At 52.0% G+C, this 175075-nt stretch carries 148 protein-coding genes and 1 tRNA gene (1 of these 149 only partly in view); 83 read left to right on the top strand and 66 right to left on the bottom strand.

From position 1 onward, the window contains the following. The first annotated feature begins 12 nt into the window (after positions 1 to 12). The gene (locus FH603_RS29190; protein ID WP_394366387.1) at positions 13 to 102 is read left to right on the top strand and encodes a hypothetical protein; all 90 of its coding nucleotides are present in this window, start codon (positions 13 to 15) and stop codon (positions 100 to 102) included. Positions 103 to 716: 614 nt separating this feature from the next. Here FH603_RS29190 and FH603_RS02475 read toward each other — a convergent pair. Further along, positions 717 to 2099, bottom strand: a complete 1383-nt coding sequence (locus tag FH603_RS02475; protein ID WP_186735708.1) for a M24 family metallopeptidase — start codon at positions 2097 to 2099, stop codon at positions 717 to 719. A 219-nt stretch (positions 2100 to 2318) separates the two neighbouring features. Between FH603_RS02475 and FH603_RS02470 the strand changes: the two genes are divergently transcribed. From FH603_RS02470 to FH603_RS02460, 3 genes are all read left to right on the top strand, one after another. After that, positions 2319 to 5012 carry a DUF5686 and carboxypeptidase regulatory-like domain-containing protein gene (locus tag FH603_RS02470; RefSeq protein ID WP_186735706.1) on the top strand — a complete coding sequence of 898 codons (2694 nt, stop codon included), beginning with the start codon at positions 2319 to 2321 and terminating at the stop codon, positions 5010 to 5012. 107 nt (positions 5013 to 5119) lie between these two features. Continuing rightward, positions 5120 to 6205, top strand: a complete 1086-nt coding sequence (locus FH603_RS02465; RefSeq protein WP_186735704.1) for a glycoside hydrolase family 5 protein — start codon at positions 5120 to 5122, stop codon at positions 6203 to 6205. Positions 6206 to 6502: 297 nt separating this feature from the next. Further along, positions 6503 to 7003, top strand: coding sequence for an MOSC domain-containing protein (locus FH603_RS02460; RefSeq protein ID WP_186735702.1), 501 nt, complete (start codon positions 6503 to 6505; stop codon positions 7001 to 7003). A 24-nt stretch (positions 7004 to 7027) separates the two neighbouring features. Here the strand turns inward: FH603_RS02460 and FH603_RS02455 are convergent, their stop codons facing one another. From FH603_RS02455 to tnpA, 5 genes are all read right to left on the bottom strand, one after another. After that, the gene (locus FH603_RS02455; RefSeq protein WP_186735700.1) at positions 7028 to 7786 is read right to left on the bottom strand and encodes a peptidase associated/transthyretin-like domain-containing protein; all 759 of its coding nucleotides are present in this window, start codon (positions 7784 to 7786) and stop codon (positions 7028 to 7030) included. Positions 7787 to 7892: 106 nt separating this feature from the next. Beyond that, the gene (locus tag FH603_RS02450) at positions 7893 to 8555 is read right to left on the bottom strand and encodes an HAD family hydrolase (protein ID WP_186735699.1); all 663 of its coding nucleotides are present in this window, start codon (positions 8553 to 8555) and stop codon (positions 7893 to 7895) included. A gap of 117 nt (positions 8556 to 8672) precedes the next feature. Further along, positions 8673 to 9881: an MFS transporter gene (locus FH603_RS02445; protein WP_186735697.1), complete on the bottom strand. Its 1209-nt coding sequence runs from the start codon at positions 9879 to 9881 to the stop codon at positions 8673 to 8675. Between the two features lie 88 nt (positions 9882 to 9969). After that, positions 9970 to 10629 (bottom strand): peptide-methionine (S)-S-oxide reductase MsrA, encoded by a 660-nt coding sequence (gene msrA / locus FH603_RS02440; RefSeq protein WP_186735695.1) that lies wholly within the window; start codon positions 10627 to 10629, stop codon positions 9970 to 9972. 191 nt (positions 10630 to 10820) lie between these two features. Beyond that, positions 10821 to 11219: an IS200/IS605 family transposase gene (gene tnpA / locus FH603_RS02435; protein WP_186735693.1), complete on the bottom strand. Its 399-nt coding sequence runs from the start codon at positions 11217 to 11219 to the stop codon at positions 10821 to 10823. A gap of 36 nt (positions 11220 to 11255) precedes the next feature. Here tnpA and FH603_RS02430 point away from each other — a divergent pair, with 36 nt between their 5' ends. The 5 genes from FH603_RS02430 (at position 11256) to FH603_RS02410 (ending at position 16487) form a co-directional block, all read left to right on the top strand. Beyond that, positions 11256 to 12326 (top strand): RNA-guided endonuclease InsQ/TnpB family protein, encoded by a 1071-nt coding sequence (locus tag FH603_RS02430; RefSeq protein WP_208493157.1) that lies wholly within the window; start codon positions 11256 to 11258, stop codon positions 12324 to 12326. A gap of 41 nt (positions 12327 to 12367) precedes the next feature. After that, a complete protein-coding gene (locus tag FH603_RS02425) occupies positions 12368 to 13219 on the top strand; it encodes an AraC family transcriptional regulator (RefSeq protein ID WP_186735691.1) in 852 nt (283 codons plus the stop codon). Between the two features lie 95 nt (positions 13220 to 13314). Beyond that, the gene (locus FH603_RS02420; protein WP_186735689.1) at positions 13315 to 14367 is read left to right on the top strand and encodes an LEA/WHy family protein; all 1053 of its coding nucleotides are present in this window, start codon (positions 13315 to 13317) and stop codon (positions 14365 to 14367) included. Then, on the top strand, positions 14364 to 15833 hold the full coding sequence (locus tag FH603_RS02415; RefSeq protein WP_186735687.1) for a dihydrolipoyl dehydrogenase family protein: 1470 nt from the start codon (positions 14364 to 14366) through the stop codon (positions 15831 to 15833). The genes FH603_RS02420 and FH603_RS02415 overlap by 4 nt, the downstream gene beginning before the upstream one ends. A gap of 69 nt (positions 15834 to 15902) precedes the next feature. Further along, positions 15903 to 16487 (top strand): HD domain-containing protein, encoded by a 585-nt coding sequence (locus FH603_RS02410; RefSeq protein WP_186735685.1) that lies wholly within the window; start codon positions 15903 to 15905, stop codon positions 16485 to 16487. A gap of 84 nt (positions 16488 to 16571) precedes the next feature. On the opposite strand, the gene FH603_RS02405 is transcribed toward FH603_RS02410, so the two are convergent. Further along, on the bottom strand, positions 16572 to 17822 hold the full coding sequence (locus FH603_RS02405; RefSeq protein WP_186735683.1) for an MFS transporter: 1251 nt from the start codon (positions 17820 to 17822) through the stop codon (positions 16572 to 16574). A gap of 284 nt (positions 17823 to 18106) precedes the next feature. Here FH603_RS02405 and FH603_RS02400 point away from each other — a divergent pair, with 284 nt between their 5' ends. The 5 genes from FH603_RS02400 (at position 18107) to FH603_RS02380 (ending at position 22222) form a co-directional block, all read left to right on the top strand. After that, positions 18107 to 19240, top strand: coding sequence for a Gfo/Idh/MocA family protein (locus tag FH603_RS02400; RefSeq protein WP_186735746.1), 1134 nt, complete (start codon positions 18107 to 18109; stop codon positions 19238 to 19240). 148 nt (positions 19241 to 19388) lie between these two features. Then, on the top strand, positions 19389 to 20537 hold the full coding sequence (locus tag FH603_RS02395) for a Gfo/Idh/MocA family protein (protein WP_186735681.1): 1149 nt from the start codon (positions 19389 to 19391) through the stop codon (positions 20535 to 20537). Between the two features lie 4 nt (positions 20538 to 20541). Further along, positions 20542 to 20805, top strand: coding sequence for a DUF433 domain-containing protein (locus FH603_RS02390; protein WP_394366406.1), 264 nt, complete (start codon positions 20542 to 20544; stop codon positions 20803 to 20805). After that, complete coding sequence (locus FH603_RS02385) at positions 20805 to 21173, top strand: DUF5615 family PIN-like protein (protein ID WP_186735679.1); 369 nt, start codon at positions 20805 to 20807, stop codon at positions 21171 to 21173. Before FH603_RS02390 ends, FH603_RS02385 begins: the two co-directional genes overlap by 1 nt. After that, positions 21170 to 22222: a sugar phosphate isomerase/epimerase family protein gene (locus tag FH603_RS02380; RefSeq protein ID WP_186735677.1), complete on the top strand. Its 1053-nt coding sequence runs from the start codon at positions 21170 to 21172 to the stop codon at positions 22220 to 22222. Before FH603_RS02385 ends, FH603_RS02380 begins: the two co-directional genes overlap by 4 nt. 145 nt (positions 22223 to 22367) lie before the next feature. Here the strand turns inward: FH603_RS02380 and FH603_RS02375 are convergent, their stop codons facing one another. Then, positions 22368 to 22991, bottom strand: coding sequence for a Uma2 family endonuclease (locus FH603_RS02375; RefSeq protein WP_317171309.1), 624 nt, complete (start codon positions 22989 to 22991; stop codon positions 22368 to 22370). 94 nt (positions 22992 to 23085) lie between these two features. Between FH603_RS02375 and FH603_RS02370 the strand changes: the two genes are divergently transcribed. Beyond that, complete coding sequence (locus FH603_RS02370; protein WP_186735675.1) at positions 23086 to 23406, top strand: DMT family transporter; 321 nt, start codon at positions 23086 to 23088, stop codon at positions 23404 to 23406. Positions 23407 to 23460: 54 nt separating this feature from the next. Here FH603_RS02370 and FH603_RS02365 read toward each other — a convergent pair whose 3' ends face one another. Further along, complete coding sequence (locus FH603_RS02365) at positions 23461 to 25881, bottom strand: endonuclease MutS2 (protein ID WP_186735673.1); 2421 nt, start codon at positions 25879 to 25881, stop codon at positions 23461 to 23463. A gap of 224 nt (positions 25882 to 26105) precedes the next feature. Between FH603_RS02365 and FH603_RS02360 the strand changes: the two genes are divergently transcribed. Beyond that, on the top strand, positions 26106 to 26378 hold the full coding sequence (locus tag FH603_RS02360; RefSeq protein WP_186735671.1) for a hypothetical protein: 273 nt from the start codon (positions 26106 to 26108) through the stop codon (positions 26376 to 26378). 73 nt (positions 26379 to 26451) lie between these two features. Here the strand turns inward: FH603_RS02360 and FH603_RS02355 are convergent, their stop codons facing one another. Next, complete coding sequence (locus FH603_RS02355) at positions 26452 to 28935, bottom strand: S9 family peptidase (RefSeq protein ID WP_186735669.1); 2484 nt, start codon at positions 28933 to 28935, stop codon at positions 26452 to 26454. A 163-nt stretch (positions 28936 to 29098) separates the two neighbouring features. Here FH603_RS02355 and FH603_RS02350 point away from each other — a divergent pair, with 163 nt between their 5' ends. From FH603_RS02350 to FH603_RS02330, 5 genes are all read left to right on the top strand, one after another. Continuing rightward, entirely contained in the window at positions 29099 to 29506 is a 408-nt protein-coding gene (locus tag FH603_RS02350; RefSeq protein ID WP_186735667.1) for a hypothetical protein, read from the top strand. 33 nt (positions 29507 to 29539) lie between these two features. Next, positions 29540 to 32656 carry a PAS domain-containing sensor histidine kinase gene (locus FH603_RS02345; protein WP_186735665.1) on the top strand — a complete coding sequence of 1039 codons (3117 nt, stop codon included), beginning with the start codon at positions 29540 to 29542 and terminating at the stop codon, positions 32654 to 32656. An 88-nt stretch (positions 32657 to 32744) separates the two neighbouring features. Further along, positions 32745 to 33632: a PE-PGRS family protein gene (locus FH603_RS02340; protein WP_186735657.1), complete on the top strand. Its 888-nt coding sequence runs from the start codon at positions 32745 to 32747 to the stop codon at positions 33630 to 33632. A gap of 75 nt (positions 33633 to 33707) precedes the next feature. Then, entirely contained in the window at positions 33708 to 35183 is a 1476-nt protein-coding gene (crtD, locus tag FH603_RS02335) for a 1-hydroxycarotenoid 3,4-desaturase CrtD (RefSeq protein WP_186735655.1), read from the top strand. 87 nt (positions 35184 to 35270) lie between these two features. Then, positions 35271 to 36443: a cation:proton antiporter gene (locus tag FH603_RS02330; protein WP_186735653.1), complete on the top strand. Its 1173-nt coding sequence runs from the start codon at positions 35271 to 35273 to the stop codon at positions 36441 to 36443. Positions 36444 to 36519: 76 nt separating this feature from the next. Here FH603_RS02330 and FH603_RS02325 read toward each other — a convergent pair whose 3' ends face one another. Beyond that, positions 36520 to 36816, bottom strand: coding sequence for a hypothetical protein (locus FH603_RS02325; RefSeq protein ID WP_186735741.1), 297 nt, complete (start codon positions 36814 to 36816; stop codon positions 36520 to 36522). 169 nt (positions 36817 to 36985) lie between these two features. On the opposite strand from FH603_RS02325, the gene nhaD reads away from it, so the two are divergent. Both nhaD and FH603_RS02315 read left to right on the top strand, forming a co-directional pair. Next, positions 36986 to 38284: a sodium:proton antiporter NhaD gene (gene nhaD, locus FH603_RS02320; protein WP_186735651.1), complete on the top strand. Its 1299-nt coding sequence runs from the start codon at positions 36986 to 36988 to the stop codon at positions 38282 to 38284. A 74-nt stretch (positions 38285 to 38358) separates the two neighbouring features. Next, positions 38359 to 39069: a LolA-like protein gene (locus FH603_RS02315; protein WP_186735649.1), complete on the top strand. Its 711-nt coding sequence runs from the start codon at positions 38359 to 38361 to the stop codon at positions 39067 to 39069. Between the two features lie 77 nt (positions 39070 to 39146). On the opposite strand, the gene FH603_RS02310 is transcribed toward FH603_RS02315, so the two are convergent. From FH603_RS02310 to FH603_RS02285, 6 genes are all read right to left on the bottom strand, one after another. After that, positions 39147 to 40358, bottom strand: coding sequence for a low temperature requirement protein A (locus tag FH603_RS02310; RefSeq protein ID WP_186735647.1), 1212 nt, complete (start codon positions 40356 to 40358; stop codon positions 39147 to 39149). A 135-nt stretch (positions 40359 to 40493) separates the two neighbouring features. Continuing rightward, positions 40494 to 40790, bottom strand: a complete 297-nt coding sequence (locus tag FH603_RS02305; protein ID WP_186735645.1) for a winged helix-turn-helix domain-containing protein — start codon at positions 40788 to 40790, stop codon at positions 40494 to 40496. Further along, entirely contained in the window at positions 40787 to 41434 is a 648-nt protein-coding gene (locus FH603_RS02300) for a hypothetical protein (RefSeq protein WP_186735643.1), read from the bottom strand. Before FH603_RS02300 ends, FH603_RS02305 begins: the two co-directional genes overlap by 4 nt. Before the next feature lie 52 nt (positions 41435 to 41486). Further along, positions 41487 to 41867 (bottom strand): diacylglycerol kinase family protein, encoded by a 381-nt coding sequence (locus FH603_RS02295; protein WP_186735641.1) that lies wholly within the window; start codon positions 41865 to 41867, stop codon positions 41487 to 41489. Further along, positions 41851 to 42549 carry a DUF1361 domain-containing protein gene (locus FH603_RS02290; protein WP_186735639.1) on the bottom strand — a complete coding sequence of 233 codons (699 nt, stop codon included), beginning with the start codon at positions 42547 to 42549 and terminating at the stop codon, positions 41851 to 41853. The genes FH603_RS02295 and FH603_RS02290 overlap by 17 nt, the downstream gene beginning before the upstream one ends. Positions 42550 to 42651: 102 nt before the next feature. Then, positions 42652 to 43689, bottom strand: coding sequence for a LacI family DNA-binding transcriptional regulator (locus FH603_RS02285; protein ID WP_244967983.1), 1038 nt, complete (start codon positions 43687 to 43689; stop codon positions 42652 to 42654). A 203-nt stretch (positions 43690 to 43892) separates the two neighbouring features. On the opposite strand from FH603_RS02285, the gene FH603_RS02280 reads away from it, so the two are divergent. The 6 genes from FH603_RS02280 (at position 43893) to FH603_RS02255 (ending at position 55054) form a co-directional block, all read left to right on the top strand. After that, entirely contained in the window at positions 43893 to 45005 is a 1113-nt protein-coding gene (locus FH603_RS02280) for a mevalonate kinase family protein (RefSeq protein ID WP_186735637.1), read from the top strand. A gap of 183 nt (positions 45006 to 45188) precedes the next feature. Then, positions 45189 to 48371, top strand: coding sequence for a SusC/RagA family TonB-linked outer membrane protein (locus tag FH603_RS02275; protein WP_186735635.1), 3183 nt, complete (start codon positions 45189 to 45191; stop codon positions 48369 to 48371). Between the two features lie 18 nt (positions 48372 to 48389). Further along, positions 48390 to 49943 (top strand): SusD/RagB family nutrient-binding outer membrane lipoprotein, encoded by a 1554-nt coding sequence (locus FH603_RS02270; protein WP_186735633.1) that lies wholly within the window; start codon positions 48390 to 48392, stop codon positions 49941 to 49943. A 91-nt stretch (positions 49944 to 50034) separates the two neighbouring features. Then, positions 50035 to 53376 carry a CRTAC1 family protein gene (locus FH603_RS02265; protein ID WP_186735631.1) on the top strand — a complete coding sequence of 1114 codons (3342 nt, stop codon included), beginning with the start codon at positions 50035 to 50037 and terminating at the stop codon, positions 53374 to 53376. Positions 53377 to 53483: 107 nt separating this feature from the next. Further along, positions 53484 to 54320 (top strand): nucleoside triphosphate pyrophosphohydrolase, encoded by an 837-nt coding sequence (gene mazG / locus FH603_RS02260; protein WP_186735629.1) that lies wholly within the window; start codon positions 53484 to 53486, stop codon positions 54318 to 54320. Next, positions 54317 to 55054, top strand: a complete 738-nt coding sequence (locus FH603_RS02255) for a metallophosphoesterase family protein (RefSeq protein WP_186735627.1) — start codon at positions 54317 to 54319, stop codon at positions 55052 to 55054. The genes mazG and FH603_RS02255 overlap by 4 nt, the downstream gene beginning before the upstream one ends. Before the next feature lie 69 nt (positions 55055 to 55123). On the opposite strand, the gene guaB is transcribed toward FH603_RS02255, so the two are convergent. Beyond that, positions 55124 to 56596 (bottom strand): IMP dehydrogenase, encoded by a 1473-nt coding sequence (gene guaB, locus FH603_RS02250; RefSeq protein WP_186735625.1) that lies wholly within the window; start codon positions 56594 to 56596, stop codon positions 55124 to 55126. A 116-nt stretch (positions 56597 to 56712) separates the two neighbouring features. Beyond that, the gene (locus tag FH603_RS02245; protein WP_186735623.1) at positions 56713 to 57135 is read right to left on the bottom strand and encodes a DUF2141 domain-containing protein; all 423 of its coding nucleotides are present in this window, start codon (positions 57133 to 57135) and stop codon (positions 56713 to 56715) included. 41 nt (positions 57136 to 57176) lie between these two features. Between FH603_RS02245 and recJ the strand changes: the two genes are divergently transcribed. Beyond that, on the top strand, positions 57177 to 58928 hold the full coding sequence (gene recJ, locus FH603_RS02240) for a single-stranded-DNA-specific exonuclease RecJ (RefSeq protein ID WP_186735621.1): 1752 nt from the start codon (positions 57177 to 57179) through the stop codon (positions 58926 to 58928). Between the two features lie 87 nt (positions 58929 to 59015). Continuing rightward, positions 59016 to 59747, top strand: a complete 732-nt coding sequence (gene lptB / locus FH603_RS02235) for an LPS export ABC transporter ATP-binding protein (RefSeq protein ID WP_186735619.1) — start codon at positions 59016 to 59018, stop codon at positions 59745 to 59747. A 106-nt stretch (positions 59748 to 59853) separates the two neighbouring features. Here lptB and recO read toward each other — a convergent pair whose 3' ends face one another. After that, positions 59854 to 60546 (bottom strand): DNA repair protein RecO, encoded by a 693-nt coding sequence (recO, locus tag FH603_RS02230; protein ID WP_186735617.1) that lies wholly within the window; start codon positions 60544 to 60546, stop codon positions 59854 to 59856. A 263-nt stretch (positions 60547 to 60809) separates the two neighbouring features. Here recO and FH603_RS02225 point away from each other — a divergent pair, with 263 nt between their 5' ends. Then, entirely contained in the window at positions 60810 to 61649 is an 840-nt protein-coding gene (locus tag FH603_RS02225) for a fumarylacetoacetate hydrolase family protein (protein WP_186735615.1), read from the top strand. A gap of 96 nt (positions 61650 to 61745) precedes the next feature. Here FH603_RS02225 and FH603_RS02220 read toward each other — a convergent pair whose 3' ends face one another. After that, on the bottom strand, positions 61746 to 62885 hold the full coding sequence (locus FH603_RS02220; protein WP_186735607.1) for a 5-(carboxyamino)imidazole ribonucleotide synthase: 1140 nt from the start codon (positions 62883 to 62885) through the stop codon (positions 61746 to 61748). A gap of 69 nt (positions 62886 to 62954) precedes the next feature. Beyond that, the gene (locus tag FH603_RS02215) at positions 62955 to 63653 is read right to left on the bottom strand and encodes a head GIN domain-containing protein (RefSeq protein WP_186735605.1); all 699 of its coding nucleotides are present in this window, start codon (positions 63651 to 63653) and stop codon (positions 62955 to 62957) included. Between the two features lie 216 nt (positions 63654 to 63869). Between FH603_RS02215 and FH603_RS02210 the strand changes: the two genes are divergently transcribed. Next, positions 63870 to 64550 (top strand): ABC transporter ATP-binding protein, encoded by a 681-nt coding sequence (locus tag FH603_RS02210; protein ID WP_186735603.1) that lies wholly within the window; start codon positions 63870 to 63872, stop codon positions 64548 to 64550. Here the strand turns inward: FH603_RS02210 and FH603_RS02205 are convergent. Beyond that, positions 64534 to 65364 carry an aminotransferase class IV gene (locus tag FH603_RS02205; protein ID WP_186735601.1) on the bottom strand — a complete coding sequence of 277 codons (831 nt, stop codon included), beginning with the start codon at positions 65362 to 65364 and terminating at the stop codon, positions 64534 to 64536. The two genes, FH603_RS02210 and FH603_RS02205, sit on opposite strands and share 17 nt — an antisense overlap. Before the next feature lie 82 nt (positions 65365 to 65446). Here FH603_RS02205 and FH603_RS02200 point away from each other — a divergent pair, with 82 nt between their 5' ends. From FH603_RS02200 to FH603_RS02185, 4 genes are all read left to right on the top strand, one after another. Continuing rightward, positions 65447 to 66952, top strand: coding sequence for a TolC family protein (locus tag FH603_RS02200; RefSeq protein WP_186735599.1), 1506 nt, complete (start codon positions 65447 to 65449; stop codon positions 66950 to 66952). 80 nt (positions 66953 to 67032) lie between these two features. After that, the gene (locus FH603_RS02195; RefSeq protein WP_186735597.1) at positions 67033 to 68442 is read left to right on the top strand and encodes an efflux RND transporter periplasmic adaptor subunit; all 1410 of its coding nucleotides are present in this window, start codon (positions 67033 to 67035) and stop codon (positions 68440 to 68442) included. Between the two features lie 127 nt (positions 68443 to 68569). After that, positions 68570 to 69229 (top strand): hypothetical protein, encoded by a 660-nt coding sequence (locus FH603_RS02190; protein ID WP_186735595.1) that lies wholly within the window; start codon positions 68570 to 68572, stop codon positions 69227 to 69229. A 76-nt stretch (positions 69230 to 69305) separates the two neighbouring features. Then, positions 69306 to 70310 (top strand): NAD(P)H-dependent glycerol-3-phosphate dehydrogenase, encoded by a 1005-nt coding sequence (locus FH603_RS02185; RefSeq protein WP_186735593.1) that lies wholly within the window; start codon positions 69306 to 69308, stop codon positions 70308 to 70310. A 77-nt stretch (positions 70311 to 70387) separates the two neighbouring features. On the opposite strand, the gene FH603_RS02180 is transcribed toward FH603_RS02185, so the two are convergent. Further along, positions 70388 to 70777: an HIT family protein gene (locus tag FH603_RS02180; protein ID WP_186735591.1), complete on the bottom strand. Its 390-nt coding sequence runs from the start codon at positions 70775 to 70777 to the stop codon at positions 70388 to 70390. A gap of 10 nt (positions 70778 to 70787) precedes the next feature. Further along, on the bottom strand, positions 70788 to 71261 hold the full coding sequence (greA, locus tag FH603_RS02175) for a transcription elongation factor GreA (RefSeq protein ID WP_186735589.1): 474 nt from the start codon (positions 71259 to 71261) through the stop codon (positions 70788 to 70790). A gap of 315 nt (positions 71262 to 71576) precedes the next feature. On the opposite strand from greA, the gene fmt reads away from it, so the two are divergent. Beyond that, the gene (gene fmt, locus FH603_RS02170; RefSeq protein WP_235985435.1) at positions 71577 to 72503 is read left to right on the top strand and encodes a methionyl-tRNA formyltransferase; all 927 of its coding nucleotides are present in this window, start codon (positions 71577 to 71579) and stop codon (positions 72501 to 72503) included. A 309-nt stretch (positions 72504 to 72812) separates the two neighbouring features. Continuing rightward, positions 72813 to 73307: a dihydrofolate reductase gene (locus FH603_RS02165; protein WP_186735587.1), complete on the top strand. Its 495-nt coding sequence runs from the start codon at positions 72813 to 72815 to the stop codon at positions 73305 to 73307. A gap of 19 nt (positions 73308 to 73326) precedes the next feature. Here FH603_RS02165 and FH603_RS02160 read toward each other — a convergent pair whose 3' ends face one another. The 4 genes from FH603_RS02160 to FH603_RS02145 form a co-directional block, all read right to left on the bottom strand. Then, the gene (locus tag FH603_RS02160) at positions 73327 to 75432 is read right to left on the bottom strand and encodes a BatA domain-containing protein (RefSeq protein WP_186735585.1); all 2106 of its coding nucleotides are present in this window, start codon (positions 75430 to 75432) and stop codon (positions 73327 to 73329) included. Between the two features lie 453 nt (positions 75433 to 75885). Further along, positions 75886 to 79233 (bottom strand): translation initiation factor IF-2, encoded by a 3348-nt coding sequence (infB, locus tag FH603_RS02155; RefSeq protein ID WP_425326517.1) that lies wholly within the window; start codon positions 79231 to 79233, stop codon positions 75886 to 75888. 179 nt (positions 79234 to 79412) lie between these two features. Further along, on the bottom strand, positions 79413 to 80657 hold the full coding sequence (gene nusA / locus FH603_RS02150) for a transcription termination factor NusA (RefSeq protein ID WP_186735581.1): 1245 nt from the start codon (positions 80655 to 80657) through the stop codon (positions 79413 to 79415). A 90-nt stretch (positions 80658 to 80747) separates the two neighbouring features. After that, positions 80748 to 81257 (bottom strand): ribosome maturation factor RimP, encoded by a 510-nt coding sequence (locus FH603_RS02145; RefSeq protein ID WP_186735579.1) that lies wholly within the window; start codon positions 81255 to 81257, stop codon positions 80748 to 80750. A 306-nt stretch (positions 81258 to 81563) separates the two neighbouring features. On the opposite strand from FH603_RS02145, the gene FH603_RS02140 reads away from it, so the two are divergent. Then, the gene (locus tag FH603_RS02140; protein WP_317171261.1) at positions 81564 to 82565 is read left to right on the top strand and encodes an endonuclease/exonuclease/phosphatase family protein; all 1002 of its coding nucleotides are present in this window, start codon (positions 81564 to 81566) and stop codon (positions 82563 to 82565) included. 180 nt (positions 82566 to 82745) lie between these two features. On the opposite strand, the gene FH603_RS02135 is transcribed toward FH603_RS02140, so the two are convergent. The 5 genes from FH603_RS02135 to FH603_RS02115 all read right to left on the bottom strand — a co-directional run bounded on the left by FH603_RS02135 (position 82746) and on the right by FH603_RS02115 (position 85696). Beyond that, positions 82746 to 83156 (bottom strand): molybdenum cofactor biosynthesis protein MoaE, encoded by a 411-nt coding sequence (locus tag FH603_RS02135; protein ID WP_186735577.1) that lies wholly within the window; start codon positions 83154 to 83156, stop codon positions 82746 to 82748. 75 nt (positions 83157 to 83231) lie between these two features. Further along, on the bottom strand, positions 83232 to 83480 hold the full coding sequence (locus FH603_RS02130) for a MoaD/ThiS family protein (protein WP_186735575.1): 249 nt from the start codon (positions 83478 to 83480) through the stop codon (positions 83232 to 83234). 124 nt (positions 83481 to 83604) lie between these two features. Next, positions 83605 to 83940: a hypothetical protein gene (locus FH603_RS02125; RefSeq protein ID WP_186735573.1), complete on the bottom strand. Its 336-nt coding sequence runs from the start codon at positions 83938 to 83940 to the stop codon at positions 83605 to 83607. A gap of 85 nt (positions 83941 to 84025) precedes the next feature. Next, positions 84026 to 85045: a S1C family serine protease gene (locus FH603_RS02120; RefSeq protein WP_186735571.1), complete on the bottom strand. Its 1020-nt coding sequence runs from the start codon at positions 85043 to 85045 to the stop codon at positions 84026 to 84028. Between the two features lie 63 nt (positions 85046 to 85108). Then, positions 85109 to 85696, bottom strand: a complete 588-nt coding sequence (locus FH603_RS02115) for an RNA polymerase sigma factor (protein WP_186735569.1) — start codon at positions 85694 to 85696, stop codon at positions 85109 to 85111. Between the two features lie 146 nt (positions 85697 to 85842). On the opposite strand from FH603_RS02115, the gene FH603_RS02110 reads away from it, so the two are divergent. Further along, on the top strand, positions 85843 to 86037 hold the full coding sequence (locus tag FH603_RS02110) for a hypothetical protein (protein WP_186735567.1): 195 nt from the start codon (positions 85843 to 85845) through the stop codon (positions 86035 to 86037). A 429-nt stretch (positions 86038 to 86466) separates the two neighbouring features. Here FH603_RS02110 and FH603_RS02105 read toward each other — a convergent pair whose 3' ends face one another. Then, on the bottom strand, positions 86467 to 90090 hold the full coding sequence (locus tag FH603_RS02105; protein ID WP_186735565.1) for a VCBS repeat-containing protein: 3624 nt from the start codon (positions 90088 to 90090) through the stop codon (positions 86467 to 86469). A 440-nt stretch (positions 90091 to 90530) separates the two neighbouring features. On the opposite strand from FH603_RS02105, the gene FH603_RS02100 reads away from it, so the two are divergent. After that, a complete protein-coding gene (locus FH603_RS02100; protein WP_186735563.1) occupies positions 90531 to 93803 on the top strand; it encodes a SusC/RagA family TonB-linked outer membrane protein in 3273 nt (1090 codons plus the stop codon). Positions 93804 to 93898: 95 nt separating this feature from the next. Beyond that, entirely contained in the window at positions 93899 to 95647 is a 1749-nt protein-coding gene (locus FH603_RS02095) for a RagB/SusD family nutrient uptake outer membrane protein (RefSeq protein ID WP_186735561.1), read from the top strand. Between the two features lie 763 nt (positions 95648 to 96410). On the opposite strand, the gene FH603_RS02090 is transcribed toward FH603_RS02095, so the two are convergent. Beyond that, the gene (locus FH603_RS02090; RefSeq protein ID WP_186735559.1) at positions 96411 to 98156 is read right to left on the bottom strand and encodes a RagB/SusD family nutrient uptake outer membrane protein; all 1746 of its coding nucleotides are present in this window, start codon (positions 98154 to 98156) and stop codon (positions 96411 to 96413) included. Between the two features lie 94 nt (positions 98157 to 98250). Then, entirely contained in the window at positions 98251 to 101496 is a 3246-nt protein-coding gene (locus FH603_RS02085; protein WP_186735557.1) for a SusC/RagA family TonB-linked outer membrane protein, read from the bottom strand. 281 nt (positions 101497 to 101777) lie between these two features. Here FH603_RS02085 and FH603_RS02080 point away from each other — a divergent pair, with 281 nt between their 5' ends. Continuing rightward, entirely contained in the window at positions 101778 to 103415 is a 1638-nt protein-coding gene (locus FH603_RS02080; RefSeq protein ID WP_186735555.1) for an NFACT RNA binding domain-containing protein, read from the top strand. Positions 103416 to 103533: 118 nt separating this feature from the next. Here FH603_RS02080 and FH603_RS02075 read toward each other — a convergent pair whose 3' ends face one another. The 9 genes from FH603_RS02075 to FH603_RS02035 form a co-directional block, all read right to left on the bottom strand. Next, the gene (locus tag FH603_RS02075) at positions 103534 to 104739 is read right to left on the bottom strand and encodes a glycosyltransferase family 1 protein (RefSeq protein WP_186735553.1); all 1206 of its coding nucleotides are present in this window, start codon (positions 104737 to 104739) and stop codon (positions 103534 to 103536) included. 203 nt (positions 104740 to 104942) lie between these two features. Then, a complete protein-coding gene (locus FH603_RS02070; RefSeq protein WP_186735551.1) occupies positions 104943 to 105395 on the bottom strand; it encodes a VOC family protein in 453 nt (150 codons plus the stop codon). Between the two features lie 14 nt (positions 105396 to 105409). Continuing rightward, on the bottom strand, positions 105410 to 107401 hold the full coding sequence (locus tag FH603_RS02065) for a M1 family aminopeptidase (RefSeq protein ID WP_186735549.1): 1992 nt from the start codon (positions 107399 to 107401) through the stop codon (positions 105410 to 105412). A gap of 128 nt (positions 107402 to 107529) precedes the next feature. After that, entirely contained in the window at positions 107530 to 108189 is a 660-nt protein-coding gene (locus tag FH603_RS02060; protein WP_186735547.1) for a DUF4230 domain-containing protein, read from the bottom strand. A 100-nt stretch (positions 108190 to 108289) separates the two neighbouring features. After that, complete coding sequence (rny, locus tag FH603_RS02055) at positions 108290 to 109900, bottom strand: ribonuclease Y (RefSeq protein ID WP_186735545.1); 1611 nt, start codon at positions 109898 to 109900, stop codon at positions 108290 to 108292. Positions 109901 to 110006: 106 nt separating this feature from the next. Further along, entirely contained in the window at positions 110007 to 110294 is a 288-nt protein-coding gene (locus FH603_RS02050; protein ID WP_186735543.1) for a cell division protein ZapA, read from the bottom strand. Between the two features lie 47 nt (positions 110295 to 110341). After that, on the bottom strand, positions 110342 to 110728 hold the full coding sequence (locus FH603_RS02045; protein WP_235985434.1) for a hypothetical protein: 387 nt from the start codon (positions 110726 to 110728) through the stop codon (positions 110342 to 110344). A gap of 35 nt (positions 110729 to 110763) precedes the next feature. Next, a complete protein-coding gene (gene pheT, locus FH603_RS02040) occupies positions 110764 to 113253 on the bottom strand; it encodes a phenylalanine--tRNA ligase subunit beta (protein WP_186735541.1) in 2490 nt (829 codons plus the stop codon). Positions 113254 to 113458: 205 nt separating this feature from the next. Then, positions 113459 to 114097 (bottom strand): DUF1684 domain-containing protein, encoded by a 639-nt coding sequence (locus FH603_RS02035; protein ID WP_186735539.1) that lies wholly within the window; start codon positions 114095 to 114097, stop codon positions 113459 to 113461. A gap of 358 nt (positions 114098 to 114455) precedes the next feature. Between FH603_RS02035 and FH603_RS02030 the strand changes: the two genes are divergently transcribed. The 5 genes from FH603_RS02030 (at position 114456) to FH603_RS02010 (ending at position 119416) form a co-directional block, all read left to right on the top strand. Continuing rightward, entirely contained in the window at positions 114456 to 115547 is a 1092-nt protein-coding gene (locus tag FH603_RS02030; protein ID WP_186735537.1) for a DegT/DnrJ/EryC1/StrS family aminotransferase, read from the top strand. A 153-nt stretch (positions 115548 to 115700) separates the two neighbouring features. Continuing rightward, on the top strand, positions 115701 to 116291 hold the full coding sequence (locus FH603_RS02025) for a riboflavin synthase (RefSeq protein WP_186735535.1): 591 nt from the start codon (positions 115701 to 115703) through the stop codon (positions 116289 to 116291). Between the two features lie 117 nt (positions 116292 to 116408). Next, the gene (locus tag FH603_RS02020; protein WP_186735533.1) at positions 116409 to 117185 is read left to right on the top strand and encodes a PASTA domain-containing protein; all 777 of its coding nucleotides are present in this window, start codon (positions 116409 to 116411) and stop codon (positions 117183 to 117185) included. Between the two features lie 25 nt (positions 117186 to 117210). Next, positions 117211 to 119049 (top strand): T9SS type A sorting domain-containing protein, encoded by a 1839-nt coding sequence (locus FH603_RS02015; RefSeq protein WP_186735532.1) that lies wholly within the window; start codon positions 117211 to 117213, stop codon positions 119047 to 119049. Between the two features lie 73 nt (positions 119050 to 119122). Then, complete coding sequence (locus FH603_RS02010; RefSeq protein ID WP_186735531.1) at positions 119123 to 119416, top strand: rhodanese-like domain-containing protein; 294 nt, start codon at positions 119123 to 119125, stop codon at positions 119414 to 119416. A 38-nt stretch (positions 119417 to 119454) separates the two neighbouring features. Here FH603_RS02010 and miaA read toward each other — a convergent pair whose 3' ends face one another. Then, complete coding sequence (gene miaA / locus FH603_RS02005; protein ID WP_186735530.1) at positions 119455 to 120351, bottom strand: tRNA (adenosine(37)-N6)-dimethylallyltransferase MiaA; 897 nt, start codon at positions 120349 to 120351, stop codon at positions 119455 to 119457. 583 nt (positions 120352 to 120934) lie between these two features. On the opposite strand from miaA, the gene FH603_RS02000 reads away from it, so the two are divergent. Beyond that, positions 120935 to 121273 carry a winged helix-turn-helix transcriptional regulator gene (locus tag FH603_RS02000; protein WP_186735529.1) on the top strand — a complete coding sequence of 113 codons (339 nt, stop codon included), beginning with the start codon at positions 120935 to 120937 and terminating at the stop codon, positions 121271 to 121273. 165 nt (positions 121274 to 121438) lie between these two features. On the opposite strand, the gene FH603_RS01995 is transcribed toward FH603_RS02000, so the two are convergent. Then, positions 121439 to 122239 (bottom strand): outer membrane beta-barrel protein, encoded by an 801-nt coding sequence (locus FH603_RS01995; RefSeq protein WP_186735528.1) that lies wholly within the window; start codon positions 122237 to 122239, stop codon positions 121439 to 121441. Between the two features lie 6 nt (positions 122240 to 122245). After that, positions 122246 to 123571 (bottom strand): SGNH/GDSL hydrolase family protein, encoded by a 1326-nt coding sequence (locus FH603_RS01990; protein ID WP_186735527.1) that lies wholly within the window; start codon positions 123569 to 123571, stop codon positions 122246 to 122248. A gap of 225 nt (positions 123572 to 123796) precedes the next feature. On the opposite strand from FH603_RS01990, the gene lysM reads away from it, so the two are divergent. The 4 genes from lysM to FH603_RS01970 all read left to right on the top strand — a co-directional run bounded on the left by lysM (position 123797) and on the right by FH603_RS01970 (position 126657). Beyond that, positions 123797 to 124270: a peptidoglycan-binding protein LysM gene (lysM, locus tag FH603_RS01985; protein ID WP_186735525.1), complete on the top strand. Its 474-nt coding sequence runs from the start codon at positions 123797 to 123799 to the stop codon at positions 124268 to 124270. Positions 124271 to 124431: 161 nt separating this feature from the next. Beyond that, on the top strand, positions 124432 to 125346 hold the full coding sequence (locus FH603_RS01980; protein WP_186735523.1) for a DUF937 domain-containing protein: 915 nt from the start codon (positions 124432 to 124434) through the stop codon (positions 125344 to 125346). Positions 125347 to 125386: 40 nt separating this feature from the next. Further along, positions 125387 to 125677: a hypothetical protein gene (locus tag FH603_RS01975; protein WP_186735521.1), complete on the top strand. Its 291-nt coding sequence runs from the start codon at positions 125387 to 125389 to the stop codon at positions 125675 to 125677. A 98-nt stretch (positions 125678 to 125775) separates the two neighbouring features. After that, a complete protein-coding gene (locus FH603_RS01970) occupies positions 125776 to 126657 on the top strand; it encodes a S1 family peptidase (RefSeq protein WP_186735520.1) in 882 nt (293 codons plus the stop codon). A gap of 21 nt (positions 126658 to 126678) precedes the next feature. On the opposite strand, the gene FH603_RS01965 is transcribed toward FH603_RS01970, so the two are convergent. After that, entirely contained in the window at positions 126679 to 127095 is a 417-nt protein-coding gene (locus FH603_RS01965; RefSeq protein WP_186735518.1) for a hotdog fold thioesterase, read from the bottom strand. Between the two features lie 67 nt (positions 127096 to 127162). On the opposite strand from FH603_RS01965, the gene FH603_RS01960 reads away from it, so the two are divergent. The 8 genes from FH603_RS01960 (at position 127163) to FH603_RS01925 (ending at position 135138) form a co-directional block, all read left to right on the top strand. After that, positions 127163 to 127801, top strand: a complete 639-nt coding sequence (locus FH603_RS01960) for a histidine phosphatase family protein (RefSeq protein WP_186735516.1) — start codon at positions 127163 to 127165, stop codon at positions 127799 to 127801. 181 nt (positions 127802 to 127982) lie between these two features. Then, positions 127983 to 129086, top strand: a complete 1104-nt coding sequence (locus FH603_RS01955) for a sensor histidine kinase (protein ID WP_186735732.1) — start codon at positions 127983 to 127985, stop codon at positions 129084 to 129086. A gap of 64 nt (positions 129087 to 129150) precedes the next feature. Beyond that, on the top strand, positions 129151 to 129885 hold the full coding sequence (locus tag FH603_RS01950) for a LytR/AlgR family response regulator transcription factor (protein WP_186735514.1): 735 nt from the start codon (positions 129151 to 129153) through the stop codon (positions 129883 to 129885). An 87-nt stretch (positions 129886 to 129972) separates the two neighbouring features. Then, positions 129973 to 130764 carry a DUF3298 and DUF4163 domain-containing protein gene (locus FH603_RS01945; protein ID WP_186735512.1) on the top strand — a complete coding sequence of 264 codons (792 nt, stop codon included), beginning with the start codon at positions 129973 to 129975 and terminating at the stop codon, positions 130762 to 130764. A 62-nt stretch (positions 130765 to 130826) separates the two neighbouring features. Continuing rightward, positions 130827 to 132359, top strand: coding sequence for a DUF2079 domain-containing protein (locus tag FH603_RS01940; protein WP_186735510.1), 1533 nt, complete (start codon positions 130827 to 130829; stop codon positions 132357 to 132359). After that, positions 132356 to 133435, top strand: coding sequence for a hypothetical protein (locus FH603_RS01935; protein ID WP_186735508.1), 1080 nt, complete (start codon positions 132356 to 132358; stop codon positions 133433 to 133435). The genes FH603_RS01940 and FH603_RS01935 overlap by 4 nt, the downstream gene beginning before the upstream one ends. A 57-nt stretch (positions 133436 to 133492) precedes the next feature. After that, positions 133493 to 133774: a hypothetical protein gene (locus FH603_RS01930; RefSeq protein WP_186735506.1), complete on the top strand. Its 282-nt coding sequence runs from the start codon at positions 133493 to 133495 to the stop codon at positions 133772 to 133774. A gap of 92 nt (positions 133775 to 133866) precedes the next feature. Further along, on the top strand, positions 133867 to 135138 hold the full coding sequence (locus FH603_RS01925; protein ID WP_186735504.1) for a hypothetical protein: 1272 nt from the start codon (positions 133867 to 133869) through the stop codon (positions 135136 to 135138). A gap of 86 nt (positions 135139 to 135224) precedes the next feature. Here FH603_RS01925 and FH603_RS01920 read toward each other — a convergent pair whose 3' ends face one another. Next, positions 135225 to 135707, bottom strand: a complete 483-nt coding sequence (locus FH603_RS01920) for a group II truncated hemoglobin (RefSeq protein WP_186735502.1) — start codon at positions 135705 to 135707, stop codon at positions 135225 to 135227. Between the two features lie 132 nt (positions 135708 to 135839). After that, positions 135840 to 136970 (bottom strand): alanine dehydrogenase, encoded by a 1131-nt coding sequence (gene ald, locus FH603_RS01915; RefSeq protein ID WP_186735500.1) that lies wholly within the window; start codon positions 136968 to 136970, stop codon positions 135840 to 135842. 172 nt (positions 136971 to 137142) lie between these two features. Between ald and FH603_RS01910 the strand changes: the two genes are divergently transcribed. After that, positions 137143 to 137607: an Lrp/AsnC family transcriptional regulator gene (locus tag FH603_RS01910; protein WP_186735498.1), complete on the top strand. Its 465-nt coding sequence runs from the start codon at positions 137143 to 137145 to the stop codon at positions 137605 to 137607. Between the two features lie 32 nt (positions 137608 to 137639). On the opposite strand, the gene FH603_RS01905 is transcribed toward FH603_RS01910, so the two are convergent. Continuing rightward, a complete protein-coding gene (locus tag FH603_RS01905; RefSeq protein WP_186735496.1) occupies positions 137640 to 139271 on the bottom strand; it encodes a carboxylesterase/lipase family protein in 1632 nt (543 codons plus the stop codon). A 210-nt stretch (positions 139272 to 139481) separates the two neighbouring features. Between FH603_RS01905 and FH603_RS01900 the strand changes: the two genes are divergently transcribed. The 3 genes from FH603_RS01900 to FH603_RS01890 all read left to right on the top strand — a co-directional run bounded on the left by FH603_RS01900 (position 139482) and on the right by FH603_RS01890 (position 140885). Further along, a complete protein-coding gene (locus FH603_RS01900; protein WP_186735494.1) occupies positions 139482 to 140054 on the top strand; it encodes a glycine zipper 2TM domain-containing protein in 573 nt (190 codons plus the stop codon). Between the two features lie 77 nt (positions 140055 to 140131). Next, positions 140132 to 140584: a YybH family protein gene (locus tag FH603_RS01895; RefSeq protein ID WP_186735492.1), complete on the top strand. Its 453-nt coding sequence runs from the start codon at positions 140132 to 140134 to the stop codon at positions 140582 to 140584. Positions 140585 to 140618: 34 nt separating this feature from the next. Beyond that, a complete protein-coding gene (locus FH603_RS01890) occupies positions 140619 to 140885 on the top strand; it encodes a hypothetical protein (RefSeq protein ID WP_186735490.1) in 267 nt (88 codons plus the stop codon). Between the two features lie 113 nt (positions 140886 to 140998). Here the strand turns inward: FH603_RS01890 and FH603_RS01885 are convergent, their stop codons facing one another. Then, positions 140999 to 141346, bottom strand: a complete 348-nt coding sequence (locus FH603_RS01885; protein WP_186735488.1) for a response regulator transcription factor — start codon at positions 141344 to 141346, stop codon at positions 140999 to 141001. Between the two features lie 602 nt (positions 141347 to 141948). Next, positions 141949 to 143301, bottom strand: a complete 1353-nt coding sequence (locus FH603_RS01880) for a hypothetical protein (protein WP_186735486.1) — start codon at positions 143299 to 143301, stop codon at positions 141949 to 141951. A gap of 406 nt (positions 143302 to 143707) precedes the next feature. Here FH603_RS01880 and FH603_RS28895 point away from each other — a divergent pair, with 406 nt between their 5' ends. Continuing rightward, the gene (locus FH603_RS28895) at positions 143708 to 143836 is read left to right on the top strand and encodes a hypothetical protein (protein WP_262891278.1); all 129 of its coding nucleotides are present in this window, start codon (positions 143708 to 143710) and stop codon (positions 143834 to 143836) included. Here FH603_RS28895 and FH603_RS01875 read toward each other — a convergent pair. Both FH603_RS01875 and glgP read right to left on the bottom strand, forming a co-directional pair. After that, entirely contained in the window at positions 143818 to 144201 is a 384-nt protein-coding gene (locus FH603_RS01875) for a hypothetical protein (protein ID WP_186735484.1), read from the bottom strand. The genes FH603_RS28895 and FH603_RS01875 overlap by 19 nt on opposite strands. A gap of 223 nt (positions 144202 to 144424) precedes the next feature. Then, positions 144425 to 146116 carry an alpha-glucan family phosphorylase gene (glgP, locus tag FH603_RS01870; RefSeq protein WP_186735482.1) on the bottom strand — a complete coding sequence of 564 codons (1692 nt, stop codon included), beginning with the start codon at positions 146114 to 146116 and terminating at the stop codon, positions 144425 to 144427. Positions 146117 to 146392: 276 nt separating this feature from the next. Between glgP and FH603_RS01865 the strand changes: the two genes are divergently transcribed. Further along, positions 146393 to 146986: a DUF1003 domain-containing protein gene (locus tag FH603_RS01865; protein WP_186735480.1), complete on the top strand. Its 594-nt coding sequence runs from the start codon at positions 146393 to 146395 to the stop codon at positions 146984 to 146986. A gap of 401 nt (positions 146987 to 147387) precedes the next feature. Here FH603_RS01865 and FH603_RS01860 read toward each other — a convergent pair whose 3' ends face one another. The 3 genes from FH603_RS01860 to FH603_RS01850 all read right to left on the bottom strand — a co-directional run bounded on the left by FH603_RS01860 (position 147388) and on the right by FH603_RS01850 (position 151417). Continuing rightward, positions 147388 to 150000, bottom strand: coding sequence for a cation-translocating P-type ATPase (locus FH603_RS01860; RefSeq protein ID WP_186735478.1), 2613 nt, complete (start codon positions 149998 to 150000; stop codon positions 147388 to 147390). A gap of 48 nt (positions 150001 to 150048) precedes the next feature. Further along, positions 150049 to 151197 (bottom strand): 2-hydroxyacid dehydrogenase, encoded by a 1149-nt coding sequence (locus tag FH603_RS01855; RefSeq protein WP_317171258.1) that lies wholly within the window; start codon positions 151195 to 151197, stop codon positions 150049 to 150051. Between the two features lie 67 nt (positions 151198 to 151264). Continuing rightward, on the bottom strand, positions 151265 to 151417 hold the full coding sequence (locus tag FH603_RS01850; protein WP_186735476.1) for a hypothetical protein: 153 nt from the start codon (positions 151415 to 151417) through the stop codon (positions 151265 to 151267). A 534-nt stretch (positions 151418 to 151951) separates the two neighbouring features. On the opposite strand from FH603_RS01850, the gene FH603_RS28890 reads away from it, so the two are divergent. After that, positions 151952 to 152074: a hypothetical protein gene (locus FH603_RS28890; protein WP_262891277.1), complete on the top strand. Its 123-nt coding sequence runs from the start codon at positions 151952 to 151954 to the stop codon at positions 152072 to 152074. A 36-nt stretch (positions 152075 to 152110) separates the two neighbouring features. Here the strand turns inward: FH603_RS28890 and FH603_RS01845 are convergent, their stop codons facing one another. The 6 genes from FH603_RS01845 to rpoN all read right to left on the bottom strand — a co-directional run bounded on the left by FH603_RS01845 (position 152111) and on the right by rpoN (position 156136). After that, positions 152111 to 152341: a hypothetical protein gene (locus FH603_RS01845; protein ID WP_186735474.1), complete on the bottom strand. Its 231-nt coding sequence runs from the start codon at positions 152339 to 152341 to the stop codon at positions 152111 to 152113. A gap of 199 nt (positions 152342 to 152540) precedes the next feature. After that, entirely contained in the window at positions 152541 to 152729 is a 189-nt protein-coding gene (locus tag FH603_RS01840) for a hypothetical protein (protein WP_186735472.1), read from the bottom strand. 242 nt (positions 152730 to 152971) lie between these two features. Further along, positions 152972 to 153045 (bottom strand) — tRNA-Arg (locus FH603_RS01835). 66 nt (positions 153046 to 153111) lie between these two features. Further along, the gene (locus FH603_RS01830; RefSeq protein ID WP_186735470.1) at positions 153112 to 153906 is read right to left on the bottom strand and encodes an enoyl-CoA hydratase/isomerase family protein; all 795 of its coding nucleotides are present in this window, start codon (positions 153904 to 153906) and stop codon (positions 153112 to 153114) included. A 36-nt stretch (positions 153907 to 153942) separates the two neighbouring features. Beyond that, on the bottom strand, positions 153943 to 154581 hold the full coding sequence (locus tag FH603_RS01825; protein WP_317171257.1) for a hypothetical protein: 639 nt from the start codon (positions 154579 to 154581) through the stop codon (positions 153943 to 153945). Between the two features lie 103 nt (positions 154582 to 154684). After that, positions 154685 to 156136, bottom strand: a complete 1452-nt coding sequence (rpoN, locus tag FH603_RS01820) for an RNA polymerase factor sigma-54 (protein WP_186735468.1) — start codon at positions 156134 to 156136, stop codon at positions 154685 to 154687. 160 nt (positions 156137 to 156296) lie between these two features. On the opposite strand from rpoN, the gene FH603_RS01815 reads away from it, so the two are divergent. The 14 genes from FH603_RS01815 to FH603_RS01750 form a co-directional block, all read left to right on the top strand. Further along, positions 156297 to 157865 (top strand): nicotinate phosphoribosyltransferase, encoded by a 1569-nt coding sequence (locus FH603_RS01815; RefSeq protein ID WP_186735466.1) that lies wholly within the window; start codon positions 156297 to 156299, stop codon positions 157863 to 157865. A 100-nt stretch (positions 157866 to 157965) separates the two neighbouring features. Further along, positions 157966 to 158694 (top strand): HAD family hydrolase, encoded by a 729-nt coding sequence (locus tag FH603_RS01810; RefSeq protein WP_186735464.1) that lies wholly within the window; start codon positions 157966 to 157968, stop codon positions 158692 to 158694. 172 nt (positions 158695 to 158866) lie between these two features. After that, positions 158867 to 160012, top strand: a complete 1146-nt coding sequence (locus FH603_RS01805) for a TIGR03364 family FAD-dependent oxidoreductase (RefSeq protein ID WP_186735462.1) — start codon at positions 158867 to 158869, stop codon at positions 160010 to 160012. 130 nt (positions 160013 to 160142) lie between these two features. Continuing rightward, positions 160143 to 163364 (top strand): SusC/RagA family TonB-linked outer membrane protein, encoded by a 3222-nt coding sequence (locus FH603_RS01800; RefSeq protein ID WP_235985433.1) that lies wholly within the window; start codon positions 160143 to 160145, stop codon positions 163362 to 163364. A gap of 83 nt (positions 163365 to 163447) precedes the next feature. Continuing rightward, a complete protein-coding gene (locus tag FH603_RS01795) occupies positions 163448 to 165058 on the top strand; it encodes a SusD/RagB family nutrient-binding outer membrane lipoprotein (protein WP_186735460.1) in 1611 nt (536 codons plus the stop codon). A gap of 155 nt (positions 165059 to 165213) precedes the next feature. Then, the gene (locus FH603_RS01790) at positions 165214 to 166131 is read left to right on the top strand and encodes a metallophosphoesterase family protein (RefSeq protein ID WP_186735458.1); all 918 of its coding nucleotides are present in this window, start codon (positions 165214 to 165216) and stop codon (positions 166129 to 166131) included. A gap of 60 nt (positions 166132 to 166191) precedes the next feature. Beyond that, positions 166192 to 166725: a phosphonate degradation HD-domain oxygenase gene (locus FH603_RS01785; protein ID WP_186735456.1), complete on the top strand. Its 534-nt coding sequence runs from the start codon at positions 166192 to 166194 to the stop codon at positions 166723 to 166725. 28 nt (positions 166726 to 166753) lie between these two features. Further along, the gene (locus tag FH603_RS01780) at positions 166754 to 169510 is read left to right on the top strand and encodes an alkaline phosphatase family protein (RefSeq protein WP_186735454.1); all 2757 of its coding nucleotides are present in this window, start codon (positions 166754 to 166756) and stop codon (positions 169508 to 169510) included. A 146-nt stretch (positions 169511 to 169656) separates the two neighbouring features. Further along, on the top strand, positions 169657 to 171918 hold the full coding sequence (locus FH603_RS01775; protein WP_186735452.1) for a TonB-dependent receptor: 2262 nt from the start codon (positions 169657 to 169659) through the stop codon (positions 171916 to 171918). 46 nt (positions 171919 to 171964) lie between these two features. Continuing rightward, on the top strand, positions 171965 to 172210 hold the full coding sequence (locus FH603_RS01770; RefSeq protein WP_186735450.1) for a hypothetical protein: 246 nt from the start codon (positions 171965 to 171967) through the stop codon (positions 172208 to 172210). Next, positions 172191 to 172448, top strand: coding sequence for a Txe/YoeB family addiction module toxin (locus FH603_RS01765; RefSeq protein WP_186735448.1), 258 nt, complete (start codon positions 172191 to 172193; stop codon positions 172446 to 172448). Before FH603_RS01770 ends, FH603_RS01765 begins: the two co-directional genes overlap by 20 nt. A 34-nt stretch (positions 172449 to 172482) precedes the next feature. Then, positions 172483 to 173727: a DUF5690 family protein gene (locus tag FH603_RS01760; protein WP_186735446.1), complete on the top strand. Its 1245-nt coding sequence runs from the start codon at positions 172483 to 172485 to the stop codon at positions 173725 to 173727. 30 nt (positions 173728 to 173757) lie between these two features. Then, positions 173758 to 174240 (top strand): (2Fe-2S)-binding protein, encoded by a 483-nt coding sequence (locus tag FH603_RS01755; RefSeq protein ID WP_186735444.1) that lies wholly within the window; start codon positions 173758 to 173760, stop codon positions 174238 to 174240. A 2-nt stretch (positions 174241 to 174242) separates the two neighbouring features. Then, a protein-coding gene (locus tag FH603_RS01750) for a xanthine dehydrogenase family protein molybdopterin-binding subunit (RefSeq protein ID WP_186735442.1) crosses the window boundary here: on the top strand, positions 174243 to 175075 show its 5' end (the start). 1330 nt of this gene lie beyond the right edge of the window; only the first 833 of its 2163 coding nucleotides appear in the window; its start codon is at positions 174243 to 174245; its stop codon lies beyond the right edge, outside the window.

Genomic DNA, 175075 nt, shown 5'->3' with positions numbered 1-175075 from the left:
GCGCGTCGCACCATCTGTTTTTCCAAGTCGGTTTTAATGCACGACACGGTGATTGGGTTGCTGATTAACCATCTCTTTTTCAAGCTTAATATCCACTTTTAAGGCACGACCCAAGTTTCAAGTAAAAATTATTTGCCTTTTTCCTAAAGCCCAATGGTTTCAATATTTCCTGAAATCCGTCCTTAATTAATTTGTCAAATTTTAGTTCTGATACTGTTTTCATTGTGTCTTACGCTATGTTGGTCTTAAAATTACAGCTAACTCACTAATATACAAACCTTTTGGTTCGTATTACAGCATAGACCTTTTCTCTTAAATAGCCGAAAATGAATCAAGAAAACTTACTGATCATCTAATTTGCGTGTATTGATTGTTTCTGTGCGTTCACTGGCAATACAAAATGCGAATCTTTTCAACGGAACTCATACTCTTTATTAGCAATACAAAATACGTACTTCGCATTTTATATTGTCATGATTGAAAACGAACTCTTGCGTAGTAATGAATGTGTTGGAGTTCCCGTTTGCTTGCAAGCATAAGCCGGGCTACAGCAACCATTTGCTTCTGTCCTTCTGCGTGTTCCAGCCGTTCCTGCTCAATGGTTGTACTCGTGGCTCACATAGGGTTAACAGGTAGTAAAGTTACAGGCCTTATGAAGGTTTAGAATGTTCGTTTTGCGATCGCATCACGATAAAGACGACCGCAAAACGAATCCCTTACTTGACGTATCCTAATTTCCTCGGGATCGTGAAAATCTCGGTCTGCCGTCCGTCGATGTAGCGGAACGTCTGGCCGTCGAAGAAGCCGTCTTCTTCGAGCATGATGCGAATGGTCTTCTTCCACTCGGGCAGTTCTACAGCCGCATTTAACTCAATCGAATAAGCCGTATTGGCCAAGAGTGGGTAGTCACCCGCACCCGCCACGCCTTTCTGCTGATCCCACAAGCCAATAGTTGGGCCGGCTGCGTGACCATGTACCCCAATCGGATGCGAATAAATGGTACCGTTGATGCCTTCTTTTTTGGACTGGTCTAAAGCGGCCAGCAACAGTTGATTTCCGGTACGGCCCGCTTTGAATTGCTCGGTCAGGATTTCCTGTAAGCGGTTGCCTTGTTTGAACGCAGCTTTTATCGACTCAGGTACATCCGTTTCGCCGGGCTTCAGGATGTAGGCGTGTTGTTGCTGGTCGGTGTTCAGGCGCAGGTAGGTGATCCCGAAGTCGACGTGAATCAGGTCGCCGGGCATGATCACCTGCTTGTCGGGCCGTTTCGAGAACGTCCGAAGGTGGTTGAAATCATTGAGATCGGCCCGCTGTACGTCTACCGTTGGGTGAAACCAGGTATCCAGTCCAAGGCTGGTAATGCGCTGCCGGAACCACCAGACCACATCGTCGGTAGTCGTGATGCCCGGCTGGATAACCGCTTCCGAAAAGCCTTCCTGAATGATCTGGTGAGACAGTCGGCAGATCATGGGGTAGAGCGTCATTTCCTTTTCGGTCCGGGTTTCAAGCCAGCCCACCGCTACCTTCTCCGCCGAAACAAGCCGTTTCTGGTACTCTGCGGGTAACTTCTCTAAAAACTCCTTATGCTCGGTGAAGGAGAGACCATCGGCGTGGGCGTAGTTGGTCGACGTATTTAGTCCGATCCTCTTTGGCTTCCGGTCTTCGATGATCTTGACCAACGCTTCCCACTGGTTGGGCCGTACGTCGATATCCCAGGCTCCTTTCAGCAGATTCCCTACGTCGTAGCGGGCAATGGCGAGTTTCTCAAGGCCTTTGTCAACACCCTTCGCATCAAGGCCCTGATCAAAGAATACCATGATCGTGCGTCGGCGAGCCGACAGCCAGGTGCTGGGAAGCATCGTTTTCAGAACAGGGTCTTCGTTGTATTCACGGGAGATGATGATCCACATATCCAGCCCTTCGCGACGCATGAGTTGGGGCAGTAGATTAGTGAAACGGTCTTCCAGCATGTCGTCGACTAGCCGCGCCCGATCCCGTTCGGTCAGGATGGCAACATCCGGGTAATTGGCCGCTGACTGGGCAAGGGCGGTAACGGTAATGAACAGAAAAAACAGGGGTGCGTAGAGGAGTTTGAACATAGATACCAGTGCAGTTTGGAGCAATATACACAAGCGCTTAGGGATTTTTAACAAATTGGGCAGGCAACGATCTGGCCTAAAGATGCATCTTCTTGACAAACCAGCGGTATTTTCAGGCATTGACCACGCTAAAATGGCCCTTTGTGGATGAAGGTGCGGTCTGCTTTCGTTCCTTTAGTACATTCGGACACTGGATATACTCACTATACTAATTCTTTCATGAAGTTCTGTCTATTGCTCTTTACGCTTTTAGCCGTTGCTGCGCATGCCCAAACGGGTCTGCGCGGAACGGTCAAAAACAAACAGGGCGAGGTACTCCCTTACGCAGCCGTTATCATCAAGGGTACCCCCTCCGGCACCATCACCAATGCCGAAGGGCGGTATGAAATTGCGTTGGCACCGGGTAAGTACGATGTCGTTTTCCAGTTTTTGGGCTTTCAGTCGGTGCAGAAACCCGCCGAAATCAGTTCGGGTTTTGCTACGCTTGATGTCGTGCTCGAAGAGCAGGCCTTCCGGCTGGCCGAGGTACAGGCCAAAGCGGGCAACGAAGATCCGGCCTACACCATCATGCGCCGGGCCATTGCTAAAAGCCGGTTCCACCAGTTGCAGGTGCAGCAGTTTCGGGCACGGGTCTATACCAAGTCGAGCGCGACCATTACCGATTTGCCGAATCTGGCTGAAATGGCCTTTCGCAAACAGTTGAAAGAAGCCGAGCGTGATTTCAACTTTAAAGTGGGCGTCCCGATGCTCAATGAGAACGTATCGGAAGTGTCGTTCAGCCAGCCCAACACCTACCGCCAGAAGGTAATTGCCAACCGCAATTCGCAGGGTGATTTCCTGAATCCCAGCCGCTTTTTTAACGTCAGCTTTTACTCGCCAACCGTGTCGGATGTTGTTTCGCCCCTGTCGCCGAAGGCCTTCGCTTACTACAAATTCGAATACAAGGGTACCTTTCGGGAGCAGGGGCCCGATGGTGTTCCGGTGGAGATCAGCAAGATTCAGGTCATCCCGCGTCAGTACGGGGAAGGGGTTTTTCGGGGGTCGATCTTTATCATCGAGAATACCTGGGCTATCCACAGTCTTCAACTGGAAACGGTGAATAACATTGGGCTGTCGTTCACGATCCGGCACGTATGCAGCCCCGTGAAAGGCGTCTGGATGCCCACCAACCAGCGCTATAACGTAGCTGGCTCGTATCTGGGCGTGAAGGGGCATGGACAATATGTTCGCAGTATTACGTTCAACGAGTTTGTGGTCAACCCGGCGTTTGTTGAAGATATTCAGGTGGCCGACGAGAAGAAAGGGGCACCCGCCGAGACGCTGGCGAAGCGGGATATCAAAGGCAAACAACTCGAAGACCTAGTGAAGAAACAAAAGGAGTTCTCGACCAAAAATCTCCGCCAGATGGTCAAAGAGTATGAGAAGCAGGAGAAACTCGCCCGCAAGAACCGGAAAGAGGACGTAACCGTCGTGCGCGATGATTCACTCGTGATTGACTCGCTGGCCCAGAAACGCTCAAACGTGTTCTGGGACTCGCTGCGGTCGGTGCCGCTGACGAATGCTGAGACGAAAAGCTACCAGAAGAATGACAGCCTGAAGATTGCCCGTACGGTCGACAAGGTAAAGATCGATGGTACCGGAAAGCGCGACACGACCCGGAAGGCTCCCAATCGGTTTTTGCCGGGGCAGTTGCTGTCGGGTAAGACGTGGAATTTGACTAAACAAACGGCGCTGATCTATACCAGCCCGCTGACCCGTATCGAGTATAACACGGTGGAAGGATACGCCGTAGAAGGAGTGCTCAACCTGCGCTACCGGTCAAAAGTCGATTCGATAAACCGCTTCCAGCAAATTCAGTTGGGCGAGTGGAACGTTGGCGGCACCGGGCGAGACCAATTCGGGCGGAAGCAACTCGTGGGTTTTGGTCTGGCGAGTTACCAGCACAAGAACACGAAGGTGAGCCTGTCGGGAGGGCGCTACCTGTACCAGTTCAACCCCGACAATCCGATCAGCCCGGCGCTGAATACGTTGACGACGCTGCTGTTCGAGCAGAACTTCGCCAAGCTGTACCAGAAAGACTTCGTGAACCTGACCATTAGCGCATCGCCTTTTAAGGAGCGTCTGGTATTGACCGGTAGCCTTGAACAGACACAACGCAGCGAACTGGCTAATTTCAAGGAAAACATCAAGCCGTGGATCAACTGGCGCAACCGCACCTTTACAGCCAACCGCCCGCAGAATGCTGAATTGAACGGCCCTGAATCGACGGGATTCCCAACCCATCAGGCTACGCTCCTGGACCTGACCGCATCGGGACGGCTGGGCGCTACCGAGTATACGATCCGAAACGGTCGGCGCATAGCCCGGCGCGACAACGACAGCCCGCTGCTCACGGTGAACTACCGGAAAGGCATGGGCGATGTCGACTACGACTTTTTGCAAGCGTCTATTGCGCATTCGTTCGAGACGGGTATTCGAAGCCAGTTGAACTACAAACTGGCCGCCGGGGCGTTCCTGAATGACAAGAAGCTGTACTTTCCCGATTTCAAGCATTTCGCCGGTAACGAATTCTTCCTGCAACAGGGCGACGTGGTATCGGGTTTCCGGCTGTTGCCGTATTACCAATACAGTACGGGCAAGCGGTTTGCTGAAGCCCACGTTCTGGCCGAGTTTCGTAAGTTCCTGATCACGCAGCTAACCCTGGTTCGACTAACGGGATTGAAGGAAAACGTATTCATTCATTACCTGTACACCCCTGCCTCGAAGAACTACACCGAAGTTGGCTACGGTCTCGACGGCCTGATCCCGCAGGTGCTTCCCTTCTTCCGCGTCGAAGTCATCTCGCAGTGGCAGGACGCCAGCTACAAAGGACTCGGCTTCCGAATCGGGACGACGCTGAAATTTGGCCGCTAAGTGTTCTGCGTCAACTTATGGGGACACGGATTACACAGATGAACGGATTAAAATCGACAAAATCTGTTTTAATCCGTTCTATCTGTGTAATCCGTGTCCCATCTACTATGCAACGACGCTCGTTCATTCAAACATCGCTGGCGGCAACGGCCGGTCTTAGCCAGCTTAGCCTGACCGCACCCATGGAACTACCCGAACCAAAGCCGGATAAGCTACCGCGCTGGCGGGGTTTTAACCTGCTCGAAAAATTTGTAGCGGGCAAGACCGGTCCCGAACCAGCCGGACCCTACAAAGAGCAGGATTTTGAGATGATCGCCGACTGGGGATTCAATTTTGTCCGGCTACCCATGTCGTACCACTGCTGGGCCACGCCAGACCCGGCGCACTGGACAGAGCTGGATGAGCGGGTACTGAAAGAGGTCGATCAGGCGGTGGATTTTGGTAAGCAGCACAAACTCCACGTAAACCTGAACCTCCACCGTATTCCGGGCTACTGCGTCAATCCGCCCGCCGAGCCACTCAACCTCTGGACCGACGAGCGGGCCCTCGAAGCCGCTGTCTTCCACTGGAAACACCTGGCCGAGCGTTACAAAGGCCGACCAAACCGGGAAGTATCGTTCGACCTCATCAACGAGCCTAATACGGATGAAGCCAGCTACGTGCGGGTTGTTACGGCGCTGGTCGAAGGAATTCGGTCTATTGATCCGAACCGGCTGATCATTGCCGATGGCTTGCAGTATGGGAACCAGCCGGTAGCCAAACTAGCCAGCCTGAAACTGGGTCAGAGCACACGGGGCTATCTGCCCATGAACGTCAGTCATTATAACGCCGAATGGGTGCCGATGCTTAAAGGTTCACCCCCGCCAACCTGGCCTGCTACGTGGATGAACACCACCTGGAACGCCAAAACGCTGAAAACCTTTGCTATAGAGCCGTGGCAAAAGCTACAGAAACAGGGCGTTGGCGTGCACGTTGGTGAATGGGGCTGCTATAACAAAACGCCCCATGATGTGGCCCTGCGCTGGATGGAAGATCAGTTAAAGCTCTGGAAAGGGGCGGGCTGGGGCTGGTCGCTGTGGAATTTCCGGGGGGCGTTCGGTATCCTGAACAGTGACCGTAGCGACGTGACCTACAAGAATTACAAGGGTATGCAGCTGGACGAAAAAATGCTGGCCCTGCTGCGCGATTATTAACCAGTGTTGAACTCCGTTTCGCGATGTGTTGAGTTAACTGAAGATGTTGTTTTAGTAATCGTTCACCTAATATAACCACTACCAGGGGCTACGCCCACTGGCAGGGTACGCGAATAACCCTGCCAGTGGGCGTAGCCCCTGGTAGTGGTTATTCGCGTACTGATTATACCGGTAGTGGTTATACTGGTAGTGGTTAGGCACCTAATAAAAACAGAAGATAAAGTAAGGGGTGGCATTCACTGCGTAACTAAATTCGGGCGATGGCGTTACTCCTTTGACAATCCTGTTCAAAAAACTGTGCAGAACATAAACGATTTATTCGATGTCTTTCCCCGGTCCGGCCGGGTGGAGTGGATCGGTATCCGTACCGAACGTCGCGCGCCGGTGACGGTTGTATCCTCGATTGACGTTTCTGAGAAAAAAGGGCTGCTGGGCGATCATTACAGCGGGCAATCGGGGAATCGACATGTTACGCTTATCCAGGCTGAACACCTGCCGGTAGTAGCTGCCATGACCGGCCGTGATACCCTCGACCCGGCTCTGGTACGCCGGAATATTGTAGTGTCCGGCGTGAATTTGCTGGCGTTGAAAGATCATAGCATCCAACTTGGCGATGTCACCCTGATGATAACCGGCCAATGTCATCCGTGTTCCAAAATGGAAACTATACTCGGAGCGGGTGGCTACAACGCCATGCGTGGTCACAGCGGCATGACGGCCAAAGTGTTGAAAGGGGGTACTATTCAGGTAGGCGACGAGGTTGTTGTGCTGGCGAAGGAATTAATTTCAACCACCTGAAAACGTGCTGAAGCCCGTGGTACGTTAGTTTTCTGGGTCGGCTTTGATGCGGCTGGGGCGGTTGAACCCGTACCGGAAGCGATTACGAAGTTGCTGGATGGTATTGATCAAGTCGTAATCGGTCGACTGGAGCAGAAACTCATCGTCGAATTCGCCAAAGTCGATGAACCGGTCGATGTCATCCCCTTTCAGATTCGTCGCCTGATCGATTAGTAACCGCAGCCGTTCGAGGGCCAGGGCATGCCGACGATCCTGCTGCATGATCACATAGGCTTTGCGGTCGGACTTGGGGCGTTTGCCAAACATTTCGTAGAGCAGCGTAACGCCCGCCCCGTCGGCCAGCCGATCAAATGCCTGTTCACCCGTCACTTTTTTCGATGCGGTAGGTTCGGCCAGGATCTGCTGAATTTCCCGTTTTACCTCTTCGTAGCGCTTGGCCGTCACCGTCACCTCAGCCAGATCGACCACGCGGTAGGGCATAGGCGGTAACGCGCGGGCGACAATGGTTGGGTTTTCTGATCCATCGTAGCGGATGGCCACCCGACTGTAAAGCTGGCTGGTCAGGATGAGCGAGTCGCCGGGCTGTATCGTCAGAAAGAATCGGCCGCTCGTGTTGGTACGGGCGCGCTGCCGGGTGCGCTGGTTGACGACCGTTGCCCGATCGACCGGTTTGCTGGATACCTGATCAATAACCGTCCCAATCACATACTTGCCCTGCGCCCAGGTCCTGCCGGGGCAGGCAGCCGTCAATAGCAACAGAACTAGCAGCAGGGTATAGCGCATAGGGTTACGTACCAGATGAAAACAATTCGTGCCACGACGTTGAGCCGTGGCACGAATACGTACGGTAAAATTATGGAATTTAAGCCTGTCGAACGCGACGTGGGCGTTAAAAAACGTTAATCAGCCGCTGTAGCCGGTCGGGGGTCATTTCCGTGAAATCGTGAATCACATCGTCGACGAAAGGCCACAATTCATCGGGTGTTTGGGTCGTAGCCACACCAACGACCGTTGCGCCAGATGCCTTACCTGCCTGAATCCCCGTCATCGAATCCTCAAACACAACACTATCGGCAGGTTCAACACCCAGCAGGGTCATGGCTTTCTGATAAATTTCCGGGTCAGGTTTGGGGTGACTGACCATACTTTCGTTCAGGAGCACGTCGAAGTATTGACGAATGTCGAGCGCGTCCATGACAAAGTCCAGGTTTTCGACCGGGGCCGAGGTGGCAACGGCCGTACGGATACCGGCTGCTTTAAGGGCTTTCAGGAAATCAACCAATCCCGCGACGGCCACGATCTCCGAGCGATATAACTCCCGGAAAAGCGCTTCCTTCTCATGACTCAGCCGCGCTACCTCTTCCGGTGTCAGCGTCCGGTCGGTAAACAGGTGAGCGACAATGTGCGAGTTGTGCTTCCCCGATATATGCTCGACAAATTCGTCGTCGCTCAGGGTTTTGCCATAGCGTTCGTAATATTCGCGCCAGGCTGTTTTGTGGTGTGGGTTCGTATCGACGATCACCCCGTCCATATCAAAAATTATTGCTTTCATAAATGAGGGAAGAGAGGGAGAAGGGAGAAAGGAGGGAAGGGACGAGGGGGAGGCTGACGCATGTATTTTCCCACTCGCCCCTTTCCTCCCTCTACTCCCCCTCTTCCCTTTCCTCCTTTAAAATAAATTAACAATACGGGATAGCCAGGCCGATATCAGCAGCATCACAGCCACAAATCCCAGTCCGTAATACAACCCGAAGGCTTCGGCGACGAAGCCAATAACAGGCGGCCCGGCCAGAAAACCGATAAAACTAAACGTAGCAAATGTAGCCAGCCCGGCTGCAGGTGGAATGCCGGGCACACGCAGGGCAGCAGCATACAGGATTGGTGCCCCCAGGGAGCAACCCGCCCCCAGTAAGGCAAACCCGATCAGGGCCGTTGGCGGATAGGGCAGGGCAATGGCGAAGAATAGACCCGCTGCGGCCAGTACACCGCCAATCTGAAGCCACCGTTTGGCCCCGATTTTAGGAATGATCGCATCGCCCAGGAAGCGGAAGCCGGTCATGGTCAGGGAGAAGCTACCAAAGCCGAGGGCGGCAATCTGGCTGCTGGCCCCGAGGGTTTCGCGCAGGTAAACGGCACTCCAGTCGAAAGCGGCTCCTTCGCCCATAGCCAGTGCCAGACCAATCAAAATCATCAATAGCAAGTCGCGGTTGGGCTTTACGAACGATGAGCCCGTTTTCTCGCCCGTGTCCGTCTGGCTGCTCGACGGTATATCGGCCAGTGTCGATTGCAGGGCCAGCGTCATCAGCAGCACCAGTCCCGCCATAACCATCACGTGAATGGGTGGCGAGACATGAAAGGCTATGACGGCACCCGCCACGCCGGACCCGAGTAGTCCGCCTAAACTCCACATGCCGTGGCAGGAAGACATAATGACAATGCCCCGCGCCCTTTCCAGGTTGGTAGCACAGGTGTTCATCGCTACGTTAATGAGGGCTGCATTGAGACCCAGCAGAAACAGACCAATGGCCAGAATAAAAGGGTTGGGTGCGTTGAGGGGAATACAAATCGATATACACAAACCCACCGCCGACCAGAAACAGGCTCGCGCTTCGCCAAGTTTGGCAATGACCCAGCCCGTAATGGGATTCATCGTCAGGAGGCCAACCGGCATGGCAAACAGCAACAACCCCAGCTCCGAATCGGACAGGTGTAGTTTCGCTTTTACATACGGGATATGCGACACCCAACTACCGAACAGAATACTGTCGGAGGCAAAGACCAGACCGATAACCAGCGCCTGCCGGTTTAAAAAAAACGTCATCAGATTCCGCACGAATGGGTTACGATGCGGCTGATCCAAAGAGATACTTGAATTCATAGTACAAAAATAGCCGACGGTTGCCGGCTATTTTTCAAATAGATTACCCGTTATTGATGCTGTATTGCTTCTTTAAGAGCAATAGTCGTTAATTCATTGTTAACGACGTACTATTTTTGAGGTAGCCCGTCATTGCTTTCCGTAATTTTTCGACCTTTGGCAACGACACCCGCTGGATGTAAGGCTGGTCGGGATGCAGGGCGAAATAGTTTTGGTGGTAGTTCTCGGCGGGGTAAAATACCGTGATAGGCGTTACTTCCGTTACAACCCGGTTGGCATAGTGCTTCGAGTCGTTGGTACGTTTGATGGCCGCCTGGATTTCCGCTTTTTCGGCGGGTGTTCGGTAAAAAGCAACCGACCGATAATCGCGGCCCGCGTCGGGTCCCTGCCGGTTAAGGGTGGTAGGGTCGTGACCCGCAAAAAAAGCGTCGAGTAGCTGCGCGTAGGTGATAACGGTTGGGTCATAATATACCTGAACCGATTCAGCATGGCCGGTTTGGTCGGTACCTACCTGTTCATAGGTCGGGTTTTTGACGTTACCGCCTGCATAGCCGGAAATAACCTCGCGAACGCCTTTGAGCTGATTCATGCCTTCTTCCAGTGCCCAGAAGCATCCACCGGCAAAGGTTGCTACCGCTTCGCCCGGTTTAGGCGTTGGGAGTTTAGCCGGTGCGTAGTCGTTGGACTGAGCCAGGGTGCAGTTCGCCATCATCAGCAGGCTTAGCACGTATAAATGAATCCGTTTCATGGTGTTCTTGTTAACGATCAATTAGTGTATAAACGAAGGAAAAGCCGTTCCAGTTTCCTGCCCGGATCCGCTGGTCGCCAAAGTGAAGTACTTTATACTGTTCCGGTTATGGGATGGAGTGTAAAACCCCGGTCTTTAGGCCGGGGATATAAACGACTGCCGACCGAAAGGCGGCTAAAGGACTTGCCAAACTACCGGGTTTTCTGGTTTTCGATATAGGCCTGAATAGCTGCTTCGGAAATATTGCCCACTGATTCACAGTAGTACGACCTTGACCATAATGCAGGTAGCTTTGTCTTAAGCCACCTAAACTCATTTCGGAGTTCAAATGAGGCCCGGCCTTTAAACTGAGACACTACATGGTTAGGGCTATCAGTTGGCCCGCACTTAACGAAAACGTGTACATGGTCAGGCATCACTTCTAAGCTGGCAATCGCCCATTCGTGTTCAGCAGCTACTTTCAGCAAGATTTCTTTCAGTCTGATTTCGACATCCCCTGTCAGCACCTTACGCCGGTATTTGGGGCACCATATCAGGTGATAGCCAATGTTGTAGACGCATCCGCGAGAGGAATTAAGTTTCTTTTCCATGTTGCGAAATTAACCCTAAAACCTTAACTTTACCCTATGAACTTAACAACGCTCAGCTACAGAATTAAAGATGAAACGGCGGGTAAGCATCTGATACAGATGAGCTACTCATGTACGTTCGTCTGGAATTTCTGCAACCAGAGCAACGCCGAACGGTGGGCTAAGTTCGGAAAGACCTTTACTGCTTTCGACCTCAATAAACTCACGGCCGGTTGTGCTAAAGACTTGGGGTTGCATTCGCAAACTGTTCAGGCCGTTGCGGAAGAATACGCCAAGTGTTGTAAGCAATTCAAACGGGTAAAACTGAACTGGCGCTCCCGCAAAAAGTCCCTCGGCTGGATTCCCTTCAAAGCGTCGGGAATAAAGATTGAGCATGATAGTATTACCTACGGCGGCCGCCCATTCCGGTTCTGGTTGTCCCGTCCGATTGGTGGTAGGGTACGCTTTGGCTCATTCGCACAAGACAGTAAAGGCCACTGGTTCGTGAATCTGGTGGTTGAAAAGTCTGTTGAGATCAGAACACCAACGGGTAAAGAATGTGGTATCGACTTGGGATTGAAAACTCTGGCTACCCTGTCAGATGGTGTTGAGTTGAGCCGCGAAAACTTGACCCGCCAATACGAAGTGCAGTTAGCCAGGGCCCAACGTGCGCGTAAGAAAAAGCGCGTAACAGCCATACACACTAAAATCAAGAACAAACGTAAAGACTGGAACCACAAAGCCACTACGCGCTTAGTACGCGAGTACGACCGTATTTCGGTGGGCAATGTTAGCAGTTCCAACCTAAAGAAAACACGAATGGCCAAAAGCGTTTCTGACGCTGGTTGGGCCGACTTCAAACTGATGCTTTCGTATAAATCCATTGGGATTGGCACGGTGTACACTGAAGTGAATGAAAGTTTCTCAACCGTCACCTGTTCAAGCTGCAAAGCTCGTTCAGGGCCGAGAGGTCAAGCGGGACTGGGAGTAAGAGAGTGGGTATGTGTCGAATGTGGGTCTCGTCATAATCGAGATCAAAACGCGGCCAAGAACATACTATGGCACGGGCTACCCCGCATTCTCCGTACAGGACATTGTACGCCATTAAGGGAATCCCCGCGCCTTTAGGCCGGGGAGGATGTCAAAGCCGTAGTAAACAATAAACTCAGATGAAGCTCCAGTTTGAAAAAATTGAACCCGAAGCCGGCAGTTCGTTCAAAGTTGTTCACGATACAAATGCCAAGTCGTGTTGGGTTTACTGGCATTACCATCCCGAATATGAAATCGTTTATATTCCGTTTGGCACCGGCCAGCGCCGGGTAGGGACTAACGTGTCGAGTTACGAAGAAGGCGAACTGGTGTTTATTGGTCCAAACCTGCCGCATCTTAATTTCAGTTATGGCAAAGAGGGTCAGTTTGAAGAGATTGTTGTACAGATGCGCGACGATTTTCTGGGGGGCTCTTTTTTTCAGGCACCTGAACTGGCAAACGTCCGGCGGCTATTCGAACGGGCTCACATGGGCCTGACCTTTGGCATTGAAACCAAGCATCGGGTAGGCCCCTGGCTGTCGCAGATGCCCGGTCAGGTTCCCTTCGAGCGGATGCTTACTCTGTTGCGGGTACTGGAAGCCCTGTCGACAGCGCACGATGCTCACCCTCTCCACGCCGACGGCGTTCAGTTCGACCTGAATCCAAAAGAGCAGGAGCGGTTCAATCGGGTGTGTCAATACGTTGAGCAGCATTATGCCGAGCCTGTCAACGTGCGGGCTGTAGCTGATCTGGCCAGCCTGACGGTCCCCGCTTTCTGCCGGTATTTTAAGCGGATGACACACTTGACCTTTACTGATTTCGTGAATGAGTATCGGGTCAATCAGGCGCGCCGTCTGCTCCACTCCGCCCGAACTGTCGCCGATGTCAGCGCCGATGTTGGCTTCAATAACCTGTCGCACTTCAACAAAACGTTCCGGGCCGTAACGGGTCAGACACCCAGTACGTACCGCAAGGCGCTGGTTGGCCACTAGTAGCTTGTCGAACAGTTGGATAACTCCCCCGCCCTGTCCCCTAAACAGTAAGTCCCTGCCCAACGTTACGTTTGTTCAAATACTCATGATACGGAATGAAAAAGGGATGGATTATTGCACTTCTGCTGCTCCTTATAGGCGGTCTGGGGGCTTACGTATGGTACAGTCGGCTAAAGAACAATGCTGCCGCCGAAGGGGGAGCGTATGACAACACCCTCAAACCGCGTCTGGAGATGAGCAATGCCACGATCACCAATATCGACGCCGATAAGATCGATATGACCGTCCGGATGCTGATCGATAATCCACTGCCAGTCGGGTTCAAAGCAAAAGGACTCAACTACACCGTTCTGATGGCCAATACGCCCATCGTGCAGGACAAATACGAAAAAACGATCGAGGTTAAATCGGGCGACAGCACGTATGTTACCCTGCCTATGAGGGTACTGCTCAAACAGATGACGCAGGTGCTGAAGACGCTCGACAAAAAAGATATCGACAGTACAACCTACACTATTCAGACTACGTTTGACCTCGACGTGCCCATTCTGGGCGAGCGCACGTTTAAAACAACCATCAACAAACGTCTGCCAACGTATTACGTTCCTGAGATCAAAATCGATGATATCGACTTTGGCAAAGTTGGGCTCAAGCGCACCGATGTAGCCGCTAAAGTACGGGTGGTCAACCGGAATAAATTCCCGTACAACTTCACCGATACGCACTACTCCGTTTTTATCGATGGTAAACTGATTTCCGAAGGCGATCAGCCGGAGCCGATCCTGATCAGGGCGCAGGCAACAACGCCGGTTGTGTTCCCCGTAAGTATGAAACCGGGGCAGGCGCTCAGTATCATACCAGATGCTTTGTTCAACAAAGAGACCACACCTTACATGATTAATTTCCGGTGCAGGATCGTTGATAAAGACAAGAGCGCAGCGTTCAATAACAGCAAGATGAACATGCAGATCAAGGGGACGCTGGCCGATTTCAAGAAGCTGGCCAGTGCCGCTGCTGAAAAGAAGGACGCTCAACAGGATGCGGAAAAAGCTGACAGGAAAGAAGAGCGGCAGGAGAAACGGGAAGAGCGAAAGGAAGAACGGCAGGAGCGCCGGGAAGAACGAAAGGAAGCTAAAGATAACGCATGAAATCCCACTATGATCTAATTGCCATTGGTGCCGGTTCGGCTGGGTTGGGCGTTGCCATTGCCATGAAACGACTCGGGTTCGATGTGCTGATCGTTGACCGCACCGATCACCGTATCGGGGGCGATTGTCTGAACGATGGCTGTGTGCCCAGTAAAGCCCTTATCCACGTGAGCCGCCTGGTGCACAGTGCTAGACGGGTGCAGCCTTTTGGCTGGAAAGCAGACGGCAAAACGGATCTGGCAGCCGTAATGCAGTACGTTCGGGAACGGCAGGATGTGATTCGGACCCACGAAAATGCAACCCACCTGCGCGATGCAGAAGGGCTGGATGTTGAGCTGGGTGCCGCCCGGTTTACAGGCAGACAGGAAATAGAGATCGCTGGCGACGATGGGTTGATCCAGCGCGTGTCGGCCAAAAATATAGTACTCTGTACGGGGTCAAAACCGCAAACGCTGCAAGCCGAAGGTATCGACAGGGTAACCGTCTATACCAACGAGAACATTTTCACCCTCAACGAACTGCCCGAACGATTACTTATCGTAGGTGCAGGCCCAATTGGTATGGAAATGGGGCAGGCCTTTCAGCGACTTGGGAGTCAGGTTACCGTGGTAGGGTCCGAAGACCGAATCATGAGCAAAGAGCTACCTGAAGTTTCCGGCCTGCTACAAAAACGATTGACAGCGGAAGGGGTGGCCTTTAAACTCGGTTGCCGGGTAAACGCGTTTTCTGATGCCAATACGGCTGAAGTAGAACACAAAGACGGCTCCACGGAGCAGATACCATTCGATGTGATCCTGGTAGCAGTAGGGCGAACCTTTCATTTCGACGATCTGAATCTCCCGGCTGCTGGCATCGACCTGAACGACAAAGGCCAGATCAAGCTCAACGATTACTTGCAGACGACAAACGGGCACGTGTTTGCTGCCGGTGATGCAGCGGCTGGTTCCCCCGCCGGAACCCGTTACTTCTCCCACGCAGCCGAACTGCATGTATCGACGCTGATCAACAACTTCATTACGCCCGGAAAAGTGCTGGACAAGAAGCTGAGCTACGACTCGTTCTCGTGGGTAACCTTTACCGACCCCGAGGTGGCCACGTTTGGTTTAACAGAACAGGACCTGAAAGAGCGTAAGATCAGCTACGAACGGATCGACTATGATTTTGGTCATGACGACCGCGCTATCATTGAGGGATATGAGTATGCCAAACTGATCTTGTTTACGACCCCCGATGGTATAAACCCGTTTGGTACGAAAATTCTGGGTGGTACTATGATTGCCCCAAACGCGGGCGAACTGTCGCAGGAGTTGATTCTGGCGGTTGAGCAGAAGTTAACGGCGGGCGCTTTTTTTAATAAAATCTACCCGTATCCAACCGCCAGCCGAGTCAATAAATCGGTTTGGGTCGATCACATTTCCGACAATTTGCCCGGGGTAGCTAAGAAAGCAGTCAGGTGGTTATACTGAGTGTGTTGTACACTGTTTATTTTGCTACATTAGCCCCGTATCAACCGGGAGGTGTAATTCGAGTAGGCCATGAATGTTGCTGATATAAAGCAGTTTATCGTATCCGTATTAGCAACAGAGCTGTCGCCAACGCTTTATTATCACGGGTTGCATCACGTCCTTGATGTCGTGGAAGCGGCCGATCGGATTGCCCGCGCCGAATGTATCACCGATACCGAGTCACTCGACCTGCTCAGAACAGCGGCTCTGTTCCACGACGTAGGTTTTCTGTCGACCTACAAAGGCCACGAAGAAGTTGGCTGTACTTATGTACAGCGGGTTTTGCCTGACTTCGGCTACGAACCTGAACAGATCCGTGCTATCTGTGGTATGATCATGGCTACCCGAATCCCGCAAGAGCCCCGGACAAAACTGGAAGAAATTTTATGCGATGCCGACCTCGATTACCTGGGTCGGGACGATTTCGAACCTATTGCCCACTCGCTTTACAAAGAATTGATGGCGCGTGAGATGGTTACCGACGAATTGGTCTGGAACCGTATTCAGGTTAACTTCCTGGGAAATCACCATTACTGGACACCTACAGCCATTGCTACCCGGCAGGCGGTTAAAGAGAAACACCTCGATACGCTGAAGTTGCTGGTTGGCGTATAATCGCCCATGGCCATACACAGGAACGCCCCGCAATCGATTGACTGCGGGGCGTTCCTGTGTATAGCTAATCGATTGAGTCCGGCTTTACAGCTGAGGCTGTTCCAGCACAACGGTTTCATCGAAAGCGCCAGCTTTCCGATTACGCATCCAGAGAAACAGGGCTATAAACGCAACGATCAGAATGATTGGAAACGTCATCATGGTAGACAGGGTGGCTTGCCCGGTCGCCAACTCAAGTGCTGGGCCGGTAAGACCCGCTGCTTCTTTCTCAGCGTGGTTAGAATCGATCCACCCGCCAATGATAGGCTGGAAGATCGAGGTCGATAACATACCAACTCCACCAATAACGGACATGCCCAGTGCTCCGCTCAGGGGAACCCGCTGTGCCACAAAACCAATCATGGTCGGCCAGTTGAAACATACGCCAAGACCGAAAATGACGGCTGCCAGGTAGGCGGCCGGACCCGTAACGGTACTGAACATATAGATGCCGATAGCAGCCAGAATGGCACCGCCAAGCAACACACCCGTCTGACCGAATTGGCCTACAACCGGACCCGTGAATAGTCGACCAATGGTCATGACACCAAAGGTCAGCGCAAGAACCAGCATGGCATCTGCTCCACTGCTGCTCAGGACAACGGCTACCCACTGGTTAGGACCAAACTCGGTAATAGCGGTCAGTGCCATACAGCAGAACAGGACAATGTAGAGCGGAGTTAGCATTGCCTGAAAGTTTTTCGCCAGGGACGTAACACCCTCTACTTTTGGTTTTGGGAAAGGCTGACCGAAAAACAGGAATGCATAAACCACCGTTGGGAGCATAAGAACCCAAATTTGAGCCTGCCAGGTAAAGCCCGCGTCGGTCATAAACTTGGAGATCAAACTACCGATCACGATGCCACCGGGGAACCACATGTGGAAACGGCCCAGCATTTTGTTCAGCTTGTTGCTGGAATACATGTCGGCGATCATCGGGTTACAGGCAGCCTCCGTGCAGCCATTACCAAAACCGATGAAGAACGTCGAGAACAGTAGTCCCGTGTAGCCTTCCGCGTAAATCGTCAGCAGAATACCGAGCGTGTGCGCAACCAAGGCAACCTGCATAATTATTTTTGGCCCTACCGTGTGATAGACCAGCCCCCCGATAACCATTGAGATGGGGAAGCCAAAAAAGAACATGGAATTGATAAAGCCTAACTGCTCGGCAGTCAGTCCAAAATCATTAGCTAACTGAGGCAGAATACCCGCTCTGATACTAAAGGAAAAAGCCGTAGTAATAATAGCAAGGCAACTGGCCAGAAATAGCCGCGATGGATTAACGGTTTGGTTCATTTTCCGTATAAGGGGGATTTAGAGAGTTTACAAATTTGACTAAAAAACAAAAGGCACAGGGGAGAACAAACTCCCTACTTACCCACTGTATTTGTGCAAAACTTCCGAAAAATAATAGAAAACCGCTAATTTTCGGCCATCAAAAGACAAGGTTTGTCATTTGTCGGCCTGCGGTTCGTAGCTTGCCCGTACAACAGGTACAAGCGAAAACCGGGGATACTATACGTTCTTTACCCTAAACGCTTTACAATCAACTCCCAATACTGATGCATAGAAAATTGCGGATGGGCCAGATCGGCGGAAGCCTCGACGCCTTCATCGGGGCCGTTCACCGGCGGGCTGCCGGTTTTGACAACGAGATTGAATTGGTTTGTGGCGTCTTCAGCCAATCGCCCGAAAAATCGAAGGCAACGGGACACGCCCTATATCTGCCCGAAAATCGGGTCTATGATAGCTTCGAGCAGATGATCCTTCAGGAGAAAGAATTACCCGAAGGTGAGCGTATGGATTTTGTCAGCATCGTGACGCCCAATCACATGCACTTCCCGCCCGCTAAAATGGCGCTCGAAAACGGATTCCACGTTATCTGCGATAAGCCGATGACCCTGAATCTGCAACAGGCCAAAGACCTGGCGCAGCTTGTGAAGCAGTCGGGGCTGGTGTTTGGTCTGACGCACAATTACACGGGCTACCCCATGGTAAAAGAAGCGCGCGACATGATCAAAAACGGTAAGCTGGGTAAGCTCCGTAAGGTGGTCGTCGAGTACCCGCAGGGGTGGCTCTCCCGGGCTGAAGAAAACAACGATTACAAACAGGCTATCTGGCGTACTGATCCGGCAAAATCAGGTGCGGCCGGAGCCATGGGCGATATTGGTACCCATGCCGAGAATCTGGCCGAGTATGTGACAGGTTTAAAAATAACCGAGCTGTGTGCCGATCTGACCACCTTCGTGCCGGGTCGTCAGCTGGACGACGATGGCAACGTACTGCTACGTTTCGAGGGAGGGGCCAAGGGTGTGCTACATGCCAGTCAGATTAGTAATGGCGAAGAAAATGCGCTGAAGCTATACGTTTACGGTGAGCTGGGCGGTCTGGAGTGGCATCAAATGGAACCCAATACGCTCTATTATAAAACGCAGGAGGGGCAGCGGCTCATCCGGACCAACGTGGGGGAAATGTCGCCGTCGGCCAAAGCGCACCTTCGTATGCCAGCCGGACATCCTGAAGGTTTTTTCGAAGCATTCGCCAACATTTACCGGAATTTCGCTTTCGCCGTAAAGGCTCATATGGAAGGTCGGGAAGCCGATTCGCTCTATGACTTCCCCAGCGTAGAAGACGGTATTCGTGGGCTGGCCTTCATCGATACCGTACTTGCTTCAAATGTCTCGGAGCAAAAATGGGTAAAATTTGTTGAGTAACCTTTTTTAATACAGATGCACAGAGTTTAACACGGAGTACCCCGGGAAGCGCTGTTCTGCAATGGCCAAACGCTTTCGGGGTTCCGGGTTAAACTCTGTTCTGCAACAGTGGACTGCTCTGTGTTTTTGTTTTTTTAACCCCAAACCAATGCAAAAAATTAAGATAGGCGTTGTCGGCACCGGATTCATCGGGCCCGCCCACATCGAAGCCCTCCGTCGGCTACCCAACACAGACGTGATCGCGCTTTGTGAAGTGACGCCTGAACTGGCTCGTCAAAAGGCAGATCAACTTGGAATCGAACGGTCATGTACGTTCGACGAGTTGCTGAAGATGGAGGATATTCAGGTCGTCCACATTTGTACCCCCAATTTCCTGCACTATAGCCAGTCGAAGGCCGCGTTGCTGGCTGGCAAACACGTTGTTTGTGAAAAGCCACTCGCCAAGGACCTGCACGAAGCCAAAGAACTGGTTGAACTGGCAGCCCAAACGGGACTTGTCAATGCCGTGCATTTTAACCTGCGCTATTACCCGCTGATCCGTCAGATGAAGGTTATGCGGGAAAAAAGTGATCTGGGCGACGTTTACAGCGTTATCGGTTCGTATCTGCAGGACTGGCTCTTCTACGAAACCGATTACAACTGGCGTCTCGAACCGGATAAGTCGGGCGATTCGAGGGCGATTGCCGACATTGGCTCTCACCTGATGGACAGCCTGGAATACATCACCGGCCTGAAAACGGTGGCGGTTATGGCCGACTTCAATACCATCCATAAAACCCGGAAGAAACCACTCAAACCCGTTGAGACCTATTCGGGCAAGATGCTCCAGCCGGAAGATTATGCCGATGTTCCCATCAATACCGAAGACCACGCCAACGTGTTGCTCCGGTTCGATAATGGAAACCGGGGTGTTATCACCGTTTCGCAGGTGTCGGCGGGCCGTAAGAATCAGATGAAACTGGAGATTTCGGGTTCGAAAAAGACGGTGCACTGGAATTCAGAATCGCCCAACGAAATGTGGATCGGTAACCGCGACGGGGCCAACGAGTCGCTCATGCGTGATCCATCGCTGGCTTATGCTGAAGCGCGTTCGGTCATCTCCTTCCCCGGTGGCCATAACGAGGGCTTTCCCGATACGTCGAAGCAATTGTTCAAAGAGGTATATGAAGCCATTGCGGCTGGCAAGCAGCCCGAGAACCCAACTTTCCCGACTTTTGCCGATGGCTACCGCGAACTGCTGATCTGCGAAAAAATTCTGGAAAGCAACCGCAAGCAGGGATGGGTTACTATTGAGTGATTGAATGAATCTGGACGTAAGCACTGACGCCATGCAGTATCAAGGAAAGTACACCAATATTATCACGATTGAACCCGGCAAACGGGGTGGTAAACCCTGCATACGGGGAATGCGAATTACTGTTGGGGATATTTTAGGCTGGTTAGGCGGAGGAAAGACCATTGAAGAAATTATTGATGACTTTCCTGAGTTGACCCGCGAAGATATCCAGGCGGCTTTGCTGTTTGCTGCCGACCGCGATAATACCACACTGTTGATGGCTGCCTGATGCGCTTGTTGTTTGATCAAAATATCTCCTTTCGGGTTGTCAAGCAATTGAAGGCCACATTTTCGGAGGTGACGGGCGTTCGGGAATGTGGCTTGTTGAATGCGGATGATTACCAAATATGGGAATACGCCCGGCAAAACAACTATTCCGTTGTCTCGTTCGATAAGGATATTCCCGACATAGGTTCTGTAAAAGGATTTCCGCCGAAAATTATTTGGCTGCGAACGGGGAATATGAGTAATCAGTCTATCCTTTCTTTATTCCTGGACCATTTCGAGGAATTTGATGCATTTATTGCTGATGAAAAAAAAGGATGCCTGATGGTGTATTCGAATCCAGCCCTTACTAACCAAACCACAGAAGAATGAAAACAATGAAAGGTCCGGCTATCTTTCTCGCTCAGTTTCTGGGCGATCAGGAGCCGTTTAACTCGCTTGATTCCATAGCGGCCTATATGGCTGGTCTTGGCTATAAGGGTATTCAGATTCCAACCTGGGACCCGCGTATGATCGATCTCAAGCAGGCGTCCGAAAGTCAGACGTATTGCGATGAGCTAAAAGGAAAGCTTAAGGATATTGGCGTTGAAATCACCGAACTCGCCACCCATCTGCAGGGTCAGCTGGTAGCCGTTCACCCGGCTTACGGTGCCATGTTCGATGGTTTTGGCCCGGCCGAACTGGCGGGTAAGCCGAAAGAGCAGCAGGCCTGGGCGGTCGATCAGTTGATGATGACGGCCAAAGCCAGCAAAAACCTGGGTCTGGTGTCCAGCCCTACCTTTTCGGGTGCGCTGCTGTGGCCCTTCGTTTATCCGTGGCCACAACGGCCATCAGGACTGGTCGAGACGGGCTTCAAGGAACTCGCCGACCGTTGGCTGCCCATCCTGAATGCGTATGACGAAGCCGGTGTCGACGTAGCGTATGAGCTTCACCCCGGTGAGGATTTGCACGATGGTATCACGTTCGAGATGTTTCTGGAAAAAGTGGGTAATCACCCCCGCGCTGGTATCAACTACGATCCAAGCCACTTCGTATTGCAACAACTGGATTACCTGCAATTTATCGACTTCTACCACGAGCGTATTTTCGCTTACCACGTAAAGGATGCTGAGTTTAACCCAACGGGTAAGCAAGGCGTCTATGGTGGATATCAGGGTTGGGTTGAGCGGGCCGGGCGGTTCCGTTCGCTGGGCGATGGCCAGGTTGATTTCGCAGGTATCTTCTCCAAGCTGGCGCAGTACGACTACGACCGCTGGGCAGTACTGGAGTGGGAGTGTGCTATCAAACACCCTGAACAGGGCGCAGCCGAAGGTGCTCCGTTCATTGCTGATCACATCATCCGTGTTACCGAACGCGCTTTTGATGATTTCGCAGGAACGGGTGCCGATGAAAACTTCAACAAGAGGGTGCTGGGGCTTTAGGGTCAACTACCCAAAAAAAGGTCAGGTCTGAGAACCTGACCGCACCGAGTAAATTTCGTGTGGAGCCGGGTTCTAAAACCCGGCTCTTTTTTTATGATACAAGGCGGTGTTTTAGAACCTGCCCTTCCTGAAGAATTCTTTATCGTTAAAATTCAATACCTTCTTCGGCCAGCAACGCGGCCAGGTTCAGCACCACATCATCCAATACCGGTACCGTAACGTCCCAGTTCTGGGTGGTCCAGGGGGAAGTTGGTGTGGCTACGAATAACTTGCGTGGCTGGGTCGTAATCCAGATTACCCGTTCTACGCCAAAGTCCAGCAGGCGCTGTGTTTTCTCATGCACATAGCCAGCCTCTTTGCCCACAAACTCACCGGGTTCAATATTCACATCGACCTCGATAGCAATTTTTGGTGGCGTATCGAAGTATTTATTAGTCAGTGACAAATCAGTAGACTTGTCAAAAATAGCGATGTCATTGGAGAGGTTATTACCTCGATCTACGTGGATGCCTGATTCATTGGTGACAACTAAATAACGTTTTCGGTTGATCGTACGGCCAATGAACATAACTAAAGCTGCGACTAGTGCCGCTTGTAGTGAACTGCTTCCCATAATTTCGGCGGGTTTCTTTTTGCCGGCCAGCACATCGTGGTATCCCCGGCGGTAGAGCGGGCGGCCGTTTAGTGTTTCGTAGATCAGGTACGCAGGGATGCCCGGTTTTCTCCGTTTTTTCGGTGTTGTTGCGACGGTTACTGACATAGCGTTCATTGGTTGCGTTTGATTAGCAATACTACACATTTCATTCAACAGAAAGACAATTTGCCTATGGCCAGGGTTAAGAACAGATAACTTGTTTACTACCATGTCCTGGCTTATCCTGATTCTCGCCGGTCTTTTCGAAGTTGGTTTTACTACCTGCCTGAAACTCTCTGACAATTTCAGGAATCTCAGCTGGGCTGCTGGCTTCCTGTTCTGCGCCGTGCTCAGTTTCTTCTTTTTGAACAAAGCCGCTCAGGTAATTCCGCTCGGTACCGCCTACGCTGTCTGGACCGGAATCGGAGCGGTGGGGACGGTCGTTGTTGGAATGGTTTTTTTTCGGGAGCCAAGCGACTTCTGGCGGCTGTTTTTTATCGTACTGCTGGTCGGGTCGGTCATTGGGCTGAAAGCTGTATCAGCGCACTAATGTTTGCTGTCGATCCGATCACGTCCAGCCATCGGATCGACACCTCCTGCGTCGCTACTTCATCTTTACGATCGTAACACCCGCGCCACCCCGGTCGGCGTGTTCGTCTTCCATCTTGCCCACCTGTTTGTAGCCGCGCAGGTGGTTGCGGACGAGCGTCCGCAGGATACCGTCGCCTTTGCCGTGAACGATGCGTAACTCCGGGTAACCGAGCATGAGCGCGTCGTCGAAGAAGCGGTCCACTTCGCCAATGGCTTCTTCGCCCCGTTTGCCCCGGATGTCGAGGTTGAAACTGAAATTCAGCATCTTCTCATTCAAGTCCATTCCCTGACTGCGGGGCCGGTCATCACGCACGTCGGTGGCTTCTTTAAACGTTCGCTTGCTGACTTTTTCGAGCCGGTTCAGCTTGATATTGGTTTTCAAGTCGCCAATACGAAGTTCAACATCTTTGCCCCGTAGCGAAAGCACTTCGCCAATCGCGTTCTGACCTATGATCCGGACATAGCTGCCCACGCCGATGACACCATTGTCAGTTTCGAACTCCGGTTCGGCTGGTTTTGGCTTTTCTACCGGAGCCACCACTTCCGGTTTCAGCGCCTTCTGTTCGAATCGTTCCAGTTCCTGGCGAATCTGTCTGGTTGGCTCCCGTTCGGCTTTGCTCTCCTTAATTTCGCGAATGGTACTTTCGATACGCTGATTGGCTTCCTGCACCAATGCTTTTGCCTTTTGCTTGGCATCATTGAGAAGTTGCTTCTGTTCGTTGTCCAGCTTTGTTTTCAGTGCCGTGTACTCGGCGAGCTGCTGGGCAACTTTGCGCTGGTTAATGCTTATTTCGAGGTTCTTCTCCGAGAATACACGCTTCTCAATGTCCAGCTCTTTAAGGAGTTTCTCGAAGTTCACCTGCTGAGTCCCCAGCTTCTCTTTGGCCCGATCGATAACACCCTTTGGCAATCCAATCTTCTGGGCAATCTCGAAGGCAAACGATGAGCCCGGCCGGCCGGTTTCGAGTTGATAAAGCGGCTCCAGATGCTCTCCGTCGAAGCGCATGGCCCCATTGATCAGCCCCGGCGTTTTGTCGGCAAATACTTTCAGGTTGGTATAGTGTGTATTGATGACACCATATGCGCCCGATTTGTTGAGGTCTTCCAGAATCGACTCCGCAACGGCACCGCCCAGCCCGGGCTCGGTACCCGTTCCAAATTCGTCAATTAGAAACAGCGTCCGTTTGTGCGCGCCAATCAGGAACTGTTTCATGGCCGTCAGGTGTGACGAATAGGTACTAAGGTCGTTTTCGAGCGACTGCTCATCACCAATATCGATAAACAGGTTCTGAAATACGCCTACATCGGAGTACTCGGTAAGGGGCACCAGCAAGCCACATTGCAGCATATACTGGATGAGGCCAATCGTTTTGAGTGCTACCGACTTACCGCCTGCGTTCGGCCCGGAGATGATCAGAATGCGTTGTTGTTCGTTCAACTCGATACTCAAGGGTACAACCTGCTTGCCCTGCTTGGTAAACGACAGGTGTAACAGGGGGTGGCGGGCGTTAATCCAGTTTACCACAGGTCGGTTGTGGAACATAGGCATCCCGGCATCCAGTTGAATGGCGAGCTTCGCTTTAGCCCGGATAAAATCGATCTGGCCCAGGAAGTTAACCGCCCGTTTCAACCCTTCCAGATGGGGCCTGACCTGGTCGGTGAGGGCGAGCAGAATACGGTATATCTCGCGCCGTTCGGCATATTCGAGTTCGCGCACTTCGTTGTTGGCATCGAATACTTCGGCCGGTTCCAGAAATACGGTTTGACCCGTTTGTGACTCGTCGTGGACAAACCCTTTGATTTTACGCTTGTGCTCGGCGGCAATGGGGATCACCAGACGCCCCCCGCGAACGGTCAGGTTAAGGTCGTCGGGTATCCATCCGTTCTGGCGGGCCTGCCGAACGATGGTGTCGAGCCGTTTGCGGAGGTTGGCCTGTTCGCTGATGATACGTCGGCGAATACTGGATAATTCAGGGGAAGCTGAGTCACGTACCAGCCCCCGATCGTCGATGATACGGTCGAGGGAAGCGACCAGATTTTTGTCGACGCTCACCGGACCCGCCATTTCTTTCAGGTACGGGAATGGCGTTTCATCTTCCTGTTTTTCCAGAAAGCGCAGGCAGTCCTGTATAGTCCTGAGGGCCAGTTTCAGATCGAAAAATTCCTGCTCGGTCAGGGCCAGCCCTTCAACACGGGCACGACTGAGTTGCTCCCGAACATCGATGTAGTTCGACTGCGGAAAATCGGTTTCATACTGAACGATCTGCTTAAACTCGTATGTCTGACGAAGCAGCTTGTCGATCAGCGCATGATTATCGGAAAAGCGAACCCGGTCTACATAATCCTGTCCCAGCGGGCTGATACAGGCCTGTTTGATAAGTTCACGAATTTTATCGAAACCTAATTTGGATTCTAACGTAGTAGGGTAAAGCATTTAAAGAAATTAAAGCGTGTTGTATTACCGCCCTCTGGTACAACGTTTTTAAGAAATAGGAGGTTCGCTGAAAAAAATAGTGATCATGATGTGACCAATACAAAATTTCGAGTCTTATAAGTAAGTTTTATGAACGATAAGATAATGAAAGAAATCTTTTTGTTGGTAGAATCGAATTAAATGTCCTTCCCACGTACCCAATATCTTAAACGTTCACAGCATCGATGAACACGTACCTAATCGCACATTACGGCAAATCGGCACCTACTTTCACCTATGCCGAAACGTTGGAAGAGGCTCGTACCTGTGCGTTGACCCTGCTGAAGAGTCAGCTATGCAGCCCGGCCGACATACTGTCTATCGTCTATGTTGCCACGGACTCTATTGTTTATTACGGTAAGCGTAATGAGTTGCTAGCCAAACTTGCCGATACCGACCAGGCAACAACAGCGCAGCCTGCCCAGCGTTTCTGGCATTTATCGCTCAACGAGTCCTAACCAGAATAAGCCTCAACCTTGCTGGCCTGTGAGGTCATACAAGATGAGGCTTATCGGTTCGTGAGGGGCTATATTATTTTCCGCTTCCCAGCTTTCCCGCCTGATTGGCCGGCACAACCGCTTTCGGATTTTTTACGTAGGTATCCAGCCATCCATTCATTTCCCACAGCATGTGCAACAGTGATTCTTTTGCTGTATAGCCATGGCTTTCATAGGGTAAAAATACCAGTTTCGTGGTTGCTCCAAAGCCTTTCAGGGCGTTGTAATACCGTTCTGACTGGATGGGGAATGTGCCCGTGTTGTTGTCGGCTTCCCCATGGATGAGCAGTAGTGGTGACTTCATTTTATCGGCGTTCATAAACGGCGACATTTTATTATACACCTCGGGGGCCTGCCAGTAGGTCCGTTGCTCATTCTGAAAGCCGAAGGGTGTCAATGTTCGGTTATAAGCCCCGCTACGGGCAATACCGCCCCTGAACAATTTGCTGTGGGTTAGTAAGTTGGCGGTCATGAACGCGCCATACGAGTGTCCCCCCACACCAACCCGGCTGGAATCGACCACGCCCAGCCGCACCCCTTCATCGACAGCCGCTTTGGCGCTGGCTACCAGTTGCTCTACATACGTATCATTAGGCTCTTTATCACCTTCGCCCACGATGGGGATGCTGGCATTATCGAGAATGGCATAACCCATGGTGACAAAGGCAGCCGCCCCCCAATAGCTGATCCGGTTAAACTGAAACGGTGACCCTGATACCTGCCCGGCCGCATCTTTACTTTTGAACTCAGCCGGGTAGGCCCACAAAAAGGTTGGCAGGGGCCCCTGTTCTTTTTTGTAATTCGGCGGCAGGTACAAGGTAGCTGTCAGGTCTACGCCATCGGCGCGTTTGTAGCGGAGCTGTTGTTTTTGAACCCCTTTTAACTGGGGGTATGGGTGCGGAAAGTTGGTGACAGCAACAGGCGCAATACGGGCTTTCAGATTCCGGACGTAGTAATTCGGGTTTTCGTCGGGCGTTTCGCGGGTGGTCAGGATAACCTGCCTACTGGCATCCAGCACCGTTATGGGTCGCTCGAAGAAGGGCGCTGCCGACCGCCATAGTTCGCGGGTTTTCCCGGTGCCGAGATTCAGCAGACTCACGAACGGACGATCGCCCTGCGGTGAAGACCCTACAGCGTTCAGCATTAGAATCTCGTTGTTTGGCAGGATGTTCAGGACTTCACGGCCATACTGATTGTGTCTGGTATCAGGCTGGCCGGGGTTGGTATACCGGTCTTCGAAAGAACGGTCGAAGAGCACCGTAGCCTGCATCGTTCGAGGATTGAAAATCCTGGTTACGGTCTTGCGGGTCTGCCACCATTGCTCAGTAGCCAGCGCCACCGTTTCATTACCCCATTCGAAGCCCTCGAATCGATAGGCTGCGGAGTAGATTTCTTTCGGCGCTGCCTGAAAAGGGGCTTCGGTCATAAACACTTTATCCCGAATATCGGCCTTCACCTTTGGATCGCCGTTGTCCTGGGCTATCGTATAATAGACCGAAGCGGGGGCGTCGGCGCGCCAGGCAAAATCGCGCGGGCCCGTGGGCGCACCATCCGGACTATACGGAACATTATCCTGCAAAGGCCCATCGTTCAGCGTCCTGGTCAATGTGCCGGCGATGGCATATACATCGGTTCTTGTTGGAAAACGGTACACGGGTACGACATAGGAAAATGGCGTATGCACAGTCTGTAGCAATACGTATTTTCCATCGGGCGATGGATCGGCCGATGTGATAACCCCCGGCTGGCCAATGGCAGTAGCCTGCCCATCGAGCCCCAGGCGCATGACCTGAGCGGTAGCATAGTAGGTAAACTGCCGCTCGTCGGACGGGCTTTTGAGCAGGTCCTGGTAAGTAGGGGCTTGCGACTTACGGCCCAGGTTTTCCTGCGAGGCTGGGCCGGTAGGTACGCGGCTCACCTCGGCAGCTGGCTGACGACCGGTTGGAATCGCTTTCACGATCAGGCTTTTACTGTCCGATACCCAATGGAAAGGCGTACCCAGGACGGCGTTCAGGGCAAGTGTACCAACCTGCCGGGCTGTGGCCGTAGCCACATCAGCCACATAAAGGTCGATGCGGCTATCGGTCGAGTTCGCGAATGCAACCTTTGTCTCATCCGGCGACCACTGCACGTGGCTGATCAGAGGGGTTGCAGGCAGACCACTCACCGGAATTTCATCGGAAGGTCCGCCCCGGCCAATACGCTTTAGTTTCAGCCCCGTTATGTACCGGGCGCGGCTGGGACCGTTATTGGCAGGATTCATGCGTAAACCAGCCAGTTTAAGCTCAGGCTGAGCCAGTTCGGCAATGGTGGGCGCAGAAGCCTGCTCCAGTATCAGCATTACATCACCTTTGCCTGTTACGCTCACACCTGGCGTAGGTGGCGCGGTAACAAGGTCGGCAAGGGGTTTGGGCGGGGTTTGGTAGGCCGTTGCGTTCTGGGCACGACCTGAGACCGTAAGCAGCGATACAAGCGAAAGCAGGAAGCTGCTGCGGGCAGTAAGTTGCTGGAGTGTCATGGGTTGAGTGGCTGGTTCGAATAGGGGATAAAAGTACACTCAAACCAGCAGGATTAGAAGCTATCGACAAAAGTGTTCAACACAAGGAAAGGCATAACTCAGAAATCAGTAACTTGCTCAACGGTTCAAACCGAACGCCTTCTCTGCTTGTGTTCTCTTACTCATGCTTGTCGATCAATTAACTCAACTTTCTTTCGCTCAACTTTTTGACGCGTTGCCCGATGGTATCGTGTATTTCAGGCCGGTACGGGATGGGGCCGACCGGCAGGTGATCGATTTTGTAATTGAATACGCAAATCCAGCCACCCACAAAATAGCACTCGATCAATACCAGTCCCTTGTTGGAACATCGGTGCGTTACAATAACCAGCACGACCGGGTCTATACCGAACGAGTGTTTACACAGTTGAAAGCGGTAGTCGAGACCGGTCAGTCGGATGAGTTCGAGTATTACAACCAAACCATCAACGAGTGGCTTTCAGTTACCCACGCCAAATCGGGCGATGGTGTGCTTAACGTTACCCGGGTCGTTACGGCGGAAAAAGAGGCCGCGCTGCTGAGCGAACGCTAGCAAAAGCTACTAAGCAGCATTCTCAATACGTCCTTGCACTCGACCTTCATTCATGAAGCTATTCGCGACGAAGCCGGACACATCCAGGATTTTAAAGTATTGCTGGTCAATGAGTGGGCTCGTCGGGATGTAATAAACCGGCTGGGGGTTGACCCGGTTGGCAAAACACTGCTGAGTGTCAACCCTGACTCGCGGACGATGGGGCAGTTCAACCTGTTTTGTCAGGTTATCGAGTCGGGCGAACCGGTTCAGGTAGAGCAGTTTTACGAAAACGCGCAAGCGTCCTGGTACAACACATCCATTACGAAGCTAAATGATGGGGTGGTTGTGACAGCATCCGATATCACCGCACAGAAGCAACAGGCCCTGCAAACAGAGCGGCAGCGGGCGCTGCTGGATGGTATCCTGAATGCTTCGCAGGACGCCATTTATGTCCTTGAAGCAGTCCGGGACGAGCAACGAATGGTCGTCGATTTTCGATATACCCATGCTAACCCAATGGTCATTCAACTGTTGGGTTATCCAAGAGATGCCTTGTTTGACGTTTCTTACCTGTCGCTTTTTCCGGAAGCAAAAACGTCCGGGCGCTTTGATCTCTACTGCCAGGTGGTTGAAACAGGTGAAACGATTCAGCGAGAGGTTTTTTATACTAAAAATGGGTTCAGCAACTGGTATGATATAACCGCTGTTCGACTGGGGGATGGTGTGGTACTGTCGGTCAAGGATATCAGTGACCGGAAACGATACGAACAGCAGATAGAGCATCAGGCGGAGCAAAACAGGCGACATGCCGATTATCTGAACGGCGTGTTGCAGGAATCCTCCAACGGTATTCTCGTCCAAACGGCTATCCGGGATACAGATGGGAAAATCGTCGACTTTCAAATTGTTATCGCCAATGAGCAGGGTGCCAGGATTACGAATAAAACCGTTGAGGAGTTAGTCGGTAAAGAGTTTCTGAGCCTGTTTCCCGGTACGATCGAAACCGGTCTGTTCGCCATGTATGTACATACGGTTGAGACAGAAGAACCGCAGACGACAGAGTTGTATTATGATCATGACGGGATTAGGTTATGGCTCAACATAGCTACCAAAAAACTGGACGACGGGCTGGTAATCACCTATTCCGATATCAGCGAAAGAAAGCGGCTTCAGCAGGCACTGGAAGCATCGATTGACGAAACCAAACAGCAGGCCGAACTGACCCGGTCTATGCTTAACGGAGCCATCAACGGGGTGTTGCTGCTCGAACCGCTACGGGATCAGGTCACGGGCCTCGTTACCGATTTTCGGATACGGGGCGGTAACCCGGCGGTGTATGTACTGACAGGGATCGATCCAGACTCGGCCGTTGGGCGTACGATGAGCGACGTCTATCCCGGCTATAAGGAGAATGGCTTCTTCGATCTGTATTGTTGTGCCATGTCGACCGGAGAGCCGCAGCGTATTGAAAATCGGTACCAGGACGATAACCTGGAAGGTTGGTTTGAGGTGTCGGCAATGCGGCAACGGTTTGCTGATGTGGGCGACGGGATTGTACTGACCTTCAGCAATACGACCGAGATGCGTAAGGCACAAGAGGCTATTGAACGGGCGGCCGTGGAGAACAAACGGCAGGCTGAGTTGCTCAATAGTGTGCTGGATAGTTCAAACAGCGGCATTATTGCCTTCGAAGCCATTCGTGATGATCAGGGAAAAATTATAGATTTCCGGTTCATAACGGTCAACGAAGCCTGCGAGCGGATTCTGAATCTGCCGCTGGAAACCATGCGCGGCAATAAACTTCTGACACTCTTTCCGGGGAATGTAGACGCGGGTACGTTCGATCTGTACGTTCACACGACCGAGACCGGCGAGCCGGGCCGTACCGAAACCTATTACAAGTATGATGGTCTGGATTTCTGGCTCGACATTTCAGCCCAGAAATTAGGCGATGGCTTCGTTGTTACCTTCTCCGATATTTCGATTGTAAAGCGATCGGCGCAATTTGTCGAACGGTCGGCTGCCGAACTTCAAACGGTTATCGATACCTCCCAAACGGGCATATTTCTGTTCAGCCCTATTCGGGATCATACAGGCGACGTGGTCGATTTCCGGTTTCGGCTGGCCAACCGGATGCTGGCTGCTTATGTAGGGCAGACACCTGAAGCCGTCATTGGTGAGTTGGGGAGCCGCTGGTTTCCTGATTATAAAACCAATGGTTTGTTCGAGGCCTATCGGAAAACATACCTCACCGGCGAAGCGATGCGGTTTGATATTCATTATGACGGCAGTGGTATCGATGTGTGGCTCGATATTATGACGACTAAAATGGGTGATGAAGTGCTGGTCACATTCGGGGATTATACACCCCTCAAGAAGCTTCAGCAGAAACTGGAATCCTCGATCATTGATCTACAGCGTTCCAATGCCAATCTGGAGCAGTTTGCTTACGTGGCCAGTCATGACCTACAGGAGCCTTTACGGAAAATTCAGGCCTTCGGCGACATTATCGAAACGCAGTATAGCGCCGTTATTGGTGAGCAGGGTACCGATATGATCCGGCGTATGCAACAGGCAGCCGCCCGTATGCAACTGCTCATTAAAGATGTACTGGCCTACTCCCGAATTGCGACCATACGGGATGCGGTTAAATCGGTCGATCTGAGCCAGTTGGTAGCCGAGGTTGTCGATGATCTGGAAACCGCTGTCAGTAAGCAGGGGGCTATCATGTCCATAGAGCCCTTGCCTACCGTGTTGGGAGACGCAGGGCAGCTGCGGCAGTTATTTCAGAACCTGCTCAGCAATGCCCTGAAATTCAGTAAGCCCCGCTACATGGGGGAAGATGTCAATGTGCCGGAGTGGAACCCTATCATTCGGGTTATGGCAACCGTAGCCAAAGGCCGTGATGCTTATCTGTCGGTTCAACCCGGCGACGCTGACCGGTTGTTCCATCTTATTGAAATTACCGATAACGGTATCGGATTTGAGCCTCATCAGGCGGAGCGTATTTTTCAGGTGTTCCAGCGATTGCATAACCGGAGTTCCTATCAGGGTACGGGAATTGGCCTGGCAGTTGTTAAAAAAGTGGTCGAAAATCATAATGGATACATATACGCTATTGGCCGGCCCGGCGAGGGGGCTACCTTCCAGATTTTATTGCCTGCCTGAACACAAGCCGACCTCACCCTCAATTTTACACCTTATTCCCAGGGTTTCGTCGTTACTTTGGTAATTGAATCAACCCAACTCAGTTTTCATGCGTGTTTTTGCTCTTTTAATCGGTCTGCTGGCCGTAAGTGCCTGTAAACTCGAAGTACCTGGTGTAGCCCTTGCCCAGTTTTCATCGGAGCCAACCGTAACACCTATATCGCCCGGTCAGATCGATGAAGCATCCGGTATGGCCGACAGCCGAAGTCAGCCCGGTAATATCTGGATACAGCAGGATAGTGGCAGCCCGGCCGAACTGGCGCTGCTGGGATATGATGGGCAGGTAAAGGGTAAAATTGCCGTTCCGAACGTGGAAAACCGCGATTGGGAAGAACTGGCCATAGGACCCGGCCCGCAGGAAGGTACGAACTACCTGTATATCGGCGAAATCGGGGATAACAACGCTCAATATCCGTTTTCCCAGATCTACCGCCTGCCTGAGCCTGCTAACCTCCAAACACCTATTACCCAGGTTGAGCGCATCAATTTCCGCTATCCCGATGGTCCCCGGGATGCTGAGGCCATGTTCATCGATCCGCCAACCAAAGACATTTATGTCATCTCCAAGCGGGAGAATAACGTGCACCTATACCGCTTGCCTTATCCCCAGAATATCAACGAAGTAACAGTGGCCCAGGAGTATGGCGAACTGCCGTCTTTCGGCCAGGGTTTGCCCGGCTATGTAACGGGCGCGGCTATATCGCCCGATGGTACTGAAATTGTCATCCGCACCTATTCCGGGCTATTTTACTGGAAGCGTAATGCGGGGCAAAGTGTTGCCGATGCGCTGCAAAACGGCACAAGGCGTCAGTTGCCGTATCGGCTGGAGCCACAGGGCGAAGCTATCTGTTTCGACAAAGACAATAGAGGCTACTTTACGGTTAGTGAAAAAGCCAGCGCATCGTCGGTCAATTTGTATTACTACGCCAGAAAATAAAGAAAAAGGCTGACGACCGGGAGCGAAAGACGTTTAGGTAACTGTCTACCGCTCGCTGGCCAGACTTCTGTTCCTATGAAAACCGCTGCTGTTATTGGGGCTGGCATCGCTGGCATTGCGGCCTCAATTCGGCTGGCTGTGAAGGGTTATTCGGTAGATGTGTTTGAGGCCAACGCTTATGCTGGAGGCAAACTCTCGACCTTCTCGCAGGCTACTCCTACCGGTGAGGTGTATCGGTTCGACGCCGGTCCGTCGCTGTTTACAATGCCGCATCTGGTGGACGAACTTTTTCAACTTGCCGGGCGTGATCCATCCGACTATTTTGAGTACGATCGGCTCGATGAAACCTGCCGCTATTTCTGGGATGATGGCACCCGGCTAACAGCTTGGGCCGATCAGGACCGATTTGGACGCGATGTGGAAGCCGTGCTGGGAGAACCTGCCGAACATCTGCATCAGCATCTGGCCGATAGCGCCGTGAAATATGAGGTGACCGAGAAGCTATTTCTGCACCGATCGCTTCATAAGCTGGCTACCTGGTTAAACCGCGACGCGCTGCGCGGCTACCTGAATTTGCCCAAGCTAGGGGTATTCAGTACCATGAACAGCGCCAACGAACGCCGGTTTCGGCACCCTAAACTGGTGCAACTGTTTAACCGATACGCCACATACAACGGCTCCGACCCGTACCAGACACCAGCAACGCTCAATATTATTCCGCACCTGGAATACAACATCGGGGCGTTTTTTCCGAAACAGGGTATGGTCAGTATTACCAACAGCCTGGTGCGGTTGGCCGAGAACCTGGGTGTGCGGTTTCATTACAACAGCCGTATAACCGAAATTGTAACGGAAAAGGAACGGGTGATGGGGTTGATGATAGGGCAGGTCCGTCATCCATTCGACCTGATCGTTTCCAACATGGATGTCGTCAGCACGTTTCGGAAACTGCTGCCAAATGCCCGGCAGCCGGAGCGGATTCTGAAGCAGCCAAAGTCAAGTTCGGGTCTGATATTCTACTGGGGTATCCGGCGGGAGTTTTCGGAACTGGCTCTCCACAACATCTTCTTCAGCACGGACTATCGGGCAGAATTCGATGCCCTGTTCGGCCAGCAGCAACTGTCCGACGACCCAACGATCTACCTCAATATCACCTCAAAACATAAGCCGGACGATGCGCCCGCGGGTTGCGAGAACTGGTTTATTCTGCTCAACGCCCCAAATAACACCGGTCAGGACTGGGATGCGGTTATCGATCGGGCCCGTACCAACGTTATTCGCAAACTCAGCCATGCGCTGGGTGTTGAGGTGGGAGCGCTGATTGAGACGGAGTCGGTGCTGGACCCACGAAGTATCGAAGTCCGTACCTCATCGTCGCAGGGCGCGTTGTACGGCAACAGTTCCAACAATCGGTTTGCGGCCTTTATGCGGCACGCCAACTTCTCTCATGAGTTTAAAAACCTGTATTTCGTCGGGGGTAGCGTGCATCCCGGTGGAGGTATCCCTCTTTGCCTGCTGTCGGCTAAAATTGCGACAGAGTTGATTGGATGAAAAGAAGGAGAGAGGAAGGAAAGGAATAGTTTTTCCGTCCCACTTTGTGCTTTTCCTCCTTTCCTGCCCTTTTCCTTAACTTGCCGCATGGATTCCTCGATTTTGATCATTGTGTTGAGTTTGTCGGTGCTGATTTCGTACGCATTCGATTTGTTCAGCAGCCGTTTCAACACGCCATCGGTACTGTTGCTGTTATTATTGGGGATGATTACCCGGCAGGCAACCGATTATTTCAGTGTGCAAGTCCCTTATGTAGATACAATTCTGCCAACCCTGGGTACCCTCGGGCTTATTCTTATTGTTCTTGAGAATGGGCTCGATCTGGAATTACACACCGAAAAGCTGAGCCTCCTGCGTCGAACGTTACTGGCCTCCCTGTCTTCCATTGTAGGGGCTACGCTGCTTATTGCGGGAACGCTGTACTTATTACTGAACGACTCTTTTTACCACTGCCTGATTGCGGCTCTGCCTTTTTCGATCATTAGTAGCGCGGTGGCTATTCCGGGAGTGGCCAACCTGTCGTCGATGAAACGGGAGTTTGTGGTCTATGAGTCGGCCTTTGCCGGTATTGTAGGCGTTATGGCATTCAACTTTCTGCTGCTCAGTCAGTATTCTATCTGGAGCGCCGTCTGGATATTCACGCGTGACACGCTGACGATGGCGCTGGTGTCGCTGGTTTGCTGCTTCCTGTTGCTATACCTGATTGGGCGAATCAATCACCGTATCAAGTTCCTGCCTATCATTTCGGTTCTGTTTCTGGTTTACGCCATTGCCGAACTCAACCACCTGTCATCGTTATTATTGATCCTGATTTTCGGGCTGTTCCTGAACAACACGGAGTTATTCGTTCGGGGGCGGCTAAGTCTGGTCCTGAAAAACGACCTGTTCGAGAAGGAGCTGGATCAGCTCAAAAATCTGACGGCCGAGGGTGGCTTCGTCGTCCGAACATTTTTCTTTCTCATTCTGGGGTACTCGACCGTACCCCGCGCCCTGATCGATACCGATGCACTCATCGTCAGCGGTTTATTCATTGCCCTGATCATTGCCTGGCGTTGGCTGACGCTTCAGGTAACGTTTCAGGGACGATCGAACCCCCTGCTCTGGATTGCCCCGCGGGGGCTTATTACTATTCTGCTGTATCTCAATATCCCTCAGGATATGCGCCTGCTTGGTTTTCGTGATGGCATTCCCATATTGGTCGTGGTATTGTCATCACTGGTCATGGTAGGGGGCGTTCGCCGGGGCGGGCAGGAGATGTGATAGAGGTCGTAAGGGTCGTAGAAGTCGTAGAAGTCGTAAGGGGCTGACGCGAAAGCAACAAACTTGCGTCAGCCCCTTACGACTTCTCCGACTCCCTTCCCCTCACATATTTCCAAAACGCCCAGAACCGCCGGGTTTTGAGGTAAGTCAGATTATCGTCGTTGGCGAAGGCTTCACGCTCAAAACTGATATGGCGGTAGGCGGCATAATGATCGCGGTATTGAAACCAGCGGATGCCGTATTCAATGCCATACCAGAGGTAGAATAGTAAAATGCCCAGCTCGGCCTGTTGCCGCAGGTGAATCCGTTCGTGATTGATCAGGATAAGGCCGGGATTGGGTTGCCGCACCAGAATAAACGGGAACAGCGCCATACCGTCAGGGCCGAGGGAAGGAATCTGGATAATAAATTTATTGATTGTCGCCAAGAGTCTGACCGGTTGATGGTGTCGAAACGGGTGGGGCTATTTTATTTTTATCGTTTCTTTGCCCTGGGGCTGCTGCCTGTATGACAAAAAACGGACAACTTCGGTTTCCTACTTTATGATCACCTCATTACTCATTCTCTTCGTTGCCGGTTACCTGCTCATCACGCTCGAGCATGCCATTAAAATCAACAAGACCGCTACCTCCCTCATTACAGGCATTGTATGCTGGGCGGTTTATGCGCTCTCTGGTGCCGACCCCGAGGCCGTAAGCCACCAGTTGGGCGAGCACCTGACGGGCGTTGCCGAAATCCTGTTCTTCCTGTTGGGTGCTATGACCGTTGTCGAACTGATCGACGCGCATGATGGATTTACGCTGATTACCGACCGGATTTCCAGCCGCAACACCCGGGTACTGCTGTGGGTAATCTGCCTGCTTACGTTTTTCCTGTCGGCGCTGCTGGATAACCTGACTACGGCGATCGTGATGGTATCGGTGGCGCGAAAGCTGGTCAAGAATACGGAGCAACGGCGAGTCATTGCGGGTATGATCATCGTATCTGCCAATGCAGGCGGTGCCTGGTCGCCCATCGGCGACGTAACAACGACCATGCTCTGGATTGGCGGTCAGGTAACCACCATAAATATTATTCGTGAGTTGATACTGCCAAGCCTGGTGGCTCTGTTGGTACCGCTGGTAATTCTGACGATGCGCTACAAGGCCGATACCCAGGTGGCTACATCCAGTGCCCGGCAGGGCATCAGCCGACCCTACGTAACCCCGGCTGCCCGGCGCGAACGCCGGATCATGCTGGCCATCGGCCTCGGTGGGATGGTGTTTGTACCCATCTTCAAGACCTTCACGCATTTGCCGCCTTATATGGGTATGATGCTGGTATTGGGTTGTATATGGGTCGCATCGGAGGTGCTGCATAGCGACAAGGACGAAGCCGAACGGCAGAAGTACACGGCCGCCTATGCCCTGAGCCGGATCGATGCGCCGAGTATTCTGTTTTTTCTGGGCATTCTGCTGGCCGTGGGCGCGCTGGAGTCAACGGGTATTCTGCGGGCGCTGGCCGAGTCACTATCGCGTTCGGTTGGTAATCTGGATCTTATCATACTATTGATCGGTGCCGTATCGGCCGTAGTCGACAATGTGCCAATTGTAGCCGCCACCATGGGCATGTATGACCTACAAACTTACCCTGCCGATGCCAAGCTGTGGGAATTTCTGGCCTACTGCGCCGGGACAGGCGGTAGTATGCTGCTGATCGGATCGGCTGCGGGCGTGGCCGTGATGGGTATGGAACGGCTCGCCTTTGGCTGGTATCTGCGTAATATCAGCTGGCTGGCACTTATCGGGTATGTGGCTGGCGCACTGGTTTATTTAGCCGAATTCGCTTTGTCGGGCCATTAGTGTGCTTCGTAGTGGGCTTGGTGATTCATGATTCATCGGCTACATTTGGCAACCACCCTAAACCCGGATAAACGATGCGAAAAGTTCTTGCCCTCCTGTTGTTTATGCCTATGCTCTGGCATTCGGCAACCGCCCAGCCATCGCCCACAGTCGATGAGATTCTGGATAAATACGTGGCCGCTATCGGCGGTAAAGACGCCCTGATGGCCGTTACGGATATGACCACAAACATGTCCAGCGAAACCGAACGGGGTGCCATTATTATCACCCGAAAGCAAAAAATGCCCAACAAATTCTCGATGCTGATCAATGCGAACGGGATGGAGGTGATGAAGCAAACCGGCGATGGGCAGAAGGTGCTGATGGGAGGGATGCAGGGCAGCCAGACGATCGATGGTCCGGCCGCGCAGCAGATGACGCTGATGAATACGCTGTTTCCTGAACTGCATTATGCCGAGAATGGGGTAAAATCTACGCTCGTTGGCCCCGAGAAAGTGGACGGCAAGGATACCTACAAACTGAGCCATGCCACCGCCGATGGTTCCAGCGTATGGACTGATAACTTCGATGTGACGACCGGCCTGAAAGTGCAATCCGTGGTGACGGCCAAATCGCCACGGGGCGAAATGAAAACAACGTCTGTTTACTCGGATTACAAGGCTACAAATGGGATAAAATTCCCGATGACCATTGTTCAGCAGTCGCCACGAGGTCCAATGACCATGTCTGTCGACAATGTGAAAATTAATAAAGGCCTGAAAGATTCAGATTTTAAAGCGCAGTAGGCGTGGGGACGAAAAGCGGAACTGTTGGCATAAGAATTCGTTTGCTTCAACGCCGATAGTTCCGCCTGGCACACGAATCAAATTTTGATACGTTCGGCGCTGTCGGGGGCTTCGGGTCCTAACTGGTCGCTCAAAATAAGAACCAGGATTAGTCCGGCCGTAATGCCCAGTAAGGTTATGGTATCCAGCGATGTGGTCAGGCGAATAATGATCAACACAAGCGCCAGTCCAAACCGGGCGGCTATGCCACGGACGAAACTCGGGTGCGGTGGCCCCGACAGTAAGCTAGTCAGGCTAATACCCGCTTCGATCAGAAAATACCCCGCTACCGAGCCCGTCATAAGCCACTGTACCGGTGCCGACAGCCGGGGTGCATCGACTCCTTCAATAGCCAGTGTCAAGCCAACTCCTGCCATAGTCAGTGCTACGGTGAGCGGCAAGTGCAGGTAGAGCCAGATGGTATAGGGTCGCGTGCTCTTGCCCGCGCTCACCTGACGAACGGCATCGTCATCGAGCCGGTCGAAGTAAGCCCACCAGAGGCCAATAATAATAAAGCCCCCCAGTATAGTAGCCAGTACGGTGTTGGTTTCGAAACCACTTTTGATCAGTCCCTGCGCTGCACTGGAGACCGTTTGACCGAGCAAAATGAGCGTAAACAACCCGTACCGTTCGGGAAGGTGGCGCACGTCGGGCGGGAGTGCGTTGTGGAGCCGCCCACCCGATGAAGTCAACGGCGTGCCTAGTTCGATACATAGGGCCAGTATCCATAAGCCGTAGCGATAGGGCACCGGTACAAAGGCTGACCCAATCCAGACGAGTATAGAAAGGCCAAAGCCGATACAGAGGTGACGGATATAGGGCCTGGCTTCGGAAACATATACCCACGCCCGTCCATACTCGATGAGTAATATGATACGCACAGCTGAATAAGTCAATGCATAGATCATCGACGGTAGATTCTGCTCCAACGCTTTGGGAATGGTAGCGGCCAACACGATCAGTCCCAGAAGCTGAAGGCTACCCAGCGACCGATGGACAACGTCCCGTTCGGAATCGAAGCGGGTGGAATAGTGTGTTTCTCCGTTCCATAACCACCATACCGGTACATAGAGCAAAAAAAAGCCTGCCAGCGCCCATCCGCTCAGCGATGTCAGCAGGCGCTGTGCCAACTGGGCCACAATGACGGTAAAGACCAGGTCGTTGAATAGCTCGGCCCACGAAGTTCGGCGGACACTGTGTTTCTCCGTAGAACGAAGTTGGGGTACTTTGGATAGCGATGCGTCGGGCATGGAGCGAAAACGGGCGTTTGTCGGACCATATAACGTTCTGTACCATGCGCTGGTTATCTCATTTCTTCCAGTTGCTCACCAGGACCTGCCTGGCGGGTAGTCATCAGGAAGCCGTTGGTCAACGGATAGCGACCGCTACAAATTCCGGATAAACTCTTCCAGGGCGTTCAGATGGTCGGAAAACGCTTGTCGGCCGTTTGCGGTGGCTGAATAAGTAGTATTTGGTTTGCGCCCGATGAACTGTTTCTGCACAGCCACATAGCCCGACTCTTCCAGCGCCCGTAAATGGGTAGCGAGGTTACCGTCGGTAAGGCCGAGAAGCTCTTTAAGCGCGTTGAAACTCTGGGTGTCGTTAACCATCAGTACCGACATGATATTCAGACGCGCTTTGCTCTCGAATGCTTTATTAAATTGAGCCAGCAGGTCCTTCATGCCGTATTTCGTTCATATTTGTAATACATCGCCAGGCCGTAAACGATGTGTAGAATGCCGAAGCCAAGGGCCCAGGCCAGCAGGTTATAACCCGGCCAGAACAGAGATAGCAGGCCCAGCCCGATCTCACAATAACCCAGCGATTCGACGTCGCGGAGGGTATACTTACTTCCGTTGAGCAACGCCAGTCCGTAAAAGATAAGCGTGGCTGGAAACGCCAGCCAGATCATGTTGTAGTAGAGCATGGCAATGCAAAACACGCCCCCGGTTGCCAGCGGCACAGCCATTGCCCAGACAAGTCGTTTGGAACTGGCATTCCAGACGGTATGGTTTTGCCGGCGGGCCTTACGAACGGTAAAGTAGGTGCCAGCCAGCAGGGCCGCTATTAGCACGACCAAGGCTACCGTTACCAGAAATTGGGTAATGCGCTGATGATCTGACAGGTCATACAAATCGAGCCGATCGTAGCTCAGCGGCTGGAACCAGTCCGTGTGTAGCCGGCCATACACAACGGCTGCTCCCGCCAGCGCAATCAGCCCGGCAGAAACGCCTGACAGGCCACTCAGCGACAAGAACTTGGCCGAGCGCTCCATCAGGCTGCGGATCTCCGTCAGCGTTTGTAAATGTTCGCGTGATTCGTGCATGGAATAAAGTAGTAGTCGAAATACAATCGTATAGAGAGAACGTTGCGGGTTGTCATTTAACGGGCAGTGGCCAAAGTGTCAATGCTTTGCCGCCCAGCACCAGGGTCCCCGAAATAACGGCCGTGATGGCCAGAATGAGCACCGCACCGGACGACATGTCTTTGATCGCTTTTATTTGTGGATGCAAGCCCGGCGATACAAAGTCGCAAAGTTTTTCGATGGCTGTGTTTAGTGCTTCTGCTGCCCAGACCAATCCGATCTGTGTCAGAATAATGGCCCATTCGACACGGCTCAGGTCCAGCCAGCATCCAGCAGCAACGACCAGGCCAGCGATAAGCAGATGAACTTTTGCATTGTTTTCGTAGCGAAACAGATCGATAATGCCCTGCCCGGCAAACCGAAAGCTCCGCAAGACTTTACGCCCGTTTATCATAATCGACGTACCAGTAAAAGGCCACGTACAACACGGCCAGTACAAATCCATAAGCCAGTGTTAGTTTCAGGCTTAAGTGATCCTGCAATACGTTTGTTAAAGCATCGATCAGGGCGAAAGGTTTTGTTAATACGTTCCAGCTGTTCCACCGGCCAAATCGGCCAAGATAAATGCCAAACCCCGCCAGCAACTGACTCGCCAGCATGAGCACCCAGGCAAACCATCCCCCCGTCAATGGGCGCAGCATCCGGTGGACGATAACTGTGGAATATAAACCGGCCAGCAGCCCTGTCTGCGCAAACAGGAAAAGTGTCATGGTATCGAACCATAAGAGGGGAGCCTCCAGGTTTCGGATGTGGAACAGGTCTGTGATGATATACGGAGCATTGGGCAAAAACGCCAGCCATACCATCAATCCGGTCGCCATCAACCACCGGTTCATAAATCCCGCCATGCGCAGGTCCCGCAGGACCAGCACCACCCCCAACGGAAAGAAGGCCAGAAACAGGTTCCAGGTCAACATAATGAAGAACCACCAGTTTCCTGTCAGCAGCCCCCGCGCCGTTACCAGACTCAACCCGGCCAGGGTTAACACGGCCAGCGCGACAAGCCCTTTGCCGGGCTTGGCCCGACCCGGCTGCTCAACGAGAGCCTGAACGAAGGGAGAAAGTGTGCGTTGCATAAAGCTATTTAAAGTACTTTGTGATGCAAAGTAAATGGAGGATTTCGGTCTGGCAAGTAAAACATGAATAAATCTTTTGATTGGTACCGGCTGGTTGAGTTACTACTGGTCAATGCGCCATTCCGGGCGAATCGTCAGTGCGGGCCGGATTACATTGATCTGCCGTTCGGTCGCGGCTGGGTCACTGATCGTTGCAATGACAAACTCGGCTGCTTTGCGCCCCATCTCATAAGGGAACTGTTCAATGGAGGCAATGGGTGGCTGTTCGAGGTAGGCGCAGAAGGAGAGATTAGAATAGCTGACGAAGAAAATATCCTGATTGATGACTAAACCCCGCTCCCGGCAAACCTGCATAGCGTCGAGCGCAATGTAGTCGTGAAAAGCCAGAACGGCCCTGGGTGGCTCTGGCAGTTCGAGCAACTCGTTCATGGCGCGAATGGTATTGTCTCTGGACAGGTCGAGATTTTTCAGGTACGCCTGATTTACCGGGACACCCCGACTGGCCAGCGCGGTCAGGTAGCCTGTCAGCCGTTCGTCGGTGGCCTGAAGCGTACCGGGGCCGTTGAGAAGAGCGATCCGGTCTATTCCCCGCCTGAACAGATAGTCCACGGCCTCTGTGGTTACTTCGGTCAAATCGGCATAGACGCAGCTGTTGGGCAAGTTACGGGCAACACGATCGAAAAAGACGATAGGCAACCCGTGATTGTTCACCGTTGAAAAATGGTCGTTGTTATGGGTTTCTGAAGCCAGCGATACAATGATGCCATCTACGCCATGTTTGATGAAGGTGCTGATCGCTATCCGCTCCCGTTCGTAGTCGTTGCGTGACTGCATCAGCAGTACGCTGTAGCCTTCGCCGATGGCCACATCTTCGATGCCCGAAATAGCCATGGAAAAAAACTGTTCGGTCAGGAACGGCAGTACTACGCCGATGTTGAACGTACGCTTCCGTTTCAGGTTGATCGCGGTCGAATTGGGCACGTAACCCCATTGCTCGGCTAACTCATGCACCCGTTCCCGCGTACGCAGGCCAATGCGGGGATGGTCCTGTAACGCCCGCGAAACCGTCGATACGGTAACGCCCAGTTGTTGGGCAATGGACTTCATGGTAGCCGGATGGAGCATACAAGTAGAGAACATCAGTTCGTAAACCAGTATATCTGGAAAACGCAGGATGGCAAATTACTCAAAATTGCGCAACCGATTGTTCATGAGTGAACAATCGGTTGCGCAGGAAAAAGACGCGCTGCTCGCGTTAATTCGATTTTGCCAGGGTTCGTAAAGGGTTACTTTTGTTTGGGTAGGCAGATATTTCCTTAGTGAAAATTACGTATTTCTAATCAATGGCAACAAGGAGCGATAGTGTAGTGTCGGTTTCAACACCGGGTCGAATATGTCTTTTTGGTGAACATCAGGATTATTTAGGTTTGCCGGTCATTGCTGCGGCTATTTCCCGGCGTATCCACTTGACGGCTGTTCCCCGTTCTGACAGTCAGGTGCATATTCATCTGCCGGATATTGGGAAGTCGGAATCATTCGACCTGAAAGGACCCCTTACCTACGTAGCAAAACGCGATTATTTCAGGAGTGCCGTTAATGTGCTGCGCCGGGATGAAGGCATCCGGTTGTCGACCGGGTTCGACGTTACGGTTCGGGGTACGATCCCGATCAATGCCGGTACATCGAGTTCGTCGGCGCTGGTCGTTAGCTGGGTCAGTTTACTCCTCCAGATGGCCGACAACCCGCTGTCTTTCTCCCGGGAAGCCATAGCGGGCATAGCGCATCGGGCTGAGGTCCTTGAGTTTGGCGAACCGGGGGGGATGATGGACCATTACGCCACGGCCGTTGGCGATATTATTTATCTGGAATCTGAACCGGCCATTCGAATTGATCATCTGCGTCCAACGCTCGGTACGTTCGTTCTGGGCGATTCGTGTGAGCCAAAAGACACGTTGGGCATACTAAAACACGTAAAATTCGGGATGCTGGATGCATTAAAAAAAATCAGCGCCCATCACCCTGCCTTCGACCTGTATACGGCACCGCTGGCTTCGGCTATTGATTATCGCCACCTGCTGACCGCCGATGAATTGAGTCTGCTTCAAAGCAATTTATCGGATCGCGATATACTTCGGGAGGCACTGGAGTTACTTCGTGGGCCTGTTATGGACGACGCCTATCTGGGGTCTTTGTTAAACAAACATCAGGATAACCTGCGCGACGCCAAGCGCATTTCAACGCCCAAAATAGACCGGATGTTGACGGCTGCCCTACAGGCGGGCGCGATGGGGGGTAAAATTAACGGGTCGGGAGGGGGTGGCTGTATGTTTGCCTACGCTCCCAAATACCCGGAAACGGTGGCTGAAGCTATAGAAAAAGAGGGCGGTAAAGCGTATGTGATCACGGTCGATGAAGGTACCGTAGTCGATCCTGTTAGGGAGACGCACCATCTATAAAGCGATATAATTAAAACTACATCTACCATTCTCCTTGCCAGCGGGAAATACTCAAGCCCGGATCAGCATCCACAGGAAATATGGTATATGTACAAGTATATAGTTAAAAATTTTGAGAATAGAAGTACGGTTAGAATAAAATTTTATTAATTCGAGTATTAACCTAAATAAATACCAATCACTATGTTTAAACACTTACTCTCCTGTCTGGTGGTTCTGCTGCTGGCAACAGGCTCCCTGTGGGCGCAGGATCAGTCGATAACCGGCCTACTGCGCGATGAGCAGGATCAGGCCATCTCGGGGGCAAATGTGGTCATCAAAGGGACTTCACGAGGCACTACGACGGATGCGGCCGGTGAATTTCGCTTAGCCATATCCGGTGCCAACACGGTATTGACCGTTTCTTCTGTAGGCTATGTATCGAAAGACGTAACTGTGTCGCCGGGTCAGTCCCGGCTAACGGTAGTACTGGCATCGGATGACCGGGTGTTGGGCGAAGTTGTTGTAACGGCCCTGGGTATCAAACGCGACGCCAAAGCGCTGAGTTACGCCACGCAAACCATCAAGCCGGCTCAGATCAATGAGGTTCGGGATGGCAACGTACTAAATACGCTACAGGGAAAAATTGCCGGGGCTTACATCACACAGGGCTCAGGTGGGCCGGGTACCGGTTCGCGGATTGTGTTGCGGGGCAACCGCTCTATCCAGGGCTCGAACAACGCGCTGATGGTAGTCGATGGTGTTCCTATCAACAACAGCACCTTCGGGCAGGCCACCAATGATTTTGGCAGTGTTGCCAATTCGGATGGCGCGTCGAACATCAATCCGGATGATATTGAGAATGTAACGGTCCTGCGGGGCGCTTCGGCAGCGGCTCTGTATGGCAGTCAGGCTGCCAATGGCGTCATCCTGATAACGACCAAACGCGGGAAAACGGGTCGGGTGTCGGTAGACGTAAACGCCGGCGTTTCAGTGGACAAACCATTTTCACTACCCGCTGTACAAAATCAGTATGGGCAGGGTGTTGGCGGTAAGCTGGACCCCGCTGTCGGGTCTAGCTGGGGCGCAGCCATGACCGGGCAGTCCTACACAAATTACCTTGACAATGCGGCTTCGTACGCTGCCCAGCCGAATAACATCCGCGATTTCTTCCGGACAGCCGTTAGCCTCAACAATTCCATCGGTATTACGGGTGGATCGGAGCGTTCACAAACTTATTTCTCGTACACCAACAACTCGTTGCAGGGAACCGTACCCGGTAATAATCTGAACCGGAACACGGTCAACCTGCGGTTGTCGAACCAGATCAGCTCGAAACTGTCGACCGACGCGAAGGTGACGTATATAAACCAGTCGGTGGTGAACAAGCCCCGGACGGGTGAAGAGAACGCGCCGGTGATCAACCTTTACCAGATTCCCCGGAACGTTAGCCTGAGCGATGCTAAAAACTATGCTTCGCCCAATGCTTTTGGTCAGCCAGCCCCAACGGCCTGGCCGTCGACGCTATCGTCTATCTATCAGAATCCGTACTGGATGGTAAACGAGACCGCCATCAATCAGTATCGGGACCGGGTTATCGGGTTTGTGCTGGCCAAGTATCAGCTAACTGATTTTCTGAGTATTCAGGGGCGGGCCAACCTGGATAAATACTTCGACAAGAACGAGGAGAGCTACGGGCAGGGAACAATCCTGTGGGCCAATCAGGCGGGGGGTAAGTTCTCCCGGAACAATATTGTCAACACCCAGAGCTGGTATGATCTCTTGATCGAGGGAAAAAACAAACTGGGACCGGACTTCACGCTCGATTACCAGGCGGGGGCGATCATTCAGGATACGCGCTACCAGTCGACCAATGCTCTGGCCGATGGGTTGAACGTGCCGAACCGGTTTAACCTGAACTTTGGTACAAACCAGAGCCTGACCGATGATTTTACGCGGATACAAACACAATCACTGTTCGGGCAGGTGTCGCTGGCCTGGCGGGATGCTATTTTCGTGAATGCCAGCCTGCGGAATGACTGGGCCTCTACGTTGCCAAAGCCCTACTCATTTCAGTATCCATCGATAGGCGCTTCGGTCGTTCTGTCGGATCTGCTCAAACTGTCGGGGCCGTTATCCTTCCTGAAGATCAACGGTTCCTACGCACAGGTGGGTAACGGAGCGGATGCTTATCTGTTACAAACCAATTACTCGTATGGCCAGGGAGCGGGGTCTGGATTTATCAGCCGGGATGGTACGCAGGCTATTGGTAACCTGAAGCCTGAGATCACGAAAAGTCTCGAAGTTGGAGTCGATGCCCGCTTTTTCAGCAACCGCATCGGTGCCACGATTACGGCTTATAAAACCAATTCGATCAACCAGTTGCTGAAATTAGGACTGGCACCCGCATCGGGCTTCAAAGATCAGTACATCAATGCCGGCGACATCCGCAACATGGGTCTCGAAATAGTGATCAATGGAACGGCCATCAAAACCGACCGCTTCAGCTGGGACCTGGGCCTTAACATGGGCCTGAACCGGAATAAGATCGTAAGCCTGTCGCCCGATATCAAAACGGCGTTCCTTTCGGGCGGATTTGGCCGGTCGGCATCACCTATCGTGAAGGAAGGCGGTTCTTACGGTGATATCGTGTCTTACCGCTGGCAGAAAGACGCCACTACAGGACAGTACCTGGTTGGCTCGCAGTCGACGAGCCCTGCGGTTTCGGAGGCTTCGATTGTCTCTACCGGGCTACCTGTGGCTACCAAAGAACAGGAGTACATCGGCAATTTCAACCCAAAAATGCTGCTGGGCTTGACGAACACCTTCACGTTCAAAGGCTTTTCGCTTCGTGTGCTGGTCGACGGACGGATGGGCGGCATAGCCGTATCGGGTACTGAGATGAACCTGGCGTTCAGTGGTATTCCAGAAGTAACGGCTAAAAACCGCGAAGGGGGCTGGATCTTGCCTGCCGTCACGGCTGGCGTCGCCGGGTCCGACGGCGTAACGACGGTGGGTGCCGGAAGACCCAATGCGCAGGCTATTACCGCCGAGCAATTCTGGCAAACGGTGTCGGGGAAACGCTACGGCTGGGGTGAGTTCTTCGCCTATGATGCGACCAACGTCCGGCTTCGGGAGCTGTCGATCGGTTACGGTATTCCGGTGCCTTCCAACTTTTTCATCAAGTCGGCTCGCCTGTCGTTCGTAGCGCGTAACCTGTTCTGGATTTACCGGGGTAGTTCCATTCTGGACATTCCCGGTATTGGAAAACGCAAGATGTGGTTCGACCCCGACGTGAACATCGGCAATGGTAACTTTCAGGGGGTTGAATACGGTACGCTACCCTCGAACCGGAGCGTTGGTTTGAATCTGAAACTTTCTTTTTAACCTGAAATCATCGATACCATGCTATCATATAAAACTTTATTTCGACAGACGTTTGTGGCCGCCTGCCTGTCGACGCCCCTGTTCCTGGCAGTTGGATGCACCAAGAACTTTGATGAGATCAACACAAACAAAACCAAAGTCACGATCATTGGGGCGGGTGAGATTCCGTATCTGTTTTCCAAAGCACAGTCGGCGGCAACGCTTCCTGGCGGCAACTATCAGGTCGGACAAAACCTTTTTTCCGACCAGTACGCGCAGTATTTCGCCTGTGTAGCTACTTACTTTCCTTCAGACCGGTTTGTGATCCGGATGGACTGGCTGGGCGGTCCCTGGACGGCTATGTATACGGAAGCCGTGCCGCAGATGAAAACCATTCTGGCAAGTACCGATGTCAATTCATCCGAGAATGCGCTCACCAATATCTGGTGGGTGTATACCTTTCACCGCTGGACGGATTATGTGGGTCCGATCCCGTATTTCAAGGCGGGCGAACCCGCTACTTCGGTAGCCTATGATGCACAGGATAAGATCTACGATGATTTTTTCAAGCGGCTGGCGGCAGCTACGGCGGTGCTGAAAGACAAAACGTCGGATAAGCCGTTTGGGGCATTCGATCTTGTGTATGGGGGTGATGTAAGCAAATGGATCAAGTTTGCAAATACCCTGCGGCTACGGCTGGCGTTGCGGATATCGAAGGTCGATCCGGCCCGGGCTAAAACAGAAGCAGAAGCCGCTGTGGCTGGCGGAGTACTGACAACCAGCCCGGGCGATGATGCGCTGGTACAGCGGAGTACCAAAGGGGGCGATAATAACGGCCTGGCCATCATGTCGGACTGGAACGAGTTTCGGATGAGTGCGGCTATGGAATCGGTGCTGAAGGGGTATGAAGACCCGCGGCTGCCTACCTATTTCATGCCCGCCGTGAAAACCAATACGTATGAAGGTTTACGGAACGGCCTGGCCACAACGCAGCTGACAGACCCCATCAATACGGCCGACAATAACTCGCACGTCGGCCAGCGCTGGACCTCAACCGGACTGGCTACACCCCAAAACGTCATGGCTACGGCTGAGTCGTATTTCCTGCGGGCCGAAGGTGCGCTCAACGGCTGGAACATGGGCGGCACGGCAAAGGATTTTTATGAGAAAGGGATCGCTACCTCTATGACCCAATGGGGCGTTACGGATGCCGCGGCTATCCGGGCGTACCAGACCAGCACCAAAACGCCTGTTGCTCCCGGCGACTTCATGAAATCGGCCCCGTTGAGTACCATTCCCGTGGCCTGGGGTAGCACCGAAGCCATACAGCGGGAGCAGATCGGCACCCAGAAATGGCTGGCTATCTTCCCTGATGGCTTCGAAGGATGGGCTGAATACCGCCGGACCCGTTATCCAAAACTGTATCCGGTCGTGAGTTCCGACAATCCGGATATTCCAGCCGGAGGAGTGTTGCGCCGGATACCTATTCTCCTGATCGAGCAGCAAACGAACGCCGTGGAAGCGAAAAAAGCGGTGTCACTGCTGAACGGTCCCGACAAAGTGACGACGCCGTTATGGTGGGATAAGAACTAATAGAGATTAAGTTTACCGAATGTCGCGAAAGCGGGCGATTCTTCGTCCGCTTTCGCCCTTTCAATGCCAACCGTATCGGGTACTGTACGCTATGAAGACGCTTTCTTTCCTGCTTATTGCCACATTGCTAGTATCGGCCTGCGGGCATACCGATACGCTGTTTGAACGAATTCCTTCCTCCCAAACCAATATTACCTTCATTAATTCTCTTGAGGAGGCTACTGATTTCAACGTCCTGAAGTACGGCTATTTCTACAACGGTGGGGGCGTGGCAGCGGCTGATTTTAACAACGATGGCCGCATCGATCTGTACTTCATGGGTAATTTGAGTGCGAATAAACTGTATCTCAATCGTACCGAGACCAATGCCGGCGACCTGACGTTCGATGATATTACCGATAAGGCAGGCGTTGGGGCGGCTGATGGCTGGAATACGGGCGTTACGGTTGTAGACATCAATGCCGACGGCTGGCTCGATCTGTATGTATGCCGTTCGGCCGCAACAGACTCCCGCCTTCGCCGGAATCTGCTCTTTATCAATAACCGAAATACACGGGACGGGTACCCTACATTTTCGGAAAAAGCAGCCGAGTATGGTCTCGATGATCCGGGCTATTCGACGCAGGCGGCCTTCTTCGACTACGACCGCGATGGTGATCTGGACTGTTTCCTGCTTAACCATTCAGTGCAGGAGTTTGCCGGATTTAGCCGCATGATCAGCCGCTTCAAACAGCAGACGAATGCCAACTACTCCAGCAGACTGTTTCAGAATCAGAAGGGCAAGTTTGTCGATGTTTCGGCGCAGTCGGGTTTGATAGCCAACGTGTTGAGCTTTGGCCTCGGTGTAGCCGTGAGCGATTTCAATAACGATGGTTGGCCCGACCTGTATGTGTCGAACGATTATAACGAAAATGACTACCTCTACATCAATAAGCAGGATGGTACGTTTCAGGAGTCGGTGCGCGATGCAATGGGCCATACATCGCTCTATTCGATGGGGTCCGATGCGGCCGACATCAATAATGACGGCCGGATGGATTTGCTTACGCTCGATATGCTTCCCGAACGAAACGAGCGGATCAAACTAACCGCCGGTGACGATAACTACGATAAATACCAGCAACTGCTGCAAGCCGGGTTCCATCACCAGACCATGCGGAATATGGTGCAACTGAATATGGGGGAATGGCAGGCAGAAAAAGGAAAAGAGAAAAAAACAGCCAGGCCCCCTTTAGCCCCTTCCATTCCTGTTTTCTCCGAAATTGGCCAATTGGCCGGCGTCTCCAACACCGACTGGAGCTGGGCAGGCCTGTTTGCCGACTTTGACAACGATGGCTGGAAAGACTTGTTCGTCACCAATGGATACGCCCGTGATTATACCAACATGGAGTTCCTGAAATTCACGATGGACGAGCAGCTGAAGGCGAGAGGAACCGGTACGGAGCCTGACCCTATGGCCGTTATTGCGAAGATGCCCAGTATCAATGAGCCGGATTATATGTTCCGGAATACGGGCAGGCTAACCTTCGAAAACAAAACTGCCGATTGGGGATTCAACGAGCCGAACCAATCGAATGGAGCCATTTATGCCGATCTCGACAACGATGGTGACCTGGATCTGGTTGTCAACCAGGTCAACGCCGAAGCTGGTATCTATCAGAACCATAGCGACCGGCTTAGCGCGAACCACCACCTGACAGTTCGGCTTCTAAGCCCGAACCCGGCCCGATTGATTGGCGCTCGGGTAAGTATCTGGGCAGGTGGCCGGATGCAGGTGCAGGAGTTTCAGCCGGTGCGGGGTTTTCAGTCCGCCCTGTATGGACCTTTACTATTTGGGTTGGGAACAGCGCTACGGGCCGATTCCGTACAGGTACGCTGGGCCGATGGAGCAACCCAGTCTGTTCAATCTGTTGCCGGAAATAAATTGACCATCCCGTATGCTCCCACAGTAAAAACAGTGCTGCCGACACCGGTGCCGTACTGGCAAGCCGTCGACCTAATGGACGTGGTGAATCGGGAGGATTCGGTCAATGACTTCAAGATTCAGCCTTTACTGCCGCACATGCTTTCGCAGACGGGTCCGCGTTTTGCTACTGCCGACATTAACGGTGATGGCCTGGATGATGTGTTTGTAGGGGGCGGACGTGGACAGGGCGGGCAGGTACTCTTACAGCGAGCGGGCCAGTTTGTGCCCATGCCGCAGCCCGCGCTTGTAGCCGACCGCGCTTGTGAAGATGCCGGGGCTGAGTGGTTCGACGCCGACGGCGATGGCGATTTGGATCTGGCTGTTTGTAGCGCCGGTTATGAACTGGCGGCCGACGATGAACGGCTGGCACCGCGCTTGTACCTGAATGATGGTAAGGGACTATTGATAAAAGCACCCTCATTTCCTCGGCTGCGCGTGAGCGCATCCTGCATCCGGGTGGCCGATGTAGACACCGATGGCGACCTGGACCTGTTTATTGGTGCTCGGGTAGTACCGGGCCGTTATCCAGAAACGCCCGTCAGCCACTTATTGCTGAATAATGGCCGTGGAATTTTCTCGGACGTGACCGGCCAGCAACCGGCACTGCGTAAACTAGGCATGGTAACCGATGCTGCTTTTGTAACGCTCACCCGCGGGGCCCGCCCGGCGCTGTTTATCGCTGTTGATTTCGGGCCTTTGCAGGCCTTCACCTACCGAAACAATCTGTTGATGCCACTCGATCAGGCGTTGCCTGGAATGACCGGTTGCTGGAACCGGTTGCTGGTCCGTGACTTCGATAATGATGGCGACCAGGATATTTTGGCCGCCAATGCCGGGCAGAACAGCCAGTTGCGGGTAGGGAAGGACCAGCCGCTGGGCTTGTACGGCATGACCAGTTCTTCGGGAGCAGTCGTGCCTGTCATGACCAGCTATGAAGAAAAGCAGGAATATCCGTTTAATGCGCGGGATGAAATGCTCGATCAGGTTGTAAGCCTTCGTAAAAAATTTACGGATTACACCGGGTATTCGAAAGCCACCATTACGGATCTGTTTACGACAGACGAGTTAAGCAAGGCGTCTAAACTCGACGCCCGCGAACTACAAACGATGCTGTTCCGTAACGACAAGGGTACATTCACCCAATTACCATTACCCGCCGAAGCGCAGTTTGCCCCGGCCTATGCCTTCGCGGCCGTGGATGTGAATGCGGATGGATTGCTGGACGTACTGGTTGGCGGCAACCTCGAATACAATCGGGTTCGCATCGGGAAGTCCGATGCCAATCGGGGGCAGTTGTTCCTGAATCGGGGTAAGGGACAGTTCTCCTATGTGCCAATGCCAGTATCAGGCCTGTTCTGGAACGGTGATGTGCGTGATCTGAAAACACTGCGGGTGAACGATAAAACGGCCCTGCTTGTCGGCGCAACAGGGCAACGGGTACGGACATTTGAACTGATTGTGCGGTAGGAGAGCTGTTTTGTTTACTCCTTACCGTCAGTCGGGTTGAAACGGGTTGGAGAAAGCAGGTGTAAGTTCACCCGCTGCCATTCCTGCTTTTCCGTTATCTTTACTGTATGACGTTTACCGAAATGACTCCCCGCCGTCAGGCGCAGCTGATGGCTTTTGACCGCCTTTTGACCATCATGGACGAACTGCGTGAACAGTGTCCCTGGGACCGCAAACAAACGCTGGAAAGCCTGCGCCATCTGACCATTGAAGAGACGTATGAGCTCTCCGACGCCATTATGGAGAAAGACCTTACCGAAATTCGGAAGGAGCTGGGTGATATTCAGTTACACCTGGTTTTCTACGCCAAAATTGCGTCCGAACCAGCAATTGATCCCTCAGCGCGCTTCGACATGGCCGACGTTCTGAATGGTGTTTGTGATAAGCTTATCAGTCGTCACCCGCATATTTACGGCGATGCTAACGGGGATAAAGTGGTGGCCGATACGGAGGAAAAAGTAAAGGCGAACTGGGAGCAACTTAAGCTGAAGGAAGGAAACAAGTCGGTGCTGGGTGGCGTACCGGGCTCATTGCCTGCGCTCGTAAAAGCCATGCGTATTCAGGAGAAAGCACGGGGCGCGGGTTTCGACTGGGAGGAGAAACAGCAGGTTTGGGAGAAGGTAGAAGAGGAAATGCAGGAGTTCAAAGCGGAATTCAACGTCGATACGGGTCAACCTATCGATGAGCAACGGGCGGAAGGTGAGTTTGGCGACCTGTTGTTTTCACTCGTCAACTATGCCCGCTTCATCGACATAAATCCTGAAACAGCGCTCGAACGCACAAACAAAAAGTTTATCAAACGCTTTCAGTATCTGGAAGAGCGGGCTAAAGCGAATGGCAAAGCACTGGCTGACATGACGCTGGCTGAAATGGACATTTACTGGAACGAAGCAAAAACGGTATGAGGATTGCGTTTATCACTGACATTCACATCGGTGCCGTCGGTGAAAAGCCGCAGGGTGTCGATGTTCGGGAGAATTTCCTGAAAGCGCTGGCTTTCCTGCCCGAGATCAAGCCCGCTTGCCTGGTTATTGGTGGTGACCTGTGTCTGGAAACCGCCGATCGGGCCACCTACGAGTGGATAAAGCAGCAACTGGATAACTTACCGTATCCATACCGGGTCATTGCAGGCAACCACGATAGCTCGGCGCTCATAGCGGAGGTATTCAACTTAGACCACCATTTACACGGTACCGAACTCTATTATGCCCTGCCCCTCGAAGGCCGGCCTGCTTTGTTTCTGGATTCGGCTAGCGGAGCGTTTTCGCCCACACAGTGGCAATGGTTGCGGGATTATATAGACGCGCTTCAGGGAAATAACCTGCTGATTTTTATGCATCACCCGCCTTTGCCTGCCGACGTGACCTACATGGATACGAACTACCCATTTCGGCAGAGCGAGCAATTCATGGACATCGTGCGTGACTTGGCTTGCCATGTCACGGTGGTGTGTGGCCATTATCATGTCGAGAAGGCAGTTCAGCGCGGCAATTTGCTGGCGTTACTGACCCCGTCTACGTTTCTACAGATGAAACACGACCCAGACACCATGGTTGTTGACAACTATTACGTCGGTGTTCGCGAAATTAACCTCACCTCACACGGGGTGACCAGTACGGTCCATTATTTAGGTCTATAAAACTGAATGCCCGTTGCGCAGGATAGACTGCACAACGGGCATTCAGTTTTATAGACCTAACTGTCAATGCTAGCGGGCCGAGTAGTTTGGCGCTTCCTTTTGAATCTGGATGTCGTGGGGGTGGCTTTCGCGCACACCGGCCGATGTTATCTTCACAAACTTGGCCTGCTGAAGCGCTGGAATATCAATGGTGCCACAATAACCCATACCGGCTTTGAGACCGCCAACCATCTGGTACACGATTTCAGATACCCGCCCCTTGATAGGTACCCGTCCAACGATACCTTCCGGAACGAGTTTCTTGATATCGTCTTCAGCATCCTGAAAGTACCGGTCTTTGGAACCGTCTTCCATTGCTTCCACGGATCCCATACCCCGGTAGGTTTTAAACCGGCGTCCTTCGTACAATACCACTTCGCCGGGGGCTTCTTCGGTGCCGGCCAGCAAAGAGCCGATCATTACCGTACTGGCTCCGCCCGCGAGGGCTTTGGTAATGTCGCCCGAAAAGCGAATACCACCGTCGGCAATGATGGGGACACCTGTACCCTGCAAAGCCTTTGCCGATTCGTAAACGGCCGTAAGCTGTGGCATGCCAATACCCGCAATGATGCGGGTCGTGCAGATACTGCCGGGTCCAACGCCTACTTTAACGGCATCGGCACCGGCGTCGGCCAGGGCTTTGGCTCCCTCGCCCGTTGCTACGTTGCCGGCAATAACCTGAAGCTTCGGAAACTGTTGTTTAATACCCCGTACCGCGTCCAGAACACCCTTCGAGTGACCGTGTGCGGTATCGACGCTAATCACATCGACGCCCGCTTTAACGAGGGCTTCTATGCGCCGGTGCAGGTCGGGCGTTACGCCTACAGCCGCGCCTACGCGTAACCGACCCAACTCATCTTTACAGGCGTTAGGGTGGCTTTTTTTCTTGAGAATGTCTTTGTAGGTAATCAGGCCAACCAACTGGTAATCGTCGTTGACAATGGGTAATTTCTCGATGCGGTACTGTTGCAGAATACTTTCGGCTTCTTCAAGGGTTAGTCCTTCCCGCGCCGTGATGAGGTTGTTACGGGTCATAATATCCGTAACCGGCTGGGCTAGGTCACTCTGAAAACGAAGGTCGCGGTTGGTAAGAATGCCAACCAGTTTATTGTTTTCGTCAACGACCGGGATACCGCCAATTTTGAATTCGCGCATGATTTTGAGCGCGTCGGCCAGTGTTGCCGTTTCGAGTAGCGTGATGGGGTCAATGATCATTCCACTTTCCGACCGTTTGACCTTACGGACTTCATCGGCCTGCGCTTCCACGCTCATGTTTTTGTGGATAATGCCGATGCCACCTTCCTGCGCCATAGCAATAGCCAGTGACGATTCCGTAACGGTGTCCATTGCCGCCGAAATAAGCGGAATGTTCAAACTGATTGTACGGGTAAGCTGGGTAACGGTTGTTGTATCGCGGGGAAGAACCTCCGAGTAGGCAGGCAGAAGCAGTACGTCGTCGTAGGTAAGAGCCTCGTAGAGAAACTTGCTGGTATCTAAGCTCATGGCAAATAAACAAGGGATGTTATTTGCCAGACAAAACTACGGATAAAATGTGGTTGGTAAAAGGAAAAAGGTAATTGGATACGCAATAGTTAACCCAATTACCTTTTTTTACAATTTTAGATTAGTTTGATGCTAATGGCTTTGCCATCGTCACCAACGCTGAACCGGCAGTCGCTGAATTTAGGGGCCGACATAACAGGCTTGAAATTATTACTGAATCCGTAGGGTTCTTTGGGAATACCGAACACCCGCTTATCCATTTTCCCGTTGTCATTTTCATCGTGATAAACGGCTATGGCATAGTCGCCAGGTTCAACCGAAAAGAGTATGTAAACATTTTTACTATTCACATTCAGTTTTTTTGTTTCAATGGATTTTCCTTCAGGAAAGTCTTTTCCGGGTCGGAACAAACCGATATATACAGCTCCGCTTACTACCCGAACATTCTGGATTTCAACCTTAAGGTTCGTCTTCTTGAGGGGGTCCCGATGACTGGATGCGGACAGGAACAGGTTTAGAACTGATAGCAAAATGAGCATAGACTGGGTGTTTTTTGTAAAAACGGATTTATCTTGCAATTATGATAGCTCAACCGCCACCACCCCTAAAACGATGGATTACCAAGCCCTTTCCTGATTCAATGGAACAGCGGGTGGCTATCGAAACCTTAACGGGTTCGCTTGGCGTGAGTCCTTTTCTGGCCGCCCTGCTGGTGCAACGCGGTGTGCATAGTTACGAAGATGCCCGCGCATTTTTTCGTCCCGAGATAGGTCACCTTCACGATCCGTTTGCAATGAAAGACATGGACCGGGCTATTATACGCCTGCAAAGGGCGATGCTCCCGGGACATGAAGAAAAAATTCTGATCTATGGCGATTATGACGTAGACGGTACCACATCGGTGGCATTGGTATACGGATTTCTAAAGAACTACCACTCCGCTATCGATCATTACATTCCAGATCGGTATAAAGAAGGCTACGGGATTTCAACGCAGGGAATTCAGTGGGCTGCCAATAATGGGTTCTCACTTATCATCGCTCTTGACTGTGGTATTAAATCCGTAGATCGGGTGGCCGAGGCCAAGGCACTGGGGGTTGACTTCATTATTTGTGACCACCATCGACCCGGAGCCGAATTACCCGATGCGGCCGCCGTGCTGGACCCTAAGCGCAACGATTGTCAATACCCTTACAAAGAACTGAGCGGATGCGGGGTCGGATTCAAACTCTTACAGGCATTTTGCCTGCACAAAGGCATACCCCTGGAGGAACTGTATCCCTACCTCGATCTGGTAGCCGTTAGTATAGCCTCGGACATTGTGCCTATTACCGGTGAAAACCGGGTTATGGCTTTCTACGGGTTAAAATGTCTCAACGCAGCGCCACGTACCGGCCTGAAAGCGCTAATCAAAATTGCCGGCTTTTCGAGGGAACTGGATATTACCAACCTGGTCTTCGGGTTAGGCCCACGCATCAATGCGGCAGGCCGGATTCAGCATGCCAAAGCCGCTGTACAGTTGCTGCTGGCAGAGTCGGAAGTGGAGGCAGATGCTTTTGCGATGGCCATCAATAAGCATAACAATGATCGCCGGACGTTCGATAGTACCATGACCGAACAGGCATTGGCTATGATCCGGGAAAGTGAAACGATGACCCGTGCCAAATCGACCGTTTTGTTCGACGCTACCTGGCATAAAGGGGTAATCGGCATCGTCGCATCACGCTGTATCGAACACTTTCACCGGCCAACAATCATTCTGACACAGTCGCACGACAAAGCCGCTGGATCAGCACGGTCGGTGCCTGGGTTCGATGTTTACGAGGCCATCGAAGAATGCGCTGATCTGCTGGAGCAGTTTGGCGGACACACCTTTGCTGCGGGTATGACCATGCCGGTCAACAACATTGACGCGTTTCGAAAGAAATTCGAAGAAGTGGTGACACGCCGGATCAAGGAAGAACAGTTGACGCCACTGGTTGACATCGACCTGCCCATGGATTTTAGCGAGATAGATGCCAAACTTGTCCGTATCCTGAAACAGATGGGCCCGTTCGGCCCCCACAATCCACAGCCCGTATTTATGACGGATGAGGTGTATCTGGCCAACGAACCGATCATTATGAAGGAAAAGCACTTGAAAATAAATGTATTTCAGGGTGGCTCTTCATCCCGCGGTCATACGTTGACTGCTGTTGGTTTTGGGTTTGGCCACCTGGCCAGCCAGCTACAGGCTGGTAAACCTTTTTCTATCTGTTATCAGGTAGAACAGAATTTTTATAACGGCAACGTATCCATACAGTTGATGTTAAAAGACGTTAAGTTTAGTTGACTGGTGGCCGAGATGGTCAGTTGATGCGTTAATCTGCGGATACCTTTACTAATTGACCTGGCATCTGGTTGACTTAACAACTAACTTATGATTCTCAGAACAGAAAATTTAATTAAGAAATACGGGTCCCGGTTAGTCAACAACAACGTATCGTATCAGGTCGAAACAGGGGAAATTGTGGGGTTACTTGGCCCGAATGGGGCGGGTAAAACAACCTCGTTCTACATGGCCGTCGGTTTGGTAAAACCAAATAGCGGCAAAGTCTTCATTGACGATATTGACGTTACTGATCTGCCTATGTACAAACGGGCTCGGCTGGGCCTGGGGTATCTGGCGCAGGAAGCTTCTATTTTTAGAGATCTGTCGGTAGAAGAGAATGTACTGGCGGTACTGGAAATGACGGATCTGCCCAAAGCGCAGCAGAAAGAAAAAGTGGAAGAACTGCTCGACGAGTTTAGCCTGACACACGTTCGGAAGAGCAAGGGTAAAGTCCTGTCCGGTGGCGAACGCCGACGCACCGAGATTGCCCGCGCGCTGGCGGTTGACCCTAAATTTATTTTACTCGATGAGCCTTTTGCTGGTGTCGATCCAATTGCCGTTGAAGACATCCAGAGCATAGTCGCCAAACTCAAGCACCGCAACATCGGTATTCTCATTACCGACCACAATGTAAACGAAACGCTATCCATAACTGACCGGGCTTATCTCCTGTTTGAAGGCAAAATCCTAAAGCAGGGATCAGCAGAAGAACTGGCAAACGACGAGCAAGTTCGGCGGCTGTATTTGGGACAGAACTTCGAACTGAAACGTAAGGTATAACCAATCACCAACCCTGGTGAGGTAAGGCAATTCTTGTTACAGGACTGCCAATGCGATCGGGTTGTGTCGCTCTCGTAAAAGCTTTGCCGCGGAAATCCATGACTGCTTACCCCAGCACTTCCCGAAGTACGGGAAGGGATTTTACCTCGCCGATGGAGTCGATATGAATTTGATAATAAGCGACCAAGGCGTCTAAAAGATCATTCCGTACGGTTCTGGTCAGTTTAACAGGCGTGCCAAGCGGACGTTTTAACATGATATTCAAGGCTGTTTCCACTTCTTTGTCGGGTAGAAAAGGGTAGGAATTTTCACGGAGCTGACTTTCGAACTCGCGGTCGCTCTCTGGCCCGAAACCTAGGAAAAAGGATAATTTTAGGAGAAAGGCGAGGTGAAAATTCTCGAAGTTGACGGATGCCTCTTCCAAGAAAAGGATTGAGTCGATCAGGAAGCGGAACAAAACGGGACTGCTCGCTTCCTCCTTCAATACTTTATTCAGCATCTCCGTCACGAACATCGCAATTGTCGACTTCGCTACATCGAAAGGCAAGCTTTGAAACGGCTGGATCGTTTTTACTTCCGATATCCGGTGCAAATCCCGATCATTCTTGTGATACACAACCATATCCAGCAGCGTCAGCGGCTGAAATAGGGCAATGCGGTTGTTCTTGCTCCTGGCCGTTCGGACGCTGTTGACGATGTAGCTTTGCAGGCCGAACTCTTCGGTATAAATGCGGGCAATGATGGATGTCTCGCGATAACGAATATAGCTAAGGGCAATGCCTCTGGTTTTTTGCAACATCAATAGAAATAGTAAATGGATTCGCTTTTATAAGTAACAACAAAAGGAGCAAACTACTCTCGTCTCAGCTGGTAATTAATAGACGCAATGGCTGCGGTCTATCGGCTGGCTTAGAGCCTGATGCCGAAAAACAAATCAAACTAAATGCCTGGACGAACGACTCAGTGCGGAGTCAATTTGCTTGAAGTTTATTAACCGTCAGCCACGATGTGAAAAGTAAAGAAAACAACCGTATCATTGAAAAACTTTTCCGAAGCTGAAAAATGAAACTTTATAAAACCCGACCCGGTATTGTCCTTGAATTTGAGAACCAGTATTACCATCTGCCTTCTGCAAACTGGGATGAATTAATCAACCTGGATGAGTTGCGGGGCTTTCTGATGCACTTGACTACCACCACGTCGGCATCGGACGAATATAGAGAGTGGACCGAAACGCAGGCACTGGCACCCATTGGTCGGCAAGAGGTATGGGCCTCGGGCGTAACGTATCTGCGAAGCCGCAACGCCCGTATGGAAGAATCCAAAAAATCGGGAGGTGATAATTTTTATGATCGCGTATATGACGCTGAGCGGCCTGAGTTGTTTTTCAAATCAACACCGGAGCGGGTTGTAGGGCCGGGGGATGCGGTTCGTATCCGGCAGGATTCGGACTGGAACGTACCGGAACCGGAACTGACCCTGTTCATTACATCGGCAGGAAAAATAGCGGGTTACACCTGTGGTAATGACATGAGTTCGCGTAGTATTGAAGGTGAAAACCCGCTTTACCTGCCACAAGCGAAAACCTACGACGGGAGTGCTGCTCTGGGACCATGCCTTTATCTTCCCGAAACGCCAATTGCGCCTGAAACACAGATTCGACTAGACATTATTCGCGACGATCAGGCTGTTTTTAGCGGTAGCATTGCTATTGACCAGATGAAACGACAGCATACCGAATTGGTGTCCTATCTGTTTCGCGAGTGCTCATTTCCAAACGGGTGTTACCTGATGACGGGTACTGGTATCGTGCCCCCCGACAACTTCACACTCCGGGCTGGCGACCTGACTCAGATCACGATCGACGGTATCGGAACGCTGGAAAATGTTGTGGCTGCGTAGAGACGTAACCCTTTACGTCTCAGATGCGTCAGCAATATTCTTCAGCATCTGAGACGTAAATTGCTGACGCATACTGAGACGTAAAGGGTTACGTCTCTACGCGCTAACTACCCGGATGCCGGCTTTTACGCGCTCAACTTTTTCCCGCAAGGCGTCTAACGAACTGTCCATGACGGTTACATGCCCCATCTTGCGAAAGGGTTTCGTAAGGGCTTTACCGTAGAAAAACGGAAATACACCGGTCATGGCCAGCAGTGTTTCCAACCCTTCGTATACGGCAGGTCCTGTATGTCCATCCTCGCCAAGGAGATTGACCATCGCTGCGGGCTGATAGGACGATGTGTCACCCAGAGGGTAGTTCAGGATCGCTCGCCAGTGCTGCTCAAACTGAGAGGTAACATTAGCCCGCATGGTGTGGTGGCCGCTGTTATGTGGCCGGGGGGCAACCTCGTTTAGCAGGATGGATCCCTGCTTATCCAGAAATAACTCAACCGCCAGCAGACCTACGATACCCAGGGCGTCCGCTGTTTGGCGGGCAATGTCCTGCGCTTGCTGGTTGATGGCATCGGGGAGTTGAGCGGGGGCGAATAAATAATCAACTAAATTCAGTTCGGGGTGAAAAACCATCTCCACCGTTGGAAAGGTCTGCACGTCTCCCCGTTCATTACGAGCCACAATAACGGCGAGTTCCTTGTCGAAATCCACAGCCCGCTCCAGAACACCCGGTGCGTCGAACGCCTTATCGACATCGGCAATGGTAGCAATGCGCTGAACGCCCCGCCCATCATATCCATCGCGTCCGAGTTTATGGAACGCGGGAAAAAAATCGGGTCTTTCCAGGGCTACGCGTGCGACATCAGCGCGGTTTTCGGTTAGGATAAAGTCGGCTGTGGGTAAGTTGTGATGCTGATAGAACTGTTTCTGCTGTCGTTTATCCTGAATGACACGAATGACCGATGGCTGAGGAAAAACGCGTTTTCCTTCACGTTCCAGCGCTTCAAGCGCTTCGACGTTGACGCGCTCAATTTCAATGGTCAGCACATCAACGCCCTGACCGAACCGATAAACCGTGTCGTAATCAGTAAGTGATCCCTGCATAAATTCGGTGCAGAGTGTGCGACAGGGTGCTTCCGGGTCAGGGTCGAGAATATGAACGCGAAGGTTCCAGTCGATGGCTGCTTGTAGAAGCATGAGGCCAAGCTGCCCTCCGCCGAGGATGCCAATTATGGGTGTCAACAGAACAACGAGTGAAAGAGTGAACGACCCGCAAAATTATCCATTCGCGCTTTCACTATGCCATTCTTTTTAGTTTTTGTGTGAAATGTCTGACCCGCCTGATTCACTTTTTGAAACTACTTTGGCTGATCCGTAATAGTAAATATCCGATCCGCCCGACGCCTTAAGGCTCAACTCACGGGTAGCATGCACATAAACATCTGATCCGCCCGACGAGTTGGCGCTGCATACTTCCACCGTTAGCTTACGGGCATCCAGGTCTGATCCGCCTGATCCGTTGGCATTCAGCGTCCGTGCTGTACCGTCCACCGTAACATCGGCTCCACCGGCGGCCGCTATAGTCAGTTCATTGGCTTTAAGGGCTAACTTTACATCGGCCCCGCCCGAAGCAGACAGGTTCAGGTCGTTGAACGATAGGGTCCCCTGGCCGAACACATCGGACCCGCCCGATGCCTGAAGCTCGTTCAACTGCCGGAAGGTGAGATACGCTTTTACATAATTGTTACGTCCCCAGTTCCAGTTCATTCCTTTGCGGTCGATGTAAAGTTTCAGAACACCGTTACGAATTTCGCTTTTGACATCCTCTTCATCGATGCCTTTCACATCGAATGTTAGTTTTTCGGAGTTGCCCTGGGTCAGGTATACATCGATGCCGCTGCTAACGCTCAGGCCTGAGAAGCTTGAAACAGGGCGATCTTTCTTCCAGTCACTGTCGGTCGTAATCAGGCCGTAGGTGAGTAGCAGTGTTGAGAGGAGAATGGCTTTCATGGCAAAAAAAGATTATTGTTAAGTAAAGATGATTAAAAGTAACAGGAGGTTGCTTGTGAGGTAAAAAAAATGTCCGATTTTGGCCCGTGGCTGTCCGGGATCGGACGCTGAACGATTAGTTATTTTATGTAATGGCCTGACTAATAGTTCCTATAGAGGATTGGCACGACACTTGACACGCTACATAGAAAGCTCCAGTTCAACAATAAATCAGTTATGATTCAGCTCCGCAACGTCGCTAAATATTACCCAGCCGGTTTCGGCCGGGCTTATGTGCTACGCAACATCGATCTCGATATTGCCCAGGGTGAGTTTGTGTCCATTATGGGGCCATCGGGGTCGGGCAAATCTACATTGCTGCATATTCTGGGCCTACTCGAAGAGCCTTCTGAAGGGGAGTACCTTTTTGAGGATCAGCCCGTACAGAAGTTATCGGAAAAACGACGTACCGAACTCCACCGTACGCAGATAGGCTTCGTTTTTCAGGCTTACCATCTTATCGATGAATTGACCGTATACGAAAACATCGAGACGCCCCTGCTTTACAAGGGCGTTGGTGGATCGGAGCGGAAAAGTCGTGTTGCCGAACTGCTCGATCGGTTTAACATCGTGGCTAAAAAAGATCTGTTTCCTGCACAGTTATCGGGTGGGCAGCAGCAGTTAGTGGGTATCGCACGGGCACTGGCGGCTAAGCCAACCGTCATTTATGCCGATGAACCAACCGGGAATCTCCACTCAGACCAGGCTCGTGAGATCATGGAGCTTTTCCGGGAGTTGAACCTGAAAGATGGCGTAACCATCGTTCAGGTGACCCACTCAGAAAGTAACGCTGAGTACGGCTCCCGCGTAATACGTTTAAAAGATGGCTGGCTGGAACCGGCTAAAGCAGTGCTGTAAATAAGGCATTAGCCAGTTTATGACCTGCCGGATAAGTACCTAATTGTTCGATAGATCGAATCCATTGAATTCCATTGACATTGCAGGCAAAAACGGCTTCGGCTTTTGCCAGGCACGTATACCGGTGAAAGCCAACGTCGACCGGGAGACCAATAGCTTCTGCCGTTCGGAGGATGTACTGACGCATAATACCATTGATGCAGCCTGTCTCGATAGCAGGTGTGTAGAGTACACCTTCCATAAACCAGAAGAGATTGGAAGCCTGGCACTCGGCAAGGTAGTCTTCTTTGTCTGCGTTGAGCAGGATAATATCGTCGAGATTCCTTTCCTTTTTAGCAATACCTGCCATTACGTAGGGGAGCGAACTCAACGTTTTTATGGATGAGTAAGGGGTATAGGTTAGACGGCCCTCTGTGTAAATTCCAACAGTAGCTCGTTCGCTAATAGCAAAAGGATGCCCCGTTTGGGCTGTTATCAGTAGGTTGGCTTCGTTGCTCGAAGGCGTATATAGACCACCGGATTGCCGCCAGATCTGGATTTTGATTCGGCAAGTCTGATCCGTCAGTTTATTCGTCGCCACCAGATTCGTAATTAGCTGGGCAACAGCGGATTCGCTGCTGGAAGCGGGTAGGCGAAGATGCAACGCCTTGCTGCCCGCTTTCAACCGGGCATAATGATCGGTCCAGAACCAAATCTGGCCACGTTCATAACGGATCGTCTCAAAGAGGCCGTCGCCGTATTGAAAAGCCCGATCGTTTGAAGAAACCCGATAATCGGCTTCTACCAGTATATCCGAATTATAGACCAGAAACATGCTTAGTTTGCGCCGTTTATCCTAAAACGGTAGCCGGGCCGAAGGTAAGTTTGTAACATTGAACCATCAAAAAATAATGACCATGAATGTGGTTTACCGAAATTTAGGAGGCTTCCTGCTGAGCCTGATAAGTGTAGCAGCCCTGGCGCAGAATCAAACACCAGCCGCTGCAACCCCAACTGTCAGTACATCAGCTGCGATTGGTACGCCTAGCGTGCCGTCTGTACTGGGTCTTCAGCAGTGTATCGATATTGCGCAGAAGAATAATATTCTTGTTCGTCAGGGACTGTTACAAGTTCAGAGCAGCGAACTTCAGTACCGGCAGGCTAAACTGAATCGATATCCAAGTTTGAACGCGTTTATTACGCAGGGACTGAATTTTGGCCGGAACATCAACCCTGCCACTAACCAGTTCAGTGATCAGGCCATCCGGTCCAACAACTTTCAGTTGTCGACGTCGGTGCCGGTTTTTCAGGGGTTTCAATTGAAAAACCAGATTTTACAAAATGAATCCGTTGTGGCGGCTACCCAAAAAGAATTGGCGGCTACTCAAAACGACGTCGCGTTGAACGTGATTCAACAGTATCTGAATGTACTGACTGGTGCCGAGCAGTTGGCCATTGCAAGGCGGCAGGTAGAGACATCGCAGATTCAGCTCGATCGGACGCAGAAACTCGTGAACGCTGGGTCTGTTCCTGAAGCGAACTTATACGAGATCCGGGCTACATTGGCCAACGATCAACTGACGGTCGTAAACGCACAGAACTCGGTCGACCTGGCTAAACTAGCTCTGTTGCAGGCTATGAACCTGCCTGCCGGTCAAACGTTTGAAATTGAATTCATCAATTTACCCGACCCGCGAATTGAACGGTATAGCGATTCGCCCCAGCAAGTGTTTGACATTGCTCTAACGACCCAGCCACAGGTTCAGGGTGCTGATTTGCGGGCTGAGTCGGCCCGGAGAGGAGTGGAGGTGGCCCGGGCTGGCCTGTACCCGCGACTGGCATTAAATGGCTCACTCTCATCGATTTATTCGAGCGTGGGGTTGCAGCGATTCGTAGCCGACGGTACGATAGTGGAAACAGAAACAGGGGCTTTTGTGAACGTTGGTGGATTGAGTCAACCAGTTGTGTCAATGCGGCCCGGTGGCCAAAGTGAAAATTATAGCTTTACGGATCAGTTAGGGAATAATTTAAATCGGTCGTTATCGCTAAATTTGAACATTCCGATTTTTAATAGCCGGACCGTACGAACCAACATCATCAGTGCAACGCTGCAACAACAGAACGCGAAACTTACCGCCGACAACACCCGGCTACAGTTGCGCCAGCAAATTGAAACGGCTTACACTAATCTATTGGCCTCGTCTAACCGGTATCAAGCAACCGAAGCGTCGGTAGCATCGCTGGAACAGGCATTCCGGGCTGCCGAGAGCCGGTTCAACGCGGGGGCTATCAACCCAATCGATTACAACATTGCCAAAGCCAGACTTGATAATGCCCGCGCTCAATTAGTACAGGCTAAGTATGATTACGTGTTCAGAACCAAGATTTTAGATTTTTATCAGAATAAACCATTAGGCTTTTAATAAAAAAGGAGTGAGCGTGCGAATGGGTAAAAACTGCTCACAGGTCATTCACTCTTTGGCTTTTTCTCTCGTTCGTAACCATGAAAAAAAAATCAAACCGCATCTGGTGGATAGTAGGTGGACTCGTTATTCTGCTCGTTGGTGGTCTTGTCGCTGCTAAACAAACGGGCATGATCGGTAAGCCAAAATCGACTGAAGTGGATTTTGCTACAGTCAAGCGTACGGATATTACAGAACGCGTTACCGCGTCGGGGCGCGTTCAGCCCCAGGTGGAAGTCAAAATCAGCCCTGACGTATCCGGAGAAATCATTGGCTTATATGTCAATGAAGGTGATCCTGTGAAGGCGGGTCAGTTGCTCGTTCGTATACGGCCCGACAACTATGAATCATTACTGTCGCGGGCTCAGGCCACGGTCAACTCCAGTCGTGCTCAATTTGAACAGACAAAAGCCGCTGTTTCGCAGTCTGAAGCACGCTTGATCCGGGCAAAAGCTGACTATGAGCGAAACCGGAAACTGTTGGCCGACAAAGTGATCTCATCGGCTGACTTCGAAACCAGCGAAGCCAATTACAACGTAGCCAAGCAGGAAGTTGAAGCTTCCCGTGCTAATGTTCGGGCTGCTCAGTTTAACATTCAGAGTTCGCAGGCTGGTCTGCGTGATGCCAGCGAAAACCTGCGTAAAACAACGATTTACGCACCTGTGAACGGCACCGTTTCCAAACTAAACGTTGAATTGGGTGAGCGCGTCGTGGGTACGTCGCAGATGGCAGGTACGGAGATCATGCGTATTGCCAACCTGCAAAATATGGAAGTTCGCGTTAACGTCAACGAAAATGACATCGTGCGGGCTAATCTGGGCGATACCGCCGACATTGAAGTTGATTCTTACACAACCGCTGGCCGTAAGTTTAAAGGCATCGTTTATGAAATTGCTAATACGGCTAACGGCCTGACAAGTTCGTCGGGAGCTGCCGCGGCTGCTCTTTCGGCCGATGCCGTGACGGAGTTTGAAGTGAAGGTGAAAATCTTGAACAACTCGTACGCTGATCTGCTGGCTCAAAAAGATAAGAAAGGCTATCCTTTTAAACCGGGAATGACCGCTTCTGTTGAGATTATTACCGATCGGAAACCAAGTGTACTGGCCGTACCCATCGCGTCTGTTACCACTCGTGGAGCTGAAGTGGAAGTGCCCGATACGCAAGACAGACCCAGCGGTTCCGTTGATGAAAAGCCCGCTAACCAGACCGAAAAGAAGGAAAAGGTTAAAGAAATCGTATTCGTTAACGTGGCCGGTAAGGCGGTGCAGCGAGAAGTGAAAACCGGCATCAGCGATTTTGAAAATATTGAAGTTATTTCGGGATTGAAACCGGGGGAACAAATCATTTCGGGACCTTTTATTGCTGTTTCGAAGCGACTGAAAGATGGCGAACTAGTGGTGAAACGAGATCCGAATAAGGCAAAGAAGAAAGAAGAAAAAGAAGACGAGTAGCGCTGACTAAAGATCAGATCCCGATCGTACGAGCGTAGTTGCCGATTACTAAAAAGTCGATATGCTGAGCAGCATACACCTGTAAATTGCTCAGCATATCGACTTTACTTGTTTACCACTACTCGCCATGAAAACCAGTATACTGTGTCTGCTATTAGTTGTAAGCCTGGCGTCAGCACAGGCTCAGATTGCCAATGATAACACGCTGAGCGTTCAAATTGACGGAAAGGAATATAAAACACAGCCACGCCGAATTCGGATCGGTACCTATTGGTGGGTAACTGCCAATGCGAACAAGCCCGACAAATCGCTACGCATCTGGCTCGGTAGCTATGATGGTAAGGACATCATTGAACCGGGTAGCTATCTGGTTGTCGATGCCGATAATCCCGACACAAAAGCTAATCGGAAACTGGCTTCGGATCTTGCCAGGTACAAAGGAATTGCTGCGATCAAATACGTTGAAGAGACAAAAGAGCCTCGTATGGAGTATCATGTGGGAAAGTCAGTCAACAATGACGAAACCATCGCGATAAAAAAGGGGGCTGATGGCTTTCTGGAGGCTACCTTTAGTGGTACGCTGGTCGGTAGTTATTGGAAAGAGAAAGCATCTGCTACGGTATTTGGTGGTATGGGGCGGCTGATGTCTAAGGTGGAGGATAAAGTTGTGACCAAGACCACGGGATACGATTCGGATATAGATCCGGAAGGAAACGGGTATAAAAAGCAGAGTATGACCGATAAAATTGTTCTGTCGAACGGGGTGTTCAGGCTGAAGATGAATTAAGGCAGGTCCCTGTAGATGGTGAACTATCTTGACGGCCTTATTTCATGCATTGGCTGTTTTTGCCGTATTTCACCCCATGAAATCAATTCAACCAACCCGCGTAACGATGGTGGGGGGCGGAAGCTGGGCAACGGCGCTCATCAAAATACTGTCTGAGAACAACGTTAGCATCAAATGGTGGATGCGGAGCCAGGCCGACGCCGACCATATTAAGAAATACCACCATAATAAAAGTTACCTGAGCGATGTGCAGATCAATACGCGCAAGGTTAAAGTCTGCACCAAAATCAGGGAAGCCTTTAAGGAGAGTGAGTATATTATTCTAGCCGTTCCGGCCGCCTTCGTAGCCGATGCACTAAAAGGCCTCACACCGGCTCATTTCGCCGGGAAGCGGGTGGTGTCGGCAATCAAAGGCATGGTCCCTTCAACAAACCAACTGGTTACAGACTGGGTTGGGGATCAGTACAGTGTGCCAGCAGCACAGGTTGCGGTAATTGCCGGACCCTGCCATGCTGAAGAAGTAGCTCTCGAAAAGCATTCCTACCTGACCATTGCTTCACCGGATGCAGCCTGCGCCGGAGATGTTGCCAGTTTAGTAAGCTGTCGGTATGTACAAACGACGCCTGTTGATGACATTTATGGGATCGAGTACTCGGCTGTGATGAAGAACATTATCGCTCTGGCGAGCGGTATTACGCGCGGGCTGGGCTACGGTGATAATTTTCAGGCTGTTCTGGTGTCCAATGCCATGCAGGAGATTAAACTCTTTGTCGATGCCATTTATCCCAAACATCGCGATTTGAGCGGTTCTGCCTATCTGGGAGACTTACTGGTAACGGCCTATTCACCGTTCAGCCGTAACCGCACGTTCGGTACATTGATTGGCCGGGGCTACACGATTCAATCTGCACAGGCTGAAATGAACATGATCGCTGAAGGATACTATGCCGTGAAAAGTATCCATGAGATTAACCAGCGGTTTGGTGTGGATATGCCCATCGTGCAGGCCGTGTATAATATTCTTTATGAACGGGCTGCGCCTACAAGCGAGATGAATTTGCTGAAAGAGAAGCTAAAATAACAAGCGGTCTATTGCCTATATGCGGAGAGGGAATGCCAGGCCTGTCATTCCCTCTCCGCATATAGGCAATAGACCGCTTATAAATACTGACGGATTTTGTTAGCTGTCTCGGCTAGTTCTTCCTGACTTGGGCTTATTTTATGGCTGAAGTCCATATCAGTTATCGAGTTGAGTGGAATCAGGTGAACGTGCGCATGAGGTACTTCCAGCCCGATTACCGCTATACCGATTCGTTTGCAGGGAATTGCTTTCTCAATAGCCGGAGCAACCTGTCTGGCGAAAGCCATAAGTCCTGCATAGAGATTATCATCCAGGGCGAAGATGTAGTCGACTTCTTTTTTAGGAATGACCAGCGTATGCCCGATGGTAGTAGGCATTACGTCTAAAAACGCCAGAAAATCGTCAGTCTCGGCAATCTTGTGTGCCGGGATTTCACCGGCAACAATGCGGGAAAAGATGGTAGGCATACGCAGAGAGTTAACGGGCTATATCAACAACTTCAAACTCCAGTACACCTGCTGGAACGGTAATGGTTGCTTTGTCGCCAACGCGTTTTCCCAACAGCCCTTTTCCAATAGGCGAGCCAACTGAAATCCGACCCGCTTTAAGGTCTGCCTCTTCTTCTGAAACGAGGGTGTAAAGCATTTCAGCCCCGCTTTTTACGTTCTTGATTTTTACTTTAGATAAAACCGAAACCTGCGATGCGTCAATAGTAGACTCGTCTAGTATGCGAGCATTAGCTACAACTTCTTCGAGCTTCGAAATCTTCAATTCGTGAAGCCCCTGCGCGTCTTTGGCGGCATCGTACTCGGCGTTTTCGCTGAGATCTCCTTTGTCACGGGCTTCCGCAATTTGGTGGGCGATGGCCGTCCGCCCTTTCGTTTTTAACTCGTTTAACTCAGCCTTGAGCCGGTTAAGGCCTTCTTCGGTGTAATATGAAATTTTTGCCATGATACAGTACGTACTTACTCGTTTTTCACATTGGTTTGGCGACGCTCCACTAAAAACAAAAAGAACGGTACACCGACCGTTCTGCAACCAAATTGGTTTTCTTTGCAGCCACGTCAGTCTCGCTGTCGGAATACCGAAGCGAGCGGTTCAGGAACATATTTAGTTGCTCGTCGCATGGGTGAAGCCTTTAAAAGGCCGATTACACTCTTGACGCAGCGCGTGTGATACAACGCGTCTGATGAGACAAAAATAAGAATACTTATGGGCTATTTCAACTCACAGCCCACTTGCTTATTAAAAACCGATTTGCCAACTATGATAGCGCCCCTTCGTATTGTATTCATGGGTACGCCCGATTTTGCTGTCACAAGCCTACAGCGGCTGTTAAGTGGAGGATGTCTGGTTGTAGCCGTAGTAACGGCACCCGACCGTCCTTCGGGTCGTGGGCTGACGCTAACGCCTTCGCCAGTAAAGAAAGCCGCCCTAACAGCTAACCTACCGGTATTGCAACCAGAAAAACTTCGTGATCCGGTATTCCTGGAAGAATTAGCCAGCTACAAGGCTGACTTACAAGTAGTCGTTGCTTTCAGGATGCTACCCGAAGTAGTATGGGCTATGCCCACAATAGGTACCTTCAACCTGCATGGATCTTTATTGCCACACTATCGGGGGGCTGCCCCCATCAACTGGGCCATTATCAACGGGGAGACACAAACGGGGGTAACTACGTTTTTTATCGAGAAAGAAATCGACACGGGCCAGATGATTTTCCAGGATCAGGAACCCGTTTATCCTGACGATACGGCTGGTACACTTCACGACCGGCTTATGGAGCGCGGTGCTGATCTGGTACTGCGAACGGTACGGGCTATCGAAGCGGGAGATTATCCCCGAACCCCTCAGCCCACCGCCGAAACGCTGAAACCGGCCCCTAAGCTGAGTCGCGAAACTACCGAGATCAATTGGAATCAACCAGCGCTTACGATTCGGAATTTCGTTCGTGGATTATCCCCTTACCCAACATCCTGGACACTGATGAACAGTAAGTTCTTTAAGATTTACGATGTGTCGGTAGCTAATGAGTCTCCGTTTGCCGCTGAGCCGGGACAGGCGTATACCGATCATAAAAAAGTGATCCTGGTTCGGGCGGCCGATGGCTGGCTGTCCATCAATTCATTGCAGGCCGAAGGTAAACGGCGGATGACTGCCGAAGAGTTTTTGCGGGGAAACCGGCTTTTGTAGGTTATGTAAAGATCAGGGGCCCTAACCAGGTGATCAGGCTCTTTCATCAGAGTTGGACCAATTACTATAATCTACCATACATGTCTACTAGCCTATATCTCCCCCTATGCAGTGTACATTGGTAACCAACGCCTACATAAAGCAATTCCTACCTTGGGAGCGCATTTATTATAACCAAATGGTGTGAATTGGAAAGTCGGAATACGTGTAAAACAAGGACCTTTAAGAACAGTATACGGCCATAGTATGGTGCTATATGCACGCTGCTACGACCTAATTGTAGCACAAACTACGCTTTAAATAAAGACTATGAAGATCAGTTTAATCGCTGCCGTGGCTCAAAATCGAGTTATTGGGCAAAGAAATGATTTACCGTGGCATCTGCCCGACGACTTTGCTTTTTTCAAACGGAAAACCAGCCACCACCCCATCATTATGGGACGCAAGTCGTTGGAAGCGCTTGGTAAACCCTTACCCAATCGCACTAACATTATTATTACCCGCAATGCTGATTTTCAGGCGAGTGGCGTAACCATTACACATACACTGGATGAAGCGATCGGGAAAGCAAAAGTGATTAATGAGGAGGAAATCTTTGTCATTGGTGGAGCAGAAATCTATACCATCGCATTGCCTGTCGCTACAACCCTGTACCTGACGGAAATTCACAAGGCCTATGATGGTGATGCTTATTTTCCTGAATTTGATAAGAGCGAGTGGGACGAAGTGAGTCGGTTACCGCATCCCGCCGACGAGCGTCACGAAGCTGGATTTGATTTTGTGGAGTATGAACGAAAGCGCTGATCTGATTGCTAACAGGCTATCATCCTTTCATGAACCGAACCAGGCCAACCTCGAACAGCAGAAATGCCAGTGCAGCGAGCAGGAAGTATTTCCATAAGCTTCTTCCTAGATTTTCCTGTTCCAGCACCTGAACAAAGTCGCCGTCCTGGACGCTGTCAAATACTTCTACATTGGGCTGGCTGGCAAATAGCCGACGTAACTCAACCGGCGAAAAGAAGTCCATTGCCGATTCCTGGTTACCATGATTGAAGGCCAGTAACTGCTCTGTTTTCCCCTGTCCGTTTTGAAGTTCGTAATAACCGGCTTCAATTTCCTGGCCTTCGGCTAACTCGTCGCTTTTTGGCATTTCCAGCATAAGTTGATTATTTACGATCCGCTGGACGGGAATGATCTCCAGTTTGCCACGCTTCAGTTTGTAAACTGACCGCTCCGATGGATTATTGACCGGAACCGTAACCAGGTTATCACTGAACGAGTAAGCTGTCCGCTGGGCCCGAACGCTTAGTGCTGCCATTTTGTACATTACCGGCACAAACAGGGCATGTTCGGCGAGGTTGCCGTACTGGGTTGCCAAGGGTGTGGCCAATAGGTAGATGGTCCCCTGTTGTAGTGAACCGCCAGTCGTCCGGGATTGGGTCAACAGTGGGCTACCATTCCGTAGGCTCAGTAATCGTTCGCCTGCGTTCCAACGCCAGACAGGTGCAGCCGCGGGCATGTTGAGCGGCTCCGACTGGTAACTCTGTTGAAATACATCGCTGAAGAACGGGTTGCGTCGGTCAGGGTCGGCAACAGGAACGAGCGAGGCAACCCCCGCAGCCTGCGGTGTCGCCTGAACGCCATTTATACCTAACGCGCTCAGAAATGGGCCGTAGGATGTTATATCGGGAGCGGTGGGAGGGATGATGGTCAGGCTGCCTCCCTGCCGAACGAAGCGTTCTAACTCCGTTCGTAAGGTACCGCTTATCTGGCTAACGCCTTCCAGCACAACCAAATCTGTTTCTTTCAACTGCCCAACGTCGAAGTTTTGAGCGCTGAAGCTACGCCGGACGAATAAGCTGTCGTTAGCATATACGGCCTGAACATAGTCCGTGGGCCCTTTCTGCTCGTATAAATGCAAGACGCGAACAGCAGGTGATGCTTCAATAACGAAAAAGAACTGGTTGTCGAACGTAATGGGAAAGTCTTCAAAGACAATTCGACCGCGGTGATATCCTTTTGTGGTGACGTTGAAATTGAGCGAAACCGTCGCCGATGAGGCCGCTCCTGATGATCCACCAGGGGCAATCGTAGCTGACGCGGTAGACGTTTGCGCATCGTCCAGATACAAGCGTACCGATAGATTTTTGACATTTTCCCGCCCACCGTTGGTTAGCTTCACGTTGAGCGTGTTATTCTGCATCTCACGAATAAACGGTGTGCCAAGCCATACCGAATCGACGTAAATATTCTTGGTTGCCTGTGCTTCCAGTGGCACTACAAACAGGCGGTCAGTGGTATCTATTTTAAGCTTCGACAGGTCGCCAACTGTACTTTTTTGAAAATCAGAAAACCAGAACAGTTGATTTTTCCCCCCTGGATTAAGTGAGCCAAGCAAATTTCGCTGACGCCGATATATGCTTTCGAGCGTTCGGGGAGTGTGGGCAAACCGCACGGCTGTTACCCGGTCACGGATGGATTCTGATGAGCCCGTTTGCTGCTCAGCGGCTGAAAAATCATTGGTGAGCAACTGAAGTGATGTCGCATTACGAAACAGGGTCAACAACTCGTCTAATTTGCTGGTAGCCACATCGAGGTAACGCTTTTCGTTACGCTCATTCTGCATACTAAATGAATTGTCGACGTAGAAGCTCGTTACGCCCTGTCTCGATAGTCCTAGTTTATTTTTACTGGGTATGAAAGGTTGAGCAAACGCCATAACCAGACAGATCAGGAACAGGCATCGGCAGGCCAGAATCAACCAGTGTTTGAGTCGTCGGAACGACTTGGTTTCCGTTTGAACAGTACGCAGGAGTGCTACGTTGGTAAAAAATACCCGGCGCGTCCGGCGAAAGTTGAATAGATGAATGGCAATCGGCACCGATATAGCCAGTAAACCAAGCAGAAACGAGGGATATAGGAAATTCATTAAGCGGTTTTGGCGAACGTACGTGCTTTAATAACGACCCGGTGCAGGCCTTTGGTTTCTCCAACGCCCAAGTTAGTTAGGGATTGTGACATCATAAAACCTTGTCTGTGTTTCTGATACGGCATCGGCCTGGCCAATAATGCAGGAAACGAAAAGCCCAGGTATCGTAATTGTTGACCAACACGATAACCATGCCGGTTTTGCGATGTAAGCTAAGTGATTTCGGTAAGCCTGTTCAAGAGCCGTCTTGGCAGGCTAGAAGAAAACCTATTGTTGCTATTATTGAAAGGACGCTGTCTTACCGCAATTCAGTCTCTTTTTAGTTAATAATATGGGTACCATGATTCTTGATAATAAAGTGTACAACGCTGATCGAAACACTGTATAAGACAAAAAAGCCCTGACCAAACTAGCTGGTCAGGGCTTTCGCTCCTTAAAATACTAATGGGTCGATTAGAGCGTCCGTTTCACTTCTTTAAATTCAAAGCTTTCGATTACATCGCCTACTTCGATATCATTGAAATTCTTGATACTCAATCCACATTCGTAACCAAATTTCACTTCGTTCACGTCATCCTTGAAACGTTTCAGCGCACTGATTTCGCCTGTATGAATAACGATGAAGTCACGAATGATACGAATTTTATTATTGCGTTTCAGCGTACCTTCTGTCACATAGCAACCGGCAACCGTACCAATTTTGCTGATTTTGAATACATCACGCACCTCAACGTTACCTACAATAATCTCTTCAACGGTTGGAGCCAGAAGGCCTTCCATAGCGTCTCTGATCTCATTGATCGCGTCATAAATGATAGAGTAGAAACGCAGTTCGATTTGTTCCTGATCAGCTAGTTTTCGGGCACTTGCCGATGGCCTTACCTGGAACCCGACAACAACGGCGTCAGATGCCGATGCCAGCAGTACATCCGATTCAGAGATCTGCCCAACTGCCTTGTGTATGATGTTCACCTGAATTTCTTCAGTAGACAACTGCAACAGCGAATCAGACAATGCTTCCACCGAACCATCCACATCACCTTTCACAATCACATTCAACTCTTTGAAGGTACCAATCGCTTTCCGGCGACCAATCTCTTCGAGGGTGATGTGCTTGCGGGTACGAAGTGTCTGTTCACGTAGCAACTGCTCCCGTTTGTTTGCAATTTCACGGGCTTCACGCTCCGTTTCCATTACATTGAACTTATCGCCCGCCTGCGGAGCGCCTGGTAGACCCAGAATCTGTACAGGCTGAGCTGGACCAGCTTCTTTTATACGTTCGCCCCGGTCGTTTGTCATAGCCCGAATGCGACCGTAGTGCGCACCCACCAGCATGATATCACCTTGACGCAGGGTACCATTTTCGACCAGTACGGTCGATACATAACCACGACCTTTGTCGAGCGAGGCTTCAATAACTGTACCTAAAGCCCGGCGGTCCGGATTAGCTTTCAGTTCGAGCAATTCAGCTTCGAGCAGTACTTTTTCAAGCAGATCGTCGACACCCATACCTGATTTCGACGATATTTCCTGGGCCTGATACTTACCACCCCACTCCTCAACGAGCATATTCATCGATGCCAGCTCCTGCCGGATTTTCTCGGCGTCAGCACCTGCCTTATCAACCTTCGAGAAAGCAAAGACAATTGGAACCCCTGCTACCTGTGCGTGATTGATAGCCTCACGTGTTTGTGGCATGATGCTGTCATCTGCTGCAATCACGATGATAACGACGTCAGTAACCTTGGCACCACGGGCACGCATAGCCGTAAAGGCTTCGTGACCAGGTGTATCGAGGAAGGTGATCATCCGGTCGTCGTTGGTTTTCACACTATAAGCACCAATGTGCTGTGTAATACCACCTGCTTCTCCAGCTGCTACCTTGGCCCGGCGAATGTAATCCAGCAATGATGTTTTACCATGGTCAACGTGACCCATGATTGTAACGATCGGAGCGCGGTGTTGTAAATCATCCGGCTCATCGGCTATAACATCGATACCAGCTTCTGTTTCGTCTTCAGCGGATATAAACTGCACGTCATACCCGAATTCATCGGCAATAACTGTAATCGCTTCCGCATCTAACCGCTGGTTGATGGAGACGAACATTCCCAGGTTCAGACAGACCGAAATAACTTCGTTGATAGACACGTCCATCAGCGATGCCAGATCATTGGCCGACACAAACTCGGTTACTTTCAGGATTTTTGATTCCAGCTCCTCCTGCTCGGTCATCAACCGGCGGTCTTCTTCCCGCTGGCTTCTACGATCGCGACGGCGGTCAGCACCCCGGTTGGGTGTGTTACCCGCCATCCGGGCATTGGTTTGCTGGATCGACTTTTTAACGTCGGCTTGCGTTGGCGCTTCTCGACGACCACCCCGGTTGGCACTGCTGCCACCCCGATTAGCGTTGTTGCCGGTATTACTACCTCCGCCCGGACGGTTGCCCGTACCTCCGCGATTGTTGGTATTGTTGCCTGTACCACCCCGGTTGGCGGTGTTGCCACCCTGAGCCTGGCCTGTGCCAGTGGCTGGCCGGTTGATTGGGGTGGCATTTGCATTGCCACCCTGAGTCTGGCCGGTACCGGCTGGACGATTTGTATCACGCGTGCCACCCGTCCCCGGCTGGTTCCGGTCACCCTGAACCCGGTTAGCGGGTCCGCGATCGCCCTGACCTTCACGTGGTGGACGGTTAGCGGGTGCGCTCTGGCCCTGTGGCTGTCCGTTGCCAGGCTGACCCGGCTGGTTCGTACTACCTACAGCGCCTTCACGGCCACCACGAATGCGTTTACGTTTCTTCTTATCAGCGTTGCTGTTTCCACCCCCCTGGCGGGAGTTGCTAACAGGCAGTTCAATTTTGCCGAGAATTTTCAGACCACCTAACTGATGGCTACCGGCTGCCCGAATTGTTGCCGCTTCAGGAGCTGGTTCTACCGGCGTTACCGGAGGCTGAACTGCTGCTGGTGTAGCTGGTGCAGCCGCTGGTGGCGTACTACTTTGTGGCTTAGGCGATGCAATAGGTTTGTCTGCTGCAGCAGGAGCTGGCTTCGGGGTCTCCGGCTTAGGAGTCTCCTGACGAGCTACTGGCTGTGGTGCCGGGGTAGGAGTAGGTGCTGCGGGAGGCATAGGTGCAACCGGTGGCTGAACAGCAACAGGTTTGGGTGCTTCAGGCTTCGGTGTTTCCACTTTCGGTGGCTCAACCGGAGCTGCTTTGGCCTCAACAACTGGAGTCGGTTCCGGCACAGCAACTGGCTTCGGCGCTTCCACTACAGGCTGCACTGCAACAGGTGCAGGCGTCGGCGGCTTGGGAGGTTCTGGCTTGGGTTGCTCTACCGGCTTCACTTCCTGCGGAGCCGGTGCTTTCGCTACTGGAGCAGGTTGTGGTGCAGGTTTCGGGTTCAGATCAATTTTACCTAAAACCGTTAATCCCGGCAAGCCGGTCGGGGCCGCTTGGGGTGCTGGTTTTGGCTCAACCGGGGCGGGTGCGTCTGTCCGCGACGTTTCCGTACGAGTTGCCTCCGGTTTGGTATCGACAATAGGACGTCCTGCGTCATCACGACGGTACAAAATGACGTCTTCCTCCCGACGACGCGGTGGCTCAACGACTGCAACCGACGGTTCAGTCCGGCGAGCTCCGTTCAGGAGTTCCGTAGATTTATACTCCTTCGCTAACACTTCCAGTTGTTCAGTACTGATTTTAGTGTTAGGATTAACTTCAACCTTAAACCCTTTGGCAGACAGACTACCCGCAACAGAGGAGAGCCCTTTGTTGAGGATTTTTGCCACTTGGCTTAGGCGCATTGACTTATCTTCTGCCATATGTTCGGTCTATATTCGGCAAATCTACTGGTTGTTGGTATAGTATGAACAACACTTACAGCAATAAAAATCCCTCATTTATTGAATGTAGACTGAATATTGCAAAATGGATAATGATTTTAAGCCCGTTCTTCCGTTTTGCAATATTCAGTCTATACTCTTTATTCAAATTCCTGCTTTAAAATATTTAAGACTTCCTCAACCGTATCTTCTTCAAGGTCGGTACGCCGAACAAGCTCTTCCTTACTTAGTGCCAGCACGCTTTTAGCCGTATCGAGACCTACCTTACGAAGTTCCTGGATCATCCAGTCGTCAATTTCGTCCGAGAACTCCATCAGATCAACGTCTTCGTCGTCCTCCTGACCTTCGTTATCGCGGAATACGTCGATTTCCATGTCGACCAGACGGCCGGCAAGTTTGATGTTCTGACCGCCCTTACCGATAGCCAGAGACACCTGGTCTGGCTTAAGAAACACCGATACTCGTTTGGTTTCGTGGTCGATTGTCATTGAGCTTACTTTAGCCGGGCTTAACGCACGACTAATGAGCAACTCAAGATTTTCTGTATAGTTGATAACGTCGATGTTCTCGTTGCCCAACTCCCGAACGATTCCGTGAATACGGGACCCTTTCATGCCGACACAGGCACCAACGGGATCGATTCGGTCATCGTAAGACTCAACAGCTACTTTAGCCCGTTCGCCCGGTTCCCGAACAATTTTGCGGATTGAAATGAGCCCGTCATAAATTTCAGGTACTTCAATCTCGAACAAACGCTCCAGAAATACCGGCGACGTACGCGACAGAACGATCTTGGGCGTACCGTTGAGCATATCTACGCGGCTAATCACTGCCTTCACCGATTCGCCTTTCCGGTACCGGTCTTTCGAAATCTGCTCGGCCCTGGGGATGCTCAGTTCGTTATTTTCCGTATCGACCAGAATGATCTCATGTTTAAGGAGTTGATACACCTCCGCCGTAACGAGATCGCCAACCTGGTCCTTATATTTTTGATAAAGGAGCTCTTTCTCCATGTCCTTTATCTTCTGAATGAGTGTCTGGCGGGCAGTTTGCACTACCCGACGACCAAAGTCATCCAGTTTGACTTCTTCAGCAACTTGCTCTCCCACTTCAAAGTCGTCCTGAATCTTGCGGGCTTCGGCGAGGGGAATTTTATCGTAATCCCAAATGTCTTCCGAATCGTCGTCCACAATCTCGCGTGTCCGCCACATCTCAAGATCGCCACTTTCGGCATTGATGATAACATCGAAGTTCTCGTCGGTTCCGTATTTTTTGCGAATCATCGTCCGGAAGACTTCTTCCAGAATTGCGATCATGGTAGGCCGGTCAATATTCTTCGACCGGGCGAAATCGGCAAACGATTCGATCAGTAGTCCACTGGTCATTGTACTAAATAGTCTGTAAGTCCTGAGTCAGTAAGTCGTAAGCGAAACACCCCTTGAACCGGCAGCTTACTTCTGTACAACTTGTTGACTTTATTTAAATGATACGTCTACGTTCGCTTTTTTTATTTGCTCAAAGGGGATCGGCGTAGGGCCAGTCGGCGCTTCAGCAAGTGAGAGTGCTTCCTTCTTCTTCTTGGTCTTCGACATCTTTTCTTCTTCGATATCGAGTATGATATGGTCATCAGCTACCGACTCCAGGCGACCTTTGCGAACGGCTCCATCGATTAGCGAAACAGTTAACTGGCGACCAATATTCCGGATGTACTGCCGCGTAAAAGTTAACGGAAAGTCTACGCCCGGCGACGAAACTTCGAGTATAAATGGCGATTCTCCAAAAAAATTCGACTCGTCCATTTGCCCACCCAGCCGACGGCTGATCGAGGCACATTCTTCGATCGTAATTCCGGCATCACTGTCCAGCAGGATAGTAACTTTAATCCGACCACCCTGGCGGCCAACTACCTGAACGTCAACAATATATAGTTGACCGTTATTCAGATACGGCTGAAGCCACTCCGTTATTCGTGCTTTATCGTCCATAAGGTAGGGAAAACAAAAAAGGGAGTCCGACTCCCTTTTTTCATCAACGCCATACAGTTTTTGTAACGCAAAGATAATACATTCCTGTCGGCATAGCAAGCCTGTCTATTGGAGCGTATGTGGGGTTTCGGGGCTTATCGCTTAATTTTGATCCATACTGGGCATCTTGGCCCGCTTGCTAAAAACGATATGGAGATAAGGTCACGACTGGGTAGTTTGGTTGCCTTCTTTTTTAGGTCGTTGCTGTGGTCATTTAATTTAGTGCTGGTTTTATATACACTACTGGGTTATTGGCTGGTTTACAGATTGCCTATTGAACACTGGCTGGGTGGCATGATCATGATCACGATACCGATAGCCTGGGTGCTTAATCTGGTAATGGTCGTGCTCTGGCTAGTATCGCGTCCCTGGCGAAGCTGGTTGTCAGGAACAGTATTATTGATTGGTATCGCCTTGCTGGGGGCTCGTACGTTTACCTGGCATACAGTTCCTGATCAACCAGGCCAGGGAACTCAGTTAAAAGTTTTCAGCTATAACGTTCAGCAATTCGGGTTGGACAATCGTTGGGATCGATACAACAGCTCCCCTCGTGTTCGGCGAACTATCAATTATGTTCTACGCTACGATGCGCCGGTCAAGTGCATGCAGGAGTTCTATAATTCAACGTCCGTAGCCGACTATAACGTTATTCGCCGGTTCCGACAGGCAGGCTATCGCTACTCGGTTTTGCTGCGGCCTGAATATGCCGATGTGGAAGATGGGCCGGTTGGAGCCGCTATTTTTTCGATCTATCCCATTATTCACTCCGGGCGGGAACATTTCGATGGTTCGAACGGGATTGTATGGGCAAACATAAAAGTTGGTAACGATACAGTCCGTGTTATCAATGTCCATCTTCAATCGATGGGTATTCGGGTTGGTCGGGTACTCAGTCAGGATGAAATGACGGGCGTAAAGCACGAGACACGGGGAGTACTAAGTGCGTTACGGTCGGGCTTTATTGAACGACGGGAGCAGGTGAAGAAAGTTCAGCGACATATCCGTGAAAGTGAATTTCCGGTGATTGTTACCGGTGACCACAACGACACACCGTATAGCTTTGTCTATGAGCAGCTACGGCGAACATTACCCAATAGTTTTGAGGAGGCAGGCCGGGGATTCGGATTTACCTACAATCGGTTACCCGGTTTTATTCGCATTGACCATCAGTTTCATGACCCAAGCCTCAAAGTTCTCGACTTCGAAACGATCAATTACATCAAATACTCAGACCACTACCCGATTGTAGGGACGTATTTGGTGAAATAAGTCGTAGAAGTCATATTAGTCGTAAGTCGTAGAAGTCATACTAGTCGTAAGAGGCTGACCGCTGCGACTTACGACTAGTATGACTTCTACGACTTACGACTAATATGACTTACGACTAATATGACTTACGACTAATATGACTTCTACGACTTACGACTAATATGACTTACAATTACATTCCTACGGATGCGCATTCACCCATACTTCGCCGTCCGTAAAGATTTCTTTTTTCCAGATGGGCACCGTTTGCTTAATGGTATCGATAATGTATCGGCAAGCGTCGAAAGCGTCAGCGCGGTGAGCGGTAGCAACGCCAATCAAAACGGCAATTTCCCCAATCCGTAACGTACCCGTACGGTGAATGACAACACAACGCAGAACAGCCCAGCGACGGTGAGCTTCATCCACAATTTTCTGTATCTCACTGACAGCCATCCGATCGTAAGCTTCATAGTCGAGTCGGTCGACGGGTCGGTCCTGGGTGTTGTCACGAACGACACCCAGAAATAAATCCAGGGCCCCTGCCTGCTCTGACTGTAGGTAAGATAGGGCAGAAGCCACATCAATTGGGTCGGTTGAAAGAGCAACCATAATACGATAATGGGTTACCGGTTAATGAGTTTGTGCGTAAATAAATGGCTTCTGTTCGCAGTCAGGGGGTTCATTCTAGCCGCCACTAACTGGAGGAATGATAGCTATTTCATCGTTATGGCTCAACCGTTGCTCCGGTTCGGCATATTCGCCGTTAACGGCCACCAGCAATGAACGGATACCTGTCAATGATGGATAGCGCTGGTGTAACTGTCCCAGTAAGTCGCCAACGCTGGCATCGTTGTCGAGTGTAATTGAAACGGTTGATTGCCCGGTCAAATCACGTGCAATGCCGAAGAGAAGAACCGAAATAGTTGAATTCATCGTGTGAGTCGGACTATGTACTTATCGAAACCGACAGTAATTGGATTGGGTTCAGCCGCTGCCTACATATAAAAGAGCCACTGCTTATAAGCAGTGGCTCTTTTATATGTAGGCAGCAAATCTTTTATTTCGAATTGTCCAGCTTACGCTCGGCTTTCTTCATTTTACGATCTGCTTTGTTCAGGGCCCGGTCTGTACCGTCCTTGACGTCTTCCTTCGTATTTTTAGCTGCTCTAGATACTTTTCTGCCTGCCCGCTTGGTTCCGTCTTTCACATCATCGGCGGTGTTTTCAGCAGCGTTTGCCACTTTACGACCTGCCTGTTTTGTTTCACGACCAGCTTTGTCGGCAGCAGCACCTGCTGTCTGACCGGCTTGTTTTGCTGTTTCTTTAGCGTCCTGAGCGATGGTTACGCCGATGGTGAGAGCCAGCGCAGCCACTAATGTCATTAATTTCTTCATGATAGTTGAGTGTCTAATGTTTGCTTTTGTTAAACACGCAAGCAGTCAAATTGTTCGCTCAACTAACAACAGGCGTCTGTTTACACTATTTGTGTTTGAATACTTTCACCTGATAAACGTACTCCTGCATCCGCTTGATCTGTTGCTTGCGGGGCAGGCGGGCCAACGTATTCTTTCGGCTCAGCCGCAATGGCTGGCCTTTGAGTGAATCGGCCGGGATGCCATTGATAGCTTCAAACAGGTAGTTGATTTTTACCGCGAAGCTAACCCCTTCTGACGTTGTTTGCTTACCGCTGATTATACCAATTACGTTGCCTTTCTCATCGAGTAGGGGCCCTCCCGAATTACCCGGATTCACACTAATGGCTACCTGATAAGCCACCGAGTCGCCCCGATAACCGGTGCCGGAGCTAAGGTATCCTTCACCATATACGATCTCCTCACGCGGGTAACCCAACGTAAAGACGCGCTCACCCAGATCCGACGTACGGGCATCGAAGCTATAAGGTACCGGCGACATAGACTTGAACGCACTGTCGTCGCAGAGTTGCAGAATAGCCAGGTCATGAATCTGATCGGTATGAACGATTTTGGCCTTGTATACTTCCCCTCTTGCACTTTGAACGTATACAGAATCAGCATCCCGAACAATGTGGTTATTCGTCACGAAGTACCCGTCGGGGGTGAGCATAAACCCGGAGCCAGATACCTGAGCTGTATTGGCACTCAGGGCGCGGCTACGCCCACTGATATCGTTGATAAGGCGTTTTTGAGACGATTTGACTGCCTGTATTTCCTTACTCAACTGGCTATACTGCTGCTCCTGCTGGCGATGGCCCTGCTGGTAAGACCGATAAAGGAAAATGGAGCCGAAGGTTGTGATAATGGCTACCGATGCCGCTACAGCCAGTGTGGTGCGATAGGTACGCCAGAGCGAACGGATCTGGCCGGATTGCTCCGCATCAGATTCATAAAGTTCGGCTTCCTGCCGTACGGCTTCCATATCGATCTGCTGCTGGATCGCCGACAGCTTTCGCCGAAAACGAATTCGTTCACCAAAGGCGACTAACGTCTGTTCGATAGATTGATTTTCGTTCGCTTCCATAGGTGTAGGACCGTTGTGGGTCAGTTGGTGTTACTAGTAATGAGGGTTGCCGGAAAGTTGGCACTATGCTTTGTATTCTGCGAAAAAAAGTCGTTTCAGCCGCATCAGGCACTTATACTTTTGCGTCTTGGCGTTATCGGCATTGGTATAACCGAATTTTTCGGTAATGTCCTGCATGCTCGAATGCCGGATGTAAAAGTCTTCAAGCAGCGTTCTACAAGGTTCGCCAAGCCGGTCGAGCGAATCGGCCATGAGGTCGAATTGACGATCGCGCTCTTCGTGATCGTTCAGATCATCACTCATCTGCCCAACAGCTGCCGAATCGGTAGCTTGGCTCTCAATATCGTTTACCAAAAACCGATTTTTATACGCCAGTTGCTTCAGCCATAAACGCCGGCTAACTGAATACAAATACGTTTTAAGCAGACAATGCAACTCAAACGATCCGCTCCGGACTTTCTCGTAAAGCACAATCAAGGCTTCCTGATAAATGTCTTTTGCTTCATCTTCACTGCCACTGTTAGTGGTTACAAAATGCAGTATCATCGGGAAATAGCGACGGTATAACTGCGTTAGTGCCTCATCGGAGCCTGTTGAGAGACCCTTCAGCAACTCATCGTCTGATAATACGGTCCGCCTACTTTCCTTCATTGTATCGACTCATTACTTAATACCAAAAACATCCCGGACGTAACCCAAAAAAAAGTTAAAAATTATTGGGTTACCTTTTTCCCCACCGGGTATTAACGTTGACATTGTTCCATTAATCTCACTTAAACAAAAACACCCCAAAAATTATGAAAGCAATCACGAAAACCGCCTTCTTTTTCATGGCCATGATCGCCCTGACGACAGCTTGTTCGAAAAAAGCAGAAACTACCGAGTCTTCGACCGAAACCACCACGATGACGGATTCGTCTTCGACGATGGCTACGGATTCGACGATGGCTACGGATTCGGCTTCAACAATGATGTCGGATAGCGCTAAGTAATTTCGCTAAGGCACAACTGCCGGTACGATTACCGACAACGCTATAAATGCATAAAGAGCCCTCTGAGCTATCAGTGGGCTTTTTTGTGTATCAGGAGATTACTGAAATGCACCTGACACAACTTGCCTTTATAGCTATAGGCCAACCTGTTGAGTTGGCTGATTCGCTTTTTGTCTTGCCATCAATGACAGGCTTCTTCAATCCTTGCACCTTCTCAGAAGGTTGCAGGGTTTGCGGTGCCTGAAATTCGTATTGGGAAATTCAGGCCAGGCTCTCGGGCACGCCTGCAATAGAATTGTCCGACATGGGAGCCGGGCAGGTTAGCCGTTTTGTTGGTAGCCATGGGTTTGTCCATTGGTCGAACAGGATAAACCCATGGCTAATTCTATTGTTTACCCTAAATCTTTACGCACACAGGGGCTACTATTCTTAGCGGCTTACTAGTTTAGACTGGCCGAACTCCTGCCGATGGTGGCCCTGGGCATCCGTTATTTCGATGGATTTCACCTGCGGATTCACAGATAACGTTCGTGCCGACTGCGATAGGAAAGAGCTGCCATAACTAAATTCTACCCGCTGCTTTTTACCGTTCGTTAGCGTCAGCAGAGCCGATACATCTGTCGGTTGGAGTCGAATAGTTGGGGCGGTTTTACTATTTCGGAACACGCACAGGCGCCCTCGGTTCTGAGTAGCCACTAATAACGCACGACCTTTGGAGTCGGTAAGTTGTGCCAACCCTTTGGCATTGCCCGGCACATAAAAACCGCTGTTGGCAATGGACTGGGCCGTAAAATTGCCTTTACCATTGCCTTTAAGGAACAGGCCGTTCATTGCATCATAACGTCCCGTTAAGACTTCGGCACCGTAATCGTTACCTACCAGCATTATGTCCAGATTGCCATCACGGTCAACATCTTCGGCAATCATACCGAAGATTGGGGCTAGCTGTGCCTCGATCGGGAGTGGATGAAGGACAAAGGTGCCATTTCCTTTATTCTCCACGTAAGCTGACTGAAGATAATTGGCTTCCAAAACCAACGCACTCTGCCGTTCTTCGGGTGTAAGTAATTTATCAATCGTCGCCTGGCTGAAATCTCTGTAAAATGGAAAGCGTTTACGCATGATGATCATCTGCTTCATCAGGTCGTCGCGTCCGTGAATGGGATACTCCTGTCGTCTTCCGCTCGTATCAGGGATAAATACCGTTGGAATGGCGTCATAGAAACCATTGTTATCAAAATCGCCTGCATAAACGCGAACAGGTTCTGTATCGTTGGCCCGCATCCGGGAGTTGCGGCCCAGATTGCCTGCGATGTAGTCGATGTCGCCATCCTGATCAAAATCACCAGATACCAGTGAGTTCCACCATCCTTTTTGTGATTCGAGCCCGCAGTCGGTTCGCTTCAGCTTGCCGTCTTTATTCTTCAGGAGCGTCAGGGGCATGAACTCCCCGGCAATCATCAGGTCAGGCCACCCATCATTGTCGGGATCTGTCCAGAGCGCATCGCATACTAAGCCGACATTCAGTAATTCGGGAGCAACCGTTTTCGTCACGTCCGTGAACCGAACCTGACCCCCGGTTCGGTCATTACGCAAAATCAGGCTCGATACTGGTTTTGGATAATGGTCTGGTTCAACACGCCCGCCAATAAACAGGTCCAGGTCGCCATCATGATCAAAATCGGCAGCTTTCACACATGACTTGCTGGTTGTATTGGTGGGTATTGCATTGACGCTTTGTGAAAAAGATCCTTTACCGTCGTTTAGGTACAGGCGGTCCTGATACACGGGTGAGTTGGCATTGCCTTCAATACTCCCGCTGGCAATATAAAGATCGAGGTCTCCGTCGCCATCTGCGTCGAAGAGTAGCGTTCCCATATCTTCCTCCTGTTTTATAAGCGTACTATTTACGGGCTTTGTAGTTGTTGACAGCAGGCTTTGTTCTACAAACGAACCCGTTGCCGTTTGCAGCAGGAAACGCCCCTGGTTCGACCGTGAACCACCCAGAAACAGATCATCCAGGCCATCGCCATTCACATCACCAACCGATACGCCGGGCCCATATTGCGAGAATTTATGGGGCAAAAGCTTTTGCCCATTGAAATCGATATACTCTGGTTCCTGGTGCTGAAAAGAGATACCCACTGAATCCGTTATCTCGTGGAAAAGTGTGGCCAATGGTTGAGTCGGTTTGCCGAGTGGTTCGCGGGCGTTACGGATGTCGGCCGTGATGACCTGATTCGTCTTTACGTTGCGCATCGTTTGCTGGCGGGCTGGCTGGCCGTTTTGGGCGGGCCAGATGATGCGGACTTCAGCAATGGTAGCAACCTCACCCAAGCCAAAATGGGCTATCGGCTCAACGGTAGAGAGGTAACCCCGGTAGGGGCTATGCTCATATACCTGCTGCTGGTTCTTTCCGTAGTATAGTTCAACAAACGCGCCGAGACCCATACGGTTCTGCTCCGATCCGGTGAACTTTACCCGTAGGTAGTTGGCCTTTTCGGCCTTGCTTTCTGCAATATTATTGCGGTACACAAAGGCCGAATCGTTGATATTGTTCACCACATAATCGAGGTCACCATCATTGTCGAGGTCGCCGTAGGCTGCTCCGTTGGAGAACGACGGCTGATTGATGCCCCACTTGTCTGTTACATCTTCAAACGTAAGATCGGCCCCCGGTTTTCGCCCATTATTACGAAAAGCATAGTTACTGATCTTGATAACGGGAATTTGGTTGATGGTATACGACTGGCTGGCAACGGATGAACTCTCGACCCGGAAGGCCATAAAATCACGGTCTGTTACATCATGTGGAAAACCATTGGTAACCAGCAGATCCCGGTAACCATCCTGATCAAAGTCAGCGAGCATGGGTGTCCAGCTCCAGTCTGTCTCGGCTACATCGGCCAGCTGACTGATTTCACTAAATACTGGATGAGCCGAATCGGGAGTGGCGCCTGGCTTGTTTCCCTGATTCAGCTGAAGCGTGTTTCTAACATACTGATACGCGTGGTGATACTCGTCGTTATTCAGATACGTCTGGTAATCATTGGGCCCCAGAAGTTTCTTCTTCCTCTGGTTGTTGCGGGGCATCATATCCAGGGCAATCACATCCATCAGCCCATCATTGTTGATGTCTGTAACATCATTGCCCATGGCAGTGTTGCTGGTGTGTTTGAAATACTGGCCAGCTTTATCCGTGAATGTTCCATTGGCATTGTTGATAAATAAATTATCGTCGGATAGGTAATCGTTCGTGACATAAATGTCTTTCCAGCCATCGCGGTTTATGTCCGTGATATTGAGTCCTAGTCCATACCCATCCAGTTGAATGGCTGATTCTTTACTAACGTCGGTAAAAACCGCGTGTCCCAGCCGCGTATCGAACGTGTTCTTATAAAGACGATCACTATTTTGCGACGAGCCATCCATTATCTTCTTGCGATATACGTTGGGATACTCATCAATTCGATCTGTCAGAATGTATAGATCGAGATCTCCGTCGTTGTCGTAGTCGAAGAAGGCCGCATTCGTGGTATGACTGTCGTCCGCTATTCCGTACTCAGCAGCCATTTCGCGGAAAACGGGTGGTTGCCCCGGTTTGCCACCTTGGTTGACAAAGAGCATATTCTGCCGCCGACTGGCAGTTTCGCTTAGCGTAGCTCCTACGTAGATATCGAGCCAGCCGTCATTATTGATGTCGACCAGCGCTACGCCCGAACACCACTTACCGTCACCACCAACATTAGCTGACTTGGTGATATCGGTAAACTTAAAATCGCCTTTGTTCAGGTAAAGCCGGTTTGAGACCTGATTGCCGGTGAAAAATACATCGGTACGACCATCATTGTTGAAATCACCCAGAGCAACTCCTCCTCCGTTATAGACATACTCAACATCGAGAATGTTGATCGAGTCATTGTTAACGATCCGGTTCGAAAACGAGATTCCTGTTTCATCGGCCGGAAGAAGCGTGAAAAGTGTCGGCTTTTTTAGCTGACACGCATTTAAAAAAAGGCTGCAAAATAGAATTATTACTATACGTTGATACATCACGTTATAAAAAGTGGTAATCAGTTAATTTGACGTAAAATTATCATTTAATAATGCTACTATTAACGTTTGGAGTGCAAAGAGCCACAAATGATACCTTAACAAAATATTGGTAAAAAATTGGATAATGCAAAAAAAATACATAGATGTAATTTTAATCGAATTTTAATAGTTAGGAATAATACAATTGAGTACATAAGTAATAATTTTTTTGAGTAAGTATTAATACTTAAACATGCTCATTTAAGTGCTTAAAGGGTAGTAAGATAGTTTTTATATAAAAATTGAGGGTTTTTTTTAAGTATTACTTTATTAGTTCTATAAGCATAACGCTAAAAAAAAAGGCTGGCTGATTGGTGAGCCACGTTCTCGCGTATACATAACGAAACGTGTATAAAATTGCATCCGAAAACCGATATGGTGAATTTTATCTGTACTTTATGAAAACGAGATTGTACCAGCTTTTATCAGCTTGTTTGGTTGTTACAGTCATACTAGTAAGTAGTATGACTGTTTCAGCCCAGGGTCAACGAATCACGGGTCGCGTCTCCGGAACGGAAGGCGCAGTACCGGGAGCAAACGTAGTATTGAAGGGAACTACGGTTGGTACTTCGACCGATGCCGAAGGGGCATTTACATTGTCTATCCAGGGAGCAAATCCAGTACTGGTTATTTCGGCTATTGGTTTCAAAACGCAGGAAGTAACCGTTGGTAATCAAAGTAACCTGACGATAACCCTGTCTGATGACGCTACTGCATTGAATGAAGTGGTTGTTACGGGTTATACTACCGACAGTAAGCGCGACAACACGGGTGCTATTTCTACTGTAAGGGCTAAAGACCTTGCTGCTATTCCATCGGCAAACGTAGAAACCCAGTTACAGGGACGTGTTGCCGGTGTGACGGTTATCGCGAGTGGTCAGCCTGGGGCTAATAACACGATTCGGGTACGTGGTTTTGGTGCCTTTGGCGGTAACCAACCTCTGTATGTAATTGATGGTGTGCCTACGGGTGGCAGCGGTATTATCAGTCCTGATGATATCGAGTCGACAACGATTCTGAAGGATGCCGCTGCTGCTTCGATTTACGGAGCGCGTGCCGCCAACGGTGTTGTGGTTATCACCACTAAAAAGGGTAAGCGCAGAGCACAAAAACTGACCGTTACCTACGATGGTCTGTATGGTGTTACCGATCCGGGCAAAGCACCGGCGGTTCTGAATCCGCAGGAGCAGGCTGACTGGTCTTGGAATGCTGTTCGTAATCGTATAACGGCCAACGGGGGAACTATTGGTCCGAATAGTTTTACGGGTATTGCCAGTGGACAGTATGGTTCAGGAGCGACGCCGGTTTTACCTGAATATTTGCAGGTTGGCGACCGGTTTGGTGTAACGGGTGGCGTTGATCTGGCTGCTGAGCGGCTAAAGTACAACATCGACAATTCGCTGGGGCCTATTTATCAGGTAACTCGGGCCAATCAGCAGGGAACTGACTGGTACGGTGCTATCACACGGGTTGCTCCCATACAGCGTCATACTCTTGGCTTTTCGGGCGGAACAGAAAGCAGCCGTTATTATGTCAGCCTTAGCCAGCAGACGCAGGCCGGTATTTTGTTGAACAACAACTTTAGCCGGTATACGCTGCGGGCCAACTCAGATTTTGATATTCTGAAGAATGGCAAATTGCGGTTTGGTGAGAATGTACAGGCTACTTACATCGACAACTCGGGTCAGGTAGGCGGCAATGCAGGCCAGAACCTGTCGCAGGAAGAAGGTGATATTTTGACTGCGTTCCGTATGGCACCAATCATCCCTATTTACGATGAGTTTGGTGGGTATGCCGGTACTGCTGCCCGTGGGTTCAACAACCCTGCCAACCCGGTGGCAGGCCGCGAGGCCGCTAAAAACAACCGGAATTTCAACGTTGGTCTGTTTGGTAACGCGTATCTGGAGTACGATGTCATTCCAGCGCTGACAATTCGTAGCAGCATTGGCGGGTCTATCAGCAATTATTATAACAAAACGACCGCTCGTAATACCTACGAAAACGCGGAAGGAAACGGACGTGGCTTTCAGATCAACGAAGGGGCCGGTTATAACATCGCGTGGACGTTTACCAATACAGCCCAGTACAAGCAGACGTTTGGCATTCACAGCATCGACGTATTAGCGGGTCTTGAGGCCCTTAACACGGGTTTTGGCCGGAACCTGAGTGGGGTAGGTAACAACCCATTCTCGACGGATCCGAACTACGCCAGCATCACAACGGCTGCCGCTCTTGGCCGTCAGTCGAACAGTGATCTCTTCAGCGGTGTGAACTTCTACTCGCAGTTTGGCCGGATCAACTATATCCTCATGGATAAGTACATCTTCACTGGCGTAATTCGTCGGGATGGTTCGTCGCGTTTTGGTGCGGCTAACCGCTACGGTGTTTTCCCTGCTTTCTCGGCAGCATGGCGCTTATCGGGTGAAGATTTCCTGAAAGATATCGCCTGGATTACGGACCTGAAAGTACGGGGCGGCTGGGGTCAGATGGGTAACTCGAACAATGTGGACCCAAACAACCAGTATAGCCTGTTCCAGTCGAACATTGCTAACTCGTATAACCTGGCAGGTACCAACGAGGGCGTGAACCCAGGCTTCTTCCGGAGCCGGATCGGTAACCCCAATGCGAAGTGGGAAACCAGTACCACAACGAACATCGGTATCGACGGATCGTTCTTCAACGGTAAATTTGATGTCGTATTCGATATCTGGCGCAAAGACACCAAGGATCTGTTATTCGAAGTGCCTATTCCAGGTGTAGTTGGACAGCGGGCAACGGCTCCATCGGTAAACATCGCCAGCATGCGTAACCAGGGTATCGACATTCAGTTGATCAACCGGGGTAAAATTGCTGGTGGCGTTGGCTACGAGCTGAATCTGACCGGTAGCATACTGGACAACAAAGTCACTTCCCTAGCTCCAACAGTACCTTATGTTGACATTGCGCCGGGCACTAACCGGTTGCAGCTAGCGCCTACCCGGAACCAACCTGGTCAACCCCTGGCTACGTTCTTCGGCTACAAAGTGATCGGCCTGTTTAATTCGACAGAGGAGATCAACGGGGCTGCTACCCAGGAGGGTGCCGGTGTCGGTCGTTTCCGGTATGCTGACATCGATGGTAATGGTATAATCAACAACGATGACCGGACGTCTCTGGGAAGCCCGATTCCGAAGTTCACTGGTGGTGCTAACCTACAGGTTAACTACAAAGGGTTCGACGTAGCCGCTTATCTGTATGCATCGGTTGGCAACAAGATCTTTAACATGTCGAAGTGGTTCACCGATTTCTATCCATCGTTCTCAGGTGCTGCCATCAGTTCCCGCGTGAAAGATTCCTGGACACCAACCAACACGGGAACATCACAGCCAATATTCGAAGACGTATCAAACTTCAGTACTAACCAAGTACCGAACTCGTTCTACGTTGAGAATGGCTCTTACCTGCGGATGCAGAACATCACGCTCGGTTACACCCTCCCAGCAGGTACGCTGGATCGGATTGGTCTGAGCCGGGTTCGTATTTCGGTGGCTGCCAATAACCTGTTTACTGTTACCGGTTACCAGGGTCTGGATCCGGGCGTTGGTGGTGCTGCTGACCGGAACTTCGGTATCGATGTTGGTAACTACCCAATCACCCGGAGCTACAATGTTGGTTTGAACATTGGATTCTAAAAATCAAGTTGTGTCAGCCAGCTTCATTCTTATAGACAGGGTGGAGCTGGCTGCCAAAACCAACTATACAAATCTGTTTTTGAGAAATATCAATTATGAAAAAGACAATCATAAGAGGAGCTAGTCTGATCGTGCTGTTGACCACTGGTTCAATAGCCTGTAAGGACTCGTTTCTGGACGTAGCGCCAACGGGCCAGTTAGTTAGCTCTCTACTAACATCGAAAGATGGTCTGGAAGGCTTGCTGATCAGCGCCTACGCGCAGCTAAACGGACGGGGTTACTCGCAAACGGCTAGTTCAACCAACTGGCTGTATGGCAGCATCATGGGTGGAGACGCTAACAAAGGCTCCGACCCTTCCGATTTCAATGGCATCACCCCCTTCGAAACCTATCAGATTACGGCAGCCAATAGCGAGCTGAATGCACGCTGGAATGCGTTATACGAAGGTGTTAGCCGGGCTAACTCGGTGCTTCGGACGGTACCAAATGCGGTCGCTACCGTAACTGACGCTGTAAAATTGCGGCTTACTGGCGAAGCCCGGTTTCTGAGAGGCCTGTATTATTTCGATCTTAAGCGGACTTTCAACATGGTCCCTTACATCGATGAGACGGTCGATTACGGTGCTGGCATTACAGAGGTGCAGAACAACGTAGACATCTGGCCACAGATCGAAGCTGATTTCAAATTTGCCTATGACAACCTGCCCGCTGCACAGACTCAGGCAGGACAAGCTAACAAATGGGCTGCTGCATCGTATCTGGCCAAGGTGTACATGCACGAGAAGAAATATGCCGAAGCGAAAGCATTGTTCGACCTGATCATTGCGAGCGGAACCACGTCGAATGGTAAGAAATACGGCCTGGTTCCTCAGTATGCTCAGATCTTCAATGCAGCTAATGAGAATAACGAAGAAACTATCTTCTCGACTCAGAACGTAGCCAACGCGGGTAGCTCAGATGCGGCTTCCAATGACCTGAACCTGAACTACCCATACAGCGGTGTAATCGGACCAGGTTGCTGCGACTTCTTCAAGCCAAGTTTTGATTTGGCGAACTCGTTCCGTACCGATGCTACTGGTTTGCCAATCGATGTAGCTCAGACTAACGGCGCTTATGACAGCCCTACCAATGAGTTGAAGTCTGACCTTGGTCTGTTGCCAAGTGATGCATTCACTCCAGACACCCGTACGGTTGACCCACGCCTGGATCACACTGTTGGCCGCCGGGGTATTCCGTATCTGGATTGGGGCCCGTTCACAAGCGCATGGACTCGTAACCAGTTATTCGGTGGCCCTTACTCTACCAAAAAGTATGTGTATTATCTGGCTCAGCAAAGCCAGGTGGGTGATGTATCGAACTGGACGAAAGGATGGTCTGCTACGAACGTTGTTCTTATGCGTTATGCCGACGTTCTGCTGCTGGCTGCCGAAGCAGAAGTTGAAGTGGGTAGCGTAGAGACGGCTCGTCGCTACGTTAACCTGGTACGTGCCCGTGCTGCCAACCCAGCCGGGTTCGTAAAAACAGCGGCTGGCGCACCGGCTGCAAATTATGTGGTCAGCCAGTATCCAGCCACGACCTTTGCATCGAAGGATGCGGCTCGGGCCGCTGTTCGGTTTGAGCGTAAGCTGGAGCTAGCTGAAGAAGGTCACCGTTTCTTCGACCTGGTTCGTTGGGGTATTGCGGCACCGGCACTCAATGCGTTCCTGACGTACGAGAAAACCAAGTTGCCGAACGCATATAGCGGTGCCGCTTTCGTTGCTGGCAAGAACGAATATTTACCACTGCCACAAACGCAGATTGATTTGCAGAGCACCTCGATTCTGAAGCAGAATCCTGGCTACTAAGCTAAGCATCGTCACATAGCGTTTATTGATACAACAGGGCTACTCTCAGGGGTGGCCCTGTTTTTTATTGCCCTTTTCCAGATATATTATCTTGAAACAGAACCTGTTTAGAATTACTGGCCGGACATGGTCGGTGGTAGCCTGGACGGCTACGTCCGGGATTGAAATGGGAATACGCTTACCCGGACGTGGCCGTCCAGGCTACCACCGACCCCCTGGCTGAATGAAACATCGGCTAACGTGAATCTGAAACAGGTTCATAGCTAAGCCATACATCATCACCATACTTATTTATGGGAAAACCAATGGTTACTCAGTTAGGGGTCCTGTAGATCACGCATCTTATTTAAGTATGGATATATATGACAGCCTGATAATAACTTATAACACCTTCATATACGATAAAGAAAATAGCTGGAATAGAGCTATACTGAGCTATTTAAGGTTTTTAGAGTGAAAGCCAGGAGGAAAGTTAAGGATGATGAGTGGCCGCAGCTATAGCTTGTTGTATAACCTACTATTACAACGGCTAAGACCGTTATCACATAAACTCTTGACTACGTTTATACAATAGCCCAGGGCCCGTTAACCTTTGCCAAAGTTTTGAACTTTGGCAAAGGTTAACGGGCCCTGGGCTAAAGCCACGCCAAGAATAGTATGTGTTCAGCTTTTTGGCATTCGCTTTTTACCCATTGGTTAAACGAAAAGAGCCGACCCTGAGATCAAGGCCGGCTCTAACAATTATAGATCTGTACTATTAAAATTAATATCCAGGGTTCTGCTTCAACACATCTTTACCCTGAAGGTCGATTTGAGCCTGCGGAATAGGCAGGTACTCGTCCTGATTCGCTGTGAATGTAGCGCCACCCAGGGTCGTAGGTAGTTTGGTACCTTCGTAGGCCAGGTAAGCGTTGAGCGTTGGTGCAGCAACACCCCAACGAACCAGATCGAAGAAACGGTGGCCTTCATCGCCCAGCTCCAAGCGACGCTCGAAGCGAACGGCTTTACGAGCGTCGTCTTTCGATGCAAACAGTGTTGCCGGATATTCGGCGATCACATATTTAGCGGCCGGAGCGCCAGCCTTCGTAACAAAACTTGCTGGGTTAGCGGCCCGCTTCCGAACCAGGTTTGTGTATTCAAGGGCTTTCGTCAATGAACCCACTTCAATCTCAGCTTCGGCAGCCATCAGCAGTACGTCGGCAAAACGGATGATTGGGAAGTTAAGCGCCGAGTAACCGGGTGTCCACGAGCTGTTGTCCTGCAACGAACCCACATCCGACTTGTAGTACGTAAACTTCTTTGGCGAGTAAGGACCACCGTTTGGCTGGTTACGAATCCAGTCAGCACCGGGAAAATCCTGCCAATCCAGGTAGGGGATACCCCGACGGCCAACCGCATGGTCGAGACGTGGGTCCAGGTTACCAGCGTCGGGCGTGAAGGCCTCTTTCGAGAGAACACCCATGTCGTTCTTAACGGCGTTTGCCGCGCTGTTGTACGAGCCATCCAGCAGGGGCAATCCGGTCGCAGTAGTACGGAACGAGTTCACATACTCGAAGCTAGGCTGATTGAAGCCGCAGCAGTTACCTGGTCCGTTCGGGCCCGTGTTGTATGGATAGTTGAGGTCAAACTCAGGGTTAGCGTTGTTAACACTACCCGTGTTGGCCGCTGCCTGAATAGCAAATACCGACTCTTCATTGTTATCGTTCGATGCCTTGAAGAGATCAGGGTATCTCGCTACCAAACCGTACTTTTTGCCACCCGACGTTTTACCATTGGCGATGATCAGATCGTACAAGGCCTTTGCTTCGGTGAACTTCTTCTGGTACATGTACACCTTAGCCAGTAAAGCCGCACCTGCCCACTTGTTCACCCGACCAACAGCCGACTGAGTTTCAGGCAAATTATCATAAGCGAATTTGAGGTCGGCTTCGATTTTTGGGTATAACTCTACTGTGTTCGACACCTTTTCAATACCAGCTGCATAATCGACCGTTTCATCGACATAAGGCGTGTTATTGTACAAACGCTTTAGTTCGAAGTAGTTGAAACCACGCAGGAAACGAGCTTCACCCTCGATACGTTTTTTTTCAGAAGCTGAAACGTCAGTTCCGGCTGATGCCAGCAGTTTTAACGTGGCATTAGCCCGGCTAATCGCTTCGTATTTACCCCGCCAGGTGCTGGCAACGTCGCCTGTAGAAATCGTCTCGAAGCGTTGAATTGGGTTGATCGACGAGAAGTCCCCTGGGTCAGTGCCTTTATTCGCATCACCCCCGCGAATACCACCCCAAAGCCAGTTTGAAGCTGAAGCTAAGCGCTCAGATCGGCCGTTCAGCATCGCATAGACCGAGATTAATGAACCTTCGATACCTGCCTTTGACGATAACTGGGTACCACTCAACTGGCCGGTTGCCGGAATTTCGAGGAATTTATCCTGGCAGGCAATACCCACCAGGGAAAGGGTTACCGTTGCAACGGTACCAAGCGTAATTTTTTTTATGGATGTGTTCATGTCTGATTACAAACGTTAGCACTATTACTAATGACTTTGAGATTACGTAGCCGGGTATATTACCCGGCTACATGATCAGGTAAGCAGGATTCGGTTAGAAACCGAAACTTAAGCCGCCGGTGAAGCTCCGGGTGATAGGGTAGTTACCCACATCGATACCGAAGTTCGTATCAGCTGCTCCGCCTACGCTTGGGTCCAGGCCCTGGTATTTTGTGATCGTTAACAGGTTGTTGGTCGACGCAAATACCCGGGCGCGCTGCAGGCCGATACGGCTCAGGAAGCTGGCAGGGATGTTGTAGCCGATCGACAGGTTCTGCAACCGGAAGTAAGAGCCATCTTCAACATAGTACGAGTTCGACTGGGAGTTGGTACTGAAGTTCGAAGCCGCTTCGTAGATGGGTACGGTAGCACCCGTATTGGTTGGCGTCCAGGAATCCTTCACCCGAGCGCTGATGGCAGCACCAGCAAACGATGGGTAAAAATCGGTGAACCACTTCGATACATTGAAGATCTTGTTGCCAACCGATGCATACGCGTAGGTCTCGATGTCGAAGCCTTTGTAGGTGAACTTCAGGTTCAGACCACCCGTAAACTTAGGAACCGGGCTACCCAGGTAGGTACGGTCATCAGCGTCGATTTTGCCATTACCATCGATGTCGGCGAAGCGGAAACGGCCGGGAGCCGCGCCATCCTGTTTTGGTGCAGCAGCTACTTCCTCTTTCGTCTGGAACAGACCCAGGGTCTTGTAACCGTAGAAGGACGAGATCGAGTAGTTCAACTGGTTCCGGATCGGGTTGATACCCCGGAAACCAGGGTTTACACTGGTAAGATACGTTAGACCAGGAGCCAGGGCAACAATCTTGTTGCTCAGCAGGCTACCCGTAATGTTCGCTTCAAACCCTACCTCAGAGCCAATTTTGCCACGTGTGATGACCTGTAAGTCGATACCTTCGTTACGCATCTGGCCGATGTTAACCGACGGCGCATCGGCATACGTTCCAATTACGTCAGGGACAGGCACCTGGAACAATAGGTCTTTGGTATCCTTGCGCCAGATGTCAAGAACTACTTCCAGGCGGTTGCCAAAGAACGAACCGTCCAGACCGAAGTTCGTTGTAACGGAAGTTTCCCATTTCGCATTCGGGTTACCGATCCGGCTCCGGTAGTAGCCTTCAGCCGTGCTGGAGTTGCTGCCGTTGATGTCATAGGCGGAGTTGCCCAGATTGGCTGCGTATAGGCTATACTGGTTGTTTGGATTAACGTTGTTCGAGTTACCCATAATACCGTAGCCACCCCGGATTTTCAGATCCGTTACCCATGGCAGGTTCTTCATGAAATTCTCCGACGAAATACGCCAGGCTGCCGAGGCTGCCGGGAACACACCATAGCGGTTGTTGGAGCCAAACCGGCTCGATCCATCACGACGGATAAGTCCGGTTACGATATACTTATCGTTGAAGGAATAGTTAACCCGTCCGAATACCGAGAAGAAGTTTACCCCTTTGCCGTAACCGCTACCAACCGTACGACCCGTTGCCGACACCGTATTGAGGTTGATGTAGTCGGTATCGGTCGAGAATGGGTTTTGACCATTACCCTGCATGTTTCTGCCTACACCGGTGTTTAGTGCTTCCTGTCCAGCTAACACATCAAATTTGTGAATACCAATCTGACGTTTGTAACTGGCGGTGTTGGTGATTACCCAGTTCATCCCATAACCACTGCCCTCATTATAGCCGAAAGCAGAGTTGTTTTCCGAGTTTTCGTATTGTAACCGGCTGTAGCCCCAGAAATAGTTGCTGCCAATACCACCACCTACGCTGCTACGCAGGGTCAAATGTTCGATCGGATCAATTTCCAGATAAACGTTTCCTGTACCATTGATGCCAAAACCCCGGTTGTTAAGTAAACCGTCCTGGTTAGCGCGTGGGTTACGTGGATTGTTGAAGCCCTTCGCTGCCGTACCGGCATAGCCGCCAAACTCATCGTAAACAGGAATGATGGATGGCATACGGAACGCCTGGAGAATGTCATTCTCTTGCGAAGCTACCCCGCTACCGTTATTATCACCATTCTGGCCCAGTACCGACCGGTAGGTGAACTGAACGTTTTCGCCAAGCCGTACGCGCTTTGAAAGATCGTACTCACTGTTGGCCCGGAATGTATACCGCTTGAAGCTGTTCGATAGCAGAATACCTTTTTGGTCCTGTGCGCTGAAGCTGATGTAAAAACGATTGTTCTCACCACCGCCCGAGAAACCCAGGGTGTGGCGCTGTAGGGGAGCAACCCGTGTGATGGCATCATACCAGTCTGTACCCTGCTTGTTAGCCCGAACTACCTGATAGATAGAACCCGCTTTTGGGTCGGTATTGTACTTGAGCCGCTCGGCTGCGAGATCCACGGAACCAACTACGCCAGCGGCACCACCTACGTTGATAAAGTCAGGAATGACGGGTGAAGCGCCTGTGCCGAACTGGGGATGGCTAAAAGCAGGAGCCTCACCATTTTGAGCAGCCGTATTCCGGAACTGATTCCAGGTCCACTGCGCATACTCGGTTGGGTTAAGCATTTCAAGGCCTGTGCCCGGATCGGTTGCGCCTAACTGACCGTCATAACTGATAGAAAGCTTGCGGGATTTACGAGCGCCTTTCTTGGTTGTGTAGACAATAACGCCATTGGCTGCCCGCGCTCCATAAATAGAAGCCGAAGCGGCATCTTTCAGAACGGTTGTCGACTCGATATCGTCAGGGGCCAGGAACTCTGTGTTGCCAACGGGCACACCGTCAACTACATACAGGGGTTCGTTACCACCAAAAGCACCGAAGCCCCGTACACGAACTTGGCTAGCTGTTCCTGGCTGTCCATTGGTAATAACCGTCAGACCCGAAACCCGGCCCTGAAGCTGCTGCTCTACGTTACCCGATGGAACAGCGGTAAGGGCTTTAGCCTTAACCGTCGAAACGGCACCGGTTGTTTCACGCTTGGTATCGGTCGTATAACCTGTTACAACTACTTCGTCCAGTGCAGTAGCATCATCGGCCAGCGTAAGATCGACCGTTGTCCGGTTACCGACCGTTACTTCCTGCGTTTTGGAACCGATTGCAGAGACAACAAGGACAGGATTTGCACCGCGCACGCTCAGTGTGAATTCACCGTTTGCGTCGGTAGAGGTACCGGTACTGGTACCTTTCAGAACAACGTTAGCACCTGGTATGGGGCCATCGGCGCTACTAATTTTACCCGTTACACGACGGTCCTGAGCAGAAGCATTCAAGTTGAATAGCAACATGAACGCGGCTACGAAAACGGTCTGCAAAAACCGGTAGAGTATTGCTTTCATAAATATTAGGTAAGTTTACGTTTGATTTAACCCCCAATATTATAGCCTTAACGTGTTATTTCAAAGGATTAGTTGGACGATAGTAATGCAACTGATTCCGTCGTCTAATTTTATCTGTGAATAGTATAAAAACTATTTTTTTAATTAATTGTAAGTCAATACGTTAACCATTACTTATTATATAATAAGTATAAATACTTAGCTTAATATAGATAGATAATATTTTTGAAAAATATACTTAGTATATCATTCAACTTATCGTATGTTACCTTTGTGGTGCTATGCATACCAACTATTATTTTCTTCGTCAGCTTGCTCCTGCTCTTAACAATCAGCTAGAAAACCTCCGGTTTGTAGCCTGCTTCAGTCAGGACCGGGATGAGATAGTCCTCGTATTTGCGGAGGCTAAAGGCAAACAGAATTACTACAAGCCCTACTACATAAAAGCAACCTTACGGCCTGACTTTTCAGGTCTGTTCTTTCCCGAATCGGTACAACGGGCCCGCTCCAACAGTGTCGACCTATTTGATAGCTTGATTGACCCGACGGCTGAAGATGATCACCACCCTGGCCGGGCTGTTCTCGGTGTTCGTTCATTTTTAAATGAACGTTGTCTGGCTATCACGTTGGAAAATGACTTGACCTTGCTGTTCAAGTTTTTCGGCAATCGCCCTAACCTGCTGGCGTTTAAGGGAAATACCGTTATCGATTTATTTAATCATAACCTGGCCACTGACTGGAAACTCTCACTCGACACACTTGATCATCCTATCGATCAGTCGTTCGACGCTTTTGAGCGGGCGGACTTCGACCATCGTAAACTGTTCCCTACGTTCGGGAAAGTCGTTCATCACTATCTGGATGAGAAAAAAGAACCAGGGCAAGCGGTTTCCTGGAGCCTGATTCAGGAAACGGTTTATCAACTTGAGCATCCACGTTATTACCTGATCAGACTGGCACACAAACCCACCTTGAGTTTGCTGCCATTACACGTACAAGCCAGCGATCCGGTCGTCAGAGAGTTCGGCGAACCTATAGAGGCTGCCAACCGGTTTTTTATTGCATTCAACGGGCTCAGTACCTTTGAACAGGAAAAAGCGGACTGGTTACGGCTAATCGACAAGCGCCGTAAGCGTGCGCAGGCACAGATCGAGGGAAATATGAATCGACTTATAGCCCGTGACGAAGGAGCGAGTCATGAAGAAATGGGGCATATCCTGATGGCCAATCTGCACGATATACCTGAAGTACCGGGCGCTAAGTCTCCAGATCGGGTAACCCTGCTTGACTTTTACCGTGATCAGCCCATTAGTATCAAACTAAAACCTGATTTGAGTCCTCAAAAAAATGCAGAGAACTACTATCGGAAATCGAAGAACGAAAAAATAGAAGAGGAACATCTCAGTCGGCAGGTAGCCACGCGGGAAGCCGAAATTGAACGGATGGACCAGCAGAAGGCTGATATCGAGCAAATAGCGACGCTTAAGGAACTCCGTCGTTATGTTAAACAAACGAACCTGGTTCAGGAGGCACCGTCCATGGCCTCATCTGATGGTACACAAGCCCAGTTGTTCAAGGAAGTCCTGCTCGATAACTTCCGTATCTTGATCGGTCGTAATGCAAAAAATAATGATCTGCTAACTCAAAAGTACACGCATAAAGAAGATCTCTGGTTACACGCCAAAGATGTGGCTGGTTCGCACGTCGTCATAAAGTACAAGGCGGGGAAAACCTTTCCGAAAAACGTAATTGAGCGGGCTGCGGAGTTAGCGGCCTGGTATTCCCGGCGACGAACCGACAGCCTGTGTCCGGTGACGGTGACACCCAAGAAATTTGTTCGAAAACCCAAAGGACTGGCCGAAGGGCAAGTAATCGTTGAAAAAGAAGAAGTTGTAATGGTTGTGCCTAGAGGAGACTGATCAGTTGGCCAGTTGGTGAGTCAGTCAGTAATCAGTTGGTGAGTCAGTGAGTCGGTCAGTTGTTGACTAATTGACTGGATAACTGACCGACTCACTGACTCACCAACTGATCAATTGATTACTGTTCTATTTCCAGACTCATCTGGGCCACCATTAACCGATTCATTTCACTCCAGGTGCGGTTCCAGGAGTTCTCGGCCAGAAAAGCATCGATTGTCGGCCAGTTTCCCGGATGATTACCATTCAGGGCGGTTTCAATAGCCGATTCAAATTCATCGGCTGTGCCGGCGATCTGAACAAAGTCCTCACTACCATACGTACGAACTACATCTCGTATGGGTGTTGAAACAACGGGTAAACCTGCTGCCAGATATTCAGGAGTTTTTGTCGGGCTGATGTACTTTGTCGAATTATTCAGCGCAAACGGCAATATAGCTACGTCCCAGTTGCTGAAGTAGGCAGGCAACTCCTTATAAGCTTTCATACCTACATAATGCACATTTGAGCCGTGCGGTAGTAGGGCTGGATCAATTTTTACGATTGGGCCAATCATGACAAACTGCCACTCAGGACGGCGTTTTGCTACCTCACCCAGTAATGTATAATCAAACCGCTCATCGATAACGCCACTAAAACCTATCCGTTTACTGCCAACACCACGCTGATCAGCGGGGTCGGGCTGGGGGTTCCGGGCCGCAGAAAAGTGAGCAAAATCGATACTGCTTGGAAAAGCAAATACGTGGGAATGACGATTCTGCTTTGCTTCATAGAGACTGTAACCACCCGTAAACACGAGGTCGGCGCGTTGCATCAGCTTCTTTTCCTGCTCCAGCAACTGGGGAGGTGCTCCCCAAAAGGCCGATAGTTCGTCCATGCAGTCATAGATCGTTAACCTGGGTTTCAGGTGATCCGTAAAGAGCATAGCCATTGGCGTATAATACCAGGCAACGAAATCACTGATGCGTTCGCGTTGTATGAATGCATCAATCAACTGTCGCTGTAAGGCCAAAGCTGCTTCGGGACTCGTACCATTTGGCAGGTGTGGAACCAATACGGTTAGCCCATCAGCTTGCTGGCAAGTACTCATTTTAAGTTCATTGCCCCACATTGGCTCTTCAATAAACCAGACCCGATAGTGCTTGGTAGCCCGTTCCAGTAAGTGCTGAGGACGCTGGTAGACGAAGTTCCAGCGCAAATGCGAGAAACAGATCAGATCATGGACGTCGCTGGTTGAAAATGCCCCGGAAGAACGGTTTATAGACGTAGACTGATTTACTGATTGAGTAGAAGTAACTGGAGTTGGCGTTGAATCGGATACTTTCATAAAGGTTAGTCAGAGAGATTACATGAAAACAGCCTGATCTTGACAGAATCAGACTGCTTTACTTATGCTATAAAAACTCCGTTTACCCAAAATTGTTAGCAGGATTATTCGACAACTGATTCAGTGGACCAGGTAGATGTTAACTTAAGCCGGAAAGAGGAAGAGAGGCCTATTTTTACGTATGATTAGCTCGTGCGTGAAACCTAATACCCTGCCGTTGATTTCTTACCTGGATTCAATTCAAACAAATAACCGTCTGGATCGGAGAAGTAGATCTGCACGACTCCATCGAAACGTACCTGCCGGTGATAGGGAATGTTTTTGCTCTTTAAAAACTGCTCCGACTTGTCGATATCTTCCACGAACAAGGCGTAATGACTGCCATTGCGGTCGTGGGTTATAGTTTCGGTGCGACCATTTAACAGGTGAATCTGCTGGCCGTCTCCAATGTCGAACCAGGCACGGGTAAGCTTCAGATTATCAGGTACCGGTATCGATTTCAACCCCAGTACATCGCGGTAAAACACAGTGCTCGTCGGCACATCTTTCACATGAATAGCCAGGTGGTTATGTCGGATGATCCCTAACCTGTCCTGACCAAACATCACACCAGGGACAATCAGTATACTTAGTAGCAGAACGAGACGCTTTTTCATAAATGAGAAAGCTACTATCGCACCAGAACTACCCGGCTTTGCGATCCATCCGGCGTTTGTAGCAGCACCGTGTACTGACCCGCAGACAAGCCTGTAAGGTCGAAGGTTCGGGTGTGGTTACCCGGCAGGAGTTTTTGCTCTATCCGTGTGTGAACCCGTTGGCCAAGCATATTGGTCAGTAACAGGGTTGTCGGCCCCACTGTAGACGTAGCGAAATCGACGGTCAGCGCATCGGCGGTGGGATTGGGGTACACGCGAAACGAATTCAACGACGGCTCTGATGCAGCCGTAATAACGAGTGTTGTCGATTCTACCGTTTTCAAAATCCAGTTGTCAGGATCGATCACCACACCTGTAACCTTTCCCCGGCTGGGTAGTAGAAATGTTTGGTCGGTACGATTGTTTACTACGCTAACCGTAGTGTCGCCCGCTGCCGATTGAATCCGGACTTGTATTGGCATGGTAAACGACAGGGGGGCGCTGGCCACACCGTTACGCTGTTCCAGCCGGACAGTAGTCGTGTTTGCCGACGTGCCATCTGAAACTGTCACGCGGTAGGTTGGGTACCCTTCTCCGTAAATCCATTGCCTGAAGAAGTACGCCAGGTCCTGTCCTGATACCTGCTGGGCAATGGCCTGAAAATCTTCCGTAACGGCTGTGCCATACGCGACAGCCGGAGCTGCCGTATAGGTACGGAGAATACGAAAAAAGGTGCTGTCGCCCACGATACCGCGCAGCATGTGTAACACCGTTGCTCCTTTTGCGTAGCTACGGTTGCTATTGAAGATATTCGCGAAGTTGCTGATGTCCTGCACGTAGATGCTTCCGCTGGCATTCCGGGCACGGGCTGCAAATGCGTTCATGGTTGCCAGGTAGCCAGCCCGCCCGCTAACCGACTCGGCATAAACGGCTTCGGCGTAGGAAGCAAATCCTTCATTGAGCCAGATATTTTGCCAATCGCGGCAAGTGATCTTATCGCCGAACCACTGATGGGCCAGTTCGTGGGCAATCACGGTAGGGGTGAGTGCCCGTTCTTCCATCGAACTGATCGTTTGGTGTTCCATACCGCCGTTGCCCTGGCCTATCTGTGCATGGCCGTACTTCTCCCGAAGGAATGGATAAGGACCAAACCGCTCCGTAAATAACCGAAGCATAGCAGGTGTCAGGTCAAGATTGGCGCGTACCAAAGGCAGTACCTCCGGGTAGATATAATGGGTAACGGGCAGGAGCTGTCCAGCCTGCGTAACGGGGGTGTCGTACCGTTCATAGTTAGACAGCGCTACCGAAATCAGGTATTGTGCAATAGGGTAGCTGTTTCGCCAATGATACGTTCGGGTACCGTCGGGATTGTCGGTCGTGCTGACGAGTGTACCATTGGAAACGGAAACAAATCGTGCCGGAGCCGTAATGCGTACGGAGGATGAGTCCGCTTTGTCGGCGGGGGAGTCCCGGCAGGGAAACCAGTCTGGTGCGCCATAGGGTTCGCTCAAACTCCAGATGGCGGGTTCGCTGGTTCGTTCATGCGTGCTAAACCGAAAACTGCCCAGGTCGCGACTGTTGGGAATACCCTGATAGAACACCGTTAACGTTACTGCCTGGCCGTTGGCCAATGGCTGAGCCGGGGTAACGACCAGCTTATTTTGAGCAAACTGATAAACCAGGTGCTGCGTACCCGCCTTAACCGAATCGACCCGTAATCCTTCGCCGGTAATGGCCGAAGTCGAATTGAGATCCAGAAAGAAACTAGTCAGGTTGGCAACTGTACTTTTGAGTGTTATGGTTGCCGACGCGCGCAGGTAGTTGGGGCTGTGGGTAAGATGAATAGCAAGCCCGTAATAAGTGACGTCAATCGATGCATCGCCAGGATAGGCCAGGCGCGCTTTGGGATTGGTAGCCAGCCGCTCCTGACTGCGTAGTTTCCCCGTTCGGCAAACCGCTCCGCCATCCCTATCCGATTGAGCGTTGACAAACAAAGGGAGCAGAAACAACAGGTAGTGTAATTTCATAGCCTGGTTATGGGATGAACTACCCGAGTAACAGAGGAATAAGGCCGGATGTTGCGACTATACACAAACCAGTCGAATACTCCATCGTGTGGCGGTACTCCTGGTTCCGTTAAGATCTTCTGGCATCCCTAGGTAGGGGTACCGGTCTTGAGAAGTTTTGGTAGCGATGCTTCTGCCTCCGTTTTAGCTTTCAACGCTTCCAGTTGCCGTTGTTCGGCCTCGGGTAGCTGCAACTGCCAGCCCATCGAACTGGCCAGTTGGTACATCATGTACTGGATTTGATTATTGGCAATCTTGGGAAGATCACTCTGCATAGCCCGGTCGTTCATAGCCTGCTTTGCCTCATCCAGAATTTTAGTGTAATCTTCGCCACTAAAGTGATTAAGGTAGCCGGCCTGTATGTCATAGAATTTGTAGTCGGTGTCGATCGAGAGGACTTCCGGTTCGGGGAAGGCTTCAATAACGAGTGTTTTCTCGCCGTTTTCGGCGGCCCGGAAGCGTACTTTAGCGAAATCGAAGCCAACCAGCACTTTCGACTTGGCAATGACCATTGCCTTTTTAGGATCGTTGAGCAGATACAGGATTTTTTTCTGGTCCTGGTAATTATAGATCTCCGAAAAATACCCCTCTGCCATTACGACCTTAAACACTTTCTCAATTCGCTCCAGCAGAATTACCGAGTCGCGCCGGACATCCGTAATCCCCGATCGGTTGCGTAGTGCATTGGCCAGCGCAACGCCGGCACCAGTACCGACGAGTAGAAGTAAGGCAGTGGTCAGGAAATCCATCTATCAATTAAGTAAACTTTGCATGAAATGATAAGAACGCGGTCCGAACGGATAAAACTATGTTTAAGTCCGTTTGAACCGCGTTCCTGTTAAAACAAATCTATTTCGCGTAGGCTACAGCCCGCATCTCCCGAATAACGGTTACTTTGATCTGGCCAGGATACTGCATCTCTTTCTCGATTTTTTGCGAAATCTCGTAGGAAAGCACCCCAGCCCGATCATCCGATACGTGGTCTGCATCAACCATGATGCGTAGTTCACGGCCAGCCTGAATAGCATAGCATTTCGTTACGCCGGGAAAGCTGCCTGCCAGTTCTTCGAGTTCTTTCAACCGCCGGATGTAGGACTCCATCATCTCGCGTCGGGCTCCCGGCCGCGAACCTGATACCGCATCACACACCTGCACGATCGGTGAGATCATACTGGTCATCTCGATTTCGTCGTGGTGAGCGCCAATGGCGTTAATGACTTCGGGATTCTCCTTGTACTTTTTCGCCAGCTCCATGCCCAGAATAGCATGGGGCAGCTCCGCTTCTTCAGGCCATACTTTACCAATATCGTGAAGCAGACCCGCGCGTTTAGCCAGCTTGGCGTTCAGGCCCAGTTCAGCCGCCATGGTGGCGCATAATTTTGCTACTTCGCGTGAGTGTTGCAGCAGGTTTTGCCCGTAGGAAGATCGGAACCGCATCCGTCCAATCATTTTGATCAACTCCGGATGAAGGCCGTGAATACCGAGGTCGATAACCGTACGCTCACCAATTTCGACAATTTCGTCCTCGATGTTTTTGCGGGTCTTCGCCACGATCTCCTCGATCCGGGCTGGGTGAATACGGCCATCCTGAACCAGTCTATGCAGCGACAGACGGGCAATTTCACGCCGGACAGGATCGAAGCCAGAAATTATGATCGCTTCCGGGGTATCGTCTACAATGATTTCGACGCCGGTAGCCGCTTCGAGCGCCCGTATGTTACGTCCCTCGCGGCCAATTACTTTCCCTTTTACGTCGTCCGATTCGATATTAAAGACCGATACGCAGTTTTCGATTGCGTGTTCTGTAGCGGTGCGCTGTATGGTTTCAATAACTACCTTCTTCGCTTCTTTAGTGGCAGTAAGCTTCGCTTCTTCAACGATATTCTTGATGTAAGACGACGCCCGCGTTTCGGCTTCAGCCTTCAGGTTGTCGATGAGTTGATCGCGCGCCTGGTCGGCAGAAAGGCCGGCAATTTTTTCAAGCTGCGCCAGCTGATCTGACAGCATACGATCGGCTTCCTGCTGACGGCGGTCAACGTCTTCTTTGCGTTTAGTAAGCGCGTCAATTTGCTGAGTAAGGCCATTTTTTTGCTGACCTATTTCATTCTTCAGCTGGTTTAGTTCGTTCTCGCGGTTCTTTTGATGATCGGCCTGTTGATTGAGTTGCTGCTCGCGCTGTTTAAGTTTATTTTCATTTTGAAGGAGCACATTCCGCTTTTGATTGCTCGTTTCTTCAAACTCTGTTTTCAGCTTCAAATACTTTTCTTTGGCTTCCAGAATACGATCTTTCCTGATCGTTTCGGCCTGTAGTTCCGCATTTTTTAAAATCATAGCGGCTTTCTCTTCCGCTTCCTGCTCGTGTTTTGCACGAACGCCCGCCATGCTCTGGCGGCCAATTAATATGCCAATGCCGCCCCCACCGAGGACAGCAAGAATAAGTAACCAAATTGGGATGTCCATTGGACTATATCGTTAGGGTTGAACAAATAAATCGTCAACCTGCCGCGATACGGTTGCCTGATAGCACCAACTCGGGGTATTGTAGGGGTGATTGTTCCGCCGTTAGTTATGTTGTACTGACCGGCGTGACAACCTGGTCTAACTGAGTTATTTTGTCAAACACCATTTGTTGTAATCGCTGTAACTGTCGGTCTCCTCGCAATTTCGTAACTAAACAATTGAAGGCAACCCTGGCTAAAGCCTCCTGCGTGTCGTTAACGCCCATGTTTTTATACCGCTCGAACTCTTCCTGAATCAGCTTGACGGCTTCGCGCACGATAGCTTCTGACTCCGGCTCTACAAACAGTTTGTAGTGCCGGTCAGCAATCTTTACGCGAATAGGCAGTTCTTCCATCACTACGTCGGCTTACACAGGGTCTTAGCCCTGGAGCCTGTTTGGGTTTATGACAAACTACTCAAGTGAGCAATACACCGTTCCAATTCCCGGATATACTCGTCGAGTTGTTGCTTTAATTCGGCATTCGTATCTGTTCCAGACAGATTGTTATTCACAATCTTACCAAAATCTTTTGACTTTGACGCGATTTTTTCTGAATTACTTTGTTTTTTCTGTAACTGTTTTAACTCCGCTTCCTGTTCCCGATTTTTCTTGCGCAGGGTGTTATTTGCTTCCTGTAATCCCTCAGCCCGCTCTTTAGCAGCCTCGTACGCACTTTTCATCGACTCGACTTTTCGTTCGAGCCGGTTGAAAGCAGCAAAAAGTTCGTTCTCATTAATCACGGGTGTGGGCTCTTTTTTTAGGTAACCAATGGAAACAGGGATTGCCAATGTTAATCTACCGCATAGAAAAGGGTGGTTTATACTTATTTGCGAATTACCGCTCCTAACTCTTTTTCAAAAGTGCTCATCAACCGCTGCATCGTCTTATCGATGGTAGCATCGGTCAGCGTTTGAGCCGGGTCTTGAAGTACGAAACTGACAGAATATGATTTTTTACCTATCCCGAGCTGCTCACCGTCGAACACATCAAAAGTATTTATTGAACGCAATAGTTTCCGCTCGGTTTGATAGGCCAGCCGGCTAATCTGCTCGAACGTGATTTCCTTGTCCAGAACCAGCGACAGGTCCCGCCGGACGTCGGGGAAGCGGGAGACTTCCTGGTACCGCACCTTGCTGCCCGCTGCCTTGATGAGGGCGCTCCAGTCGAAGTCGGCGTAGAAAACCGGCTGCTTCAGATCGACCAGCTTCGTCAGTTTTCCCTTTATCAGGCCTAAACTAACCATTGGTTTCTTGTTGACCACGTAAGTCAAGCCATATTGAAACAGGTTTGGATCGGCGGGTTGGGTCTCAAAAGATCTGATTCGGAACAGGTTGAGGATCCGCTGAACGGCCGTTGACAGGTCATGAAAGCTGACAGGCTGGCTTTTTTGTAGCCAGCTTTCGGCCTGCTGATTTCCCGTTAGGGCAACACTCAACCGCATCCGCTCCACATATTTTGTGGTGCCGCTATCTGTTACAGTCTTGTGATAAACTTTGCCGAATTCAAACAATTTGAGGTCTTTCTGCCGCCGGTTCAGATTATAAACCAGTGTTTCCAGGCTGGAGAACAGGAGTGTCTGCCGCATGACCGATAGCTCCTCGCTCAGGGGGTTAAGCAAGGTTACGTCTGTACCGGGTAGGCTGGCCCGGATAGCATCGTGGTAAGCAGGTCGGGTGAGCGAAAGGGTCAGTATCTCGTGGAAACCGTTGGCCGCCATCAGCTGTCCTACGCGGCTTTGCCACTGGTCGGGGTCGATTTTGGGAAACTCGGAAAGCGAATCGGCCGACAGGTTCGTCGACAGCGGCACGTTGTCCAGGCCGTAAATCCGAAGAATCTCTTCGATCACATCGGCCTCCCGCGTTACGTCCACCCGGTAGGGAGGCACAACCGCCACAAACCCATCGTTCGTCTGGCCCTCAACCTGAATATCCAATGCTTCCAGGATACGGTGAATCTCCGCATACTCGATCTTAATCCCAATCAATCGGTCCACATTACGATAGCGTACCGGCACCCGAAATGGCGCTACAGGGGCGGGATACAAATCGGTTATGTCCGAACTGATCACGCCCGGATGCTGCGTTCCCTGGTCGTTCAGACTACCGGCTACCTCCTGAATAAGCAAAGCAGCCCGCTTGAGCGCTGTAACCGGCATGTTTGGATCGGTGCCTCGCTCAAACCGGAAAGATGCATCGGTTTTGAGACCATGATGCTGAGCGGTTTTTCGAACCGACATGGGTGAAAAATAAGCCGATTCCAGAAAAATACGCGTCGTCTGCGCCGTTACGCCCGAAAACTGACCACCGAACACTCCCGCGATGCACATCGGTTTTCCGGCGTCACAGATCATCAGGTCTGTAGCCGTCAGTTTTCGTTCAACACCGTCGAGCGTTACAAAGGGCGTACCCTCAGGCAACGTTTTGACGATAACCTGACCCCCCGCAATTTTATCTGCATCGAAGGCGTGCAGTGGCTGGCCAAGGTCATGGCAAACGAAGTTGGTTATGTCGACAATGTTATTGATCGGGTTAAGGCCGATGCTTAGCAGCCGCTGCTTTAACCAGTCGGGCGATTCTCTGACCGTCAGGCCACTGATCGTCAGTCCGGTATAGCGAGGGCAGGCTACCGTGTCGTCGACTCGCACGTCGAGCGTCAGGTCATGGTTCTGCACGCTGAATGCATCCGGGCTATTCCAGCGGAGAGGGCGGCTCAGAACGGCGCGCAGATCGCGGGCTACACCCAGGTGAGAGGCCGCATCGATGCGGTTAGGCGTGAGGCCTATGCTGATGCGGTAATCGGGTGAAACATCGAAGTATTGATCAGCAGGGGTACCATTCGGTAACTGGGCCGCCGGGGTGTTTGGGTCCAGCACAATGATTCCCGCGTGTGACGTTCCCAGGCCTATTTCGTCTTCAGCGCAAATCATGCCTTCTGAAACGGCACCGCGGATCTTGGCTTTTTTAATCTGGAAGGGTTCTCCGGAGGTGGGGTGCAGGGTAGCCCCAACCAGCGCAACAACAACCTTTTGCCCGGCTGCTACATTAGGGGCTCCACAAACGATCGGCAGGGGCTGGCCGGTACCAACATCTACCGTTGTCAGGCTCAATTTATCGGCGTCGGGATGCTTGGTACAGCTGAGTACTTCGCCAATAACAACCCCTTCCAGACCATTTGCCTGGGTAGGTTCACCAGACGGTCCAATCTTGTCAATTGCTTCAACTTCCAGGCCCGTTCCGGTCAATAGTTTGCCAACTTCTTCGGGCGATTCTGGCAACTCAATAAACTCTTTTAACCACTTATAGGAAACTTCCATACGGCAGCATAGCGAATAAAAGCTACAAAGATATGGGAAAGTTGGCGGGCAGTCAGCACAAAACACCGCCAGTTGCCTGGTGATTACAGGGCCACTAGCCGAATACGCCTATTTGTTGATTTAACGGGATCAATTTTTCCTGGACACCTTTTCTGATCTGGCATTCTTGACGCTGTACCCGTAACCGGTCAGAAAAAGCCCGCCATTAGTCATGGGCTACATACCGTTCCCCCGCGTTGACGGCGGTCTTCAGCGTATTCTCGGCGGGGGGAAGTGGACAGGCATAGCTGGGATTATAGGCGCAATAGGGGTTATACGCTTTGTTGAAATCAAGAATGGCACGGTTATCGATCATATCTGACGGGGCAAGTTCGAGATAACGACCACCCCCATAGGTTTCTTTGCCGGAAGTCACATCGCGAAACAGAATCGAATAGGTATCATCGAACTTGACAACCAGCAGTCGGCAGGTTTCACCATTCAGGCTGAAGACGACATGGGCGAATTTCTCGTACACTTCCTCGCTTCCGTCGCTCATTCGAACAACCAGTTTCTGGGTCTTATCGGCAAAGGGCTCAAGCCGGGCGGTTACCCGATAAGTTAGGTCAGGTTTGAAGTAGACGAGGCCTTTGAAGTTTGCTTTGTCAGGTAAAGGTGAGTCGGCACTGGTACGTAAAGAGCGGTCTTTCTCGCTACGGGCTGTATCCATCTGCTGTTGGTAAGCGCGAGGGTCCGTTATGGCGGCCAGCCCATCGGCTGAGGTGCCGTTGTCAAAAAAAGCGTAGTAAAGCACCACTACCAGCAGGAGCGCCAAACCGCCTAATAAAAATCTGTTTTTTAACATAGTTATAAAAGTAGCCTACAGGGCTGCCAACGAAGCGTACTGTTCAGGAAAAGGACTTCAAAGTAACAGAACAACCTCGAACAACAGCACGCTCAAAGTGGAAAACCGTTTCGTGAGTTTATGTACTTTGCGGACTAGCTGTGTAGTTGTAGCTGATTGGTCTGGTTTTCGTTCGCTAAAGTAGTAGATAGCTCTCTCACAATGGCCATGAGTCGGGATTGAACCAGTTCGTTGAATGGTCGTTGCGCTCGTTGAGAGACAGCACCGCCTGTTCAGGCCGCATTCTGGCATCTTTTTATCCGTATAAATCGGCCAATCAGTAGATTGGTTGAGATGATTCCATTTTCAGCATGCTGAGATGATTCCATTTTTAGACCTGAAACGTATCAACGAACCCTATCAGGATGCCATACAGGCCGCTATTGAACGGGTTTTACAGTCGGGCTGGTACATTTTAGGCCAGGAGGTCGGGCTGTTCGAGCAACTCTTTGCCAACTATTGTGGCGTCCGCCATTGCATTGGTGTGGCTAATGGACTCGATGCTCTGACGCTCGTACTGAAAGCCTGGGCGTTTGCTCCCGGTAGCGAAGTTATTGTACCATCGAACGCTTATATCGCATCGGTGATGAGCGTGACCCAGGCCGGTTTAACGCCCGTATTCGTTGAACCGGACCCCCTCACTTATTTGCTCGATCAAGCCCGAATCGAAGCGGCTATTGGTCCAAATACCAAAGCTGTTCTGCCAATTCACCTGTATGGACGCTGTTGCAACATGACCGCCATTAACGTCATTGCACGGCGGTATGATCTGATGGTACTGGAAGATGCCGCTCAGGCACATGGGGCAGAATGGGAGGGACGCCGGGCGGGGAGCCTGAGCGATGCGGCCGGGTGGAGTTTTTATCCCAGTAAAAATCTGGGCGCGCTGGGCGATGCCGGGGCTATCACGACAAATGACGATGCGCTTGCCGACCGGCTCCGGGCTTTGCGAAACTACGGTTCAGCGGTAAAATACAGGAAAGATGTTGTCGGACATAACAGTCGTCTGGACGAACTACAGGCGGCCATTCTGCTGGCTAAGCTCCCCGGGCTGGACAGGGACAATGAACGACGTCGTGTGCTGGCAGAATGCTACCTGACGGGCATTGACAACCCGGACGTAAGCCTGCCCCCGGCAGACCGTATTCCCCAGGATGTCTGGCACCTCTTTGTGGTTCGCCACCCCCGGCGCGACGCGTTCAGATCATATTTGTACGAGCGCGGTATCAGTACGGATATGCATTACCCTGTTCCACCCCACCATCAACAAGCCTACCGCGTGTTCAGGGATCTGTCGTTGCCCATCTCCGAACAGCTACACCGCGAGGTAATTAGCCTGCCGCTCAATCCAGCCCTGACAGATGAGCATGTGAGGTACATCATTGACGCCGTGAACGCTATGGAGGGTTAAGAGAATAAGTAAACCAACAAACGCGGTTCCGCCGAACCCCCTTTAGTCGTTCGCTGTTTCTGGTAGTCAGTAGGTCGGTTGTGAGGTGAGTTGGGAAACGAAATAGCGGTGCCAACCAGTGACCAGCCTGCCAACTACCTAACCAATCATATCATGTTCACCGGAATTATCGAAACCACCGGCCTTGTGTCGGCTATTGAGCCAGAAGGGACTAACCTGACATTTCGAATTGAATCGTCACTGTCGTCGGAGTTGAAAATAGACCAGAGCGTCAGCCACAATGGGGTTTGTTTAACGGTAACGAGCGTTGCCGACGACAGTTATACCGTAACCGCCGTTGACGAGACGCTTAAAAAAACCAATCTGGGCCAGGTCAAACCCGGCGATCGTATCAATCTTGAGCGCTGCATGCCGGCAACGGGTCGTTTCGACGGTCATATCGTGCAGGGCCATGTCGACCTGACCGGGCAGTGTACCGGGGTACAGGACATGGACGGCAGCTGGCTTTTCGATTTTCAGTATCCCGCCACAACCGACAACGTAACGGTCGAAAAAGGGTCGATCTGTATCAATGGTGTTAGTTTAACCGTTTTCAACTCGCAGCCCGACGGGTTTCGGGTTACAATCATTCCATACACGTACGAACACACTAGTTTCCGGGAGCTTAAGGTGGGAGACACCGTCAATCTGGAATTCGATATTGTGGGGAAGTACATTAAAAAAATGCTGGCAGGATACCGGTAAGCGGTTATGGATTCTGCTACTTTTGTGGAAATGAGTTCACGGGTACAAAGGCATTTTACCTACGGGTTGAGACTTGCCTCTATACTTTTCCACTGTTTACGACATACTTATTATTGAATGGCTAAAATCAGCACCCGATACTTTCCTGACCTGCTGATTCACATTGGCCTGATCGTGGCCTTGGTGACTGCGCTGTTTCTGGCGTTTTTCTTTATCTACCTGCCTTATACAACCAACCACGGTCAGACCATCACAGTCCCGGACGTAACCCGTTTGAGCCTCGATGAGCTACAGAATATTCTGGACGACCGCAACCTGCGATATGAAGTCAGCGACTGCACGTTTGTGGCTGGTGCACAACCCCTGACGGTTGTTCAGCAGTATCCGCGGGCCAATATGAAGGTTAAGGAGGAACGTAAGATTTATATCACCCTTACCCGACGGGTAGCCCCCATGGTGTCTATGCCCCAACTGGTTAGCCTGACATTTCGCAGCGCTGAGCTAAATCTAAGATCGATGGGGCTCGAAGTAGGAGACAAGGATTATGTGCCCGACGTAGCCAAGAACGCGGTACTTCGTCAACTGTATAATGGCAAAGAAATTGCAGTAGGTACTCCCGTGCCGAAAGGTGCCAAAATTGACCTTGAGATTGGCGATGGGTTGGGAAATACGATGTTCGATATTCCCGACGTTGTAGGGTTGCAGATCGACGAAGCCGAAGCGGCTATTCGCGGTTCCAACCTGAAAATAGGGACCAAAATTCCCGTCGACGATCCCGAAAAAGAAGTGGGTACCGTCGTTCGGCAGCGGCCCGAAGCGCGGTCGGGCGAACGGATTCGGGTGGGCGAAACGATGGATTTATGGGTTGTAGGACCGGTGGACCCGGATAGATAAACAGCGCGTCCGGCACGGATACCACATGACAATTGCTTTACCTGACTGGTTCTCTGTGAACACGGCCCGACGCTTGTTAGGCGTGTCACTCTTGTTTTGCTGGTGCATGGGGGGCACCGCATGGGCACAGACGTCGCTTAGTCTCCCGTTTTTCGATGATTTCTCGACGGCCCCCGGCCGACCCGGCATCGACCGGCCCGATCCCACCCGCTGGCAACCCGGTAGTGGCGTGTATCTGAATAACAGCATGTCTATCAACCAGCCCACTATTGGTATGGCGTCATTTGATGGACTGGCAGCCAATGGGTTGCCGTACGTGCGGAACAATCAGTTTGCGCAGGGCTATACCGATACCCTGGCCTCCCGGCCAATTAGTCTGGCGGGCTTGTCGGTAGCCGATTCGGTATACCTCAGTTTCTACTGGCAGAGCCGGGGACTGGGCGAATCGCCGGATGCCGGTGACTCACTTACCGTTCAGTTTCTCGATCGCACCGGCACCTGGCGGACTGTCTGGCAAATGGAAGGAGGAGTACCCAATAACAATTTCGTGCAGGCCTTCATTCCGGTGACCGCTACGGCTTATCTGCACGCTGCCTTTGCGTTTCGGTTCCGGTCCTATGGCCGTACATCGGGGCCGTTCGACACCTGGAACCTCGATTACGTATACCTCAACCGAGGTCGTTCGCGTAACGATCGGTTCGTGAAAGACGTGGCCGTACGACAGTTGCTTAGTCCTTTGTTAAAACGCTATACAGCCATGCCGCTGGCGCAGTATATCGTCAATCCGGCGGCAGAAACGGCCGACTCGGTCACGACAGACATCACGAATCTGTTCAATAACTTCAATTTTACAACCTTCCGCTTCACGGTCCGGGACGAAGTATCGGGGCGGGTGGTTCAGGATAATCCGCAGACAAATACGGTCCTTATTCCCTCCTTGAGCTCACAGCGTAAAAGCGCTCGCCCAACTCCCGTTACCAGTTTCGGGACGGCTACCCGGGCTGTGCTCCGTTACAAAGTCGACCTGTTGACGACTGATGATCAAAACCCGTCGATACCCGGTATCAATTTGCGCCGGAACGATACTATTTCAGCACAGACCGTATTGGATGACTACTACGCCTACGATGATGGTACCTGGGAGTTTGGGCTACAGATTGGTCCGCGCGAACGCGTGGCTGTGCGTTACATCCTGAACAAGCCCGATATCATTTCAGGCGTTCGGGCGGTCATTGTCCCCTTTCGTACCAACCAAACCGGCCAGCCGTTTGTCTTGAGCGTGTTCAGCAACAACAATGGCAAACCAGGTTCTCCCATTTACCAGAAGTCATTTGCCACCCAGTATGCTCCCAATCGAAACGGGTTTGTCGACTTCAAATTTGACCGGGGCGTTTCGGTAACCGATACCTTTTATGTAGGCTACCAGCAGATAAGTACCAGCGACACCACGTTTCTGCGACTGGGCGTTGATAAGAACAGTCCGTTTGGCAGTCAGATCTTTTATAGCGGGGGGAGCGACTGGAATCAGAATGGAAGTATAGACATCCTGAATATTCAGGGAGCTTTTATGCTTCGGCCGGTGATGGGTGGTCAGGGTACAGGGGTTGTCACGGCCATACCCGAGCCGGAACCACTCGCTCTTTTACAGGTTTATCCGAACCCAACGACAGGTTCTATTCGTTGGGAGAGTTCACGCCTGACCCGCCTGGAAGTGACGAGTGTTAGCGGCCGGTTGTTGCATACCGTCGAACCCCAACGCGGGCAACAAACGGCCGACCTGGGCCATCTGCCCGATGGTCTATATTTGCTGCGACTCACAGAAGGCGACAGGGTAGCTGTGCAGAAATTAATTATTCATCACTAAGACGAGGGTCAGCAACAAGTGGCTGGTAAATGCTGCCTGCTGATTCTTCGGCGATTTATTAACCTATACCACAATGGACATTACCGTACAGGATTTGAAAGAGCGTCTTGATAAAGGCGAAAAACTAAACCTGATCGACGTTCGTGAACCGAACGAATACGAAGCCGATAACATTGGCGCTACCCTTATTCCACTGGGTGACTTACCCTACCGGTTGGATGAGCTGGATGGGTTACAGGACGAAGAAGTTATTGTGCATTGCCGCTCGGGAAAACGTAGCGAGATGGCCCAGCAGATACTTGAACAGAATGGCTTCAACAACGTGCGCAACGTTATTGGCGGTATGCTGGCCTATCGTGCCCAGTAGCGCTTTCGGGCGATGAGCAATGAGTTTACCGGCGAAAGCTACTCGTTGCTCATCACTTGCTTTAAAATTCCCTCCTCATCGTCGGGGCTGAACCAGCTGAAGTTAGCCTGGTTGCGAAACCAGGTTAGCTGGCGTTTCGCGTACCGGCGCGAGTTTCGCTTCAGCAGCCGTACCATCTCTTCATAACTGTACTCACCATCGAGATACGGGAATACCTCCTGATAACCAACAGTGTGCAACGCGGGAAGGTGGCGATAGGGCAGGAGCGACCGTACTTCGTCAAGCAGCCCGGCCGACAGCATAGCGTCCATACGCGTATCGATACGGGTATACAGTTCATCGCGCGGGCGGTCGAGGGCAATCAGAACCGATCGGAAAGGGCGCTCGGCAGGCTGTTGTTTTCGAAACGAAGAATACGGCATTCCCGATGACAGGCATACCTCAAGAGCCCGCGTTACCCGGATTGGGTTTTGCAGGTCGGCCGTTTGGGCATAAGCCGGATCCAATCGGCGAAGCTCGGTCTGGAGCGATGCCAATCCCTCCTGGTCCAGCTTATCGATCAGTTGCTGCCGTAACGCGGGTTCAACGGGTGGCAGATCATCCAGACCCTCGCAAACGGCCTTGATGTATAAGCCTGTGCCGCCGGACAGAATAACCACCTCATTTTTTTCAAACAGACCTTCCAGAATGGGTAGGCAATCGCGTTCGTAGCGTCCCGCGTTAACGGGTTCCAGGATGCTGTGAGAGTCGATAAAATGGTGAGTCACGCCAGCCATCTCAACTGTTGAGGGTTTGGCAGTGCCAATGGTTATTTCCCGGTATAGCTGGCGCGAATCAGCGGAGACAACATCGGTTTGCAATCGCGTTGCCAGCCGAACGCAAAGCTGCGTTTTCCCAACGGCTGTAGGTCCGGCTATGACGAGTAAGGTTTTCAAAAAAAGTGAAGCTGGGTATCGATCATACAAAAATAGCTGTTTCGCCCGACTCGGCCTTTACATAACTACGTATCGTGTTTTGCTGCGGGGAGGAACAATCCTGTGTTTGAATAGATCAGTTAGTACTGGTTTTTAGCATAACGTACTGGCTTCCAGCTATAATTAGTTTGAGTGTTTATCGCTATAATCAAACTAACAGAAGTAGTGTGTTTGTAGCGTATATCGCGCTGTCTGGCCGTGTAGAGTACTGTTGATTCTCCGGGCTGCCTCTTTACACCTATCGTACAACAGAAATGCAACGTTATTGTGTACCTTCTTTATGGTAATAAAAGGTCGAATAGGACATAAGTAGTTTTGTCATTTCAGGAAGATAGCGGTGAAAATCTGTTAACGTATATAGGTTATTTTTTAGGCTGTTCAGCGTCTGATTGGTAACTAGTTAGGCTGAAATCTCTTGCTGTATACGACATGTCAATTGACTTTATGCGCTATTTGTCACACAAAGATTTATCTTTGCCTATATCGATTCAAATACCTTTTACTCAGTAGGTTGCCAACCTAAAGGTTAGTTGATACCTCGTTTATGAACGAACAGCCTCGGACTCAGATAGTAGCCAATAATTCGCAGGTAGTACTTAAGAAAACACTGGATATAATATGTGGAAAGTGGCGTCTTTACATCATTTTTCAATTAGGTACTCAGGCCCGCCGGTATGGTGAACTGCGTCGGATGATTCCTGAGGTAAGTGAAAAAGTTTTGATTCAGGAACTCAAGGCTCTGGCTGCGCTCGGTATGGTTGAGAAGAAGTCTTTCCCTGAAGTTCCCCCCCGTGTTGAATATGGCTTGACGCCTAAAGGGCTTGAGGTATTACCCATGCTCCAGAAGTTGACATCGATCGGCGAACTGTTCTTAAAGCCTTAATTGCCTTTAATAAAACGACCCATTTGTCCGGTGGTTTCCCGGACCTATAGCGCTTATACTGCACTGCCGACTGGGCCATACCAAAAAATAGGGTTGTAGCCTGCTATTCTGAGCGAACATCTTAGCTCAGGATAGCAGGCTACAACCCTATTAATGGCTTCGGCTTCAGAAAATCCTGTAAGCCAGCGAAAGCGTGGCTATGCCGAGGAAACCAGTGACGTTGCTATCATTATAGACGCCCCCAACCGGTACCGCATACCGAACGTCGACATCCAGGCTCCTGATCGGCGAGAAACCGGCTCCCAACTCAATTGCATAAGTAAAGTCCTTTACCTCAAGGTTACGAGCCTCGAACTTGTTAAGCAGGTTCGTCGTACCGGTTGTTTCCGGGATGGTTGTTTCGGGAAAGCCAACCGTTCCATTGCCATTGATCTTGCCGTTGTTTATACGTGTTGCTTCGGCCTTTTGAACAAATATGAAGTTTGGACCCGCATAAGCGCGTAGGCGGCCGTCCATGAACCGTTTGCCGAACAGGATAGGCACATCGATCGCTTCCAGCACCGACTCCGACTTGATGTTGAGGGAGGCAGTGAGCAAGCCGGGTACTACGCTAACGGGTAAGGCATTGGAAATGGCCGGGTTGGCATTTACGTCCAAGGTGACATCGGTTTTTTGCTTGAGCACAAACCGGTTATAGGTAACCTCCGCCTGGATGAAAAACGTATTGAAGTTTTTTCGTGCCCATAAACCACCCGAATAACCAAAACCGATCCCGTCACTTTTGTTGTCGAGGGATGGTACCTCAACGCCTGTCCCAACCGTCTGAGCGGGAATCTTGGTGAATCCATGTGTAAATGTACCGCCCCCTTTGATACCGAACTCGATGCCGGATGTCGGGGATTGGGCCATAGAAGCCGTGGCGCTCATCAGAAGTAGCGCGGCCAGAGAAAATTGACTGATTTTCATGCGTAATTAATTTTGAAGCAGTACGCGACGGTAGTTGCCGGCGTTGACCTGTGGGACGGTTGCAGTGTATTTCGTATTGATGCCCTTGATGATTTCATTGGCCATCAGCGCATATCCGGCAGGCGTCAAATGAATACCATCTAAGCTATAAACACCGCCTTGTAAATAATCAGCTTTATACGTGATTCCGTTCTGAATCAGGCCCGTCGCTGATGAAACCTGATTGAGCACTATGTTTGGATCAATAAAAGCAGCTCCCTTGGCATCGGCCTGCGCTTTCATAACGCCGTTGAACTCGCCAATGCGTGTATTGAGAATCTGTACTTCGTTCGCATCCAATACATATTCGTCAGGAACAGGATTCGTCGTACTAAGGCCGATTCCTCTGGCTATGAAACTGTTCAATACAGGCGCTATAGAAAGTAGAAAGTAGTCGCTGGTAGTAGACCGCCGAACACCCCCCGGTGCTGATCTGGAACGGATAGCTAAACCGGGTATGCCCTGTGCCTGAAGCAATCCGTTGATCTGAGCTGTGGCAGTCGTGAAATAAGGCGTCTGAACAATATTGGGAATACCTATAACAACACCTTTTCGGTTTCCTTCGGCTAGCTTGTTCATAACAGCCGTAAAGTTGGTTGTGAACAGGCTTGTACTGGTCAATCCTCTAACTCCGTTCTCTTCGCCTGTACCGCCGGATATAGCATAGCCTAAGGCATCGTTATTGCCAAGCCAGCAGGAATAAAATGTTGCCCCGCTGAGATTGTCACTGACATACTGGAAGTAGGTCAGTCCCTGATTGGTCAGAAATCGCTCAAAGTAAGGATTGCCCCCGGCAGTAGAACCATAACCCTGGATAAGCAGGTCAGCTACGCGAATACCGGGAACACCCAGGTTCTGATTCGCATCCGTGAATTTCGTATAAAGTACAGTGTTATTCGTAGATATACCACGAACGCCTAATTGCGACCGGGTCGTATCGAAAGTAGGTAGGCTGGTTGCACTGGCTGGTAACTTGATCAGACGGATATAACCTGATCCGTTTGCCTGGGCTTCGGTAAACAGGGGCTGGATAAAGTCACCTCCGCCAACGGTCCTGAACTGCCCCGACAGGATGTTCGGGTAGGAGTTGAGTTGGCTGTCGCGATACAGACCTGCATCGGCATAACCAGCGGTAAGTGAATTGCCAACGGCAACGTATTTGGTAAAGTCAGCGTCACCTTTTGAGGGCGTTCCACCGGGGGAGTTGGGGTCAACGTCATTGTTGGTACAGGCCACCAGGCCAACGAGGGTCGTTACTAATAAACCCCACCTGAATCGTACAGTAAAGTGCATTCTAAATCGATTGTTGATTAGGAAAAAATAAGGACATATTGGTACATAAACAACGTAAAAGTAACTCGATTGTATGTAAGAAATTAAGCGATACAGATGAAATACTAATTAAACTATGCATTAACAAGACTAAACATTCATGTGTCTGGCGGGTTGTTTGAATCAACCGGCTTGGCGTACTTGCCAGTCAGTAAACTCATGTTTCATTAAAACTATACTAAATCAATGGGCCTTTTATCATTTTTCAAGGGTGTTGGAGAAAAGATTTTCCACAAAGATCAGGTAGCCACACCAGCCGATCCGGCACAGGCCGAGAAAGTAGAGCCCCTACGGGCACAGGCGCTGCTCGACCACGTCAAACAGTTGGGCCTGACCTATAACTCGCTGACAGTTAAAACAAAGGGAGATACCGTCACGCTGATTGGATCGGTAAAATCGCAGGAAGATTCCGAAAAAATTGCACTGGCCGTCGGTAACGTCGAAGGTGTTGAAGCGGTTGATAACCAACTCGATGTAGCAGAGCCAACGCCAGAAGGCAAATACTATACGGTTAAGTCGGGAGACACGCTATCCAAAATCTCGAAAGAGGTGTATGGTGACCCAATGAAATATGGTGTCATTTTTGAAGCCAACAAGCCAATGTTGAAAGATCCTGATCTGATTTATCCAAATCAGGTGCTGCGTATTCCCCAATTGTAAAAAAAGGAATAGGGTAGAAATAAAGGAAAGGCGGAAGCAGAAAGGAATTGACCGGGTCATTTTCTTTCTGCTTCCGCCTTTCCTTTATTTACCTAACACGTCCCATTTCCGAACATTCAGGCTATGGCTCGGTTAATGGCCTATCAACCAACGTTTGAAAAATGGCCGTTCATTTATTAACCTACCTGAAAGAACAATTTACCCCCGGCGTTATCGATCTGCTTAGCCGGGAGTTGGGCGAGTCACCCGCTACTACATTAAAGGCGGTCAATGGTTCGATCTCTATATTATTAGGCGGTCTGACCCGTCGGGTTCAGACCTCGGGCGGGACGTCGTCGATCATCAATCTGCTATCGAAAGGCGAGTACGGTAATACTCCCCTCGATGTGAGTCAGGTACTCGATGAACACCAGCAAACCGCCGATACCGTCACGGCTGGCCGTAGTTTTCTCGCTGAAATTTTTGGCAGTAATCTCACCCGGACTACCGAGTTGATTGGCACGTATAGTGGTATAAAGCCCCAATCGGTAGTAACGGTTCTGGGCTTGTCCGGTTCTGTGCTGATGGGCGTTCTGGGCCGGCAGCAACAGGAGAACGGACTGACAGCTCATAGCCTGTCGACACTCCTGCTGGGGCAGGCCACCGAATTTCGGAAAGCCATGCCGGGTGGTTTGGAAGCCGTAGGCAGCCTGCTTGGTTTCGATGAACTACAGACCCCCGCCGGGCCGCAGACGGAAGTGCAGGGAGCCGATAATTTCAGCGGAACCGTCATCAACCCGAACATACCCAAGAGTGCCGAGGGCGACCGAAGGCTTGAAAATGTACGGTGGCTGCGTTGGGTAATGGTCGTTATAGCTATACTGGTCGCTGCTCTCATTATTCAAAAGTGCAGCGAGAATCAGAATGGTACCGATGGTATCAGTACCGATTCAACCGCCCGTGTTGAGTCAGATGCTGTAGAAGACACATCAGCGGCCACAAAACGCAGTATTCAGGATGCTAACGGGCAGGTGTCGGACTCTACCGCACCGGGTGCGCTCGGTATTCGCGATTCATCAAAGATAGAGCGGCCTTAGGATAGGTTAATTAAACCGCCCGGCTATCTGTGCTGTTTTAATGAACGAACTCAACCGATTGAAGAAGATGATGAATAACACCCGAACAATGCTACAGAATGGCTTGCTAGCTGCATTCCTGACCGTTGTCAGCTTAACGATGCTAAACTGTCAGGGCGAAAAAAAGGCCGACAGCAGCGAGTCTACGACGACTACCGCCGACAGTTCCTTCATGGGCCGTCAGGGTGATACCCTCAACTCGTCGGCTATGGATGCACCCCAGCAGGCCCCTGTCGATAGCCAGCCCGGAGCAGTAGCCCCCGCGCAGGTGAATGTGCGCGTTAAGAAATAACACCTGGTGATTGAGTTGGTGAGTCAATGAGTCGGCAAGTTAGGCAGTCAGTGCGTAACTTGCCGACTCATTGACTCACCGATTTTATTGCTCTTTTTATGTTTGTTGACGCCATTGAGCGCATCGATCCGTTTACCCGTCCGCTTCACTCCATTGTCCGGCTGTATGGCCACGGTGAAATCATTCCCGGCAGTGCAACGATTTTCTTTGTGAATGAACACGGTTGCGCTGTCACCTGCAAACACGTTGCAGAGCTCGTTACCAAGGCAGAGACTATTTATCAGAACTACCGGAGTTTCCAGGGTGCCCGGCGGGATGTTCAGCGCGAAAAAGATGCTGCCCAGCGTATCAGTCAGCTGGAAGCCCAGTACAAGCTTCAGTCTGAAACGATCATCCGTATCCAGAATTATTTTGTGGGCTGTAGCAACGATGTCAAACTGACCGTTGACATGCACCCGACCCAGGATCTGGCCCTGCTCCGGTTCGACGGGTACGGCCCCTCGCTGTACCGCTCTCATGCTACGTTTTTGGGAGACAGCAGCCGCGTAAAGGCGGGGCGTAGTCTCTGCCGGGTGGGTTACCCCTTCCCTGAGTTCACTAATTTTCGGTACAACCCCGCCACCGACGATATAGAATGGACAAATACGGGGCGCAGCACCTCACCCCGCTTTCCCATCGATGGCATTGTAACCCGTCTGCTGAGTGAGAACGGCGGGATTACGGGAATCGAAATGAGCACACCGGGTTTACGGGGGCAGAGTGGCGGCCCCTTGTTCGACTCTGGCGGATTAATTTACGGTATGCAGTCGGCTACGCGTCACCTGCACCTGGGTTTCGACATAGAGGATCGGGAGGTAATGGTCAACGGTCGTAAACGAAGCGTTTCCAACTATCCATTCCTGAATGTGGGTCAGTGCGTCCATGTCGATGTCATCAAAGCGTTTTTGCGGGAAAAAGGGGTCAAGTTTTACGAAGGCTAAGCGAGCCAGCCCTCCTAAAATTCAGCCGGTGATAATAGCTACGGTAAGCCGGCTTATGCACACCAGTTTCCCCCGGTCGTCGGTAATGCGAACGTCCCAGACGTGGGTGGTACGGCCCGTATGAATCGGTGTACAGCGGCCATACACCCAGCCATCCTGTACGGAGCGCAGGTGGTTGGCGTTGATTTCAAGCCCTACTGCCCGCTGTTTGGCCGGATCGTCGAGCAGCATCCAGGAAGCTGTACTACCCAGCGATTCAGCCAGCACGACCGATGCCCCACCGTGCAGAATGCCAAACGGCTGATGAGTGCGGCCATCGACCGGCATCCGCGCTACGAGGTATCCATCGCCTACTTCGGTAAATTCAATGCCAAGGTGTTTCACAATCGAGTCGGCGTGGGCAAATGACAAATTGGCCAGATCAAAACCAGCTTTCATATTGAAAAGGGTTTATGTAATTTTGCACCCAATTTGGTGATTTATTGATAATCAACAACGCACAAGCTTGGCACAAAAAACCATTTATTTGATTCGCCACGGCGAAACCGATTACAACCGACGGGGGGTAGTACAAGGTAGTGGCGTCGATTCGGATCTCAATGAGATGGGACAGGCACAGGCGATGGCGTTCTTTCAGGCGTATCAGCATGTACCGTTTCTCAAAATTTATATTTCCGGTTTAAAGCGTACCTACCAAACGGCCCGTCCGTTTATCGAACTGGGTATTGCGCACGAAAAACTCACCGGTTTCAACGAGATAAGCTGGGGTGTCATGGAGGGCAAAGTGCCGGGCAACCTGGATAATGAATATTACCGCAGTCTGATCGAAGCCTGGGCATCGGGCAATACGGCCCTTCCTACCGACGGGGGCGAAAGTCCGGAACAGGTAGAGGCCCGGCAGCGAACGGCTATGGACGTGGTGCTGGCGCAACCGGACGAAGCGCCCGTTCTTATTGCCATGCATGGGCGCGCCATGCGCATTCTGCTCTGCTGGATTACAAACCGGCCGTTAGCGCAGATGGACCATTTTGAGCACAGTAACCTGTGTCTCTATAAACTCCGCTACGACTACGATACAAAAACGTTTACGATCGACTTATCCAACGATACGTCGCACCTGTTGTCGCTGGCGCTGGCACAATAAGACCTGTTCTATCGATACTGAATAATAATCACCGGAATGGATAAGGAAAGCTTACTCGTTCAACCATCATTATTCCGCATTCAGTATTCTGTATTTTCCTTTCGTGTATAATTTCGCCCGCTCCTACGGTGGTTCCGTATATTCGTTGTGTGTCTGATAAGCGGCATGAATCAGAATGGGCATCGCTAAGCAAAAAATATACTGGTTTTGTCAGCTGTTTGGCTGGACGCTCCTCATTATGGTGGAGTATCTGGCTTACCTGGCCGAGCTAGGCTTTGACGCCGACACGCTATACCTGGCTATTGTCAATATCTTTCTGGGGATTACCTTGACGCACCTGTACCGACTCATGATCCGCCGGTGGTACTGGGTACGGCTGCCGTTTATTCAGTTGGCCCCCCGTGTGCTGTTTTCCGTGTTTGTGCTCGCCCTGATCATGACGCTCGTTAACCTGCCCATCGACCGGGTTATCGTGCCGCAGTATTTGGTCAATGAACCCTGGCTGTTCATCGGTTATATCCTGACCTGGGGAAAGACCATGCTGGCGTGGGTGTTGAGCTATACCGTTTACCACTACGTAGAACGGACGCGGAATGCTGAAATCGAGAAGATTCTGCTGAAAACGAGTATCCGTGAAACCGAAGCAAAAGTATTACGGTCGCAATTGAACCCGCACTTTGTGTTCAATGCGTTGAACAGTATTCGGGCACTGGTCTACGAAAATCCCACAAAAGCGCAGCAGAGTATTACCCAGCTTTCCAACCTCCTCCGTAACTCATTGCTGGCCGATCGGCGTAAAACGGTTGAACTACGGGAGGAAATGAAAACGGTCGAAGATTACCTGGCCCTTGAAAAAGTGCGCTACGAAGAACGATTAACGTCCCGGATCGAACTCGATGGCCGGACGCTGTTCTGGCAGGTGCCGCCCATGATGCTACAGACGCTGGTCGAAAATGCCATTAAACATGGTGTGTCAACGGCCATAGGCGGGGGCTTTATTGAGGTGAAATCGATGATCGTTGCCGATAAACTTCACATTATCATTCGTAACACAGGCGTATTGGGCGACAAAGAAGCGTCGGGCGGTTTTGGGTTGGCAAATACGGCCCAGCGGCTCGAACTGCTGTACGGTCCTGAAGCGGCCTTTCAGATTTTCCAGGAAGAAAGTACGCCCGATCAGTCTGCTGAAACGGGTGGCTCTGTTGTGTGCGCAACCATTACCATTCCCGCCCAGTCAGAGGGCTTGTTCCGACGTACCAGCGAAGCGATGTCGAACGCCAGCTAGATTGACCGTTTCTCTGTCAACCATACCGGTTCCTATTCGATTGTTAACTGCCAAACCCCAGTAGATGAAAACACTTATCATTGACGACGAACGCCTGGCGCGTAACGAACTGCGTCGGCTCCTCGAAAACTTCCCTAAAATTCAGATTATCGGCGAAGCGGCCAACGCCGATGAGGCCCTGCCGATGATCGAAGAGTTGGAACCCGAACTCCTGTTTCTGGATATACAGATGCCCGGCAAGAACGGTTTTGAGTTGTTGCAGGCCATCGAGGGCAAAGCGCCGGAGGTTATTTTCACAACGGCCTTCGATGAATATGCTATCAAAGCCTTTGAGTTCAACGCGCTCGATTACCTGCTTAAGCCCGTTGAACTGGCGCGGCTGAGCGAAGCCATTCACCGCGTCGAAGAGGAGCAGCACACCAATGAAGTAAACGGGGTGTCGACGGGCCTGACTACCAAAACATTGGGCGAAAACGATCAGGTGTTCGTAAAGGATGGCGAGAAGTGCTGGTTCGTGAAGCTGGGTAAGGTGCGACTGTTCGAATCGATGGGCAACTACGTGCGGCTGTATTTTGACGACCAGAAGCCCCTGGTGCTGAAATCGCTCAACGCGCTGGAAGACCGGCTCAACCCGGCTACGTTTTTCCGGGCTAACCGCAAGCACATTATCAACCTGCAATGGATCGAAAAAATAGAACCCTGGTTTAGTGGTGGACTACTGGTAACCCTGCGTGGTGGCGATAAAATCGAAATAAGCCGACGGCAGGCTATTCGGTTTAAAGATTTACTAAGTTTGTAGTATCGGTAAGGCGTTTTTTGACCGTCGTTAGCCACGCAGACAAGTTCGCGGGGTGGACAACCCGATGGTGTCCTCCTTTTTCGTTGCATGAAGTATTTACTCAACCTCTTTCTTTTCGGTCTTATTCCTTTTTTTTCGGCCTGTCGTCAGACACCCTTGGGTCCTCCCGTTCTGGAACGTCAGCAGTATACGCTGACCGGCGGGAGCCGCTGTGATACCACTGCCAACAAGGGGGTAGATGTGTCTGTTTCCTATGTCCTGCTCAAAGAAGACACCGACGGCGCTCACCGAATAAACGACACCTTGCAGCAACTGGCCGTAGGCAGTATCACTGGCTGGCTGGACAGCACTACGGTAGCCGCCCATCCGGAGGCCCGCACGGATCTGGCCAGGGCGGCTTCGCTCTTTGCCACCGACTACCACACCATGACTCAGGACATGGGCGGGCTGGGCGGGTGCTGGGAGCTCAAAACCCAGGCCGATACCCTGTATGCCAGTGATGATGCGGTAACCGTTCAGATGGAAACCTACGCCTATACGGGGGGTGCCCACCCGAATACAAACCTGGCGTTCTACACCTTCGATCGGGAATCTGGCCGGGCACTATCGCTCAACGACCTCGTGACCGACACGACGGCCCTGCTGAACGTAGTTGAGCAGTCATTCCGCCGGCAGCAGGGACTGTTGCCACAAACCAATCTTGAAGAGCGTGGTTATTTCCTGCGGGATGGCCGGTTTTTTCTGCCAGCCAACATTGGCATGAGCCGTAAGGGATTGGTTTTTTATTACAATCCCTATGAAATAGCGGCCTACGCTCTTGGGCCTATAGAGGTAACTGTACCCTATGATCAGTTAAGCGGAATTCTGCGTGCCAATTAACGCTCGTATGCGTCTTTTAACCGTTGGTCATCTCTACCAGGAGTTGATTTCTTACTCTTCGTATGACAAAAAAATGGATTATCCCGGTTGCCGTCAGCAGTCTAGCATTGCTCCTGTTCTTCTGGTTTAAGATCACCCGCTTCCAGGCGTTGTACTACACCTACAACGACATGTATATCTTTCTGCAAAGCTCGTGTAGCTGGCTGGATGGTCGACCTGTGCTTTATGAGAACGTTTGGGGGTACGATGATCGAATCCATAACAATTATGCAATGCTGCTCTGGGGACCGCTGATCTACGTGTTCGGGGCGTATGGTGCGTTTGCCGTGCAGACGGCCCTGTCGTTGCTGAGCTATGGACTGCTGTTGTACCAGATCGGTCGGCGATTGCCCGTATGGGCCATGTGGCTTGTAATGGGCGTACTGCTCCTGGGGCCTGTCTGGTTCTGGTTCAACGATCACCCCGGTATTGGCTGGCACCCCGAACTGACCTATTTTCCCCTGTCGATCCTGTTCCTGCTGGCTTTGTTGTCTTCCCGCACGAGCTGGTTTCTGGTAACGGCTGTTCTGCTCCTGCTCGTCAAAGAAGACGGGGCATTGCTGGCCGGTGCGCTTCACCTCGGCTTCATCAGCGTTCAGTACCTGACGGCCAACCCGAAGTTGTCTATTTTTGGTATCCTGACCCGGTCCCGGTTCTGGGTCGTACTGGGCGGCTGGGCTACGCTGTTCGTCGTGGGTATGTTGTTTTTGTCCTATAAGAACCATTCGACTGAGCCGGAGCCCCGCCTGCAACAGGCCCTGGCCGTGATGACCTCGGGACTGCACGACGCTGACTTTATCAACCGACACCTCACGCTGCTTCTGCACACGTTTCTGTTATTATTACCTTCAATTTGTTTGTTGTTCTATGGTCTGTATCGGACTGGTTGGCGACAGGTAGGGAGCGTTTTGCTGGTCTATACGCTGGCACAAGTTGCACTGCTGTTCTCCAACTGGGTACAGGGCGCAACCTACTACGGTACCAATCCACTGTTCGATCTGGTGTCGCTGACGTGGCCACCGCGTTTCGTGCTGGTCTATGCTTTCTCGGTGGTGTACGTACTGACGATCTGGTTCCTGTTCGGGCTGGGGGAGGAGCGCTCAAGGCCCCGCTGGCAACCGATGGTGCTGGGCACGCTGCTCGTTGTCATCCAGTTTGCCATCGTTCCCTACGCCCGCGCTGACTTTCGGCTGCTGACTATCCTGCGCGATATGGCTACACACCGTTTCGATCCCCGGAAAGAGCCTTTTCTGCCAGCCTCCGACATGGCCGTAATAAATCGGCTGGCCAGTATTATCCCGGCCCGTTCCAGCGTATTTGTTTTCGACTACCTGATTCCGGTCTTTCATAAGCACTACAATATCTGGCCAACCGAAAAGCAGTGGGAAGACGCCGATATAGCCATTATTCCCAATGACGATTTTCAGCAGTTGAGCGAGCGATTACCACGCGTCATGAAGTACCCGAATCGGGCTGTGCGGCTGGACACCTACACGATCTATATCACGCCAGCTTATGAACCCTACCTGAGAGCAGCACAGAATCCGGGTCGATGAGTAGCTTTGTGGCGGGGATCGATGTTACGGCCCCTTACACGCATCTTACGTTTGGCATGTTTTCGCGCAAATCGTTTCTGTTTAACCCTACCCAGAGCGGTATTTTTTACTTCCTGCTCTTTGGTGGTCTCATCTGGCTGGGTCTGTCGCTGTATGAAGCAGTTAACGGACATTACTCGATAATCGGGAGTGTTGCGTCGTTCCTGGCTTTCTTTGTCGCCTTCCAAAGCTGGAAGGCGGCCGACGATGGGTCGCGTAAGGCCGACGAGGCCATTCGACAGATCGAGAACATTGCCCAGGAAACACACCGCCTTGCCCAGTCGAATTTCGAGATCGACCAGCAGATCAAAAAGGCGGTTGTGACCATCTCCGATTCTACCCGCGAACTCTTCCGGGGTTATGGCCAGATCCTGGCAGAGCTTCAACAGTTTCTGGAAGAAGCGACAAACAGCGAATGCCTGTACATTATTTCTGATACGGCAGCGGTTGGCAAGTTTCCGGCCCACTATGACCCCAACCTGCACAGCTCAGCTCCCGAACTCGGTGCGCTGGCCGACCGCCTGCACGAAACCCTGCTGGAGCGCGTTCGTGACTCGCGCGAATTCTACATTGCCACCCTGAGCGACGACGAAACCACCACCGATGGGCAGCATGCCAATAGTTTGTATCAGCATTACCTGTTACCGATCTGGCAAACCTTACATAACGAACCGTTGCCGGAAGGTCACTGGCTGGAACATCTGGCACTGCACCAGCGTACGATCCGTCAGATTCAGGATGCGTTTGCGTTTTATGAGGGCCACCGGGAACAACGCGAGATGGGTCTTGAACCCTGCCATAAGTTGACAACGCTGCCCTTTCAGGCTTATATCCGGGTCGATCTGGAACATCCCGAACCGTTTAAAGCGTTGATTATTTTTGTAGGCCAGTACAACATGAACCGCATTCAGGATGCCCGGGCCATGATGACCGCCGACCCTGAACTGGTTCGCACGTTTATCAGCATGTTTGAATCACTCACCCAACTGGATAACGACCCACGCTACCAGCAACTGCGAAAAAAGCTGCCACTGTAAAGCCGGAACTTGTGACACAACGTATAGATAGACTTCCTGGAACATACACCTACCCGCATGACATTCGATCAGTTTAATACTTCCTTAGATCAACCTCAGCCTCCTGCTGGTATTCATCCAGTTTTGACCGCGCTCTGGCACGATGCCAGGGGCGAGTGGGAGCAGGCTCATAATGTTGCCCAGAGCCGCGAAGGTGACCAGCCCTACGATCGGCTGCATGCCTACCTGCATCGGAAAGAAGGCGACCGGTTTAACGCCAACTACTGGTATAAACGGGCTAAAACGTCATTTTTTGACGGGTCACTGGCCGAAGAATGGGAAACACTCGTACGCCAGTAATTATGAGGTCGGTTTGACGTAAATAATTGTGGGCAGGGGCTTTTAAAAAATGCCGCTTTTAGCCTATATTGTGGGTATATTTTACCTGCCCTATGAACATAGCATTTCGGACCCTGTCTGGTGAGGAAGGTCCGATCAATTGCGAACTAATTCGCCCAACACACTACACAAAAGAGCGCGCTGACTGGGCTAACAATGCCTTCGATCATGCCGTCAAACAGTTTCTCCGCGAGTGGATCGACCACAGCACGGTAACGGGAAATCACCTGGACGCCGACCGGGATACCGACACCGATGCGTTTGTTGAGCACGGTGCCCTCCGCAGCTTCTTCAAACACAGCGACGATGCGCTGGAACGACTGCTAAGGCAGGATGCCATTGCGCGGCATCTTCTCCGGCCCGTTGGTGAGGTCTATTTCGAGAATGACGCTTATGAACCCATGCTGGCTGTCTTCGAGAAACGGATTTACAATCTAGCCGCTCACCGCGAACACCGTGAGGTCCCGTTTCGCTACAGCCCCGCCAGTCGGCAGGGTGCCCACGGCGATACCATTGGGCTGTTCGATGAACATACCGGCCAGTCCAGAGAAGACATCGGCATGTATTTCGGAACCCGGCGGTCGGATACCACTGCGTTGACTATCCTGGGCGATCACCTTCGTCGGCAGGCCCTGTTGCCGACCCCCACCAGCCTGCCTGTCCACGTTGTAACGGAAGGCTACATGACCGATTCGCTCCGTATGGTTCGGGATCGTTCCGAGCAGCTTCAGGCGCAGGGCGACACCCAGTTGCATTGTTTTGTCATTCAGCGACGCCATGCGGCCGACGACCGGCATCTGGGCGCGGCCCTGCTGGTTATGGACCCGGCACAGCCGGGCAACCCCCGGCGGATCATCTTCTGCGATACGCTGAACCCATTGGGGCAACCCCCGTGGTGGGATAAGTTCAAACAGAAGGTAGACGATGTATTTCCGCAGCCAGTTGATTGTGTACCCGTCTCGGAACGGCTGGAAGATGGCGGTGTCAATTTGCAGCGCCTTCATGATGGCGTGCCGGTGCGACATCAGGATATCGACTGTGCTTTTTACACGGCGTCGATGGTGAGTGCGCTGATCCAGGTGGCTCAATCGACTCCGGACCTGATCCTGACGGGTAGCATCAGCGAGGTTGTCAGCGCGATGACCGCCCGCATGCCCGCTTATTTCGAAGAGGCAAACCAGCCCAGAGATCCTGTTCAGGTTCGGGAGGAGAATGTTACCCGCCGGTGGAATACGGGCCGGGAAGCCTTGCAGAACCTGATGGGTGCGCGGGTTATCGGGCTGTCTACGCTGGAGCCTGACCTGTACAGCGCCGAAGTTGCCTGATTGATCTTCACTGATTTGACATAAAGAAGCGGCTTAGCCGGGTGGGTGTCCTGTTTATTCACGACAGTTATCCGGCTAAGCCGCTTTTATGGGATGTAGGGCCCGCCCGTTTCGCCCCAGCCCCACTTGGGCATGGGAGCCTCTACCTGTTCACTGATCGTATCTGTGTTGGAGTTCAGTACCGCCAGTCGTGATCCCCATTCCAGATAACCAACCAGGGCCGATCGAAACTCCGGGTCGTCAGGCATACCAACATCGTCGGCCGCATCCTGGATGAGCCGGACCCACCGCTGGCGCTGCGGTTCGGTCAGGTATTTGCCTACGTGATGATGAATCATTTCATAATGACTCCCTTCACTGTCGCTATACCGGGTTGGACCCCGAAAGACTTCGGCTACGAAATGAGCCACATGTTGCGCATGCGCGGGTGACATATCCCGAAAAACAGGCTCCAGCATAGCATCTTGGGCTACCCGCTGATAGAACAGGGTCGTCCAGGCTTCAAACTTTTCCATACCACCGGCCCATTCATACAGGGATGGGACGGGTATTGCGGTTTTTGGCTCCATGAGGCTACATGTTTAGATAACTGGTCAGGTAAGGTAGCCAAAAAAAGGCCGCCCCCAAAGGAAGCGGCCTGCGTTCGTCGATGAATAGGTAATATTGAATTCGATTCAGTAAGTGAGCTACTGAACAGAGGGTTAAGCGAGTTCTTCTTCGGTCAGTACGTCGTTGACCGGGGTGAGTTCCATACCGAATGCATCGGCAACACCTTTGTAAACAATCTTGCCTTCCACAACATTCAGCCCCAGTTTCAGATCTAGGTTGTCGCGGCAAGCCTGCTGCCAGCCTTTGTTGGCCAGTTGCAGCGCGTAAGGCAAGGTTGCGTTGGTGAGGGCAAGGGTGCTGGTGTAAGGCACTGCGCCGGGCATGTTGGCTACGCAGTAATGCACAACGCCATCGATAATGAACGTTGGGTCTTCGTGGGTAGTAGGCCGGCAGGTTTCAATACAACCACCCTGATCGACAGCTACGTCGACAAGCACCGTACCGGTACGCATCAGCTTCAGCATCTCACGGGTAATGAGGTGGGGGGCTTTCGCACCCGGAATCAGTACCGCGCCAACGATCAGATCACAAACCTTGATCATTTCCCGAATGTTGTATTCGTTCGACATCATTGTCTGCACGTTCGGGGGCATAATGTCGGACAGGTAGCGCAGCCGCGGCAGGCTTACGTCCATTATTGTGACATGGGCACCCAGCCCGGCGGCCATTTTAGCGGCCTGTGTGCCAACGATACCACCGCCCAGGATCAGGACATTGGCAGGTTTCACACCCGGTACGCCCCCCAGCAGAATACCCCGTCCTTTCAGGGGCTTCTCCAGATACTTGGCTCCTTCCTGAATAGCCATCCGACCCGCTACTTCCGACATCGGCACCAGCAGCGGCAGGCTGCGGTCGGGCCGCTCAACGGTTTCATAAGCCAGACAAACAGCGCCTTTCGCCAGCATGGCCCGCGTCAGCTCTTCCGACGAGGCAAAGTGGAAATAGGTGAAGAGGAGTTGATTTTCTTTGATCAGGTTATATTCGGATGCGATAGGCTCCTTCACCTTCATGATCATCTCGGCGATGCCGTAGATGTCTTCGATGGTTGGCAGCATGATGGCTCCGGCAGCAATGTATTCTTCATCTTCGAAACCACTTTCCAAACCGGCATTGACCTGTACGTGTACGGTGTGGCCGTATTTACGCAATTCAGTCACACCAGCGGGCGTCAATGCCACGCGGTTCTCGTTGTTTTTTATTTCTTTGGGAACGCCAATAACCATGATGACTGGAGTAGTTGGGTTGTCTGAGCCTACGGATACAAAGATAATTTCACGGTACATCTTTTCTAGTAGTGCCCCTTTAATTAGGAATTATGGCGGCAAATGTGTCATTTAGAAGAAAAAAATTCTAAGTACGTTTCATTTCTGCTCTTATCTCCGTAAAAAATCCGCGATGGACCTATTGGACAAGACCGACCGTGTTATTTTAAGTTTGCTGCAGGCAAACGCCCGGCTGACTATTCAGGAAATAGGGCAGCAGATCAACCTGTCCAAAACGCCGGTTCACGAGCGCATCAAACGACTCGAACGCGCCGGTATCATTGACCGGTACGTCACCATTGTCGATAAGAAGAAAGTGGGTAACGGCGTCATGGTGTACTGCCAGGTGACGCTCGACAAACAAACCCGCGACACCTTCGCCGACTTCGATGCGGCCGTGCGGGACCTGCCCGAAGTACTGGAGTGTAATCGGGTTTCGGGTACATTCGATTACCTGCTCAAAATTGTCAGCCGTGACATTGAAACCTACAACCGCTTTTATCAGGACCGGTTATCGGTCATTGCCGGTACGCTTCATATCAGCAGTTTCTTTGTCATGGCCGAAATAAAAAACTCCACCGTGGTGCCGGTGGAGTAAGGGTAAGCGGTCTGTATAAGTACTGCCAGCAGTTACTGCCGGGTGCTCATCTGATCTAAAAGCAGATACCGGTCCCGGTGTTGTTCGGTTTCCGGGCGGGTGTTTACGTCGATGTGCAGAAACTGTGCCGGTGCTTTGGTGCTGAGAGCAGGCCATTTGGGCAGGCAGGAGCCGTTGGGGTTGCCAGTCTTGATGAAGTTGGCAAAGTAGTTCTGCATGACTTCCGATACCTTATAATCGTCGGGTGTCCAGGCGTAGACCTTGTTGCCGGGCAGGTTGCCCATAGCATATTCGATCTCGGCCGAGTGAACGGCTCCACGAGCGGCTGGTTGCGGTTTGACAGGCGTGGCTGTCGTGCTTTTCACCACACCACCCGCCAGACCCGGTGTGGCGTTTCCCATTTCGGGGGTCATTGCCGGACGAGCGCGGGCATACAGGTAGCGGTATACCGGTTTCCCCGTTTTGCTTTGCAGATCGGCCCATTTCCAGGTGCTGTAGCCAATGAAACGATCACCAGCCAGGTCGGTTGCAACCTGCTCGATGGCTTCGCTGCTGCTGCCGTTATAGACCTTAAGCACTTCGTCGGCGCGGTCGCCATAGAGTTTCTGTACCGCTTTCGTGTAATTTTCAGCCGTTGGGGCATCCTGACCGAGAACGGCCCGGTAGTTTGATTCCTCCGAGTTCCAGCCAACCAGCAGCGGTACCTGTGCCTGTTCGCCCGCCTGGAAAATGGCCATGGGTGATTTAGGGAAGAAATAGCCGTCGATAGCCGATGAGAAGCGCGGTGTTTTAGGATTTGCTGTCGCTTCAAGCAGCTGCGCAGCTGGCATGGCCCGTAACTCGGCCAGCGATTTAGCACCCACCTGTTCGGCAAACTTCACGCCATTCTGTTCCGCTTCGGCCAGCGACGAAGGCGGTAGGGTGCCCAGCAGGGAGCCGCTTTCGCCAATGGCTTTTGCAAACAGATTTTTCGACAGGGGCGAGGCCATCTGAGCACTTACCGACACCGATCCGGCCGATTCACCGGCAATGGTGACTTTTTTGGGGTCGCCACCGAAGGCCGCGATATTTTGCTGCACCCAGCGCAGCGCAGCCGTCTGGTCGAGGTAACCGAAGTTGCTCGACGCTTTATTCGCCGATTCGGCGGTCAGTTCGGGGTGGGCCATAAACCCAAAAGCGCCCAGGCGGTAATTGACGGTAATCGCCACAATGCCTTTGCGGGCCATGCTCTCGCCATCGTAACGGGACTCGGAGCCATCGCCTGCGATGAAGCCACCCCCGTAGAAGTAGACCAGTACCGGCAAGCGCTCCTTGTCGGATTTTGCCGGGGTCCATACGTTAAGATATAGACAGTCTTCGCTCATGCCGTCTGATCGAAAGCCCATGTCACCGAAGACCGCCCGCTGCATGGCCCGGGGGCCGAACTTTTTGGTCTGGCGAACATCGGTCCAGTTCTTTGTGGGTTGTGGCTCTTTCCAGCGGAGGTCACCAACGGGGGGAGCGGCAAAGGGAACGCCCTTGAACGAGCGTACCCCACTGGCTTCGGTTGTGCCCTCAACGATACCATTGACGGTCTTGGCGCGTGGTGAGTCCATTTGGGGCTGAGCAATGGCTGTTATGCCCAACTGAACAGTTAGCAGTGACAGGCTAAGCAGAGTTTTCATGATAAATAGGTTGAAAAAAAATAAAAGGGCTGGCAAGGTATAGCCTACTTGTTCATTCGTTGGTTGGTTCAGAATTTAACCATCCGTAAACAAGGCGGCAATCCAGGATGTTAGGCTACTCGTAGATTACCGGACAGTAAACCTTTCCTATGTTCTATTGTCCAACGATCAGTTTTGTTATTTACACCACTTAATTTATTACGTAACGCTATGAAAACGATTCATTCTTACACCACGCTGACTTTATTACTGGCATTTATCATCAGCAGCTCCGTTCAGGCACAGCAGAGACGTCCCTGGAGTCCACAGGCCAAAGGTACCGCTATTGGTGCTGGCGTGGGTGGTGCAGCTGGTGCTATTATAAATAAACGTAACCGGGTCGTTGGCGGGGTCATCGGCGGTCTGGCCGGTGGGGCAGCTGGCTATGGTGTTGGCAAAAGTGTCGACAACCGGCGCAAAACGAATGCCCGGATTGCGGCTGCTGAGCGTGAAGCAGCCGAAGCCCGGCGCGAAGCTGCGCTGGCCCGTCAGGAAGCCGCCAGCGCGGCCAACAAACCCGCTGTGGTCGTTAATCGCCCGGTGGTGGCCCAGCGAAAAGCGGTACCCGCAGCCGTTGGTGCCGTGGCTGGTGCTGGCGTAGGCGCTGCGCTGGCGGCTACTGCTTTCTCTGCCCAGACGGTTTCAGACCCTTACTCCGGCAATGCGCTTTTTCTGAGCAACACCCATTACGGTGACCAGAGCTCTGCTTACCCCACGTCGGAGGTGCGCCGTAAAAGCTGGTAGTTGCCCTGGCTGTTACTCCCATCAGGACCCGGTCCCGATGGGAGCTTTCTTTCTACTACATCCATCACACATCCATCATGAAACCATCCATTTGTATCCTCTTCTTTGCGTTGCTGACATCGGCCTGCTCCTCGGGCGATGCAGTTAACGTGCAGGACCTGAACCAACAGTTCATTGGTGCCTGGAACAATAAAGACACCGAGAAAATCATCTCTTTTCTGGACGAGGATGTCCACTTCCTGCAGGGAAATACACATTTCAAGGGAAAGTCGGAGGTAGCCCAGAAATGGGTGCGGGAAACCCTGCCGACCCTGACAGATCTTAAAACGAACGTGGTTAGCTCGTCGGCCGATACGAAGACGGCTTACGAAGCAGGTACGTACTCGGTTGATGTATTGCCCGAAAGCCCCGACCAGCCGCATGGTATTGGTGAAGGAAATTTTATTCTGCTCTGGAAGAAAGGCACTGATGCTACCTGGAAACTCAGTTATGCCCAACTGGAGGGGTTGCCAGTACAGGTAAAGCAATAACCTTTAGAAGCGAATCACGTTAGCATTGAGTTTTATGAGCCCCGGTCCCAAGACCGGGGCTCTTTTTGGGCTACCCAAGTTGACGGATGATGAAAAGTCTACGCCAGCCAGAACCAGAGCGCCATTTGTGGAGATAACCATTCCCCCTGGAACTACACCCAGCAGCTTCACCCAGAATTTTAACAGCTTGCCCAGTACAGGTAATCTGGGGATTAGTAGTTCGACTGCCGGGTTGGTAGGATATCTGCTGAAGGTGTCGACCCAACGGCAATCGGAAACCGTGAAGGTGATCAAACAGTAGAGGATAGAGTAGTTTGGTAACGTGCCTGCCCGATTGCTTAGAGCAACATCGTACGATCAAGTATATACGTTATCCGAAAAGAGCGGTTTGTTTCGGTAGCCTGTTGCGCGTGTTTACAGGCACTGAAGCAGTTCCTCCTCGGTGAAAGGCTTGATCAGATAACCCGTAGCCCCCAGATCAATCCCACGTTGCCGGTCTTTCACTTCCGCAATAGCAGACATAAAGTAGAAGGGTATGGGTGTATAGCAGGCCTGGCTTCGTAATTCGCTCAATACGGCATACCCATCCATACCGGGCATGAGAACATCACAAAGCACCGAGTCGGGCCTGATTTCCTGGATGAGTTGTAAGCCACTGCGTCCATCTGAAGCCGAAGCAACCTGAAAACCCAGCAATTCCAACAGCTCAACCGTGTTTTCACGAATGGCTAAATTGTCTTCTATAACAAGAATAGTTTTCATGGGCTATTGAGGAAAAAGAGGTAAGCATAAACGGTTCAGAACAATCCGACGCGATCGATAAACTTCTTGACGGCTGGCACGGCCAGCGATTTGCAGGGTAAGGCGTTGAGCCGGTTCTAGCCTGAGCGTAACCCAGGGCCTCCACCAATCTGTTTGCTTTTCTGGAGATAACCTGTTGCACTACATTGGGTACAACTGTGTGGACTTACGTAAGAGCCTGCGCTTACGAAGAAGTGAAGATAAGGTTTGTTTAACTTTTTTCCAGAAAAAATAAATTAAATGGTGTTTTGGTTAAACAAGAATGTTGAAATAACGTGAACTATGGATAGATTTTTAGTTAAAAAATGGAATTCAATTAGGTGCTTTTTGTCATCCCGACGCAAGGAGGGATCTTCGGACAAGACAAAGTGCCCCAACTTACCGAAGATCCCTCCTTGCGTCGGGATGACAAAAAATCATCCATAGTTCGCGTTGAATTAATAGGTCAGTCGGTGCCCGGGAGGCAATACCGCTGTATTCCGGATTACGCTTGCCTGAGTGGCATCAAAAAAGCCCGCAACGCATCGTTACAGGCTTTTAGGCTTGATCACTGTCGGTTTTGGTTAGAGTGATGGCGTAGTCTGTGGTAACTGATGGGTTTTAAGAGGAACCGGTGCGTTGGCAGCAGCAAGGGTGTGAGGCTGGGAAGATGACGGAGTATACCCCGCAAGTGCCTTAAACAAGACAACCAGACTGGCCCGCCCGCCCAGCACCAGCACAACGTAAAATGCCAACAGGGGGTCGGTCCCGATGCCCCGGCTTACCAGCAACAGCGCCCCGGCGCAAAGCACGAGACCATAAGCCACACCTTTCACCAGCATGATGGCGGCCACTACCGGGCCCCAGGGTTTCCGCTGCCAGAGCCACACAGCCCCCAGCAGACAGGCGGGTACGATCAGCGACAGATCGAGGGCGTATACGATGCTGGTGGGATGGGCCGATTTTATAACCATATCCGGTAGTATACCCGTAGTCAGAAACCTGCCGATGGGCGGTAGTTCAACCAGAAGCAGCATCAGCGCAATGCCGGCAAGATAAACGGCCACGTATCGAAGGCCGTTCGGGCCGGGCCGCAAGGAATAAACAGGTAGTGAAACCAATAGGCCGATCAGTGCTACCAGACCCAGCGCCACGATACCGACATACAACAGAAACAGTACATTAAAAGCCGCACCGACCAGATAGAACGCATAATTATAGACGAAATAACCCAGTAGACCCGCCACGATAAGCCGGGCTTTCGGCTGTCGTTTCGCCAGGGTGATACAAAGGAGTGTGGTCACCGACAGGCCGACCGTTACCCAGTCGTTGGCGTGCCAGACCGTTTTTACAAAGGTGTTGTCGCGGTATAGCTGACTGAAAAAAAGACTCGTTATCGAGGTGATAGCCGCCAGGATTGCCACAATCGAGGCCAGCTGCGAAAGGGGCGGGGATACATTTGGCGTGACTGGCGCTGCCTGCCACAGATAAGCCCGGCTGTCAGTTGACAGAACGATCCACGCGGCCCAGGCTACGACCAGCGAAAACGGAAAGCCAGATCCGACCAGCAGGGGAATGATGTTCAGCAGGAATAGGATAGCGCCTATACTGGCCCAGCGTACCCACGCGCCGTTCAGGAGCATGCCAATACCAATCAGGAGTTGGCCGGTAGCAATCACCGGCACAATCAGCCCGCTATGCGAACTGAACCAGCCACTGATAAAGGCCCGATAGGGCGAAATGGCAAAGGCCGCGTACGTCTGGTAGATAGCGGGATTGGTCAGGCCAAAGAAGAAATTGGTGCCGGATGCGCCGATGAACAGAAGCGCAAAGAGCAACCGCGCCAACCGGGTGCTATGCCAGGCGGCCAGCAGAAAAAGCACCGATACGCCCTGGGCAATAAGGTAAGGGGTCAGGTTTTGGTCAAGTCCGTTCATGACAGGTAATTGTTTAAACAATAACAAATCAGTGGCGAAAGGCTATCTGGCCGGAAGGGGTAAAGCCGCTCGTTGCACTTGGTTCTCCGCTACTTTGCCTCGGAACGAGCGCTGCTTTTCCTGATTCAGGCAAAGTATATAGGTTACCGTTACAGAAGTCAAAGCTACGGGTCGGGTATCTGGCTAGAACTGACTTAAAACGCCCATTTGCCTGATTATCTTCATGGACCAACCTGCTGACTGCCAGCAAATAAAGCCCAGTCGCCATTCTGGGCAGCGATAGCCGGGATGGGGCGCGTTGACAGCTGTTTGGAACGATCAACACTGTTTGTGAGCAGGCTTAATAGCCGGGGCGAGTTCCAGCGCTCACCTTTACAGCGGTGTCTTCAACGCACCTGCCCAACTCATGAAAACACGTCTCCCATACAGCAACCGGAATCAGCTGGTATTGTCTGCTAACGGTACTATGCTTCATAATGGCATTAAGTTCTCCCTCGCCGGGGATACGCTGCTGCGTCAGTGCCGGGAAAAATAGTCTTTGACAAACGCATGTTGCTGATTGTCGGTCATTTTATCGGTCTGCTGAACCGCTATTTTTATCGTTTCGAAACGGTGATCCAGCCGTAACTGATTGAACAGTTCTGTTTTGGCATCGGTGGGGCCGAACAGAAGCACGTCGTCATAATTGCGGATTACTTCGCTCAGCCGTTTGTAATAGTCTCCCTTCTGGTGCTGTTCTCTGTTGTGCATCACCGCTTCGCTTCTGTTCAGCGTATGCACTTTATCCTGGTGAGAGAAGTCGGCGGAGAGGACGCGGGTCTCGAGCGGGTCCCTGGTAAATTCCATGAGGTTAGCGTTGGAATGGTCCATCCAGATGCCCAGTTTTTTTGAGGAGATCATTTCGGTAGTGTTTATGAATCAATGGTTTATTAGTACGCTGAGCCTGTTTAGGATTTCACGTTGGCCCCTGTTTCATTCAGCCAGGGGTCGGTCGTAGCCTGGACGGCCACGTCCGGGCGTGAACTATGTATTTCTCTCACCCGGACATGGCCGTCCAGGCTACGACCGGCCACGTCCGGCCAGTAATCCTAAACAGGTTCGCTGAAAAGAGTAGTCATCCCGCTCAGGCCGACTGGTGTTCGGCAGCCTGATTAACGGGCTGAGGCAGTGCGTATAGGGTCTGGTAATACTCGGCTGCCATCCGGTCGGCGTCGAAATAGGGGATAATATCGTGTAAACTGTTTTTTTGTATCGACAGCCATTGATCCGGTTGTTCGTAATACATCGGCAGAATGACCGTCTCCAGCAGTGTAAACAAGTTATCGGCATCGAAGGCGTCCTGTTCGTGTGCGGGCCAGGCAGGATCGGCTTCGGGCAAAACAAAACTGTTGATGCCGTTCCGGGCGAACTCCGGTACCCAGCCATCGTTGGTCGAGCAGTTGATAGCGCCGTTCATGGCCGCCGTCATTCCGCTGGTTCCGGAGGCTTCGCGCGTCAGCCGGGGGGTGTTCAACCAAAGGTCGGCACCCCGTTTGAGCAGCCTGGAGAGCTTAAGCTCGTAGCCCACCAGCACGGCACAGTTCACGTAATGGCGGGCCAGATGAACCAGCCGATCGAAGGTGCCGACACTGCCATAATCGTAGGGATACGGTTTGCCGGCCCAGATGAACTGAACGGGGTAGCGTGGGTTGGTCAGCAAGCGGTCGAGCCGGGCCGGGTCTGTCAGGAGGAGGTCGGCGCGTTTGTAGCCCGCAAACCGACGGGCCCATACCAGCGTGAATATATCGGGATTATAGAGGTCGCCTGTCTGATCGGCTACTTCGTCGAACAGTGCCTGCTTGCCCGACTTCTTGCGGGCTGTCAGGGCCGGGCCGTCGTCGCTGGCAGCCGCCACATCCAGCAAGGGGTCGCCCCAGAACAACCGGTTCTGGGCGTTGGTGATAGCAATAATGGGGCACAAGTCCGGGTAGTTCTGCCATAGCTGTTCGGAAACGGCGCGGTGCTTTTTAGATACTGCATTAGCGCGGCCCGCCAGCCGAAGCGCACCCAATGCCCAGTTGAAGGAATCGTCGGCGATACCGGTCAAAAGCCGGACCTGATCCAGCGGCAGGTAGTCGAAAAAGCCCATCCGGTCCAGCAGCCGGCTGTCGGAACAAGGGTTTCCGGCCTCTTCCGGCGTGTGCGTGGTAAACACCAGTCGTTCCCGAACGGCTTCTGCGCTACCCAACTGGTTGTAGAGATAAAATGCCAGGGGCAGCGGGTGGCTTTCGTTCATGTGGTACACGTCGGGGCAGATAGACAGTTGTTCCAGTAGCCTGGCCCCACCGATACCGAGCAGGATACTGGCCGCAATACGGGTTTCGGGATTGGGGTCATACAGCCGGTGGCAGATCGTCCGGGACAGGTAGTCGTTTTCGGGCAGGTCGGTGGACAGAAAATACAGCGGGGCCGTACCGAAAACCGGGGGCGGCAAATAATAAGCGGTCACCCAGACAGGCGCGTGGTTGACCTGAATCTGGAATTTCAGGTTTGTTGGCTCAAGGAAGCTGTACTGTTTCTCCATGAACAGGATGTCCATCGTCTGGTCTGCTCTTCGGCCCTGATCGTAATAGCCGTATTTCCACAGAATACCGATGCCTGTCATGGGCTGTTGCAGGCTGTAGGCACTGCGCATGTGGGAGCCTGCCAAAAAACCCAGCCCGCCGGAATAGGTCTTGAGCGGCTGGGCAATCGCGAATTCCATCGAAAAATAAGCTACCTGGCGTGCTGGCTGGAGCGGTACGCCAACAGCGTCAAATGGACTGGTATCGGGCATAAGGTGAGCAACTGATTAGATTGCCCCGAAGGTCTGCCATCGGGATTGCCACCCGGTTGAGAGCCATCAGCCTGGCCCCTGATTCTTATCAGCCTGACAGGTATCAGCTCATGGCCTGTCGGAGATCAACGAATGGCCAGCTGTCAATGCCGTTATTCGCGTTCATACGATCATCCCGCTCTTTGGCGCTGACGGAATCCCCGGGGAGGTTGAACCGTTTATTTTCGGTCAGCCAACGAGTCGTTATTACCCTTTTAATTCCCGTGAACATCGGATATGAACAACACAGAAATTGATCAACTGCTCTTTGATGAAAATGCACATCTGGAGAAATTACACCGGATCGTGAAGGAGACCCTCGAAGCCGAGCAGCTCATTATTCAAAACCTAGTAAACCCCCCGCTGGAAGTAGTGACGCCGGGGCAGAAGCTATCGGATAAGGTGGCGCAGTTTGGCGGAAGCTGGCGGTTCATCATTCTGTTCGGCATCATCCTCACGGGCTGGATCACGTTCAATGTGCTGGCCATCGGTCACTACAAATTTGACCCGTATCCCTTCATTCTGATGAACCTGATCCTGTCGTGCATTGCTGCCCTGCAGGCTCCGATCATTATGATGAGTCAAAACCGGCAGGAAGAGAAAGACCGCATGCGAAGTGAAAACGATTACATGATCAATCTGAAGGCGGAAATGCAGATTCGAAGTATCAATCAGAAAATAGATCTGCTGCTGGAAGAGCAAATTAAAACCCTGTTCGATACGCAGGAAAAACAGTTCATCTTACTTCAGCAGATCAATGATAAACTCGACTGTATCCTGACCAATCCCGAGGTCCATGAACATACTCTTGTCTGTAACGGGCACGAGTGATCTGGTCAACCGATGTGTCATCCCGAATTTAACGAATCGTTACACTTCGGAAAAACCTTACCCAAAAAGCTGCCTGGTTCCGGCACATCTGTGGGGGCGTGGCGTCAGGTCAAGTGCCGTATTGTCGGAGTAGATCTCCAGCCTTGGTCAGCTAGCCCCGTAAGGGCGACCTGTCACTAGTTGGTAGCGCTCCTATCCTCTCTAAAGCGCCGTAGGTGCGACCTAACTGAACTGGATTAGGTCGCACCTACGGCGCTTTAGGGGGCTATTCCTTCTTTCTTTTCTATTGACATGTCGCCCCTACCGGGCTTTTCTGTAGGAAAAAAAGAAGTGTATACACGGTAGGTCAAGGTACCTGACACCACGCCTAATACCCTTGTTTTCTAAAAAGATAGCGACTTTTAACATTCGGGATGACTCATGTTTGTTGGTAACTGAACGCGTTTACTCCGTTTGCGCTGAATCAGTTTTACCAGCTCGACGGCCCAGAACGTAAGGCTCGATACGGCTACGGTAACGCCCAGTTCGGTCCAGGTCAGCGGCTTTGTACTGAAGAGGTCATTGAAGAACGGGGTATATATAATCATCAGCTGACCGGCAACGGTAATCAGAATGGCGGCCAGCATGCGTTTGTTGGCCAACAGGCCAATGCTGAACACCGACCACTGCCGGGACCGGATTGCGATGGCATTACCCAGCTGACTGAAGCAGAGTACGGTAAAGGTCATGGTTTGCCAGTGATCAACGCCCCGGTCAATAGCCCAGGCTTCGATACCCAGGGTAACGGCCCCAATCAGAAAACCCACCCAGACAATGAACCAGCCCAGCCCATCGCCGAAAATAGTTTGCCGGGGGTCGATGGGCGGGCGTTCCATGCTGCTTTTTTCGGCGGGTTCGTAGGCCAGTGCCAGGCCGGGCAATCCATCCGTCAGCAGATTGACCCACAAAATATGGATCGCCAGCAACGGAATAGGCAGGCCGAGAAAAGGCGCTGCGAAAATCGCGACCATCTCGCCTGCGTTGCCCGACATGATGTAGCGGATAAACTTCAGGATGTTATCGTAGATCCGTCGGCCGTGCTTAACCGCTTTAACAATGGTGGCAAAGTTATCGTCGAGCAGGATCATGTGTGCGGCTTCTTTGGCCACCTCCGTCCCGTTGATGCCCATGGCGATGCCGATGTCGGCGTTTTTCAGGGCCGGCGCATCGTTGACCCCGTCGCCGGTCATGGCTACGAACTGGTCGCGGGTCTGTAGTGCCTGAATGATCCGGAGCTTCTGCGCCGGATCGACACGCGCATATACCCGCACCTTTTCGACGATGGCTGCGAACGCAGGCTCATCCAGTTTGGCCAGTTCCGGTCCGGTCAGTACCAGATCATCGGCTGATGAAACAATACCCAGGGTTTCGGCAATGGATCGGGCGGTTAGCTTATGGTCGCCGGTGATCATGACCGTAACGATGCCGGCCTGTTTGCATTCGGCTACGGCCTGCCGGGCTTCGTGTCGGGGCGGGTCTATGAGGCCCACGAACCCCATAAACGTCAGGTCGGATTCGATGGTGGCGGGGGTAAGGGTGGCTGGGAGTTTAGGTAACAGCTTGCCAGCGTAGCCCAGCGTCCGGTAGCCCCGTTCGGCCATCGCGTCGACGCGTTGTCTCAGATCGGGAACGGCCGTTTGCTGGCCGGCTTCGAGCTGGGTGAACAACGACCCCACGGCCCCTTTGGTGATAACCAGCACGCCCTTGTCGGTTTGGTGGAGGGTGGTCATACACTTGCGGTCTGAGTCGAATGGGAGTTCGGCAATGCGCGGGAACCGGGATTCGAGCGTTGTTCGCTCATAGTCTCTGTCGGCGGCATACCGGGCCAGCGCTACTTCGGTGGATTCGCCCAGCCAGTGTCCGTCATCATCCCTGGTGACGTCGTTATTGAGTGCCAGCGCGGTGAGCAGTGCGTCGCCATTGGATAAGCCGGGCAGGGAGAAATCGGGCGATTTGTCGACTTCCTCCACTGTCATCTTGTTGAGCGTCAGGGTGCCGGTTTTGTCGGTGCAGATGTAGGTGACCGACCCCAGCGTTTCAACGGCCGGCAGCCGGCGGATGAGGGCGTTATTCTTTACCAGGCGTTTGGCACCCAGGGCCAGGGCAATGGTAACCACGGCGGGCAGGGCTTCGGGAATAGCAGCTACGGCTAATGAAATGGAGACCAGCAGCAAATTCAGTAGCGGCTCACCGCGTAACCACCCGGCCACGAAGAAGAGCCCGCAAATGACCAGTGCCCCAACCGACAGGCCTTTGCCAAAGATGGCCAGCCGTTTCTGGAGGGGGGTGTTTGTTTCGTCGCGCTGGATCAGTCGGGCAATTTTTCCCAGTTCGGTGTTCATCCCCGTGGCGACGACATAGGCGGTGGCGCGCCCATTCGTTACGAACGTACCCTTGTAGCCCATATTCACCCGGTCGCCGAGCGGATACTCACCGGGGGGAAGCGCATCCGGTTTTTTCTCGACGTTATCCGATTCGCCCGTCAGTGACGACTCATCGACTTTGAGCGCGTGGGTATCCAGAAACCGAACGTCGGCGGGAATAATCATACCGGCTTCGAGCAGCGCCACATCGCCCGGTACCAGGTCGGCAGTGGCCACCAACAGCGTTTGTCCGTTTCGCCGTACATGGGCCTGATTGGCCGCCATCTTTTTGAGGGCTTCCATCGATTTCTCGGCCCGGTACTCCTGAATAAACCCGATCAGCGCATTGAGCAGTACAATGGCCAGAATTACGTAGGCCGATTTCTCTTCGCCCACCGCCACCGAAATAATAGCGGCTGCGATAAGGACCAGAATCATGACATCGGTAAACTGGTGTAGCAGAATGAGCCAGACGGTCTTTTTGCGGACGTCGGTAATCTGGTTAGGGCCAGCTTTGGCCAGCCGCTGCCGGGCCGTTTCGGCGCTGAGCCCGGCGGGGGACGTATCCAGCGAACGGGCAACATCGGTAATCGGCGTGACGTAGAAATCCATAGCGGTTGATGTTGAGCAGGGTTGATAGGATGGCGGCTGCCGGAGAACTTACCCGACAACCAACGCCTTTTCGGGTAGGTGTTCCTGCTCCAGAGCCGTCAGGTTGCTGATCGTTGTGTCGGCGATCTGCTCCATGGCCTCGCGGGTGAAGAAACCCTGGTGTGACGTAACCAGTACGTTTGGCAGGTGAGTGAGGGCGTTCAGGTCTGCATCGGGCAGGGGCTTATCCGACCAGTCGGCAAAGAAAAAGTCGTCTTCCAGCTCGTACACATCCATGCCCAACGCGCCCAAGTGCCCACTTTCGAGCGCTTCCAGCACCGCAGGCGTATCGATCAGGCCACCCCGGCTGGTGTTAAGCAGGTAGGCCCCCGGTTTCATGCGGGCCAGCGCGGCTGCGTCGATCAGATGGTGAGTTTCGGGCAGCAGCGGGCAATGCAGCGAAATCACATCGGCCTGTTCCAGAATTTCCTCCAGCGAAAGAAACGGTACACCCAGCGCCTGCAACTGGGGCGAGGGTACTTTGTCATAGGCCAGCACCTGACAGCCAAACCCAAGCATGATCCGGGCAAAAGCCGCTCCGATCTTGCCCGTCCCGATTACCCCAACCCGCCTGCCGTAGAGGTCGAAACCCATCAGTCCGTCGAGGGTGAAGTTGTTGTCTTTCGTGCGCTGGTAGGCCAGATACGTTTTTCGGTTCAGCGACAGCAGCAGCGCCACCGCATGTTCGGCAACGGAATGGGGCGAGTAAGCGGGAACACGCAAGATACGGAAGCGGAGCTCCTGTGCTGCCTCCACATCGACCTGGTTAAAGCCCGTACAGCGCAGGGCGATCAGTTGAATGCCCTGTTCGGCCAGCGCCTGCAACACGGGGCGCGAAAGCTGGTCGTTGACGAACACACAAATGGCCTGGTGGCCAGCCGCCAGCCGAACTGTTTCCGGTGTCAGCGTCTCGGTCAGGAAGGTTAGTGTATGGTGGTGGTTGCGGTTGGCCGCTTCCAGGAAAGGCTGTTCGTAGGGTTGGCTGCTGAAAAAAGCGATGTTCATTCGGGTCGTTCGTTTGTTGAGAAAAATTGACATCAACCAGCGGCTGGTCTGGGTAAGTACGTCAGTCGGGCCACGCCTGTACCGGGCTTTGCCGTCAGGAACCGTCGTTTGCCGGGCAGGAACCGCACAGGCCGCTCTGCTTTGTGGGCGCACGCAAACAAAAGGAGCGTGTTTCGCCTGCAAGGTAAGTGAAGCAATGAGGATTACAGGCGTGTTGCCGTTATAACCCGAGTCGTTGTGCCCGATCGGTTATCAGGTCGCCGTACATCTGTTTGCTGTTGGGGGTCAGGAAGCTGCGGTCGATCCAGTCGAACACCACCGGTAATCGCTTGCCGAAACGCCCGTATACATTGCTTCGCTGTTTATCCGTCAAACCCAGATAGTGGGCAAAAGCAATCCAGTCTTCGTCAAAGACGAAGTGAGTTATCCACGCTATGAACCTGTTTAGGATTTCATGTTGGCCCGTGTTTTATTCAGCAAGGGGCTGGTTGTAGCCTGGACGGCTACGTCCGGGAGTGAAACGGGGCTCTTCTTACCCGGACGTGGCCGTCCAGGCTACAACCGCCACGTCCTGCCAGTAATCCCAAACAAGCGCTATACCTGATCGGGTATATTTTTAGTAGATCGACTCTAAATTATACCTGATCGGGTATAATTTAGAGTCATCCCGCGGGGTTTTATCCGTCCGAGTACGGCAGATCGGGACGTGGGGCCCAATTGTTCAGGCGGTTAATTCAGGAAAAGGCGCGGTCGTGCACAGCAGCTCCACATTGCCTTTGATGTCCATTATAAAACCATGAACCTGGATGGGTAGCTCTTTCTTAAGTGTTACCGGATTGGGATTGGCGGCTGTACGGTTTTTCAGATACCCGACCAGCTTATCGGAAAGCTGTTTGGCGTACCGTTGATGATCGTCGAATTCTTTCTGGTAGCCCTGCTCTTCGTAATCACCCAGATCATTTTTCAGAAACGCTTTGTAAGCCCCACAATTTCGATGTTCGAGAATATAGATGTCTTTGATGTGGTGTAGCTGGATAGCGAGGTCTACGTGCTGAAACAGCCCTGTTTACCAGCACTGGTAGTCGGCAATCCGGCTCAGTTGATCATCGGGCGCAGCCGAACCCACCAATGCACCAATAGACGCCCCGGCCATAATGTACTGGTCGTAGCGGTTAATGAGATTTTCGTGCTCCATAAAATGGGTAATGTTATCGAGCAGGCGCAGGTCCATGCAGCTTATCAACAACACATTGTGGAGCGGGGCTTTGTAGCCGGAAGGGTAGTTTCTTAAGAACATCAGCGTAGACTTTAGTAGTGCTGTTTCTAACCGCCTTCCTCGCTTTCTTGTTTATAATCAGGTCGCTAGGTAGAATATTGGCTTTTCTGACGAACGGGTTCACAACCTGGACAAGGCCACGTCAACCGGCGAAAAATGGACCGTATAGGGGCATCTTAGGGAACAACCTGCCTTTTACATTGCTTCGCTCCGAAAATAGTTAATTCGATTCGTCGGGCTCTTCGTGAATTACTTTCAGAATGGCCATAAAGCCAAGGGCACCCATAAGCAGCATGACCAGGAAACGGGCTTCGAGCAAGCCGCGCAGCTGAAACCCGCAGTTGTGAAATACAACGAAGAATACGGCTGCGAAATAGAGCACAGCTGAAAAACGAGCTAAATTTTTCATAAGTTGAGAGGTTGTATAAATGCAGGTAGTCCCCTTACACGGATATAACTGTCTTTGGCAACTGTCGGTTTAGTAACTTATTCAGGGTTGTTGCCAACATTCTGGGAAAATGTTTCAAATTGCCGGACACGGCTACCGGGGCCATGTCGAACTAAAACTGGATCCTTGAAGGGGATAAGGTCATTTGTACGCAACTAAAAAAACCGGTTAGCTTTTGAAAGCTAACCGGTTAATAGGCTCAGTGCACTTGTAGGGATTCGAACCCCAAACCTCCTCATCCGTAGTGAGGTGCTCTATCCAATTGAGCTACAAATGCATTGCTATGAAGTATTTCCCGTTGATAGGGAGTGCAAAAGTAGGGAGAAAAAAGACGTCTGTCAACCTATTTGCCCGAAAAATTTGCTTTGCGCTTCATCAGGAACGAGCCGATACCCTCGGCCGCATCCGCCGATCGGCCCAATGCATCCTGATTTTCAGCCTCCTGCTCCAGTTGCTGGTCGAGGGTGGAGGAGAGCGATTCGTTCAAAACTTTTTTCATCGCACCAATGGCGCGGGTCGGCGCAGTGGCGTAATACCCGACAACCTGGTCGACAGTGGCGTCCAGCTCAGCCGCCGGGACCGACTGGCTTACCAGGCCGATCCGGGCCGCTTCGGGGCCGTAAACCCGTCGGCCGGTGCTGCTGAGTTCAAACGCCCGCTGCGGACCAACCAGCCGCGGCAGAAAAAACGTAGCGCCGGCGTCGGGCATGAGGCCTATGTTGACGAAGATCTGGCTGAAATAAGCGTCGTCGGTGCAGATGACCACGTCGCAGGCCAGCGCCAGCGAGCAGCCAGCCCCGGCCGCTACGCCGTTGATACGGCCAATGACTGGTTTGGCGATGTTTCGGATGGCGCGGATCATGGGGTGGTAGCCCGCCCGCAGCGACTCGCCGAGGTTCATGCCGCCCGACGACTGGGCATTGGCAAACCCTTCTTTCAGGTCGGCACCGGAGCAGAACGCCCGATCGCCTGTTCCGGTGATGACCAGGACGCGCACGCTGTCGTCGGCCCCGGCTGCCTCTACCGCTGTGGTGATGTCGCCGATCAGGCCGGGGCTGAGCGCGTTATAAACCGATGGCCGGTTGAGGGTGATCCGGCAAATGCCGTCGGCCAGCTCGTAAAGAATATTTTCGTACATGAAGTATAGGGTTTGGGGTGGTTCAGCCCGGCCAGGCTACACCAGCCAGAATACGGCCACTAAGCTAACGATTAATCCGAGTACGACGCCCGCACCGATCTGGGCGGGGGTGTGGGCGTTGAGCCTGAGCCGGGCACTGCCCACCAGTCCTGTGAGCAGGACGCTCAGCAGCAGGGGCACAAAGAGTTCGGTCAGGCTGAATTTAAGCATGACACCCGCAAGAATGCCCACCACGCCACTGATACCTACGCTATGGGCGCTGATTTGCCAGTATAGGCTGATGATACCAACGAGCAGGATAGACAGGGCTATGGACCCCAGCAGCACCCCAATCTCGGGGGCAATGGTCGAGATAAGGTCCATCCTGAACGCGAACAGATACGTTAGCAGCACATAGACCAGGGCCGTCAGGAAAAAGGGGAGCCGCCGGTCGGCGAGGGTGGTCAGGTGCAGGGTTTGTACGAGTCCGCTCCGGTAGAGGTAATAGATAAGCAGGGCGGGTACACCGAACGTACCGACAAAAATCAGCACCAGCAGGCTAAGCCGTATGGTGGGTGCGTATACATCGACCCCCAGCACGTTGGGTACCTGAAACAGTAAAATGCCAAACACGAATGTCGGCATCAGCAACGGGTGAAAGGCAACGGAGAGGAAACGGGCGAAAGACGTAGTCAATGATCAATAATGGATGATGAACGATACTCGGGAAATGCCACGGCAAAGGTACCAACTACAGCGCACCCTCGTTCATTATCAAGCGTTCATCATGCATCATTTTTTATAATTGTTTACGCAGCCGTGCCACCGGGATGTTGAGCTGTTCGCGGTACTTGGCCACCGTCCGGCGGGCAATATTATAGCCCCGGTCGTTGAGGATCTTTTCGAGCTTATCGTCGGAGAGGGGGTTAAGCTTGGGCTCGTTGTCGATCATCTCGCGCAGGATGTTCTTCACTTCGCGGCTGCTGACATCTTCGCCTGAGTCGGTGGCGATACCTTCGGAGAAAAAGTACTTGAGCGGATAGATCCCGAACTCGGTCTGTACCGCCTTGCTGTTGGCCACCCGCGATACTGTCGATACGTCCATATCGATCAGCGTAGCGATATCTTTCAGGATCATGGGCCGGAGCCGGGACTCGTCGCCGGTCAGGAAAAAGTCGTACTGGAAACGCACGATGGCGTTCATGGTGCGGAGTAGTGTTTGCTGCCGCTGCTTGATGGCATCGATGAACCACTTGGCCGCATCGAGTTTCTGTTTCACGAATGTGACTGTCTCCTTGAGAGTCTTGTTCTGCTTGCTGCTCTTGTCGTAGGTATCGAGCATGTCGGCAAACGAACGGCTGATGCGCAGCTCGGGCGCGTTTTTCGAGTTGAGCGACAGTTCGAGTTTCCCGCTGGCGTTGACCAGGATAAAGTCTGGAATGAGGTACTGCGCCGTACTCGACTCGCCCTCGACAGAGCCGGGTTTAGGGTTCAACTTTATGATGATGTCGACGACTTTTTTCAGCGAGTCGTCGCTGATGTTGAGCCGTCGCTGAATTTTGTCGTAGTGTTTCTTGGAGAACTCGTCGAAGAAATCTTCGATGATGCGAATGGCCAGCACGTTGTAGGGCTCCGTCTGGTCTTTGCGGTGGAGCTGAAGGAGGAGACATTCCTGGAGCGTGCGGGCGGCAATACCGGCCGGATCGAACGACTGTATTTTATGCAGCACCTCTTCAATCTCGTCGGTATCGGTGAATATGTTCTGCGAAAAAGCAAGGTCGTTGACAATGGCCTGCATCGACCGGCGGATATACCCATCGGTTTCGATACTGCCGATGAGCTGCAATCCAATTACCCGCTGCTCCTCGGTAAGCTGCATATAGCCGAACTGCTGGAGCAGCGAATCGGCCAGGCTTGAGCTGGTAGCCAGCGGCATGTCGCGCTCTTCCTCATTGTAGTTGCCGTCGCCCTGCATCTTATAACCGGCATAATCTTCACCCTGCAAGTAGGTGTCTATATCGAGGTCTTCGTTGCGATCTTTGACGTCGTCGTCATAGTCATCGTCGAATGAATCGTCTTCCTTCTGCTCATGATCGTCGTCGGCTCCCTCTTCCAGGGCAGGGTTTATTTCCAGCTCTTCTTCGATCCGTGCATCCAGTTCGACCGTCGGAATTTGCAGCAGTTTTATGAACTGTATCTGTTGAGGAGACAGTTTTTGCTGGAGCGACTGGGAAAGGCTTAACTTCTGCATGGCGGTTATCGGTGGCGTACGGGCTAAGGATCAACAAATTACTGCGATGAGCAAGCTGTCGATAAAAGTGCCCCTCACAATTATCAGACCAATTTACTTTGTTATTTGTTTTCGGCCACATAAATTTTCTATAAAGTCGCGGGCCTGTACCTTCGTTGTCATGACGAACAAACTATATGATACTTCGCTGAGTCTGTTAACCGACCTCTATCAGGTCACGATGGCCTACGGCTACTGGAAGGCTGGCATGACCGATGACCGGCAGCCATCTTCTGACTCAACCCGCTCGGGAGCAGCCGAAAAGGAAGCGGTATTTAACCTGTATTTTCGAAAAAACCCATTTAGCGGGGGCTTCACCGTATCCGGCGGGCTGACCAACGTGATCGGTTATATCAATAATTTTGGCTTCTCCCGGAAAGACCTGCGCTATCTCCGTAGCCTCACTGGCAGCGACGGACAGCCGCTGTTTGAAGAGGGGTTCCTGACCTACCTGGCCAATCTGAAGCTTAGCTGCGATATTGACGCTATTCCGGAAGGAACGGTCGTCTTTCCCAATGAGCCGCTGCTGCGGGTGCGGGGGCCTATTCTCCAGTGTCAGCTGCTGGAAACGCCCTTGCTGAACCTCGTCAATTTTGAGTCGCTGATCACGACAAAAGCGGCCCGGTTGCGGCTGGTGGCCGGTACCGACACCTTACTGGAATTCGGACTACGGCGGGCGCAGGGTGCCGACGGGGGCATGACGGCGAGCCGGGCGGCCTATATTGGTGGCTTCGATGCTACGTCGAATGTGCTGGCCGGGAAGCTGTACGATATTCCCGTTCGCGGTACCCACGCCCACAGTTGGGTGATGTCGTTTGATACGGAGCAGGAAGCCTTCGATACCTATGCCGAGATGATGCCCAACAACGTAACCCTGCTGGTCGATACCTACGACACCCTGGAAGGGGTCAAACATGCTATTCAAACGGGCCATAAACTTCGGCAAAAGGGCTACGCATTGAGTGGAATCCGGCTCGATTCAGGTGATCTGGCCTACCTGAGCATCGAGGCCCGCAAGCTGCTCGACGCGGCCGGATTTACGGATACCGCTATTGTTGCCAGCAATGATCTGGACGAAATAATTATAAACAGCCTCAAACAGCAGGGCGCGAAAATTACCGTTTGGGGTGTTGGCACGAAACTCGTGACAGCTTACGACCAGCCTGCGCTGGGCGGTGTTTATAAGCTGGCGGCCGTTCGTCAGGCAAACCATGCCGATCCGGATAGTGATCCCGCCGAAAACCACACCGCCGTGCGCTGGGATTACAAGATGAAACTGTCGGAGCAGGCGATCAAAATATCGACGCCGGGCATCCAGCAGGTACGCCGGTTTCGGGATGAGCGGGGCTTCCTGGCCGACATGATCTTCGACGAGGAGCGGAGCGCCGATGATCTGAACGAGGCTACAACCACCATGATCGACCCGCTCGACTTCACCAAACGCCGTCGGTTCGAAGCCGATCAACCCTTCGAGGATTTGCTGGTACCTGTTTTTCGCGGAGGTGAGCAGGTCTATGATTGCCCCGACATCCATGCCACCCGTGCCCGGGTACAGGAGCAACTGGCCGGACTGCATCCCGGCGTGAAGCGATTCGTCAACCCACACACGTATCCGGTCGGCCTGGAAAAGAGCTTACACGAACTGAAAACAGAACTGATCCTGAAACTGCGGGAGGGGGGAAGGGAATGAGTGAATAATTTTTCTTAACACCTGCTTAACGGACTGTAGTAAAAGTTTGCGTTGTTTTACCGTTCCGCTTCGGCGGCCCACTTTTCCAGAACTTCCCATCATGCAACCCATTGAATTAGTGGTATTCGATATGGCCGGTACGACCGTGACCGACCACCATGAGGTAGAGCGGTGTTTTGCTGAGGCAGCCACCCAAACGGGGCTATCCGTTACCGACGAGCGAATTCTGGCCATGCAGGGCCTGGCGAAACGGTATGTGTTCGAAACACTCTGGAAAGAGCAACTGGGCGACACCCATCCCGATGTTCAGTCGCAGGTCGATGTTTCTTACGCAGCGTTCAAAGACATCCTCGAACATCATTACCTCACCAACGGTGCCACACCGACCGAAGGCTGCCTGGAAACACTGGCGTATCTGCGCGAACGGGGTATCGCCGTTGCGCTGACAACGGGGTTTTACCGCGTCGTAACCGATATTATCCTCGACAAGCTGGGCTGGCTGGCCGATCTCGACGAGCAGCATAGGGGAGGGCCATCCAGCATCATTCAAGTCTCTATTGCCAGTGATGAGGTGGAGCGCGGCCGACCCTACCCGCAGATGATCGAGCGGGCCATGCAGCTGCTGAACGTCACGAATCCCAAAGCGGTCGTTAACATCGGCGACACACCTTCTGATCTGTTGTCGGGTCGGGCGGCCGGGGTTGCCCTGAACATAGGTATTACCAACGGTACCCATACCGCCGATCAACTCGATGCCTACCCCCACGATCTGCTCATCGGCTCATTACGGGAGCTACCAGCTTTGATCAGACAGGTAGTGATGGACTAGTTGTATTAGTCGTAGAAGTCATAATAGTCGTAGAAGTCATAAGTCGTAGAAGTCGTAAGTGGCTGATGCAGGCTTGTTGCTTTCGCGTCAGCCACTTACGACTCTTACGACTCTTACGACTTACGACTTCTACGACTTCTACGACTATCCTCACCCCTTCCCTAAAAAAACCATGTACGACTTGATCATTATTGGCGCTGGGGCGCTGGGTGCGTTTCATGCCTATCATGCGGCCAAAGCGGGTCAGCGGGTGCTGCTGCTTGAAAAAGACCGCTATCCGGTAGGGGCCACGGTACGCAATTTCGGGCAGGTGGTGCCTTCCGGTCTGGCCGGAAGGTGGTTCGACTATGGCCGGCAGAGCCTGGCTATATACCGCGACATCCAGCAGCAAACCGATATTACGGTGCGGCAGAACGGTACCCTCTATGTAGCGTCCGACGCCGACGAGTGGCAACTGGCCAACGAACTCCACGACCGGTATGTAGGGCTGGATTACCCGAGCGAATTGCTCAGTAAAGCGCAGTGCCTCGACAAATACCCGCACCTGAGAGCCGATTATGTCGTAGGCGGATTATACTTTCCCGAGGAGATGAGCGTGGAGCCGGAGCAGATGATTCACCGGCTTATTGGCTATGTGCAGCATAAATACGGTGTCGACTACCGACCTGGTTCGGCGGTTATCGATGTGCAGTCAAATTATGCCGGTGCCATTGTTACTTTGTCCAACAAACAGCGTTTTCAGGGCGGGCGGGTACTTATCTGTAACGGCCATGAGGTGAAGCTGCTGTTTCCTGAGCTGCTGGCCGATGCCGGGCTGGTCGTCAGCAAGTTGCAGATGCTGCTGGCCGAACCGGTGGCCGGTCTGCCGTTGCCGGGGAATATCCTGACGGGCCTGTCGATTCGGCGGTACGAAGCGTTTCAGGAGTGCCCGTCTTATCCTTCGATCACCACACCCGATCACCTGGCTGAACTCAAAAAGTGGGGTATTCATATCCTCTTCAAGCAGGCCACCGATGGGTCGATCATCGTGGGTGACTCGCACGAGTATGCCGATGCCACGCAGGCCGAAGACCTGGGCTACCATACGCAGGATTTTATCAATGACCTGATGCTGACCGAAGCCCGGCGGATCGTGACGTTTCCGTTGACGATCCGGAAGACGTGGGCGGGCTTCTATAGCCAGACACCAGCCGAGATCTTCGAGTACGATATCGACGAGCATATCCGCATCGTGACCGGCATTGGCGGCAAAGGCATGAGCTCCGGTGCGGGCTTCGCCGGGCATACCATCCGGCAGTGGCTGGGCGTGGGCGTTTAGGGGCTCGCTGTTATCCTTTTATGAATTTTTTTAAAATCTATTCATAATTCATTGATAAACAGCACACATTGACGTAACGGTGTGCACATACTTTTGCAGGAAATGCTTAATTGGCTAACCTGAGAAATGTATGAAATCAACATCTTTACCTTCACGGGCATCCTTGCCATCGAGATTACCTCGGTATCTGGTGATGCTTCTCCTGTGCCTGCTGCCGGGTATAGCGGCACTGGCACAGACGATTACCGGTCGGGTGCTCTCGGCCGATGATCAGCAGCCGCTGCCCGGCGTATCCATCGTCATTAAAGGAACAACCACCGGTACGACCACTAAAGCCGACGGGGGCTACACCCTCAACGTTACCGGCCCTGACCGTACGCTGACCTTCTCGTTTATCGGCTACGAAACGCAGGAAATCGCCGTGGGAAACCGATCGGCAATCGACGTGACGATGAAAGCAGCGGTTACAACGCTGAACGAATTCGTTTACACGGCCCTCGGTATTAAAAAGGACGTTCGGAACATTGGCGTTTCCATTCAGTCGGTCGAAGGGGCACAGCTGATCAAGGCCCGCGAACCAAACGCGATCAACTCGCTGGTAGGGAAAGTCGCCGGTCTGACGATCGGGGCGTCGGCCGAACTACTGCGTCGGCCCAACGTTATTCTGCGGGGTAACAGCGATGTGCTGTTCGTGGTCGACGGGTTGCCCATCAACTCCGACACCTGGAACATCAGCCCCGACGACATCGAAACGTATTCGGTCCTGAAAGGCGCATCGGCATCGGCTTTGTACGGCTTTCGGGGTAAAAACGGGGCTATCCTGATCACGACGAAACGCGGTACTAAAGATAAGCGGGGGTTTTCGGTCGACGTCAATACCAGTCAGATGGTCGACAATGGCTTCCTGGCTATTCCGAAGGTGCAGGATGAGTATGGCCCCGGCGACCACGGCGTCTATGAATTTGTCAACGGTAAAGGGGGCGGCAAGAACGACGGTGACTACGATATCTGGGGACCCCGCTTTGAGGGACAGTTGATACCCCAGTACGATAGCCCGGTCGATCCAGCAACGGGCAAACGGACCGGTACCCCCTGGGTTGCGCGGGGCAAAGACAACCTGAGCCGGTTTCTGCAAGCCGGTATTCTGTCTACCAACAACATATCCATATCGTCGTCGGGCGAGAAATACGACCTGCGGTTCTCGCTGTCGCACAACTACCAGCGCGGTCTGGTCCCTAATACCAAGCTCAACAGCACGACCTTCAAAGTGTCTACCGGCTACAACTTCACCAGCCGCCTGCGTTTCGAGGGCGATGTGCAGGTCAACCGCCAGTATACGCCCAACATTCCCGATGTCGACTATGGTCCTAACTCCATGATCTACAACATCGCTATCTGGGGTGGTGCCGACTGGGATGTCGACCAGCTGAAGAACTACTGGCAGCCCGGTAAAGAAGGAACGCAGCAGATCTACGCCGAATACCAGCGGTATAACAACCCCTGGTTTATTACCAAAGAATGGCTGCGGGGACATTATAAAACCGATATTATCGGGCAGACATCGCTCAAGTACAAGATTCTCGACGGACTGGACCTGCAACTTCGGACCCAGGTGTCGACCTGGAATTTGCTGCGGACCGAGAAGTTTCCCTATTCGGCAACGGTCTATGGCCGGGAAGAAGCCAAAGGCGATTACCGCGAAGACCGGCGTAACCTGCTCGACAACAACACCGACCTGCTGCTGAAGTTCGATCGGCGGGTGAGTCCGCTGCTGAGCGTGAACGCCATTGCCGGGGGCAACCTGCGGGTGTATAACTACAATTCGAACTACACGACGACCAACTACCTGAACGTGCCGGGCGTGTATAACTTCTCGAACTCGGTCAACCCCCTGATTGCGTCTAACTTCAATGCCGATATGCGGGTATTGTCGGCGTATTACTCCGCCGACTTCACCCTGAAGGATGTTGTGACCTTGTCGACAACGGGTCGGATGGACAAACTGTCGACCTTGCCGAAGGGTAATAACACCTTCTTCTATCCATCGGTAGCGCTGAGCACCGTACTGTCCGATTATGTGCCGGTTCCCGAAGCGATTTCGTTCCTGAAACTCCGGGCGTCCTATGCCAACGTGAAAGATGGCCTGACCCAGTCGACCATTGGAGTGCCGTCCTTCCCGCTCGGTTATGGCCAGCAGTATTCATCGTCCTACGATGGACCAACGTATCAGAACTCGGCGGTGTACAGCACGCCCTACACGGTCAACAACACGTCTACAGCCTACTTCACCAACGCGCTCAACAACCCGAACATCAAACCGAACAGCACGTCGCAGTTCGAGGTCGGTTTGGATGCCCGTTTCCTGAGAAACCGCCTGGCTTTCGATGCGGCTTATTTCATCAGTAATGATGGTCCCCGGATTTTCCAACTGCCTATTTCCGAAACGACCGGCTATTCGTCGCTGCTGGTAAACGGGATCAAAACCCAGAAAAAAGGGTTCGAACTATCGCTGACGGGTAAGGTGCTGCAAAATCCCGATGGCCTCAACTGGGATGTGCTGGCCAACTGGTCGACTTACCGGGAGGTTTACCGGGAGTTTTATCCGGGGGTGACAGCCCTGAACACGTTCTTTAAAATTGGCGACCGCACCGATAAGTATTACACCAAAACGTTCGTTCGCTCGCCCGACGGCCAGATCGTGAACGACGCGGGTGGGCGGCCCCTCCAGACCACGGTGGCCCAGTACGTTGGCAATATCAACCCCGACTGGGTGTGGGGGCTGAACAACCGGTTCAGCTACAAAAATGTCACTTTCAGCTTCCAGTTCGATGGGCGCGTGGGCGGAGTGATCTCCGATTATGTCCAGCAGAAAACCTATGCCGGGGGCCGCATCATCAATACGGTCGAAGGCGATATGGGTGTTGCGCGCCTGAACGACACGAAAGGCATCAAGTCGTATCTGGGCGAGGGCGTTCAGGTGAGCAACGGGGCCCAGATCAACTACGACGCCGATGGCAACGTGACCAACTACGCCGAGCTACAGTTTGCTCCTAACACGACGAAAGCGTTTTTACAGGATTACATCGCCCGGCGATACGGGTTCGACGGGGGCAACATCATCAGCCGTTCGTTCGTCAAACTTCGGGAGGTTGTCATTGGCTACACCCTGCCCCAGACACTGGTTGGCCGGCTGGGCATCAAGCAGGCATCGATCTCCTTCGTGGGTCGTAACCTGTTGTACTTCGCCGAGCGGAAGGACATCGATATCGATCAGTTTACGGTCAATGGCCGCTCCGATCTGCAAACACCAACCACCCGCCGGTACGGTTTCAACCTGAATCTGACATTTTAACCAGCCTTTCCTCCCCCGGTCTTTCCGAAGCAGCCCGTGGTTGCAGACCGGGGGCGGGAAACGCGCCAATAACTACAAACAACATGAACCTATACAAACGGATTTTACCCATACTGGCCCTCATGCTGACGCTGACGGCCTGCGAAAAATCGTTCGACGAACTGGAGAAGGACCCCAACCGGGCGGTGAATGCTCCGGCCTCGCTGGTCCTGAAGGGCATTCTGAACGACATGTACGATTCAGAAAACAGCCCGGAGGGTTTCGCAGGGGTGACCTATGCGCCCTGGAGCGCTGAGCAACGTTACAATCAGTTCTACGCCAGCAATTACAACTACTACTCTACGAACGAGTACACCTGGACAACGACCAAACTGAATTTTTTCACGTTGAAAAATGTGCTGCGAATGGAAGCCGAAGCCAAACGGGCGGGAGCCGCCGACCTGAACCCCTACGCGGCACTGGGTAAGTTCTTCCGGGCTTACTTCTTCGAGAATATGACCCGGCGCGTGGGCGATATTCCAATGACCGAAGCCCTGAAAGATCAGGCTAATCTGACGCCCAAATATGATACGCAGAAAGCCGTTTATGTGCAGATTCTGCAATGGCTCGACGAAGCCAACACCGATATGGCGGCTATCATCACGAAAGGTGACAACACCCTGGGCGGTGATTTCTATTACAACAACAACCTGCGGCAATGGCAGAAAGCCGTCAATGCCTATCGCCTGCGGGTACTGATCAGTCTGAGTAAGAAAGAGGCCGATGCGGATTTAAACATCAAACAGAAGTTTGCCGACATGGTGGGTAATCCAACCAAATATCCGCTGCTGACCGGTATGAGCGATAATCTGCAATACGTTCATAACGGGATTCAGAGCAAGTACCCGCGCAACCAGGACAATTTCGGGCAGAGCGCCACCCGCGAAAACATGGCGAAGACCTACATCGATTTGCTGGTAGACCGGAAAGACCCGCGCGTTTTTGTAGTCGCCGAACCGGCTTCGGCCAAGCTGGCGGCTGGTCTTCGGCCCACCGACTTTGCCGCTTTCGTCGGGGCGTCGTCGGGCGAGGACCAGCAGGATATGGCCACCAACGTGCTCAAGGGCCAGTATTCGTTCCAGAACCGGAAGCATTATTATACATCCTACGTGGGTGAATCCGTCTTTATCGTCGGCTATCCCGAACAGATGTTCAATCTGGCCGAAGGAATCAACCGGGGCTGGGCGGCTGCATCGACGTCGGCAGGCAGCGCCGATAACTACTACCGGAAAGGTATCCTGGCATCGATGGGCTTCTACGGGTTGAAAGACGGCGACAATACCGTTACGTTCTCGCGCGACGGCGGTATTACCAACTTCACCGACTATGTCGTAAAAGTGAGCACAAGCGATTATCTTGCTCAGCCATCGGTGAACTATGCTGGCGACAATGCAACGGGACTAAACCAGATCCTGACCCAGAAGTACATCGCTTTCTTTCAGAACTCTGGCCTGGAAGCTTTCTACAACCAGCGCCGGACGGGTGTCCCTGCATTCCTGACGGGTGTCGGCACCGGCAACAGTGGCCGGATTCCCAAGCGGTGGCAGTATCCCACCAGTGAGCGGACAACCAACGGTGACAACCTGAAAGCCGCCATCACCAGTCAGTATGGGGCCAATGACGATATTAACGCCACGATGTGGATTTTGAAATAGAAGTCGTCAAAAGTCGTAGAAGTCGTAAGTCGTAATAGTCGTAAGTAGCCGTCATGCGTCAGCCACTTTTGACTTCTACGACTTACGACCCTTACGACCCTTACGACCCTTACGACTACTTCGACTACTTCGACTTACGACTTCTACGACTCCTTATGAACCGCAGAACCCTCCTCAAAAGCGCTGGCCTGTTACCGCTCGTAGCGGCTGCCGATAGTATGGCTGCGCCCGCTGCTGCCCGCAAACGCAGTGTCCGCTTTGCCTACATCGGCGACACGCACATTACGGCCGAAACGAAACCGATGGAGCACGTGGCTAAGTGCTTTCATCACCTGCAAAACCAGGCCGACAAACCCGCTTTCATTCTGCACGGGGGCGACACGATCATGGACGCGCTGGGACAGGACCGCGACAAGGTGCAGAAACAGTGGGACGCCTGGAATACCGTCGTTAAAGCCGACAATTCGCTGCCCATCGAGTACTGCATCGGTAATCATGACGTGTGGGGATATGAGCAGGCCAAAACCGATCCGCAGTACGGTAAAAAGTGGGCGCTGGACCAGATGAAACTCAACGAACGGTATCGCTCGTTCGACCGGAACGGCTGGCATTTCATTGTCCTCGACAGTGTTCAGCTAACGCCCGAAAACAAGTGGTACACGGGCCATATCGATCCCGAACAACTGGCCTGGCTCAAAGCTGATCTGGCCAAAACCAATTCCAAAACCCCGATCCTTCTGATGTCACACATTCCCATCGTGTCGGCAACGGTATTTTATGACAAGTCGAACATAAAGAACGGTAACTGGCAGATTCCCGGTAGCTGGAACCATACCGATGCCGCCGAACTGATCGAGCTGTTCTACCAGTATCCGAATGTGAAAACCGCCCTGAGCGGGCATATGCACCTGCTGGACCGGGTCGATTACAATGGGGTGGCCTATATGTGCAACGGAGCCGTTAGCGGTAACTGGTGGACGAATGATACCTACCACCAGACCAAAGCCGGGTACGCACTCATGGACCTATACGATGACGGAACCGTTGAACGGACGTATTTGCAATACATATAGGCTCGGACCGACACTATGGCCTGGATTTGACTTAACTCCCCGGACAGCCTGTCCGACACTATGGATACCATTGCTACTCTTTTCGCTCACAGCGGCCACGACGCTTACTTTGGTGAGCCGGTAACCCAACTCGAACACGCTCTGCAATCGGCGCAACTGGCCGAGCAGGCCGGGGCCGACCGGGAAACTGTCGTGGCGGCTTTTTTGCATGACATCGGCCACCTGCTGCCACCCGAGGCCAGCCATGGCTATATGGATGGCTACGGCACCGTCGACCACGAACAGCTTGGGGCCGACTATTTACGGGAACTGGGCTTTTCGGAGAAGATTGCGCAGTTGATCGAAAATCACGTCAACGCCAAGCGGTACCTGGTCTCGAAACAGCCCGAGTACCTGGCCAACCTGTCGGAAGCGAGTTTGAAAACGCTGGCATTTCAGGGCGGCCCCATGAACACCGACGAAGCTGCTGCGTTTGAAGTCCATCCTCATTTCAACGAGATTCTGCTTATGCGCCGGTGGGATGAGCAGGCCAAAATTCCCGGTCTGCCAACGCCGGATATGAACCACTACCTGTCGCTAATTGATAAAGCCTGACGGGAACACTGATTTTACCTCCAACTACATGAAACACGTTCTCCTCGGCTCACTTTTTTTCGTTTCCCTGACCGCCTTTTCGCAGAAGACCTACACCACCCTGCAGGTGCCGGGCCGGGCGGAGTTCTGCCGGATCGACTCAGCCGGGAAGTCGGTGCTGCCGAGTGGACGCTACGTGACGCCGGCGGGAAAAACGATTCGCATTGCCAACGACCCGTTTGGTATGGCGATCTCGCCTAACGGCCAACGGGCGGTTACCCTCCACGATGGCTTGCTGAGCGTGCTCGACCTGCGCACCATGCAGGCCACCCGCGTTCCCGATTATGCCGGGAGAATCCCCGCCGTGCTGAAAGACGGTTCGTTTCTGGGCGTGGCTATGGGTGCCGACAACCGGACGGCCTACCTCAGCAACGGCGACAAAGGCCGGGTGCTGATCTTCGATACGGAGCAGCTTCGTGTCCTGGACAGCATCAGCCTCGACGGGAACGGCTATGTGGACAGCTTCACCTCCGATCTGATCCTGAATGGCAATGAGTTGCTCGTGCTGGACCGGGGTAATTTCCGGCTGGTACGCATCGATCTGGCCACTAAACGGATTACGGCTTCGATACCAACGGGTCGGCAACCGTTTGGCCTTGCCTTGACGCCCGACAGGAAAACGGCTTTCGTTGCCAATGTGGGCCTGTATGCTTACCCCAAAGTGCCGGGCGTGACGCCTACCAATAAGGATACGATGATGCTCAAGTTTCCGGCTTACGGTGCCCACACCAAAGAATCCCGGGAGGGCGTTGAGGTGGAAGGTCGGCGGATACCGGGATTAGGTAGCCCCCTCGTCGATGAGGCTATGAGCGTCTGGATGGTCGATCTGGCGACCAATAAGGTTACCACCAAACTCAAAACAGGTGTACAAATAGGAGACCAGGCCGCCGGACGGATGATCGAAGAGGCCGAAGTCGTGGGCGGCTCATCGCCGAACTCGGTGGCGGTGGGAAGCCGCTACGCCTACGTCTCGAACGCGACCAACGACAATATCTCGATCATCGACCATAAACTACGTAAACTGGCCGGTACGATTTCGCTTCAAATAGACCCGCGTCTGGATCGCTACCGGGGTATGATGCCGTTTGGGCTGACGCTCAGCAAAGACGAAAAAACGATTTACGTCGCCTTGCTGGCCTTCAACGCGGTAGCCGTTGTGGACGTGCCGACCCGCAAGGTCAGGGGTCTGATCCCAACCGGCTGGGGACCCACCCGCGTATCGCTTTCTCCTGAAGGTTCTACGCTATACATTACGTCGGCACGGGGCTACGGTGCCGGTCCCAACGGGGGCGCTACGTTTGTGAAACCACCACAGGGGACGTATATCGGCGATATTCAATTGGGAACATTTCAGGCGGTGGCTGTGACGGCCCTCACCCCCGGCCCCCTCCAGACCTACACCCGACAGGTTCTGGCCAATACCTACCAGACCGTTGCGCTGGCTGACAATGGTCGGAATCCGTTACCGGTTCTGCCCAAAACGCGTACGTCACCCATTAAACATATTGTCTACATCACGAAGGAGAACCGGACGTATGATGAAGTGCTGGGACAGCTGAAGATGGCCAATGGCGATTCGACGCTGGCGCGGTTTGGCGTGGGTGTTACCATGAAAAGCCGGATCGCTACCGCGCGGGGTAACAGCGGCCGGACAACAGATACCGCCGGGGATTCGATTCGGATTACGGCGGCCGATGTCATGCCCAACCACAGTCGACTGGCCAGCCAGTTCACGTTTTCCGATAATTTCTACTGCGATTCGGATGCCAGTATTCACGGCCATCACTGGATGATGGGCACCATTCCAAACGAATGGATCGAGGCTAACGCGGCTTCGGCGGGGCGGTTCGATGCGTTCTCGAAAGCATCCGGTCGGCAGTTTCCCAAGTCGTCGGGTGGTATCGATCCGGAAGATTACAACGAGATTGGTGGGCTGTGGGAAGCGCTGGAGCGCAGCAAGGTGTCGTTCTATAATTTCGGGCAGGTGAACGAGTATGCCGGAAATTACGAAGAGCAGTTCGACACTACCTTCGGGACGGCGCACCCGGTTGTGTTTCCCATGCCCGCAGCGGCCTTCCGGCACACGTCGCGGAACTTCGCAGGCTACAACACCAACATCCCCGACCAGTTTCGGATGGACCAGTTTGAGCGGGAGTTTACGGCGCGCTGGATCAAGGGAAAACAGCCGTTGCCGCAATTGCTGACGGTCATGCTGCCCAACGACCACGGTTCCGGCCCGCGCCCCACAGAGGGATACCCCTACCTGCACTCCTACATGGCCGACAACGACCTGGCTGTAGGTCGGATGCTGCACTTCCTGTCGCGCACAAAGTACTGGAAGAACATGCTCGTTATCGTTACCGAAGATGACCCGCAGGGGGGCGTCGACCACATCGATGCCCACCGGTCGCTGCTGATGCTGGCCGGGCCGTATGTAAAGCGTGGCTACGTATCGCACACCCACGCCAACTTCGGCTCCATCCTGAAAGTGATCTACAACATCCTCGGCGTGAACTACGTGAACCAGTACGACCTGACGGCGTCGCTCTTGCAGGATATGTTCACCGACAAACCCGATCTCCGGCCGTATGACGCGGTGCTGCCCGACGCCCGCGTTTTCGATCCACAACAGGCTATGAAACCCTACAACAAACCCTTCGACTGGCGCAAAATCCAGAAAGGCCCCGAAATGGACGACCGCGCCGACCAACGAGCCGAACACTACCGCCAGCAGGGGGAGAAATAACAACCCTGCCAGTGGGCGTAGCCCCTGGTAGTGGTTGAAGAGTATCTTAGTGGTTAAAAGCCCCTGGTAGTGATTGAAAAGCGGTCAAAGCGTTCAACCACTACCAGGGGCTACGCCCACTGGCAGGGTTTAAATCCATCTATGTTATGAAATTCAAACTTTTTACCTTCCTTTTTTATCTTATTGGTAGTTTCTGCATGGCGCAATCACTATCCGGAATTGTTCGTGACGCGCGTACCAATCAGCCGCTGCCGGGCGTATCGGTACGGTTGCTGTCCACAAACCGCGGGGCGGTAACCGACCAGCGGGGTTATTATGTCCTGCGTAATTTGCCAGCCGGATCCTACACCGTGCAGCTAAGTTCGGTGGGGTATCGTCTGATCGATCAAGCTGTCGAGGTGGCCGGGTCGTCGCCTGTCGAGCGGGATATTCAGCTTCAGCCAACGGTTATCCAGCTTAACCAGCAAACCGTTACCACCAGCCAGCGGTCAGAATCGCCCGATTTTTTACGGCCCGAAGTCACTACGGTCATCACGGCCCGCGACCTGCGCCAGCGGGCACCCCGAACGGTTCCTGAAGCACTTTTCGGTGCCACGGGGGTATTTCTGCAAAAGACGAATCACGGGGGTGGCTCACCCTTCGTACGCGGGTTGACGGGTCAGCAGACGCTGTTGCTGGTCGATGGTATCCGGCTCAACAACGCTACGTTTCGCTCGGGCCCCAATCAGTATCTCAACACCATTGACCCGCAGAGTGTGAGTCAGATCGAGGTTGTGCGGAGTAGTGGCTCGGTCGCGTATGGCTCCGATGCTATTGGGGGCGTCGTTAATGTACTGACCCGGACTCCGCAGTTTTCCGACGAGGCTGGCTTTACGGGTAGTGCTTTCGGTAAAGCCATGACCCAGGGCATGGAATACAGCGGCCGGGCCGAACTGGGGTATTCGTCGGCCACCGTCGCAGTTGTGGGCGCACTGGCCTACCGGAAATTCGGCGATCTGGTGGCAGGGCGGGGGCTGGGTCGAGAAACCCCCACCGGCTACAACCAGCTGTCGGGTGACGTAAAAGCCCGCTTCCGACTGTCGGATCGGTTTGTGGCGACGGTGGCGTATCAGGATCTACGGCAGGATAGCGTACCGGTCTACCATAAAGTACGGCTGGAAAATTTTGCTTACAACCAGTTCAATCCGCAACGGCGTCAACTGACCTACGCCCGGCTGGAGGGCTTTTATAACCGGCCGCTTCTTAAGTCGGTGCAACTGACGGCGTCGTGGCAGCGACAAACGGAGGGCCGACAGAGTCAGAAGAACCCCAGCACGGCGGGGGTTGCTGCACCGGCTGTGTACGAGCGCGATGAAACCACGACAACCGGCCTGACCCTACTGGCTACCGCCGAGCCAGCCAGATTCTGGCAGATGCAAAACGGCATTGAATGGTATTACGACCGGGTAGGAAGCCGTCGCGACGATGTGAATCTGCTCACCGGAGCCGTAGCACCGAAACGGGGACTTTATCCCGACGGGTCCACGATGAGCAGTCTGGCGCTGTTCTCGCTCCACACGTTCACCCTGAACAGATTGATTCTGACGGCGGGTGGTCGTTACAACGCGTTCCGGATTACCACCCCCGAAAGCAGCTTGCAGGCTACCATCCGGCCTTCGGCCCTGGTGGGTAACGTGGGGGCGTCGTTCGCTATTCTACCAGCGGTGCGGCTGGTGGCGTCGGTACAGTCGGCTTTCCGCGCGCCCAACGTCGACGATCTGGGAACGCTGGGAATCGTCGACTTCCGGTACGAAGTGCCCAACGCAAGCCTTCAACCCGAACGGTCGCTGAACAAAGAAGTTGGTGTCAAGGTCAGAACGGAGCGATTTTCGGCCACGGTGCTGGCCTACCACAACCAGCTGAGCAACTTCATCAGCCGGGTTCGGGCGGGGCGGGATTCCATACAGGGCTACCCGGTTTATCTAAAACAGAACAGCGCACAGGCGTTCATTCGCGGACTGGAGGCCGAAGCCGAATATGAGGTTGCCCCCGGCTGGCTGACCTATGCGGGTGGTTCGTATACCTACGGCCAGAACACCACCGCTGGCGAACCCTTCCGCCGGATTCCGCCCCTGAACGGGCGCGCTGGCGTAACCTACCAACCCTCGGCGGGCTGGTGGGCCCGGGCCGAACTGTTGCTGGCGGGCGCGCAGACGCGCCTGGCTAAAGGCGACCAGGACGACAACCGGATTGCGAAAGGGGGTACCCCGGCCTGGCAGGTGCTGAACCTGAACGGTGGCTACCGCTGGCGGTTCGTAACGCTGAGCGCCGAACTGCAAAACCTGACGAACGAAGCCTACCGCACCCACGGCTCCGGCGTGGATGGCATAGGCCGCAGCGCCTGGCTGTCAGTACTGGTGAGTTGGTGAAACCAAGCACTCTATTGACTACCTTTGTTTCAAACGAAAAGAGCGTATGGAGGCCACTTATCATCTGAATCCCGACGAACTGAACGAAAACTTTTTGAAGGCTATTCAAGTGCTGTTCCAGGACCGACGCCTAAAAGTTACGGTTGAGATTGAAGACGACGAAACCGAAGCTATTCGGTCAAACGGAGCTTTACATGAAAAGCTGATTCGCCGGATGGCGAATGCAGACGCTGGTTCAGTAAAAGAAGTAAACCTAAATCAGTACCTGAGCGATGCATCGACTGACGTTTGAGAACGAGGCATTCGATGAGTTCACGGAATGGGCTACGCACGATAAAAAACTGTTTATCCGAATTGTGAAACTGCTTGCTGAGATTCGGCGAACACCGTTTGATGGAACAGGAAAGCCCGAAGCGCTCAAGCATGATTATAAGGGTTGTTGGTCAAGAAGAATTGATCAGGAACATCGGCTTATCTATAAAGTAACCGACGAAACCATCCTCGTTCTTTCCTGTCGTGACCACTACTAACGCACCCAGATTCCTCCGAAATCCTACCGCTTTTATGCTCTTCGGAGCCACGGCTGCGTTCTGTACCTACGCCTGCATGTATGCCTTCCGCAAGGGCATTACCGCCGTCACCTTCGAAGGTATGTTCTTCGCTGGCGTTGGTTATAAGACATGGCTCGTAACGGCGCAGGTGCTGGGCTATGCCTGTTCCAAAGGGCTGGGTATCAAGTTTGTGTCCGAGATGGCACCCGCCCGACGGGCCATTAGTTTGCTGGCGCTGGTGGGCGCGGCCCTGCTGGCCCTGCTTGCTTTTGCCCTCGTTCCGGCCCCCTATAACATCATCTTTCTGTTCCTGAATGGCCTGCCGCTGGGTATGGTCTACGGGATTATGCTTGGCTTTCTGGAAGGTCGTCGCCAGACCGATGCGCTCGTGGCGGGGCTGACGGCGTCGTTCATCTTCGCATCGGGTTTTGTCAAGACCGTAGCGCTGACCATCAAAAGCGACTGGGGCGTAACGGAATTCTGGCTACCCTTCGTCACGGGTTCGCTGTTCGTGCTGCCTATGCTGGTATCGGTCTATGGCCTGACGCTGCTGCCGCCCCCCACCGCTGAAGACCGCGACCTGCGTACCGAACGCAAGCCTATGAGCCAGTCGGAGCGGAAAACCTTCGTGCGCGACTTTGGACCGGGGCTGATACTACTTATTGCTTCCTACGTCCTGCTCACCGCCTTCCGCGACTTCCGCGACAACTTCGGCCCCGAAATTCTGCGTGATGCGGGCGTGGAAAACCCGGCTCTGTTCGCCCAGACCGAGACGCTGGTGGCGGTGGGTGTATTGATCGTGATGGCCCTTCTCCAGCGTGTGACCGACAACTTCCGGGCGTTCATGCTGCTCAACGGTATTATGCTGGCTGGCGGGGCGCTGGTTGGACTGAGTACCTACGCCTATTCGCTGGGGATCGTCAGCCCCGGCACCTGGTTTTTGCTGACGGGACTGGGCCTGTATATGGGCTACGTCCCCTGCAACGGGCTGTACTTCGAGCGGTTGGTGGCGGCTTTTCGGTATGTCAGTACCGTTGGGTTTATCGTCACGCTGGCCGACTGGTACGGCTACCTCGGTAGCGTGAGTGTATTACTGTACAAGAACTTCGGTCAGGCCGAGATAAGCTTCCGGACGTTTTTTATGTATGGTGCCTACACACTGGCGATTCTGTATAGCGTGCTGGTTATCATCTCCTTCGTTTATTTCAGACAGAAGTTTCAGCAGGAAAGTATAAAGCCCGTCCCATATTCTTCTTAACTTGGTTTACTCATTTAATTCAATAGAATAATGGCACTCTTCAACCTGCAAATTAACGGTCGGAGCTACCGCGCTGACGTCGACCCGGATACCCCGCTGCTGTGGGTTCTGCGCGACAATCTGGGCCTGGTCGGCACCAAATATGGTTGCGGCATTGCTCAGTGCGGTGCCTGTACGGTTCACCTGAATGGCGAAGCCACCCGCGCCTGCGTACTGCCGGTTTCGGCGGTTGGTAAATCGAAAGTAACAACCATCGAAGGTCTCTCTGCCACGGGAACGCACCCCGTTCAGCAGGCCTGGGACAAGATCGACGTACCGCAGTGCGGCTATTGCCAGGCAGGCCAGATCATGACGGCGGCCGCCCTGCTCAAGCATAACCCGAAACCGTCAACGGCCGAAATCGACACGGCGATGACCGGAAATATCTGCCGCTGTGGTACCTACCACCGTATTCGTGAGGCCGTAAAAGTGGCCGCTGCATCGACGGGTTCCGCATCCACTAAATCCAAATAGCCATGCAGACATTACCGAACGCGAGCAGACGGAATTTTCTGAAACTAGCGGCCACCGCCGGGGGCGGGCTGCTGCTGGGATTTAACTGGACCGAAACCGAGGGAGCAGTGGTGGCTACAGACGCTACGGCCGTAAACGCAGCCGTTCCGGGTGTTGGCTTCAACAGCTACCTGTCCATCAATCCGCAGGGTGTCATCACCATCCTGTCGCCGAATCCCGAAGTAGGGCAGGGGATCAAAACCGCTTTCCCCATCATCGTAGCCGAAGAACTGGACGCCGACTGGCGGAAGGTGGTCGTGGAACAGGCTCCGCTGGATACCAAAAAATTTGAACGGCAGGTGGCGGGTGGTAGTGGGTCTATTCCTCACTCCTGGACACGCCTGCGTCAGGCGGGGGCCACGGCCCGGCAGATGCTCATCGGCGCAGCCGCCAAACGCTGGAACGTACCCGCAGCCGAATGCACAACCGCTTCCGGTTCCGTTATACATACGGGCAGCAACCGCAAACTCACCTACGGCGAACTGGCTACCGAAGCGGCTCAACTGCCCGTTCCGACCGATGTGAAGCTCAAAGACCAGAAGGACTTCAAGATTATCGGTCAAACGATAAAGAACGTCGATAACCCCGGCATCATAACGGGTAAGCCGCTGTTCGGGCTGGATTTCTACCGCGAGGGCATGCTGTTCGCCATGATCCAGCGCCCCGCTTTTGGCTACACGCTGAAGTCGGTTAACGATACCACGATCAAAGCTATGCCCGGCATTGTCGATGTGGTGACCTTCGATAACAACGTGGCCGTGGTGGGTAAGTCGACCTGGCAGGTGAAAAAGGCAAA

Source organism: Spirosoma utsteinense (assembly GCF_014282275.1).
Classification (GTDB): domain Bacteria; phylum Bacteroidota; class Bacteroidia; order Cytophagales; family Spirosomataceae; genus Spirosoma; species Spirosoma utsteinense.
Note: the sequence above shows the minus strand (reverse complement) of the source record. Positions and strands in the feature narration are given on the sequence as shown.

Coding starts and splice junctions, on each gene's coding strand:
- FH603_RS02025 (WP_186735535.1), top strand. CDS start 115,701: ATGTTCACCGGAATTATCGAAACCACCGGCCTTGTGTCGGCTATTGAG.
- FH603_RS02095 (WP_186735561.1), top strand. CDS start 93,899: ATGAAAAAGACAATCATAAGAGGAGCTAGTCTGATCGTGCTGTTGACC.
- FH603_RS02205 (WP_186735601.1), bottom strand. CDS start 65,364: ATGTTTCTGGTCTATAATTCGGATATACTGGTAGAAGCCGATTATCGG.
- FH603_RS02470 (WP_186735706.1), top strand. CDS start 2,319: ATGAAGTTCTGTCTATTGCTCTTTACGCTTTTAGCCGTTGCTGCGCAT.
- FH603_RS01885 (WP_186735488.1), bottom strand. CDS start 141,346: ATGAAAACTATTCTTGTTATAGAAGACAATTTAGCCATTCGTGAAAAC.
- FH603_RS02305 (WP_186735645.1), bottom strand. CDS start 40,790: ATGAAGGACCTGCTGGCTCAATTTAATAAAGCATTCGAGAGCAAAGCG.
- FH603_RS02160 (WP_186735585.1), bottom strand. CDS start 75,432: ATGAATTTCCTATATCCCTCGTTTCTGCTTGGTTTACTGGCTATATCG.
- FH603_RS01815 (WP_186735466.1), top strand. CDS start 156,297: ATGACGAACAAACTATATGATACTTCGCTGAGTCTGTTAACCGACCTC.
- FH603_RS02465 (WP_186735704.1), top strand. CDS start 5,120: ATGCAACGACGCTCGTTCATTCAAACATCGCTGGCGGCAACGGCCGGT.
- FH603_RS01760 (WP_186735446.1), top strand. CDS start 172,483: ATGCTCTTCGGAGCCACGGCTGCGTTCTGTACCTACGCCTGCATGTAT.
- recJ (WP_186735621.1), top strand. CDS start 57,177: ATGATAGCTCAACCGCCACCACCCCTAAAACGATGGATTACCAAGCCC.
- FH603_RS02390 (WP_394366406.1), top strand. CDS start 20,542: ATGAATCTGGACGTAAGCACTGACGCCATGCAGTATCAAGGAAAGTAC.
- FH603_RS01940 (WP_186735510.1), top strand. CDS start 130,827: ATGACAAAAAAATGGATTATCCCGGTTGCCGTCAGCAGTCTAGCATTG.
- FH603_RS02315 (WP_186735649.1), top strand. CDS start 38,359: ATGCGAAAAGTTCTTGCCCTCCTGTTGTTTATGCCTATGCTCTGGCAT.
- FH603_RS02100 (WP_186735563.1), top strand. CDS start 90,531: ATGAAAACGAGATTGTACCAGCTTTTATCAGCTTGTTTGGTTGTTACA.
- FH603_RS02165 (WP_186735587.1), top strand. CDS start 72,813: ATGAAGATCAGTTTAATCGCTGCCGTGGCTCAAAATCGAGTTATTGGG.
- FH603_RS02245 (WP_186735623.1), bottom strand. CDS start 57,135: ATGCTCATTTTGCTATCAGTTCTAAACCTGTTCCTGTCCGCATCCAGT.
- FH603_RS01975 (WP_186735521.1), top strand. CDS start 125,387: ATGAACGAACTCAACCGATTGAAGAAGATGATGAATAACACCCGAACA.
- FH603_RS02145 (WP_186735579.1), bottom strand. CDS start 81,257: ATGGACGATAAAGCACGAATAACGGAGTGGCTTCAGCCGTATCTGAAT.
- FH603_RS02285 (WP_244967983.1), bottom strand. CDS start 43,689: ATGTTCTCTACTTGTATGCTCCATCCGGCTACCATGAAGTCCATTGCC.
- glgP (WP_186735482.1), bottom strand. CDS start 146,116: ATGCCCGATACCAGTCCATTTGACGCTGTTGGCGTACCGCTCCAGCCA.
- FH603_RS02000 (WP_186735529.1), top strand. CDS start 120,935: ATGAACGAACAGCCTCGGACTCAGATAGTAGCCAATAATTCGCAGGTA.
- greA (WP_186735589.1), bottom strand. CDS start 71,261: ATGGCAAAAATTTCATATTACACCGAAGAAGGCCTTAACCGGCTCAAG.
- FH603_RS01765 (WP_186735448.1), top strand. CDS start 172,191: ATGCATCGACTGACGTTTGAGAACGAGGCATTCGATGAGTTCACGGAA.
- FH603_RS28890 (WP_262891277.1), top strand. CDS start 151,952: ATGATCGTCGAATTCTTTCTGGTAGCCCTGCTCTTCGTAATCACCCAG.
- FH603_RS01895 (WP_186735492.1), top strand. CDS start 140,132: ATGAAACCATCCATTTGTATCCTCTTCTTTGCGTTGCTGACATCGGCC.
- FH603_RS01755 (WP_186735444.1), top strand. CDS start 173,758: ATGGCACTCTTCAACCTGCAAATTAACGGTCGGAGCTACCGCGCTGAC.
- FH603_RS01785 (WP_186735456.1), top strand. CDS start 166,192: ATGGATACCATTGCTACTCTTTTCGCTCACAGCGGCCACGACGCTTAC.
- FH603_RS02075 (WP_186735553.1), bottom strand. CDS start 104,739: ATGAAAGTATCCGATTCAACGCCAACTCCAGTTACTTCTACTCAATCA.
- FH603_RS02450 (WP_186735699.1), bottom strand. CDS start 8,555: ATGAAAGCAATAATTTTTGATATGGACGGGGTGATCGTCGATACGAAC.
- FH603_RS02035 (WP_186735539.1), bottom strand. CDS start 114,097: ATGTTAAAAAACAGATTTTTATTAGGCGGTTTGGCGCTCCTGCTGGTA.
- FH603_RS02135 (WP_186735577.1), bottom strand. CDS start 83,156: ATGGTTGCTCTTTCAACCGACCCAATTGATGTGGCTTCTGCCCTATCT.
- FH603_RS01930 (WP_186735506.1), top strand. CDS start 133,493: ATGACATTCGATCAGTTTAATACTTCCTTAGATCAACCTCAGCCTCCT.
- FH603_RS02445 (WP_186735697.1), bottom strand. CDS start 9,881: ATGAATTCAAGTATCTCTTTGGATCAGCCGCATCGTAACCCATTCGTG.
- FH603_RS02325 (WP_186735741.1), bottom strand. CDS start 36,816: ATGGCGCTGTTCCCGTTTATTCTGGTGCGGCAACCCAATCCCGGCCTT.
- tnpA (WP_186735693.1), bottom strand. CDS start 11,219: ATGGAAAAGAAACTTAATTCCTCTCGCGGATGCGTCTACAACATTGGC.
- msrA (WP_186735695.1), bottom strand. CDS start 10,629: ATGAAACGGATTCATTTATACGTGCTAAGCCTGCTGATGATGGCGAAC.
- FH603_RS02360 (WP_186735671.1), top strand. CDS start 26,106: ATGAACACGTACCTAATCGCACATTACGGCAAATCGGCACCTACTTTC.
- FH603_RS02050 (WP_186735543.1), bottom strand. CDS start 110,294: ATGGAAGAACTGCCTATTCGCGTAAAGATTGCTGACCGGCACTACAAA.
- FH603_RS02030 (WP_186735537.1), top strand. CDS start 114,456: ATGATTCCATTTTTAGACCTGAAACGTATCAACGAACCCTATCAGGAT.
- FH603_RS02370 (WP_186735675.1), top strand. CDS start 23,086: ATGTCCTGGCTTATCCTGATTCTCGCCGGTCTTTTCGAAGTTGGTTTT.
- FH603_RS02060 (WP_186735547.1), bottom strand. CDS start 108,189: ATGGATTTCCTGACCACTGCCTTACTTCTACTCGTCGGTACTGGTGCC.
- FH603_RS01830 (WP_186735470.1), bottom strand. CDS start 153,906: ATGTACGAAAATATTCTTTACGAGCTGGCCGACGGCATTTGCCGGATC.
- FH603_RS01865 (WP_186735480.1), top strand. CDS start 146,393: ATGAACAACACAGAAATTGATCAACTGCTCTTTGATGAAAATGCACAT.
- FH603_RS02365 (WP_186735673.1), bottom strand. CDS start 25,881: ATGCTTTACCCTACTACGTTAGAATCCAAATTAGGTTTCGATAAAATT.
- FH603_RS02185 (WP_186735593.1), top strand. CDS start 69,306: ATGAAATCAATTCAACCAACCCGCGTAACGATGGTGGGGGGCGGAAGC.
- FH603_RS02410 (WP_186735685.1), top strand. CDS start 15,903: ATGAATGTTGCTGATATAAAGCAGTTTATCGTATCCGTATTAGCAACA.
- FH603_RS01775 (WP_186735452.1), top strand. CDS start 169,657: ATGAAATTCAAACTTTTTACCTTCCTTTTTTATCTTATTGGTAGTTTC.
- FH603_RS02215 (WP_186735605.1), bottom strand. CDS start 63,653: ATGAAAGCCATTCTCCTCTCAACACTGCTACTCACCTACGGCCTGATT.
- FH603_RS02425 (WP_186735691.1), top strand. CDS start 12,368: ATGAAGCTCCAGTTTGAAAAAATTGAACCCGAAGCCGGCAGTTCGTTC.
- FH603_RS02275 (WP_186735635.1), top strand. CDS start 45,189: ATGTTTAAACACTTACTCTCCTGTCTGGTGGTTCTGCTGCTGGCAACA.
- ald (WP_186735500.1), bottom strand. CDS start 136,970: ATGGTTATTGGCGTTCCCAAAGAAATAAAAAACAACGAGAACCGCGTG.
- FH603_RS01970 (WP_186735520.1), top strand. CDS start 125,776: ATGTTTGTTGACGCCATTGAGCGCATCGATCCGTTTACCCGTCCGCTT.
- FH603_RS02330 (WP_186735653.1), top strand. CDS start 35,271: ATGGATTCCTCGATTTTGATCATTGTGTTGAGTTTGTCGGTGCTGATT.
- FH603_RS01965 (WP_186735518.1), bottom strand. CDS start 127,095: ATGAAAGCTGGTTTTGATCTGGCCAATTTGTCATTTGCCCACGCCGAC.
- FH603_RS02065 (WP_186735549.1), bottom strand. CDS start 107,401: ATGAAATTACACTACCTGTTGTTTCTGCTCCCTTTGTTTGTCAACGCT.
- recO (WP_186735617.1), bottom strand. CDS start 60,546: ATGTTGCAAAAAACCAGAGGCATTGCCCTTAGCTATATTCGTTATCGC.
- FH603_RS02475 (WP_186735708.1), bottom strand. CDS start 2,099: ATGTTCAAACTCCTCTACGCACCCCTGTTTTTTCTGTTCATTACCGTT.
- FH603_RS02395 (WP_186735681.1), top strand. CDS start 19,389: ATGCAAAAAATTAAGATAGGCGTTGTCGGCACCGGATTCATCGGGCCC.
- fmt (WP_235985435.1), top strand. CDS start 71,577: ATGATAGCGCCCCTTCGTATTGTATTCATGGGTACGCCCGATTTTGCT.
- FH603_RS02385 (WP_186735679.1), top strand. CDS start 20,805: ATGCGCTTGTTGTTTGATCAAAATATCTCCTTTCGGGTTGTCAAGCAA.
- FH603_RS02255 (WP_186735627.1), top strand. CDS start 54,317: ATGAGGATTGCGTTTATCACTGACATTCACATCGGTGCCGTCGGTGAA.
- FH603_RS02115 (WP_186735569.1), bottom strand. CDS start 85,696: ATGAAGGAAAGTAGGCGGACCGTATTATCAGACGATGAGTTGCTGAAG.
- FH603_RS01795 (WP_186735460.1), top strand. CDS start 163,448: ATGAACCTATACAAACGGATTTTACCCATACTGGCCCTCATGCTGACG.
- FH603_RS02270 (WP_186735633.1), top strand. CDS start 48,390: ATGCTATCATATAAAACTTTATTTCGACAGACGTTTGTGGCCGCCTGC.
- FH603_RS02375 (WP_317171309.1), bottom strand. CDS start 22,991: ATGAACGCTATGTCAGTAACCGTCGCAACAACACCGAAAAAACGGAGA.
- FH603_RS02420 (WP_186735689.1), top strand. CDS start 13,315: ATGAAAAAGGGATGGATTATTGCACTTCTGCTGCTCCTTATAGGCGGT.
- FH603_RS02180 (WP_186735591.1), bottom strand. CDS start 70,777: ATGCCTACCATCTTTTCCCGCATTGTTGCCGGTGAAATCCCGGCACAC.
- FH603_RS01780 (WP_186735454.1), top strand. CDS start 166,754: ATGAAACACGTTCTCCTCGGCTCACTTTTTTTCGTTTCCCTGACCGCC.
- FH603_RS02430 (WP_208493157.1), top strand. CDS start 11,256: ATGAACTTAACAACGCTCAGCTACAGAATTAAAGATGAAACGGCGGGT.
- FH603_RS02010 (WP_186735531.1), top strand. CDS start 119,123: ATGGACATTACCGTACAGGATTTGAAAGAGCGTCTTGATAAAGGCGAA.
- FH603_RS02120 (WP_186735571.1), bottom strand. CDS start 85,045: ATGGAAGCGAACGAAAATCAATCTATCGAACAGACGTTAGTCGCCTTT.
- FH603_RS02350 (WP_186735667.1), top strand. CDS start 29,099: ATGCTTGTCGATCAATTAACTCAACTTTCTTTCGCTCAACTTTTTGAC.
- nhaD (WP_186735651.1), top strand. CDS start 36,986: ATGATCACCTCATTACTCATTCTCTTCGTTGCCGGTTACCTGCTCATC.
- FH603_RS02355 (WP_186735669.1), bottom strand. CDS start 28,935: ATGACACTCCAGCAACTTACTGCCCGCAGCAGCTTCCTGCTTTCGCTT.
- rpoN (WP_186735468.1), bottom strand. CDS start 156,136: ATGCAGAAGTTAAGCCTTTCCCAGTCGCTCCAGCAAAAACTGTCTCCT.
- FH603_RS01890 (WP_186735490.1), top strand. CDS start 140,619: ATGAGCCCCGGTCCCAAGACCGGGGCTCTTTTTGGGCTACCCAAGTTG.
- lptB (WP_186735619.1), top strand. CDS start 59,016: ATGATTCTCAGAACAGAAAATTTAATTAAGAAATACGGGTCCCGGTTA.
- FH603_RS02400 (WP_186735746.1), top strand. CDS start 18,107: ATGGGCCAGATCGGCGGAAGCCTCGACGCCTTCATCGGGGCCGTTCAC.
- FH603_RS01800 (WP_235985433.1), top strand. CDS start 160,143: ATGAAATCAACATCTTTACCTTCACGGGCATCCTTGCCATCGAGATTA.
- FH603_RS01840 (WP_186735472.1), bottom strand. CDS start 152,729: ATGAAAAATTTAGCTCGTTTTTCAGCTGTGCTCTATTTCGCAGCCGTA.
- FH603_RS02210 (WP_186735603.1), top strand. CDS start 63,870: ATGATTCAGCTCCGCAACGTCGCTAAATATTACCCAGCCGGTTTCGGC.
- FH603_RS02405 (WP_186735683.1), bottom strand. CDS start 17,822: ATGAACCAAACCGTTAATCCATCGCGGCTATTTCTGGCCAGTTGCCTT.
- FH603_RS02110 (WP_186735567.1), top strand. CDS start 85,843: ATGAAAGCAATCACGAAAACCGCCTTCTTTTTCATGGCCATGATCGCC.
- FH603_RS01935 (WP_186735508.1), top strand. CDS start 132,356: ATGAGTAGCTTTGTGGCGGGGATCGATGTTACGGCCCCTTACACGCAT.
- FH603_RS01920 (WP_186735502.1), bottom strand. CDS start 135,707: ATGGAGCCAAAAACCGCAATACCCGTCCCATCCCTGTATGAATGGGCC.
- infB (WP_425326517.1), bottom strand. CDS start 79,233: ATGCGCCTAAGCCAAGTGGCAAAAATCCTCAACAAAGGGCTCTCCTCT.
- FH603_RS02225 (WP_186735615.1), top strand. CDS start 60,810: ATGAAACTTTATAAAACCCGACCCGGTATTGTCCTTGAATTTGAGAAC.
- FH603_RS02130 (WP_186735575.1), bottom strand. CDS start 83,480: ATGAATTCAACTATTTCGGTTCTTCTCTTCGGCATTGCACGTGATTTG.
- FH603_RS02295 (WP_186735641.1), bottom strand. CDS start 41,867: ATGATAAACGGGCGTAAAGTCTTGCGGAGCTTTCGGTTTGCCGGGCAG.
- FH603_RS02455 (WP_186735700.1), bottom strand. CDS start 7,786: ATGCGCTATACCCTGCTGCTAGTTCTGTTGCTATTGACGGCTGCCTGC.
- FH603_RS02020 (WP_186735533.1), top strand. CDS start 116,409: ATGGCTAAAATCAGCACCCGATACTTTCCTGACCTGCTGATTCACATT.
- FH603_RS28895 (WP_262891278.1), top strand. CDS start 143,708: ATGAAAACACGTCTCCCATACAGCAACCGGAATCAGCTGGTATTGTCT.
- crtD (WP_186735655.1), top strand. CDS start 33,708: ATGAAAACCGCTGCTGTTATTGGGGCTGGCATCGCTGGCATTGCGGCC.
- FH603_RS02310 (WP_186735647.1), bottom strand. CDS start 40,358: ATGCCCGACGCATCGCTATCCAAAGTACCCCAACTTCGTTCTACGGAG.
- lysM (WP_186735525.1), top strand. CDS start 123,797: ATGGGCCTTTTATCATTTTTCAAGGGTGTTGGAGAAAAGATTTTCCAC.
- FH603_RS01900 (WP_186735494.1), top strand. CDS start 139,482: ATGAAAACGATTCATTCTTACACCACGCTGACTTTATTACTGGCATTT.
- FH603_RS01910 (WP_186735498.1), top strand. CDS start 137,143: ATGGACCTATTGGACAAGACCGACCGTGTTATTTTAAGTTTGCTGCAG.
- FH603_RS01770 (WP_186735450.1), top strand. CDS start 171,965: ATGGAGGCCACTTATCATCTGAATCCCGACGAACTGAACGAAAACTTT.
- rny (WP_186735545.1), bottom strand. CDS start 109,900: ATGGACATCCCAATTTGGTTACTTATTCTTGCTGTCCTCGGTGGGGGC.
- FH603_RS02200 (WP_186735599.1), top strand. CDS start 65,447: ATGAATGTGGTTTACCGAAATTTAGGAGGCTTCCTGCTGAGCCTGATA.
- nusA (WP_186735581.1), bottom strand. CDS start 80,657: ATGACCAGTGGACTACTGATCGAATCGTTTGCCGATTTCGCCCGGTCG.
- FH603_RS01950 (WP_186735514.1), top strand. CDS start 129,151: ATGAAAACACTTATCATTGACGACGAACGCCTGGCGCGTAACGAACTG.
- FH603_RS01905 (WP_186735496.1), bottom strand. CDS start 139,271: ATGAAAACTCTGCTTAGCCTGTCACTGCTAACTGTTCAGTTGGGCATA.
- FH603_RS01805 (WP_186735462.1), top strand. CDS start 158,867: ATGTACGACTTGATCATTATTGGCGCTGGGGCGCTGGGTGCGTTTCAT.
- FH603_RS02070 (WP_186735551.1), bottom strand. CDS start 105,395: ATGAAAAAGCGTCTCGTTCTGCTACTAAGTATACTGATTGTCCCTGGT.
- FH603_RS01990 (WP_186735527.1), bottom strand. CDS start 123,571: ATGCACTTTACTGTACGATTCAGGTGGGGTTTATTAGTAACGACCCTC.
- guaB (WP_186735625.1), bottom strand. CDS start 56,596: ATGAGCTTAGATACCAGCAAGTTTCTCTACGAGGCTCTTACCTACGAC.
- FH603_RS02300 (WP_186735643.1), bottom strand. CDS start 41,434: ATGCACGAATCACGCGAACATTTACAAACGCTGACGGAGATCCGCAGC.
- FH603_RS02265 (WP_186735631.1), top strand. CDS start 50,035: ATGAAGACGCTTTCTTTCCTGCTTATTGCCACATTGCTAGTATCGGCC.
- FH603_RS02015 (WP_186735532.1), top strand. CDS start 117,211: ATGACAATTGCTTTACCTGACTGGTTCTCTGTGAACACGGCCCGACGC.
- FH603_RS02090 (WP_186735559.1), bottom strand. CDS start 98,156: ATGAACACATCCATAAAAAAAATTACGCTTGGTACCGTTGCAACGGTA.
- FH603_RS02280 (WP_186735637.1), top strand. CDS start 43,893: ATGGCAACAAGGAGCGATAGTGTAGTGTCGGTTTCAACACCGGGTCGA.
- FH603_RS02105 (WP_186735565.1), bottom strand. CDS start 90,090: ATGTATCAACGTATAGTAATAATTCTATTTTGCAGCCTTTTTTTAAAT.
- FH603_RS02085 (WP_186735557.1), bottom strand. CDS start 101,496: ATGAAAGCAATACTCTACCGGTTTTTGCAGACCGTTTTCGTAGCCGCG.
- FH603_RS01810 (WP_186735464.1), top strand. CDS start 157,966: ATGCAACCCATTGAATTAGTGGTATTCGATATGGCCGGTACGACCGTG.
- FH603_RS02380 (WP_186735677.1), top strand. CDS start 21,170: ATGAAAACAATGAAAGGTCCGGCTATCTTTCTCGCTCAGTTTCTGGGC.
- FH603_RS02190 (WP_186735595.1), top strand. CDS start 68,570: ATGAAAACCAGTATACTGTGTCTGCTATTAGTTGTAAGCCTGGCGTCA.
- FH603_RS01860 (WP_186735478.1), bottom strand. CDS start 150,000: ATGGATTTCTACGTCACGCCGATTACCGATGTTGCCCGTTCGCTGGAT.
- FH603_RS01875 (WP_186735484.1), bottom strand. CDS start 144,201: ATGATCTCCTCAAAAAAACTGGGCATCTGGATGGACCATTCCAACGCT.
- FH603_RS01880 (WP_186735486.1), bottom strand. CDS start 143,301: ATGAACGGACTTGACCAAAACCTGACCCCTTACCTTATTGCCCAGGGC.
- FH603_RS01790 (WP_186735458.1), top strand. CDS start 165,214: ATGAACCGCAGAACCCTCCTCAAAAGCGCTGGCCTGTTACCGCTCGTA.
- FH603_RS02340 (WP_186735657.1), top strand. CDS start 32,745: ATGCGTGTTTTTGCTCTTTTAATCGGTCTGCTGGCCGTAAGTGCCTGT.
- mazG (WP_186735629.1), top strand. CDS start 53,484: ATGACGTTTACCGAAATGACTCCCCGCCGTCAGGCGCAGCTGATGGCT.
- FH603_RS01945 (WP_186735512.1), top strand. CDS start 129,973: ATGAAGTATTTACTCAACCTCTTTCTTTTCGGTCTTATTCCTTTTTTT.
- pheT (WP_186735541.1), bottom strand. CDS start 113,253: ATGGAAGTTTCCTATAAGTGGTTAAAAGAGTTTATTGAGTTGCCAGAA.
- FH603_RS02080 (WP_186735555.1), top strand. CDS start 101,778: ATGCATACCAACTATTATTTTCTTCGTCAGCTTGCTCCTGCTCTTAAC.
- FH603_RS02290 (WP_186735639.1), bottom strand. CDS start 42,549: ATGCAACGCACACTTTCTCCCTTCGTTCAGGCTCTCGTTGAGCAGCCG.
- FH603_RS02125 (WP_186735573.1), bottom strand. CDS start 83,940: ATGAAGAAATTAATGACATTAGTGGCTGCGCTGGCTCTCACCATCGGC.
- FH603_RS02415 (WP_186735687.1), top strand. CDS start 14,364: ATGAAATCCCACTATGATCTAATTGCCATTGGTGCCGGTTCGGCTGGG.
- FH603_RS02195 (WP_186735597.1), top strand. CDS start 67,033: ATGAAAAAAAAATCAAACCGCATCTGGTGGATAGTAGGTGGACTCGTT.
- FH603_RS01925 (WP_186735504.1), top strand. CDS start 133,867: ATGAACATAGCATTTCGGACCCTGTCTGGTGAGGAAGGTCCGATCAAT.
- FH603_RS01845 (WP_186735474.1), bottom strand. CDS start 152,341: ATGTTCTTAAGAAACTACCCTTCCGGCTACAAAGCCCCGCTCCACAAT.
- FH603_RS01980 (WP_186735523.1), top strand. CDS start 124,432: ATGGCCGTTCATTTATTAACCTACCTGAAAGAACAATTTACCCCCGGC.
- FH603_RS01995 (WP_186735528.1), bottom strand. CDS start 122,239: ATGAAAATCAGTCAATTTTCTCTGGCCGCGCTACTTCTGATGAGCGCC.